A 181,630-nucleotide genomic window follows, 5' to 3' on the forward strand; every position below is an offset into this window, starting at 1 on the left:
TTTGCTGAATACCTGGAAGTACCGGAAGAAACTCTGTATCGAGCCCTGGCACTCAGTAATCTGATCTCTATTCATATCAAAACCGGCATTGGCAAATTATCTGCTTTTTGTGGTGCGGTCAGTGCTTCTTGTGGTGCCACAGCGGCTATTGCCTATTTACATCAGGCATCTTTTCCTGTCATTGCCAGATCCATTGCCAACACCTTGGCAAATACCTCCGGCATTGTCTGCGATGGTGCAAAAGCTTCCTGTGCCGCTAAAATCGCTTCTTCTGTGGATGCGGCTATCCTGTCCTTCCGCTTAGCAGAAAAAGATCAGTATTTTGAAGCCGGTGACGGTCTTTTAAAGGAAGATATTGAAGAGACCATCCGCAGTGTTTGCCGGATGGCCAAAATTGGAATGAAAGAAACAGATGTCGAGATCCTGAAGATCATGATTGAATCCTGATCTTCAGGATTTTTTTAGCTCTTTTACTTTATTGCTTTATTGAAGGTAAATAAATTCTGGTAAATTCCCTGATTCAAAGGTTCCCATAAATAGCTGGTTATCAAATTCGTCAAAGAAACCGACCACATACACCGGAAAATGGTCATCCCGCCGCCAGAAAGGATCATAGCGGGTTAAGCTTTCTTTAATCTCTTCCTTCTCTTTGGTGATAATGCCATTCCCTACTTCCATAAAACCATTTCTATCCATCAGTTCCCATTCTTCTTCATTTTGCACCATCTGAACCGATACTTGATAAATATCCTCCGGCACTACGGTAACATCTTCATAATAGCCCTGATCTTTTAACCATCTTTCTAAGGTTTCAAACTCCGGATGACGGGCTACATAGATTTCTCCGCCATAATAAGGAGCCATCGCCTTACTTTTTCCATCTGTCAGCCGGACACGAAGAGATCCCTGATGTCGATGACTGCTTTCACCATATAAAACATCGTAATCCGCTTCTTCAATTTCTTGTTGAATAATCTTCAGTACTTCTCTTGCTTCTTCCTGCTGCAGGATTTTTCGTTTATCCAATTCATAGGAACGAAACTCAATATGAGACACGTCTTCCGCTTCCAGTCTCAGCACCGGATATTCCATCTTTTTATCTTCCGCTAATTCACGGATAGGACGGAAATAGCTTTCAAAGTCTTCGTAAGGCACCGTATATTCTCGGATTTGACGATTTCCATTTTCTAAGTGATACACCAAGGATATGCCTCGGAAATCTCCGTTATAGGAAGGATGCCGCAAAAACCTTCCTTCTTTTTGTTGCACAATCGCTTCATGAAGGGCAATGATTTTTTCAATGCTTTCTGGATGTCGGTAAAGATAATCCATCCCTTCCTCGTCCAAATCATCCCATTTATGATGATATCTCCAGAAACCCCAGTCAAAATAGGCGGCTTCCACCTTCTCCGGATCCGGAACACGCTGTTCATAACCTGTAATATCCGTTACAATTCCCATTAGGATTGCTCCTACCACCAACAAGTAAATCCCAAAACTTTTAGCACTTTTTCGGTTAAAGACCCGAAAGCTTTTGTTGAGAACGGCTAAGGCAATAAAATGTCCCAACAGGGCAAAAAGAAGGTAGGCCACAAACACCCAGATTCCGTTATGACGACTGGCTAATTGAACATATAAGCCGCCTGTCAACATGACACAAAAAGTAATTCCCATCAGAAAAATCATATTAATTCCGTTAAAAACAACGGTTTGCCGGCATCTTTCCATTCTCCGGTATTGGTACAAGACTCTGGAAAGAGCAATGAGAATGACGCATGCCACCAGGTATCCCTGTACTTCTGACCGGCTAAGCAGATCCGCATACAGTCCAAAGGTACGGATCACCGGCGAAAACAGCAAATAATCTTCTCTCATTAAAAAGTCTCCACTAAAGCCATGCAACAGACTGTTCAGATTGTACGCAATCAATACCAACATACCTGCCGGTAGCAGCAAGAGAATGTAGGTAAAGATTCCCTGCGCTAAAATGACGCCGGAGAACATGCCCACCGTAATGGAGGCACAGTAGATGACCGCATTCATCAGCAAACTGGTGCCCATCCACTGCCAGATCATTGCTGACTCCAGATAAAGATGAAGTTCCGTAAAGCTTCGGATCAGAAAACTGATCCCACCGGTTGCCAGAATAGGAAGCGACCATAACAACACCCCACTGGTAAGATTACTCCAAAACAAGGTTTTTCTCGGCAGCGGAATGCTGTGAAAAAAATCGGTTGGCGATTTTTGTTGAAGGTACTGAAACATGACAATCGCCGTTACCAAGGGTACGGTAAGGATTAAAAACATTTGAAAGGGTTCGCCCTGAAAGGCATATATCCTTGTAAAGATCTGATCACTAAAATAGTAGTTTTCCATGGATGGCAGGGTCATCAGTACCCGCAGTGGCAAAAGCAACATCAACAGGATAAAATAAGTGCCACCTACCCACACAAAGCGTTTTAGATTAGTTTCTATAACACCCTTATGCAAAAATGACTTGATCCACTTCATAGGCGTGATCCCCCATTTCGTAAATAAATATTTCTTCCAGGGTTAATGGAAGGATATCCACAATGACCGGCTGAAAGGCTTTGAATTCTTCTATCAGCTTTTCCTTCACTCCTCGGATAATCATCAGGTGAACACTGCCCCGTTTCTCTGTATGAAGGATATTCATTTTCTGAAACATCTCTTCCGGCGGCGTTTCCTTAAAGGCTATCTGAATTTTATGAATGTCTTTTTTAAGTTCATCCAAGTCTTTTTCCAATAGCAGTTTTCCCTGATGCAAAATCCCGACATGATCACAAAAATCTTCCATTTCCCTCAGATTGTGAGAAGAAATAATAATGGTCATTTCCCGCTCCGCCACGTCCTGCACCAGCAAGTTTTTTACCTTTTGACGCATCACCGAATCCAAACCATCCAGAGGTTCATCTAAAATCATAATGTCTGGCATTACTGATAAGGACAGCCAAAAGGCTACTTGACGCTGCATCCCTTTGGAAAGTTTTTGAATCTTTTGCTGCCGACTGATACCAAAAACGCTTTCTAACTGTCGATATCGTTCTTCTGTCCAGCGATGATAAATTTTCCGGTAAAAATCCGCCATTTCTTCTACCGTAAAACCAGGGAAAAAATACAAGGTGTCCGGAACCATGATCAGTCTTTGTTTCAGACTTTCATTTTCAAAAACAGGTTCCTCGCTAATCTGCACTTCGCCTTCATCTTCCTGATAAATACCTGCTAAGGTTTTTAACAGAGTGGTTTTTCCTGCTCCATTGGAACCTAATAACCCATAAATAGAGCCTTTATTGACTTTCATGGTTAAGCTCGTTAATGCTTCCGTATCTTCAAAGCGTTTGATTAATCCGCTGATTTTAATCATTCTTTTCGCCTCCCCCTTGCTGTTCCATCACTTCATCGATCATTTGGTGCATATCCTTCTGATCCATTCCAAGATAAAAAGCTTCCGCCATTAATTTTTTTAGTTCTCGCCGTAATTCCTCCTTCTTTTCCTTTTGCATTTTCTCCATTACTGGTGAAACAAAATTTCCCCTACCTTGTACCGTATAAACATATCCTTGTTTTTCCAGTTCCCGGTAAGCTTTTTGAATGGTATTTGGATTGATGGTTAATTGTTGTGCCAGAGATCGAACAGAAGGCAGTTGTTCGTCAGATTTCAATAATTCTGTAATAATCATTTCTTTAATCCTTTCTACTAGTTGTTCATAGATGGGTATTCGACTCCTTAAATCCAGTTCGAACATTGATTCACCTCGTTTCACATTTTTTCCGACTCTCTGGACAAATTCACTGTATTATTATAAGTAGTACAGCTAGTACACTCTTAGTATAGTCAGCTCTTATGCTTTTGTCAAGCTGTTTTTTTCATCTTTTTAAGTAAATAACCAGCACTCACAAAGCCCCCCTCTTTTGGAAGAGGGGGGCTGCTAAAAACTTATTCTTCACGGCAATGCCATCTCCATGCGTCTTCAATGATTTTTTCCAAGGTGGGGTAGCGTGGGGACCAGCCTAGGATTTTTGTTGCTTTTTCGGAGGATGCAATTAAAGTGGCCGGATCTCCCGGTCGTCTTTCTTTGATTTCAGCCGGAATATTATGACCGGTAATGTTTCTCGCTGCTGCCACTACTTCTTTTACAGAATATCCATTGCCATTTCCCAGATTAAAAACATCACTCCTGTTTCCTGCCACCAGATACTGCTGTGCCAAATAATGAGCCGAAGCCAAGTCCATCACATGAATATAGTCTCTTACACAGGTTCCATCCATCGTAGGATAATCATCTCCAAAAATAAAAAGCTGTTGCCTTTTTTTCCTTGGAACCTGTAGCACCAGTGGAATTAAATGGGTTTCCGGATCATGCGCTTCCCCTATATGCCCTTTCTCATGGGCTCCTGCCGCATTAAAATACCGTAGCGAAACGTATGTTATTCCATAGGCCTGATCAAACCATTTCATCATTTTTTCCATGGCAAGCTTTGTTTCTCCATAGGTATTGGTTGGATCTGTTTTATCCGTCTCCTGAATCGGAATATTTTCCGGCTCGCCATAGACAGCGGCGGTAGAAGAAAAAACCAGGTTTTTCACCCCGTTGTTTTTCATTACTTCCAATAAACACAACATGCCATATACGTTGTTGTGATAGTATTCATAGGGTTTTTCCATACTTTCTCCCACCAGCGAACTGGCGGCAAAATGAATGACGCTTTGAATCTTATGGTTTTTGAATACCTGGTCTAAGGCTTCCTGATCCCGAATATCCAGTGGATAAAAATGATCCGCTTCCACGGATTTTCGATGACCGGTCTGCAGGTTGTCCACTACCACTACTTCTTTTTCTTGTTGCTGAAAATAGGTAACCGTATGACTTCCAATATAGCCCGCTCCACCAGTAATAAGAATTGCCATCTGGTCTTCACCTCCGAGTTATTCACTTGCTTATTTGATTAATACCCTCACACCATTCATAGCATACTATTTGTCGTCTAGCAATGTTTTCCTTTCCTATTTTCACCTTTCCTATTTTCAGCGGATCACTGTTTTTTCTGATCGCTTTTTCAACCCTCTATGTGATAAGATAGTTGTGTCAATATTGTTTTTATTCCGAAGTTTTTGCACATAAGACAAGGAGGGGTTCTATGAGTTACATCCGCAATGCTTCAGGCCGTTTTACAGATCATCTTATCGGTATCATTGGCGGTACGCCTGTTGATGCTCATATGGGGGTCACTTTTTTTCAACAGCGGGGCGTCAAAACCATCGGCGTCGGTCTTTCCGCTTCCCCGGAAGAAGCCACCCTTTTGCAAGTGCTTTATCCTCTAAAGCTGCAACGGTTAATCACCAGAGAAATCCTTTTGATGAAACAAACTCATCGTATTAGCAAGGTATGTATTTTTTGCAATTCGCTAAGTGCCGCCATCAATCTGGAAGAACTTCAAACAGAAACTGGTCTTCGCATCATCACTCCCTTAAACGTTTATCAGCAAACCGCCCATCTTTATGACAAGGTAGGGTTATTGGCGGCTAACTGTCAGTCGCTACGGGGTATCGAAAACGTCATCATGGAGGCTAGGGAAACGACTCAGGTAGTGGGAACCGCCCTGCTTCAACTGGTTATTGCCATCGAAAAGGCTACCCCACCGGAGACAATCATGCAGGAGCAGGGCCTTTTTCATTTGCTGAAATTTTTCGAAACCATTGGTGTACCTGCCCTTATTCTAGGATGTACTCATTTTCCTTATCTCAAAAAATCCCTTGAATCCCACACGTTTCTAGAGATTATCGATCCTGCAGAAGAGATGCTCTCCATGCTATTAACCTCCTGACCATCTAAGAAAGCCATGAGGCTTCTCACATAACCCCATGGCTTTTTTATGTTTTTTAATCGTTTGCTTTTTAATCGTTTTCTGTTCTACGGTTTTTGAATTAGGCCCAGCTATTCAGATAAGCTTCTTGGTCTGATGTCAACTGGTCAATGGTAATACCCAGGGTTTTCAGGCGAAGGTTTGCCACATACTGATCCAATTCTTCTGGAACGGACAATACTTTCGCCGGTAAGCTTCCTTTGTTTTCGACCACATGTTGCAGGGATAAGGCCTGTAAGGCAAAGGTTAAATCCATCACTTCCACTGGATGGCCATCGCCAGCCGCCAAATTCACCAATCGTCCGCCAGCAATCAGAAACAGGTTTCGACCGTCAGCCATCCGATATTCTTCAATATTGTTACGAACGGTTCGTTGGGTTGCCGCTTTTTCTCCCAACTCTATTTTGTTAATTTCGATATCAAAATGTCCTCCGTTACACATAACAGCGCCGTCTTTCATTTTATCAAAATGACGGCTACTGATCACATCACGGTTGCCGGTGACTGTAATAAAGACATCCCCCAGAGAAGCCGCTTTTTCCATTGGCATCACATCAAATCCATCCATATGAGCTTCTAAGGCTTTAATAGCGTCAATTTCCGTTACGACCACTTTCGCTCCTAGCCCTTTAGCTCTCATAGCAACCCCTTTACCGCACCAGCCATAACCAATAACCACTACGGTCTTACCACTGGCCACCAAGTTGGTTGTTCGGTTGATACCATCCCACACAGACTGACCTGTTCCATAGCGATTATCAAAAAGATATTTGCAATAGGCATCATTCACCGCCATCATTGGAAATTCCAAAAGCCCGTCTTTTTCCAAGGCCTTTAACCGATGAATGCCTGTCGTTGTTTCTTCGCAACCGCCAATAATGGTTTTTGCCTGTTCTGGCCGTTGGCTGTGAAGGATCTTTACCAGATCTCCCCCATCATCAATAATGGCGTCCGGTTCAAAGTCCAAGGTATCGTTGATTAATTCATGATATTCTTCATCCGTTGTATTATGCCACGCATAGGCTGTAATACCAGAGTCTACCAAGGCTGCCACCACATCGTCCTGAGTTGACAATGGGTTGCTGCCGCAGACCACCACGTCAGCACCACCAGCTTGAACCACCTGTGCCAGATAGCCGGTTTTTGCTTCCAAATGGAGACAAATAGCAATTTTCAACCCCTTAAAAGGCTGGCTTTTTTCAAATTGCTGCTTCACTTCGTTTAACAGAGGCATATGTGCCTGTACCCAGTCTAATTTTAGTTTCCCCTGGGGAGCAAGATCCTTATTGCGAATTTTTGACGCCACTTTGGTGTCTTTCATGATTTGTACTGTTGACATAATGTTCCCTCCTGCTTTTCTTTTTATCTGTTTCCTGCCTATTCTCTTCCTTTTCCTTCATTTTACACGTTTTTATGAATTTCCTAATTCCGAAAACTTTAAGTAATACTACTTCTTCCTCTGCTGTTATTGTACCATAAGAAATCTCCTCATAGCGAAAGAAATCTCCTCATAGCAAAGAAGCTTCAAAATAATCCGCGCTATCCTCCACACTTCTGTAAAAAAAGATTTTTACTTGTTATAATGTTGAGAAAAGTATGTTATAATAGCTCGGTATGGCTAAGAATAGGCTAATCAAAACGGGAAGCTTAATAGAAACAGGAGGCTTATTATGTCAAGACAGTCAAAAGATATCATGATCATTGGGTTTGCTTTATTTGCAATGTTTCTTGGGGCAGGAAATTTGATTTTTCCGCCTTTTCTTGGGTTTCAGTCAGGAGATGGGTGGATCCGGTCTGCTACTGGCTTCTTAGTATCCGGGGTAGGGTTATCCATATTAGGAATTTTGGCCGTTACCACCGCCGGCGGAAAGACAGAAGCTCTTGCGGAAAAGGTCAGTCCCCTTTTTGCCACCTTGCTAACAACCACCATTATTCTAACCATTGGTCCTCTGGTAGCCATCCCCCGAACGGCTGCTACAGCTTATGAATTAGGTATTTTGTCTCTTTTCCCACAAGTGCCGGCAATCCTTTCTTCTCTGCTCTTTTTTGCCGTAACCTTATGGTTAGTTATTAATCCTACCAATGTTATTGATAAGTTGGGAAAAATACTGACGCCAGTGATGCTCTTTTTGCTGCTGGGCATCATCATAAAAGGTATTTTCTTCCCCTCCGGCGTTCCAACAACTTCGACCATGCAAGCGCCTTTTGCCGATGGATTTTTATTAGGTTATCAAACCATGGATGCCTTAGCCTCCGTCATTTTTGCCGGAACCATCGTAACCGCCGTTAAAGCTCGGGGTTATCAGGAGCAGGAAGTGATTTCCATTACCTCTAAAGCTGGCTGTGTCGCCGGAATCGCTTTAGCGTCCATTTACGGTGGATTGATTCTTCTGGGTGCTAATGCCATGAGCATGCTACCTGCCGATGCCAGCCGAAGTGACGTGTTAACCAGTGTGACGCATATGTCCATGGGAGAAATCGGAGTGGCTTCTATGGCCATCGTGGTGATTTTAGCTTGTTTAACGACAGCCGTCGGACTCACCACTACCGTTGGTCATTATTTTCAGCATTTGTCCCGAGGCCGTTTGCCTTACCGCTGGTTGGTGTCGGCAACGGTGATCTTCAGTGCTCTGTTGGCCAATGCGGGAATCGATCGAATTGTTCAGTTTGCAGGACCTATTCTGGATATTTTATATCCGGTGGTCATTGTGCTGATTATCCTAAATTTACTGGAACGATGGGTTTCTTTAGAAGATGCTTATGTTGGCAGTGTGGTTGGGGTCCTGTCTTTACGTCTTCTGGACATTCTTTTATTGTTGGGTATTTCCCACCGAAAAGTGGAAGGATGGCTGGAGATGATTCCTTTCAGTGAATATGGCCTGGCCTGGCTTTTGCCAGCTTTCTTCGGCGGAGTTCTTTCATGGAGCTGTAAGCGGGTATGGCACCTAATCCCTAAAGAACGATAGGGATGATTCTGCCCATCTGGTAACGGTTTCTTTGTCAGGCATTGTTTCCGCACTTCCAAACTTGGTGGTAACGTAACCAGCGTAGGCATTGGCAAATTTGGCGTAGGTGAGCAGTTCTTCAAAAGAAGCGACCGCATAATGCTTTTTTGTCAGAAACTGTGCCAGCATCGCACCAAGGTGACTATCACCAGCGCCCGTGGTGTCTACTGCCTTCACAGCAACACCTTCTACCTGACCAAACTCTTTTCCTCTTCGTAATGCGCATCCTTTTTCACCCATGGTGACGATCATCAACGGAAGCTTATAGTCCTGATACAAACGGTCAGAAGCTTCCGATATGTCGCTTATACCTGTCAGAAACATCAATTCTTCTTCTGACAGTTTCAAAATGTCCACCTCTTTCATCACGGAAAGAATGTGGACTTTTGCTTTTTCCAGAGAATCCCATAAGGGAGGTCGAAGGTTCGGGTCATAACTTATGATGCACTGTTTCTTTTTTGCTATGGCAATGGCTTTTCTGGTTGCGCTTCTGGAAGGATCCGCCGTCAAAGACAGCGATCCAAAGTGAAACACCTTCGTCTCTTTGAAAAAGGATTCCTTAATATCTTCTTCCCGCAACATCAGATCGGCACCATGTTTTCGATAAAAACTGAAATCCCGTTCACCATTTTCCTTTAAGTGAACAAAGGCTAAGGTAGTGTGGTGGGTCTCCGACAGAACCACATGTGAATTTCCAATACCTTGCTTTTCCAAAAAATCAAGGAGGAAATGCCCGAACTGATCATTCCCTACACAACCGATGAACTCTGTATGGATTCCCAGTTTAGATGCCGCTGCCAATACATTCATCGGAGCACCACCTGGATTTTGATCAAATCTGGGGTTTTTCCCATTGGTTGCCACCGGTGTAAAGTCAATCAGGATTTCTCCCAAAGACAAAATTCTGGGTTTCATGGTCCATCGATTCCTTTCTGAAATTTAATAACGGCTTTTACAATATCCGCCTTTTGTTTTGAACTGGAATCCATGGCTTCCGGCACCTCTTCAAAATCAAAAATGTCCGTCACAATACCCTCCAGATTAATTTTTCCGCTACTGGCTGCATCAATGGCCATGGGATAGATGTGTCGATATCTGAATACGGTCTTGAAAGTCAGTTCTTTATCCAAAGCTACATTCATTTCCAGGCTCATTTTTTCAGAAGAGCTATACCCAACCAGCACCATCCGTGCCCCTTTTTTCACGCTATGAATCATCTGATTAACCGTTATTTCACTTCCTGCTGTATCAATAGCCAGATCACACCCTTTTCCATCCGTCAGCTCCATGATTTTTTGAAGCGCATCTTCCTCAGCGCCATTGATCACATGGGTAGCGCCTAGTTCCTTTGCCTTTTCTAACCGTTTTGACAAAACGTCCACTACAATCACTCTGTTAACACCTTTATAGATTAACGCAAGCATGGTCACTAATCCGATGGCTCCGGCACCTGTTACTACCACCGTTTGCCCAGCTTCTGCTTTCCCTAAGTTAACCGCATGCATGCCTACGGCCAAAGGTTCAATCAAAGCACCTGTCAGGGTAGATACCCGTTCCGGCAGCTTAAAGCATAAATCCGCTTTATGACTTACATATTCCTGAAACACCCCATCGTAAGGAGGCGTTGCAAAAAATTCTACTTCTGCACATAAATTGTAGGTTCCTTTTTTACAGAAATCACATGTGCCACAAGTAATTCCTGGTTCTAAGGCTACTTTATCTCCCTTGGACAAATGATGAACGTTTTTTCCTATTTCTACCACTCTACCGCTGGCTTCATGCCCTAGAACAAAAGGAGCCTCTACCTTGTATGGACCTATCTGTCCTGTTTCATAATAATGCATATCCGAACCGCAAATCCCTACATATTCCAGTTTTACCAGCACTTCGTCCTCTTTCACAGCAGGAACCGGTCGTTCTACATATTCGATAACGCCTAATGTTTTCATCACAGCTACTTTCATTTTTTCTTTCATTTTTTCTTTCATTGCCTACACCTCTATTGTAATATTTTGTGTTTTTTACCCATCAGAGCTCGTTTCTGCTCCGGTTTTCTTTTCTTTTATCTTCTTATTCCGTTGTTGTTTCTGAATAGAGTCAAAGGCAACAGCCAGTAACAAAACGCTGCCTTTGATAACCATTTGCGTAAATTGGCTGACATTCAGCAGCACCAGTCCATTACTAAGGACACCTATCATTAAAACCCCGGCAAATACATTAGAGATTTTACCCTGACCACCATTAACACTGACACCACCTAAGACGCAGGCTGTCAGAACTTCAAATTCAAAACCTTTTCCGACAAGCACTTGGCCGGAATTGGTTCTTGATAGCATCACAATGCCTGCAATGCCTGCAAACAAGCCAGACAAAGAATACACCAAATACTTTACCCTGACCACATTAATCCCAGATAAGGCCGCCGCCTCTTCATTGCCACCAACAGCATAAAAATACCTTCCGAAATAGGTTCGGTTAAGAATAAACGCTCCTAATCCCATAATAACCACCATAATAATCACCGGTATTGGAATAATCCCTACATATCCTTGCCCTATGACAGAAAAAGAACTGGGGAATCCAAAAATTGGCAGTCCTTTACAGACTAAGTAAGCGACTCCTTCCAGAATAATCATCATGCTTAAGGTAACGATGATGGGAGGCATCTTAATGGTTGAAATAATCCATCCATTAAAAAATCCGATGGAGGTACTCATCGCCAGCGCTAAAAGTACGGCTAATACTGGATGAATGCCAGCATTTACCATTAGCCAAGCCGCTACAATATTTACCAGCGTCACTTGTGAACCGATGGACAGATCTATTCCACCAATGAGAAGCACAAATGCCATGCCTACAGCGGCGATCCCTAGCATCGAAACTTGTCGTGCGATGGTAAATAAATTGTTGGTACTAAGGAAAGAACTGGAGGCAAAGGAAAAATAAGTCATCAGAGCCACCAAAACCATGAAAATACCATATTTTTTGAATGATTCAATATGCTTCATATCCTATTCCTTTCTACTTACAATGGAAGCGTAAGTCATTATTTTTTCCTGGCAAAATTCGTCTTTCGATAAAGTGCCGGCTATTTTACCTTCAGATAATACCAGAATACGATCTGACATTCCCAGCAATTCTTCCATTTCTGAAGAAATCATTAAAATCGTTTTCCCGGATTCTACTAATGCGTTGATCAGTTTATATATTTCCAACTTTGCACCTACATCGATTCCTCTTGTCGGTTCATCCAGAATAATCACTTCTGGGTTGGTGGCAAGCCACTTGGCAATGATCACCTTTTGCTGATTGCCGCCACTAAGATGCTTCATCTTTTCCTCTAAGTTCGGTGTTTTTATCCGTATACTTTCTTGATAGGACTCTGCTATCCGATTTTCTTCCTTTTCATTCACCACAAAAAATTTTGATAGCCTATTCACAATCGAAATGCTGATATTGCCTCTGATATTAATATCCAATAAGGCGCCTTTTCCCTTACGATCTTCCGGGACATAAGCAATGCCGTAATCGATGGCTTGTCTGGGAGTTTTAGGAAATATTTCCTTTTCCTTTAAGCATATTTTTCCGCTTTCGGGAGTTTTAGCACCAAATAAAAGTTCTGCTAACTCTGTTCTGCCAGCTCCGATCAAACCACCGATACCCAGAACTTCGCCTTCTTTTAGTTGGAAAGAAATATCTTTCACGCCATTGCCCGTTAACCCATCGACTTGAAAGATTACTCGATCTCTCGGTTTCACCGAACGTTTCGGATAATTTTCTTTTAGCTCCCTTCCTACCATTCGCTTGACAATCTGATCAAGGTTTGTTTCTTTCGCCATTAACGTCTCTATCTTTTTTCCGTCTCGTAATACGGTTATCCGATCAGAAAGCTTAAAGATTTCATCCATTCTATGGGAAATATAAATAATTGTCACACCTGCCGCCTTTAACTGACGAACGATCTGATACATGGCTTCTGCTTCTTTTCTGGTCAAGGGCGCTGAAGGTTCATCCATAATGAGCACTTTTGCCTTTTGTGACATGGCTTTTGCGATCTCAACAATCTGCTGATAACCTATCGTCAAATCGCTGACCAATTTGTTCGGATTAATATCCATATGAAACTGTTCAAAAATCTTTTTTGATTCCTTCACCATTGCTCCACGATCAATCAGTATTCCTTTTCTAATAGCTCTTCCCAGAAAAATATTTTCGGCCACCGACAACTGACCTACAAGATTAAATTCCTGATAAATAGCAGCAATCCCTTTTTCCACAGAAAGCTTTGGGTTCATCTCCGTAAAGCTTTCGCCATTGATAACGATCTTCCCTCCACTAGGGATCACCGCCCCCGTACAGGTTTTGATTAAAGTCGATTTGCCGGCCCCATTTTCTCCAACAATCGCATGGATTTCTCCTTCTTCAATCTCTATGCTGACATCGTCCAAGGCTGTGACGCCCGGATATATTTTTGTAATGTTCCTGAGTTCTAATATTGGCTTTGTATCACTCATGAGATTACCCCTTATTTTCATTGTAGGTTTATCTGATTATACACTAAATGGGATAGTTTCCTGAAACTATCCCATTTAGCAAACCTATCCAAACCGTGTTCTCGATGAGAATCACTTAGAATCCGTGTTCCTCCAAGTTATCCTGGGTAACTGGAATTAGTTCACGGTATACTTCGCCTTCAACTTCTTCACCGGCAACCAGCTTTTCTAACCAGTAATAGATTTCTTCTGCTATTTCTTCTGCTCCGCCAGTAATCAGTACAGACATTCTGTTACCTTCGCCTGCCTGCATGGCTGCAATTTCCGGATCTGTAGCATCCGCCGCAAAAATACCGAAATCATCCGCCAATTTTCCTGCACCTTTTGCGGCTTCATTAGCACCTACGGCACCACCACCGCCAATAGCTGCCACCACTTTGACATCAGGATATGCCTGAAAAACCGATTCCATCACAGACTGCCCTTCCGATACGTTAATGGCACTTTGCTCTGCCACAATAGTAGCTCCGGGAGCCAAGGCTTCTATCGCATCCACAATGCCATTTCCTCTTTCCAGAAGGATTGGTAATTGTGGGTAATTAAGCACCGCTACTTCTGCTTCTCCATCATGATGATCGTTTACCCATGCCGCCGCATGTTCTCCAATCATATATCCTAATTCATAATTATCAATCAACCATGCAATGTCCGCGTTTTCTAAATTATCATCCCATGCATAGATCTTGATCCCAGCTTCTCTTGCCTCAGCCAACACTGTTTCTATTCCTGCTGGATCTGCCGCATGAACTACCAATGCGTCTACTCCTCTGGCAATAAAGTTTTCTACCTGTTCTATCTGCGTGGCTACGTTACTGTCACAGGCCACATAACTCATTTCTCCACCATTTTCTTCTACAAGTGCCTGCAATGCCTGAGCCGCCCCAGACCAAATCGGATTGCTTAAGTCCTGGACTGCCATTCCCACTACCATTCCTGCCGAATCCTCTGTAACTTCTGCATCATTTTGATTGCCACATCCTGCAAGCACCGTGATCATCATGATAACTGCCAACATTAATATGCCTGTTTTTCTTTTCACCTTACATTTCCCCCTTTTTTTCTTTCTTGACTTTTCTCACCTTAAATACCTTTTCTTACCCCACTGTTTTTCCTAACTTCCTTGTTTGCTTTGAGACATCCGTTTGGCTAGCTACTAAACTTTCCAGCTCTGGCCTTTTTACTACTGCCCTTATATCCCTTCGCAACTTTATTAAACTATTTAATAAAGTATCTAAACAATACCATTTTCTCCCGAGAGCTGTCAAGGGTTTTGTCTGAAAATTCTCGAATTAGTAAAAACATCCTCTGTGTTCCTCATCCTTTTTTTACACGGAGCTGATGTATTTTTCAATATGCTGTAGTGCCGCTCCCAGTGCCGACGTTTCATATCGATATCGACAAGGCACAATATAAGAAGCATCCTTTTCAAAGGTATTTCTTTTGGCCGCTTTTTCCCGTAGTTTTTCAATGGAAGGGTCAATAAAGCTTCCTACATATCCGCCTATAATGATTTTACAGTCAAAAATCATCCGTAAATTATTGACTTGAATGGCTAAATATTCCAGATATTCCTCCCACATCTTTTGAAAGTTTTTGTTTCCTTTTTCTAACTCTTCAAAAAAAATGCCCAGCTTACCTTCCGTTAGATTCGCCAGTTTTTCAGCAGAACAATAGACATCAAAGCATCCATTTTTTCCGCAGTAGCATTTTTCACCGCCTGGCACCAAAGTGGTATGACCAACCTCCCCGCCCCGCCAGTTATCGCCCAGATATAATCGGTCATGAATCTGATTGTCTTCATTACTTCGAGCATCACTATTCTTAATGATAGCTCCACCAACGCTGTTACTAAGTGATAAGTACAGTGCGTCATAAGGCTGGTCATCATTATAAATTTCCGCAATAGCTGCCGCATTGGCATCATTTATAAAAATCGTATCACCGGAAATATACTGAGTGAACACATGAAACGCCACATTGGTAATCCCCAGCGCATGCGAATGCTTTATTCTCTCCATCTCCGGCTCAACAATTCCCGGCACAGAAATTCCATAACCTAAAAAAGCATCTTCCTCTTTGATGTTTTCTTTCTTAAAATCCATTGCCATAGCACCTAACGCTTTATAATAAGCCGAGTCATTCTTATAAGGTTTAGATAAGCGGGTATATTTTAAGACTTGACCTGACAAATCTGTGTGAACCAAGCCTATATGGTTTCGGGTAATATCAATTCCAATAGAAGATTTTTTGTCATGGACTGGTGAAATGGCCACCGCCTTTCGTCCGCCGGTTGATTGCAGCTCACCATCTTTTTTTACCAGCCCCATGGCCAAAAGTTCGTTGATCATATGTAGTACCGTTGGAATACTAAGGTGTAAGGCATGGCTAATTTCCGGTTTTGAAATTCGCTGATGCTTATTCACATAACGAAATATTTGATTCCTGTTTCTTCGTTTTACGTCAATATTATTTGAAAGCCTTCTCATCCATATCCTCCTTTCATACGATGACTACCACCGCTAAGCCTTCTGTTTATAACTTGCCATTATGCCCTGCTTTTTCTTCCTTCCGATCATACCATACCCTTTCTCTTTTGGAAATCTGACTTTATTTACTTGACAAGCAACCCTGAAAGAAATAAAATTTTTCTGACGATCACACTCGATTCGTCTGAAAGCTCAAAAGGCCCAAAATCTTTACTAAAAAAGCCTGAACAGCCTGGAAAAAGCATCAAAATAATTTATTGGGAAAGGGAATGGTTAGGATGAATAAGAGAAAGAGAATATTGTTGCTTTTGCTGGTAATGATCATGGTTGTTTTAAGTCCGGCTGACGTTTTTGCTGAAAGAAGTCCGGAGAGAACAATCAAAATTTGGATCAACGATTTTTATGTAATGAGTGATGTTTATCCATTTCTTGAGGAAAACCGAACTTACGTACCTCTTCGCTTTATTGCTGAAGAATTAGGATATCAAGTAGTTTGGGACGGCGCCAACCGTCAGGTTATTGTTTCTCAAGATAATACTACCATGAATTTAATTATTGATTCCAATATTGTTTTTGTCAATGGCGATACCTTAATGCTGGATGCTCCCGCCAGAATCAGGCACGGAAGAACTTTTGTCCCTCTACGGGCCATTGCAGAACTTTTTGGAGAGGCTATTTCCTTTGATCCGGATACAAAAATAGCGGCTATTGGAGAAGACTTTGATTCCAGCGAATATTATCCTATAAAATATTATCTGGAGAGCAAAGATCCCTTTATCACCAACTTCCGGGTCAACTTCGATACCTATCATGTCCGATATTCCGACGGAAGAATTGTTGAGTTGAATTCTGACCAAGATATCTTAAAGCTCATCGATGTAGAAGCAGAACAATATCAGGAGCCAGATTTTGTTTCCGTTGTTCCTGAAGATAAGCAGCTCTATGACCGACTCTATATCGCACCCTTAGAAGATGATCCTTTTGTTGGTTCCTGGCATGGTATTACCTCAACCGCAGGCACTTCTGATTATTATGATGTCTATGCGTACGTTGAAAGAGAATCTGACGGCCGGTATTTATTTACACGCCGCTCGATCAAAGACAATGGTTCCGAACTAATTACTCATGCTTATGGCCGTTATGACAGCGAAAGAGGTGTTATGCAAACGGAGCGGTCCCATTCCACCAGTTATGCTTCCGGAGACTTTAGCCGAAGCTGGTTTACCAATTCCTCTACTTATATTGTTAAAGATTTTGATTTTCTACAAGACGCTGAAGATGATAAGCGATATTTAAGAAAGTACTAAGTTCCATCAATCGGATAAAACAGGACGTAGACAAAGCCGCAGGACCTAAATGATCTCTGCGGCTTTGTTGCAATCACACTTCATGAGGATCCCTTACTTGTTTTCACAATAAATAATGAGGCTGGCAATGAATTTTTTAATATTCACAATGCCATCTTTATTGGACTTGTTGCGAATATAGTCCATTCTTTTCCGCATCTGCTCAAAATAAAAAAGCGTACTGGAATATTTTACAAACGTTTCATTCATAAAATCTTCGATTCCTAAATGAGCTATATTAGACATGGCCAAAGAGACGGTACGCCGCATTCTTTGTTCCATGGACTTTGGTTTGGAAGACACTTCCTCACATAGTTCCCGCAAGGTGAAATCCGATAAATCGATTTGATTCTCCACACAATACTGACAAATCCGCAGGATATCCTGACTCCCTTTTTCCCCCATAATGCCCAGTTGAATTAGCACTTGCTCCAGAGGCTTCATACACGCTTTATCTTCGATTACTTTGCCTGCTGCCGGTTTTTGTTCCATAATGGACTGAATTTGCTGAAACGTTTTGGCTATTTCCATGCGTTCCTTTACTTTCAGAAGAATCTTCTCTACTTCCAGCGCATTCACCGGCTTATGAATAAAGTATTCGACCCCATAAGCATAGGCTTTGCCTACCATTTCCTTTGCCGTTACCTGAGAGATCATAATAAATTCCATTTCAGGATAATCTTTCTTCAACTCCTTCACGATTGACAATCCATCTTTTTCAGGCATCAGTAAATCAATAAGCACTAAGTTTGGCTGCATTTGATGAATCCCTGCCATTCCTTCTTGTGCCGATGTGGACGTACCTATCACATTTCCCAACTGACAGTCCTGAATAATTTTTTTTATGATACGCAACACATGAATATCATCATCCAACAGAAATATTCTCATTTTCGTCTCCCTCCAATTGACCAACGGGAATAAACACCTCAAAGCATGTTTCTTTATTTTCTTTGGAATGTACCCTGATCCTGCCCTTTAAGCCGTCCACCACAATATTGTTTACCAAACTAAGCCCCAGCCCTCGATTAACCTCTCCTGTCTGATAGTCAATTTTAGAAGAAAATCCCGGATTAAAAATATGAGGCCTGTCTTCTTCTACAATGCCAACACCGTTGTCCTGAACCATAAAGCAGTGGTCGTTATCTGTTTTGTAATGAGTCACCAAAATGTTTCCCTGTTTAGGAATTGCTTCCATTGCATTGGTAATCAAATTTCTAAGCACAGACATCAGGTAATAATGCTGTTTCGTATAAAAATCCTCCTGGTATCTGAAATGCAACGTAATGTTTTTCTTTGTTTCCTGTATCTGAACCTCCATGCTCTCCTTTAAGATCTGAATCAGCTCATGAAAATGGATGCCCGGATCTACCATCTGGTTTTCCAAAACACTTTCCACTCCACGCACCACCACATCATATTCTTTTTTGATTTCATGAATGTTTTTACAAATATCCAATGCCTGATTTTTCCAATTTTCTCTTTCTTTCTCTTCGGAAATATTGGTAAAAAGCTGATAAGTGCGACTCATGACCTTTTCAATATGATCCATGTTTTTTTCCATCCAATACACTTCTGTTTTAAGACGCGCCGTAAACCATAGGAGTTTTTTATAGCGTTCTTCATGCTCTTCTCGAATGAGAAACATGCGATAATGCTTATGAGCAATGATAATGATCATTGCGATACTGGCTCGTATCAATGCTGCTAGCAATAACCCCCGCAGCACAAATAAGTTTTCTGTAAAAAATTTACTTCCAATCCGCAGGTATACCTCCCATACATTGCCAAAAAAATCAGAAAATAGCACTAGTAAAAAAAGTTCTTCCATGTTTTGAGGCTTTTGAACTTTTTTTGCCAGAAAAAAGATGCCCCCGTAAAGCAGGTAAAAGGTCATTTCCGGAAAAAGATCCATCATCTGCTGACCAGCCATCAACCGAAAGAGAAAAAACGAAAGGCTTGATGCCACGCCAACGTAAAAGGGATTTATTTCATCATATAAATAGATAATCACAGGAAATAAAATGGCCGCAAAGGAAAAATGAAAGTTTGTAATGTAAAAGTTAAGATAGAACTGAGAAGCGATGCCTATCAGTAGCGCCACCAATCCTAACTGTTTCATCTGTTTTACCATCTGTTTCACCATCTGTTTCACAGCCTCACCTCTCTGCTCATGGAGCCAGACTTATCCCACGACCATTTTGAGGTAATACCTATACCCTCTGGCTTTCCGCAGGATGACTATTATGATTCTACCAAATTCCAAAGTGATTTACAAAGTGCTTCACAAACAAGAAAGCTGTTTGTACAGGAGAAGGCTGTTTATACAGATAAAGAAGACCTAAACATTGGAGCTTTGCCACGTTTAGGTCTTCTGTTCAGTCTTAGCAATAGGCTTAGTTTTTTGCATTCTCTACTTCTCTGCTTCACTTCTTTTCACTTCTTCACTTCTTTTCACTTCTTCACTTCCCTACGCCTTCACTTCTTTACTGACGACGTACTCCTTCCAACACATTGGAAGGTATTGGTTTAACGGAAGGAGTCTTCGCCTTAAGAGCTTCCTGTTCATCATATTCTTTCAACATGGCAAATACCACAGGGCTCAGGCCGATCAATCCAATGAGGTTAGGCAAGGCCATCAGTCCGTTAAACATATCCGATAATCCCCAAACAATTTCCAAAGGAATCACCGCTCCGATAAATACCAGCCCGATCCATGCCCAAGTGTAAAATTTTGTGATTTTCAAACCGCCAATGTATTCGGCACATTTCACGCCATAATAATACCATCCTATAATCGTAGAAAAGGCAAAGAATACTAATCCTAAAGAAACGATATACCCACCGATTCCGGGTAGCAACGAGTCAAAGGCCACGGTTGTTAAGGCAGCACCACGAAGGCTTTCCTCGATTTCCATCACACCAGCTTCTGTCATCACCACCATCGGTGAAATAAGGATGACAAAGGCTGTCATGGAACATACTACCAAGGTAGCAATAAAGGTGCTTAAGGAAGCCGTAATTCCTTCCGTTACAGGATTGTCATTTTTTGAAGCAGCATGGGCAATAGGAGCACTTCCTAACCCTGCTTCATTGGAGAAAACACCACGGGCAATTCCCATTCGAAGCACTGTTCCCAAAACACCACCACCTACAGCCGCACCAGTGAAAGCGTTTGCAAAGATAACATTAAAGACATATGGAATCAAATGATAGTTTGAAATAATCGCAAAAAGAGATCCTGTAATATACATTAATGCCATGGTCGGCACCACTTTTTCCGTTACTTTTCCGATACTTTTAACGCCACCTAAAATAACACATCCTACCAACACTACCATTACCAAGCCAGAGACGATGGTATTAACGCCAAAGGTTACCTGTAAGGACTGCGCCACCGAATTGGCCTGAGCCATGTTTCCGGTACCAAAGGATGCGATAAAGCCAAAGAAAGCAAAGGTGCTTCCCAACCAGGCCATGTTTTTCCCATACTGTTCTTTCATTCCATGTTCAATGTAATACATGGGTCCGCCTGATTTTTCACCACTTTCATTGGTTACCCGATATTTAACAGCTAATAAGGCTTCTGCAAAACGGGTGGCGCCGCCGATAGCACCACTGACCCACATCCAAAAAACAGCTCCCGGCCCTCCAAAAACAATGGCCGAGGATACGCCTACAATATTACCTGTTCCAATGGTGGCGGCTAAAGATGTCATCAGTGCTTGAAAGGAGCTGATATCCCCTTCCTGTTCATCGTTTTTGTCAAAAAGCGATTTTATGGCTGTGCCAATTTTACGAAACTGCACAAAGCGGGTTCCGATGCTGAGATAAAGTCCTGTTCCTACCAATAAAAGAATCGTGAACGAACCCCAAGCTAATTCGGCTCCTTTAGCCACAAAATTTTCAAATAATAGCATGTTTTATCCTCCCTTTTTTTCTTGCTTGGGTATAGGATAAAGTAGGGACTTCACGAAACTTCATCAGGTATCAAATCATTCATAAAACAATTTCAATTTTTTACAATACTTAGTCAAGATAGGCCTTATTTCTTTTTTCTCTTTTTAAGCCTCCCTAGTGGTGGTCACTCTTTTTCCCTTCTTGTAAACCTGCTCGATCTTATCCAGTGCTTCGATGTTTTTCAGCGGATTCTCTTCCAATACAATAAAGTCTGCCACTTTGCCAGCTTCCAAGCTGCCATAGTTTTCTTCAATTCCCAAAAGCTCTGCGGCTGTTTTTGTGGAGGATTGGATAGCTTCCATCCCTGTCATTCCACCATCCATCATCAATTTTAGCTCTAAGACCGTATTGTCATGCAGGTTAAAGGGTGTCCCTGCATCGGTACCCATGGCAATCTTTACGCCTGCTTCCCTTGCTTTGCGGAAGCTTTCAAAGTGAGTCCCCATGATTTTTTTAGACTTTTCTACCGCCTGCAGCGGTACCCCCTTTTCTACCCCAGCTTCTATAATGCAGTGAGGCGCCGCCAGTGTAGGAACTAGGTAAACATCTCTTTTCACCATCAAGTCAATGGTTTCATCGTCCAGAAAAATACCATGTTCTACTGAGTTTACTCCTGCTAAAATAGCATTTTTTATTCCTGTGGTACCCTGAGCATGAGTGGCGGTTCTTCGGCCGGCTTTATTGGCCTCTTCCACAGCAACCGCCATCTCTTCCAGGGTTAGCTGTGGCGAACCCGGTTCTACCCCCGCCGTCATCACTCCTCCGGTTGCCATGATTTTAATCACATTAACGCCTGCTTTTAGCTGTTCTCTCGTAGCTTTTCTAACTTCTTCCAACCCATCGCATTCACGACCCATTTGCCAACCATGACCACCAGTCATCGCAATTACTTTACCTGCCGCTAAAAATTCCGGCCCTTTAATAAAGCCTTCATCAACCGCTTTTTTTAACTCTACGTCGATATGACCATATCCTCCTAAGTCTCTAAAATAAGTCACACCGGACTTCAGATGCTTTTCAAGATTCGCCACGCCTCTTAGAGTCGTCTTAGTGGCTGATTCTGTTGTCATTAAAGAAAAAGGGTCTCCCACCGGCTCCATCAAAATATGCACATGACTGTTAATCATCCCTGGCATAAGGGTTTTTCCAGTGAGATCCACTACTTCCATCTCATCTTCTATCTGAATTTCCCCTTCTCTGGCAATTTGCTTAATCCGTTCTCCCTCAATCAGCATAACCGCATTTTCTAAGGGTTCCCCTGCATTTCCATCTATTAAGGTAGCGCCTTTCAATAAGGTTTTTTTCATTTCATCTCTCCTCCTAATGATTTTCTGCTTAACAGCAGTCATTGCACTTTTATTCGCTTTTTCTCTATTCGTTATTTATTTGAAATTAAAGCATCTTCGCCATAAATCCTGCCAATACCACGGATGCAATGGTGACCGTAGCAAATCCTGCCACCAGCATTTTAGGTAAGATTTCATTCAGGATTGCTTGCTTTTCCTCTTCTGTTTCGCCCACGGCCGTAGCTACCTCCTTGGAAATAATAAAGGTTCCGGGAAACCCAAACAATGCGGATACCCCAATGGCTATTGACATTTCCCGACTATACCCTACTACTTTGCTTAAAATAACACTGGCCAGTACAATCCCGATAAGCCCCAAGGATAAGCTAATGACCAGAGGCATCGCCAAGGACAATACCATCTCCGGCGTAGCACTTGTTAAGTTCGCAAAGATAACGGACATTAAGGCTACCATCGCAAGTCCAAAGGCATTGGCCTTCACCATAATATTCTCTTCTAAAAAACCTGTCTCTCTACCAATAATACCCATGATAAGAGCAATTACCAACCGATGTACCACATCATTCAATAATGTAGCCACTTGAAAGCTTAAGAGAGCTACCAGCCCCAATTTTGCCAGATAAATAAAGGGAGTTTGATACTTTTCAGGAAGTTCCGGAACAAATTTATGCTTAGGCTTTTTCTCTGTTTCAGTGGTTTCAGTGGTTTCATCCGTAACCTTCTCTTCCGGCTTAGTTTCCACCTGTCCTGTTAATTTATTCTCTCTAAATAATCTCTGAATCTTTTTAGACTCTTTACCCAACATAATAGACGCCACCGGATATCCAAAAAAGCCCTGTACTACTACCAGTAAGGCCGTAAATACTACTAAGGTTTCTAGTCCTTTAGCTTCCGCTACTTCTCCCATAATAATTGCCGCAACCACGCCACCAGAAATAGGCGGAGCGGCGGCTATGGCATATTCTCTGCCTAAGATAGGTGCTCCTACCAGAGATATAAATGCCCCAATCGCCACTACGGCTCCTACGGATATTACCACGGTTCTCCATTGTTTTTTCAGTTGATGAAAATCCATCAAGGTGCCCATATGAGTAATTAAAAACGCTACTAAGATGTTCCCAATTCCCAAAAGTGCCGCATCGTTAAAAATGCTGGTAGGCAACCCTACCCAAAAGCCTACCAGTAAAATTGCTGAAGAAGCAAACATCATCGAACAAATCGCCCTGGTTTTAATAGATACAAAGTCTCCTATTGCAAAAATGCTGCATACTACGGCTAACGCTAATACTCCATCCATTTTGTCCTCTCCTTTAGTGTTTTCTGTTTAATTGAATCATGCACATCAATTTATAATTATTCAGAATATAATAGAACTCATTCTACAGAGGTTTCTCATGGATGTCAACCGTCTTTCTCACTGGCAGCCTTCAAGAAAAATTCAATCAATACCTGGAGTACGGTGGAGTTAGTTCTTTGATTTGAAAACCTTCAACCGAGTAAAACTTATAGCCCATGCGATCTAAATGATCTAAATCATATAGAACTGTTTCAAATTCCACACCATCCAAATCTAAAATCTGTTCATATCCCTCTGGTACTGCACCCATAGGTAAAGCGCTATACACTAGACCAGTTATAGATTTTCCTCTTCTTTTATAGCTAACACTATCGCCATACCATAGCATCTTCATTAATTTTACTTTGTGAAGAACAGGCACCATCTACTTGTCGTCTGGAATGAATGGACTAAAAAGCCACAGAGATTCGTTAGCTCCCTGTGGTTTTTGCCTGATCACATCAAGTATTTTTTTACATCATCCAAACTTTGATAATCCATCACTTGGTCAATCATTACTTCCAATGTTGCCGCATCCAATTCCTGTATTTTTTTTCGAACCGGTTCCGATAGAGGCCCAAATTTCTTCGTTAACAGGCGAAGTGCTGCTTTTACCAATGCCTGCGTTTCTCCTTCCATTCACCCTTTTTTTATGCCTTCTTCTATGCCTTCTTCTATGCCTTCTTTTCGAAGGATATCTGCTAGTGTCATGGTTACTTCTCTCCCTTCAGGGTATTCCTTAGCCATTTCATTCACTATTTTTTCCAAATCGGCTTTTGTCATCTTATGGGCGGCACTAAATACATACCGCATAAAGGTTTCCAGGTATTCAACACCTGTCTGCTTGTTTTCCAGCTCTCGAAGATAGGCTGCCGCTTTCAATACAGATTCCCGAAGTCTGTTGGGTCTACTTTCATTCTATCTGAATAGCCTTCATCCATGATGGTTAAAAGGTGAATCCCCTTTTTCTCCATGGTCTCCAATAAGCGTTCTGCCTTGGAAAGTTCCCGGGAGTCCAGCACTTTTCTCGCCAAGGTCCGTCCAATCCCCGAAACCTTTTCCAGGTCTACCTCGTCGGCTTCATATATCCTGACCGGCGATCCAAAATGCTGCAGCAACCGCCGTTGGGCCACCGGCCCGATTCCGGGAATCAGCCGAAGCCACAGCCAGTAAAGTGTTTCTTTCTGCCCCGCCATCTAAACCACCACCATGGAAGCATTATGGTGCGGTGACCGAAAGGGGCGATGCCATAGGCAGATCAAAATGCGAACCACTTTTTTTCACATTGCCCGGCGTCAAGTTGATGACCACCTTCATCTGAGGAAAGATGTAGTCACCGTCCGTCAGAGCCGATTCCACCCGCTCCCGGGCCTCTTTCACCGCTGTGTCTCCCAGCCCTACCACTGAGATGGTCGGCTGACCACTGATGCCCAAACATTCGCCAATCTCTTTCATTCGGTAATTCGCATGAAGGGCTTCGGTGATAAATTGCTGCTTTAATGCGGTTAAGTGCCTTTTTCGGGACCCTGATAAAATCGCCCGGCAGTTTTCTGATGTTCCGGCAACCGCCTTCAGGATTGCTTCCAGGCTCTTGCGCTGCTCGGATTTTGGTTTCCGGTGCTGGTCCAGCTTCGGTGGCGGCTGGCCTACCACATCTCCTTTTTCAAAGACGGCTTCACTTTCAGCTTCTGCCTCATCCATAAACCGAACATAGGCTGCAACCGCATGACCTCGGTTTACTGAGAAACGTTCCAGGATTAATTCTATGTCCACCAGATTATCGCCTTCGTTGCGGCGATAAAACCGGTCACTGCTCCAGGGATAATCCTGAATTCTTTGACAAATCTTTGCCTGTACCGGATTTTGATGAATGTATCGCAACAAAGATAAAAGGTAGGAATCGTCCATGACCAGCAGGCTTTTGTATCGACTCTCAAATACATGGCCGGAGCGTTTGTTTCGCCGATTGAACTGCTTGCTGAAGCGGGTATTGATCCGGTGCATAATGTCTTTGAGGGGTGCGTCCACGGTTTTCAGCATTAAATGGTAGTGGTTATCCATGATGACATACCCTAAGATGTCAAAGTCCATCACTTCCCTGTAATGCTTCAGATGCTCCAGCAAGAAAAATTTATCCTGTTTTTTTCGAAATATGTATTCTCGGTTATTGCCTCGCTGAATGACATGATAGACGGCACCGCGGTATTCCACGCGTGGTTTTCTACCCATTGGCAACACCTCCCACCTTATTGTACCACATAGGCGGATCAAGCTGAAACTTCTCTTTACTTCACTTAGAATTGCATAAGTGTCTGATGCCGTTGCTATAATAACTCGGGTGACTGGCACCGATGAGTTGTGCTTCCTATTCTATTTATTCTATTGACAAAAACGTCCTTCGCCTTATAATGTGGGTAAGGAAACTTGGTTTCCTTACTTTAGCTTTTTTAGAAAGGAGTGTATTCGAATGGCAATCGCGAAATCAAATGAGATGGATAAACATATCGAAAAACGTCGTATTACCATATCAAGCAAACGGCAAATCACCATACCAGCGAAGTATTTTGAAGCTTTAGGTCTAGACAAAGAACTTGAGTGTATATACTCGAATGGTATGTTGATACTTACACCAACAAGAAGAGAAGACTCTGCTTTTGCTGAAGAAATTTTAGCTGATTTAATTGAACAAGGATATTCCGATGAAAAATTACTCACTGAATTTAGAAAGATGAACCGAAGGATCAGACCCGCTGTTGAAAAACTCATTGATGAAGCTGATGAAATTGCAAAGTTAGCCTCTACGGATTATGCCGATCCTACGGATGATATTTTCGGTGATGAAGAAACGGAGACTTAATAATGCTTCCAGTAACTTATACACCTATTGCAGAAAAATACTTTAGAATAAGTCAGGTGACAGGCACCAGACACGTCCTATAAAGAGTTGGAACATCTTTCTTAATAGCACCTTGTGCTAGAAGTTCAGCAAAAACTTTTGCTCTTTCAAAAAACTTTTGCTCTTTCAGATTGCTCTCCCACTACAATTCTTGAAGGATAAAGATTATCATATAGTGCCTTACCTTCTCTCAAAAATTCTGGAGAAAAGATAATATTCTCTGTTTCGAATTTCTCTTTTACGCCTTGAATCGCGATGAATAAAAACAAAACTACATCCTTTATAAATGTCAAGAAAAAACTTTCATTTTCGCCCAAAAACCCGGATTTAGGCGCAAAAAAAGAGCCCATCACGCAGTAATGAGCTTAAAATCGTCTATATATGAGGCTTGATCCGTTTATTGCAGATACTCTTCCACCTTATGCTTATTTACAAATTTCCACTGTTAAGTACTCTGATTATCAATTCTGCCCTTTCTAAAGCATAGATTTTTAATAGTTCCTGAAAATATTGGGCCTTTATTTTCCCTTGTAACGGCTTTTATTTTATTTCTGGACCCCTAGGACCATTTGGTGCTTTTGCTCCTCAAATCGCTTTTAAATTAGATTTACTCTTTTTGGGCTTGACCAAATTGGAAAACCCGCCGATACGGAGTCTAAGTTCGGAATCTCCGGATGGAAGAAACCGTATTAATGGGTATGAAACATCTAATGAAGCGCTTCCTCTACATTGTTCAGCTTAGGTGATCAACTTAGGGTTAGCTTAGGTGGTAGACAAAAGCCCACCACATTGTGATGAGCTCTCCATTTATCTGTTAGAGTAATACTTTTGATTTCTGCTTGTTGGCTTGTCGGGAAGGGTCATTTTGAGAAGACCTCCTTTAATTAAAGGATTAAGTATTTTCTGTCTAAAATGTCCTCTATTATTAAGCCCCATAAACTGTTGCATTTCTTCCCTTGTTCGTGGGGTCCTGCAAAACTCTAATAACCCTTTAATATCCTCATTATCTTGGTTGGTATCTTGGACGGTATCTTGGTTGGTATCATGGTTGGTAGCTTGGACGGTCAACGGAATAATCGTCTTAAATACATCCCCCTCGATAAACTCTGGGTCTGCTCCTGAATAAATCCGGTTGTATTTGTATATGTTTCTAACCCCTGAGCCAAGCTCATCAACCCATCCGATCTCTTTAAATAACTTTGCAATCGTTGGATTCTTAGGATATGGCGAAAAGTTCTCCGGGTCAATGATGCCGTTCCCATGAGGCTTGTTGCTGTTCTCGATGTAGACCCTGTCCTTCTCTATCACCAGCTTGGCGGGAAATGGGTTTGAGAACTCTCTATGAATCAGTAAATTTGAAATCGCTTCTCTGAAAATCTTATCCCTTAAACTCACACGCTGATCACCCTCGAGATAAAATTTGTCATTGAGATGCTTCGCAATAAACTGCATCAACCTTTCATAGCTTCTTAGAAGATTCACTCTAACATCATCCCGGTCATCATACCGATCCAAATTCTCCCGGCGTAAAATGGCATCTGTTTTATGATGAGATAGAGCAGCATGAATCAATTCTTCCTTACCAAAAATCAAAATGCCTCCAAGCGTAATACCCTGCTTCCCAGTATTAGGATCCATTAAATAGAGGCCTGCACTCTTTAGGATTTCCATATCTTTCATTGAAGTCCACGGATGGTTATCCTTCTGGTTTCCAGCCAGTTTCCTAACCTTTGTAAATAACTCAGACTCCAGTCCTTCCATTTCAGCATAGGGAAAGATCCTGTTTTCTGTATGAGTACTTTGTTTTCTCATATACAGTGCAGATACCAGATTTGTGTTGTTGGTGATGTCAAAGTCACCATCTTCGTTCCGGTCAAAGATTTTCCCTTTGCAGCGATGTACCTGGGAACTCTCCGGTACATGAATATAAAGAATAATTTTCCCGTCTACTTCTACTTCTTCCACAGCCAGATAAAAGGTAGGACTTAGGGTCTGCGGGTTATTAATTGATGTCACAAAATCCTTCTTGATTTGTTCTACAGAATCTTCATCAACACCTACAATGTCACCATTGTCTTTGACACCAAGAAATAGCTGGCCGCCATAACGGTTTAGAAAACCACAGACAGACTCATATACATCTTTATTTATCTTCTTTTTGCTTTCTTTAAATTCTACAGTAATGCTTTCGCCTTGACTGATTATTTTCTTCAGATTCTCTGCTTTCATATTCAACACCTTTTATACGTCTGTATAGCGACGCGTAGATTTAGTTTCCCCATTCTTAAAAAATAATAATCATGAGTTTGAAAACTTAGATATCAACCCAAAGATATAAGCGGTATTCATTGATTGCTCTCTTACTTCCTGACGCAGATGTGTTTCTCCATTTTTCCACCGTTCATAGTATGCAGCGACCTTTAGAAAATCATCTTTCGTGATTCTCCTGGCGTTGCTTAACTGAACTGAAGGGCTTTTATCCGTTGAGTTGTCCACGTACAAATATTCATTTTTTGTATAAACTTTAAACCACAGAGGTGTTCTGCGATTCTGCGGAACAGTCGATACATTGAAAGTCTCATGGGTTGCTGCATGAAAGATCTGATCCCATCATTTGTCGAAATCCATTATTCTACACCCTCCTTCAGCTGAATGACATTTCCAGGTAAAGCTTCAAACATCTCCGGATAATGGCCACACCTTGCACGGACTTGGTTATACTTCGCTTGGGTTCCGTCCTTCTTTAAATACAGCTTTCTATTATATATTTCATCCGCAAGCTCTGCGGCATGCATTTTCCTTCCTTCGGTATCTTTTAGAACTAGCTTCATGGCTTCTTGTAATGTCAGCTTAGGAGTCGAAGGCGCTAATATTTTTTCTATAGGACCTGCCTTTGGGTCGTACTTCAAGAGAATGTACAGTGGCTCGTTATCTTTTAGAATGACCACCTTGCCATTTTTCTCGACAACTTCAAACACATCATCTAGATCAGTTTTTAGTTTTTCATAGGATATTAAACTCTCTAAACTCACTTCCATAATCTTCACCTCATCATTAGTATATCATATACTTTTATACAAATACAATAATTTTGTATGAGTTTTGTATCTTCGTTATCGATGTGTCTTGCCTCTTAAAAGAATCGAGTAGCTAGAGATTCAGTTAATTAACTGAATCTCTAGCTACTCGATTCTTCTCTAAATACATCCTTCAGGCAGAGTACTTCAGGCAGGGTAGATTTATAGCAGTTACAAATCATAGTGATGGCTAACGGAAGTATTGTTAGGAAGTATTGTCAGAATATTACAAAACTCAATAACTCAGGTGACTGGCACCGACGAGTTCGAGATTTTTACGGTTTTTAGGTTTTTATACTCTTTTTAGGAACAGTTTCTACAGGTACTTAGATCGTACTTAGATCGGATTTTGACATTCAAATCCCCAGGCATCTCTCACCATATCTTCTATGCTACGCTCCGCTTTCCACCCTAATTCTAATTTAGCTTTATCTACATTTGCATATGCTACAGCAATATCTCCAGCCCTTTTTTCCGTAAACTCCCAAGGGATAGAGACTCCGTTTGTTTTTTCAAAAGCCTGTATCAATTCTAAAACAGATGTGCCTCTTCCAGTACCTAAATTATAAACCCGGACTCCTTTTTTTATCTTTTCAATTACCTTAACATGGGCTTTGGCAACATCTACCACATGAATATAGTCACGAACTCCTGTACCATCGATAGTGTTATAATCCCCGCCAAAAACCTTAAGCTTCTCCTGTTTGCCCTTTGCTACTCTATTGATCAGCGGCATCACGTTATTAGGAGTTCCTACAGACCGTTCACCAATTAATCCACTTTCATGGGCTCCTATAGGGTTAAAGTACCTTAGCGAAGCAATGGCTAAAGTAGGATTCACTTTAGAAACATCCGTCAGGATTCTTTCACTCATTACTTTTGTTTCTCCGTAAGGATTCACCGTTTTCCCTAGTTCCATATCTTCTACCAAAGGCGAAGGCTGATCTCCATAAACCGTGGCTGAAGAACTAAACACAAACTTATCTATCCGATGCTTGAGACACACCTTTACCAATACAATGGTCGATAAAATATTGTTTTGATAGTAATCCAACGGACGGTCCACCGATTCTCCTACTGCCTTTAAGCCTGCAAAATGAAGAACACCTTCCAATTTATGTTCACTGAAAAGACGTTGGAGTTTTGATTCCTTCGTCACATCAATCTGATAAAAAACAGGCTTTTTCCCCGTAATGCATTGTATTTTATCCAGAACTTCCACCTTAGCGTTAACAAGATTATCGGCTATAATTGCTTCATGACCTTCTCGCATCAACTCTACTACTGTGTGACTGCCAACATAGCCTAGTCCTCCCGTTACCAGTATTTTCATTCTAACTCTCACACCCTTCGCCCTGTTGGATCATAGCTATCGATTAGCTGCATCACTGCTTTTTTCACTTCTTCCATCGACATTTCTTCCATTTTTTTAGAAAGATGACATAATTCCTGATTTAATGTATCCCAATTTTTCCCTAGCGGCTTTTCAATATATATTTTTTTATGTACCGTTGCTTCCATTTCTTCAGTATCCAACAATAATTCTTCAAATAATTTCTCGCCCGGTCTCAAACCAGTCACTTTAATATCAATATCTTCACCAGGTTCAAAACCACTCAACCGAATAAGATTCTCTGCAAGATCCATAATCCTAACCGGTTCTCCCATATCTAATACAAAAACTTCACCACCACATGCCATGCCTCCAGCCTGAATTACCAATTGCACAGCTTCCGGTATTGTCATGAAATAACGGATCATTTCTTGGTGAGTAACCGTCAATGGTCCTCCTTCAGCAATTTGTTTTTTGAAAAGAGGAATCACGCTTCCACTAGAACCTAAAACGTTTCCAAAGCGAACAGATACAAATTCCGTTTCACTGTCTTCATCCAATGCTTGAACCACCATCTCTGCTAGTCGTTTACTAGCACCCATAACACTGGTAGGGTTAACCGCTTTATCTGTAGAAATCATCACACATTTTTTAACACTTGCTTCATGAGCCGAAATAGCCACATTCTTCGTGCCAAACACATTGTTTTTAATAGCTTCAACCGGACTGTCCTCCATTAAAGGAACATGCTTATGTGCTGCCGCATGAAAAACCACCTCTGGTCTTTCCATAAAAAACAACTCCCTCACTCTGTCCATATCTCTCACAGAACCAATCCATACGTTTATCGTCAGATTCGGATACTTATTCCGCAGCTCTAATTGAAGTTCGTATAAATGATTTTCATATATATCCAGCATGACAAGTTTCGCAGGACGAAACTCAGCGATCTGCCGACATAGTTCCGATCCAATAGAACCACCAGCTCCCGTTATCATTACTGTTCTTTCACAGATATAGCTACTTATTAGCTCAATATCTAGATTAACCGGATCTCTTCCCAATAAATCTTCAATTTCCACTTCTCTTGTTATATCAGCCTTTGAGATCACATCGACAATCCATTCTGGTCGCTTTCTTTCACCGTTCCATTTCCCAACATATAAGAATCGTATTTTCACATTACGTGGTCTTGAATAGGTAGTATTGTTGGGTAGCTCTTAGGATATGGCATAAAACTACTCCCGTTATCCATTTTTCTTTTAGGATTACCACATCAGACTTAATTTTATTGATATTATTTAAGAGCAGTCTAATATGTGGAAAGCTATAGCGATGATACGCTTTTTTATTTCTATGTACTTTGAATATTAATTCGGAAACATACCTGTATGGTACTAATTTAGGACTTATAACCGAGTATTCCTACGTCACACCATCATTTTTTTCATGCACAATCACAAAAATCACATCCATGCTTTTTTACTGCTTTTACGATTCCAATACTGTTGGAATGAAATCTTTTTGCACCATCAATACTCTCATTGCTTCTCTCCTAACTTCCTGAATCAATATATGTTGCGATCCATTTACAAATTTTTGTTGCATTTCGATTCGCCATTTCATCCGTTTCATTGTCAAGCAATAAAGTTGCGGTTTTCCTTTTACAAGCAATCCGCTGAAGCAGTCTTTTTTCTTTTGCTATTTGTTCTAAAGGTTTTCTTTCCTTTGCTTTTATCACTATTTCCAGCAAATCTTCATCCGACATATGAATGTTTTCTACTTTTTTATGATAACTACTTAAAATTTCTTTTATTTCGTCATTGGCATACCCATTTGTTTTATATAGACCTGTCATTTCAGAATACTTAGTAACTAAAGCATCCGTTCCCCGATCATACTTAATTTTTTCCTCTTTTTTTCTCAAAGCTTTTCTTCTAAACTTTGTTTCCTCCGAAACGTCAAGTAAAACTATTAAATCAGGAAGTATCATTCTCTCCAACAACTCATTGAAATCTCTTTCTGTCATACTTTTTTCAAGCTTTTTAAGTTGATAAAAGCTTGCTTGATCCTGCAATTGTATCTGCATATTGTGATAACGATAGAAATTAATAGCATATGCCGAAAATGCCCTTTCAACGACGTTGGCTTTGTAAGCTTTTTTTAAGCAAAGTATGGCAATAGCAAAGAGTCCTTTAGATACTTTTATATCTTTAATCATGTTTAGCATAATTCTTCCAATTCTCTTTCCTCTACCCAAAATAGAATTGGTATTTTCTCTGTAATTTATTATAACGGAAGCATCTTTCTTTTCCAATTCCTCTTTGACCATCTGTACCATCGTTGTTTTTCCAGACCCTGCGCCACCAGCTATTTCTACCCTAATTACTTTTTGCATGCTATCTAACCTTTCTTCGCTTATATACTTTATATGTTTTTTTCACTCCAATTCCTATAGCTTCACTTTTCCATCCTGGCCATCTGCCGGAACCGTTCATTGGATTGCATCAGCTCTTCATAAGTTCCCTGGCCAATCAGTTCCCCACCCTCAAGGACAAAGATCTGATCGCAGTTTATTAAAGTCGTTAGCCGATGGGCAATCATGATCACCGTTCTACTACCGGCTTCTTTCCCAATATCCTTTAAAACCGCTTCTTCTGTGGCACCATCCAGCGCACTGGTGGCTTCATCCAGTACCAACACATCTGGGTTTCGATACAACGCCCGGGCTAAGCCAATGCGTTGCCGCTGGCCACCACTCAGTCGGACTCCCCGTTCACCAATTTCAGTGCTATACTGTTCCGGAAGCTCACTTTCGATAAAGGTATGGATGGCCGCCAGCTGTGCAGCTCGCCTGACGCGTTCCTCATCAATATCATCCTTCTTAACGCCGAAAGCAATATTATTGCAGATAGTATCATCGCTTAAATAAATATCCTGTGGAACGTATCCAATCCTCTTCTGCCAGCTTTTTACTGTGCTTTTACTAAGCGGCGTTCCATCAATGGTTATCTGACCCGAATCCGGTGTCATAAGCCCCATTAATAAGTCGATTAATGTTGTTTTCCCTGATCCGGTGGTTCCGACAAAGCCGATCATAGCGTTTTTTTCTATTTCCAGATTAATTCCCTTTAACACCTTTTCCGATGCCCCTTCATAGGTAAACAAGACATCTTGGAATCGAATCTTCCTCGTAAAGGAAATCGCTTCCTTATTCTCTCCTTCAAGTTCATCTGTCTGTTCCTCCGCCACTACCAAATCCAGATGAAGTTTATCCAAAATAGCCTGGTTAAAATGAACCTGCACCACCCCTCCATATAATTTTTGAAGGGCTGGTAATATCCGCTTACCTGCCAATGCAAACAAACTAATCAGTGGTATCAGAGTGATCACATCATTGCCTCTCCCAAGCTGAAAAACAATGAAAAATACAATTCCTCCAAAAGCAATGCTTTCTATCAGGTAGTGAGGTATTTTTCCAGCTACTTTGTAATATGTATTGTATTGTGCATATTTTTTCGAGTACTTGCTGTATTCACGTATAAAATAGTTTTCCACACCCATTACTTTTGTCGTCTTAATACTGTCCAGGGCTTCACTGGCAATCTTATAACGACCCTGATTTGACTCGACTCTTCCTGCACCCTTCTTCTTTAACCCATCTCTGATAAACATATTCAGCAGTACATAGGTGCCTCCCAGAAAAACCACAGCTCCAAGCGTTACCAACGTATCAACCCATAAGAGCATCACGATAATGGATATGAAAATCATCGTATTAATGACAATCTCAAAAAGCCCTATCAAGTATTGATCTGTCAGTTGTTTTACCTCCGCCAGAATGGTTTGGGCCAATTCACTGGTGTTCTTCTGCAGAAAAAAGGCATAGGATCTTGAAAGGTACGTTGTCAGAAGCCTGCGAGATATATCATGATTTCGTCTCATGACGTACCGCATTTTCGCCCATATGGTTAACGCAGAAATAATACTGGAAAAAAAAATGGCGATAAACACCACGATACCCAAAAACATCATGAAAGCATTTTCGTCTGCAAAGTTTCCTTTTTCATAAGCCCACAGCAACCATTCATTGCTGTGAATCACCGCAGGGTCCATGACCACATTGATAAAGGGAAACACGGAAAAAACGCCAAAAGCTTGAGCAAAGGCTGTTACAAGACTGAGAAAAAACAAAAAAACAGCATGCAGACGCTCTTTCGGTGTCAGGATATCATATAATTTTTGTATGAAATTTCTTTTTTCTGTACTTATCGGTTTCAGACTCCTGCACTCCCTCATCTACTTTTTCGAATTCGGATCATTGGTTCTTTTTCAGTAACAACAAACCCATACTCAGTCGCTACCTTCTGCAAATCCTGTTTACCAGAAACCCCCTTCGCCCGATCCATATTCATGATAACAGGCAGGGTTTGCAACATAATCATGCTATCTAGCCAAAAAGAATAATTTCGGATATACAATAAGTCTAACCTTAATTTATCTTCCACCGTTGTGCTGTAATTCCCCCGCACCTGTGCCAAACCGGTAATACCAGCTTTAACGGTTTTTCGATATCGGTAATGTGGCATTTTCTGCTCAAACTTATCTACAAATAAAGGCCGTTCTGGTCGGGGACCCACCAGACTCATATCTCCCTTTAGCACATTAAACAACTGCGGCAGCTCATCTAACCGCCAAGCTCGTATCCATTTTCCACAACTAGTAATCCGCTGATCATCCTCTGCGGCCAGAACTGGACCAGTATCTTTTTCCGCATCCAGCACCATGGATCGAAATTTATACAACGGAAACCGCCGCCCATCCCGCGTAACCCGAATCTGACTATATAAGACTGGTCCAGGAGAAGTAACCTTAATACAGATTCCAATAAACGCCAGCAACGGCAAAAGGACCACCAGCGCTATGCCAGAGGCCATTATGTCTAGGAATCTCTTGATCATCCGCTGTTCCACAGACAGCTGCATGGTATCGATATGAATGACTGGCACATCATCCATCTGACTAACCGAAGCACCCACATTCATGATTTCATAAAAGTCTGGCACCAGCTGCAGTTCTTTTCGATATTGAATACACAGTTGCATCAAACGATGTTTTTGAGCCGTCGGTACCCCTGGGCATACAAAAACCCAGTCCGACATTTTTACTACATCGCTCATAACAGAAATGCTTTCTTCCTGACAAATTACCATTTCCGAAAACCATTCCCTATACTTCTGCATGATCTTTCCAGCAATCTCTTCCGTATTCTGACCCTTCCCAATCACAGAAATATGCTTGGCTCCATGCCTTTTGCGCTGAATTTCCAATAGCATCATATAAAAAACACTAAGCACCATTAACTGTAATACAACGGCTATGGCAAAGATACTGCGTGGAAAACTAAAGGTCCTCATAAAAAAAGTACCCGCCATGGTAAGGATATTTAAAATCACTACCGAAACCCCTACCGATTGAATAAGTTCCAACCGCCCTTTTCTGGTTACATTCATCAGTCCATAAATGCTAAAGAGCAAAACCACACCCACAGAAATATAGGGCACCATGATTCTGTAAGATGAAAAATTGTATTCCGGAAAAGGATACCCATAGCGTAAGAAAAAGGCCATTAGATATCCAGTATGTACTAGCAATATATTAGCCAGCATTACCGCCAGCTTTTTATAGTTCCCAAAACTTTTTATTCCAAGCAAAAGGTCCATCCTCTCGAGTATCTATTGATTGAATCTACCCTATTTTACCATTAATGAACCTTTTTTGCTATTGGCTTTTCTAGTGTCACGGAATTGTCTAGGTTTCCTTACGTCTAATCTTCTCTAATGCTATCGATTTCTTGGACAAACCGATCAACATCATGAAGCCCACTATCTATTTTCAATATAGTATGCGTTGTTAATAACTTCAAAGCTTCTGTGATTTTTAGTAATATTTTTCGATCTTGTTTTTTCATTCTGTTAATCTCTTGTACTTTCTCATTGAGTTTCTCAGGTTTTAACTCTTCATTTTTGATCACTTCTTTCATGTCCTTGGACGTGCTAGAAGAATTTCTGATTAAAAACTGAGTTACGACTATCCCAATTAATGCAATGGTTACAATAATGATTGCTAGCATTCTATTGGGCATATGGATAGGCAAAAGAGAAATACCATCTTCTATAGTTTCCGTCCTAATGGCAGCATTATACCAAAAAGTCAACATTCCCCAAAAGAAAATAATCACTGATAAGATGGTAGCAATCCATTGTATCGCCATACTCGATTTAGAGTCATTATCACTTCTTAAACGTTCAATTTGAGCATCTGTTGGTTCAAAAAAATTCTTGATTCTATTTAACAATTTCTCCCTATGCTTTCGTGGTGCATATAGATATTCTAACATCTCTTCATAGTATTCACTTTTCATATTCTCGCCCTTCTCTGTAAAATTAAAAATAACCCTCTCATATTGTTTTTCATACTTATCTGTAATCTTTTGATGCTTAATCACTATTTGGTTATATATGGAGTTCATTTGAGCGTTGAGTTCTAATATGCTGAAAAACGTCATATTGTAAAGTCTTGCATTGATAAATCTGTTTAAAAGAAATAGTTTAATCCTTTCTTTGGGCCATTTATCATTAAGCTTATTAGAGGTGGCTGATAAGATTTTTGAAGGATTATCAATTATCTTCAACTCTTCATAACAAGCACGCGATCTATGAAACAATACAAAAACAGAATGAAAGTGCTCACTAATTCTGAGCGTGTTTTGAGCATTCTCATCTAAAAAAATATGTTCAAGTACCCTACGGTACTTTTTTCCCAGATTATCTGTGTATTCAATTTTATAGTATATTTTAAATTTGTTATCACTTTCATTTTCTCGCTTATGCTCTTTGAATTTTTCTAAAACTTTACCTTTTGCTTCTTCAACGATATAAATGGGATTCTTAAGTTCAACGTATTCCATGTATTTTCCATCCTCTAGGTAGCCGCCATAATAGTCTGGTTCCTTGAATGGTATTTCGAAACTATCCACAAAACCATGCAGTTCCAATTCAGAAAAATATTTAAAATAATCCGCATTTACTTTACCCTCAAAGACGAGCGTTAAATATACAAATTCTTGAAACCTATTGAAATCAGGAACTATTTGCAATAACAACTTTTCTCTCAGATACCTTTTCTCCTTTAACGCTGGTTCATTTTTAAAGCTTTCATTCCAATTTTTTTCTTTATTCTCATACTTATCTACTTTTTCTGCATTTAACCTCATTCCAAATATGGTCCGAAAGTCATCGTCCCAACATTCTGGATTTTCATTTATTTTAAAGCCGAATTTATAGATTGTTTTCATCCTTATCACCTCCCTGCATTGCAAATTATTAAAAACTCATTTAAACAACTGATAAATGTTTTTGTCAAGTCTTCCATAATACCCACAAATTCTAATAGTATTGTACACAGATATTTTTAAAGTCATTTATTTCATATCCTAAAAAGCAAAGAAAGGTATGGCGTCTATCCAATACTGATGTTACTATTGAAGTAACACCAGTAACTAGACTTTATCATACTTTGCGTTATCGTATTTCAACAAATCCCTCTTATTCCAATGCATTCTGAAATAATCCAAGATGCTTAAATACATCCTTTACCTAACTATCCTATAAGTCAATCAAAAATCCGCTTATTGCGTCACTCAAAATACTTCCGAAAGAGATGGTATAAATATGAAAAAAGTCGATATCCTTTTAGCCACCTACAACCCCAATGACCAGTACTTCATTCAATTATTAAAAAGTCTTGATGAACAATCATATCCAAACCTTTTTTTGATTATTCGAGATGATAGTTCTAATTCAGATACCTTTCATTCCATTTCAAAACTTGTGAAAACGCATATCACATCATTCGACTACAGAATTACTGCGAATCAAAACAATTTAGGAAGCAACAAAACTTTCGAGAAATTAACGCTTGATTCCCGTGGAGATTACGTCGCCTATTGCGATCAAGACGACATCTGGGAAAAAGATAAACTCACAAAACTCGTCGAACTTATCGAAAAAAACAAAGATACGGTTTTGTGTTATTCTGATTTGTCTGTCATTGACAAAGATGGCGTTCAACTAGCAGAGAGCTTCAAAGCTATTAACAGAAGGGTTAACCATTTATATGGCAATCAATTATTCAAATACTTCTTAAGACGCAATTGTATTACTGGCTGCACAATGCTTATAAAATCCGAAATAGCAAAAAATGCCATTCCATTCTGTAGCCAATACTATATCCATGATCACTGGCTTGCTTTATTCGCTTCATCTAGAGGAAGGATTTCATACCTTCCAGATCCCTTAGTTCAATACAGACTTCACGAAAAAAACCAAATAGGCCTTTCTCTATTAAATAACATAGATGACAAGGATGACTATTATAAAAAAAAATTGTTAACAGAAAGATCCAAATACCAGTGGCTTCTCGAATACTATAAAACCAACCCCATATGTGTTCATAGCGTTCAACAAGTGCTGAAATGGACAGAAGATCGCATTCGTTTCTTTGAAAACAAGAGTTTCCGAACAACCTTTCTCATGATCAGTAGAATTAAAGTTGATCCTCAGCTCATTTTATTGGAACTATTCATCAATCTGCTTCCACTTTCTTTTTCGCGAATAATTATTAAAACAATCAAGTATCGTTTTTCAGCACATTGTAAATAAGTAATGCAATACGCTACGATGTATCCTATTTATTATTTTTGTAATAAAAGGGAGAGCCCTTCTCACTGAGTATATTAAGCTCTTTATCTTTTTCTGAAAGTATCATTTCTTCGACGGAATCAACGGGCCATTGAATGCCAATAGTAGGATCATTCCAAATAATTCCGCTATCATACTCTGGCGCATAAAAATTGGTACACTTGTATGTAAATACAGCGTCTTGAAGCACCAAAAAACCATGAGCGAATCCTTCTGGTATGTATAGCATCTTTTGGTTCTCACTTGTGAGCACTACACCATGCCATTTGCCATAAGTAGGTGACCCTTTCCGGAGATCCACGCCTACATCGTAAACACTTCCCGATAGAACCCGAACTAACTTCCCTTGGGGCATTTTTGCTTGAAAATGAAGGCCACGTAATACGCCTTTTTTTGATTTGGATTCATTATCCTGAACAAAGGTTGCTTCCAAACCCATATCACGAAATTTCTTTTCATGATAGACTTCCATGAAATACCCTCGCTCATCACCAAAAATTGTAGGCTCAATAACCACCATATCTTTGATAGGTGTCTCTGTCATTTTGAAGTTCATCTTATTCCACTCCCGCTTATTTCATATCTTTTATAAATTCCCGCAATGCATCTTCCCAAGACTGAAAAGTATCCATTCCTTGTATCCTCAACATAAAGTTGTCAAGTACTGAGTAGGCAGGTCTTTTTGCAGGTCTTGGGAAAGTATCCGATGTTACTGGCTCTATTTCAATGTCCATTCCTTTTAATTCAAATATTTTTTTTGCGAACTCAAACCAACTACATGACCCCAGACATGTTCCATGATACAAACCATATTTTCCGCTGTTCGTTAACATAATCATAGTCTTAGCTACCTCTCTTACGGAGGTTGGAGTCCCTATTTGATCCTCTACAACTTTTATTTTTTTATTTTTACTGCCTAGACTTAGCATTGTATGTACAAAGTTCTCTCCATCACCATAAAGCCACGCAGTCCTTATAATGTAATTTTGGGGACAAAACTGATTTAGCATTTGTTCTCCCATTAATTTGCTTTTTCCGTACACAGTATTAGGAGCAACTGGTGCATCCTCTCTCATTGGTTCTTTTGCTTTCCCGTCAAACACATAATCCGTAGAAATGTGTACTACCTCAGTGTTTGCAATCTGGCAGGCTAACGCTAAATTTCTAGGTCCTATCGCATTTGTCAAATATGCATTGTCTCTATCACTTTCACATAAATCTACTTTCGTATGTGCTGCACAATTATATACCACATCTGGTTTTAATTTATTTACAATGCTACAAACAGCATCGTAATCTGTTATATCCATTTCATGAGAATTAAAAGCATATACATTTTTACATCCACGATCTGACAATTGTTTAACAACTTCTTTTCCCAACTGCCCACTAGCCCCAGTAACGATAGTGCTCATGGTCAAATCTCCTTCCAAGCGGTTCTAAATAAACCTATTTTCTTCTCGATTAATAATATAAAATCCCTTTGCATTCAATGAATCTTTTCTATTGTATAAAAGGTCCGATCCATCCATTTGCCGTAGGATTGCACCCGCCTCTTCTGCTATGCAATGCATTGCCGCCGTGTCCCACTCCATTGTAGGGCCAAACCGATAGTAAATTTCAGCTTCACCGCTGGCTACCAAACAACCCTTTAAAGAACTTCCAGCGCTTTTCATATCAGAAATTAAATGGCTTTTTTCCTCCAACATCTTTTTATTCCGCTCATCCGGATGTGATCGGCTACATACCATCCTTAGTTTTTCCGTTGCCAAAGACACCTTTATGGGCTTTTTATTACCATTCACCACCATATATGCCCCTTTTCCCTTACAGGCAAAAAACAATTTTTCCTGTACCGGCACATATATCACTCCTAAAACAGGTTTGTGTTGATAGGCCAACGCTATATTAACGGTAAATTCCCCATTTTTCCGAATAAATTCTTTGGTTCCATCCAAAGGATCTACCACCCAGCACCAGTCGTTTTCATGACGATTAGAATCATCTTTTGACTCTTCAGATAGTACAGCATGCTCAGGAAAATGAAGGTTAATTCCCTCAACAATCACATCATTAGATGCCTGATCCGCTTCTGTAAGGGGAGAATTATCATCCTTCACCTCTATTTCATAGCTTCTATCATAAATTTCCATGATACATTTTCCAGCTTTTACTGCTAATTCTTTCGCTATTTCCAACTCTCGGGTTATATTCATTTTTAGCCTCCATTTCAATCATTAAAAAGAAAAGAAAATTGGGATCAGAATAATTGAAGCAATTAAAAATAATATATTTAAAGGCAGGCCGATTTTTAAAAAATCCTTAAAGGAGTACCCTCCTGGTCCATAAACCATCAAATTTGTTTGATAGCCAAATGGCGTTGCAAAACAAGACGATGCTGCTATAGCAACAGCAATCGCAAAAGGCATTGGGTTCAAATCCATCTGTACCGAAGCCGCATAGGCTATTGGAAATGCAAGTACAGCTGCTGCATTATTGGTAATAATAGCAGTGAAAAAATTCGTCACCAAGTACACTGCAAACAACGCACCAATAGGCCCCAAAGGTGCTATCCCATAAATAAGACCACCTGCAATCAGATCCGCTGCTCCTGTTTTAATCAGTGCATTTCCAATTCCAAAGGAGAAAGCTATTACTAGCAACGTATCCCAACTGATCGCTTTAAATGCATTCTTAACAGAGATCGTTCTGGTAAACATAAGGACTGACAAAGCCAGTAAAGACGCATGAAAAGTTGAAAGTAATCCAGTACTGGCAAAAACAATTAACATTAAAAAAGAACCTACCGCAATTCTTGCTTTTGCTGGTGATAAAATCTCTTCATTTTCCCTTTGACTAATAAGATAGAAATCTTTTGCTCCATCCCACTGCTGAGCAAACCGATGGTTTGTAAGTATTAGCAATGTGTCACCAGGTTTTAGCGTGATCTTCCCGATTTTGTCATTAATTCGCTCCCCCTGACGAACCACTGCTACTATTGCTGCATTGTAGTGAGAACGAAAATTGCTTTCCTTTATCGTTTGGTTTAAAAAGGGGAAATCAGGAGACACCACGGCCTCCACAATATTCGCTTCCCCACTCTTAAACATGTCAGAAAACTCTTCATCACTACTTAGCAATTTCAATCCTTCAATAGCCTGTAATTGCACAATTGTTTCTATTTGACCTGTGAATACAAGCTTATCATTTTTTTGCAGAACCTCAGAAGGAGAAACTGGGTATATCTTTTGTTTATTTCTAATGATTTCGAAAAGATACAATCCTTTTAAATTTCTTAATCCTGCCTTTTCAATCGTTTTGCCAATAACACGACTCTGTGTTTCCACCTGAAAGGTAACCAGATATTCCCGAAAATTCCGTTTAGCAGAATCCAGCAAGTCCTGATTGTCCGGCAGATGCTTGTATCCATAGAATAGCAAATACAGCATTCCTAAAAGCGCCAAGGGTAATCCTACTTTTGTGATTTCAAACATTCCCATTGGTTCATGTCCAAATTCCTGAAGCATTCCACTCACAACCAAATTGGTAGAAGTTCCTATCAGCGTTAAAATGCCCCCAAACATGGAAACATAGGAAAGAGGAATTAAAAATTTTGAGGGAGAAATATTGTGCTGTGTTGACCAGTTTCGAATAATCGGTATAAATATAGCAACAATTGGCGTGTTGTTTAGAAAAGCAGACAACAATGTAATCGGAGCCATCATTTTAAGCAACGGTCGTCGTCCAGTGGCCCGTTTCCCAAATAAACGCGTAGCAATTCCTGGCAAAAATGGACTCTGTTGAATCGCACCCGCTACTACAAAGAGAATAGCCACCGTCAGCATTCCTTCATTAGAAAAACCCACCAAAGCTTCTTGGCTGCTAATAACACCCGCAGTCATCAAAGCAACAACCGAACCTAGGAAAATAATTACTGGTTCAAAGGTGTTTCGCACTAAAAGCCATACCATAACAGCAACAACTACTATGGTAAACAGTGGTTCGAACACGTTTTTTCACCCCCTTTAGTCCAGATGAGCCAATAAGTTATCCATCACATAGTCAGTAGCCTCCTCTATAGAAAGCTTACTAGTATCCACTTCTATGTCTGGTTTTTCTGGTTTTTCGTAAGGACTTGATACACCAGTAAATTCAGGAATGTCACCACTTCTTGCTTTTTTATAAAGACCTTTCACATCCCGTTTTTCGCATTCTTCCAAAGGCGTACTGACAAAAACCTCTATAAAACCTTCTCCAATAATCTCTCGTGCGCTTTCTCTATCCGTTGCATACGGCGAAATAAAAGACGTAATGGCAATCAACCCAGCATCATTCATCAACTTTGACACCTCTGAAACCCGTCGAATATTTTCAATCCTATCCACTTCTTTAAATCCAAGATTTTTATTCAGACCGTGACGCACATTATCTCCATCCAATAACATGGTATGTTTTCCCATTGTTACCAGCCGTTTTTCCACTTCATTGGCCAATGTTGATTTTCCAGATCCTGATAAACCCGTAAACCACAAAGTCAAAGGCTTTTGATTTTTCTGTTCAGCTCGTATTTCTCGTGTAACATCTGTATCCTGCCATACCACATTGGTAGACCTTCTAAGGGAATGCTCAATAACACCGCATGCAGATGTCATATTCGAAACACGATCCATCAAAATCATACTGCCTAACACTTTATTATTATCGAACTCATCAAAAACCATTTTTTCTGATAAAGCAATATCGCATCGAGCCATTTCATTTTTGAATAAATGATCCGCAGGTATGTGTTCTCCTGTATTGATGTCCACTTTGCTCTTGATATCCATGACCATCGCTGGCAAAATTTTGGTCCCTACTTTTATCAAGTAATTTCTTCCTGCTACCAATTCCATATCATCCATCCAAAGAATCGTTGCCGTAAACATATCTGCAAGTTCAGGAGAGGAATCCTTTGCCAACACACACCCCCTGGATACATCTACTTCCCGATCCAGTTGAATGGTAACAGGCTGCCCAATCACTGCCTCACCTACGTTATCATCTGCGACAAAGATTTCTTTCACACACGCTTTTTCGTTGCTAGGCAGTGTGATCACTTCATCCCCTGTTTTAATGGATCCAGATTCCACTTGCCCCTGAAATCCTCTAAATTCATGACTAGGCCTTGCTACCCTCTGTACCGGCATTACAAAACCTTCCATTTCAGATTGCGTGGTTACATCTTTTTCCTCCAGATAAGACAGCAACGGTGCTTCTTTATACCAAGGCATATTCTCTGAAGACCTAGTAACATTGTCTCCTTCCGATGCTGAAACTGGCACTACTTGAATAGATTCCATCTTCAACCCGTGAGCAAAGTTTAAAAATTCTTCCTTTATCTCTTCGAAACGGTGCCTATTGTAGCTAATTAGATCCATCTTATTAACCGCCAAGACAAGATGCTTAATCCCCATTAACGAACAAATCCTTGCGTGGCGCTTTGTCTGTGATAAAACCCCTTGGCGTGCATCCACCAAAATCACAGCAAGATCCGCAAATGAAGCCCCTACAGCCATGTTACGGGTATATTGTTCATGCCCAGGGGTGTCTGCTACTATAAAAGAGCGTTTTTCTGTCGTAAAATATCGGTACGCCACATCAATGGTTATCCCCTGCTCCCGCTCTGCCATTAAACCATCTAACAGCAAGGAATAGTCGATTTTCCCATCTCGACTTCCCATCTTGCTATCCATTTCCAAAGCTTTTTCCTGATCTGCAAAAATCAATTTTGCATCATACAACATATGACCAATTAAAGTGGATTTTCCATCATCAACGGACCCACAGGTAATAAATTTCAGTAGACTTTTCATTAGAAATACCCCTCCCGCTTACGTCGTTCCATGCTGCCAGATGCTTCGTGATCGATGACTCGACTAGTTCTTTCTGATGATACTGCACCTAGCGTTTCCCCAATAATAGCATCCAATGTATCCGCATCGGACTCATGCCCACCGGTCAAAGGATAGCAACCAAGTGTTCTGAATCGGACTTTTTTCATCACAGGCTCTTCTCCTGGTAAAAGTCGCATTCTTTCATCATCCACCAGAATAATATTGCCGTCTCTAAATACAATTGGTCTCTCTTTTGCATAATAAAGTGGCACAATATCGATATTTTCCTTCCTAATGTACTGCCAAATATCTTTTTCTGTCCAATTAGATAGGGGGAATACACGTATACTTTCCCCTTTATTTATACGAGTATTGTAAAGCTTCCACATTTCAGGCCGCTGATTCTTAGGGTCCCAAGCATGTGCAGGGTTTCTAAACGAAAAAATACGTTCCTTTGCTCTGGATTTTTCTTCGTCTCTTCGAGCACCGCCAAAAATAGCGTTAAACCCATGTTTATCTAAACCATCCTTAAGTGCCTGAGTTTTCATAATATCCGTATAGGCAGCCCCATGGTCAAAGGGATTAATTCCCTGTTGAACACCTTCTTGGTTCGTATACACGATAAGATCGATGCCCAATTCTTTTGCTTTTCGATCTCTAAATTTCGTCATTTCTTTAAATTTCCAGGTAGTGTCAATATGCATCAGCGGAAAAGGTGGCTTTTCAGGATAAAAAGCCTTCATAGCCAAATGAAGCATTACCGAACTGTCTTTTCCGATGGAATAAAGCATTACTGGTTTTTCGCATTCCGCCACTACTTCACGCATTATATAAATGGCTTCTGCTTCTAACTGTTCTAGATGTGTGAGTTCTCTCAATGATAAAGCCTCCTCTGTTTTTCTTGTTTTGCCTATCCTTTTTCTGAGTATAATAAAACAGTTTACTTTCTAATAATCATTTCTTTGAGTATATGTGCATGCTCCTTAAAACTGCGTTTAAGTTTATACGAAAATGATTTTGTATTTTCATTCTTCTCTTTGTTTGTTATTGAAATCGCTGATTCATTTGTTTTAGTGCCTTCCTTAAATTCCTCATCCAATAACACTTTTCCAAATAAGTACTTAAAGTCTTCCTGGCATGGCAATGCATCTTTATCTTTTGACATGAGAAACCAAGACTGTCTAGGGTGAAACCAAGGAATTTTTACTATTTCCAACCCTTCACTTTGTGCCATTTTTATTATGGTTTCTTTTTTATATACAACACAGCCAGGATAAACCCAGCCATCGCCTTCGTAATCAGATTCCCCTTCAATGAATGTTGCAGCTATTACTCCTCTGGACTTTAAAACCTTCTTGCAGTTTTGAAGAGCTTTAGTGATAAGATCTTTTCCAGCATGAGAAAAAATTGATTGTGCTAATATATAGTCGAATTCCGTTTCAAATCCACATGTTTCAAATTGATCATTATAAGCGAATTTTGGTTTCTTGATTCTAATCAAGTCTTCTCCTATTTGATTCTTAATAGCATCATTAATTAACCACTCATTTGGCTCCAGTCCAGAATAATTCCCTTCATCAAGATAGCTTATAAAGAATCTGCCTGCTCTAAGGGACCCACAGCCAACATCTAGCATTACATGGTTTGCTCTGAGTCCTATTGTGCACAATAAGCGAAATTGCGTGGCTCCCATAAAAATCATACTGCTCAGGTGGCCCAACGTAAGCTTTATAGTGTCGATCACCGGGTTTTAAATTGCAATTACTCATTCTCCTCTCCCTCTCTTTAGTTAACACAAGCAAACTATGTGTTTAGTCAATTCCTCTTCGTGCACTATCTACATTGTATTGAATGGGCTAAACTTCGTTTTAATCATCTGTTAAACCATAGGAATTTGTTGAATCACGCCATGATGCTAAGTCTAGGTTGTATTTCTCTTCTAGTCTTTTATTCCATGGTTTAAAATAGCTTTCCAATTGTTTAATCAGTCCATCGATATTCCCCAGTTCTATTTTACTTTCATTTGCCCGAGCTTGATAGCAATTTGGAACAAAACTAGCATCGACATTTAATCTTTCGTATAACATTTGAATAGATGCAATATTACTCGTAAAATCCTCTTTTATTAGCAATATGACATTTTTTCCAAACAAACGTGTCCACGGTTCTATGAATTTCGAGTATTTCCCCCGTTCTTTATACGCATAAGGCGAAACTGAAGCACTCCAATCATTGATCCTTACATCCTCTCTGTGAAAAGCTTCTTCTATCGAAAGTTTCTCCATCCCATTTTCTACAGAAAATCGGTAATTAGAAATTGCTCTTTGCACTGGATTCCTAAGTAGAATCAAAATAATCGCGTCTGGAAAACAATCATAAATACACTTGGCGGATGTTTCACATTCAATATAAGACGTGCTCTTTTCACCTAGTATTTTATGATGACCTGCATCCCGAAAAAACTTTTTATTATATTCTTTTAAGTCTATTTCTTCTGCATTTTTTCGCAGAAAAAATTTCGGTTCTGGTCGAATAGGTTTTGCCATATAAATTTCAGGATGTTCATCCAAGACACGATGTAAATATGTTGTCCCCGATCTCTGAGCTCCTACGATAAACAACCTTTTTTGCATCATACACCAACCTTTTCTTTTATAAAAAAAGTTCTATCATTCCTAGTCTGCTTTAATAACCTTACCATATATTCACCTATCATACCTAGTACCAAAAGTGAAATTCCATTAAAAAACGAAAGTAATACAACAATAGAAGCCCATCCCGGAACTTCACTCCCAATAAACAAAGTCTTCATGACATAGTACACACTTAAGGCTAAGCTAAACAAGGATACTGTCAATCCGATCGTTGCAACAATTCTCAAAGGATACGCAGAATAGTTAAATAGTATTTCAAATACAAGTTTAATGATATTTTTTATGCGGTAATTACTTTCCCCTATTTTTCTATCTAAATGTTGGATTTTTACATTTGCTTTATTGGATGAATACATTAACAAAAGTCCTGGTATATATGGATAACCAGAATCATGGCTACATACCCGATTGATCACTTCTTTGTGGGCTATTCTAAAATTTGACAGTTTAAGGTCTGCTGGAGCTTTAAATATTTTTTTCACAATATAAGCAACAATCTTACTCCCAATCTTACGAAACCCAGAATGTTTTTTTTCATAATACTCACCGATCACTAAATCGTATCCACCTTCAACTCGGCTTATTAGTTTCGGTATTTCTTCAGGAGGATTTTGCATATCATCATCCATTGTAATAATATATTCGCCTAAAGCATGGTTAAATCCACATAAATTGGCAACATGTTGGCCATAGTTCTTTAACAGGTTAATACTCTTAACTTGATCATGCTTCTGAGCAAGTTCTTTTATTACATTCCAACTATTATCATAACTACCATCATTAACTAGAATTATTTCTATATCTATTTTTTCGTTTTTTGAAACCTCTACTATTCGACTCACAGTTTCCTTCACAACTTTTTCGCTGTTATAAACCGGTATTACTACTGAGTACATCATATTAATCGCTCCAATTTTACATATCTTCGCTAATTTGCATCATTTTATCAATTACATAATTTATTTCTTCGTCTGTCATATCCACAAATAGTGGCATTCTCAATAGGCGATGGGCATACTCTTCAGTAATTGGCAAATCATTAGCACTGTAACCCATCTTTACTCCCATTTCCGAGGAATGCAGCGGCATGTAGTGGAATACAGAATTAATTCCTTTATCCTTGAGCTTTTTCATAAGAAAGTTCCGATGCTCTTTATTCTCCAACATTATATAGAACATATGGTAGTTCACATTGCTTTCTTCTGGTATATATGGCCGTTTAATTATCCCGTTCATTTCCAGTTCTTTAAAAGCATTATAATACTTATTAAAAATATATTCTCTGCGATTCTGTATTTGGTTTGCCTGTTCAAGTTGTGCCAACAAAAACGCTGCTAATAACTCAGATCCTAAAAAACTCGTCCCAATATCCACCCAACTGTATTTATCTATTTCTCCACGAAAAAACTTTTTTCTATCCGTTCCTTTTTCCAGCACGATCTCTGCACGTTCAGCTAATCTGGGATCATTGATTAAAATATGGCCTCCTTCCCCACAAGTATAATTCTTTGTGTCGTGATAACTGTAGCATCCTATGTGTCCAATTGTTCCTAAATATTTATCCTTATATTTAGCATTTACGCCTTGTGCCGCATCTTCTACTACCCAAACATCATTTTCATTTGCTATTTCCATAATTTTATCCATGTCACAGCCAACACCTGCATAATGAACGGGCCATATTGCTTTTGTTTTTGAAGTGATTTTTTTTTGTATATCCAAAGGTTCAACATTCATTGTATTAGGATTCACTTCAGCAAAAACCGGTTTAGCACCTCTTAAAATAATTGAATTTGCAGTAGAAACAAACGTATATGATGGCACTATCACTTCATCACCTTCTTGCAAGTCCAACAATATTGCAGCCATGTCTAATGCAGCACTTCCAGATGTTACAAACAATGCTTTATATGCACCATATTTTTGTTCAATGATAGTGTTCACTTTTTTCGTAAACTCTCCATCTCCGCTAATTTTTTTATTGTTCATCGCTTCAGCCATGTAGACAATTTCATTACCTGTATAGTACGGTCTTGTAAAAGGAACTCTCATTTTGCCCTCACTTCCTCTTCTCAATAGTAAATATCACTCCGCCAATTAGTGCTTTAGTCAGCACTAAGCTCATGTTCATTAAAGCAACACCACCAGCAATTTCTAAAGGCACTCCAAAACTATTCATAGAAAAAGACATTACACCTTCCCTAACACCAAACCCGCCCACACTAATCGGCAACATGCTTATTATCGCAACAATGGCCAAACAAATAAACGTTTCGCCGATATGCAAGCTTCCCCCCAGGCTATACGTCATTAACGTAATTGCGATTCCTCTTGCTGTTTGAAAAAACAACCCCCAAATCAAAACTCTACTCCATCCTGATTTAAAATAATTAACAATATAAGTCCCTTTAGCCTTTACTAAGTTTTTTAATTTATTTTGAAACTTCCACACTATAATCAGCAAAAGAGGAATTAAAATGAATACGAGTAAATACATTACTAAGCTAAACCTAATAGTAATTGTTGAAGCCAATTGGTTCATTAGTGTTGTTTTATCAATAAGAAAAAAAGAAACAGCTCCTAATATCATTAACGCCATAAGCCCAGTTGCTCTATCCATCACAACAAAGAAAAAAGATTGCTTTTTGTCGATCCTTTCATTATTGAGCAAAACAATTTTATAACTGTCTCCACCCACATTAGACGGCAGAAACGTATTGAAAAAAAGGCCCATAAACACGAATTTAATGCTTTTCGAAAAGCTTATCTTTTTTAAGCATGCTGATTCGAATTTTTTCGTTTCTAGAATAACTCCCAAATAAAAAACCACAACAGCACTAACTAGCATCCATTTATTTGCATTAATATATACTTGCCGAACTTCCAAGACATTGATTTGTTTCGCAAGAATCCATATCAATAGAAACCCAACAATCAACTTTATTATGTATTTAGTTGTACTCTTATGTCTATTCAAATTTTTCTCCCATCTCTTCAAAATCATCTTGTGATACTTCGATATAGCGATATTATCTTTGCACGAACACTTAATGGAAATAGAAACAATAGTTTTTCAATGGCTACACTAAACCGAGATACAAGCAAGCATCGTTTATTAAAGTTTCTAGCACACTTATTTTCTGAAATAGCATAATCAAACATTGCCATTTGTTGGAAACATATATTTTCAATAGATATAATATCTTCCTTTGTTAATGCTTTTTTCCAAGCATGAATCCTCTTGTCTTCAAACCCTTCTTCTACACGGGAATGCCATGGAAGTTTGCTTACATGTGTATGTGCTTTTGTTTTAACTTTTCTATCTAAGTTATGGCCAATGCCAATAAACTCTAGAATATCTCTTTGAACTATTTGTGGATTTTCTATCAAATCTTCAAATTTTACCATTATATACTTTGAACCTTTAACATCCTTATACTTTAATATACTTTTATTGTATTCATTCCATCTAGCTGCTAAAAGACCTGTATGATTATAATCAAAGCCAACATTTTTATACGATGCTACGGTTCCTCTGGGATCTCTTACAATATGTATCCAGTAAGCGTCTGGAAACAATTCGTTTAGTTCTCTAGGAAATAACGAATAGTGTGGATTTTTATCCCCTAAAATCAAAGTTTGATTTTTTCCATCATATTTTGCTTGCGTTCGGTACACTTCCATAATTACTTCTGATAGACACACCCCTCTATTATCTTTAATCAACTCCACCATATTTCGTCTCAGTTCTTTTTTTGTAAATGACCAACTCTCCATTCTGCTTTCAGCATAAATATCTTCAATCAATTGATCAATTTTATCAAAACCAATTCTTTTTTTCCTATATTTTCTGTAAATGTTCATTATAAATAGACTCTCCGGCGCAATGCATATCTCCTGATTTGCATTCAAAATGCTGCTTAATAATGTCGTTCCAGATCGACCTCTCCCAAGAATAAAAAGAAACTTTTTCTCTGTCATGTATACCTCCGTTTTTCAATAACCAATTAATTTTTTAGGCTTATGCCATCCCTATCTAACAGTTCATCAAAGATTCCTAGCAGGACTTTCCTCTGTCTTATTTCCAATTATACGTTCGCCCTAAGTATCTATATAGCCTTTGGTTGTGAGGTTCAAAATAAGCACGCAACCCAACTCTTGTCTCTGGTGCCATTTTAGTATACTTGCCTACATTGAGAGGTTTACATTCAAAACTATGCATTGATACCTCCAAAAACTCACAAACAATCCCCATTGAAGCAGGTAGATCTCCAAAGAAATTTTCATATTCTAATACTAAAATTTGCTTTCGAGGAAACAAGCTATACCATACTTCTAATTGATCAACGTATATACCCCTTTTTAAGTAGGAGAAATGCTGATAATTGTAGCTGTGATAGTAGGGATTCTCATAAAACTTTTCTAGTTCACCCCTAAGTCTTTCCGACTCTTTCTCTATAGCATTTTCAAATGTCATTGTTTCCCCAAGATTACGCACTGCATGGTGGTAGTGTGAAAAAGCTCTATCTATCGGATTCCGAAGCAATATAATTATTTTCGACTTGGGAATCATCTTTTTTATCCTTATTGGTGCAAGTGGGTGAAAAATGTAATAAGGTGTAGCTTCACCAGTAATGTGTTCTTCGTCTGTTTTGAGGGATGGAAAACATTCGCCGTACCATTCTTTTGGTTTATCAAATTTACTATCAAAATAATGGATTTCCTTTTGAATTGCTGCGTATATATTGGGGTGTTGAATTAAGTAATTGTAAAGAGATGTTGTACCAGATTTTTGTGCACCTATTATTAGAAAATCGGGCATTTTTTTCTTTTTTTTACTCCAAAACATTTGCATCACCTAGTTCAATTATTTATAGCAGATACCACAAACATTTTTTTGCAGTATTTAAACTACTTGCACGCCTAATTTTACACTGTTATCAATCTCTATCCATTTGTTTTTCTTTCTGATACATTTTTAGTTGTTTATATTCCCCCTATTATCTGCTCACACCATATTTGTCTACAAGTCTATCCCTTTCACTTATAAACCACTTTTGTCTTTTAGTAAGGTATTTGTCCTCATACGACAACCGATTTTCATTCGGAAGATCGATTGTAAATGATGATGCTTTCTCACCTCCCTGATAGGAAAATTTTTCCAAGGGTTTAAACCCATATTCAAAATCGTAATAAAGTATTGCTAATTCGTTTATATTGATGGATTTATTTCGAACATAGAGTGTTTCGTCACCTTTTATTTTAGCATCAAATCTATTTAGATAAAAAGGGCTGATTGTAGTTGCATTAATTTGACTATCTTCGTAAAGGTGTCGAATGGGAAACTGTGGTCTATTTAAAAGCATACTCAATTGTTTATTAACAATAAAACTATGATCTTTCAAATAGATTACAAGATGCGTATCTTTTGATATTTCAGGAGCTGCATCTGCCATGTCCCCTAAAAAAATTCTTTGGATTTCCGAAGCAGTAGAATATTCATTTGCTATTGCAGCCTTATTTTGTATTGCCAAACTGACAATTAGTGATATTGCAAGTATGGCAATACATGTGGTATCCTTTTTTTGTTTACTCAGAAGCTTTCGTATGTAATATATAAATATCCACGAGTACAAAATAACAGCCCCTGACCGTGCAAATAGAAGTTGTCTCTCATTTCCCATCCTTATATCGCTTATGGCAAAGGGTGCGTAGCCAGAAACTAGAAATACTAAACTAATTAGGAATAATACAAACGTTATATTTTTTGCTTTACTTCCATCAAAATAACAGTAGGTATTTTCATTTTTAATCAACAAGTCTTTTTCTTCATTCACATAAATAAAATAAAAATACATACCTATAATACATAGTATTATTAGAAAATATTCTGTTTTAAAATTGCTTATTCTTAAAAGTTCGAGTATCCAGTCAACATATACAATGTAAAGAGCATTTAAAAAACCTTCCCCAAGACTCTCTAGATTGGTATCCGCAACTGCACCTTCTCTTCCTGTTCCACTTAGTGCCCTACTGATATACATCCAGATATGCGCCAGTAGTGTAGTAAAGTAAATCACAGCTTTCATCCACCATTTCTTCCATTCGCTTCGTTGTATAATTATGTAGATAAATACCACTGCAGCAAATCCGGGGAGATATCCTGAGTACGTCCTACAAGATATATACAAAAGAATTATACTTATAATAAATTGTAGCTTTGACTCTTTTGCTGTAGATCTGATAAAGAAAAATATAGAAAACACACCTAAACAAAACCCAATATTAACTCCAAATGCACCTAACCAAAACATTGTACCATCGTAAGGGTAGTACATTGTTAGCAAGGAAGCAACGCTTGAAAATAATTTGTTGTCCGGGAAAAACTTATCAATAACCAAGTATACCCCCCAGACTTGCATAAGGACAACTGAAAATAGTATCGATTTTAACACTAGGATATTATTTCCATTTAATAAACCCGCAATAACATAGGGGGTTCTTCTGAATATTCTGGGATCTCCTCCATAACTAAAAATATTCTTCACAAACCAATCCAGCGAAAAACCTCCATTTTCAAGGTTTGTCAACATTACCCATCCATCATTAAGGGGGGTATAATTGGGTCCCAAGATATGCCAGAAATATATCATTATTATTGTGTTCAAAGAAAAAAAAGCTACATAGTATCTTCTTCCCATGCCTACCTCCTGTTCTGTGCCCATTTAAACAGAGAATTGCAATAAGCTAATAATCACTTGCCTACTATTGTCTCTATCAAAGTGTTCTTTAGTACTATCACTCAAGATATTTTTATCCACCTTCAACCCCAAGCCTTATAAGTGTCTTTTCACTGGTTATTTCCTAATTTGACCTATAACGAATTGAAATCATTTCGCCTCAATCAATTTTTTTATTCTTGTAAGGACCTAATCTATGTTTTCTCATTAATTGATCACCTTCTTCTACTGGCTTCAATGCTCCACTCCCTGGAATGAACCATTGGGCCAGTTCTTCGTACTTCGCCTCGTGCAAAAGATTTATTTGTCTATCTAGCTGATTTGCTAAAGCTCTGTCGTGAGATTTTGCAGTTCTTATGTTTACACTTTCAACAGCTAAAATGGATATTACGGAGAGTGCTATTAGTGACCACTTTATTCTTGGCTTCTTGATCTGATGAATTCTATGATTTATAATCCACGTGGCTCCAATTACACCGGTTATTAGCTCGCCTGAATATCTTGGTGCAGTTGCATTATCAAAGCCTAGTCCAAATCGAGCTATCACTAATAGACCGCTATAAAAAAAAGTATACAATATCAACGCCATAGGGACTATACTGGTGTTCCACATTTTTTGAGAATAGTATATATAGGCAGCACCCGTATACACTACTAATAAGAGTAAACCAATTAGCAATTGTGAATTCATAGAAAGACTGCTAATAACATTTTGGTGCAATATAGAAGCTGCAAAAGATCTCAAAAAAAATATTGCAGCACCAGAAAGATTTAGAAAAACAGCCATTATACCTTCTCCCACTCCTGGAGTTCCAGTGCTTACATTATTCCAGTATAGTAACTGAAAAGCAGATGCTGTCATTAAAAAAAATATCAACCAGTAAAGCGACTTTTTTCTCATTGATGGCATGATCACCACCATTGGTGCAATAGCAATTACCATCGATAGAATGTATGCGGTATTCCTTCCACCACCAAAACCAATAAAAAGGATTGCCAGCAAAAAAATAACTAAACGAGTTTTATTATTTTCGGCGAATCATTATCCATATACCTTTCAAAGTTTCGTAGGACGCATACAAACAAAAACAACCCCACTGCATTCCCCACCGCTAGTACGTTATACCTAAAATATGCATGTTTCGCTTCACTGAACATAATAATCGATATAAGAAAAAATGTAATGACAAAAACAAATGTCTTTTCTTCCAGTCCGCTATCTCGCATAGCATAGTATAGGCTATGCAGTGTCCCCCAATAAAAAGCAAACGCAAGTATCAATTCAACATATACATTTAAATTAAAAATATCGCATTAACCAAAAAGACGAGCATATAACCTATCTTTAAGTGCGAAGTGGGTTCCATTAGTCCTTGTAACGAAAACCCACTTTCATAATAGGACGCTAGTGAACGCAAAAAATACCATTGATCTTTCATGACTGAATCCACAATGATTTGACTGTATCCCCAAAATCTACCGATAATAAAAAGAGTCAATAAAAAGAATATGATCAATCTGAACCTAGTATAATTTATGAAAGATGCTTTGTTTATTTCTAGATCCATTTTATAATGAACGCTTTGGTCTTCCATGCCATCGCCACCTTGCTAGATAATCTGCCTTAATTACAACTTGGTATACCCTTCAATTCCCTGTTTCAATACAAATCTTCCTACTCACTTCAACGGCTTTTCTTCATATACACACTAAGTTTTTCTTTAAATTCAGCACATTTTTGCATCCGGTTTTGAAACTCGTTCCTAGCAAAATCAAAAAGCTCTATATCTGCTTGGTTTTTTTCAATCAGCATATGATACGTTTCTTCCCCTATTTCTTTTATTAAATAATTGATTTTTTCTTCAAAACCTATTCTTTTATGTTGGCCTACATTTTGAATTTTGTATGTTAGGTCTATGCTAGGAAAAAAAGGTCTTAACTGCTCTTCAAATAATACCATGCTTTCATCAAATCGATCGACTAGTCCTAATAACGCAATGTTCTGGACGTAGCTCTTTGCTTCCGCTAACTCATTTTTTGTCACCTCTTTTTTCCAATTAACAGGAGCACTTAAAGTGCGATAAATATGAAAGTTTCGTATCGTTGGCGGCACTTCATTTTTCATCCTCCATTCAACATATTCTTTTAACGTATGATTCCTCGCAAATTTTGCACCTAGTGTTTCTGCATCATATTGAACTTTTTCAAAATTATAGACAGATAAAACTCTTTCTATCGGATGTCTAAACATCATTATCGTCAAAAAAGAAGTACTCGCCAATCTGGGCAACGGTGGTCTCAAGTGATGTGTTGACAATGCCTTTATATGGGTGTTTTCTAATAAAAAAGGACCCAGATATTTTTCTCCCTTTATCATATGTGCATCATCACGATGATCTAAAAATTTTTCTCCAAAATTCTTTTTTAATGCCCAGTCAATTGTCGACCCTGCATTTTTAAAAACATGATTATGCACAATAATAACTCTATCATTCTCTATTCTTGGTTCATTCATTTTTTTACCCATCGTAGCATGGATTAGTTTTCTTATACTTTTCATTTTAGCATCCCTTCACGAATTTTAGTTGCGATGTTTATGCGGTAACCATTCGCCCCATTTTTTTTCAAACAAAACCTTGTTCCTCTGAAACAAAGCATTTTTTTCATCACTACCCATTTTGTCAAACGATGCCGAAAGATGATGATGAATAAAACAATCCTCAATAATCGCTATTTTATACTGAGACTCAAGGACTCTTTTGCAAAAGTCATCGTCTTCAAAAAATCCGAGTCCAAATTGCTCATCAAGCAAGCCGATTTTTTCTATTACTTCTCTTTTAATGGCAACACAAAAGAAAGCGACATTATCAACCTCTAGCCTTTGTCTGCTTTTTTTTCTAGTATACTGCTCTGCTTTAATAAGCATCTCTTCCATCGTTGTATAGCTTATATCAATCTTGGCTTCATTTCCGATATTGTTTGTCACTGGCCCAACCAGACCTATTTCTTGTTTTTCATATAATGCTTTAGTCAATCTTTTTAACCATCCTGGCGTCACATAAGTATCGTTATTCAACAAAATAACAACTTCTCCAATTGATTCTTCGATCCCAATATTATTGCCAGTTGCAAATCCATAGTTTTCATCATTCAGTATGCATTTCCAATGATCTCTAGTTGATACATATGATTCAATAAAGTCACGAGACCCATCTTTTGATGCATTATCCACTATAATTACTTCGTAATCATTATGCCTAGTATATTTGTCTACGCTATCGAAACAAGCTTTTGTCAATTCAAGATTATTATAAGTTACAATTATAATACTCACTTTAATTGAATTGCTAGTAAATAGTTTTTCGACCTCCAATGCTCGTTCTGACCAGTCTTGGCTCTGTGCCCATTCAGTCCATTGTTGGATCAACTCTTTATTATTCTTGTTTGCATCAGCTTCTTTAAGCTTTTGAACAAACTCCGTAGAATTATGAGCAACGTATACAAAACGATCTAGCAACTTAACCTCTGGTAACGCTGTTGAAACAACAGGTTTACCCGCACTCAAATATTCATATACTTTGACAGGGTTAGTGGCCTTAGTTAATTCAATTATTTTAAATGGTATTATACAAACATCAAAAGAATGAAGGTATTTGGGAACTTCAGAATATGGTATTTCACCAATTAATTTGATATTGCTTGGCTTCTTTAGTTTGTTAATATTAGATCCCACCGTTGATCCAATCAACCAAAACTCCCATTCGGGTAATAATTTAGCAGCTTCTATTACTAATTCTGCATCAAACCACTCAGCAATTGCACCAATATACCCAACCCTAGTAACTGTATTTTCTGGAACTTCAACATCTTGAGTATTATGCAAAAAAGAAAAGTCACATCCATTTCTAATAAGTGTAGTTTCTCTAATCTTCGATATATTGTCGTATAGATACTGTGAACTGGTTATCACAAAGTCAGCATCTTCAATAAGTTCCATCTCTGCTAGCGGTATAGCTTTGGTGTTTTCATGGAATCCGACATGATGGTCCATACAATCGTATCCCATGGTCGTTCCTGGAATAATATCTACTAAAGGTTTCCAGTAGTAATGATTAAGAATGGAAATTGTACTTTTAATATTTGCAAACTCCATCAACGACTTTAATGACTTAATATATTGATTGCGCAACACAATGCTCATTTTTTCTTTATACATATTGTTTTGGGGTGGAAATGAGGAAGCTAACTGACATACAAACACATTATCGCTAGGACATTTTAAAAGTTGGAATGACTCTCCCTTTTCTTGATAGGGAGTCGTTGTAAAATAAAATACACGATATCCCTGCTTTGCTAATTGAATTGCCAAGTGTTGTGGTCTCTGCGTCCGAAAGTCCCAGTCAATTACTGGAAAAAACAGTATATCTCCTTTCCAATTCAATTTAGAAGATTCAAGGAGTCTATCTCGACCCGAAGAGTCTGAATTTTCTCCGTAAATAGACTTATACCTGTCATGAAGTTGCTCAATATTTCCTTTTTCAAACAAAAGTGCCTTTATTCCATTCAAAATTCTTTTGGGTGTTATTAGTTTTAGGGTGGTTCTAGGTTTTTTTAAAGCATTCACTAATAAAAACTTTGACAACTCAATTTTACTCTTCTGCTTTTCCGAAAGATTATGTTCTCTTTCGAAAGAATCCACTATTCTTTTTCTAGAATTCATGAGCAACTGAGCCCTATTAAATTTTGCGCTTAAACCTCTATTGCCCATCCCCGTATATCGATAAACAGACCAAACCATCCTAGCAATTTTGGAATTTAAAATATCAGTCAAAGATATTTCCAAGTCTGCTGTATAGTCCTTTAAGTTTGTTAGGGTTTCTTCTAAATGAGTTTCCATTATTTCTGTTTCTTTATTGAGGTCTTTAACAATGCGCTGTTTTTTTTCTAACTTGTTCTCAATGCTTATGTTTTCTTGACTCAGTTTTTCAAGCTCTTTTTCGTTATCGTCTAATTTTTTTTCTAGTTCATATACTCGGAAACACAATTCCTTCGTTCTATTGTCTTTTTCTAGTATTCTATTCTCTAATTGAGTTATGTACTTTGAAATTTCCTTATCTTTTTCTTCATGTAATAATCGCTCTCCATTTTGAGCCATATACATTTTGGAATTCATAATTCTCATTTCTTCATACGCTCTAATTCGCTCTCTTTTTATATCATAGTCTCCAGCGCCTTCAATAAGGTAATTCAATAGCCTAATTTGATCGCTTGATAGATGCTGGTATGTGTTCTTTTTTGTATGATGTTTTAAATTTGGATCGATAAAGCTTACAATCTCCTTTTCAATTGGCAACCTCAGGCTGTATCCATTAGTCTCACTTAATTTATTATGTAGGTTTTTGATAGTGTCAAGTGGTTTGTTAATTATATCCTCATAGTCTACTATCAAATATTTCCTTCCCTTCATCCCATTCAACATCTCTAAGGAATATATTTCCCACAGTTTCAATCCATATTCCTTTGAAAACCCATTTCTTTTTTCAAGTGATTCAGCACTTTCTAACGGATGTCGATATGCAAAGATAAATACCGGTGTTTCCAGATGAGTCAACCACCACCTAAGTGTTAGGCACAATCTTGGATCTTTTATGAACCATGGTCGATGAGCATCTAACTTAATGATGGTGTTTTGTATTTTCTGATTTATGAGAACTTCATCATCTGCTGTAATTCTAGCATTATCAAATGCTGAGATATCACTCCAAGTAGCTCCTGCTTTTTCCAAAATGAAATCATTTGTTTCTACAACATCTTTTCTTTCCCAAAATCCTTTAGGGTTATCTTGTCCAACCCCTACGCTCATCTCCTCGCTTCCGAAGTAACATCCCATTAAATTTAATATTCTCGATACTGCAGACGTACCAGATCGGTGCATTCCCAGAACGATTATTTGCATTTTTTACCTCCTAGCATTTGGCTTTACATATCCAAAAACGCCACACAGTTCTCCGCATATGCTTTCTATTTCATCAATTTCTTTTTCTGTTAAACCATCAACACTCGTTGAATCTACTTTTTCTCCAAGTTCTTCATACATTTTACTGCTTATGGGTACATTAATATGTCGAGCAACTGATTCTAACAGAGCGGAATTATCCTCACTTGTTTTTATAAAGTCTTCATACTTAATAAGTATACAACTTCTGTTAATGTCTTTTTTTGTAGCTAAATATTCTCGCACATTTTTTTCCCAAACTTTGATAGGCTCAAAAGGCGATGAGAAGTTTTTGTGAAATTTTTTTCCTTTAAGAGAAGAATACACGTCATAAGGATCCCTTATCAAAAATATGAATTTGGATTCTGGAAATACTTTTTTTAGCAAAAGTATATTGTTTATTGCATCATTACGAACTTCTTTAAAACCCCAACGTTCAACGCCAAACTTTTCTTTTGTTTCATCGCTATATAATTCGAGAAGGAATGCTTTCACAGCATCTCTAGCTTTAGAAGGGGAAGGTGATACAACAGGGATCCAACCGCCCACTTTTTTTCGAATAGCAACGTCTTGATTAAAGTTTACTTTATCTAAGTATCCTTCTAATTTATTAGTCATTCTATAAAGATCTGATAAAAAACTTGGCTCTCCCCAAATAAAAACTTCCTCCGAAGCGTTAATTACTCTTTGCACTAATGTGCTTCCAGTACGCCAAGTAGCGGCAAAAACAAAAATAGGAGATTCGACAGGTTCCACGCTTTTACTTTTAAGTATCATTTTGTCACCCTCTAACATATTATTTGAATCAAATTTTTTTGTCCTTAATTCTATTTTTTTTAATCCAGGTTTGATAGTTTGTACAAATCACATCTGCCTTACCAATTTCAACTACCTTCCCTCCATCTATCCAAATCACTCGATCTGACAATTCTCTGATCTGTTGTAAGCTATGGGATACAATTAGAACCGTACCACCGCCATCCATCATCTCCCTCATTTTAGCAGAACTTTTAGCTTTAAAGGCTTCATCACCAACACCTAAGACTTCATCGACAATTAAAATATCTGCTCCTACTTGTGAGGCAATGGAAAAACCAAGTTTTGCTCGCATTCCTGAAGAATAGTTCTTGAGTGGGGTATGAATAAAATGACCCAGCTCAGAAAATTCAACAATTCTTTCGTAATTTGCATCCAGAAATGCCTTGTCTTTTCCTAGGATAGCACCATTTAAATAAATGTTTTTTGCTCCAGAAAACTCTTGATCAAAGCCTGCTCCCAGCTCCAACAATGGAGCGATGCTACCATTAATTTCTACACTACCGCTAGTAGGCTTCATAACACCGGATATTATTTTAAGAAGTGTGCTTTTTCCAGCTCCATTTCGTCCAATAATCCCTAAGCGCTCCCCTTTATATACATTAAAGCTCACGTTATCTAGTGCTCTAAAGTTTGAATAAGTGAGTTTCCTTTTCAGGATGCGTATCATATATTCTTTGATGGAATTCACTTTTTCATTTTGAAGACGGAAATCCATTGTGACGTTGTTTACTTTTATAATTGGTTTCTGGTTCATTCATATCGCTCCGATAGTCAAAAAATTTATATATAAAAGATGAATTTTTTCTGGTTTCTTTCAAATAGAAAAAGTCCAGCAATCATGAAGAAGAGGGCATATCCAGCACAAAATAGCAGATTCCCCACTTCTGGTGTTGCGTTGTAATAAATAATCTGCCGAAATCCTTGGATAAAATGAAAAACTGGATTTATTTGCAAAAATATTTGGTATTGGTCTGGAACAATTTCTGGCGGATAAAAAATAGCGGAGAGATACATCATCATCATGATAATAACACTATATATATGTTCCATATCTCTAAAAAACACAGCCACAGTTGCCAGTAACAAACTGACTCCCATCACTAAAATAAACAACAAGATTAGATATATGGGTACATATATCAGATGGATACTAAAACTAGCGCCTGTCCATAAAATCACAAATACTAGGTTAAACATAGAAACAATAAAAAAAATAAATTCTGATATGACTTTGGATAGGGTAATGATATATTTGGGAATATATACTTTTGTAATAAGTCTACCAGATGCAGTAATGGATTTCATTGCTGTTGATGTGCAGGTCGAAAAAAAAGCAAAAACAAGCCTTCCTGTTAATATGTATAATGGAAAATTTTCTATCTGGCGTTGGAGAAGAGTGGAGAATACGATGGACAAAACGATCATATGGAGGAGTGGGTTTAAGAGACTCCATACTATTCCCAAAGCAGATCCTTTGTATTTTTTTTCGATGGCAGTTTTTACTAGTACGGTTAATAAAAAGTAATACTTCTTAAAGGTTTTTAGATAACGAATTAGTTTATTGTCTGTACATATTGTCATAATAATCCCTGTACTCTCCTGTGACAATTTTTTTTAGCCAGTTATTGTTTTCTAAATACCATCGAATGGTTTCTGCCATACCTTGTTCAAATGTGTATGCTGGTTTCCATCCAAGTTCTGTGGAAATTTTAGTGTTGTCGATGGCATAGCGTCTGTCGTGACCTGGTCTATCTTTGACATATTTTATAAGGTTTTCGGTTTTATTCAGTTCTTTGATAAGAAGTTTCACTATTTCTATGTTGGCTTTTTCATTATTTCCGCCAATATTATACACTTCACCGACTTTTCCTTTACGCAGAACCGTATCGATCGCTACACAGTGATCTGAAACATGCAGCCAGTCTCTAACTTGCATACCGTCTCCATAGACAGGTAGGCTTTTATTCTGGATACAATTATTGATCATTAAAGGAATTAATTTTTCTGGAAACTGGTAAGGCCCATAGTTGTTGGAACAACGTGTAATATTGACTGGCATTCCAAAAGTTTCATGATATGCTCGCACCAAAAGATCTGCACTGGTTTTAGATGCAGCATAAGGACTATTGGGAGCCAGCGGAGTTTTTTCCGTAAATAAGCCTGTCTTTCCTAATGTTCCATAGACTTCATCCGTGGAGACTTGCACAAACTTTACATTTGGTTTAAACTTCCTGCAATGCTTATCTTCCGGATTCTCTTTCCAATGGTTTTTAGCTGTGTCCAGCAACACTTGGGTCCCTATAACGTTGGTGCTTAAAAAGATTTCTGGTTCTTCAATACTGCGGTCTACATGAGACTCGGCGGCAAAATTAATTACAGTATCGATATCGTATTCGTTAAAAATGCTTTTAATCTGTTTTCTGTCCCTAATATCTCCTTTAATAAATGTATATAAGGGGTGTTTTTCAACCTCTGACAAGTTATCTAGATTCCCAGCATATGTCAACATGTCCAGGTTAACAACTCTGTCCTCATGGTTATTCAGCATATATTTTATAAAGTTGGCACCAATAAATCCAGCGCCTCCAGTAACCAGTATTTTTTTCATAGGGTTCTCCTTTATTCTATTATTTACAATCCTTTTGCAATATCTAACAGGTATCTGCCGTACTCGGTTTTCAAGAGCGGTTGTGCCAGCTTTTCAAGTTCTTCGTTTGTGATGTAACCCATTCGATAGGCAATTTCTTCGATGCAGGATATATAGAGTCCCTGACGTTTCTGGACGGCTTCCACAAAATTGGACGCTTCCAGCATGCTTTGATGAGTTCCTGTGTCCAACCATGCTAATCCTCTACCGAAGAGTTCTACTTTTAGATTGCCTTGTTCCAAGTATGCCTGATTTACCGATGTTATTTCCAATTCGCCTCGCTGAGACGGCTTTACGTTTTTTGCAATTTCTGCTACATTATGATCATAAAAATATAGTCCTGGAATAGCATAACGTGATTTTGGTGTTAGTGGCTTTTCTTCCAAGGATATTACGTTTCCACCAGTATCGAATTCTACTACACCGAAATCTTCCGGATTCTTAACGTAGTAGCCAAAAATGACGGCACCTTCTTTTAAGGAAGCTGCTGATTGAAGTGTCCCTGTAAAGCCTTTTCCATAAAATATATTATCTCCTAATACCAATGCACAGGAATCATTACCAATAAATTTTTCTCCAATAATGAATGCTTGGGCAAGTCCTTTGGGCTCTGGTTGCACTGCGTAGCTAAGAGAGAGGCCGAGTTCTTTCCCATCTCCCAATAAATGTTCAAACATGGGTACATCTGTTGGTGTTGATATAATAAGTATTTCGCGTATTCCTGCCAACATTAATGCAGACAAAGGATAGTAGATCATTGGTTTATCATAGATGGGTAGTAGTTGTTTTGATATGCTTCGAGTAATCGGGTATAAGCGAGTGCCGGAACCTCCAGCTAGTATAATGCCTTTCACTTTATGACCTCCTTTTTTGAAATAATATTGCCGAACTTCATGGTATCACTACTAATTTGGTAGGTCAAGGCGTTTCTTAAAGCCTATTCTGCCCAGATATGTCACATGAACTTCCAGCCCCATTTATTGAAGTATGTTATCATAGAACGTAAAGTTATATATACATATTTAAGACTTTTATGTGCATTTCTTTCCCATATGTGAATTACTCTTGCTTCTGGAAAAAACATGGTTTTAGATACTTGATTTACTCTTCTCGTGATATCTGCATCTTCTAAGTACAAAAAGAAAGCATCATCAAATCCATTGATTTGTTTGAAAATATTGGTTCTAAATACCATGAAAGAGCCTGTAGCATATTCCAATTGCATAGACGAATTGTAGCCAGTGTTTTTCATAACGTATTTGTCTTGTCTTTTTCTAAGTAAATTGGGCGAAATTCTTCTGATCATCATGTCTAAAACAGTTGGGTTAATTTTACACAGATGTTGAATGGTGCCATCTGTATTTAAAACTAATGGAGACAACAAGCCTACTTCTGGGTTATCGTCTAAAAATCGAATCATTGATTGGACTTGGTTCGCATTTTCTATTGTTATATCTGGATTAATCACAAAGTGATACTTAGAATTAATGTCTCCAATAATTGCATTATGTCCATTGCCAAAACCCTTATTCTCGTTACGACAAACAATCTCTATATTTCCAGAAACCTTTCGAGCTATCTTTACTGTATTATCCTTGGAGTTATTGTCGATGATATATAGTTTATATGTATGATTCGGGGGAATGCTTTCAATAATATTTCTTGCCGTGTTTTCTATTAAGTCTTCATTGTTATATGTAACTATCGCTAAACTCAAGTCTATTTTGCTCATTTTCAACACGACCTGCCTTTTCTCACAATTTGTCATGCTTCTAAAGTCTATTGCATTTCAAAAGTTATCGACTACTTGATTGACCCCTATGTTTTGAGACTTTCTTATAACCATTCCCTTGTTTCTAAAAGCATTACTCTCTCTGGAAGGTTAACTATTGGATTTGAAATATCATTCTTAAACTCCATACCAACATGAAGTATGGGTATATCCAATTTTTCTATTTCTTCTACTGTTTGAATATATATTATAGATCCATTTTCTTTTGCATTCATTTCTCTTAATGCCAATTCTGTCAATCTGCTAAATTCATCCTCCGAATGAATAAAGTAAAGACTATCATGCTGATTCAAAAGAGTTTTTAAACAAAATTTAATATCCTCTTTCATTTTTTCTATGATCGTATAGTGTACTTTAACGTATTTCACGGTTTTTTGGGCTTTCTCCAGTATGCCGGCCGGGGTGAGCATATAGGCTACCCGATTGGCGGGAATTTCTTCCATTTTCACCACTCCTCGGCTGATCATTTTTTTGAGCAGAAGATTGACGCTGCCCAAAGAGAAGCCGGTTTGGCGGGAGATATCCCGTTGGGAGGCTTTGGGGTTGGCGTCTAGTTGAGTGAGGATGATGTATTCTTTGTCGTTGGATATAGTCATGTTGATCACCTCCAGATTAAAGCAAGCTCAAACTTAAAAGAGAATTACAAATACGATTAACCACGAAGGTGTTGACGCTTTTTGTAATAAAACAAGCCTGTGTTCAATGCATGAACGCAGGCTTATCGTATCATTTGTTTAGTTGTGTTGTCAAGGGTTTTAGAGGGGGACCCATGTGGTGCTTAAAAGATGGTGTGTTACCCTCTCCAACGGGCAGGATGGGGACGAATATCCACATGAAGGAAGTTTTGATAAAGGCCAATACCGGTGAAGCCGACGGCTTCAGCCTGGGGGAGCAGTTGGGTGGGACTGAGGCCGTTAACACGGATATCGGCGGCGGTGCCCAGCAGGTGTTGGCTGTTAGGAGCGCCACCTACCCGCCGGTTATGCTCTGGATTCCGATAGCCGCTGGTGATAATAATGGGACGATTGATCTGATCCCGTAGTTGTTGGAGTTTGTTGAGTAGGGTGGGATGAAGGCGGACCTGATGGCTGCCGTCTTTGCACTGAAATTCGTGGAGATGGAAATTCTTGGATATTTGAATGTGGTTGGTTCTGTTTGTCATGGAATTCTCCTTTCGGGTTAGGGGGTAGGGTTGATATGCTTTTTAAGTTTTCCTAATACCGCTGCTTTTTGGCGACTGAGGGTAACGGGGTGAAGGTTTAGGTCGGCGGCCACTTCTTTTAATGGTAGCTGGCGGATATAGTGTTGGTAGATCAGATTGATTTCCTTGTTGTTCAGGTGGTGCATGGAGGAAGACAGGGCTTTTAGCTCTTCTTCCCGAAGCAGCATTTCCTCAGCAGTTTCGGAGGTGTCTGGCAGTTGGTTACCTCTGGTTTCGCTGATATCTTCCATCAACTGAGCCGCCGGAGCGTCTAAGGTCAGCAGGAGGCGTTTTCTCCGATAGCCTTTATAAAAGTGATACCGTAATTGTTGCTGGGCATAGGCAATAAAGGGAACCCTTTGGGTGGAATCGTAGTTTTTCAGGCATTCCAGCAGGGTGAGGGCTCCTTCCTGAAGGGCGTCTTCTGAACTGTCGAAAACCGTCTTATGTTTTCGATGCAACGCCAGAATCAGTGGTTTTAGATGATGGATCAGTTTTTCAATCTGGTACCTGGTTTCTTCTGGGATTTCTTCTCCCTGTTGAATCCTTAGGGCTAATGTTTGAATTTCCTGTGCTGTTTTTTTCATAGTTCCTCTCTTGGAGGATGCATCCTCTTTGAATTACCGGTTAGCTTTATCTTAGAAGAAAAGGGGATGGGATTCAAAAGTGGAAAGGGCGTGATTCGGTGGTGAATTTTCTTCTTTGGAGGGAGAAGGGGCTTTTTCTCTCTGGTGAATGGTGGCTTTTGGCAAGGGGTTCGCCTGCTTAATCGAACATATTTTCGATTTTTCATTGACTTACTCGATGGGTTTTCGTATGATAAGGATAGCCACTGCGTAAAGTTCTTGAGTGAAGTTCTAAGGAAGGAGACGGTATATGGCCATTAGAAATCGGGAGAAGAAGGCGGAAAAAGAGGTAACGTCGGCATTGAAAATGGTAAGGGAGCGACCTTTGGAAGTGGAGGGTTTTTACCCGGTCCAGCTGGCGGGTTATGGAGAGGGGATGAAAATGCTTTGCCGGGAGGATGAGGAAAAGGAGTATGCGATTCGTGCGGATCGGTTTACGGCTTGTCTGACAGAAGGGTGTTTTTATAATATAAAAATGGCTCAGCGTTATTTGAGCCAACAATTACAGGTAACTTATCGGGTGCCAATTCCTTTGGGGAGGGAGATGATCCTGGTGCCTTTTAAGACGAGAAGTCGTCGGATTCAGGGGGATTCGATGATTGGTTATGTGAACTGGCATCGGGTGGAAAGGGTGACGAGTCGGGGAAAAATTGTTTTGAAAAGTGGGCGGGAGTTTCCTTGTTTGAATAAGGGGAGAACGGTGAGGCAACGGATGGTGCAGGCTCAGTTGGGAGCGGTGCTGATGAGGGAATATTTTGAAGGAAAACCTTAACTTAAAAAAGCCTGGGATGGCTGCTGATGGCAACCGTTTCCCTGGCTTTTACTGATGATATTGATGATATTGATGATATTAATGATATTAATGATACTGATGGCTTTTTACGTTTTCTCCATGCTGTTGATGGACTGGGCCAACTCCTGTAGGCTGATGGTCAGGCTTTCCATACGGCTTTCCAGACGTACCAAAAGGTAGATGGAAAGAACGATGGGAAAGCCCAGGTTGGCAATGGGGGTTAGCAGTTCCTGCATCATTCACCTCCTATGTTAGACTTCGAAGTCCAGCTCGGTGATTTCTGTGGTAACAATACGGGCGCTTTGAGCGGCTGCTAATGCCACACCACCGGGTGCAAAGACATCTGTAGCGATCATGGCTTCCATGGCGTTTTGAACGGCTTCTGCTTCCAAAGATGTATCTGGGTTTGGCAGGGAAATTCTGGCGCCTGCGCCGTCGGTTTTAACAAAGTTTAGTTCTAGTCGCTGATTCATGGGTTCCCTCCTTTCTGTTGATGAATTTTCAGGCTAGGCCTTACTAGCCTTCGATCAGTTCTTTTTCTTCTGTGCGGATAATGGTTTTAACGGGTTTTGTCTGCAGTCCGCTGAGAATTTGTGCGGCGTTCAATACCTGGCTGTCTTCGGCTTCGGTTTTGATTCCGCTGTAGGTTCTGGACATTAGCTGTTCCCGTCCGTCTACGATATCATTGATAAATCGAAGACGTAGTCTGGAGCTTTGGTTGGCAATTTCTACCGGCATATAAGTCACCTCCCTTCTACTCTATAAATAGCAAAAAGGGAGGTGGGATAGCAAAAAATTTTAAGGTTTTTTTTCAAGGCTTCCCCTTCTTTTTGTGCTTGTTGAATGGATCTTATAAATTCTTCTGCAGGTTCGATAGAAAAAGTGAGTGAAGCGGTTTTTTCATCAAATATTTCCATCAAACTGATGGTTTTTTGATACAATGCTTCGGCTTCTTTGACATTACCTGCTTGCTTTTCGATCATTGCTAATTTGTTTAATGCATTGGCTACATAGGCGTAGGCCTGTGGCTTTATTGGTCGATGGTTTATGTATTGCTCCACATATTTTTCTAGTTTTTCTTTGTTGTTTGCTGCAAGATAGTAACGGATGGCCTGCTGTGACAATCTTTCGTGGTTTGGAGCATAGATAAGTCCTTGTTCAATCATTGCAATGGATTCTTCCGAAGGTGCTACAACCGCCCTATGGCTACGATACATTGGATGAAACGGATTGTATGTCACCGATTTCTGAAGGTGGTGCTGAGCTTTTTCCATGTTTTGATGATGGTTCAATGCTTCTACGCCTTGCTGGTGGTGACGATATGCATGTAACCGTACCCCGGACAAAAGGAAAGCTGGTATCAGGATCAGCAATAAGACAGCCGCACTTAAGGATCTTGTGAAGAAGGCTGGCATTTTATATTCTAGCCGCCATGGAATAAGCGCAATCATTATCCACAAAATTACAGCTACAGAAAAAAAGTTCAAATGAAAATCCAAGATACTGTAAATCAGTAATGATAAAATGGCCATCACTAATGAAAGGGTGGTAACCTCTTTATTGCGAAGGGCCATCAATAATCGAAACAAAAGAGTTCCCCCAAGAATGAAAAGAGCGACAGTACCTAATATTCCGGCTTCTACCATGGTTTGAAATAAAAAGCTGTGTGCTGTTCGACTGGTATACGGCTGGGTTTGAAAAGCTTCATAGCGAGCTTCCCACCCCCCTCCGCCAGAACCTGTTAATGGCTGGTCCCAAAAGATTGTAAAGGCATTTCTGCTAAATTCAAAGCGTTCGTATGCACTTCGTTGATCAAGGTTGATGTGGCTGATTCTTTCGGCAATTGTTTCTGGGAGCAAAAAGTATGTAGCCGCTCCTATAAAGGCGATGAATGCTATTCCTATTATTTTTCTTTTAGGATGGTGCAGCACTTTACTTAATTCGCCTTTACCCATTAGGTATTGTAACCCACTGTTTGCTCCCATACCAAGCAAAAGTCCTATCAGTAGCACCAGAGAAGACTTTCCCTGATCAGGCAATATTTGGTAGTGGAAGGATAGGAATGTCAAGGCAATGCAAAAGTGGATCAGGTAGACGCCTGCCAAGGAAGTTTTTTTCTCTCTGGGGATCATGCTCCAGTAAATAAACGCTAACAAGGGAAAGAGTAACCATCCAATTCGTGAATAGGTAAGTATTAATGTGATAAAGAAAGTCCATGCTATGGCCATAAATGCCTTCTTTTCTTTTGGGTTTTCAGTTTTTTGGTATTCTCCTAAGGAAAGAAAATAGGCACTCATGGTTAAGGCGGCTAAGGTATTTGGATATTGAAAGGTGGAGGCTAACCGACCTGCTAACACAGCATCCGTATAGTGAAAGAATCCTGCCAGAGAGAACCAGGCAATGGCTGACAGCAACAATACCAAACCAATGACACATCGGGTCATTTTTTCTCTATTGGAGGATGTTTCCGCAACCTCATGGGTCATTAGAAAGATACCGGCAAGAGATAGATACCATAGGATCATCCCAATACTTTCTTCCAAGTAAAACCATTTACCGGTAATCACCGGTATTAAATAGGCTAAAGTGATTAACAAGAGAATCCAGTGGAATGGTCCTCTTATCTCCAGGGTTTCTTTTTTTACCACCTTCAAAGTTAACCAGCACAACATGAGTAAAAAGATGCTCACCTGTAACAGCAAAATTGCATCAGCAAAAAAAGCGCCTCTAAATAAAGGCGCCAGAATCATAATAAGGCAAAGACTCCATCTAAGCCACGGAGTACTGCTTGGTTTTCTTTTAGGTTTCTGTTTTTTCATTTTTCGCATCATCCTCTTGGTTGCATTCTGACTGTAAACGGATTCCCATGGCTAATAATATCCAAAAGACAGGAGCAATGGCTACAATACTATCATTGAAAATGGCGGCAATCAGGTATCCTGCAATGCCAAGGGTAATTGCCGTAAGAAGCAGTTGGTTTTCCTCTGTTAGGTCCAGCTTTTGTTTCTTTTTTCGACACCAGTTCCAAAAGAATTGACCAATCAATAAGATGAACATCACCAATGAAAGTAGGCCTGTATAGATGGCTATCTGTAGGTACTGATTATGTGGATTGCTGACGATTCGATTCGGATGATTATATCCCTGAAGTTGTCCTAAAAAATCCTCTTGAGGAAATTCAAATATAAAGTTACCAGGACCGGCTCCGATCAGCAAGTGATCTTTCAGCAGTGGCAGGGTTCTTGACCAGGTATATCCACGCCGACTCCCTAAACTTTCTCTTCCTTCAAAGCCCCATTTTTCAACTCGCTCATAAGGTCGAATTTTTCCTTTCAAATCCGTTATATGAAATTTATCATTAATATAAGGAAATTCTATTGCTTTTTTTTGATTGTCTACCAAAAGAACCGGATGCTCTGAGGAGTGATCCAGGGATATTTCGTAGACAGCAAAAGGGCTTTCTGCTAAATTTTCGATTGGGTTCCCAGTCTCATCCTTTAACACAATCGTCTGATCTTTTTCGTATTGAATATGTAGGATCCCTTGCATGGTTTCCATGGTAATGAGGTTTTCTTCTATCCAAAGATCTGTCAAGCCTGCTGGATTTTCTTTCTGTTGTAACTCTGCTATGGTTCTGTTCACTATTTGAGGATGCATCCATACAGTAGCCACTAAAACACCGAGCATTCCGATACTTCCTGCCAACACTACTTTCTTCGTTTTTCCACTGGCTTTTATAAGCACTAACGTAGTGGTTATAATCGCCATTGCCAAAAAGGCCGCAATTCCTGCTCTAGATTGCGAACCAGTAAGGGTTATGAGCATTAGCACAGAAGCAATGGCATAAAGAAATTTTAGAACTCGATGATTTTTATTAATGTAAGCAGCCGCTAAAAGAACAGGGATCGTTAATGCTGTAAAGCTCCCTATATAGTTGGAGTTCCCCAAGGTTGCGTATACACTGTGGCCGCCTCCCGTATGACCGCTATCCGCAATGGCATGATGTAGTTCCGGAGGTAGCATCATCCGTTGAAACCAGGGAGCAATCATTGGGTCATATCCAATCCACTGAAGCGTACCGATTATTCCGATGATGATGGAGGAAAACAAAAGACCGTGTAGAACAAAACGTCTTTGCTGACTGGTTTGTACCAGATAGAGGGTGCTAACAAAGAGAAGCATATAGGCTAAAATTGCCCACATGCCTTCGTAATGATCCATAACTCCACGCCGAGCCACCGTTGGATTTGAAGAAAAAAAGGTCGAAAGAAGGGTTAGCACAGAAAACATGGCCGCAGGTAGCCACCATTTTCGTAAGACAAAGGTTTTTTTTGTTAAGATCCATTCCATTACCATAGTAAATCCTGTTATAACGGCTAGTACCACTAGAAATATCATTTTCCAATATGCATTAAAATCAAGATTATGAGAACCCTCAATCCATATTTGGGCGGATTGAGGATCCAGCTCAACTATTTTCAATCTCATCACTAAGGGTACCAGTAGCATTACTAAGAAAATGGGTATCGTTGAGAGTATCGTTGGTGGTTGTGTTTTTGGTGCTTGATCTATCTTCGCACTACGTGCTACTTTCTTTTTTGCCAATAGAATCACCCAATCTTATTGTTATTCATTGAACCAACCTATATTCTACCATTTATTTTAAGGATGGAAAAGGGGTTGGAATGTGACAGAACGATCTTCTGGATTCCATTGATATTCTACGCCTAAGGCCTGGGCTAAATGAGCAACCGGAATCATAGTACGGCCCAGGCCATCTCCAGTGGGTTGAATGATGGCCGGTGTATCCATGGTAACCACTTCATGATTGAGTAACATTTCCGATTCTCCAATCTTTAGCTGAAGGGTATCTTCTCCTTTGTGAACGGTCACGCTTTGGTTGCTTTCGTCCCAGATCACTTCTTCGGCCCCCAGAGCTAAGGATACATGATGAACAGGCATCATGGTACGGCCCACGCCTCCAGGTAAAGGTTTGATAAAGGGCGCCACATCCGTTGGGTAAGAAATACCGTCTTTCACATAGCCGGTTTCATCAATGAAAAAGATCACTTCTGAAGAAACCGATGGAGTTTCCGGTTCTTCCGGTTCAGCAGGTTCAGCAGGTTCAGCAGGTTCAGCAGGTTCTTCCGGAGTTTCCGGTTCTTCAATTACTTCTTCTTCTTTTTTTTCTTTCGGCTTTTCTTCCTGTTTTTCTTCTTCTTCAAAATGACCAGGCATGTCTTCTCTTAGCCACTCATCGCCGGTTTTCTCCGGCCCAACGACTCCTGCAAAATTGAGGGTTTCGGCCGTAGCGCCTCCGGTCCAAGCTTCAATGCGAACCGTGGCATGACCACCAGCCGTAGCTTCGGCATAGATGGGGATTTGATACCCTGCTTTCTCGTTGATGCTCTCATCTTTTTCCAGGGTTACCTGAAGGGTTCTGCTGGTAACTCGACTCACCCGAACACCGGTAGCTGAACCTCTTACCTGGGTATCTGCCGGTATCTGATCAATGTTTTTCCACTCGGCGTTTTCAAGGTGTAACCGAATCCGTTCATCTTCTCTAAAGTCTCCCAGATTCGATTCTTCAATCCGAAGACGAGGGGCATCTTCCTGGGTAAAAAGATGATCCACTCGCACCCGTGGTGTATAGTTAACAGAGTTTTCGCTGGCGGCATAGGTGACAGCGCTTGTTGCCAATAATATAAGCATCAGTAGTATTGAGGCTCTTTGTTTCATGGTTTTTTCTCCTTTCTTTTCTCAAAAAACCCCGGCACTGGGCCGGGGTTTTGAGTCGCTTTTTATTGCATATATTCCGGAACCAGATAAGGTTTTGTTACCTGCGTTCTCAGTAAAGCATGTTGTTGTTTTAGATTTTCCAGCTCTTCCAGTTCTGATTTGATTTCCAGTTCTTTTTCTGTAATACTGTTTCGGATAATCATTCCCAGTTCATATTGAAGTTCCAGTACTTCTAATTGCTCTTCCAATTGTTTGACTTTCATTTCGCCTTGCTGAATAGTTTTTTCCAGCTGTTTTAATTTGCTGATCCGCTCTTCCAATACTTCCCGAAGGTTTCTTCGAATATTATTACGTTCTTTAATGGCGTTATCTACTTCGATTTCTTTTACTTTATAGGGTGGATCTGCCGGAGAACCGGTGTAGGTAAAGAATTTTGTATCCGTTTCGGCTTTGGTAATTTGCAATTCTGCAATTTCCACATAAGGATCTGCTGCTACGGCTCGGCTTACCAAGGTGCTGGTGGCGGTTCCGGCTACTGGCTGGTATTCCATTAATTCAATCACCGCTTCATAGTCATGAATATTTCGAATGCCGGTCATAATCCCTAACTGTTCATACAGAATACGTTCTGATTCGGCTAACAGGTCTCGATTCTTTTCTGTTCTTTCGACTTCCTGCGTCAGTTGACTAAAAGAGAAGCGGCTGGCCATTCCATTTTCGGCTTTTAAGCGTTCTTGGGATTGTAGGGTGTTCATATAGCTGAGTCTATCTTCCAGTAATTCTTTATTGACCTTTACTTCACGAATATCGTTGAACATAGCTTCCAGGATATAGCCTATTCTTTCTTCTTCGATTTCTTTTTGGTTTCGCAAGGATCGGATATTAATATCTGTTTGGATAATGTTCATGACGATGTTCTTACTGGTCGCAGAGGAAATCATCACACCCCTTGCTGCCTGAGGATCTGTCTGAGCACTTTCCAGATCGGATATGGTGGGACGGGTGTCTTGATCGTACTCCCGAAGCCTACTTCTGGATTCCTGCAATTGTTCGATGGTGTTGGCTCTTTTTCGAAGGCTGATGTCATTATCCACTGCTTTTTTGATAGCCTCTTCTAAGGTTAAGGGTGTTTTGGCTGTCGAGCTTTCTTCCTCTTCAAGCATTTCTCCCTCTTCTGCCCAAGTTGGCATTAACGAGGTGAGCAAAAGGGCGAAGATCAGCATCATCGCCGTTAAAAATCGTAGCTTTTTTCCTTTCATAAACATTTCTCCTTCTTCCTGCTTTTATTGGTTTATTCATTATTTTAGATCTAGGGCGATATCAAATTCGATTTCAATCAGTTCTGGCCTGACCCCATGTTTTTCCGCAAAAATAGTGAGTCTCATTTCCTTAGCATCTTCTGGTATATCCGGTAAAGAAATATATCCTTCTATCACATCATCACGTTGAAGGTGTTTGTACCACTTGGTGTCATAATGTTGAAATCCTACATCAGCGGTTTTGTATTCTTTCCCATCCACAATAGCAATGGTTTTTCCCTGACGAATTTCGTAAGGGGTACGGTCTTCATTCTCTACCCGCAGATATACTCTTGTGGTATCGACACGTCCGCGACTAGCTGATTCTCTCCCATCTTTGTCTCGAAGGGTAACAAGGTTAACGGTTACTTCCAGATCTTCATGGTACTGAGTGACTGGCAGTCGGCGATAATTTCCAGCTGGTTGTCCGGTATCTTCTTCCTCTTCTTCCGGTTCTTCTGCCGGTTCTTCTGCCGGTTCTTCTTCTATCTCTTCTTCCGCTTCAAGCTCTTCGGCGGGTTCTTCTTCCGGCTCTTCCGGTTCTGGCAGAACTTCTGGCTGTGGCGTGGTGATGATAACCCGCTGAGTAATCTCGTCCCACAGAACATCCGCATCTAAGGTTTGAGCCATATAACGCATGGGTACGTAAGTGCGGCCTTCATGAACCAATGTGGTGTATCCGGAAGGCATCGGCCTTATTTCTCCGTCTACCACATATTGAATGTCCGGCCGAAGGTATACATTGATCATTTCTGTAAAAGCAGAGATGGATGTGACAGACAGGGTGAGGGCAACGCCCAGTGCCAAGCCTGTTACTCCGTATTTCATTTTTTCTTTCATTTTTTTCCCTCCCTCTCGGAGAATTGTAAGTTGTTTTTCTTATAGTAACAGTATATCTTAATCCGTTTGTTTTTTGGTTACAATGGCTTTACATTCTGGTAAATATTACATGACGTTTATGAACTATTTGTGAATCATTTTTGAATTAGGATGATAAGGCTTTTTTTACCTAATCACAGCTTAATCAATCACAAAGATTCTATCCGCAATAAAATCATTGTTGGAGTAATGTCCATTAATTAACACTTCGTCATCCCTTCGCAACCTGGTAAAATCGATGTTTCGGTTGTCTCTGTCCACAATAATCGTATCCCTCGTAACATATACAGAGGTTTTAATGTATCGATCTGTCTGTTGACTAATGTGTTCCAGAGTCAGGATATCCCGTCGATCGTCCAGTCGGTCAATGGTTCCCTGAAGCACCCGATCGCTTCGTGGCAGACGGTCTGCTTCAATTTCCACGACTCGGCCGCCTTCCAAATGTAGTTCTACTTTTGCATTCACTCTTAAATCACTAAGAGAGCTTCGGTCGTTATCAATAAAGACGTCTACTCCTTCGGCCAGTTCAAAGGTTCTTTCTTCCCGATCATCGTCCATAATGGTGATGGTATCTGTTCGTCCCAGGGTGATTTGCTGAATGGTTCCTTCGTAGCTTGTTTCCCGATCAAAGGAGATAGCATCAATTCTAGTGACATATCCGTCCCGATTCAGTTCCATTTCCACAATGTCGCCACGGGAAAGGTCTTCCAGATACCCTCGTCGATTATCTACCCGAACCGTTGGATTGTCCTCCAGCTTGTATTCTTCAGAGCGGCGGTTATGTTTTCTTACCTGAATGGTATAGGGGTAGCTGGAAAAAGAAACGGGGCCTTCTAAAATTCCTTCTACTTCCTCATCACGTCCGTCATCATAGTCGTTTTCAATTCGGATAACGTCCAGATCATTGTACTCTACGGTTACTAGTTCGTCCTTCTCTAAGCGACTGGCTCTGGAAGAACTGCCATCTATAATGATTTCTGAATCGTCGGTTATCCGAAAACTTCGGCGGTTGTCTGAATCTCCTCTTGATTCCACCACAATAGCGTAGTGGGTAGATAAGTCGGTGATCACTCTTAAGTACCCGGTAAACCGGCTACGCCGTGGTTCAATATCGATACGGATCAGCTCATCCCGCTCGTTAATCGTGAACTCACCTTTCATATCTCTCTTCAGGTTAATCAGATCATGTTCGATGCTCCGAATCAGTATTTCTGTGTTCCGATCTACTTTGTAAAGTTCTACATCGTCTTCATCTTCAAAGGTAATGTAGATCAAGCCGGTGTCTGTGTTTACCCGTTGAATTTCTCCTTCTTTACGGGTCCAGTTACGGCGATCATCGTCTCTTTCGTCCTCATCTTCATCTTTGTCTTTGTCTTCATCGTCTCGATCTGGCAGTTGAATCACAATAGGTTCACTGTCTTCCAGCGCTTCTACGGCTTTGCTCAGTAAAGCGGCCATTTCGGCCCTTGTAATGGTTTGTCTCGGATTAAAGTTGTTCTCCGTATCGCCGGAGATAACGTCTTTTTCTACCAGTAGGTTCACATAAGGCAGGGCATTGCTACTAATTTGCTCCGTATCCTTAAAATCTAAGGAGGTGGCTGTGCGATCCGCTTCCTCTTCTGTGTCCATGGCTTTTCCAAAGTAAATGGCTACTTCTTCTCTGGCAGCGCTTTGCTGTTCCGGATAAGGTTCTGCATCTTTCATAAATCCGGCCAGATCCGTTGTGCTGATGATTTCGGCTTCAATGGCATAGGCCACCTGACGCATCGCCCATTCCGGAATATCGGCAGATGTCATAATACTTCGGTATCGACTGGTGTGATCGTTCTGTGAAATTAATTGCTCGGTTTCTCTTAACATAGAGTAAAGCATCACAATGGCTTCTACTTTCGTAACAGGATCGTCTGGCTTATAGACCCGGCGTCCGGTGTTCGGATCCTCTGAGCCACTAACAATTCCTTTGTCTGCCATTCGTTGAATGTGGTTTCGGCCCCAGTGACCGCTGATGTCTGTAAATTCTACGGCAAAGGCTGGTACCATACTGGTGAACAGCATGATAAAAGCTAATGCAATGGTTGCTTTTTTCTTCATTGTTGATTAACCTCCCTTATTTATTTTCGGTAAAAGAACTGCCTGTTTGTTTTTGTTTGTTTTTGATGGATGGATGGACGAACTATCCTACGGTTATTTTACCACGTTGGATCTAGTATGGCAAAGGCCTGCTCTCCATTTACCATAGACCGATTGTCATGATTTGTCAAAAAACTGGTCGGATCCGCTTTCCTTCTTCCGGTGTTATGGTGATGGTGGCTTGATCGCTATAAGGTTCCCCATCCATCTCCCAGTAGGAGAAGTTTTTGCCTTCTGCTGGATAGGCGGTCAGGGTGATGGGGATGGTTGGGAAATAGTGACCAGAAAAACAGGTTTCAGGGAAATGCATTTCCCCCTCTCCCTGACCCTCTCCCGCCAGGGGAGAGGGGACATTGCCCGAAGGAGAAAGAACATTTGCGTGCTTTCTCAGGGAGACATCTTCCAGGCTATTGAGGGTGATATCGCCATCGGATGAATCCGGTAGGGCGACGGTTATTTCCACTGGTTCTCCCAGGTCATACATTGCTGCCATATGGTTCCGTACATGGGTTGGTCGTTCTGAGGCAAACTGCCGTAGCACGTCTACTTCCTGCTGCCAGTTTTCCAGGGACTGAAAATTAGGCCAGCGTTCCACCATTCTGGAGATTTCCGGTTCATAGATGGATGCCAGTTGATCGATCATGTGGAGTACGTTCTGTTCTGAGTAAATCGTGTTCAGAAGATCGTTGTAGCGCTGAACAAACTGATGGCGAAAACTTTGGCTTCGAATCAAGGTGTGAAACAGTTCTGATTTGTCTTCCAGCCACTCGATTGTATTGTGGGTTTGATAACCAAAGCCTTGAAAGTCAAAGGCCAGGTCAACATCAAAGAGAATCCAGCGCCAGCGGCCATCTTGTCCAAAGGTAGCTTCCGGATCATAGCCGTCGGTTCTGGTACGCCAGATGCGAACGTTATTCTCGATCCAGTCGATGTTTCCACCATAGAGGCTGGTGGTCAGGTAATCGATCCAGGTGGGGATATCGATGATTTCCTTCGCCCGTTGGTAGCGTTCTTCTGCACTAAGGGATACGCCCATGATGGCCCGCATGTCTTTATCGAAATCTTCCAGATCAGAAGGCACTCCTCGTTCCACTTCTCGCAAGGGTTCATTAATCACGATCACTTTGTCTTCTTCGATTCCGTAATGGGACATGATGTAATACTGATCCAGTCGTTCTCTCAGATTATGAATGCCCCAGTATTCGCCGTTGAGGTAGAGGATCATGGGACGGTAGGCCTGCCGATCTACTTTAGTGTCGGCTACCAGTTCGTGGATCAGCGCATCTCGGAACATTGTCATGGACCAATCGTTGCCGGAGGTTCGAAGAATAAGACGTTTGTACCGGTCTATGGTTTCACCGGTTCCGGTTCCTTGATAGCCGGGAAAAAATTCATAGTTGAACCAGTGTTCTGTATCATAATGACGCCGAGCATAGAGGCGCAAGCTTTTTGCCGTCCAAGCCCGGGTCCAGCCGCCATGAATGCGAAGGCCTATGTTTTGGCTGAAGGTCTGACCCTCTCCCGCCAGGGGCGAGGGGGATTCAATAAAAGTCATATGGGCTGGTCTTTCCCATTCCCGGCCACGCTGGTTGTAATTGGCAGGAACAGCTCCTGTCACTGGTTCTTCCGGATTTTCTTCCCGCCACTGGTCAAAGATAGTGCCGGGGACGTAAATGCCCTGGTCCTCGTCCATCAGATCTTCTGGGTTGACGGCGATGGAGATTATTGGCAATTGATGTTCTGCGGCTTCGTTGCCAATAAAATAGGTATGAGTTTCCACCGGACTGGTCAAATGGGTTTCTTTCACGGCCATGGCTCTGACCACCGGATAACGGGTGATAGGTTCTGCCGGTGGGATGTATAGATAGCGGTCATAGCCCCAGTCGGGAAACAGATCATCGGAAGCGGTCGGAATAAAGCTAAGGGGTGTTGGCTGGTGGTCCGGACCAACGGTTTCCGGGTTTAGGGTGATCGGTTCGGTGTAGATGGGGTCGTTTTCCGTGGGCCAGCTTCCATCCAGGGTATAGTGGATGGTGGCTCCTTCTTCGGCTTCCAATTCCAGGGTAACGGTATCCGGATAAAAGCCGGTGGTGTGGGAAAACACCGGGGCCGCTACCTGTTCTTCCAGAGGTTGAGAGAGGGTATTGGAATGACCGGGTGTTGCTGGTTGAAAGTAGGCCCATGCGTCACTGCCATCGGTGATTCGTCCATAGGAAACGTCCCGGGGGAGAGGAACAATGTCCAGTTCGTCCAGAATGGTTTCTCCATCTGGCGCTGTCAGGTAAAGGGTGTCTCCACCAGCACTAAGGCTGAAATTGGCATGAAGTTCTTCCGCCACTGGGTTTTCTTTTTCGGAAGCATATACAAGAAGGTGGGACTCTGGGTAGAGGGTTACCTTTGGAAATTGCCATTTGGTTAAGTTGTTCTGGTTATCGGAAAGAAACACGCCGTTTAGCTGGATGGTTTCGGTGCCTTTGTTGTAAATTTCAATCCAGTTAGGGTAGTCGCCATGACCGTCCTGTAGGGTTTCGCCGTTGGAGGTCATGACTTCGTTAATCACTAGTCCTTCTACCGGTGGGGCTGGTTGGAGAAACAAAACAAAGCCCACGAGACCGAGGGCAATGAGTGAGAATATGAAGATTGGAAATTTGTTTTTCATAGGGATTGCTCCTTTGGATACAGGGTACAGATAACAGGTTGGAGGTTACAGGTAAGTTCGTAAATTCAAAAACGATTAACCCCCTCTCCCTGACCCTCTCCCGCCGGAGGAGAGGGTCAGGGAGAGGGGTGATCTGAATGCACTGCATATCAGCCAAGGAAGAGGATTTTACCTATAACTTATTCACCTTTAACTTATAACCTGCTTTTCTAATTCCTTGCTTAATCGTACGTAATGTTGTACAATAAAGTTAGGAGGTGTTCTTATGATTGCATTAAATGGTTCGAAAGTTCGCAGTCATTTTAAGGAAGTATGCGACCAGGTTGTTGAAGATGCTGAAGCGGTTATTATTACCAGGTCTCGTGGTGAAAACGTAGTGTTAATGTCTGAGTCTGAGTACAACAATATAATGGAAAACTTTCGGATTTTCAGTCATCCTGAACGATACAAAAAAATTCGTGATGGCATTGATCAGTACGAAAAGGGAAAAACTTCCCAGCGGGAACTAATCCATGAATAAACTGTTTACCGACAACGCATGGAATGATTATTTGTACTGGCTTCAGAAGGATGTTGCCAAAGTGAAGCGTATCAATAAACTGATTAAGAGCATTGAGCTGGAAGGTCTTGCTGATGGTATAGGCAAGCCGGAAGCTCTCAAGCATGACTTAAGCGGCTATTGGAGTCGTCGTATCAACGAAGAGCATCGGATGGTTTATACCATTGATCAGCATCAGCTGGTGATTGTTTCGCTGAAAGACCATTATTAGGGCAGATGGAAAAGCAGTTTTAAAAGCAGCTTTAAAAGCAGTTTTAAAAGCAGTTATGAGTTAAAAGTTAATAGGCCGCAGGGGAGATTCCATATTTTATAAAAGCTGATCCAACTGCCTTTTCATCTCTTAACTGCCTTTTCATCTATTCCATCATTTGCTGGTCTAAGATCAGTGAAACATTAAGGTTTCCGTTGCGGGCACGAACTTCGTCCAGCATTTCTTTCTCGCTGATGCCTCGTTTGATTTTTACGCTGTAGACCAGTTCAAACATGGTGCCAAGGCTAGTGGTACGAACGCTGAGAAAGGTTGATTCATCGGTGAATTTACGTAATACATCGTCGTAAAGTCCTTCGTAGTTCAGGTTTTCCGGGATGGTGATTTTTAATAGTTTGGCTTTATCTTCTCTTCGACCAAAATCCGTGCCTTCCAGGATGAAAATCATCAGGCTGAGGAGGATGGTCAGTAAGGCGGCGGCGGTAAAAAGACCGGAACCACAGGCCAACCCTACGCCCATGGAGAAGAAGATAAAGGCCACGTCTCTGGGATCGCGGATGGCACTACGGAATCGGATAATGGACAGAGCTCCTGCCAAAGAGAAGGCTCGCGCGATATTGGAACCGATGACGATAATAATGACGGAAATAACCACCCCAACAATGACCATGGTGTGGACAAAGCTTTGGGAATAGAATCTTCCTTTGTGGGTACGTATGTAGGTGTAACCAATAATCATTTGTAAGACGAAACAGATGAATATGGTAAATAAGACTTCCACAGCGGTGGCTCGAGCGCCGATTTCGTGGAGTCGGAGTAGTTCTGTTAGTTGTTCCATGTTGATCCCTCCGTTTAGAAAGTTGGTCGGTTGGTCACAGTCAAGAGTGGGGGAGGCATCACAGTGGGTCCCCAAAGTGCCTCCTGTTCTTTATCTTTTCTCTTTAACCTATTCCCTGTAACCTGTCACCTGCTTACTTGTTACCTATATCTTTTGAACTCTTAACTTTTAACTTTTATCTGCTTTTCCAACTGTTTTTCTAACTGCTTTTTCATCTGTTTTTCTCTTATTTCCGGTGCGTGGTAACTGTTGGAGTACTTGGAGAAGGTTTGCTTTCGACATTCCAGCTCTGAAATGGTACTGGCCAGCCAAAGGGGAATGGCTTTATTGGTCTTAACTTCCAAAACCACTTTCCCGGTTGATAAATAACGCTGATCTCCGCCTTGCTGATGGGGTTCCAACAGGGTGTGGCGTTTGGTGAGATGACGGTCAAAGGTAACTCTTAGATTTTCATCAAAAATCCCCATATAGGCTTGCCGGTCGTAGGAAATCACTACCCGGGGTTCCAACTGGTAAAGCTGCATCAGAAAGTGGATTTCACGTAGGATCTGGGCTTCTGTGGGAAAGATTTTTATCATTTCTTCCAAGGTTCTTTCCCCTCGGGTCCAAGCATAGGCTTCGCCAATGGTTATTTTCGCTCGCCTTTTGTTGACGTATTTGGAGAATTTTTTCTTTATTTCAAAAAAACAGGTGTCCCATAGGTTGGGGGTGTTGTATACTCGCAGCCTTAATTTTTGGCGAAAGCGTTCACCACGAAGGTATTCATCCAGAAACAAGTTTTCCCGGGTATCAAAATAGAGGCTGCTAATCCGATAGGTGGCGTTATCATCTGTATGTTGATCCCGCTTCATATGAGGGGTGATGAGCCGAAGAAAGTTTGCAGCGGTTTCTTCATTTATTAGGTATTTGAATTCGTATCGATTGAAAAAACGCTCGGACAAGCTGTATCCCCCTTTCCCTAACCCTCTCCCGTCAAGGGAGAGAGAACTTGTTTTATTGAGACTAGCCGTCACAAGAGTTAAGGCAAGGAGCACAGTGGGGACGGCTTTAACCTATTCCCTGTAACTTGTAACTTGCTTACTTGTTACCTGTGTCTTTTGAACTCTTAACTTATAACTAATAACTCTTATCTGCTTTTCTAACTGCTTTTCCAACTGTTTTATTCATTGTTTGGCACATACATTATACGGGAAATACGTTTGCTACGCAAGGTTTCAAGGCTTTTTATTAGAAGAACAAAAAAGCAGACTCCCTTTTTATAAGGAAGTCTGCTTTTTTATTTAATGTCTAAAATTCAAAGGTTACGGTTTCTGCATCTTCATCCCATTGGAATTCGATACCTAATCCTCTTGCAAAGCGGGAGATAGGAACAAAGGTTCTGTTCTCAAGGATGATGGCTTCGGCTCCCATATCCCTCTCTTCTCCATCTACGGTCAGCATGGCACTGCCAATGGTCATGACCATTTCGCTGTCTTCTGAAGTGACGGTAACGGTTTGAGCGTCTTCCTCCCATACCACTGCTTCACGGGGAATGCCAAGGGCTCGTGATACATGGGCGACAGGCACCATTAAACGTCCTTCTTCTATAAAGGGAGCAACGTCCAGTTCATAGCTTTCTCCATCTACATAGTAGGCATTTTTACCTAGGCTAAAGACTGCCTGGGTGACGCGGTTAAGGGCCACCTGCAGGATTTCAAGTTCCTGAAAATACTCCTGATCAAAGTATGACTCTACCGCATTATTTACCAAGGCATCTCCACCTACACTGAGGCTATAAGTGCCCAAGGCTGGGGTACCTTCTACGGTTACTGGTGTTTCTGCAACATGAATCTGAGAAGCAACGCTGCTGTCTGTATCGATGGTTATCTTGAGTAAAGAGCCTTCTATTTGGATATCTCCAATTTCTAGATCTCCAGTTTCTACCTGAACTTCTGGTGTTTCAGCCCATTCGCCGATGCCCAGATCAATTTCTATTACTCCTTCCATCAATCCTCTGTAGGAGCTTTCAGTGATTTTGATTGCTGGCGAAAGGTTTTCTTCATCATCTGCTACGAAAACTACCGGATCTGCATCGATCCTTACGGGTTGTACTGCTTCACCCAAAGTAACGGTAAGCGGTTCTGGTATGCCTCCTCCGGCAATGGAAGCTTCTATCTCCCCTTGAGCAGAAGGATGCAGGGTGGTTTCTATCATGATTTCAAAACGCATTTTATCTTGATTTTCCCGTTGAGGGATAAAGGAAAAGGCATGATCTCCTGCTGTGAAGTCTTCTGTCTCCACGCCCATTACCTTGGTAATGGCAACCCAATCTGGAAAAACAACATCCACCAATCGACCAGAGCTCATGGAAGCAAAAATTTCTTCTTCAATGACTAGTGGCGCCAGCTCATAGCCTTCGCCTTCTAAGCTATTAAAACGGCCTGCATATATAGTAGGTTTAGACCCTTCTGCCTTGGCGGATACGGTGTAGTCCATGTATTCTGCAACGGTTAGTCTTTGATTGCCTAAAATACCAGCGGTGATTACCTGTACATCCCCAAACCGTTGACCATCCGAGGTAATAGCCAGCCCTTTAAGGTGAATGGATCCTCTGGTGGTATCTTCTGATCTTTGAAGGCCAAGATCTGTTGGAGAAAAAGAAATTTCTCTATCCTCTGGCATCCAATCCTTCAGGGTAAAGCTGGCACTTCCATGAAAAGATCCTTCTCCTTCTATTTCCAAGTTTGAGTTTTCAACCCATTGGAAGCCCGGTGGCAATCGAAAACGCATTGTACCGTCTTCAGGAATAGACCCTGCTGCTGTCTCTACAATGCGGATGTCTTCTAAGGCTGCTGTTTCCCTAGGGCCAAAAGTTGTTTTTTCCCCGGTTCTTACAATGGCCTCTGTGGTGACGCCTTCTGCAAATACAAACTCACCGGCTGAAACCATACTGTTTAAGGGGTCGATGGTGACGGTAGCTTCTCCTTCTTTACTTACGGAAGCCTTCAAAGGGATTCTAATTTCATCAGCATCACGTCCCACATCTGCCGGATCCAAGGAAAACCTAAGATCTAAACGTGTGGAAGATACTCGGCTAATATTAACGGAAAAGTTGTTGCCATTGGCAACTCGGCTCCCCTCCCGATAATAACGAAACTCATATGGATTCCACTCTTCTGCCGGAGCCCATTCTGCATTCTCCAGAGTTAATCGGATATGTTGCTCCTCTGTGCCCATATCCCCTCGGTCATCCTGGATGCGTAAATAAGCATCCCCAGAGGGAATCGCTTCTTCCGTTGCAATGACCGTACTTTCTCCCACGGAATTTTCCGTAGCCGCAAAAGTGGCCACAGGCACTATTAAGGACATTGCCAACAATATGGATACCATTCTTCTTTTCATTTTATTCATTCCTTATCCTCCTCATCAATTTATCTTTTGCCGATCATCTGTATAGATACCCTAAACAAGAAAAGAGAAACAGGAGCTTTCATGTTGTTTCGACATAGGAAAAGAGCCCGCCGAGGCGGGCTCTTTTTGTAAAGAGAATTACTGCTTTAATTTACTTTTCTTCGTGGAAGGTTACCGTTTGAGCTGCTGCATCCCACGTGTAATCAATTCCTAAAGCTCGAGCAAATCTGGATACTGGTACAAAAGTTCTTTCGCTAACGATGGTTGCTGCTGCTCCCATATCGGAAGGCACACCGTTTACTAACATAGTTCTGCTACCAATTTCCATTTGCATTACTTTGTCTGCATAGATGGTTACTGTTCTAGCATCGCCATCCCATACTACAGCGTTTCTGGAAACTCCAAGAGCTCTAGATACATGAGCAACTGGAACCATTAGTCTGTTGTCTTGTACGAATGGAGCTACGTCCATTGTCATTTGCTCGCTACCTACCATGTAAGTTGTTTGACCAACTGTCATGGAAACTTCTTCACGAGTTACGTCTTCTTGTAAGTTGATTGGAGTTCCTACGGATACGTAGTCAGCTCTGAATACTCGACTAGAGAAGTCTGCTTCTTTAAGGATTTCTGCAACGTGATCATTAACAGTATTATAATTTGTACCTGCTAAGTTAGTGTTAGATCTCCACTCATCTTGAACTCCGCCACCAAAGAATTGGTAGTCATCTGCTCGACCGATTAAATCACCATCATCTGTGATGTTTTCGATTACAGCAGTTCCTCGAACATCAATTTGGTACTCGCCCATTGGAGCGCTTCTGTCAACGTCCATTTTGATGTTGTAGAATCTAAGAGTTGAAGCTTCAGTAGACTCAACATCAATTTCAACTTCCATACCTACGCCGCCACCATAAGTGTCGTCGTCTTTAAGTTCGATATCACCTTCTACAACTTCAACATCAAATCCATCAATTCGAATGCTTCCGCCATAGGTTTCACGTAAGTGTAATCTTAACATTCCATCTTCCATTAAAGCGCCTGCTTCTGTCTCAGAAATAAGGATTTCTGGAGCATCTTGCTTCATAGTACCGATAGAAAGCATTTCAACTTGCTCTCCAACTTCAACGGTTACTGGCTTTTTAGCTACTGCTAAAACTTGTTCCATCTCTTCAATACCGCCACCGCTGATTTTAATCATAATGTCTTCTGTTCCATCAAAAGGAGCATTTCCATTAGCCGTAAATCTAACGTTGAAAGTCAGTTCATCTTCATCGTCTTCGATGGTGTAAGAGAATTCATTTTCTCCATCTTTATCAAGAGAAATAGTTCCGTCTTCTGCATCATCAGAAGCTTCTACATCAATAACATGTATCCAATCTGGGAAGATAAAGTCGATGTCTCTTCCTGAAATAAAGGAATTATCAACAGTTTCTTCAATTGTAAATTCTACTTCGTATTCTTCGTCGTTGTTGTCAAATAATCGACCAACAAAGAATTCTTTTTCGCCATCTTCTTCTGCTTCGAAAGCAGCTCCAAAGTCCATGTATTCTGCAATCACTAACCCGCTTTGGTTGCTAATATCGCCACGTCCTGTTAAGTTAACAGAAACTTCGCCATAGTTAGCATCACGAGTTACGTTGATTCTTGAACCAATAATGATAGATCCTCTGGAAGCAGGTGCACTATTAACTGTAAAGTCAATAGACAGATCTCTTCCGTCAGTTTCAGTGTCAGCAGCGTTAATTTGAATTGCTTCAGCTGCTGTAGTTCCAACATTAGTCCAACCTTCAAAACGAACGATAGTACTTCTTCCTAGAGTTCTTTCATTTGCTTCTATAGTAGAAGCTGGTACTCCAGTAGTTGGTAATGACACTACAGTTCCACTTTCATTGATGTAGTCATCACCTGATTGATGGATTAAAATATTTTCCCACTCAAAGTTGTTTGGAAGTCTTAATCTTGCACGGTGAGAATCACCACTTGATAAAGAACCTGTGGTAACTTCATCGATGATGATGTCCCCAGCTCTTTGGTAACGACCTCTGGAGATATCTTCCACATCGTCTACAAAAGCTGTAGTTTCACCATCAGCCACGATAGCAAATGTGTAAGTTCCACCTGTCAAGTTACTGTTTTGCTGGTCGATGGTTACTCTTGCTTCGCCTTCACTATCCATCTCAGTGTAAAGAGGGATATCAATTCGAAGGTCATCGCCTGCATTCGCTCTTGTAAATCCACTAACGGTTACTGTTACAGAAGTATCTGTACGACGGCTTACTCTTACCGTTCCGTCAGTTCCAGGAACCCCTGGGTTTCCTACTGCACCTTGAACTCTGGTATCTGCTGCAATATCAGCAATATTAACAAAGTCTGCATTGGTCAGGTTTAAACGGAAAACCTGTGTTTCCATCATGACAGCACTTGAATCTCCATCAGAGAAATCACCCGTGCTATCTTCTTCGATTCTTAATTCTGGTGCATCACTTGAATCAAATACGTGCTCATCGTCAACTGTTGGTACATAGCTAACGCTGTTGCTGCTTGCTGCGGATACACTCATAGGCATAATAACACTAAAGAGCATAGCTACAGCTAAAATTAAAGCAATTCTTTTTCTCATTAATTATTTTCCTCCTTTTAATATGGTTTGGCCTTGCCTTAGGTGTTTTACGAGCCTATGTTAGGTCAGTCAAGCCGGCAAGATCTTAAGTATTGGTCTTTGACTTGGCTCGTATGATTGAGTGTCTTACAGACTCCCCCCTTTCAGTACAGGTTTCGAATCTTTCTTCTTCAGGTTCCGGCGAAGGTTTACCTTCTGAAGCTGCCATCGTCGCCGGCACCGAGAGAAGGGTGAACTGCGCAACCCTCCATCATGTGGACAATTATATCACCAGGGTAAAGCAAGGTCAATGAACTTTACAGCTTTGTAATGAAGCTGTAAAGTTCAGGTTACAGGTGAACAGGTTATAAGTGATAAAAACCAAGTAACAGGTGTACAGGTTATAAGTGATAGGTTAAGTTCAAAAGATTAGTGACCTGTAACTGTTCGACTGTACCTTTACTTTGTTGCTATATTCATCCCTCATGATATGATCTGTTTTCATTATACTCTTTTAGTTGGGGGAATACCATTACAAGGGTGTTACAAATATACAGGTTACAGGTGAACAAGTTACAAGTGATAGGTAAGTTCAAAAGATCTAAAACCTGTACCCTGTAACCTGATAACTTTTAACCTGATTTTTGTACCCTGTAACCTGATAACTTTTAACCTGTCTTTTTAACCTTTAACTTGTAACCTGTAAACCTATAACCTGCTTTTTATACCCTGCTTTTAAGTTTTATTACAGCCGACGTCAGCATTTTGTTCAATTCAAGGCATTCGGCTTTTAATGGTGCTGCTAAATCCTCTTCTATATAGCCTGTTTGAATTAGCAGATCCAGCCAGTAGTCTGTTTCAGCTGCTTCTTTATGACAAAGTGTCAGTTTGTAAAGAAAGTCTTTGGGTGTTTGTGCACAGGTTGCTTCCCTGTAGTTTGCTCCAATACTGGTGCCGGAGCGTAGGAGTTGTTTGGAAAGGACGTATTCCTTTTGTTCGTTGGTGAGGTATTTGTAAAGGTTGACGATTCGAATTGCAAATGCAAATGACTTTTCTCCTATAATGGACTTTTTCATCGGTCGGCTCCTTTTGCTGTTGATTAAGTGGTTTACACCCAGAAAAAAAGGCCAATTCGGCCATCATCATTACTACTTATATATATCTCCTCGTGTATCGACCCTTACAATCGTTATGTTTTCTTCGTCTGCCTGATAAACAACTCTGTACTTTCCAATTCTTAGTCGGTAAATATTGTCCAGTTTTTTTCCGTTCAGCTTCTTAATATCGCCACGAGGTATCTTTTCAATTGCTTCCAGTATTCTGCTGCGGGTTTTATTGTCATAGGAACCCATGGATTTCGCTGCATTTTTAAGTATAATTATTTCTCTCAATAGATTGTTCCTCCATGAGCTTTTTTGTTTCCTCTATTGTATACCGTTCTTCTTTCTCCAGCAATTCTAGAATCTCCTCTTCCTCTTCATCCTCCATTATAAGTTCACTTTCTTCACGGCTTTTTAGGAAGAGCAGAAAGTCGATCACTTCTCCAGCCTTTGTTTCCGGCATCTCATCAACCAGTTTTTTAATAATATCTTTCGCTGTATTCATCATTTCACCTCTTTCACAGGTTTAAATCTTCTGAACTTCACCTGTAACCTATAACCTTTTCTCTACAACCTGCCTTTAAAGGATTTTAGGTTGGTTTAGTAGTTTAATTATACCACAAAAAGCAGTTGATAAGCGAAAAGGTTATAGGTAATAGGCGAAGGAAAACCGAGAAGGGCAAGTGGAGCTGAACCAGTACCAGCTTGCAGGAACAGTGATGCCGACTGAAGCTCCTGAGTTCTACAAGAAAACCTATGACCGTGCTGTCAGAAAACCCAGTGTATGGACGGCAGAGTGCATCGTACAGTGCGACAGGAGGTCGCACTGCCGCCCGCTAAGCCAGGAGGGCGATTCGGGCGGGTAGATGCGGTCAACGTTCAGACACTCTGGTTTTCTCAGCTAAGGGAATGAGCTTCCAGTTAGAACCAGGAGCAAAGGAGGCAAAAATGATAAAAGCGACCAGAATTCTCTGGTCGCTTCTTTAAATCTAATCCTATTATTCTGTCACTGTAATTTCCATTTCTAATGTTGCATCATTAAGAGATGTGAAAACAACTACTGTATCTTCCACTGTTAGTGGGGTTCCTTCTTCAATACTGGATTCAACTCCGTAATCAAAGAAGTCTTCTGCGGTTATGGATGTTCCACCATGACCAGCATAAATTCCAAATTCTAAGTCTGTAAAATCAAGGGATTCTCCAACTTTATACTCTGTTTTTGGAGTTTGTAAAAAGTACATGCTGTTCGGTATTACATCTGGATCTTCTTCATGATATGGAGTTCTTTCATCAGCTACTTCTGCATCCGTTGCTGCTTCTTCCTCTTCAGCATCTTCGTCAGCATCTGTTTCTTCTGTTACCGTTTCTTCTTCAACGGCTTCTTCTGTTGCTTCATCTTCGTCCATTTCTTCTGCTGCGTCTGCATCTTCGTCTACGTCAGCTGCTTCTTCTTCACCTTCAACCGCTGGTGTAATCACTACGGTTTGGGTTTCTCCGTTCCAGTCTACATCAAAGCCAAGGGTTCGGCTGATAAAGCTTACGGGTACCACGGTTCTTCCTTCAAGGATGACGGCTACGGTATCCATTTCAACTTCTTCGCCATTGACAACAGCAATATTGGAATCGATGGTTAATAGGATAACGGTTTCGTCTTTGGTGTAGGTTACTTGACGAGCATCTGCATCCCAGTCAAAGGAGGCACCAAGCTGACGGCCTACAAAGCTTAGGGGTACCATGGTTCTCCCGTTTTCGTCTGCGTAAGGAGCTGGGTTTACTTCGACATGCTCACCGTCAATAATGGCAATGTTGTTGCCTAAGTTAAGCTGGATTCTTTCTGCTGCTACTACTTCCTCTTCCATTTCTTCTTCTGTTTCTTCAGCCGCTTCGTCTTCTTCTACGGCTTCTTCTTCCTCTGTTGCTTCTTCATCTATTTCATCGTTTTCTTCTACGGCTTCTTCTTCTGTTGCTTCTTCTACATCTTCAGCAACTTCTTCGTCAGCTTCTGTTGCTTCTTCTTCCTCATCTGTATCTACCTCACCGTTTGCTTCTGCTTCTACGGCTTCTTCCTGCTCTTCTACTTCTACTTCATCTTCCATGTGCTCGTCTGCATAAACGGCGAATGAGCTAAAGACTAGCATGAAAACTAATAATACGGCTAACAATCCTCTTTTGTTCATTTAAGTCACTCCTTTTTTTATTGTTTTCTAATCGTTATAGGCGAGTTCCATTATACCAGAAAAGGAGTTGTTTGAATTTTACAATCTTGTTACAAGAGGAAGGGTAAAAGCAGTTGTAAATGCAGGTTAAAAGTGAAAAGGTTATAGGTTATAGGTAAGTGCAGGGGAGAAAAGCAAGTTAAAAGCTAACAGGTTAAAGGTTAAAGAGAAGTTCAAAAGACGGGTAAATCAAAGGGATAAGAAGAATAGGTTGCAAAACACATGGGCAAACACATGGGGACGGTTCTGCTGTGTTTATCTTTTTCCTATAACCTGCTAACCTGCTAACCTGCTTACCTATAACCTGCTTACCTATAACCTGCTTACCTATAACCTGCTTACCTATAGCCTGCTCCTATAGCAGTGTAATCACTTTATCGGCTTCGAAATAGCCATGTTCATAGTCTTCTGGGGTGGTGACCAGTAGGTAGATCCAGGTAGCAGAACGGATATCGGCATGAACATCTTTTAGGGTCAGCTGGCCGGTCTGGGTTAAGGTCACGCCGACGTCTTCCGGGTTCCATTCTTCATGAAAACCAAGCACTGCCATAAAATTCCACTCTATAGGAACGTCTGTCAGGTCTACTTCTTCGCCTTCTTCGTTATAGCCGGTGACGCTATACTCTCTGGTAACAGCCCTGCTTCCGGAGAGTGAAATGCGTTCGGGTCCAGAAATTTCTAATCCTTCAAGGGTCGCAGGATCTGCCAGGTCGGATACTTCTGGAAGTGGTGCTGGCTCTGGCTCTTCAGATTCTGATGCCGGTTCCTCGTCTTCCGCTGCTGGCTCTGAATCTGGTTCTGGCTCTGGCTCTGAATCTTGATCTGAATCTGGTGCTGAATCTGGTTCTGATGCCGGTTCCTCTTCTGTTGATGGATCTGTTGTTTCTTCAGTCGATTCATCGGTGATGGTGATGGTTTGGGTATCTGCTTCCCATTGAACATGAAAGCCCATGGTTTCGCTGAAGAACCGAAGGGGGACCAGGCTTCGTCCGCTTTCCCGGTGAAGTACCGGAGGGGTTGATAGGTGAATTTCTTCTCCATTTTTAGTGGCCACAGTGCGGCCAATGGTCAGAAGGACGGTTTCTCCTTCCGGGGTGTTGTAAAATACAGAGGAACCAACCGGATCCCAGGTAACTTCGGCTCCCAGGGCTTCGGCTATAAAGCGAAGCGGTGTAAGGGTCCGATTGTCGTCACTAAGATAAGGGGCCACATCTAATGTTACTTCTTCGCCGTTGATGGTGGCGGTGGCGATGTCTGGTTGAAGCTGGATAATGGTGCTTTCACCATTGTCATCGGCATAGGCACTGATACTGGTACTGGTAACGAGCAGAGCCAGTACCAAAAAAATGGTGATGGTACTTCTTTTAATCATTTGGGGTTCTCCCTTCATTTATGTGCTTTTGTAGGTTTGGCATTTGTTTTCAAGTAGTTCAAAATCGCAGCATCTTTTATTTAGCTTGGGTTGCTTTTTGCTGGTAACAATATTGTACAGTTTTTGCGCTTTTTTAACAATAACAAAAAAGAGAGCAGCCGAGCTGCTCTCACTTTTTTAGGCCTCATTTATACGGCCGAGGCTCCACCGTCTTTTTGTAGTTAAAATATAGCATTTTTAGAGGGTTTTGTCAAGTCGCCGTCGCAATGGGGACGAGCTCACAATGGGGACGGAGCTAATTTGCCCCGAAAATCCTGGAGCCTATTACCTCACGACCCCGCTGTGCCTTCAAACCCTCTCCCGCCAAGGGAGAGGGGACTATAACCTTTCACCTGTTCCCTTGTAACCTGCTTACCCTTTTAACAAACTGCTTTCCAACTCTTAACTCTTACCTGCTTTTCTAACTGCTTTTCTAACTGCTTTTATACCTGCTTTTCCAGCGCTGCTTTGACAAACTCTCTGAACAGCGGATGGGGCCGGTTAGGACGGGACTTGAATTCTGGATGAAACTGGCAGGCTACGTACCAGGGGTGGTCTTTCAGTTCAATGATTTCCACCAGTCTCTCATCCGGCGAAATACCGCTGATGACTAATCCGTTTTCAATTAGTTGATCTCGGTAACTGTTATTAAATTCAAAACGGTGCCGATGCCTTTCATAAATAAGTTTTTCATCATAGGCTTTTTCGGCGTTGCTTTCTGCATGTATTTTGCAGGGGTATAAGCCTAGTCGCATGGTGCCGCCTTTGTCTTCAATGTCCTTTTGTTCTGGCATGATATCGATGACGGGATGAAGGGCTTCCTGGCTAAATTCACTGCTTTGTGCGTCTTCAAGGCCGGCAACATGGCGGGCAAATTCCACCACGGCTAACTGCATTCCAAGACAGATTCCAAAGAAAGGTATTTTGTTTTCCCGGGCATATCGGATGGCGGTGATTTTTCCTTCCACGCCTCGTTCTCCGAAACCACCGGGAACTAGAATGCCCTGAACGTTTTCTAAGGTTTCTTTGACGGTATCTTCGTTTAGGTGATGGGCATGAACCCATTTAATGGTTACTTTTGAATGATGATGGATGCCAGCGTGGTTCAGCGATTCGGAGATGGACAGGTAGGCGTCCTGTAGTTCTGCATATTTACCAACAATAGCAATGCTGATCTGTTTTTCCGGATTTTTGTCCCGATACACAATGTTTTTCCATTCTTCCAGATCAGCGGTGCCGGCTTCTAGTTTCAGGAATTTCAGTACTTTTTCATCTAAGCCTTCTCCCTGCAAAAGCAGCGGTACTTCGTAGATGCTGTCGGCATCCATGTTTTCAATAACATAGTCTGGGTCTAAATTGCAGAAAAGGGCGATTTTATCTTTCATGTCTCTGGAAATTGGTTGCTCGGTCCGACAAACCACCATGTCTGGCTGGATCCCAATGCTGCGAAGTTCTTTTACGCTGTGCTGGGTGGGTTTGGTTTTTAGTTCTCCGGCTTTTCCCAGGTAGGGAACCAAGGTGACATGCATATACATGACGTTTTCTCGCCCGACTTCGTGTTTTACCTGTCGGATGGCTTCCAGAAAAGGTAAGCTTTCGATATCGCCGACGGTACCGCCAACTTCCGTAATCACTACATCTGGATGACTATCACTGCCAAGGCGATAAATGCGGTCTTTTATTTCATTCGTAATATGGGGAATTACCTGTACGGTCCCTCCTAGGTAATCGCCTTTTCGTTCTTTGTTAATCACTGACCAGTATACTTTTCCAGAAGTAACGGAGCTGTATTTGCTGAGGTTGATGTCGATGAATCGTTCATAATGGCCGAGGTCCAGATCTGTTTCGGCTCCATCGTCGGTGACAAAAACTTCTCCATGCTGATAGGGACTCATGGTTCCCGGGTCGATATTGATATAGGGGTCGAACTTCTGGATGGTTACTTTCATGCCTCTGCTTTTCAGTAATTGGCCAAGAGATGCAGCGGTGATGCCTTTTCCGAGAGAGGATACAACTCCGCCGGTTATAAAGATATATTTTGTCATTAGGATCTTCCTTTCGGGTTAATTATAAATTAAGGTGAAAAGTGGAAAGTGGAAGGCGGAAGATGATTTATATTTTTTCTACTTTCTGCTTTCTGCTTTCTGCTTTTTCAATTGATTTTCACTGGTTTTGCGTTTTCGTGAGAGCTTCGTTGTCCTTTCAAATAGTTAACAGCTGTTTTTAACTGAAGGTCTTGTTCTGGAGCGATCAACCACTGTTGAAACGCTCGGTTGAGACGCCGCTGGGTTGAGAAGTCTAAAACGCCGTAGCTAAAGATGCCTTGGGATCGTTGAAAATTAGCAACGGCTGTCTGGGTGGAGGAGCCAAAGATACCCTCTGGGTCTTCAATCGCATATCCCAGTAACTGTAGGCGTTGCTGAGCTGCCAGCACATCTTCGCCCTCGTCCTGTAGGCTTAATCGACGTTCTCCTCCTAAGGGTTTGATGTCTTCCAATTGGATCGAGGGGTGAAAGCGTTGCAAATCAATGTCCGGATAGATTCCTTCTCCATCAATGGCTCTTTTGAACGGACTGAAGTAGGCGGCTTCCGTCAGTTTGAACCCGCCGCCGGAAGGCAGGGGATAAAGTCTTTGAACAGAGCCTTTTCCGTAGGTTGGCTGGCCAATAATAATCCCGTTGGCTCTTTCCTTAAAGGCGGCCGCAAAGATTTCGGCCGCACTGGCGGTTCCTTCGTTGACAAGCACTACAGCGGTTTCGTAGGGGAGATCATCGTTAAAGGATGAGTAGGTTATTTCTCCTTCCCGATAAAGCACATGGGTGATGGGCCCGGGGGGAATCAGTAAACGACTGAAGCTTATTCCTTCATTTAGCAGTCCTCCCGGATTGTTTCTAAGGTCTATCACTAGCTTGCTTATGCCGGCTTCCTGAAAATCTTCCAGGATTTTCTTGGTAGTCCTGGTCGTATCTTCATTAAACTGACGAACTTCCAGATAGCCAATTTCTTCTTCAATAATCTGTGCATCGACACTAGATACCTGAATACTTTGACGGGTGATTTCAAATTCTATGATTTCCTCCTGACCAGAACGTCGAATTCCCAGTACCACAGTAGATCCTTTCGGGCCTTTGATTCGCCGGACAACCTGGTCCAGCGAAAGGGGGGCTGTCGGCATTCCATCAACGGCAACAATACGATCTCTTGCCAAAATGCCTGCTTCGAAGGCAGGGCTGTCGGGGATGGTTTCTGATACAATCACATCTCCGTTTTCCCTAAAAATATAAATGCCTACTCCTTCAAATGCTCCCTGAAATCCTTCGACCAGTTCTTTCATTTGTTGAGCTGAAAGGTAGTAGCTGTTTTCATCCAACAGATTTTCCAGGTTTTCCGGGGTGATGGTTTCCAGTTTTTTCGGTTCTATCGGGGTGACATAGTTGTGAAGTATGGCCTCCCGGATAATGCTGTGATCCTGCGCCGGTATGCTTTCTGTGGCGGAAAATGCAAAAACGCTGAAGAATAGCAGCAGCGTTAAGGTTAGGGTCAGCTTTCTGATGAGTGGTTTCACCGGTTTCACATCCTGTTCTTGAAATCTTTGGGATAAAATATCTATCTAACCATTATACGATATGAAAGGCATCATGACAATTATATCCGAAGGAAATTATGAAAAGGGACGGAAAATTTTCCGTCCCTTTTCAATCTTAGGTGCTTTAGAAATTTCAATAGTGATTTTTTCTTCTGCCGTATGATAAACAAATTACCTAAAAATTAAGGATTCGTTCTCGATAATCATAACGTAGGTCTTGTCGGAGGTAGTCAATAAAGTCGTTTAGTAAAATGGCGGTGTCGGCTTTGGTTAACTGGCGTTGTGGTTGAAAGTAGCCGCTTTGATCTGTGATTAGGCCTAATTCGCCGGCTAGATAGGCGGCGTCCCTTGCCCAAAGTGGAATCTGGGCGTCGTCCAGGTAGCCGGTACCGTATTGTTGGATGGGGGCTAGATGTTGGAATCCTAAAGCTTTGATCAGAATAGTAACGGCTTCTGCCCGGGTGATGGTACCGTCTGGATCAAACCGGTTTTGATCTACGCCGGCCATTAGGTTGTTATGATAAGCGGATTCAATATAGGGTCTGTAGGGATGTTCTTCTCCCACATCGGCAAAAAGGGTTTCTTCTCTGGTAGCTCTCTGGAAGGAAGGCCTTCTCTCCGGTTCATGTTTTTGTTCTGCGTGGCCGGTAGCAACGGTTAACGCTCTGGCAAACTCGGCACGGCTGATGGGCAGGTCTGGGCCGAAGGTTTCTACCTGTGCCGGAAATGCGTTAAGGCTGGCCAGGAAACGGATAGGTTCTTCTGCTCCATGGCCGTTGGTATCTCTCATTTGTGGAATGCTTAGCATTTCGTTGGTTGGGTTGCTGTCCAGAGTAAAACTGTCGGTTCCCAGGTTTCGTTGTCGATTAGGGATTCCGTCGGCACTAAAACGTGGGAGATCATAGCTGACTTTCAGAACGTTTTCTTCCTGTTCTGTCAAGCGATAAGCGCCTCGAAAACTGATCTGGGTTGGTGCGTTGTCCTGGTAGTGAGGACTTACGGTACGGTTATGAGCGGCCTGTACCTGGGCTGTTCCCTGCCAGCGAAGGGGTTCTTCCTCTCCGTTGGTATGTTCATAATCGATGTAATGGATCAGGGTTTGTGTGTCGATACTGCTCCATTGTTGATCGTAACCTACCCGATTTCCTCTGGTTTCAACGATGACACGACCTTCATCGCCGTTGATATGGTAGTATTTTCTTCCGTCCCAATTGCCAGCAAAATAGGTGGCGGCGGGCTTGGCATGATAAACAGAGGATTTGGACCATTGGTTATCTCGTTCGTCCGACTGGTAGGTGTTATCGTTGGCATTGATGGTTTCCCGAAAACGGGTGAGTTCATAGGTTTCTGTTTTCTGATCGCCGCCATTTTCCCGAAGGGTTTTTTCCATGGTCACGTTGCGGGTCATGGTAATTTCTCCATCAGCGCTGGAAAGGTTCCGATAATTATAGGTCACCCTCCCACCTCTGTCTGAAATGGTTAGTTCGCCTTCCAGTAATACTGGTTGTCCGGTAATAAAAATCATTTCCCGATAGATGCGTGGATCCTGAACGCCGCCTTCAAAGCCGGGGGTCTGAAAGGACGGTTCCTCGGCAAAGGCGGTGAGGGGCGTTGCTAATAAAGCAACTATTAAAATAACCATTGTAAGGGCAAGTGATAAGTGCATAGGTGGCAGGTGATCAGTTAAAAACTTTTTAGAGCTTTTTATACTGGTTATACTGGTAAACGTTGGTTTCATCGGGAAACCTCCTTTGTTCTTAAGTGTACCTTTTGGTAAAGATTGCCGGTGTCATGATTTCAGGTTTTGAGTCACAGTGCTTCTTCATGGCGTTTTTTCTTCGCGTCCTTTGCGTTCTTCGCGGTTCATTGCTTTTGAATTTGCATTTATTTTTTGAACTTCCCTGTAACCTTTAACCTTTTCACTTATCCCCTGCTTTTCTATTGCTCAATGACAATAACATAGGCAGAATGGTCGTCTGAAGCGGTTCGATTTTGTATTACATAGGCTTGGGCACCGCTTCGGATACGGTACATTTCTTCCGCGGTTATGGGGTCATCGTTCAGAAGAATAACCGCTGTGTGGGTATCGAATTCCTGTCGGCTTCGGACTGGTTCCCACCGACGACTAAGGCCATTCCAGTTTCTCACATTGTTCAATGTCAGGCTATTATTATCCAGATCCACTGTATCGACCACTCCCATGGCGCTATGCTCTGTCGCCATGGTACCGCCTTCGTATTCCTGAGCCCGGGGAGCCAGGTTGATAGCCAGGGCTTCCCGATGGGTGCTGTTACCGGTATCGGTTTCTCTGATAAGGAAGTAAGCGGTTTTGTCGTAGTAGAAGCGGTCTTCAATCCGTTCCCGAAGTTGACGGTTTTCAATATCCTGTGGATCAATAAAGCGTGTGTCCAGGAAAACGCCAGGGTTGATGGCTTCTTCCAGCTCACTGTCATAAATCAAGGTGTCTTCACTGAAATTTGCTCTTCTGGCACTACGCAGGCTTTCCCACCGATTTTCTTCCAGTCGCAAATAGTCCAGTTGGTAGCCAATGCGTCCTAGCTCTACCTGGTAATCAAATAAATCTTGTAGCCGAGCCTGATAAATAACCAGTCTGGTGCCACCAGGCCGTGGATCCAGCATTCCCTGATCTGTGATGCTAATCATGGCTGCGTTCCGACCGACAGGACTCATATCCGCCAACATGTAAATGTTTTGATCTTTGTTCAGGTTCAGTCGATCCACCAGTCGATTATTTTGAATCACAATGGTTCCCGGGTGAAAGTTAAACCTATTGTAATCGACTTCCAATTCTTCTGTAGCAAATTCCAAGCCTTGAATTCGGCTGTCATAAGCTTGGGTGCTTCCGTTTTGGGTTTGCAGCTTAGCGATACGGGGTCTGCCATAACTTTCTTCCACGGCGGCGTAAACCTGCTGTCCTTTCATGCGGTCTAGTTGTGCCAATGTGACTTCACTGGCTCCTTCAAAGAGTTGTCCGTTATTGGTTTGATACCGCACTATCGAATCGGAGTGGGGTACCCACCGGTTTTCATCAAAACGCTGAATATCTCGAAGGAGGACTTCGCCGGCCCGATTGTCTACGGAATCTACGGTGGCACGAATCATATCTGTGATATGCCGTTCATCATCTTCTACCCGAATCGTAGCGATTTCAGGGCTGTAAATATCATCAAAAAGGAGCAGTACCCGATCACCGGTCTTAATCTGATGAACCGGGGCACGGCTTCCATCTCGCTGTATCTGCGTATTGCTGGTGATTTGGAAGGTTTCCCGTGTTCCCTGATTTTGAATTTCAATGCTGTTTTCGTCAAAAAACAGCACATCGCCTACTTTAAAACGACTCTCCGGTGGAATATAGCCATGTCGGTCCGGATCTTCTTCCACTGTTCCCTGAAGACTATTTACCGTATTCCCCAGGCGGGATATGGTTACTTCCAAACCATGAGGTAAGTCTTCAAAGGTGGCAAGACGTCCATTAATGGTCACTCCTGTTCCCAGTGGCACTTGGAGATGATGTTCACGGTCATTAAAATCTCTCACTTTTAAGGTGCGTGTATTCGGGTCAATGCTTTCAATAAAACCAGTAAGTACAGGGGAAGCTTCTCCCTCCGGACTAGTGGTGACGGTCATGTATTTCACATGATTTTCGTCGGTTGTATAGTAAGTAACAGGGTCGCCATCAAAAATCTGATCCGACAGATAGATCTGGCTTTTCCGACGTACTGGCAGGTCTTCCCGCTGGGTTAATTCCAAGAGGGATGATGTGTTATCCGGATGCTTTACGGTGACCTGACGAGTGCGGGCTTGTGGATTGTCGGGAGTTTCAATCATCCGAAGATCGCTTACTTTACCTTGTCGAGGGGTGATTCCTCTTTGAGGAAGCCAGTCGGCAGAGGATTTCATCATTAAGGCTGCCATTTGTGCCCGGCTCATTGATTCAGCGGGTGAAAAGGTGTTTTCACTGGTTCCACTGATATAGTTGGCCTGTAAAGCCGCTTCGATAAGGGGTCTTTTTTCTTCATCAATCTGACGTCGATCGTTAAATCGTGCCAGTTGTGGTGTCTGACTAGGTTCTGCCGGTTCCAGATTAAGAGTTCTTGCAAACCAGGCGGCTACTTGCTGACGCTGAGCTGGTCGGTTCCAGGCCTTGCGGGTTTCCATCTGATTACGCAAGGCGTTTTCGAGTTCTGTTAATTCTGGTGAGGTCAGTTCGCTGTACAGATATTCATCTACCGCTTTGTTGACCTCTTCGTCCAACTGATCTATCTCTTCATCAGAAAGTTCCAGAAGGTCAGCGGCTTCTTCTTCTGTCAAAATGTTTTCCTGCTGAGCCAGCTCTATCGCAGCTACCAGCTGACGGTCGGCTTCTGTTCCAACAGGAACGCCGGCTACTTCTACCGCATCCTGTTCTGCTACCGCTTCTTGAAACTCATCCTCCATTCCTCGAGCCTTCAGAAGCACCATCAATGCTTCACCCGCTGTAATGGAACGATTAGGGGCGAATTGTCGGTTTCCGGTGCCGCTCATGACGCCAAGACCAGTAATGTCCAGGATCGATGTTGCTGCCCAATGATCTCCAATATCTGTATAGTTCATATCCCTGACTTTCTGAACCGCACCGGGAAGTCCCCGGTAACTGTCTACGGAGGTAAAAGGCGTAGCGGCGGTGACTGGCAGGAGGCTGGTGAGAAGGATCGTGAAGATTAAGGCCAGGGGGAGGATTTTGGGGTGTTTTGCTATGATCCCCCTCTCCCTAACCTTCTCCCGCCAAGAGAGAGGGGTTTTTCCGTTATGTAGTATTTTAATTTGATTACTTTGTATGCTCATTTTCCGACTCCTTATTATAGTTTTTTTAGTTCTTGGAACCCTTTCCCGCCAGGGGAGAGCTATTTGTTGCGATTTGTTTTCCTTGAACCCTCTCCCTCGACGGGAGAGGGAATTAAAAATCTTCAACACCCATTACTAAAGAGATCGGATTAAAGATCTTCAACACTCATTACAAAGAGAGTTGATTAAAAACTACGGTTCTTCCCGCAGGAAGCGTTTTTTTCTACGTCCTTTCTCCCGTTAAGGGAGAAAGAACCTTGGTTTTTCTTTTCCCTGTAACCTATTCCCTATTCCCTATTCCCTATTCCCTGTTAACCTGCTTTTCCACCTGCTTTTTATCTGTCTCGTAGCAACATGTATTTACCTGCTTCTCTGATGGTCATTGTCCTTCCGTTATTTCTCTGGAAACTATGGGCGGAAGGATGATAGGTGCTAATACCTGTGTTTCCAGAGTTGCTTTCTGGATAACGGCCTGTATCAAGGTCAATGCTTATCTGACCACTACCAAGAATGCGAGGCAAGTTCTTTTCTGCACGGCCTGCTTTCAGGCTAAAATCAATGTGATAGGGGTTAGAAGCTCTGCTTTGTCTTCGATCGATGGCACTGTTCAGTGCATTGGCTTCATTACCTTCCAAGCGGGTAAAGTGGATGCGTGCCACTCCGTCCCGACTTTCTTCTGCACTCAGATTGCTAACGTCCCGGGTATAGAGGGTGTTTGGCGCAATGGTTAAACTAGCCTTGCCATCCGTAATGACTACTTCCCGGTTCATACTGGCCAAAGACTGTACTGGAAAGGCTACGATAAAGTCGTTATATCGGCTGTGTTCTGCACCGGAAAAATCAATGCGGTAGGGAGCTCTGCCGTCAGGAATTTCGCGACTTCCAATGGTTCGGACTACTGTACCATTAATGATTTCTTCTCTTCCCTGGGTTTCCAACTCTTCCCGCTGTCGATCCAGTTCTTCCAGCTTTTCTTCCAGTTTTGGATCTTCATCTGGATGTAAGGTTCGTGCGCTGGTTTCCCCGGATTCAATGGCACTGCCGTATTCATTCAAGGCTCTTACCCGAAAGTCGTAGCGGGTATCTGGCTCCAGATTTCGCACCAGGTAGTCGGCGTCATTGGCTTCTGCGATAAAGGTGTATTCTCTTTCTGCACTTCTTTTGCCGTATACTTCGTAACTGGCTGCGGCGTTCAAAACACCTGGATCGGATTTGGACCAGATCAGGTGGATACTTCCTTCTGATCCAGGTACGGCTTCTACTACCAGCGGTGCATCTGGTACTGGTATATCATAGTCGAAGTCTGGGGCATCATCTGGGTCGGAAAGTCCTTCATCTGGATTGAGGATGATCAAGTCATCATGTTCCAGATCTAAGGTTTCTGGGAACTGAACCCGCATGACGTTTTCACTTTCCACGTTAACCGTATTGGCAGCAACGCCACCAACAACGGCAAATTCCCTATTTCTTCCTTCTTCATCTACTCCACGAATTCCTTCCCCATGAACCTCCATGTCGTCGGTTACTTCATTGATGGGTACCAGTCTTCCTCCCAGAATTACCTGGGCTCCGTTCATAAACATTTCACCAGTTAATGTGATCTCTGTATCCATATCGTTGGCAAAAATCCGTGGTGGGTCTACGCTTTCGATGTTGGGCTGACTGATGTATTGGAATTCGCCGGGGGGCAGGCTCAGTTCTCCGTCCGGGTTTTCTACCCGAACCCGGACATTTCCGTAACGTGGACTTTCCGGTGCCACTACTTCTAGTTGTCGGTAATCCACATATTCTACATCGCCGGAATCTTCATCTACCCGAGCTTCTCCAAAAAGAACTCCGATAGGATCGCTATAACCATCCATTTCCTGGCGGAAATCATTTCCTCTGATCGTAAGTCGGGTTCCACCGGTGACCGGACCTTTGTTGGGGGTGACCGTATCCAGTCGAGGGTTGGATTCTCCCCGAGTAACTTCCAGGTAAATGGCAATGGCTTCTTCTCCCTGATAAAGGGCTTCTTCTGAGTTGGCGGACCCGCCATCAAAGTTGGTCACAACAATACGATATAAATTGTTAATGGTGTTTTCCGGCAATTCCGGAAGTTCAAAGACCAGTTGGTTTGGCAATTCATCTTCCAGCCGGTTTGGATGGTCTGGTCCAAGGGTTAGAATATCTCCTACTCGAATGGTGGCATCTTCCCGGAAATCAGTCCCGACAATACGGATAATATTACCGCCCCGCTGGGATACTTTTTGAAGCATGACTTCGCCATAGCCTTCCCGAGTTTCTCTAACCGGTTCTCGGCCTTCTCTTAAAATATTGGTAATCACTGGGTTACTGTCTGGTGTGATATATTCAAAATCCGAATTGGCGGTTCCCCCATCTGGATTGATGACGGATAGCCTTACGCGGCCAGTGGTAAAATAGGAAGGCATAGTGGCCACGATATGACCTTGATTCCGATGGGCTACTTCCGGGGCATAGCCGCCTTCTACAAATAATCGACGGTTCCTAATTTCCAGTCGCACCAATTCTTCATAGGGGTATTGGATGGTTTCTCCATCTTCTTCCCGGCTTAAATCTCTGGTATTGATAAAGACCTCCTCGCCGGCTCCAAAGCCAAGATACTCATGGCGATAGGTGTTTCCCTGATCGGTGATTTGAACGTTTAGGACGCCTCCATCCCCTGAATTATAATCAAATCGAAGGCCGTCTTCCAAGGTGACTCGAGTTCGGTTTACTTGAATCACTCCACTGTTTTCATGCTCCCGAGGTAGATCTGCATTGGTTCGATTCCCTACTCTGACACGGGTTAGCCGGGTATCTTCTTCCCGTACCGAAACAAGAGGGCTGTTTTCTTCGTATTCTTTGGTCATCAGCGTTACCAAGTCTTCTTCTAAAGCCTGCCCCCTTATTTCTACAGAGGTGCCTCCTCGCCGATCTCCTTGTGGTGGGTTCACACTGGTAATTTGTGGGTCTGAACTCTCAAAACTAAAGTTAACGGTATTGGAGATGCCGGCATCGTTGTTGACGATATACACTGGAACGGTTCCTTCATTGGGCCCTACGATTACTCTTAAAAACTCGCCGTCAAATTCTACCAGTTCGGCTTCTTCTGTTCCAAAAAACACCCTGGGATACAGGTCGTCCAAGAGGACATCAAATTCTGAATCATAACGGGAGGGACGGGTTATATCTGGATTGGCAGTAATCGTTTCAATCAGATTCCCGTCTTCATCCCGGATACGGCGGAAATCTCTGAAATCCACCCCGAAGATTTCTACGGTATAGCCTCCAGCCGCGGATCCAGCCGTTGGAACAATGCGCTCTATTTCTGGATTACTGGTGGGTACTACATAGGTATAGCCTAATAGTTCCTTCTGAATAGTTTGTTCATTTCCATCAGCATCCCGCTGAACCCTCTCTACGGTGATGGGATTATCGTAGTCTACGCTGAAGGTTCCTCCGTCGGAGTTTAACAAGGTTAAGGGCAAGGTGATTTCTCGCTGCCCTTCCTGCTGTAAGTTACCGGCATAAGGCGGTACCGTCAACACAATCTCCCGGCTGTCTACGGATAAATTGATATTAGCCCGGGGAACTTCCTGGGAGCCGATAAAGATACGAATACCTTCCGTAAAAGAAGCGTCGGTTACGGCTTCATCTAATTTTAAGGTGACTAAATTGCCACCACTATCCGGCCCTAATTCCGGCACAATATCTCGAAGGGCTGGGATGTTTTTAGGTTCTCCCAGATAGGTAAAAGCATTTTGCAGGGTTGCTTTTTGTGTGTCCGGATTCACCACAGAAACATCATAGGTGCCGGGGCCAGCCCAGTCAGCTCCCATCATATTTGGGACCCGGGCATGAATTTCGTTACTGCCCAGAACTTGTACCCGATTGCCGGTGATCCGGTCGTAACTTCCAACTCTCTCTACTGTGTAAGGAGTATAGGCTCTTAGGGTCATGCCGTCTATTTCCAGCACTCCGTTTTGGAGTTGCTGAATAACCACATTTCCACCTTCTTCCACTCCTTCAAACTGATCTTCTTCTTTGTTGTAACGAATACGCCAGGAATTGGCAGCACCATCTTCCAAGTAGTACTGATTTTGTCGGTTACGAACCAGACGAAAAAAATGTACTGGTGCGTCCGGATCCATTGGGTATTTAATAAAGATAACGCTGTCGAATCCGTCTCCTGTCCGCCAACGATCCGTTTCTTCCTGATATACAAACACTGATTCTTCAACGGTTCGATTTATTGCGTTGAACGGAGTCAAAGCAATTCTTGTACCATCCCGGTTATAGCGGTTGATATCCCTGCCTCCGATTTCCACTCGACTCCCCATCAGTCGGTTCATAATAAAGGCATCGATATCATCTATATTATTGACGACAATGGTGGGGTCCGGCCGGAAAAAGTCACTTCCTGTCAGGGTTAGCAGGGTATTTTCTGTGCCTCTGTCCGGTGTGACGCTGGTAAGCGCCGGATTGGTATCGGTTTCTGTATAGGTAAAGGGATGGGTGGCAATACCACCTTCCGGATTAATGACCTGCAACTGAGTCTCACCAGGCCTATTTCCCGGTGGGGCGATAAATTCGATATGCTCTAAGCTTCGATCCGTAATGGCGGTGACTTCCTCGCCACCAATATACAATCTGGCATCAGAACGTAACTGACTGCCATCAATTCGCACCGGTACGCCGCCTTCCATGGCTACCAAATTGGGTTCCACATTGGTAATACGTGGGTATTGGTTCGGATCTACATAGGTAAAATCAACCATATTTTCAAACCGTCTAAAAACCGCATAATCATCGCTTTCTCGACGAGGATTGCTGATACGGATATCCCTATTGGTGGTGTTGGTAACAGGAAAACCACTGGTACCGGTTTCCAGCGTCATGACAATGGTATCTCCAATCTGGTTGGCACCTTTTCCGTCCACCAAGGTCCCCCCTTGTAACACTTCAAATTTGGTGGGGCCATACCGATTCCCTTCAATTTCTCCCGGTTCAAGGCCCGGATCAATAATGGTGCTGCCTAGTTCTACTCGAGGTTGGGCTATTCGATCCTGCCCATCCGCATCTTCATAACGGGTAACCAGAAAGTTTTCTCCCCGAATCACTACCTGCAAAGGACCAATACGATCATTAATATGGCCCACACCGCCTGTTGGTTCTGTCTGCAACGGGAAGATAGTAGGCACAATATCCGTCACATCCGGCTGTTCCGTAGAAGGGATATAGGTAAAATCACCGGGTGCTAGTAAATTTTCCCTCAAACTCAGTACTCTTTCGCCACTTGGACTACCTAGGTCCTCTATACGAATCATCGTCTCTACTTCCAGTTCTACAGGCACCGGCCCTGCCTGGTCATCACTAAAGTCTCTGGTTCTGACTTTCAAGGAGTTGTCGGCTCCTTGGCCATCTTCAAATCCATCCTGGCTGCTGTTATGGGTAAATTCATGGATGGAAAGATCCTGACCCATATAGACTCGGAAGCGTCGTTCAACCGAAAGAATCGGATAATCGTCTCCGTCATCGCTAAAACGAAAATCACCGGATCCTTCATACTGGATGACCAGAGTTTCTACAGACTCTCCTTCCGGAATGTGGTCGTAAAGGTCTCCACCAATTTCAAAACGAATGGCTGTTGCCGGATCAAAGTCACTGTCGCCTGCCAGCACATAATCTTCTAACCCCGGTACCGCTAGGCGGGTCCAATAGGAACCCCAAAGCTCAACTTCTGTAGGTCGGCGGGTGGGAGCACTGGTAGGATCGAAACCTTCCAAGATTGGTGAATCTTCAATTTCTATGACTCGGAACTGACTATCCATGACATAACGGGTGTCTAGTCGCCCCGGTGGTGTCAGAACAACAAAATAGTCCCGCCCGGCACGAACATTAGGCACTTCCACGGTATAGACCCACTGATCATCCACTTCCACCGGCAGGCTTACTGGCTTGGCCTTAGCCTCTTCATTAAATAGATTGATATTGGTTAAGTTTTCCACAAAATAAACATCGTATCCATTGGGTGACATATTTCCTCGGGTAAATTCTACCTGACTGCCAACCCGGCCCATGGTAGGAAACATCTCTATGCCATCCAGTTCTAAATCTGTAATAATCGTAACGGCGTTACGATAAGTATCTACGTTTCGAAGAGAGTTGGTAGTGGTCTCTTTTTCTGTCTCTCGTTGTACGATAATATCATTTACGCCACCAGTAAAGCTCCCTTCCTTAGGCACCAAGCCTATTTGTTTATCCGATAGACCATCCCCTTCCGGGGAGTCATCGTTTGTAATAACCCTAGCTTCTGTAGATCCTACGTTTACAATAAAGTTATCCTCCGCTAAGTTGGTAATGTCTGTTTTATCACTGTTGATCACAATCATTTCATCGTCGGACACAATCGGCTTAATAATATTAGTAATACGGGGCATATTTTCCCGAATATTTTCATAAATTTTAATATCTCTTTCCAGAGTGCCGTCGGCCAATTCCTGGTAAAAGATAAGGGTAACGCTTTCAATGTTTTTGAAATCTTCCGGAAGATTTCCCTGAGTGGTGGCTCCAAGACCATAGCTTAAATCGCCCGCTGGGATGGTATAAACTCCTTCTGAGGTGTCTTCCACTTCAATGCTTCGATTAACAGAGCCAACAGATTCTGGTTCGTTGACGCTAATAGTCTTTCCTGTTTGATCAAAATCCGCGAGGTCGGTTCGAATGGTCACCGTCGGTCTTTCCAAATCACTTGCCCAGGCACTCAGTATCCCAAAGCCTTGGTTGGGGGCTACGGGAAGAATGGAAACAAAGAACGCAACCAAAAGTAGCCCGGCTATGGCCCGGCGGGGTTGAATCCTTTTTTTATGGAAAAATCTTTTTCGAAATTGGTTTTGGTGGCGGTTTATAGTCATAGGGTGCGTTCCTCCGGTATTTTAGATTTCTTATTTTCTGGTATGCTTCCTAAAAAATTATACCACTATGTAGTATTATCGGCAAAATTTATGTTCTTATAAAGGAGAAAGAGGAAATTAGTCCCCCCTCACCCGTCAAAGGAGAGGGGAGAAGGGGATTTTTACTGTAAATCCCGGATCATCTCTCGGATGAAATCCTCCAGGGTTCCATGAAAATCTTCCCAGTCTTCTTGGAATCGATGATAAAAATATTCCGTTAGTATAAAACCTGCTTCCACTTCCTGACGAATCAGTTCTTCTTGGTTGGTGTTGACAAACCAGCTATCTAGGGCGCGGATCATGGATTCATCAAAAATGGTAAACCAGGTATCGTAAACGGCGTTACGGGCCTGACTTCCTTGAGGCACTTTTCGCATCATATGGGAAAGGCTTTCGATTTCCTCTGCCAAATCGGCATGAATGGGCGTGAGAATGCTGTGCAAGTATTCATGGGCCAATAAGCGGTGATTCATCTGATCCGAAGGTCCTAATACCATGATCGAAGCATTGTCTAAAGGGCCGTAATTTTCTACCAGAAAATAGCCACGCCAGTAGGATTCCTGTAGATTGACGACAAAGTAAAATTCTGGCACTTCCTGGGGGGATACCCGGAGAAATTGGGTGTATTGAGCCAGAAACGCATACATTTCCGGATGATACATGGCAATGGCCTGCAGGTATTCTTCCCGGTATTTTTCGTAGAGGGTAAGAATATCTGCCTGCTCTGAAAATTCCTGTAACCGTTGATCCAGTTCCGCCAATTCTGGTAGCAAGGCTTGAATCCTTCGAGGTTCTTTGTATCGTAACCGGTTATCCATTTCTGATAAAGCGGAAATATATTTGCTATAAGGCAACCCTTTTTGCCGATAGTATCTGGGTTCTGTTAACTGTAAATCCATGGCTTTCAGGTCTTTCAATATGGCTTTGCGTACTGGATGAAATCCTGCCGGATTATTTTCTTCTTCATAGCCCGTATAATTCATAAAGGCATAGAGGGTGAACAAGGCCGGATCTCGAATAAGGGTGGTGTTTTCCTCTAAGGCAGCCGTCAACCGCTGTTTTTCCTGTTCTTCGGAGGCATTCCGTCTTTTTAGCCGTTCTTCTAGTCTTTGAGAAATCGAAGTATCTTCTTCCTCATCCGGTAGTGCTGGCTCGATGGGTTCTGGCGGAATTTCTTCCGGAAAGACTTCTGAACCCGGAGGCGGCGGACTGGCCACAAAAATGGTTTGACTGCTTTCCTGCCAGTGAACCAAGGCGTCAAAAGCTTCCAGCACTTTTCGAATGGGCAGATAGGTTCTGCCATCTTCTGCAATCACTGCCTGGGTATCGTTAGGAACCCGGTCTCCATCTACCATAATAAAGGGTTGTCCAATGGGCACCTGAACGGTAATCCCATTTTTATAAGCCGTAGCAATGCGGTTCTGACCATCCCAATGAACCTGCGCCCCAAAGCTTTCCAAGGTGATACGGAAAGGCACCAAGGTCCGGTTATTTTCATCAATAAAGGGACGACCGGTGGCTTCTGTAAATCTAAGGGGTTCTCCATCCATCACGATGGTAATATGTGTTTGTGCCATGATTTCCTGTGGTGGAACCACCATAAGGCCCATGATCAGAGTCAGTATCCATAGGTGGATCATCAATGATATTTTTTTTGTTTTTTTCATCCTACTTTTCCTCTCTGTTTTTTTCTTTCCTCATTCTTTGGATTTCATTATTCTTTTTATTATTTGATGGTGTCTTTTATGTATACCCTTTTCGCGGCAGAAAGTCAATTTACAGAGTGATGACAAAACAAATCAATGGGATTTCCTATATCCTAAAAGACTCCGGAGCTACTTAATGGCTCCGGAGTCTTTTTCTTTAATTCTTTTTCTTTGATTTTTTTCTTTGGTTCTTTCTCTCTTATTCTTTCACGGTTTTATCTTTTGGGGCAAACAAGCGTCCAATCAATGTCTTGGAACGGTCTCTGTTGTATCCGACTTTAAAGGCTGCCGGAATAATCAAGGTGGTCAGCATAGAAGAGATGACCAATCCAAAGATAATGGCATAGGCCAGTGGTGCCCATAAATCTCCTCCAAACAGGGCCATAGGCACCAGTCCGATGACCGTAGTAATCATTCCGATCATAATGGGTCTCAGTCTTGTTTCGCAGGCTTCTGGAATGGCTTCATCCACATTTTTGCCTTGCCCTACTAACAGGTTAATATAGTCTAGCAGAACAATACCGTTGTTCACCACAATTCCCATCAGGCTGACGGTTCCCATCAGCGCCATAAAGCCCAGGGGATAGCCGGTGACTTTAAGTCCCCAAATGACACCGATAAAGGATAGAGGAATGGTCCCCATGATAATCAGCGGTTGTCTTAGATCCATAAACTGGAACATAAGAATGATATAGATGAGGGCCATGGCCAGGAAGAAGGGGCCGACCAGAGACTCAAAAGCTTCTGCCCGATCTTCATTCTCTCCCCCATACTCCAGGGTATAACCGGCCGGCACTTCAAAACCGGCTTCTTCCATCCGCTCTTCTACAATATCCAATAGTTCGGCCGCCGACACCCCGGTTCTGGGATACAGACCAGCTGTAATGGTTCGGTCTCTGTCTCTTCGCAGGATTCGACTAAGGCTAAACTCGTTATCGATACTGGCTACCTGTTGCAAAGGAATGTTTTCTCCTGTGATTTGCGAAGTAACGAAAATGTTTTCCAACACTTCTACCCGATGTCGTTCTTCGGTAGGTATTTGAACTACCACAGGGATATCGTCCTCTGAATCTTTGGGTTTGATTTTGGTGATTTCCACTCCGTTTAAGGCCATTCGAACGGTACTGGCTACGTCGTAAGTGCTAAGACCCACCATACTGGCCTTGTCTTGTTCTACATCCACGACCATTTTCAGTACTTCGTTTCCATAATCGTCCTGAACATGGTGGCCTTCTTCAATGGTGCGAAGGATTTCTTTGGCTTCATTGGCTGTATTCCGAAGCACATCCACATCTTCTCCGCTAATACGCACCTGTACCGGCAGTCCTACCGGTACCGCATTTTCCAAGCGTTTCACTTCTATCCGGGCTCCTGGAATACTTTCTTCCAGTCGTCGATGAACCTGATCCATGGTGTCAATACGACCATTCACGATAAACTGAGATCGGTTGGTAGCAATCTGATGTGGCACAAAGGAAGGATAGAACTTAGGAATCCCATCGCCGGTTTTGCTCATAAAGGTGTCGATGGTTGGTTCCTCGTCCAAAATTCTTTCTATTTCGATGGCCGCCTGTCGGGTTTTATCCAAACTGCTACCCTCAGCCAAAATCACATCGATGACATACTGATCTCTTTCCACAAAGGGGAAGAGTTGCAATCCTAAGGTGGGTACTACCATAGCGCTGAGGATCAGAAATACCATGGCTAAAGAAATGGCGCTTTTCGGTCGTTTCAGAGCGTTGTCCAGCAGGCCTCGGTATATTTTAAGGAATCTTCCCTGTATCCGGTGTAAAACTCCTTTTCCATTGCCATTGCTTTTTTGTTGCTTCTGAACATCTTCTGTGGTTAAAAAGGTATATCCCATGGCTGGAATCACCGTAATTGACAAGAGGAAGGAGCATAATAAGGCAACGGTCACCAGAATGGGTAAGCTTCGAACAAATTTACCGGCAACCCCTTCCATTAATAGCAGTGGCATAAAAGAAGCTACGGTGGTTAGGGTAGAGGTCAGGATTGGGATCCTAACTTCCCGGATTCCATGAATGATGGCTTCTTTTCGTTCCATTCCCTTGCTCATGTACAGGTACATGCTGTCGTTGGCCACAATAGCGTTGGCCACCATCAGTCCTAGGCACAGGATCAGCGAAGAAATGGACACCTGGTGTAAAATAATGTCCGTAAATCGCATAAAGGCAAAGGTAGCCATGACGGTAATCGGAATAGCCGAGGATACCACTAAAGCACTTTTGGCTCCCATGGAGGCCATGACCGCTAATACGACCAGTACTACCGCTGACATCAGGTTGCGTTGAAACGTTTTAATGGCATCGTTCACATAGTCTGCCTGGTCTGTCACCACGGTCAGTCCCATGCCTTCCGGCAACTCTTGTTCTTTGGTTTCCAGGTATTCCCGGATATTTTCCCCTACCCGGACAATGTTTTGCCCTTCGGCATATTTCAAGCTGAGCAGTAAGGCATTGTCACCGTTACCGGCCACATAGGTCTCTCTTTCGCCCATGGTTTCCACGACGTCAGCAACATCCCGCAAGTAGATAATATTGCCTTCATCGGACATTCCTACTACTGTGTTTCGAACCTCTTCTGCATTTTGATATTCTCCGGTAATGGTAACAGGGATCCGCAGGCCGGAAAGGTCCAGATTCCCGCCGGGTATGTTGACATTTCTAGCTTTCATGGCGGTGCCAATATCCGTAACTGTAATGCCCATGTTACGCATACGAATCAGATCCAGTTTTACCTGAATTTCATCTTCTGTAAAACCATTGATGTCTACTACGGAAACGCCGTCGATTCGTTCCAGATCGTCTTTGATATCGTCAGCAAATTCTTTCATTTGCCGGTCTTCATGATGAGGACTGCTTAGGGTTAAGAGCATGCCGTAGGTGTCGATCAGATCTGTGTCTATTTCCGGATCCCAGGCTTGCTCTGGCAGATCAGCTTCTCCTACCCGTTGGTGAAGTTCTGTCCAGGCTTCGTTAATATCATCGTCGCTCATATCTTCCAGCCGAACAATGATCACCCCTACGTTGTCCAGAGAATAGGATAAAATCTGATCTACTTCTGTAATTTCATCAATTTTTTCTTCTAAGGGTTTGACAATATATTTTTCTATATCTTCCGGAGTGGCGCCGGGATAAATGGTTTTTACGGTGGCGCCGGGAGCTACTACATCCGGATTTTCCTGTCGTTCCATGGTGGCGTAGGTTGCCAGTCCAAAGAAAAACACAAAAAGGGAGAGGACAAAAACCAGGCTTCGGTTTTCAATGCACCATTTTGTCATTGGGCATCAGCCTTTCCAGCGTTGACGGTCTGACCATCTGTCAACTGATACTGACCTTCCACCACGACTTTTTCGCCGTCGGTAAGGCCACTTAGAACCTGAATGCGATCACCGTAAATCTCTCCCAGTTCTACGGTGCGCTGTTCTACCGTTCCATCTTCCTGATATACGAAAAGATAGGATCCTTCCGGTAAGTTGTTCACACAGTTTACCGGTACCATGATGGCGCTTTTTTCACTGGAAGCCAGTGCTACTTTCGCCAGCATTCCGGGGCGGATTTCTCCGTCGCTGTTGTCAATTTCTATTTGTACGCCAAAGGTTCTGGTTTTCTGATCAGCTACCGGATCAATATTGGTAATAACGCCCTCTACTTCCCGGTCAAGGCCATAAAGAAAAACAGATACGGATTCTCCGATATCAATCCGGCTCACAATGGTATCCGGTACCCCTATTTCCACTTCCATGGTGTCCAGCACGCCTAAGATCACGGTTGGGTGACCTGGTGCAATGGTTTCTCCGGCTTCGAAGGTAGTGCGCAGAACCGTAGCTGCAATGGGGCTGGTAAGCACGGTATCTTCCAGTTTGGACTGGGCAAGATCTAAGGCTCGTTGGGCTCTTCGCAGTTCTTTTTCCGTAATCTCGTAGGCATCTAATGCTTCCTGGTATTGGTTCTGAGCTACTGTGTATTTGGTTTCTATTTCTTCCAGATCTTTTGCGGAAACAACACCTTGCTGATGAAGGGTGGTCATTCGATCATACTGGGCTTCAATAAATTCTAACTGAGCCTGAGCCTGGTTCACTTTGGACGGAATCGCACTTTCTGCTTTTCGTCGCAATGCTTCATATTGAGCCAGGTTTGCATCGACATTCAGATCATAATCCTGGGTTTCCAACCGCATTAAAGGCTGCCCCGGCTGCACTCTGTCCCCAGCCTCCACATACACATGTTCAATGAGGCCTTCCACTTTAAACCCGGCCCGTACCATCTGGGAGGGTTTCACATTACCACTGATTTCCAGTTCTTTTCTAATTTCTTCCGTTTCTACGGCCTGTACCTGTACCGGTCTGGTAGGGCTTTCTGTTTCTGCCACATCAGATCTTCCGCAGGCATTTAAGGGTAATGCCAAGGCTACCAGTAACAAGAGCAGTACCTTTTGTACCCTTAATTGTTTTATCTTCATTCTCATTTCCTCCATCTCCTATCATGTATTAAACCTTTTCTTTCTGTTTTGAGGAACCATAAGGTGGCCCTCTTAGGCTTTGTACCAAATGAGGATCGATGGTTTTAATGATGTTTCTTTCTTCTTCGATGCTTTGCCTGGAGCGTTTTTCCAGCTCCTTGGAATGAACTTCTGTAAAGCAAAGATGGATCACCGGTTGAGACTGGCCTTCCTGCCGTTGTGATCCAGCCAGTTTCAGGTATAGCAATACTTTTTCTTCGTTCCGGGAATGACTGGCTGTTCTTTCCAGTTTTTCCATATTATCCGGCGCATTGGACATAATACGGGTCAACAGCCTTCGATTCATGTTTCTAACGGAATCGTAGCGTTCCAGATAATGGGACTGATTGTCCTCTCCCCAGCTTCTATATTTCTGCAGGATATCTTCCCGGTTTTCCAGACGAAGCTCTTGACTGGTCGATGCTTCTCCAAAAGCCGAAATACCTTCGGCAACGGACAGATCCGTAAGAAACAAAATGCCTGAAAAAAGAAAAAGGCCAGTTAAAAAAGCGAATATGAACTTTTTGTTTTTTTTCAGACCGGTTGCTATCATGGTTTCACCTCTTATCTCTTTCGCTTTCATTGCTACTCTTATTCTTACTTTCATTTTTCACTTTCTTCTTCACTCGTTTGTTTCATAGCGGCTAGGGCTTCTTTATCTTTATCCATTATGCCTATCTATTGGCTTATTGAACCTATGAAATCCTTTTATGAATCCACCTAAGGAATAGATCATGTGCATCATTTTATCATAAGCTTTCTTAAAAGGAAACCGTCTAAAGATTCTTTTTCGACACTAATGTAAATAAAGTTATGCCCTCCCTGTCCGGAAATAGAGAATTTGTAGGATGGAAAGATTTTTTTTTTGTGATAAAATGAATCTATCTATAAGAAATCGATATTATCTATCGTTATTCACCATGATACGTAAAAGCTATTAATAATCCTATAGGAGCTGGTTTTATGAAAAAAATCTCATCTTTCCTTGTTTTCTGTTTATCTTTTCTTTTATTGATCACGGCTCTTGTGCCAGCCCATGGTTTTAACAGTTATCCCCGCCAGGTACAACTGGAAACGATGACCATGGAGATCTATCTGGATGACTGGCAAATCCCAACCTCCATCGAGCCGGTTTTAATGGAAGGGCAATGGTACCTTCCGGTCAATGAGCTGGCGCCTTTCATGGGTTTTACCTCTTCTTACGACTCATCGGAAGGATGGTTGGAAATAACCACTGGCGGATCGGTTCAGGAAGCAGGCATTTCTTATTGGGCCGCCGAGCTGGCAAGGGCTTCTTATGAAGCCGAATCCCTTCAGGCGCAACAGGATTCACTGAAAAACCGGCTGGAAGAAGAACCGCAGCAAGTTTCCCGTCATGTGCGTGAATATCGGGATGACATTGAAACTCGCCATGATATGGAAGTGTTTTTACAAGATTATTTTGGGGTTTTCCAAGGAATGCCTGTTGATATCAGGCTACGAGAAAGGGATGACAGCGAATTTCGCTTAACCCTTGAAATCTCAGACTATGATCGATCTCGTTTTGAGAGAATGAATCGGCGTAGTTTGATTTCTTGGTTAGAGGAAATGTATGATGCGATTCTGGTTCTATATGATGAAGAAGCTCAGTTAGAAGGCACCCTTGCTTCGGTCAATGATGAACGAGAAAGCATCCTTCGTTTCCGCTCTCTTTACGGTGTTCCCGGTCGTCTCTCTGTTCATATGTTGAACCGGGATGAGGATGAGGATGAGGATACTTTGTTTTCACCTTCTTCCTTGCAAAGATTGCTGTTAAGAGAATTGGGAGATTATAACGGTGTCCGGTTTACCTATCGGGTTCAAGGGGATTACGATAATGCTGATCTCTTAATTTATCCGGACCGGCAGGACTTATCCCGCTACAACGACTGGAGTCTTGCACAACGTCGAGAGTATTTAATGGAACTGGCTGAACTGACAGAAAAAGAAGCGCCAGATATCTATATCTACGGTCGCCTGGTGGAAGAAGACAGCGGTCGTGTCCGAGAGATATTTGCACTGGAAAATGGTGGTCTCTATGGATGGGAACGAGATCCTTCAGATTGGTTTGATCGATATGAAATGGATCGCTGGCGGGACGATTTTGATAATGACCGCTATCAGCAATACTGGGAACGGGATCGATGGTGGCAGGATGGAGACTGGTATGAAACCGCCGCCAGAAGAGAAGTGGAAGACCCGGCGCCTGAAAGGATTTCTTTTCGAGAGCAGGTTCAGATGATGCCATTACTCCTAACCGTAGATGGCGTTCCTTTTAACAGTCAGGAAAAAATGTTCCGGCGGAACCCGGAAATTTATGTGCCTGCCGGTGAATTGGCTGACGCTCTATATTTAATGTTGCGTGTTCAGGAAGATGCAGGCCAGATGGTTTTTGGCATGAATCCGGCCGCTTATCCTTCAGAACAGCTGACCATGGTTCATCAGCTGCGTAGCAAGGAAAGCGAATTAGAAACGCTTCGCCGGGAAGTATCCAGTCTTTTGAAGGAAGTAGAAGAAATGGAACAACGCCCAATTATCCGGCCATATGAACGAATTACCTCTATTGGTGAAATGGAGCGTTATTTGGAAAACCGTTATGGAAACTTTATGGGAGTCTATACAGAAGTTTACCTTTCCCGCTTGCGTGATCAACGCTATCGTTTACGGGTATGGGTAGCGGATGAAGATTTTGACGAATTTGATGGTATTTCTCAACGATCTATTGAACGTTGGATTGCGGATATGCAGGCAGCAATCCGAGAAATGTATGATGAAAAAGCAGAAGTGGAAGGTTCTATCCGAAGTGATGGAGAAGAGGAAGATGACCGGGTTATGATCTCTTTCCGTCAGCGGGGAGGAAGATTAGATTTTGACTTTGATGAGCATAGCGGTGCTGGGCATCGACGGGATCTGGATCTGGAGAAATTGTTAAGAGAGTTACGACGTAATATCCGAAGGTTTGCCGGACGCAGCTTTACCTATGAAGGAGATTTAATGCGTCGGGACGTAGAACTAAGAATCGTCACCAGCGAAAGTCGGTTTATGGATCTGAGCCCTGAAGATCAATCTGATTACCTGCATGAACTGATGGACGAAATTTACGCTGTCTATCCAGGTATTACGGTAGACGGGTTAATCCAACATTCCAGTCAAGCCTCGCCCTTCTTCCGTTTTTCCATCGAGAATGGAAATATTTTCTCGGAAGATCTGATGCAGTCTCTGGAAGACGATCTGAACCGATATGAACGAGACTTTGACGGATTGCGCTTTGAGTTTGCGATTAATCGTCAACATGACGGAGATATCCGTCTACGGCTTGATGGTGGCTTTACACGCGATAGCGATGCCTGGCAAAATGTGGATGCCGCCGCTTTTAATCAATGGCTGGAAGATTTGAAAGACCGGGCCGAAGATGTACTGATGCTTAACGTAACTACCCAGTTAAGAGATTCTAATGGTCGTCGGTTAGAACTTTAATAAATGTGTGCGAAAAAAAGCCGGAGGATTACTTTTATCCCCCGGCTTTTCTTTTCTGTTTTTTCTTTACCCACTATATCGACTTTTCATGACTAATCCAGTTCCAGCCAGTAACAAACCGGCCAAATAGAAGAATAAGGGGTTCCCTTCACCGGTTTGAGGCAACACCGGTACTCCTAACGGTATTTCTTCATCCAGAATAATGATTTCGGAAGGTTCCACAGGTTCTGGGGCTCCTTCAGGTATCACCCTATCCGGAATAGTGATTTCTGTTTCTGTCGCTTCTATTGCTTCCGGCGTTCCTTCTGGTATGGCAATCGGCTCTAATTCAATGATATCATCTGTTGTCTCGTCTGTTTCAATTATTTCTACTGGTGGTGTGGTTGTTCCACCTCCGCCACCGCCGCCGGCTGGTGTTTCTTCTTCATCAATAATAATTTCTTCGTCTACATCTTCGTCTGTTTCACCATCTACATCTTCGTCTGTATTTTGGTCGGTGTCTTCGTCGGTATCTTCATCCGTCTCACCGTCTGTATCTTCTTCAGTTTCGTCATCTGTGTCTTCTTTTAACTGGTTCCTAATAGTAGCAACAGCCGTCTGGCAAACAGGAGGTGCTATCACCATTGTTTGAATCCCTTCATCCTGATCGTTATCGCAATCTGGTATGATAACCATAACTCCCTGCTCAGCTTCTAACCATTCAAAAGCATCATTTTCATCAATTACTTCCATTATCTTATAAGTTCCTGCCTCAATTCCTGTCAACGTGTTGAATCCCGGCATAATGGTTTCGAAAACGTAATTTGGTTCATTAGGGTTTTCAATAACCTGACTTTCGCCGTCCACCCGGTAAAGCTCAACCGTAAAGGCATCGCCTTCATAATCTGTTATCTCATCCCCATCAGCTTTCAACATTATTTTATTAATAATTAAATCAAACAATTCCGTTCCTGGCTCTTCATCTTTAATTCTAAGATGGCTTAAGACCAACATTGAACCTGGTCCCTGAGCTTGACCTTTTCCTTGATTGTTTGATGGGATTGAAAGTAAGATTTCTCCACCACTCTCTTCTGCTATTAATAAAACGTATGCGTTAAGCAGCGTATCATGATCAACGGTGCCGATAAAGAAATGTTGCAACTGACCATTTCCCACTGGGCTTCCACTATCTGTTTTTGTTCCGGAATCCTGGAAAGTAGCATGAATCTCTGAAGGGGTGTACCCTGTCGGAATCTGGTTTAGTACAAAATGCCATACCACTTTTTCCGTTAATCCTCCGTCAGCATCACCAATACTAATTGGATCTCCGCCACTATCCTTAGGATCTTCCGAATTAACCCCTCGATGTGGTGCATGAAGATCTACTTGAATCGGTTCCGAAGCAGCTTCCAACTCTAACAAACCGGTTGATTGAAATACACTGGCTGCGATCCCTGGCTCTTCATCACCATTTTTTGATTGATTTTTCTCCTCCTGTTCCTTGTTCTTCTGGCCATTTTCATCCTTGTGTTCTTTTTCCTGGTTTTTCACCTCTGTTTCTGTTGCTGATTTTTCATCATTTCCTATTTCATCCTTGTTTGGAAAATGGCTTTCCATCTGAGATTCCTTTGTTTCTTCTTCCGAACTCTCACCTTCACTTTCTGAGTTCTCATTATCATCGATAGCATCTGCGTTCTCATTGGCAGTATCACTACTCTCATTGTTAGTGTCTCCGCTCTCATTGGCAGTATCTGATGAAGGCTGATCGTTTTCTGTCCCTTCATCACTTGATTCCTGGTTGCTTTCTTGGCTATTTTCTTGGTTGCTTTCTTGCCCATTTTCATCATCTGTATCTCCAAAGGCGGCCAAGCTGCTTCCAAAGGCCAAGAGTAAGACGAGTATCAAACTTAATGTTATTTGCCACTTCTGATTTCTTCTCATTTTTCTCACTCCTCTTTTCTTTTGTTGGTATCTTTTGGAAAAGGAATTTCCTGATTTTTTACTGAATCGCTCTTGTTTTTCCTGAGACGACCTCCTTAAACGTTTTTTTCCATTGCCTTAATGTTTCATTTCTATCCTCTGTTTTCTCATGCTGTTCCAACACTGATTCCATTAGTAAAATCAGTTCCCGATGACTTCTAAAGTGGATTTTTTCTCCCGTGTCTAATCGTTGTAAGCTTCCCTGCCAGCTATAATTTTGAAGGTAACGAATATCAATGATGAACTGAACACCACCGACAATACCTTGTTTTTTCTCTTCTTTCATACGGGAGACCTCCCTTCCGTTCATTGATTAAATTAATTGATTATTCTCAATATACCCTACGGCTGTTACATCGGCAGAACATCTGTGTTACATCGGCGTTACAGCCAATAAGACGCTTCGCGTCTTATTGGTTGGTTAGTTGGAAAGGAAAAGCAAAACCACAAAATAATCCACAAACTAAATGCGCATTCCATTTCCTTATCCAAAAAAAAAGCCGGAAAACAGATCTTAATAGATCGTTTTCCGACTTTCGAAGGGTTTTTAGTTATTCACTTTTATGCTTTTTAGCTAAATTTTGAAATGACTAATGCTTAACTGCATTTCTTCTGCTAGTCTTGCCAGTTCTTCGCTGGCATTGGATATTTCTGTCACTGAAGCAATCTGTTCTTCCACGGAAGCAGAGGCTTCTTCTGTACCCGCTGCATTTTGTTGAGAAATGGCTGAAAGGCTTTCCATTACACGGATAATTTCATTTTTCTTTCCATCCATTTCTCTGGCAGAACTATTAATATTACCAATCACCTCTTGCATGCTTTCAATGGCTCCTGCAATGCCGTCAAACTGCTGGGTAGTGGCTTCCAGACTGTTGGTCTGTGATTCAACGGTTTTATCCATCATTTCCATGGTTTTAACCGCACTTCCCGTTTTTTCAATCAACTCGTTGATGACGGTAACAATTTCTTCTGTAAAGGTACTGGATTGCTCTGCCAGTTTTCGGATTTCTTCAGCTACTACTGCAAAGCCTCGTCCCTGCTCACCAGCCCGAGCTGCTTCAATCGCTGCATTCAAGGCTAAGAGATTGGTTTGTTCTGCAATGCTTCGAATCATTCCACTGGCTTCTTCTATTTTTTCCGCACTTTCATTGGTGTTTTTAATGATGTCACTGACTTCACCGGAGGCTTCCCGATTGGTATTAGCGTGTTTAACTAGTTCTCCCAGGGTTGTCATTCCCTGATCTTTTAAGCTTCGCACCTGTTCTGTCGCTTCGTTGAGCTGGCGGACGTTTTCCAGATCTTTTTCAATCAGTGTTCCCATTTCAGTAATATTGGCGACTCCTTCCTGGGTACTGCCAGCCTGATTGGTTGCTCCATTGGCAATTTCCTCAATGGTTCTGCCTACTTCCTCTGCTGCTGAACTGGATTGCTGACTGGTAGCACTGAGTTCTTCTGATGAAGATGCCACCTGTTCCGAATGACCGGCAATATTCGATACCATCTCTTTAATGGAAAGCCTCATGTTTTCAATAGCATGGGCCATTTCTCCAAATTCGTCTTTCATCTTCAGTAGTTTAGGATCGGTTTCTACGGTAAAGTCACCACGGCCAATGGTTGCCAGTTGTTCTTTGGTTTTGCTGATGGATGTCATAATATGTCGGGAAATGCTCAGCAGGATAACTCCCAGGATCACAAACGCAACTATCCCGGTTGTTGCAACGGTGATGGTGTTTTGTCGAATGGCTCCGGCTACCCTTTCCATAGAAAAGCCGATATTAATGGCGCCAATATGTTGGCCATCGACAAATACAGGATAGGCGACGTCATAGACATCAACGCCTTCTGTATCAAAGAAGTACTCCGAAGTAAAGGGGTTTCCTTCCACGGCTGCCACTTGACTACCTTCATCCGTCAGCTCAATCCCAATCCGTTCATGATGAGAGTGGGCTACGGCTCTCTGATTCAGATCTATAAACAGGGCAAAAACAATGTTGTCTTCCGCCGCCAAAATCTCTACTAAATTTTGATGTCCAAATTCTTCCGTCATTTCATTGATATTATTGGCCAATACTCCCGCCTGTACAAATCCGCCCCGGGGACTTCGAACGTAGCCGTATTTATAGTAGTCATCGGTGACGGCACTTTCCCGAATCTCTTCCATCAACTCTCTTTCACTACCAGAGGCAAAGGCTGCCGCTGGATGATCGGAAGGTGCTTGCCAGCCCAGATTGGCCGGATCGTTGGAATATAGGATCAATCCATTATTATCGTAATAGTTTAGCTCATCCACATTCATGGCGTTGGCTAAATCTGTCAGCATCTCATTGCTGATTTCGTCCTGATACAATACCACTGTATTAGAAACTTGTCGAATGGTATTTTCAACGGTATGGGTAATGGTTTCAATTGAGGTGGTGGCCAGCTCCAGTTGTCGGGCTGCCTGAGATGCCACTTCCAATCCATCATCCCTCATTTGGTCCAGCATGCTGTCCCGGGTACCGGCAGCGGAAACCATACCAATCACCAACACAGCTATCAGCACAATGACCAGAGGTAATACGGTTAAGCGCCTGCGGATGGAACGGGTTGCCCGATGTTCTTGAAGCTTTTGCGTTTTTTTCATCTTTTCTCCTCCTTTTTCTGCGAATATCTTATTTTTCTTTCTCATCAATCTTATAGATGGTTTTTATGTAGGCAAACACGATTACCCATTAACCTATTTTTGAAACATCACACTTTATTTTGACACATTGATGTGCCACGATTGTATCGATAAAAGGGCTCTATGTCAACCTTCCTGGCAAATGTCGAAATAATCAGAACGCAAAAAAGCCGGAGTTTTTTTCCTACTCCAGCTTTTGCTTTTCATTATTTCCTAGTAATTGTTTACCTATTTGGGGTTTTTCGGCAAATTCCTCTTTGAGGATCCTTATTCCCTGCTCCCACCGCCGGTATTGCGTCGAACCTGTTTGACCCGGTTCTTATTGCCTTGCATCTTTTCTTCGCTATCTTTCATGAATTTACTAATTTTATCTTCCAGAGATTCTGTCTGACTGGTTTTGGAAGGAGAGCTCCAGTCCAACTCTGTTGGTGCTGTGCTTTTTTTCTTTTCCTGAGCCTGGCGAATGGACAGACTGATTTTTCCATCATCATTAATGGAAAGCACCTTTACTTTGACCTTTTGTTTGTCCTTAATAAATTCGCGAATATCTTTTACATAGTCATCGGCTACCTCTGAAATGTGAACCAGCCCTGTTTTTCCTTCGCCCAAATCGATAAACGCACCAAAATTGGTGATTCCTGCTACTGTACCTTCAATTATTTTTCCCACCTGAACCGGCATAAATTCTTTTTTCCTCCTTGTAAATTATGTAGTGAACAGCCATTTTATTTTTAATAAACTACCGTCACCGGTAGGTATTTTATTGGTTTTCCCGCTGTTGAATATCCACCAGTACCCACTCATCTTCCCGAACCATTCTGAGGTTCTGGCGAGCCATGGCTTCTATGTATTCATCTTCTGTGATATGTTCCAACGTGTAGCGAAGGGCTTCAATTTCTTCTTCCAAGGATTCCACCTGCTTTTGCGCATGATGATGTAATTCTTCCAGTTCTCTCCGTTCCTGTTCTTGGGTATACCAGGTTCGAATCGGATTGAGCGCCAGTAGAATCACCACGATCCAAAAGATTTTTCGGCTTAAGGAAGATTTTTTTCTTCTCCGAGCCATAAGAACACCCCTTGACTAATGGTGCTTTGCACCTTTAAAAAGTAAGCATAAGGCCTTATGCTTAAAGCATGATGTCATAAAATAAAAAAATCCTAGTCATTCAGCTACAGTATACCCTTTTTTCTTGCTGTTGGCAAGACTGAAGACATTTTTTCACATAGGCGATGTTTAAGAATCAGCGGATGTAGGAGAAGGCGTCATCTGATAAAGGCTTTCGGCTTCTTCCTTTTTTACATGTTCTGCCACCTTCAGCACTTGTATATGTAAAGGAGGCTGACTGATGGCAATGGTTAGATGATCTCCCGGCTGAACTTCTGTGCCCGCTTTGGCATCCCGCCCATTGATGGTAACAAGGCCTTTGTCGCAGGCTTCTTTGGCAATGGTTCTTCTTTTAATAATCCGAGCATTTTTAAGGTATTTATCCAGTCGCATAATATCTCCTTATTTCATTCCTTCTAAGTATAATAAAATCAGGCCAAAGCCTGATTTTATTATTTGATCAATGTATTGTATTTCCCATGATTTTACAGGATGTCCAGGACTTATTCGTTGATTTTCTCTTTAAGTGTTTTACCTGCTTTGAAAACCGGTGCTTTTGAAGCTGGAATTTCAATCACTTGCTCTGGATCTCTTGGGTTTCTACCTTTTCTTGGTTTTCTTTCACGAACGTCGAAAGTTCCAAATCCTACTAATTGAACTTTTCCACCTTCTACCAATGTTTCCTCAACTGTTTCCATAAATGCATTCAGTGAAGCTTCTGCATCTTTTTTTGTCAGGCCGCTGAGTTCCGCCATTTTTGCAACTAATTCCGCTTTGTTCACAAAATCCCTCCTTAAAATAAGTGTTTCGAGATTAAAATAATAAATCATTTCCTCTATGTTGAAGAACAAAACCTTTATCGCTTTGCCCAGAGGTTCAACCTTTTTTCTCTTCGGCTTTCCGATGATCCCATATTTTTTTTACGTCTTCTATGCTGTTTGCTTTTTCGTCTCCAAAAACATGGGGATGTCGATAGACAATTTTCTGAGCGATTCCATTAATCACATCACTCATGACAAAAGCGTTTCTTTCTTTTGCCAATTGGCTGTGAAATACGACTTGTAGCAGTAGATCCCCCAATTCCTCGCAAAGGTCTTCGTCATTGCCACCGTCAATAGCGTCTAGTACTTCCTGACTTTCTTCTACCAGATAAGGCCTTAAACTTTCATGGGTTTGTTCTTTATCCCAAGGGCATCCATCGACACCACGTAGTTTTTCCAATATGTCTAGCAGGTGGTTCATATTATAATGTATTTTTGAAAACCTGTCAACCCTTGCAATATAAATACTTGTAAGCTCATCAAAGTCTTTCAGATGATCCAGCTCATACAGTGGTATTAAGTGAACCTTTTGATTTTCCAACATTCCTGCCCTTTGTATGACCGTTATCAATTGTTCATCATGATAGTGGTTCATTAGGCTTATTTTTACCTGCGAGGCAATCATCTGATCATATACCTGGGTAATCATCACATCCATATTCGTATCTGGTGGTGTCTGTTCCAGCCGCAACCCGTCCAATAGCTGAAATCCTTCTACCGGATCATTAGGAAGCAGGGGAAACATCACATCCAGAAAACTCATCGCCGGCAGGATTTCCAATTGAACAGCCCCGTTGGATTCTCCTTTTTCGACCAGTAGGCGAACAGATTCCTCTGCTACATTGGGATGGCCGGGGACTCCGTAAAAGACATCCTTTTTTTCAGCCATTTCCAGCAATGTCTCTGCAATGGTTTCGTAAACGGCTTCAAAAGAATCCAGACGATCATATAGGTCATCAAAACTGTCGAACTTGATTCCTTCCGCCACCAAGCTCTCTACCATTGGATGCTGATGGGTTCTTAGCCAAATACAGGGATGTTCTTTCATCTGGCGAAAGGTTCCCAAAGGAAGTTGGTCTATATGACCGGGACCAAGACCGGCAATGGTTAAGGTTGGCATGGTAACACCTCTTTTTTTGAATTAAGTATAATGCTTAAAGGCAATGGATAATGGGTCATCGATAATGGATACTGGATAATAAAAAGTCAAAAACGGTAAATCAAGGAAAGGTCACGGGCGTAAAAGCTTGAGTTTTTTCAGCAGTTGAGCAATTTTATCGCCTTTCGGTAGCAGGTCGAAGTCCCGCATTTCCAATGCGTCGGTCTTTAATAGCATCAGTCCGTAGGTGGCAGCACCTATGGAGATGGCGAGCACTACGGCTAAGCTGTTTCCCAGCATTGGTAATAAAATCCGATGGCTTCCCCAGGCTAACACAGCCATGACCATCACGGAAATAAAGGGTTTCAGAAAGACTTGTTTCATATCAAAGCGGACTCCCGTCAGTTTCTTAACGGCCCATAGGTTTAAGCTGAAGGCAATGATGTAGGCCACAACGGTTCCAATGGCAGCCCCCCGTACATGTAGAAAGGTGGCGGTCAGAAAATAGGTTAGGAATAGTTTGCAGCCAGCACCGATCATGAGATTCCGAACGGGGATATGTGGTTTTCCGAGGCCTTGAAGAATGCCGGTCAGGGTTTGAAGCTGTGTTAGAAAAAACACAGCAAAACCCATAATAAACATGATTTCTCCCAAAGAAGCCGGTTCTCCGGGATAAATAAACTGCATAATAGGATGTGCCAATACTACTAATCCAGCCGAAGCAGGTAGTCCCATCATTAAGGAAACACGGAACACAGAAGCGCTGTCGGTCTGAACCGCCTCCCAGTCTTTTCTGGCGGCCGCATCTGAAACCGCTGGCACAATGCTCATGGCGAGAGCAATGGTGATCACCTGGGGTAAATTAACCAAAGTAGCTGCCATTCCTTGCAACTGGCCATAAAGGCTGTTGGCCTGTGCGTAGGTGAATCCGCTTTCCTGAAGCCGTCGAAGCACTACCAAGGTATCCACCATATTAATCAGTGGCATGACAGCCGCACCTATGGCAATGGGAAAGGCAATGGCTACAATGTCTTTCATCATTTTACCCGTGGTTTCCGGTGGTAATCCCAAGGAATCGGAAGTAACCATTTTTCCTGCCATTTTTCGTTTTCGGTATAAGAAAATGATCATGATCATGGCGGCTAAGCCGCCGGCACCGGCACCAAAAACCCCGCCGGCGGCGGCTAAGGGTTCTCCAGACAGCCTCAGCATGGTGAAGGCCAGCGCAAGTCCTACCAGTACCCGTCCAAACTGCTCTACCACTTGGGATAGGGCTGTTGGCTTCATGTCTTTCATTCCCTGAAAGTACCCACGAAAGGCCGCTAAAATGGAAATAAACAGTACGGTTGGTGCCAAGGCCAAAATGGAGTGATAGGCTAGAGGGCTTTCAAACACATAATTTGCCAGAAAACCGGCTCCGAACCCTAAGGCTAGGGAACCTGCCAGCCCCAGGAAGGACAACATTTTTAGAGCGGTCAGAAAGGTGTCGTGGGCGGCGGTATGTTCTCCTCTGGCTTTTTTTGCTGAAACCAGTTTGGAAATAGCGGTGGGAAAGCCGGCGTAGGTAAAGGCCAGCATAAAATTATAAACGGTATAGCCTACCTGATAGTAGCCCATTCCTTCTGAGCCGATGGCCCGGCCCAGAGGAATGCGAAACAGGGCACCCATGATTTTTACCAGGATGCCGGCGGCACCCAGAAACATGGCACCTTTCAGGTAAGTCTCTTTTTTCTCTTTTGTCATGATGAACCTCCAAGCAGGCTGGCGTTTTACAACTCTCTTTTATTGATTTCCGCCGACTCCCGCAATTCTTCGATGTGATTTTGTAGTGATTCCTGACGGATTTGTTGTATAATCTGTTCTTTTAATCCTTCAAAATCTTCTTCGTCTTTAATCCGTTGAGTTACCAAGATGATATGCCATCCAAAATCCGTCTCCACCGGCTCACTGATTTCACCGGCTTCCATAGCAAAGGCTGCCTCTTCGAAGGGGGGAACCATGGCACCTCTCGGGAACATTCCCAGGTTTCCACCATCTGCCGAGGAAGGGCACATGGAGAAGGTTTGTGCTAAGGTAGCAAAATCCGCTCCTTCGTCCAACTGGCTTTTAATGTCGGTGGCTTCTTGTTCTGTTTCTACCAGAATATGGCTTGCTTCCACCTGGTCACTGGTATACATGTCTTTGTTTTCTTCAAAAAAGGCTTTTGCTTCTTCTTCACCGACTTCCATGGTTTCCAGATAATGCTGTTGATATTCAATCATTAGCAATTCTTTAGCCATTTCTTTTCGGAAAAAAGCTTCATCAATATGATTCTCTTCTAAAAAGACACTCATTTCTTCATCTTCGCCCATAAACTCCCAAAAGAGTTCCATGGTTTCGTCCAGTTCTTCCTCATCGATGGCCAGGTCTTTGGCTCGGGCTTCCTGCAAGATGATTTCTGTAAAAATCATTCGTTCCAAAACTTGTTCTTTAATGGTGTCGAGTAGGGTCATGCCTTCTTCATTGTCTTCTTCTTCAAATAGGTCGGCACCCATTTCTGTTTCATAATTCATTTTCATCAAGGCTAAGGTGCTTTCATAGTCCTGCATGGAAATTGGTTCGTTATTAACGGTAGCCACCGCATCTTCTGGTATGCTGTTGCTATTGCCGCAACCTGCCAGCAATGAAACCATTAGCATAAGGGCCAGAAGGGTAAGGCTGATGCTTTTTCTCTTCATTTCTATCTTCCTTTCGAATTCCAATGTTTCGCCGAAGAATCTGCTTGATTCAAAGGCTAGTTCTCATTATAACGGAGTTTTTGATTTTTTCAAGGTAGATGAAGGCTTATCCCTTTTCAGGGCTGCTTGTATACCGTTCCATAAAGACCTTTATTTCTTGTAATAGGCTATGTTGTTCCTGTTTTCCGGGTTTATACAAAAAATGTGGCTGGGTTCCGGCGTTAAAATCTACCTGTTGACTAAATTCGTGCATCACCCGGGCTACGCTTTCCGGATCGATGGGTTTTCCAATGGCTAGCTGCAGTTTGATTCGTTTTTCTTTTTGAAGGATGGAATCAAAGCCAGCTTTCATAGCCATGGCTTTAATATAGGAGATCAGCAGTAAATTCCGGACGATGATGGGGATATCTCCGAAGCGATCTTCAATTTCTGTTTCTACTTCTACCCAATCTTCTTTGCAACGGATGGCTGCAATTTTTTTATAAATTTCCACTTTATGTCCTGGGTTCTGAATGTATTTTTCTGGTAAATAGGCATCCACATTGAGTTCAATGGATACTTCCAAGTCTTTTTCTACGGTTTCTCCCCGGGTTTTCTGGATAGCTTCTTCCAGAAGTTTTACGTATAGATCGTAACCAATGGCGGCCATATGCCCATGTTGTTCGCCGCCCAAAAGGTTGCCGGCTCCTCGTATTTCCAAGTCTCGCATGGCAATTTTGAATCCGGCGCCAAATTCTGTGAATTCTTTGATGGCTTTAAGTCGTTTTTCGGCTACTCCGGAAAGCAGCTTTCCTTTTTCTACCATTAAATAAGCATAGCCTTGCCGGTTGGAACGACCTACCCGTCCACGAAGCTGGTATAACTGAGATAGGCCTAGTTGATCCGCATTCTGAATGATGATGGTGTTCACATTGGGAATATCCAGTCCATTTTCGATAATCGTGGTACATACCAGGATATCGTAGGAGCCTTCATAATAATCGAGCATTAGTTTTTCCAGCTCATTTTCATTCATCTGCCCATGACCTACTCCTATACGCAGATGAGGAAAGCGGCGAGCCAGGCCAGCGGCGACGGAATGGATGCCTTCCACCCGATTGTAGACATAATAAGCCTGACCGCCCCGACTCATCTCCCGTTCGATGGCATCGGCCACTAAGGAAGGGTTATGGGGCACCACATAGGTCTGTACAGGAAAGCGTTCTTCCGGCGGATCTTCAATCACGCTCATGTCCCGTATGCCTACCATGGCCATGTGAAGGGTTCTGGGAATAGGTGTGGCTGAAAGGGTCAGCACATCTACTTGTGCTTTTAATCTTTTTAACCTTTCTTTATGTTTCACTCCAAAGCGTTGCTCTTCATCCACTACCAGCAATCCTAAATCTTTGAACTGAACGTCTTGGGACAGTAAGCGGTGGGTTCCCACTACCACATCGACAATGCCTTTTTTCAGGTCTTTCAGCAGTTGACGTTGCTGGGCCGCTGTCCGAAAACGGCTGAGCATTTCCACCCGGATGGGAAAGGGACCAAAACGTTCCTGAAAGGTATTGAAATGTTGCTGAGCCAGAATGGTGGTTGGCACCAGCACGGCCGCCTGTTTGCTGTCTGCTACAGCCTTAAATACGGCTCTTAGGGCTACTTCTGTTTTTCCGTAGCCTACATCTCCGCAAAGAAGGCGATCCATCGGCCGTTCTGATTCCATGTCTGCTTTTACTTCGTTAATGGATTTTAATTGATCTGGTGTTTCTTCGTAGGGGAACAGATATTCAAACTGTTCCTGCATTTCTGTATCTTTTCCAAAGGCATAGCCTTTTTGTTTTTTTCGTTTGGCGTAAAGTTCCAAAAGCTCGTCAGCCATGTCTTCGATGGCTTTCTGAACCTTGGCTTTGGTGCGGGTCCATTCCGTACCACCCATCCGGTTCATTTTAGGAGCCCGGTCTTCGTTTCCAATGTATTTTTGAATCATGTCCATCTGATCTGTCGGCACATAAAGGTGATCGGCACCTGCATAGCCAATTTTCAGATAATCTTTGGTAATGCCATCTACCGTAAGGCTTTCGATTCCCAGGTATTGACCAATACCATGGTTTTCATGAACTACATAGCCTCCCGGCTTTAGTTCCACAAAGGATTGAAGGGACCTTCCTTCCGACCGGCTTCTTTTTGGTTTTTTCTTTTTAGGGGCACCAAATAGTTCTAAGTCGGACATAATATGCAGGCCAGCGTTCACGTATTCAAAGCCTTTATGAATGCTACCCTGAATAATAGAGACCACTCCCGGCGGCATGTCTTTCAGGGATTCTATGTCTTTTACCAGGTATTGCACCGGTAAAGCGGCTTCCCGAAAGCTTTCCAGCAATTTAAGGGCTTTTTCTTTGCTGGGTGTCAGTAAAATGATCCGACATTCTTTACGAAGCAGGCGATTCACTTCTTCCAGCAGATAACTGATCTTCCCCTGAAAAGAAGGGATTCCTCGGGTAGTAAAATTCACCACGCTTTCCGGCAGAAAAAGTGTTTCGTTTCGTGGCAATAGGTCCATGGTAATCAAGGAATATTTCTGAAACTTTTTGTTTAGTTCCGTTGCTTCCATCAGGCATTGGCTGCGTTGTGGCAGCATATTCCCTTCTTCCAGTAAAGCCGCATATCTTTCCTTCCATTTATCTAAGGTGGTTTCCGCAGCGGTTTTTAAGCGAAGGGGTTCATCTAATACAAGGATGGCGTCCTTCTGCAAATAGTCCAGTAAGGAATAGGTTTTTTGGTAAACCGTGGTCTGAAACCCTTCAATCTCTTTTCCGGACCAATGATGCTCCCATTTTTCAAGGGTTTGAGCCATCTTTTGCCGTAGCTCTGTTTTCCCTGTTTTTTTCCGAGCCAATTGTTCCAGCTCTTCCTGCAGGTAATGGGTGAGCCTTTCCCGGTGTTCTTGCTGAGCAAGCCATTCCGTTGAAGGACTCAGTTGAATCTGTTGAATTTTTTCTACCGATTGTTGTGTGACTGGATCAAAGCGACGCAGGGAGTCAATTTCTTCATCAAAAAGTTCCACCCGGATCGGTTGTTCTTCCATGGGTGGAAAAATATCAATGATGTCTCCCCGAAGGCTAAAATCGCCTTTTTCCTCGACCTGGTCTTTTCGTTGATAACCTTGATGGTATAGGGTCTCCACCAAGGTCTGAAGGCAGGTTTCTTCACCCAGGGTCAGTTGAATCTGCAACTGGGCAAAGAGTTCCGGCGGCGGCAATTTTATCATCAAGGCTTCCATGGATGTCGTCACGATAACCGGACTTTTCCGGCATAGGGTTGCCAAGGTTTTTAGCCGATCTTCTGCCTGAAAAGTGCCCATATTGACAGCATCGGTCAGTGCCCATTCCCTGCTGGGAAAAAAAAGGGGGTCTACCGGTGCAAAAAAGCGAAGATCTTCCATCATCTCTCTGGCCTGAGTTTCCGTCTCGGTGATGATCACTATTTGTTTTTTTTGCTCAGCAAAAATGCCCGCCGTTAGGTGGGCCTTCTGTCCGTCCAATAAACCATAAAGACCGATGGTCTGATCTTTTCGGTTCATTGTTTCCATGAGCTGTTGAAATTCTCTGGATTCTTTTAAAGGGAGTAACGTACTTTTTCCGTTCATGATTGAACTCCTTCACGATAAGAGGCATTGATGAATAAAGACGCTTCGCGCCTATTGGCATTGAACTTTAGATTTGATAATGGATCTAGAGACTTGATAATGGCCCTAGGATAACTCTTTGGATTTCTTTGATTCTTTTTTGGTATTGTGACGGTTCATTGCTATTTGAATGCCTTCCCTCACAAAGGTTTCTGCTGCTTCTGCCGCTTCTTTAACGGCTTGTTGCATCAGGGGCATTTCTTCTGATGTGAATCGACCCAGCACAAATTGGGAGGTGCTTTCCCACAAAGGTTTTCCAATCCCCATCCGAAGCCTTGGAAAATCACTGTTTCCCAAATGCTGGATAATGGATTTCATTCCATTATGGGTTCCTCCGCTGCCTTTAGCTCGAAGCTTGATTTCTCCCGGTGCAAAGTCCATATCATCATAAATCACCAGCAGGTTTTCTTCCGGCAGGTCAAAATACCGCATCCAGGCACCGATGCTATCGCCGCTGCGATTCATATAGGTTTGCGGTTTGACAAGAATGACTTTTTCACTCCCGATACGAATTTCTCCGTAATAGGAATTGAATTTTTTCTGATTTACTTCTGTATGATAATTTCTGGCCAAGGTATCGATAACGTGAAAACCAATGTTATGCCGGGTGGCATCGTATTTGCCACCCGGGTTTCCCAGACCAGTCAGAATGATCATAAGGTTTCATCGCTTCCTTTCTCTAGTCAAAAAGGGTGCTGACTGATTTGTTTTTATAAATTCGATTAATGGCTTCGGCAAAAACCGGGGCTACGGAAACGCTGCGGATTTTGTCGATCCGTTTTTCTTCCTGCAAAGGAATGGTGTTACAAGCTACCAGCTCCTGGATTTTTGAGTTTTTGATACGCTCAATGGCAGAACCAGAAAAAACCGGATGCGTACAACATGCGTATACTTCCGTGGCACCAAAATTAATCAATGCGTCCGCTGCCTTGGTAATGGTACCGGCTGTATCAATCATATCATCTACCAGAATGGCGGTTTTTCCATGGATGTCTCCGATAATATTCATTACTTCTGCCACATTATCCTTGGGTCGTCGTTTATCGATGATCGCAATAGGAGCCTCCAGGTAGTGAGCAAAGTTTCTGGCTCTGGTAACGCTTCCCATATCTGGTGATACAATGACTGGATTGTCAATTTCTTTTGCTTTGAAATATTCTACCAGAATCGGTACTCCTAGCAGATGATCTACCGGAATATTAAAATATCCCTGAATTTGAGGAGCATGTAAATCCATACTGAGTACCCGATCAGCGCCAGCCGTTGTTAGCAGGTCAGCTACCAGTTTGGCCGTAATGGGATCTCTTGCCTTGGCTTTCCGATCCTGACGGGCATAGCCGTAGTAGGGAAGAACAGCCGTAATTCTTCCTGCCGAAGCTCGTTTCATGGCGTCAATCATAATAAGCAGTTCCATGATAGCGTCATTTACCGGTGGGCAGGTGGATTGAACTACAAACACATCAGCGCCTCGAACGGTTTCATTAATATTGACGGCGATCTCTCCATCACTAAAGGTACTCACTAAAGCTCTCCCTAAAGGAACTTCAAGTTCCCGGGCGATTTCAGCCGCCAAGGTAGGGTTGGCGTTTCCCGTAAAGATTTTGATTTCATTGCCACTCATATTCATTTTTTTATTTGCTCCTCCTTATATTTTAGGGTTAGGGGTTTTTCCCCTACTCCCTGCTTTTTCTATCCTCTAGTCTCTGCTTTTTCTATTCCATTCTTCTTTGTTAGTCTGCCGGCTCCGGGCAATGGCTAAGGCTTCTCCCGGAACATCTTCCGTAATGGTGGATCCGGCGGCGACAAAAGCGTGATCTCCAATGGTGACCGGGGCGATCAGGTTTGCATTGCTTCCCAGGAAAGCATGATTTCCTACGAGGGTTTGGTACTTTTCTTTCCCGTCGTAGTTAACAAACACAACGCCACAACCAATATTAACATCTTTTCCTACTTTCGCATCTCCTATGTATGCTAAATGAGCGGCACGAGAATCGTCTCCTATGGTAGCATTTTTTATTTCCACATAGTTGCCAATGCGTACTCTTTTTCCAACACAGGCGCCCGGTCGTAAATAGGCGTATGGACCAATGCTGGTTTTTTCTCCTACCCGGCTGCTGATGATCGTCGAGTGAAGAATGTTCACGTGGGATTCAATAAAACTGTCACTGATCCGGCTATTCTGGCCGATATGACAACCCTCTCCTATAACGGTTCCACATTCAATCACAGCACCTGCTTCAATCACCGTATCTTTCCCAATGGTCACATCATGATCGATATAGGTGCTTTCAGGATGAACCATGGTGACACCGTTTACCATATGACGATGATTGATTCTTTTTCGAAAAACGGCTTCCACTTCTGCCAGTTGCACTCTGGTATTAACGGCCATTATTTCTTCCGGATTTTCGATGCAGCAGATTCCTACGGGCTGATCTTCGTTTTTAAGAAGGGCCAGGGTATCTGTTAGATAATATTCCTGTTGTGCATTATCCTGACTTAATTTTGGTAATATTTTCAGCAAGTCTTTTCCCCGAAAACAGTAGGTTCCGGAATTAATTTCTTTAATGCTCTTTTGCCAGGGAGTGGCATCTTTTTCTTCGATGATTCCCAGAAGGTCACAGGTTTCTTCGTTACGCAGTACCCGACCATAGCCGGTAGGGTTCTCTACCTGAGCTGATAATACGGTTGCTGCATACGCTCCTTCTTCATGGGTGTGAATCAGTTTTTCCAAAGTTTCGGCACTGATCAGGGGTGCATCACCGCTAAGAACCAGTACAAGCCCTTCCGGATCTAGCTGATCCATGGCACACATGACCGCATGGCCTGTCCCTTTTTGTTCTGCCTGTAAAACGGTTTTGGCATTTTCCGGTAAAGCAGCCGAAACCGCCTCCGCCCCATGGCCTACAATAACAAATAGGTCTTGAATTCCTACCTGAGTTGCATGGTTGGTTACATGGTTGATCATGGGAATACCGGTAACTCGATGTAACACTTTGGGCAAGGAGGATTTCATTCTTGTTCCTTCTCCTGCTGCCAGAATAACCGCTTGCCTTTTCATCTTTTTTTCACCTCTTTTAGGTTGTCGTCAACGAAAACACTTTTTGCCGAGGGGACTTTCCCTCGGCTTACTTTTCAATTATACTGGTCGGCTGTATTTTTGTCAAAGAAAGACCCGCCAAAACCGATCTTCTTTCTTTCGGTTTTGACGGGTAAGTCTTTTCACATCTTCCCTCTACTCTTCTGTTGCTTCCGTGGTTTCTCCGGAATCTAACCCTACCTCAGCACTCTGAGCTTCCTCTTCTTCGTTCATTTGCTCATAGCGCAAAAAGATAGCATCCTGAATTTTGTTTCTTGTGTCGGAGTTAATGGGATGAGCGATGTCTCTAAAGTCGCCTTCTCCCATTTTTCGGCTGGGCATGGCGATGAAAAGCCCGTTCTGTCCTTCGATGATTTTGATGTCATGCACTACAAACTCGTCATCGAAGGTTACAGAGACGATGGCTTTCATTTTACCTTCCGCAGCCACTTTACGAATCCTTACATCCGTTACTTGCATCTGTCCTTCACCACCTTCCCGATGTCTTTCATTCTGTTAACTAATTTGCCGATACTCCCTCTGGAAGGGTTGCTGCACCTCTTTCAGGAAAACGGCTATCTTAAGAGGGCTGGCCGGAATATGACTGCTTCCTCCTAAAATACTGGTGTCTGTGTTCTCATTCCTACTAACTATCTAGTTCCTTTCAATTATCTAGTTCCTTTATCTAATTCCTTATTCCTGGAATAGCTCCGGGTTGGGGTAAAGGTCTACCTTCCCCGTTTCTTCCTCGGCATTTTCTAAAATCAATAGGGTGGTATAACGGCCGCCTCTTTTGGTTTCCGGTGATTTCGAGGCCATCAACACGCCAATATCCGTCACTTCGGCTTCAAATTCCTTCATCAAATCCTGCATTCCTTTGGCTGTCCCGCCACCTCTCATAAAATCATCCACCATGACCACCCTGGATCCCGGCTCTATGGCCCGGCGGGGCAATACCATCCGTTGCATTCCGTTTCCGCTACCGGAAACATAATTGACACTCACCGTAGGTCCTTCTGTCATCAAACTTTCCCGTCTGGCTACCACAAAAGGTTTATCTAATATTCTGGCTACGGCAAAGGCTAAAGGAATCCCTTTCGTCTCTACGGTAACCACGTATTGTGGTTTGCTTTGTTTCATATAGCTGGCTAATATTTCAGCCATTGGCTGCACATAGGCAGGAAGGCTGATCAAGTCGGAATAATAAAGGTAACTGCCCGGCAAGATGCGATGGTGTTGCCTTAACTCTTCTGCCAGTTTTTCTAAAAACTCCTTTTGCCGGTGAAGGGACATTCCTGGAATAAACCGAATACCGCCTTTGGCACCTGCAACGGATTGTACTTCTCCAATAGCAAGGACTTTCATGGTTTCCTTGACGATGCTAATGTCCTCACTCAACACCGATTTAGGCGTATCTAATTGTTGGCTAAATTCTGTAAGGCTAAAAAGGCGTCCGGGATTATTTCCCAGCAGACTTGTCATGGCGGCAATGCGTTGACTTCGTCTGAATTTTCCTGTCTCCATTTCTCTCGTGTCCTTTCTGAAAGGGAATCATCATCTGGCTTTTACTATTCTATTCTTTTTTAGCGAAGGATTCAAGGAAAAAATGTATATTGTCATTCGATTCTGTTAATTCTATTTGCTTTTACTCCTTTACGGCCTGGTGTATAATGAAGGAGACGCATAGGAAATGTCAGCATTACCACATTAGAGTTACAAAGCTTATACCCGACATATGATCTTTTAATCACCAAATCAAATGAAAGGAGCTATAAAATGAAAGAAGTGCAAGAATTGGCAGATCTCCGAGAAATACAATCGGTACATATGATAGGCATTGGTGGCATTGGCATGAGCGCTTTGGCTCATATTCTGCTGGATCAGGGCATTTGTGTTTTTGGTTCTGACCGGGAGGAAAGTGATACCACACGCCGTTTACGAGATCGTGGTGCGGTGATTATGATTGGTCATCAGGCTTCTAACGTAAGATCTGTAGACTGGCTGGTGTACTCAGCGGCGATTCCAAAGGATAATCCGGAGCGAGAAGAAGCCTTGCTACAAAAAATTCCTGAAATGGACCGGGCTTCCCTGTTAGGTAAAATCATGAAGCTATACCCTCACTCCGTTGCGGTTGCCGGCAGCCATGGAAAAACAACTACCACTGCCCTTTTGTCTTGTTTGCTGGAATGGGCTGAGCTGGATCCAACGGTGCTGGTAGGCGGTTATCTCAATGAAATCAGCGGAAATGTTAAAGTAGGAAAAAGTCCGTATTTGGTTACGGAAGCCTGTGAATATCATGGCAGTTTTCTACGCTTTCCTCCTCGCATCGGTATTGTTCTGAACATCGATTTAGATCATCTGGATTATTTTGAAAACCTGGCGGCCATTCAGGCTGTTTTTGGGGATTTTGTTGCTCAGTTGCCACCAGAGGGCCTATTGGTAATCAACGGAGATGATGAAAACAGTGCTCATTTGCCCCGGGTGGCTACCTGTCCTGTGATCCGGGTTGGTCTTTGCGATGACTGCGATCTAAAAGCCTCTCAATTAGAGGTAGATACGGCCGGGCGCTATTCTTTTGACGTTGACTTTCGTCAAAAGCCCTTAGGCCGGTTTTCTCTCGGCATTCCGGGAAAACATCATATACACAATGGACTGACTTCTTTGGCGGTGGCTCTTGAGTTAGGGGTTTCTCCCCATCAACTGAGAGAAACCTTGCCGAAATTTCGTGGGCTTCATCGACGTTTTGAATCCTTAGGGAACTGGCAGAATGTTACGGTTGTAGATGACTACGCGCATCATCCGGCTGAAATTCTAGCTACTTTACAAACGGCCAGGAGTGCTGTGGCTCCTAAGGGAAAGGTTTACTGCATCTTTCAGCCTCATACCTACACCCGAACCCTGGCCCTTCTCAGCGAATTTGCCGATGCATTGGCACTGGCCGATGGTGTGGTGGTGACGGATATTTTTGCAGCCCGGGAACCGGACCGAGGGCTCATTCATAGCCAGGATTTGGTAAAAGAAATACGCATCCGAGGTGGAAAGGCGGTATATGCACCTTTGCCGGAAGATTCCGCCAGAGAGGCCGCCAGTCTGGCAACGGCAGGAGATATGATTCTTACCGTAGGGGCTGGGCCGGTTAATGAACTGGCGCCATTGTTGGAGAAACAGTTAAAAGCAATGGATCATTGAAATGGATCATTGATCCTTAAGCAAAAAAGGGTAAGGCGCACGCATTATAAATGATTCATTAAGGGTCAACCGCCTTAACACAAAAAGATAAAAACCGCTAAGGCATTGTCTCCCTAAGGAGATGCTTTAGCGGTTGTTTTTTTGCGCTCTGTTTTTTTGATGTGATCAAAAGATCGTTAAGAATTGGAACTGTCTGTTTCCGTCTCTGCCTCTTCTTCATCAGCCGTACCGTTGGCTTCTTCTTCTAGCCTTCGGGCTTCTTCCAGATCAGCAGGCACTTCGCCGTTTGAATAAATATGGATCAATAGCTGACGGGTTTCCAGTCCATGATGAAAGAAGTAGGATAATCGATTCTGTGTCCGAGCCTCTCCCGGCAAGGTAAAGGTTCTCATCGTATCTGGATTCATGTTTCGAGCCTGGTTTGCGTAACGAACTAAATCCTGTAGTTCCACATCGGTTCGTACAAACCGAAAGGCCGAACTGGCCAATGTTGGCAGGTTCCCCAGACTCATGGCTTGTTTCATGGCACTTTTCATAAACTCTTGTTGTACTTCTACCCGCCCTAAGTCTCCGTTACGGTCCATGGCGCCGGATCCGGGAGCAGGTTGACGATAACGCAGGAATTTCACCGCATCCTGCCCTTTCAAAACATGATTCCCAGGTGCAAAATCAATGACTAATGGCGGGCTGTCATAAGGATCTTTATAGTACATCCGCTGAGGAATATGCATGGGAACACCGCCTATGGCATCCACGACAGATGCGGCTCCCTGATAGGTTAGGGTGACATAGTAATGTACCGGAACATCGTACAGCAAATCACTGACAATGCTCTTAATCCCTTCCGCACCATGGGCACTATAGGCTGCATTAATTTTTTTCTGTCCCAGACCGTCATAGCCTTTCCGGGGGTAGTAGGTATCCCGGGGAATGGAAATAATGTCCATTTGTGTTTCATCCGGATCAAAAGAAATAAACATCATGGTGTCACTTCGACCACCGTCCAATCCCAACAGCACCGCATTAACCCGGTTGCTTTTGTTTACCAGCCGTCGAAGCTGATCTCTTTCAAAAGGTTCTCCCTCTTGATCATCAAATTCTTCATCTTCCCGATCTCTTACTACTGGCACCTCCGAATTAGGATGAGAGTCTTGCATAAAGGTATTGAAGGCAGCAAAGACACCGGTAAAAAGCAGTGTAAAGCATAAAAAGGCCATCAAAAATACCCTGATAAACAATTTTTTCAACATCATTCACGCCCTATCTATCATATTCCATCGTTTTCTATTTGTATTCCTAAGGTTTTTTGAAACCCTTTGGTGACTGACGGTTTCAGGGTGATTATATCAGAAAGTGCTGGAAAAATCTATAAAAAATCCTTTCTGTCCTTGCTGACAAACTCTTTTACCTCCGATTTTTTTGAAATGTTATTGATGCATTAGGAACTATTGGAAGAATTCGAATGATTCGACTCTTTTTCTAATGGGTATTCAGTTATTATGCCTTTGATCCATGAGACGTCGCACCGCTTATTTCTTTTTTGCATAGGAAAGGATCGTAGCCGTGATCGTCATCGAATAAAGGTATCGGAATTTTAGAAAGCAGAGGTGATGGCCCATGAATCAAAAGAAAAAAATCCTTATCTTGTTAATGATACTCCTGACCTTTGGTATTGCATTTTTTGTATTGATGCCTGCTTCAGAAGAAAATGAGTTGTTAGAAATACAGCCACAAACTTTCCGGCAGGTGCTAACCGCCACCGGTCGGGTAACCGGATCTCCTTTTTATCTCCAGGCTCAGGTGACCGGCCAGGTGCTGGACTTAACCGTAGCGGAGGGGGATCTGGTAGAAAGGGAGCAATTGCTAGTTCAACTGGACGACGAAGACTTGCAGTGGCAACTTCGCCAGCAGGCATCGGCCGTTGCGGTTGCCCAGGCACAACATCGAAATATTACTGAAAATCGTTTACCGGAAGCTCGAAATCACCTGGAATCTCTTTTGCTGGAACAGGCTGTCCGGCAAGAAGAACTGGCACTGGAAGAAGAAGACCTCCAGCGGCGTTTGCACCGGCACCGCCGCTTATATGAACAAGGGGCGCTTCCTCTGGAAACATTGGAAGCCACAGAAAAAGCCATGGATTTATGGGAGCAGTCTGTGAAAGAGCTGGAAAAACTGGAACTTCAAATCGCTACCGCTAGAAAAGACGTGGAAGTTTATTCTCCCGGTGGCAGTGAAACAACGGAATCACTGGCACTACTGGAACAAGCTGAGGTGAAGTTGGAAAGCCTTCAACAGGAAAGAAACCGGTATCAGTTATCTTCTCTGACGGAAGGAAGGGTACTGGAAGTTCATAAAGAAGTCGGAGAGTTAGCCCAAAAGGGAGATCCGTTGCTGACCATTGGTCGGGAAACTTCTTTACTTGCTGAAGTGGAAATTGACGAACGAAATATTGCCCTGTTGAAGCTTGGACAACCTGCCTTGCTTTGGCCGGAAGCCTATCCGTCACGGGAGGTTTCGGCTCGTGTCAGTCGTATTGCTCCCAGAGTAGATGCGGATACAGGAACCGTATTGGTTCAGTTAACCATCGAGGAACCCGTGGATTTTTTGATTGAAGATTTAACCTTGCAGGCTGAAATAGAAGTTCGGGTATTGGAAGATGCCTTACTGCTACCTGTTGCTTATCTAGTGGGGCGGGATCCGGTCCGGGTAATGGTGCTGGAAAATGGACAGCCGAAAGAACGAGTATTGCCCCGGACAGAAAGCATTGGTCTGGAAAAAATCCTGGTATTAGAAGGGCTAGAAGCCGGCGAAAGCCTTGTAAAGCCTTAGTATTACCAGAAGGGGAGGTGGTTTCATGGGATTTGAATGGAAGGTGGCCTTTCGGTTTTTGAAGGATGGACGGGGTCAGACCGCCTTTATTATGTTAGGTATTGCCGTAGGTGTAGCGGTACAGGTGTTTCTTGGCACCTTAATCAGCGGTTTGCAGGCAAACTTGATCGATAATACGGTGGGCAGCAGTGCCCATATTATTTTTAGCGGCGATCATCGTTTTACTGGGGAAGGAGCTTCCTCCTCGACCTATACCCATCGTATCGATGGCAACTTTCAGCAGGAAGATGAAAGGCTGAAGGAATGGCGCCCTTTGATGGAAGCACTGGATCAGCATCCGGAAATGACAGCGGTATCTCCACTGGTTCAGGGCAATGGTTTTTTGCTGCGAAGCGGCGTTTCGGCTCCCATCGTCTTTCGGGGAGTGTTGCCGGAACGGGCCAATGAACTGTACCAGCTGGAAGACGGTTTGAAAGAAGGTTCCATCCAACTGGAGGGAAATCAGATTCTTATAGGAAGCAGCTTAGCCGAGGAATATCAGTTGCAATTAGGCGATAACCTTACTTTTCAACTGCCCGGTGACAGCCGGCAGGTTTTTACTGTTAAAGGTATTTTTGATCTGGGAAGTCAGTCCATTAATGACCGTTGGATTTTTTTAGACTTGAGTCGGGCGCAACGTTTATTAGGTATAGGGGATGATATCGACCAGCTCGAAACCCAGATCCGGGATGTGTTTGCGGCAGACCTTCTGGCTGAAGGCTTGGAAAACCAGTTTCAAGGCATCACCATTGACCATTGGAAAGAACAGAATGCAGATTTGCTCTCGGCCCTTCAGAGTCAGAGCGGTTCTTCCATTACGATTCAAGTTTTTGTGCTCTTAGCGATTACCTTGGGAATCGCCAGCGTACTGGCTGTCTCCGTCGTTCAGAAATCGAAGCAGATTGGTATTTTGAAAGCCATGGGAACTCCCAGCCACAGCGCCAGCCGTATTTTTCTGATGCAAGGCGGATTGCTGGGCTTTCTCGGTTCTTTGCTGGGCATTCTGTTTGGTTTTTTGCTGACACAGTTGTTTCTCTGGGGTACTGCCCGGGCAACAGGACGAGCCTTGTTTCCTTTAGAATTTGATCCGGCCGCCGCCGCTGTTATTGTTGCCATTGCTACTACGGCCAGTGTGATTTCCGCACTGATTCCAGCAAGAAAATCAGCAAAGTTAAATCCGATTGATGTGATTCGGGGATAGGGGTGGCAGATGGAAGGGCAGTTGGAAAGGCAGTTGGAAAGGCAGTTGGAAAAGCAGTTGGAAGGGCAGGTAAGAGTTAAAGAGTTATGGGTAAAGGTCAAGAAGGGCCGTTATGGGGCGCTTTGGGGACGGCACTGTGACTCCAGTTTAGAGGGGGTGGATGTCATGTTGGAAACAAGAAACATAACCAAAGTGTATGGTACTCTGGTTAAAACAAAAGCACTTGGCGGTATTGATTTAAAGTTTGAAGCTGGTGAGTTTTCTTCGATTATTGGTTATTCCGGATCGGGCAAAACCACACTTTTAAATATTTTAGGTGCCTTGGACCGACCAACAGAAGGAAGCGTATGGTTCCAGGAAGGGGAAGTCACCGCCATGAGCGACCGGGAGCTGGCGGATTTTCGCAACCGTAATATCGGGTTTATTTTCCAGTTTCATCATCTGCTGCCAGAATTTACGGCTTTGGAGAATGTGCTGATTCCTACCTGGATTAAAAGCCATAGCAGCAGCCGGGCCAAAGAAGGCCGGGCCAAAGAATTGTTAGAGCTAGTGGGCTTAAAGGAACGGTTAAACAATAAGGCTACGGATTTATCCGGTGGACAACAACAACGGGTAGCCATTGCCCGGTCTCTTATTAATGAGCCGGCCATTATTTTAGCCGATGAACCTACGGGGAATTTAGACAGCGAAACAACGGAACAGGTTTATAGCTTAATGAGAGAAATAAACGCTACTCTGAATACGGCGTTTATTGTCGTCACTCATAATGATCATATTGCCGCTAAATCTGACCGTATTATTGAAATGAAAGATGGGTTGATCTTAAAAGATTATCTGACCAGTAAGAAAAATCCGGAGAAAGTATGGGAAGACGTGGCACCGAAATATTGCCGGCATTGCTATGAAGATGGAGAGGAAAATCAGCTTCTCTAGGGAATAGGGAAGAGGACGGCCTGCGCCGTCCTCTTAGGTTGTAGACAAAGTAATTTGAACTCGGTCATAACGCCAGGATCTTGTGTGTTTTAGTCGATATGAGTTGATCGCTTATGCGTATTTCTTGATAATCTCTAAAACCATTCTGGCGCCATTGGCTAAGTCTTCGATTTTAATGAATTCGTCAACGGTGTGTACTTTATTCATTCCAACGCTTAAGTTTACGGCTTTCAGACCGTTGGCATTGAAATGATTGGTATCGCTGCCTCCACCAGAAGGCATGATCACCGGTTCCAAACCCATTTCCGTAAAGACTTCTTTTAATACGGTAATCATTGGATCGGATTCTTCCAGCTTAAAGGCTGTGTATAATCGTTTAATATCCATCTCTACTTCGCCGCCAAAGTCTTTAGCGGCTTTTTCCATGGCTTCCACCATGCTCTTTGTCTGGGCTTCCAGTTTATCATCTTTGAGGCTTCGTGCTTCAGCATTAATCACCACTTTGTCAGGAACAATGTTGGTGGCTCCGCCTCCCTGAATGTTGCCAATGTTAGCCGTTGTTTCTTCATCGATTCTCAGAAGTTTCATATTGTCAATCGCTCTTGCGGCTATTTGAATAGCACTGATGCCAGCTTCCGGCTCGGCTCCGGCATGAGCGGCTTTTCCTTTAAAAGTGGCTGCAATTTTATCCTGGGCCGGTCCCTGATTAATAATGCTGCCAATAGGTCCGCCACTATCCATTACAAACACTTTATCGGCTTTGACAAGGCTGTAGTCCATATTTTTTGATCCGTTTAGTCCGCCTTCTTCCCAAATGGTGAAGATAGCTTGAATATCTCCATGGGCAATATGGTTTTCCTGTATGGTTTGAACCGCTTCCAGAAAAGCAGCGATTCCTGCTTTATCATCACTGCCAAGAATGGTGTCGCCAGCACTTTTCATAATACCATCTTCTACAATGGCTTTAATGCCTTCGCCTGGCTGAACTGTGTCCATATGAGCACTGAATCCGATGGTATCTCCTTTGGTGGTTCCTTTCAGGGTCGCTATTAAGTTACCTACTTCTCCGTCCAGTTTTTTACCCGCATCATCTTCTTTGACTTCAAACCCTAAGTTCTCCAATTTTTCCCGGATCACTTTTGCCACAGCACCTTCCCGCTGTGACGGGCTGTCAATTTCTACCAGTTCTTTTAAGAGATTGCTCAGACGTTCCTGATTGATCATTTCCGCTCCACCCTTTCCGACTTTTTTGTGTGCCTCCATTGTATCATGAAAAAACTGTTTCTGCCACAATTGGGAAAGATTGGCAAATTCCTGAATATTCAGCGTCTCTCCTCGGCGGACCGGATCAATTGATGCGGCTTCTAAGACTTGTACTATCTCTTGTTTTTCTTCTTTTGGTCGTAGATGGGATAAGGCGTTGGAAAGGGTTTTTCGACGCTGTCCAAAAGCCGCCTTCACTAAGGTGAAAAACAGCTCCGGATGATCCAGTTGAACCGGTGGTTTTTCATGAATGGTTAGTTTGACCACGGCGGATCCTACCTTAGGCTTTGGAATAAATACATTCGGCGAAACGTCAAAGGCTTTTTCAACCTGACAATATAGCTGAACGGCTACGGAAAGGGCTCCATAATCTTTGGTGCCTGGTTTTGCCGCCATTCGTAATGCTACTTCCTTTTGCACCATTAAAACCATGCTGTGAATCGGAAGATTTTCTTCCAAGAGTTTCATCACAATCGGCGTGGTGACGTAATAGGGCAGATTGGCAACTATTTTTACCGGCTGATCCGGTGAATTTTCTTGAATCCATTGACCTAAAGGGGCTTTCAACACGTCCTGATGCCATAGGGTGAAATTAGGATAAGGCTGTAAGGTTTCCTGTAAAAAAGGAATCAGGGCTTTATCAATTTCTACGGCCAGCACCGGCCCGGCTGCCTGTAATAGTTTTTCGGTGACAATTCCGGCCCCTGGTCCAATTTCAATCACCGCATCCTTTGGGGTAATGCCGGCTGCCTGAACCAATTTATCCAGGATGTTTTCATCCGTCAGAAAATTTTGGCCCAGGCTTTTAGTAAAGTGAAAGCTACCGCTTTCTCTTAGTTTTCGAATTTTTTCCATGGGTGTCATATCATTTCCTACTCCCTTGATGGTGGTGGAATGTAACCTGATTTCCTATAGCCTGCCTTACTCCAGTACATATACTTTAACCGGTTGCCTTCCAAAACGCAAGGCTTCGGAGCGACTTTCGTAATACAAGTCAATTCTTTTTCCTTTGATAGCGCCTCCCGTATCTTCGGCGCTGGAAATGCCATAATTACTGCCTCCGTTAACGGATTCTACATATAGCTTTGTTCCCAGCGGTATCACATTCGGATCCACCGCCACTACTCCCGGACGCACCCGGGTGCCGCTTCTGGTAATCCCGTATTGAGGATGGCCAGGATGCTTACCGGTACTATGATAACCGGCATCGTAGGCGGTAGCTTCCATCGTATACACTTTTTTGTAATGCAGCAGTTCACCGGAATCGGTGATGAGCACATTTTCTTTGCCTTTTTCAATGATTTTGTCCTGTGCTTCTTCTAAAACATGCCTTTCATCTACGGTAAAACCACTGAGGGTGCCATCATGATAAACCAAGGTTTTCTGAAGGATCTGACGTCCGGGACTTCCTTCCTGCACTACTCTGGTTTCGCCCGGTTCCAGATCCGCTGTGTATTTGGTAATTGTCTGGTAAGGGACTTCTTCTACATCGTTGTCTGGCTCGGTGTTTACTCGGGTGATGCGAATTTCCATTTCTGGTTTTAGCCTGTTCATCGGTGCCGGGTGTATCCGGTCATCTTTTTCTAAAACGACTTCTACCTGATCTAACAGGGCTTTCACATGAGGTTCGGCGGTATAAATACGATGTTTCTCGCCATCTACTTCCAAAGTAACAGGAAAAACATCTTTTACTTTTATGGTCATTCCATTGGTTGTTTTTTCTTCTAAAGCTGGGCTTACTTGTTTTTGGGAGCTGATTTGAATATTGGCTTCTGCCAGTACCTCTTCCACCGTATGTTTCCGACTCTCAACCACTAACGTCTGTTCGCCCGCCTTAATAGTAACTTCTCTCTTATCCGGATGCACAAAAGCCGTTGTTACCATCATTGTAATCAGTAATGGTATCAGCATCCATTTTAATTCTTTCATGACTTCCTCCTCTTTCTCTCTAAAACTCTTGTATTATCTGCCATTCTCTGTTATTTGGCATAAAAAAAGACGCCTTATAAAAGCGTCCTTCATTCTAGTACAGTTAGAATATTATGTCAAGCAAATCCAGTTCTCTTTCAAAAATGAGAGGGGTGAAGCTTAGTTTTTTCAAAGATTGTCGCTTCTATGACAATTATGTTTCAAAGAAGCAGATGCGTTAGGTTTCGGCGAAAGCTTTGATGGATAGTTTTCGATGATCCGGATGACTCAGATCAACCAGTTGGTTTGTCGGTTTTAGCTTAATAATCGGGCGATAGACATACACCCGGGGAACAAAGATGACTTCGCCTGTCCGACCATCACTTAAACGGACCATTTGCCCCAGAAAACAGTTTCCGATGCGATTAAGGAAGATATACAGAATCCTCGTGTCTAATTGATCCATATACTCACTTTCCATAATTTTAACGGCTTCAAAGGGTGTTTTCTTTTCTCCTTTACTGTTCGGAGAAGTCAGGGTGTTATAAACATCAGCGATGGCAATGATTCTTGCCAGTATCGGAATTTTTTCCTGTTTCAGGCCTAATGGATATCCGCTTCCATCGCTTCGTTCATGGTGTAATAGAATGGCCTGCAGCATATCGTAATTAATAAAATCATAATGTTTTGCCAGCTCATACCCAATGACCACATGTTTTTGATATTCCAGTTCTTCATCGGCTGAAAGTTTGTTTTGCGCCAGAATAAGTTCTGAGGAGAGCTGTTCTTTTCCTAAATCGTGGAGCAATGCGCTTAAGGTAAGGTTTTTCATCTGTGGCGAAGTTAATTCCAGCCAGGTTCCAATAGAATGACTAATAATGGTTACCTGATAATAATGGGCATAAAGATCTCGATAGTCTTTTTTAATGGTTTCGATTAATTGAAAAACGTTGACGGTTCCGTCGTAGCTTTTCAGGATTTTGATCACCTGTGCTTCCAGCCGATCCTTCGAAACTTCTTCTCCCTTTACCATACGCTGAAAATCTGTTTTAATGGTTTCTTTTTGCTCCTGATACCGGTCCTGAAAGGCTTTTGTTTCCATTTGCCTTTTTTTCTGAAGCCGGGCTTCTTCCCGTGCTGTAAGGTCCAGTGGCTGGGTTTCAGCGGGAATAACCGGTTCCTGCTCTGGTTTTTTAGCTTTTACGGGGTATTTTGTAGAATGTAGCCTAATTCTGACCTGTTCCACTTTATGTAAGGTCAGAAATTGTTTTAACTTTGCCACATCATCTACTACAAAGCCAGCGGCAATTAGCACATGGCCATTTTTATTAAAAACGTCTTCCGCTATTACCATGCCCGGTTTTAACTCGTCAAGATGTTGTAACGTTCGATAACTTTCCTTCGGTTCTTTGATGGGGTTACTCATAGGGAGCCACCTGCCTTAGATTTGATTATATTATCTTTCATTATACTTTATATTTCGAAGCTTTGGCAGGAATACTTTAGTCTATCCCGAAAATAGGGAGCAATTAGGCCTCCAGACCCCGTAGCAAAGATGCTTCGCAGTTTACGTTCATATCCTCACAGGGTACCTGTGCCCTGCATTTGATCTGTTTGATTTGTTCGATTTGAAAAAACTGTTTGGCGATTGTCTTCTTGGTGCTGAACCACATCTCCACTGAACCGATTGATTAGAAGTGTCAGGGGCTTTTCATTTTTTTCTAGCTTCAGATCACATTGCCAATAACCGATGGCTACATGTTCTTTTTCTTCTACCTGTATTTCCGGTGTCCAAAAGCTTTTGTAGAATCTGGTAACATGCTTAAACCCTTGCTCTTCAGCTATTTGAAAGCATTGTTTTCGACTTAGTCGTGGGTTCATTTGTTTTCCTTCCTGAATCTGTTCCGTTTCCGGATCCTCTTTTGTACGAATAACCTCCCCGTCTATACTATTGACCCAATAAAGGTGCTCAATGATTTTAGGCTTCAACCCAAAGGCTCTTTTAATTCTCATTTCTACTCGAAGAATATGAAAGGGAATATGAACCGCTTCCACGTTCTGAATTTCAAAAGCTTCTTTTCGCTTTTTGTCCATGAAGGTATTTACTATGTTCATGGCTTCTTTCTTATCAATCATTGTTTTGATCCGATTCATTGGCATCGCCTCTCCTTATTAATACCGGTGGATGGCTTCCATGCTAAACGTATCTTCCCGAAAGTCTTTTAGATAGGGAATGTCGGCTCTTGCTTGATAAATATCCTTCCGATTGATGTCGGTTATCAGGATGGTTTCTTTATCTTTTGGTGCTTCATTAACCACAATGCCTTTTGGATTAACCACTTTGCTTTTCCCACAAGCACCATTATCAATGGTGTTAACGCCCATCGTAAAAAGGCCATTGTAAAGAGCGGCTGCCGGTAGATCGATGTCCCATCGTGGTTCACCGGTCAAACTCCATACAGAAGGGGCCAGAATAAGTTCTGCTCCTTTCAAGGCTTGAATACGTGGCGGCTCTGGAAATTCAATATCATAACAAATCATAATGCCAATCTTTCCTAAAGGTGTTTCATACACTGGGTAATGATCACCAGCTCGGAACTTCGTTGATTCTTCCCCCCATAAGTATACTTTTCTCATATTTCCCTGCAACTGTCCTTGATCGTTAACCAGGATAGCGGAATTATAAATGACGCCGGGCATATGGGTTTTTTCTGCGTAGGGAGCTACAATGTGAAGTTGTTTTTCTTTTGCTACCTTTGCCAGTTCCTGGTACATGACTCCGTCAGGATATTCGGCCGTCTGAAAAAATTCCTGTTGGGTGAGATGATATCCCTGATAAAACAGTTCTGGCAAACAGATCAGTTCCGCACCATCTCTCGCTGCTTTTTCTATCAGATCAATCGCCTTATCCAGATTATGCTTTGTCTCTTTCATGACAGATTTCATCTGAATTGCCGCTATTTGATACTGGCTTTTCATGGGGACCTTCCTCCTTTGTTCGTATTTCTTTTCTTAGCCACTTTTTCTTTTAACATCTATCTGTCTGTAGTCAAAGCAAACGATCGCCTGAGGGGACTGAGTTCAAGCAATCGATTTGCTTTGGCTACGGGACAGGCTCATGAGGTGGATGATTTTGATGATGGTAATGATGCTTATGATGCCTTCTTTCTTCTGAGAGCTCGAACGCCTTCTTGTATTTCTTCCGGCGGTGCCGGTGTCATTAAACTGACAATGTAGGTAACCACATAGGTGGCTAGAGCTGCCGGGAAGGCCTGGAATATATTGGTGGTACCTTCAAGGCCAAGGAAAGACCATAGTACCAGCAGGATAAATCCGGTGGACAAGCCGGCAATAGCTCCTTCTCTGGTGGCCCTTGGCCAGTAAAGACCCAACAACACCGGGCCTCCAAAGAGACCGAGGGTATTCCATCCAAACCAGGAAATAATTAATACAGAACCCCCGCGAAGACTTAACAGTACCCCTAGCACTCCAAGCACCAAGGTTGCTACCCTTCCATAGTAAAGGGCTTTTCGTTTATCCAGATCCGGTTTGAAAATTTTTATATAGAAATCATTTACTAAGGTAGAACTTCCCATAATAAGCATTGAATCGGCGGTGGACATAATCGCCGCTAAAATACTCCCGATAAAAATACCGGCAAAAATAGGGTGCGTCATGGTCGTAAAGAACTGGATCAATACGGTTTCTGTATTTCCGGCCATTGGCAGACCAGATGCCTCAGGAAACTGAGTTCTCATATAAAGAGCGGCCAGAAACGTACCACCAAAAAGGATGGATTGGATAAACACAGCCATTAATCCGGACAAGTTAAGGGTTTTCGCATCTTTGGCAGCCATGTATCGAACCATCAGTGTTGGCTGACCGATCCAACTAAAAATTCCATCCCCCATAAATAGAGAAATTCCATAAATGATGGCCGGCATGGTTGCAAAAGGTGATATAATGAAATCAGGGTCTGTTTTGGCGATTTCAGCCGCACCCATCGATAATTCTCCTATCCCCCCAGATAGAGCGATGGCAAAGGCTCCTGCCATTGCAGTCCCTAACACCATTAAGATTCCTTGGATAAAATCGGTCCAGCAGATGGCTAACAATCCACCCAACATGGTCCAGGCGACAAACATAATAGCAGCCAGTACGATGGTAGTGGAATAATTCCAACCTAAAACAGCTTCAAAGGTAACGCCAAAAGCTACCAATTGACCATTCACGTAAGCAATGGCGGCCGCCAGTATAATCAACGCTGAAATAATGCGTAATATCCGGCTTTTATCGTAATAACGGGCTTCTAAAACATCCGGTATGGTAATCGCTCCTACGTTTTCCGAGTATTTCCGGACCATTTTACTGACTAAGGCAAAACTTAGAAAAATCCCTACCGTTGCGCTGGGCACCATCGTCCAGACACCTTCAAACCCGGAACGATATACATATCCTGCCAAGCCTAAACCTAGCCAACCGCTCATTCCTGTAGCGCTAAATGTAAAGGCCATGACATAGGATCCAATGCCTCTTCCTGCCAGTACGTAATCTTCTAACCCTTTCATTCTTTTCGATGCCACGTATCCAATACCTACCAGCATCAGTAAATAGAGTATTAAAAAAAACTGAATCATCGGCAATGCTTGTTCCATTTTCATTCCTCCTTATCCGTAGGTTGTTAATCTTTACCCTGCTGATTCCTGTAATAGATAATTGATGCAATGTAGGAGCCGATGGCCGGTATCAGAATGAACAGCCATGTACTCATTGGAACTCTATCCATCTTGGCGCCTCCTTTCCTTAAGGTATTTCCCTTATGAATGAACCTCCACTTCTTTGCTGAATTTTTTATGTTCCTTCAGTTCCTGAACATCTTTCATTACATGAGGTGGAGGATTGGAAGTGATTAAGCTAACCAGCCAGGTTGCCAGCAGCGCAATGCCACAGGCTGGCAGCGCCTGAAAAACGTTCCATCTTTCTGTTAAGCTCCATAGGTTCCAAATCACCAATACAGCAAAACCGCTGGTAATTCCGGCAATAGCCCCTTCCTTTGATGCTTTATCCCAGTAAAGGCCTATGATGAGAGGCATCCCTACAATACCGAGAGCCGTCCATCCAAACCAGGAACTCCATAGGACAGAACCGCTGTTTAAGGAGATCAGAATAGCGATTAGTCCCAACCATAGAATCAATATTCTACTCACCAGCACTAAATGCTGTTGAGTAGCCCGAGGACGATAATAGCTATAGATATCATTCACCACCACTGAGGTGGCCATAATGAGTAAAGAGTCTGCCGTAGACATAATGGAAGCCATAATCGCTCCAATGAAAATGCCGACAAAAACGGGATGCGAAGTGGTAAAAAAGAATTGAATCAGCACGGTTTCTGTATCGCCACTATATGGAAGCAAGGCCGGGTCGGGAAACTGGGTACGCATATACACAGCGGCCAAAAACACGCCGATAAATAACACTAGTTGGATCGTAATGGTTAATATGGCTGCTTTGCCAAAAACCCTGGTGTTCTGTGCTGCCATGTATCGGCTCATTAAGGTTGGTTGTCCTATCCAGTTAAAAATACCGTCTCCAATAAACATGCTGACGCCCATCACCACTACGGAAAAGCTGGCAAAGGGGGTGATAACAAAGTCTGGATAGCTGTGACTGACAACGGCCGCTTTTTCGGACAATTGCCCCAGTCCGCCAGCATAAACAATGGCCAACCCACCGGTAACCAAGCTGCCGACAATCATCAGAATTCCCTGGATAAAATCAGTCCAGCAAACGGCATAAAATCCTCCCATGACGGAATACGTAATCATAATAACGGCTGCGGCTACAATGGCTAACTGAAAATTCCAGCCAAAAACCAGGTTCAGTATTTTGCCAGTTGCTAACAATTGTCCGCTGATATATGCAACAGAAGCAATGCATATGGTCAGGGAAACGGCAAGGTTTAAGGTGTTTCCTGTATCGTAAAAACGTTTTCGCAAGAGCTCTGTTGCTGTTAACGCTCCTATTCTTTCAGAATATCGTCGTACTTTTTTAGCAATAAGGGCGTAGCAAATGATAATGCCGATCGTAGCACTCGGTACGAGAATCCAGAGGCTCTGAAACCCTGCTTCATACGTATAACCGGCAAACCCAAGTGCCAGCCAGCCACTCATTCCTGTTGAACTTACCGTAAGGGCTAAAGGCATGGACTTTAGTCTTCTGCCGGCCAGTACAAATTCTTCCAGATTCGTCATGCTCCGGTAGGCAAAAATACCGGTGATCAATAAGGAAATAAAGTATACAAAGAGGAAACCGGTGACCATATAATTAAAATCCATGATTTCTCCTCCCGAAATTTTCCTTCTGGTAATAGTGAGATGCAAAGACTATGCCAGAAGTTTTTTGATTGGCTTTTCTGATTTTTCAAGCATTTGCCTCTTCAGTGACCTTTCTTCAATGCAAATCTTTTCATAGCTTCCAGTGATTGATCTGATTTATATTCGTCGCATTTGTCGATATTAGATCCGTTTTCTTACTTGTATGCCTAAGATTTCAATTGCTTTTAATCCTAATCATGGCTATGAAATATATTTCATAGCCATTGCATCAGATTTCATAGTCGCTGATTTTGTACATCAGGGAACGATGACTGATCCCTAATAAACGTGCCGCTTCTGTACGGTTTTGATCCGTTTCTTCCAGTGCTCGTCTGATCATTTCTTTTTCAATTTTTATTTTTGCTTTTTCCAAGGTCCTTTTTAAGTTTCTTTCTTCCTGGGGAATCATGATATCTATTTCATTGCTTTGTATCTGAATTTTATCTTGTATATGACGCAGATCAATCCATTCTCCTTCACATAGGGTCAGGGCACTTTCGATGATATGCTCCAGTTCTCGTACGTTTCCAGGCCATGAGTATTGAAGCAACGCTGTCATTACTTCCCTATTAACGCCTTTCACCCTTCTTTGATACCGTTGATTATATTTATCAATAAAATGATCTATCAACAAGGGAATGTCTTCTTTTCTCTGTTGCAGGGATGGTAAGTCAATATTGACCACGTTCAGGCGATAATAAAGGTCTTCCCGGAAGTTTCCTTTCTCTACTTCTTCTTTTAACTGCTTATTCGTTGCAGCCAAAATCCGTACGTCCACCACCGATGTCTCCAAAGCCCCTACTTTCCGTACTTCTTTATCCTGCAGCACTCTCAAAAGTTTTACCTGTAAAGAATGACTCATTTCACTTATTTCATCCAGAAGGATCGTGCCACCTTCTGCCTGTTGAAACAAACCCGTTTTTTCCCCAACAGCACCGGTAAAGGCTCCTTTCGCATAGCCAAAAAACTCTGATTCCAGAAGATTTTCCGGAATCGCAGCACAGTTAATGGGAACAAAGTGATGCTTATGCCGCGGACTATTAAAGTGTAATGCTCTGGCGATCATTTCCTTTCCTGTGCCACTATCACCACTAATTAGCACAGAAGCATCATAAGAAGCTACTTTCTCAATAATATCAAAGACATTTCTCATCGCTTTGCTTTTCCCGATAACATTCTCAGAAAACTTATATTTTTCTTCTAAAGCTTGGCGATACACCTTGTTTTCTCGTTCCATTTGCCGATATTTCATGATTCGATTCACTATGCGAATCAAATCATCGTTTCGAAAAGGTTTTGTCACATATTCTTCGGCGCCCATCTTAATGGCTTCCACGGCTGATTCCACGCTGCCATAAGAGGTAATTAAGACAAAGGCTGTATTAAGATGGTGTTTTTCCTTAAGTTCCAATAAGGATAAACCATCCTTTCCAGGAAGTTTGATGTCTGTAATGACAAGGTCATAAGCCATCGACAAAATTCGGTTTTCTCCTTCTATTCCATCCTTCACGCCATCTACCAGGTATCCTTCCTCTTCCAAGAGATAGATTAATACTTCCCTTAGATGCCCTTCATCTTCGATAACCAGTAATCGTTGCATCCCTGTCCCTCCTTGATAAGTCCTATGCCTCTCCTATGGGTAAACGAATGATAAACTCGGTTCCAGCCTGTTCTTCGGTTTTCACTTTAATGCTTCCTTGATGAGCCTCGATAATCTGTTGGCAGATATAAAGTCCCAGCCCAGATCCTTTTCCTACAGGTTTGGTCGTGTAAAACGGGTCAAAAATATGGTCGATATCCTTGTCTTCAATCCCTTTTCCTGTATCTCGAATACCGATCTGCACGGTGCTTTGCTTTTTCATTGTTCGTACAAAGATACTGCCTTCTGCTTCGATGACCTGAAACGCATTTAAGAAGATATTGGCAAATACCATTTCCAGCTTGGTTGCATCCCCAGAAATCCTTGGTAGGTTGGTGCCATAGTCTTCATAAATAGTGACCTGGGCATTTTTTCTTTTCTCCGGAATGGTTTTGATCGATTGTTTTACCACTTCGTTTATATCCAGTGGATGATTTTCAAGAGGCTTGTTTCCTGAAAAATAGAGAAATTCTTTAATAATCCCATCAATCCGATCCGCATCCTGTTTGATCTTTTCCACATATTCCTGTCTTTTTTCTGTCGGAAGCTTCGGTCGTTTCAAAACTTGGCACATACTGGAAATGGATGCCAGCGGATTTCCTATTTCATGAGCAATGCCCGAAGTGACCCTTCCCATGGCGGCTAATTTTTCGGAAATAATCAGTTTTTTGCGGATATGCTCTGCTTCTGCTGAAGCAGACTGTAGGTTCTGATTCACCCGAATAAATTGATTAAGAATCACTTCTGAAAACTTCATCAGCACTTTTACAAGAATGCCTCCTCCTATAAAAATGGTGATGAAAAACATCGCCCGGTAAACGTTTTCATCCGGCAGGAGTCGAGCCGTTTGCGTAAAAAGAAGTACCACTCCTTCCGGGTCTGTTTCCCGGTTACTGTTAACCACAGCATACCCCATCATCATCTGACGGCCATACTGCCCGTAAGCATCATATTCTTTATGGCCGGATACCTGTTTTGGAGAAGTGTCCTCTATTTCTCTTATCCACTGAATAATTGCTTCTTTTTCCTGCAAAAGTGGTTCTGTCTGCTGATCGTTTGTATAAAGGATTTTGCCGTTTTTATGAAGAAGATACAGTGTTTCACGGTAATGACGACCAATGATTCTGTCATAATCTTCCTGAGAGGCATTATCCAGCTCTAGGAAACCATCTTTCATATCTTGGATGACATTTGAAGAAATTCTGTAAGCCTTTTCTTCTATATCTTGTCCAAGCCCTTCCTTAATCATGGCATTATAATTGATGTTTTGGTAAATCAGAAGAATAATCATCATGATAGGAAGTATCAGCATTCCCATAATCAGAGCAAATATTTTATTGCGAAGCCTTTTAAGAATCTTTTGTTCGTTCATTCTACCGGCTCCTTTCAAAAGCAGAGATGCTTTGCGACTGTTATATGTACGTCTGTTGTATTTGAAAATTGAAAAACGTTGCAGAGACGAAGTTTCTTCTTTTCGGCTCCACAACGCTCTGCATTTGAATGCTATTGGTTTTATCTGAAATGATTTATTTGATTTGAAAAAACTGTTTGGCGTTTTCCATGGTTTGATGAGCTACGGCTTCCGGGGTTATTCCCTTGGCTTGGGCAATAGCTTCGGCTACATAAGTTACCATGGCCGGCTGATTCCGTTTCCCACGATAGGGCACCGGTGTCAGATAAGGACAATCTGTCTCAATAAACAGTTTTTCGAGAGGAACCTGTTCGGCTACTTCTCTGGTTTTCCGAGCATTTTTAAAGGTAATGGGACCGGCTAAGGAAATATAGATCCCTCTTTTAACATATTCCATCGCCATCTCGGCGCTACCGGAATAGCAGTGCATGACGCAGCCGGTTTTGGCAACACCAGCTTCTTTGATCAGGTCAAAAACGTCTCCATGGGCATCCCGGTCATGAATGATGACCGGCAATTCCAGTTGTTTTGCCAGTTCAAGCTGTTCTTGAAAGCACTTTCGCTGAATGTCTCTTGGAGAAAAGTCATAATGAAAATCAAGGCCGATTTCGCCAATCGCCACTACTTTTTCATGGCGAGACCATGCTTCTAATTGTTGTAAATCATCTGCCTTTTGATTTTGAGCGTCATGGGGATGAATGCCTACGGCGGCATATATTTCCGGATAGGTTTCGGCCAGATCCAAAGCCTTTTTTGAACTCTCCATATCCGCTCCCGGATTAAGCATCAGGGAAATTCCGGCTTCCTTGGCTGCTTGAATTACCTGCTCCCGATCCGGGTTGAATTTTTTGTCGTCTAAATGTACGTGACTGTCAAAATACATAAAATATGCTCCTTTGCTTTTCCTAGCTTACAGAACTGCCATCCGGCAGGGCTTTATCCACGGTGAGAAGGCCCAGTTTTCCGTCTCCTTCTGCTGCCATAATCATTCCCTGGGATTTAATGCCCCGCAGTTTAATTGGTTTTAAGTTTTGTAGGTAAATAACGGTTTTTCCCACCAAATCTTCCGGCTGGTAATCCTGAGCAATTCCTGAAACTACCTGTCGGGTTTCTTCGCCTACCTGAAGCTGAAGCACCAGCAAACGATCTGCTTTTGGATGCTTTTCTGCCTCTTTGACAAGGGCTACTCTCAGATCAATTTTAGCAAAATCGTCAATGGTAATTTCTTCTTTTTTTTCTATCTTTTCTTCCGCCGTTTTGGTTTCTTTTGATCCACCGGAGGCTTGTTGAATTTTGTTGGCATAAGCGTCGTTATCCGCCGCCAGTTCTTTTGCTTCCTGTTCAATCTTTAGTCGCTTGAAGAGCGCTTCTCCCTTTTTCACTTTTGTACCGGCAGGAATTTTATCAAAGACTTTTGCATCTTCCCAGGTCATCAACTCACTGATCTCCTGTAGTCCTAATTGTTGTTGAATTTCTGCCGCTGTATGTCCCATAAAGGATTTAATAAGGATACTGACAATGCGGATGCTTTCGGCCAGATGTTTCAACACTGTATCTAACCGATCTTTCTGGCTTTGCTCTTTGGCTAAAATCCAAGGGGTGGTTTCGTCGATATATTTATTGGATCGGCGAACAATTTTCCAGATGCTTTCCAGAGCTTCATGGAACTGAAGGTCATCAATCAATGTTTCTACCTGATCAGCCGTGGAAACCGCCAATGTTTTCAATTCATCATCCAGGGCTTCTTTTTGTTTTTCTGTCGGTACGATGCCTTCATTATACTGTTCGATCATGGCTACCGTCCGGCTGACTAAATTACCCAGATCGTTGGCTAAATCCGAATTATACCGTTGTAGGAATAAGGTGTTGGTAAAATTCCCATCCTGACCAAAGGTGAATTCCCGCAGCAGGAAGTATTTTAAGGCATCAATTCCGTATCGTTTAATAAAGGGTTCTGGATAGACAATATTACCTTTGGATTTAGACATTTTATCTTCTCCGAAAAGAATCCATCCATGACCAAAAACTTTTTTCGGCAAGGGCAGCTCCAGTGCCATTAACATGGCTGGCCAGATAATGGTATGAAAACGCACAATTTCTTTTGCCATTAAGTGAACGTCTGCCGGCCAATATTGGTGATAGGCTTTCGGATTTTCTTCTGATCCGTAGCCCAGGGCGGTAATATAGTTGGAAAGTGCGTCCAGCCATACATAGATCACATGTTTTTCATCAAAGGGAACCGGGATTCCCCAGTCAAAGCTGGTACGGGAAACACATAGGTCTTCCAGTCCGGGTTTGAGAAAGTTGTTCAGCATCTCATTTTTTCTGGATTCCGGCAGGCATATTTCCGGATGCTTTTCATAATAGTCCATTAAAGGTTCCTGGTACTTAGAAAGTTTGAAGAAATAGGCTTCTTCTCTGGTAATATGAGCTTCCCGTCGGCAGTCCGGACATTTATGCCCTTCTTCTAACTGGGTTTCTGTCCAGAAAGATTCGCAAGGTGTACAATACCAACCTTCATACTCATCTTTATAGATATCGCCTTTATCATACAGTTGCTGAAAAATTTTCTGAACCCCTTTTTTATGAATATCGTCGGTGGTTCGGATAAAAATATCGTAGGATATTTCCATGCTTTCCCATATTTTTTTGATGTCTTCTACCATTTGATCCACGTATGCTTTTGGTTCCATTCCTTGAGCTTTTGCGGTGGACTGTATTTTTTCTCCGTGTTCGTCCGTACCAGTCAAAAATGTAACGTCATAACCCATTTCTCTTTTAAAGCGGGACATCACATCCGAAGCCACTGTGGTATACGTGTGGCCTATATGAAGTTTTCCACTGGGGTAGTAGATCGGGGTGGTGATATAAAATGTTCCTTTGTTTCCTTTGTTTCCTTGTTGCCTTTCTTTTTCCTGAATCAATGAAATTCCTCCTCTTCCATCATCGACGGTTAGTGCTTCTACTATAACGGAAATCGGCTTTGTATGTCAAGATAACCCAGTCTTCTCAGGTTTTTCAGCTTGCTTTTTTTCTTTTTCCTTTTTTCTTTTTTCCTCCTTTCTCTTTCATTGACTTTTCTCAAAGGATAAAGGATAATCAATAGTTAAGATAGCTTCCGGCAAGCCGTCGAAAAAATAAACCAAGCCATCCGGTAGAAAGTGAGGATTATTATGAGCAATCTGTCGCTATTGACAGACTTTTACCAGCTAAGCATGATGCAGGGATATTGGGATAATGGATTAGGAGAAGATGAGGTAGTTTTCGATGTGTTTTTCCGCAAAAACCCTTGTAACAACGGCTTTACCCTGATTGCCGGCGTGGAGTCGGTCATTGATTACATAGAAAATCTGGCTTTTGATGAAGCCGATTTGGATTATCTGAAAAGCGTCGGCTTTCAGGATGGATTTTTAGACAAGTTACGGCATTTTCGTTTTACCGGTACGATCGATGGTGTTCCGGAAGGTACGGTGATGTTTCCTCAGGAACCGGTGATGCGGGTGAGAGCTAATTGTTTTGAAGCCCAGCTGATTGAATCAACCATTCTAAACCTAATTAATTATCAGTCTTTGATTGCCACCAAAGCCGCCCGTATTTGTGAGGCGGCTCAGGGGGATGCGGTGTTTGAGTTTGGCCTTCGCCGAGCTCAAGGGCCGGATGCGGCGATTTTAGGTTCCAGAGCCGCCTATATCGGCGGATGTGTGGCCACTTCCAATGTGTTAGCCGGCCAGCAGTTTGGTATTCCGGTGGTGGGAACCCATGCTCATAGCTGGATTCAGAAGTTTGATTCGGAGTTGGAAGCTTTCCGGGCCTATGCCAAAACCTATCCGGACAAATGCCTGTTGCTAGTAGATACGTATAACACCTTAAAAAGCGGTGTTCCCAACGCCATTACGGTTTTTCAGGAACTCCGGCAACAAGGTTATGAACCGAAAGGAATCCGGATCGATTCGGGAGACCTGTCCTATCTGACCAAAGTTGCCCGGGAGCAACTGGATGCGGCTGGATTTCCCAATGCGGCGATTATTGCTTCCTCTGATTTGGATGAGGATAAAATTCATTCCCTTAAAATGCAAGGTGCCCGAATTGATAGTTGGGGAGTTGGCACCAATTTAATTACCTCCAGTAACTGTCCGGCCTTGGGTGGTGTTTATAAACTGGTGGCAGCGGAACAAAAGGGGGTCCTGGAACCTAAAATTAAAATCTCGGACAATCCCCAGAAAATCACGAATCCCGGCTATAAAAAAGTAACCCGTATTTATGACGAAAGCGGGCTTTTTGCTTTAGCCGACCTGATTATGTTGGAAGATGAGCAGATTGATGAAACCGAACCCCTTACCATCTTTCACCCTATTTATACCTGGAAAACCAAAACCTTCCGTCGTTATTCCTTAAAAGAACTGATGATTCCTTACTTTCATCAGGGAAAAGCGGTTTACCAGAAGCAATCTGTCCGGAATGTGCGAAGTCATGCTCAATTGGAGCTGGACAGCCTGTGGCCGGAATACAAACGGCTGCAGTTTCCTCAGATCTATAAAGTGGATCTCTCCAAAAAACTTTGGAAGCTGAAACAGGAAATGATGCATCAGCATCAACATCAGGAACCTTAAGCCTAGGATCCAACCCTGCTTCATTTCCAGCCGAGAGGATGAATGATCTTGACAACCACTGAATCCTACCGGTTCCAGGTACAGCCAGGAACCCTATACCTTTGCCCCACCCCTTTGGGAAATTTGGGGGATATGACCCTTCGTTCTCTGGAAGTGTTGAAGCAGGCTGATCTGATTTATGCCGAAGACACTCGCCGAAGCTTAAAGCTGCTGACCCATTTTGACATCCGAAAACCTCTTTTCAGCTATCACGACCATAATCGGAGGGAAAAAGAAGGAGTCATCCTGGAAGAACTGAGAAAAGGAAACACCATCGCTCTGGTTACCGATGCGGGAATGCCCGGCATCTCTGATCCGGGGACCGATATGGTGCAAGCTTGTCTACGGGAATCTTTGCCCTTTGAAGTGCTTCCCGGACCTTCTGCTATGCTGATAGCCTTAGTAGCTTCCGGCCTTTCAACAGAACGTTTTGCCTTTGAAGGGTTTCTTCCCCGGGATAAAAAGCAGCGGCGACAAGCCTTGAACAAGGCAGCGGACGACTCTCATACCCTTATTTACTACGAAGCACCTCACCGGATCAAAGCAACGCTTAAAGCCATGCTGGAGGCTTGGGGTAACCGGAAAGCCTCCCTTGGCCGGGAACTAACCAAAAAACATGAAGAATGGCGCCGAAAAACCCTAGAAGAGTTGCTAAGGGACTTTGAGGCCTCCGAAACTCCTCCCAAAGGAGAAATGGTGTTGGTGGTAGAAGGAGCTGATGAGGCGGTGCTGGCTGAAGCGGCTCGCGACGCCTGGAAGGATATCAGTCCCCAAGCCCATGTTGCCCTTCTGATGGAAGCTGGAAAAGATAAAAAAACCGCCATCAAAGAGGTGGCGGTGGTAAGAGGCATTCCCAAACGGGATGTTTACCAGCTCCTTCATCAGGACTGATAACATTCCAATAGTTCTGGCGTATAATTCCCTTCTTTGTCGTACACAAAGAGGGGTTTTTTAAGCTTTAGTTCCGGTCGGGCATTTTTCACAAACTGTACCAATACCAGGTTTGGCTTTTTATCCTGACGAGGATGAACCATCTGCATCCATTTGGCTTCCAGTCGGTTTTGCCGGGACAGGGTCATCATGTCCACCAACCGATCCGGACGATGAACCAGATAGAAGCGGCCGCCCGGTTTCAGTAAATAGGCGGTTTGTACCATCAGGTCCCATAGGGTCATCATCACCTCATGGCGGGCAATGGCTTTATCCTGCCGGGGATTCTTCAACCCATCGGCGGCCAGATAAGGTGGATTGCTCACCACCACATCAAAACTGGAAGGTGGAAAAAGAGGAGCGATGCTTTTAATATCTTCCTTTAAGACCTTAATCCGATCCTCCAACCCATTCATCTGAACATTGCGCCGGGCTCGTTCACTGGCTTCTTCCTGTATTTCAATGGCTGTAAACTGACCTTTTCTTTTTTTTCCGGCCAGCAGGATGGGGATCACCCCATTACCGGTACCTAAGTCCATTACTTGATCCCCGATCCGGATTTCTGCAAAATGACTAATCAAAACCGCATCCATTCCAAAGCAGAAGGATTTTGGATCTTGAATCAGGTGAAACCCCTGGCACTGTAAATCATCCAGCCGCTCTCCCGGTTTCAGCCATTGTTCTTTCATTTCTTATCCTCCAGCTCTTTCACTTCTTTTTCCAAAGGTTTTTCATCCAGCTGATCTTTCAGTTTCTTTTTGCTTACCAGCGTTACTTCATCGACGGAAAAACATTTTATCTCTTCCACATCATCTACTGGGTTTTTAATTTTTACCTTTAGTTTCCCGCACAGGATAACGCTTTCCGTTACTTCCCCTACGCCCAGCTCTGTTTTGACTTTACTTCCCACGGCTGGCATTCGGCGAATCATGTCGTTATAATGTTCATGTTCATAGCGTAGGCAGCAAAACAGCCTGCCGCAGATGCCGGAGATTTTGGTAGGGTTTAGGGACAGATTTTGTTCTTTCGCCATTTTTATGGTAACTGGATCAAAATCGCCCAGCCAGGTAGCGCAGCATAAGGATTTACCGCAAGGCCCGATGCCACCTAATAGTTTGGCTTCATCCCGAACACCAATTTGACGCAGTTCAATCCGAGTCTTAAACACCGATGCCAAGTCTTTCACTAACTCCCGGAAATCGATCCGTCCGTCTGCCGTAAAGTAAAATATAATTTTATTTTTATCAAACGTGAATTCTACATCCACTAGTTTCATCTCTAATTGATGGTTTGCGATTTTCTCCGTTGCCACCTGAAAGGCTTCTTTCTCTTTTTCTTTGTTTTCCTTATGCATCTGAAGATCTTCTTCCGTCACCAACCGGATCACTTTTTTCAGTGGTGCTACAATCTCTTTGTCCGTTACTTCTTTAATACCCACCACCACGTCTCCCAGCTCGGTACCACGGGCGGTTTCCACAATCACCTGATTTCCTTTTGCTACCTCCAGATCCTGGGGATCAAAATAGTAAATTTTACCGGCTTTCTTAAACCGGACACCAATCACACGATGTTTATTGTCACTCATTCTTATTTCCTCCCTGTTGCTTCTACTTTTTGCTTCTACTTTTTGCTTCTCTATCTTTTGCTTCTCTTTTTTGTTACTGCGTTTGTAGGCTTTATTCTATCAGATTTTTCTTCTGAAATCATTTTTTTCAGTGGTTTTCCCTTCTTTTTCTGTTTCTTCTTGACAAGATTCTTTCCTTTCTATTAAGATGACCCTATAGTCATGGAGGTGTTATCGATGCCAAAACCCGCTTTTTCTCGATTATCCGGAAAAAAACAGGATGCTTTTTTTGATCTGGCTTTAGAAGCCTTTGCCTACCAACCCTATACCCAAGCTTCTCTTTCAGCCCTGCTAAAAAAAGCTGGCATGGCTAAAGGCACCTTTTATCAATACTTTACGGGAAAGCTTGATCTTTACGACTATTTAGTCAATAATGTCTTTACCTTAAAGCAATTTTACCTTAAAAGTCACATGCCTGCAAACCCGGATGATTTTTTTCATGTTTTCGAAGCTTTATTACGATTGGAAACCGGTTTTCGACTTCAACACCCTTCTTTTCATTCTTTGCTGCTTTTTGCTACGGATCAGCGATTAAGCCCGCTTCCGCCCCAACAGATAGAGGAAATAAAAAACCATCATCAAAAGACATTGCATCCATTAATGGTTCGTCATCAATTAAAGGGTAGCATTGCAACGGATGCGGATGCATCTTTGGTTATTTTCTTTTGCCAGGTAATGATGGATGAATTTTATCGTTATGTCCTTCTTCAAACACAAAAGAAAAAAGAAGCTTCCTCCGAAGCTTCCGAATCCATGACATCCCAGGAAATTGCCAATGCTTCCCGACGTTTTATGAAGTTATTTCGCCGTGGTATCAGTGGCCAGCATCTTCGATAGTTCATGGCTATAGCTTGGTTCTTTCACCAACCTTACCATATTAATCAGCAAGGTTTCCACGATGAAGGCCAGATTTCCATGGAGCCTGATATCTTCCCGGCTAGTTTCCATCAATAGCTGAGCGGTCTGAAGGGATGCCCTGGTATAGCCGGCGACCTGTTTTTGGAGCCGATGTTTCTGATGCTGATGCACCAATAAATCCTCGGATCCTCCTATCAGTAAGATTTGTAAGTCTCTTAACCATTCCTGCCAAAAGTCTAAGGCCCATAAGGCTTGGCTTTTTTCTTGTTGCATAAAACTGCCTTTCTCAATTGCCAGGCCATAGCTTTTCTCAAGGATACTATCCGTTAGCTGAACAAAGGCTTTGTACTCTTCCTGATACGTTTCGTTCTCCAGCATTTCTACGGCTCTTTCCGGAATTCCATTGGCAAAAGCCGCCAGAGGAGCCGCTTTCTCCGGAGCCATTTGTTTTTCTTTCACCAAATAATGCTCTAATACCTGCCGTTCCACAGGTCGAAATACCAGGCGCTGGCATCTGGAGCGAATGGTGGGCAGTAATCGTTCCGGTGCCGGTGTTACTAAAATAAGCAATGAATGCTCCGGTGGTTCTTCCAGGGTTTTTAACAATGCATTTTGCGCCTGTAAGGTCATCGTATCCGCTTCCGGCAACACATATACCTTATGATCGCTTTCATAGGGTTTTAGGTAAATATCCTTTACCAGGTTTCGGATCATTTCCACAGTGACTACCGGCTCTTTTCCTTCTTCCTCTGAGCGAATCCATCGGAACTCGGCATGGGTTTCGGCGGCTACTTGACGACAGTCGTTACATTCTCCGCAGGGCTTTTTTTCCTGACGACACAATAGGACTGCCGCCAGCTCTTTTGCCATTTTCCGTTTTCCCAGACCGGCTGGTCCTTCAAACAAATATCCATGGGATAATTTTCCGTTTTCCAATGCCCGGCTCAGCACTTGTTTGATCGGCTCCTGACCAATGGTTTGTGTTAAAGATATGCTCACGTTTTCACTTCCTATCAATATTTATGGTATTCATCCACATCAACAACAAAAACCGTAGCGCCGCCGACCGTAACTTCTACAGGATGAGGAATAAACACACCAGTGGTTCCAGAAACTGGAGCCGGGGCTGTCAATAATTCTTTGCGAGATTTGCAGTTTTCATTGATCAGCTCTTTTACTTTCTCCACTTCCTCGTTTTCAACTCCCACTAACATAGTGGTGTTTCCTGCTTTTAAGAACCCTCCTGTGGTGGAAAGTTTGGTGACACGAAATTGATGTTCTGTTAATTCTTCTAATAATCGTTTGGCATCTTCGTCATGAACAATAGCAATAACTAGTTTCATCCTATAACCTCCTCACTTTCAATAAGGCAATTGATAATGCGTCACAGTGGGGACTCTCCACTTTTACCCTTTACCTTTTTCACTTATAAACCACCTTTATATAGTGATCAATGGTGCAGCGCATCATTTTTTGAATCCATGGAATGCTTTTATTTCCATCAATGGTAATGATTCGTTGGGGATTTTCTTCCGCCAGTTGCCGATAGCTCTGATAAATCTTTTCGTAAAAATCATGGGCCTGTTGTTCCAGGCGATCTTTCGGATCTCTTCCCTTTTTGCGGCGAAAGCTTTCTTCTGGCGTTAAATTAAACCAAAAGGTCATATCCGGCCATCGCCCCATTAGAGCCGGTTCGTTTATTTTCAGAACTTCCTCCATTCCCAGCCCCCTGCCAACGCCTTGATAGGCCAAGCTTGAATCTAGGAAGCGGTCACATAATACGATTTCTTCTCGCTGAAGGGCCGGTTGGATTACCTGACTGACATGCTGAGCCCGAGCGGCGGCATAGAGCAGGGCTTCTGTCCACGGGTGCATTTCTCCATGTTGCGGATCAAGAATAAGGTTGCGTATTTTTTCTGAAATAGGGGTGCCTCCTGGTTCCCGGGTAAGGCATACCCTATATCCCTGTTTTTCCAGATACTGTTTTAGTTGCTGCATCTGGGTAGTTTTTCCGGCACCATCCATCCCTTCCAAGGTGATAAACAACCCTTTTTTTTCTCCCATTGTTTCTTTCTGGTTTTCTGCCACTGAAAAACCCCCTCTGTTTTCCTTACTTTCTTACTTGCTTGCTTACTTATCGAAGGACGCTTATTTCTGTTTCTAGAAAATCCTGTCGCCTTTCCAACCATTGAATCAATGGTTCGGATATTTTTTCTCCTGGAAGGAGAACAGGAATTCCCGGTGGATAGGGAGCAATCATTTCCCCACTGATCCGGTTAATCGCCTGCTGCAGAGCAACCATTTCTTTCTCTGCATCCATAGCTTGTCGCAGACTAAGCACCCTCTCTGGCACTTCATGAAAAAACCCTTCTTCCCATGAGGATTTCAGATTCCGAGTCTCGACTGGGTAGTCACCTTGCTTTTTCCAGGCATCTTCCCTTACCCCTCTGATCGCTTCGACCAGTCGGTCAAAATCTTCTTTCCTATTACCAATGGTGGTAAGGGCTAAAACGCCCAGAGGATCGGCCATTTCCATCATCACCGCATATTGACTTGCCAACCGCTTATTCCATTCATACCCGCTAAGGCCGGTTCCATGCATATTGAACCAAAGACGGGTCGGATCATCTCCTGTTACCATGTCTATTTCCTGAACAGAGGCCAGTTGGCATCTGGTATTTTCAATGTTATCCAGTAGTTCTTCCATCCATGTTTTTCCTTTTTCTTCCAACATTCTCACCGCATTCTCCAGAGAAGCCATCAAAAGATAACTAGGGCTACTGCTTTGATGAATCTGTAACATCGTTTTTAACCGATGGCTATCGATCTGCTGTCCTTGCCGATGAAGGATGGAGGCCTGCGTTAGTGCTGGCAGTGTTTTATGGGTGCTTTGAACCACCAGGTCCGCACCAGCTTTTAAGGCCGTTGGCGGCATCCGGTCTTCTGCCAGAATAAAATGACTTCCATGTGCTTCATCTACCAATAACACCTTATGGTGCCGATGTAGCATTTCAGCGATCACCGTCAGATTAGCGGAATAGCCATAGTAATTGGGAGAAGTTAACAATAGTCCTTTGGCCTTTGGCCACTTTTTCAATGCTTCTTCAACGGTTTTTTCCGTTACGGCTTTTGCCAGTCCTGTTTGCCGGTCTATTTCCGGTTGAAGATACCGGGGAGTCACTTCTCCTAAAAGACAGCCATGATAAACGGACTGATGGCTGTTTCGTTGAATAATCAGCTCATCGCCAGGTTTGGCGACGGTCATGACCATGCTGTAAATCCCTCCGGTACTGCCATTTACCAGAAAAAAGCTTTCCTCAGCTCCAAAAAAAGCCGCTGCTTTTTCCTGACTTTCTTTAATCACTCCTTGTGGGTGATGCAGGTGGTCCGTACCAGGAATTTCTGTTGTATCCCAGGTAAAGGAAGGAGCCGAAAAGGGAAAAGACAGGTCTCTTTCAAAGATCTGCCCGTTTTTATGCCCCGGTGTATGAAAGGACACCGTTTTTTTCTTTTCCAGTTTTTGCAAGGCTTCCATCAATGGATGCTTTCTCATAAAGTTCCCTTATCCTTTTCTTTGGCTGCTTTTTTCAGTTTTCTTTGGCTGCTTTTTTCAGTTTTCTTTGGCTGCTTTTTTCAGTTCTTTTTGCAGTTTTCCACCAGGTTCAAAAATAACTCGGTAGGTTCTTTTTCCATCCACATACTGCAATAAGTAAATGGCATCTCCCTGAAGCCGGCAGGATAGAGCCATGGTTTTTCTGGGACGTTTCATCTGAGGGAGCTGTGACCGTATTTCTTCCAGCGGGCGTATCCACTGAATGTTTTCTTTTGGTAATTCCAGCACCATTTTATCTCTACGGCCAATCTTTTTAGAGATTCTTAGCTTTTCTCCATCCCATTCGTAGATATAGGAAGCAAGTTTTCGATTCATTAGTCGGGAGGTATAAATGGCCAGTGCCAAAATAAGTATCAATCCTCCCAATCCACCGTAGGAACCGGGTAATCGGTTGATTATGTGGACTGAAAAATTAACGGCCACCACCAGGCCGATAACGATTAGCAAAGTGGAAGAAAAGGATTTTTTTGGTTCTGAAACCGTATGTTTGATCACAATGATTCCTCCTAAAGCAAGGTATGAAACATTTTCCATCTGGTGCCATTCATAATGGAAGTTGCTGGGCACAAGTACCCTAAAGGGCACAGGTACCCTAAAGGGCACAGGTTGCCTTAAAAAAGCCCTTTACGGTATTAGCGGTAAAGGGCTTTTTTCTTCTCTTCGTAACGTTTTTTACGGCGTTCCCGCAAAGATACCACAGATGAGGAACGTGCTGTTGCCGCTGGTTTTGATGATGTTTTTGATGATGGTGCTGATCTAACAGCTACTGGTTTTTTTCTGGTCTTTCTTTTTAGCTGCTGAAAAAGAATTCGGTTTTGTAAGATCAGAAGTGCCGCCACCGGGATTAATAATAAGATCATAAAGGCAATATTAATCGTTCTTTCCACAGCTTTCACCCTTCAGCCATCCTTGGCCATTTTTTTCTATTGTACCGGATAATGACAAAATGGGCAAGAGTAACTCTTGGAGCTGTTGAAGATTTTCGGCTTTAGGAGCAGGTGGTTCCGGTGGTCGCTGGATCAGGATCATTTTTTTCTTTTCTTCCCGAACAGCCTGTATTTTTTCTTTTACACCGCCGATGGCACCACTGTCTTTGGTAACCATGCCTTCTACGCCTAGTTCTTTTAACTGAAGCCGGTTCATTTCACAACTGAAAGGGCCTTGCTGTGCAATGATCTGCCCAGGTGAAAAGCCTAATGCCAGGCATTTTTCCAGAACTTTTGGAAAGGGCATAATGCGAATAATCAGCTCTTTGCTGTTCACATACTGACAAAACACTTCTAAATGGTTGCTTCCTGTTGTCAACAACCATTTTCCGCCCATTTCTGCCATGGTTTTCGCCGCTGTTTCGTAATCCTCTACGGACAGGCAATGGTTTTTTTCTTCTTCCGAAAGACCTGGACGATGCCATCGTATAAAAGGAATCTGGCAGGCGTTGGCTTTTTCGTAAGCCATCCAGGTAATCTGATTGGCGTAGGGATGGGTAGCATCCACCAACGCCCGGATTTTTCCTTCTTCCAATAATGTTTCCAGGGAGGAAGGATGAAGGGGACCTACCTGAACTTGCGTCCGGCTTTTATCTGTTTCCTGCAACAGCAACGCCCCGCCATATTCGGTGACGGTGGTAACAATACTGGGCAGGTTCCACTGGTTGAAGGCGGCTGCAATGCTTTTCCCCTCCGAAGTGCCGGATAGCAGGAGGATCATAAGGAATACCCCCGAGCTGTCACCATCAGATGATCCTGGGTGATTTTTGTATATTCATTGCCTATAATCACCGTTGTGTTCATATCTACCTGAGCTTCTGCCAGTTTTTCCAGGGGAATTAACTGAATGGATTCTCCTTCGTTTAAGGCTTTGGTCACAATGCCTACCGGCGTTTTAGGATCTCTTAAAGCCGAAATAATTTCTACGGCTCGGTTCCATTGCTGAATTCGTTCTTTGCTTTTAGGATTGTAAAGGGCCAGCATAAAGCCAGATTCCGTTGCTTTTTGAATCCGGTTTTCGATGGCTTCCCAAGGAATCAGATGATCACTTAAACTGATGGTGGCATAGTCCTGCATCAAAGGGGCTCCTAACCGAGAAGCGGCGGCATTGGCGGCAGTGATGCCCGGTAGTATTTCAAAGGGGATCATGGGAAATTCGGCTTCCCGAAGTTCCAGCATCAAGCCTGCCATTCCATAAACGCCAGCATCGCCACTGCTGACCAACACTACCTTTTCGCCTCTGGCCGCACAGGCCAGAGCATGACGGCAACGGTCTTTTTCTTTTCGCATAAAGCTTCTGTCTTGTATCTGACCTTTTTTTAACCAAGGGCTTAACCGGTCTACATAGGGCTTATAGCCGATAATTCGTTGGGATTCTCCCAAAGCTTTTTTAACAGCACCACTGATATGTTCTCCTTTTCCCGGACCGATGCCGGCAACGGTTATTTTTCCTGCTTCCGGTGCCAGGCTAAGGGTTACGCCATTGTGGGCAAAGCGAAGCTCCGGCAAGACTTGTCCTCCTCCAGAAGCCAGGTAGGCGCAAGGAGCACTGACACTGGTGACTTTCATGTTTTCTTCCACCCAAGCGGATGCCGGGAATAGGTGCTGAACTTGCCCAATCTTATCTACAGAAAAGGTTTGAAGCGGCAATTCCCATTCTTTTGCCAAGGAAAGCAGTGCTGGTTCTTCGCCTTTGGCTTTAATGGTATTGATATTTTTAATGGCTTTTATCGATAGTCCTTGTTCTTTCAAAAATGCTTGAACAATGGTTTTCAGTTCTTCCGGGTTTTGATCTTTACGGCAACCGATCCCTAAGGACCATCGCCTAGGGATCAGTTGTAAAAGATTGACTGTGGAGGGGAGCGAAGAAGGGACTTCTCCTATCCAGATTCCCCGGCCTTCTTCTAAAAAGCCTTCCTGGGTTTCTATCTGTCGGTAACCTGCCGGCAAGGGTAGGGGAAGGGGTTCTGAGGAATACACCGGTAGGCTTTCTTCGCCTATAAGCATGGCTGCTGTCCACTTTTTAGCTGTCTCCCAATCCTCCAGAGGTGCTTGATAGGTCGCCGCCAACTGATCGATGGCTGTGATTCCCCGATTGTCCGTAGCCGTGGTAATAACCGGTTGTGCACCGGTGATTTCGGCAATTTCCAGGGTCAGTTCATTAGCCTTCCCCAGGTGGCCGGAAAGGAGGCTGATGACATGATGCCCTTGCTCGTCCATCACTAACACCGCTGGATCACTGGCTTTATGATGGATATGATCTTTGATGAACCGCAGGGCAATACCGGTTGCCCCGATAAAGATCAGTCCCTCTTCCTTTTTCATCAGTTCTGGCATCCATTGATGCAAGGTTTTTCTTTCTACTATTTTTCTTTTTATTTTTCCTTCCGATGTTTGCTCTTCCTTCGAAGCAAAAAAAACAAGGTTTTCTTCCTGCTGCCATTGCTTCTTTTCTGCTTCTGAACCTGTCTCTAGCAAAGTTTCCGGCGCATAAACAGGACTATCCGGTCGATGCTTCCGAATAGTCTGTGCTTGCGTCAATCCATGATGGGTGAAGGTAATCATAGCTGTTTTCATGATGATTTTCCCTCCCGATATTCGTGGGTAAACGCCGCATCATACAATAGGGATTCGTCTCCTTCTGCCTGAAGAAAATCACCAATGTAAATCAGTGCGGTTTTCCGGATACCGGCTTCTTCCATCATTTCAGAAAGGTTTTGCAGGCTTCCTCTAAGAATCCTTTGATCCGGCCACCCTACCCGATAGGCAATGGCTACCGGCGTTTCCGGTGCGTAGGCGGTTAAGCAGTCTTCCACCACTTGTTTCACTTGGCCGACGGAAAGAAAAAGCACTAGGCTGGCTTGATGGGCTGCCAGGGATTTAAGGTTTTCTTTTTCCGGTACCGGGGTTCTTCCAGCAACCCGAGAGATAATCACTGTCTGGCTTTTTCCCGGTAAGGTTAGTTCTTTTTTCATAGCAGCGGCTCCTGCTAAAAAGGAGCTGATGCCCGGAATCACCTGGTAAGCTACTTTTTCGATCTCCAGCCGACGAATCTGTTCCGCAATGGCTCCGTATAGGGATGGATCTCCGGTATGTAGCCGAAGTACTTCTTTTCCTTCTTTGACCCGCTGTACCATGAAATCAGTCATTTCTTCTAGATCCATGGAGGCACTGCTGGCTACTTCTGCTTCCTCCGGGCAATGCTGAAATACCGCCGGATTTACTAAGGATCCGGCATATAAAATGACCTCTGCCTGTCTGATCTTCTCGTATGCTTTAACCGTTAGCAGCTCCGGATCTCCCGGGCCTGCTCCAATAAATATAACCTGACTCATCTATGATAGGCTCCTTTCCATTTTAGGAAGATATCGCATTCTTTTTGGTGATGTGTTTGTAGCGATCTTTTTTTCAAAGGTGCTTGTTGTTAGTCCTTGCCTTTTTTGACTTTAAGCAAGGCTACGGACATATAGGGTAGTGAAGGGTCTTTAAGAATTTCAATGTCCTGACTGAGGCTTTCTTCTTTGCTTCCCAGCCGAGAAGCCAGGGAAAAACAGATGCGGTCTTGGCGAGGTTTGAGCCATTTGTAAAGGGCTTCCCGACAGGCGGATACTTTTAACAGGGCTATATTATCTGTCATCCGTTCCAATTGGTGAATCAAAGCTTCTTCACTTTCTGTTCCAGGCCAGATCAATAGTCCTTCATCTTCTTCTGTTAAAGGCAGGTTGAGGCTGGCGGCGGCGGCACTGGGGGCACTGATGCCTGGAATGGTGCTTACCTGATACCCCATCTCCTGCAAGGTTTTCATCACATAGCTGTAAGTGCTGTATAGCAATGCATCTCCTAAGGTAATCATCACCGCATTCTTGCCAGTCTCCAAAACCTCTGCTATTTGGTGGCTTTGTAATAAACGCTGGGCTTTTCGTTCTTCCGGATTGGAAGTCATTTGGGAAAGCAGGGGAATCACCCGAGTTTCGGCGGAAATCCAGGGTTCTATAATTTGAAGTGCCGCACTTTGAGAGCCGATTTTAGTGACTGGATAGAAAAGTACTTCTGTCTTTTTTATGACATTAATGGCTTTTAGCGTCACCAGCTCCGGATCTCCCGGACCAACGCCAATGCCGGTTAAGATTCCTTTCATTGGCCTTCTTCCTTTCTATGGATTACGTGTCTGTGGGTTGCGTGGCAGGGAGAAGATCGGCACAAAAGATGGTCACCGGATTCTCTGCCTGAGCCATCATGTATCCAGCTCTGGGAACATACCTGGTAATACCGGTTTGCAGGATCTTCAGGTTGGTAAAGGGCGATGACTGAAGCCTTATTTTTGCCTGAGTCATGGTTTCCAGGGTGACGGCTGTTATAAGGATTTTTCCGCCTGGCTTCATTTTTTCAGGAAGCTGGTTCAGAATTTCTTCCAAGGCACCGCCGGCACCGCCTATAAACACCCGGTCCATTAGGGGTAAGTCTTTTATTTCTTTTTCGCCTCGTCCTTCTATTAAGGTGACGTTTTTGATGGCAAACCGTTGAAGGTTTTCTCTGGTCAGTTCAAGGGCTTCCCTTTTTTGCTCTAAGGCCAATACCTGACCAGACCTGTTCATTCTTGCCATTTCCACTGTTACGGATCCACTGCCACAGCCTAGATCTAACAGGGTCATGCCGGGATGAATCTGTAGCATCGCCAGAAGGGTCCACCGAATTTCCTGCTTAGTCATCGGTGCTTTGCCCCGAAGAAAGGCTTCATCCGGAAGGCCTGGTGAGGGAATCCATTGCCAATTTTCGATGTTGCAAGTGTTTGATAATTGTTGCGTCAAGACTGATCACCGCCACATTCATTTGATAAGGCGCCTGCTGAATTATCTCTGCCGGTGTGCCCAGCAACAGGCGCTGATGTTTATATGAAAGATTCTCACCAACCGCCATATAAGCTTCTGCATGGCCGGCATCCAGCAATTCTTTTGCTAGAAGGTCCGGAGAACTGCCGGCGTCGGTGAGTAGATTGATAAAAAAGTGGTGCCGCAGAACATCCATCCACTGGTGGCGGCGCCCATGCAAACTAATGACAGGGCCGTTGGTCCAGGGGAGCTGAAGATGACTTAGAAACAGCTGGATGGAGCTGATCCCGGGCACCAGAATGAGGGCATTAGGATCGAAATACCGGTGCAGCACCGGTACCAGGCTATGACATCCCGTATCACCCGAGAGCAATAGGCCTGTTTGTCCTTCAGGGTTTTGTTGCATTTTTTCCTGAAGCTGATGGCACCACGCTTTTAATTCGCCCCGAAGCGGAAAGGTTTCCACTTTTTCAGCGGAAAAGGCTTCAGCGCTTTCAATAAGCCGGGCTCCTCCGGCCAGCAGGTCACATTGTTTTAGTGCCTCTTTTGCTGCCGGTAACAGGTAATCCGGATGGCCCGGACCCATACCGATAACAAAAATCTTTTTCATGGGGTCATCACCTCCAGGATATTTTTTGCCTGAGAACACATTCCCAGAATTCCTTCTTCATAAGAAAATAAGATGGTGCCTACCTGCACCTGTTCTCCAGTGCGAGCAGCGGCTTTTTCTGTAACGCTCTGGCTCAGATGATCAAAAAAACCAGCTGGCCCTTGTTCTTTGATCAGTCCGGCGGCTTCCTCTACCGTATTGGCCCATACCACGGCCTCCAGCAGAGAATAGGGGGCTTGCTGTTTTACCAGGTGTGCGGTTAATATTTCCAGTCTTCCATCCGCCACTTTGCTGTGAAGATGAAAAATCCCGCCGGCTATTTTGACCAGTTTTGCAATATGCCCCACCAGCAACAGGCTTTCTATTTGTTGTTCTTCTGCCTGCTCCAGTAAGGTATCGGGAAAATTCCCGAATTTAAGCATTTTTTCTTTCGGCAGTCCTAAGGTGTGCTCTGCCATATCCCGGCCATGATTTCCCGGAACTCCAATCCATTGAAGGTTGCCATCGGCCGCCATGACACGACATTCTATCTCCAGGGTTTTGATCCAGGCGTCGGTAGACATGGGCTCCACAATACCGGTGGTTCCAATAATGGAAAGACCGCCTTCGATACCAAGCCGTGGATTAAAGGTTTTTTCAGCCAGTTTTTTTCCTCCCGGTATGGACAGGGTGATATCCGCCCCTCGCTGGTAGCCGATGATTTCCCGTACGGCTTCGCTGATCATTTTTCGAGGAACCGGATTAATGGCTGGCTCTCCCGGTGGGATGGGAAGTCCTTTTTTTCTTGCAATCCCAATTCCTTCGCCAGCAAGAAGGCGGAGGGTGGCATCCTGACGCCAGGCTACGGTGGCCATGATTTTAGCTCCATTGGTAATGTCCGGATCGTCACCGGCATCTTTTATAACATAGCAGGAACTGGTGGTTGCTGTATATTCGGAACCCAGGATCTCAAAAGATTTTTCTTCTCCCTGTAATATCAGAGAAGCGTGGGTAACCGCCTGTTGCTCCAACAACATGGTTGCCGCTGCTTTGGAAGCGGCGGCGGCACAGGCTCCTGTGGTAAATCCTTTTTTCAGATGCTTTTTTGCCATTTCATCACAACCCTTGGAGTAATAGGGAACTCATCCTGTTTAACACTTCATTGTCTTTTTCATTGTGCTTTTTCATTGCCTTTTCAATAGTGCGTTCACCATTGCAGCGGCTACGGTACTGCCACCTTTTCGGCCCTGGACGGAAATACTGGGTACATCGTAATTCAGTAACATTTCCTTGGATTCGGCGGCTCCTACAAATCCTACGGGGGCACCGATCACCAGCTGAGGAGTTATTTGTTGCCGATCCATCAGTTGACATAAGCGAAACAGGGCTGTTGGTGCGTTTCCAAATACATAGATACTGGTGTCCGGATCTTCCACTGCTTTTTCCAGAGCCAGGGCAGAACGGGTGCGTCCCTGTTCTTTAGCCAAGGCGGCCACTTCCGGATCATCTACCAGGCAATAGCCTTCCATGCCCAAAGCTTTTAGTTTTCGCTTATTAATCCCGGAAAGAGCCATTCGGGTATCTGTATATATTTTTTTCCCCGGCTGAAAAACCGATTCCGGCCGAAAGCCTTCCGGCCAATGAAAATGCAATAAATTTGCGTAGGTAAAATCCGCCGTTGTATGAATCACCCGCAGGATCATATCTTCCATTTCCGGATGCGATAAAGGTTCTGTTAACTCTGATCGGATAATCTGAAAGCTTTTTTCTTCAATTTTTTCTGGATTCCATTCGATTTCCATCTGCTTATTTCTCCCTCCGTATGCCGCCAGCAATCATTTGATGCCGTCGTGGTGGCTCGTAATGATGCCGGCAGGATAATACTTGCCATCCTTTAGAAAACCTTTCTTCATCTAAAGCTTCCGGTTCAAATAAGAGGCCAAGGGTACTGCCGCTATGAGAAACATTCAGGCCTAGGCCTCCGCTCTCCAAGGCTAAGTCCCGAATTTCCCGAAGGCCTGGCTGTGGATAAAAAGCTTCATTTCCCATGGCACTGATCCAAGCTGCTTTTGCCAAAAGGGAAGGATTTTTTTCCCGGATGCCTTTTTGAAACAAGGTCAGGGCTTTTTCCATTTCTTTTTCGTAGGCTTTACGTTTTTCAAAATGGTCTGGTTTTCTGGAACTAGCCGTCGCAATGCCTTTTTTACCTTCCAGGATCAACAGTTCCAAAGGTGGTGGCTCCTGTTCGAAATAGACACTTACTTCTCCTGTTAAGGGATCCATCAGGCAGGTTTTAGGGTGAATAATGCTATCCGTAGGTTCCAACTGAACGCAGAGTTCCGTCAGTTTTTCAGGTGTTAAGTTCATGCCAAACCAGCGTGCTACTCCATCCGCAACAGCGGCCAGATCGGCGGTGGAACTGGCCATGCCCTTTGCCAGAGGCAGGGGTGATTCCAGCTTTAACCGAAAGGAGCGCCGGTCTTTTTCCGAAGCTTTCACTTCTTCAAAAATAAGCCCCATCATCTGAAAGGCCCTGGGGCGATGGCGTTTTAACCACTGATGATCCTCCAGCCCATTACCGGTTTCTTCCAGCCTTACCCGACTAAAACGGTCGATGGCATAGGAGATCAGTTTTTCTCCTCCCTGCATCCAGCCTTGCATCCATTCGCCACAGGAGCCGGGGCAGGCGGAAATAATCTGTTTCATGAGGATGCTCCTTCCAGCTTCCCTAATCGTTGAAAGGCATTGGCTGAAACAAGTCCTTCTAATCTTGTTGCTGCTTTGGCTTCCAGGGAAAGAATCACGCAGGTGGAGGGCCCTCCACTCTTTTCCAGCGGGATATCCAGTCCTTTTTCCCAGCGAATTTTCACGTTGGCGTTGCCAGCCAACAGGCCGGCTTCATGTTTAATGCCTTTGGAACCGACAGGAATCATATCCTTTACTTCTGGCTGCTCCAGCAGTTGTTGAACGCTTTTGACAGAGGCAATCTCCGGATCAAAGGGCTGAAGAATTTCATTGCCTACTTTGGGCACTCCCAGTAGCCAGAGTTCGTGGCCCGGCCGTGAGCGATCCAGTCGCAACCTATCCGTGGCGGCTCTTCCGATCACAGTGATTCCCATGGCCGTTTGCACCATGGGGAAGTTTTCTTCTGTACTGCCGTTTAAAGTGGTCATTTCCAGCTTCGCCTCTTCCAGAAAGCGACGAATGCCGTCGTAGATCCTTTTCCCCGTTGGTTCCCATTCAACGGAAAGGGTGTCGATAATCACCGTGGGAGTGCCTCCCAGGGTCAACATTTCCATAATCGCTACCCGACTGGTATAATAGCCAGTGATTTCCGGTGGTACCCGTACCAAATCCTTTTCTTTATCGCCCACCCCGCCGCAGGAATCGCAACTAACCAGCAGGTATTCCTCTTCTGAGAGAGGTATCATCGTTACATCCCGCCGCTTTTTTTCATAGGGATTCTTCTTGATGTTCATGCTGATATTCATGCTTCCGATCCTTTCTGTACCATCAGTGGTTGCCATTTCTTGATTTTTTTCAGCCATTCCATCACGTACTCCGGATTCGAGGGAAAGAACACATGAGGAAAAGCGCCAAAGGTTTGGTGCCTAGTCAGTCCACAGCTCCATTGCCGTGGTTGGGAAGGATCTTCCGGACCCTGCATTTTGGTGACATGAATGACTTGATTGGCTTCTGAGTCTACTACGCCACGATGAAATTCGTGACCGGAAGCCTGAATTTCTTTGGTGAAAAAGCCGTTTTTTGTATCGGTACGAATATTCCCATAACCGAACCGTTGAAGTCGTTCCGTCATACGGGCTTTTCCCGGCAATACCCCGGCCATTTGCCAGGTTTTTCCCTGAAAATCTGTCAGGCTTTCACAAAGGTATTGAAACCCTCCGCATTCTCCATAAATTGGCAGGCCGGCTTTGGCTTTTTCCAACAGGGAGTTTCGAAAGGAGTGGTTTGCTTCCAGTGCTTCTCCAAACATCTCCGGAAATCCGCCGCCTATATAGAGGGCGTCCAATGCTTCCGGAAGTATTTCGTCTTTCAGAGGGCTTACGGGAATTAGTTGAAACCCCTGTTCCCGCAACCAGTCCAGGTTTGCCGGATAATAGAAATGAAAGGCCTGATCCTTTGCAATGCCCAGGCGAAGATGAGGCTGGTTTTCTGTTGAAAAAGCCTGAGGCTTTCCTTCTTGTTCTTCCAGCTTCCCTGCCACTTCCAGTAATCTTTGCAACGATAGGTTTTTCCGGGCAGATTCAGAGGCACGCTGGATGGTTTCCATGGCCGCATCCACCTCAGCGGCAGGAACCAGCCCCAGATGCCGACTACTTAGATGAAGCTTTTCATCTTTCGCCATCCATCCCAGACAGGGAACTCCCAGATCTCTTTCAATCGGTTTTTTGATCAGTTGATAGTGTTTTTCACCGGATATCCGATTCACAATGACTCCAGCTAAGGAAACAGAGGGATCATAGTCCCGATAGCCCTGAACCATGGCCGCCGCACTGGTGGACATACCCGCTCCGTCGATAATCAGGATTACCGGCAAATTCAATAGCCGGGCAATCCAGGCCGTGCTTCCGTTTTCTTTCCGACTGCCTAACCCGTCATACATTCCCATAACGCCTTCTACCACCAGTACTTTTTCTTTTTCTGGTTTTTTCGATTTCGAGAGATCCGAAGCTCCAGGATGCTGAAGAAGCTGTTGAAATTGTGCTTTCACCCCTTCATCTCCCATTAAGCAGCTATCTAACTGGTAAGAAGGGTTCCGGGTAACGATTTCGTGAAACTGAGGATCAATAAAGTCCGGCCCCACTTTACACGCCTGTACGTCAAAGCCTTCATCTTTCAAAGCTTTCAAAAGAGCCAGGGTAATGGTCGTCTTCCCGGCGCCACTATGGGTGGCCGCCAGCACAAATCCTTTTGCCATAAAGTTGCCTCCCTACTTTACCTTTTGAATTTGATCTAAAAGAATATCCGCCATTCTAGGGTCATCACCAATCACATCTGTGGTCTTAAAGGTAAGCTTAGGATACTTTTGCTGCAGGGCTTCAATGGCTTCCGGCAAGTCGTGTTGCATATGATGACCGGCAAACAGGAAGAAGGGTGATACAACCATTTCTTCGGCCCCTTCCTGAATCAGCTTTTCTGCCGCTTCTTCAAAGGTGGGTTTTGCAAATTGAAGAAAGCCGTAGCCAGTTAAAGGAAAATGGCCTTCTGATTTTTCTTTGACTGCCTCTGCCAACTTTTTCACCGTATCACAGGTTTCGGGTACTCGGCTTCCATGAGCCAAAATTAACAATGCTTTTTTCATTGAATAACATCTCCTTTATAGTGACCATTGATAATGGATCGTTGATGATGGATACACGTTTTCCATATTTTTTTGTCTGTGTTGGTTAGATGCCTGTGCTGCTTCTTATAGCAAAACAAAACACATACCGTCGAAAAAGACGCCATGTGTTCGAAATAGTTCTCACCCCATGGGCCCTTCCCTCCGAAGGGTTTGGTGCATTATTTTCAGGCTGGTCTCCTGGCTTGTGCTTCCTGTTACTCACGACGCCTTCCCAAAAAAATTCGGTGGCCAGTGTCGTTTTCATCCACACTTACAGTAGCGGGGGCTGCAGGGGATTTTCACCCCTTTCCCAATTCAGTCTATCATACCTGAAAAATATTTAATTTCCCATCAACAAAGATCATTCTCCATCAATAAGCTTCATTATATCAGAAGCCCTTGTTCGTCACAAGAAAAAGTCCGTTTCATTTCCCTTCATTAATTCTCATCATCAAAGGAAAGTTTGGAGCATATATTCTCCATTCTGTCGTCCTACCTCCTTTTCCACCCCTCATAGTCTCCATTTCTGGTCAAGCAGTAAGACCCTGGACCTAGGGATGTTTAAAACGGCAAAAACTCGACAAATTTTGTCTATATAAATGACAAATTTTGTCCAGACACCTAGACATTTTTATGGTACTGTGTTTCTTTGAAAGGAAAAATTGCTAGTTGAAAAGGAGAGATCATCATCGCTAGCTTAGCCGTTATATTTCTTTTCCTGTCACCAACAAATACAAATATTTAGGAGGAACCTTTATGATAAAACGAATGATTGCTTTTACTTTACTGCTCAGCCTATTGCTGAGCAGCCCCATCTATGCCAGTGAAGAAAGGCCGTTATTAATTGCGCTGGAAAACAGTGTATTGGAAGGGCCAGATGGTGAGACCCCCATCGAAGATGTGACCATTATCGTTGATACAGATTGGTCTTCTTACAACAATTTCCAAGTTACCTGGACCATGCCAACAGGAACACCGGTGGAAATCAACAGTGAACTTTATCCTTCCAGTCGTAGCATTGAGGAGGAGCATTTTCTGGTAGGGGAAGCGTCTTCCCATGGTCACCACTATCATACGAATCTAATGCGGGT

Annotated in this window: 151 protein-coding genes and 1 riboswitch (1 of these 152 only partly in view); of the genes, 18 read left to right on the forward strand and 133 right to left on the reverse strand. The window is 42.8% G+C overall.

Annotated elements, in window-relative coordinates:
• Window positions 1-447, forward strand: partial view of an L-cysteine desulfidase family protein gene (locus tag BLV55_RS09570; RefSeq protein ID WP_207646066.1) — the 3' portion only. The gene continues 819 nt to the left of window position 1, outside the view; 447 of the gene's 1,266 nt are visible here — the last part of the coding sequence; its start codon lies off the left edge, out of view; the stop codon is at window positions 445-447.
• A 36-nt stretch (window positions 448-483) separates the two neighbouring features.
• Here BLV55_RS09570 and BLV55_RS09575 read toward each other — a convergent pair whose 3' ends face one another.
• The 4 genes from BLV55_RS09575 to galE (BLV55_RS09590) all read right to left on the reverse strand — a co-directional run bounded on the left by BLV55_RS09575 (window position 484) and on the right by galE (BLV55_RS09590) (window position 4,930).
• Entirely contained in the window at window positions 484-2,511 is a 2,028-nt protein-coding gene (locus tag BLV55_RS09575; RefSeq protein WP_093313795.1) for a DUF6449 domain-containing protein, read from the reverse strand.
• A complete protein-coding gene (locus tag BLV55_RS09580; RefSeq protein WP_093313797.1) occupies window positions 2,483-3,385 on the reverse strand; it encodes an ABC transporter ATP-binding protein in 903 nt (300 codons plus the stop codon). Before BLV55_RS09580 ends, BLV55_RS09575 begins: the two co-directional genes overlap by 29 nt.
• A complete protein-coding gene (locus tag BLV55_RS09585) occupies window positions 3,378-3,767 on the reverse strand; it encodes a GntR family transcriptional regulator (RefSeq protein WP_093313799.1) in 390 nt (129 codons plus the stop codon). The genes BLV55_RS09580 and BLV55_RS09585 overlap by 8 nt, the downstream gene beginning before the upstream one ends.
• A 191-nt stretch (window positions 3,768-3,958) precedes the next feature.
• Window positions 3,959-4,930, reverse strand: a complete 972-nt coding sequence (gene galE / locus BLV55_RS09590; RefSeq protein WP_093313801.1) for a UDP-glucose 4-epimerase GalE — start codon at window positions 4,928-4,930, stop codon at window positions 3,959-3,961.
• Between the two features lie 230 nt (window positions 4,931-5,160).
• On the opposite strand from galE (BLV55_RS09590), the gene BLV55_RS09595 reads away from it, so the two are divergent.
• On the forward strand, window positions 5,161-5,847 hold the full coding sequence (locus BLV55_RS09595) for an aspartate/glutamate racemase family protein (protein ID WP_093313803.1): 687 nt from the start codon (window positions 5,161-5,163) through the stop codon (window positions 5,845-5,847).
• A 100-nt stretch (window positions 5,848-5,947) separates the two neighbouring features.
• On the opposite strand, the gene BLV55_RS09600 is transcribed toward BLV55_RS09595, so the two are convergent.
• Window positions 5,948-7,225 (reverse strand): adenosylhomocysteinase, encoded by a 1,278-nt coding sequence (locus BLV55_RS09600; protein WP_242870095.1) that lies wholly within the window; start codon window positions 7,223-7,225, stop codon window positions 5,948-5,950.
• Between the two features lie 331 nt (window positions 7,226-7,556).
• Here BLV55_RS09600 and brnQ point away from each other — a divergent pair, with 331 nt between their 5' ends.
• Window positions 7,557-8,852: a branched-chain amino acid transport system II carrier protein gene (brnQ, locus tag BLV55_RS09605; RefSeq protein WP_093313805.1), complete on the forward strand. Its 1,296-nt coding sequence runs from the start codon at window positions 7,557-7,559 to the stop codon at window positions 8,850-8,852.
• On the opposite strand, the gene BLV55_RS09610 is transcribed toward brnQ, so the two are convergent.
• From BLV55_RS09610 to BLV55_RS09635, 6 genes are all read right to left on the reverse strand, one after another.
• On the reverse strand, window positions 8,832-9,806 hold the full coding sequence (locus BLV55_RS09610) for a carbohydrate kinase family protein (protein ID WP_093313807.1): 975 nt from the start codon (window positions 9,804-9,806) through the stop codon (window positions 8,832-8,834). The genes brnQ and BLV55_RS09610 overlap by 21 nt on opposite strands.
• Complete coding sequence (locus BLV55_RS09615; RefSeq protein ID WP_330386605.1) at window positions 9,803-10,879, reverse strand: NAD(P)-dependent alcohol dehydrogenase; 1,077 nt, start codon at window positions 10,877-10,879, stop codon at window positions 9,803-9,805. The genes BLV55_RS09610 and BLV55_RS09615 overlap by 4 nt, the downstream gene beginning before the upstream one ends.
• A gap of 33 nt (window positions 10,880-10,912) precedes the next feature.
• Window positions 10,913-11,899: an ABC transporter permease gene (locus BLV55_RS09620; RefSeq protein WP_093313809.1), complete on the reverse strand. Its 987-nt coding sequence runs from the start codon at window positions 11,897-11,899 to the stop codon at window positions 10,913-10,915.
• A gap of 3 nt (window positions 11,900-11,902) precedes the next feature.
• Window positions 11,903-13,405, reverse strand: a complete 1,503-nt coding sequence (locus BLV55_RS09625; protein WP_093313811.1) for a sugar ABC transporter ATP-binding protein — start codon at window positions 13,403-13,405, stop codon at window positions 11,903-11,905.
• A gap of 115 nt (window positions 13,406-13,520) precedes the next feature.
• Window positions 13,521-14,483: a sugar ABC transporter substrate-binding protein gene (locus BLV55_RS09630; protein WP_093313813.1), complete on the reverse strand. Its 963-nt coding sequence runs from the start codon at window positions 14,481-14,483 to the stop codon at window positions 13,521-13,523.
• A gap of 286 nt (window positions 14,484-14,769) precedes the next feature.
• Window positions 14,770-15,930 carry an ROK family transcriptional regulator gene (locus tag BLV55_RS09635; RefSeq protein ID WP_093313815.1) on the reverse strand — a complete coding sequence of 387 codons (1,161 nt, stop codon included), beginning with the start codon at window positions 15,928-15,930 and terminating at the stop codon, window positions 14,770-14,772.
• 278 nt (window positions 15,931-16,208) lie between these two features.
• Between BLV55_RS09635 and BLV55_RS09640 the strand changes: the two genes are divergently transcribed.
• A complete protein-coding gene (locus BLV55_RS09640; protein WP_176968355.1) occupies window positions 16,209-17,237 on the forward strand; it encodes a copper amine oxidase N-terminal domain-containing protein in 1,029 nt (342 codons plus the stop codon).
• Between the two features lie 93 nt (window positions 17,238-17,330).
• On the opposite strand, the gene BLV55_RS09645 is transcribed toward BLV55_RS09640, so the two are convergent.
• The 10 genes from BLV55_RS09645 to BLV55_RS09690 form a co-directional block, all read right to left on the reverse strand.
• Entirely contained in the window at window positions 17,331-18,167 is an 837-nt protein-coding gene (locus BLV55_RS09645) for a response regulator (RefSeq protein ID WP_093313819.1), read from the reverse strand.
• Window positions 18,145-19,422, reverse strand: coding sequence for a sensor histidine kinase (locus tag BLV55_RS09650; protein WP_242870102.1), 1,278 nt, complete (start codon window positions 19,420-19,422; stop codon window positions 18,145-18,147). Before BLV55_RS09650 ends, BLV55_RS09645 begins: the two co-directional genes overlap by 23 nt.
• A 340-nt stretch (window positions 19,423-19,762) precedes the next feature.
• Window positions 19,763-21,196, reverse strand: a complete 1,434-nt coding sequence (locus tag BLV55_RS09655) for an alanine/glycine:cation symporter family protein (RefSeq protein WP_093313823.1) — start codon at window positions 21,194-21,196, stop codon at window positions 19,763-19,765.
• A 144-nt stretch (window positions 21,197-21,340) separates the two neighbouring features.
• The gene (locus BLV55_RS09660) at window positions 21,341-22,543 is read right to left on the reverse strand and encodes a metal-dependent hydrolase family protein (protein WP_093313825.1); all 1,203 of its coding nucleotides are present in this window, start codon (window positions 22,541-22,543) and stop codon (window positions 21,341-21,343) included.
• 85 nt (window positions 22,544-22,628) lie between these two features.
• Window positions 22,629-23,840, reverse strand: a complete 1,212-nt coding sequence (locus tag BLV55_RS09665) for a hypothetical protein (RefSeq protein WP_093313827.1) — start codon at window positions 23,838-23,840, stop codon at window positions 22,629-22,631.
• A 145-nt stretch (window positions 23,841-23,985) separates the two neighbouring features.
• Window positions 23,986-24,264 (reverse strand): Panacea domain-containing protein, encoded by a 279-nt coding sequence (locus tag BLV55_RS14965; protein WP_093313829.1) that lies wholly within the window; start codon window positions 24,262-24,264, stop codon window positions 23,986-23,988.
• A 71-nt stretch (window positions 24,265-24,335) separates the two neighbouring features.
• Window positions 24,336-24,518 carry a DUF4351 domain-containing protein gene (locus tag BLV55_RS09675; protein ID WP_093313831.1) on the reverse strand — a complete coding sequence of 61 codons (183 nt, stop codon included), beginning with the start codon at window positions 24,516-24,518 and terminating at the stop codon, window positions 24,336-24,338.
• Window positions 24,519-24,761 carry a hypothetical protein gene (locus BLV55_RS09680; RefSeq protein ID WP_093313833.1) on the reverse strand — a complete coding sequence of 81 codons (243 nt, stop codon included), beginning with the start codon at window positions 24,759-24,761 and terminating at the stop codon, window positions 24,519-24,521.
• Window positions 24,758-25,075 (reverse strand): helix-hairpin-helix domain-containing protein, encoded by a 318-nt coding sequence (locus BLV55_RS09685; protein WP_093313835.1) that lies wholly within the window; start codon window positions 25,073-25,075, stop codon window positions 24,758-24,760. Before BLV55_RS09685 ends, BLV55_RS09680 begins: the two co-directional genes overlap by 4 nt.
• 22 nt (window positions 25,076-25,097) lie before the next feature.
• Entirely contained in the window at window positions 25,098-26,108 is a 1,011-nt protein-coding gene (locus tag BLV55_RS09690; RefSeq protein ID WP_093313837.1) for an REP-associated tyrosine transposase, read from the reverse strand.
• 238 nt (window positions 26,109-26,346) lie between these two features.
• Here BLV55_RS09690 and BLV55_RS09695 point away from each other — a divergent pair, with 238 nt between their 5' ends.
• A complete protein-coding gene (locus tag BLV55_RS09695; RefSeq protein ID WP_093313839.1) occupies window positions 26,347-26,736 on the forward strand; it encodes an AbrB/MazE/SpoVT family DNA-binding domain-containing protein in 390 nt (129 codons plus the stop codon).
• A 146-nt stretch (window positions 26,737-26,882) separates the two neighbouring features.
• On the opposite strand, the gene BLV55_RS15020 is transcribed toward BLV55_RS09695, so the two are convergent.
• The 9 genes from BLV55_RS15020 to BLV55_RS09740 form a co-directional block, all read right to left on the reverse strand.
• Complete coding sequence (locus BLV55_RS15020; protein ID WP_408645585.1) at window positions 26,883-27,125, reverse strand: hypothetical protein; 243 nt, start codon at window positions 27,123-27,125, stop codon at window positions 26,883-26,885.
• A 457-nt stretch (window positions 27,126-27,582) separates the two neighbouring features.
• On the reverse strand, window positions 27,583-29,004 hold the full coding sequence (locus BLV55_RS09705; protein ID WP_093313841.1) for an RNA-binding domain-containing protein: 1,422 nt from the start codon (window positions 29,002-29,004) through the stop codon (window positions 27,583-27,585).
• Between the two features lie 398 nt (window positions 29,005-29,402).
• Window positions 29,403-29,813, reverse strand: coding sequence for a hypothetical protein (locus BLV55_RS09710; RefSeq protein WP_093313843.1), 411 nt, complete (start codon window positions 29,811-29,813; stop codon window positions 29,403-29,405).
• A 376-nt stretch (window positions 29,814-30,189) separates the two neighbouring features.
• Window positions 30,190-31,197, reverse strand: a complete 1,008-nt coding sequence (gene galE / locus BLV55_RS09715; RefSeq protein ID WP_330386606.1) for a UDP-glucose 4-epimerase GalE — start codon at window positions 31,195-31,197, stop codon at window positions 30,190-30,192.
• Complete coding sequence (locus BLV55_RS09720) at window positions 31,194-32,366, reverse strand: UDP-N-acetylglucosamine 4,6-dehydratase family protein (protein ID WP_093313847.1); 1,173 nt, start codon at window positions 32,364-32,366, stop codon at window positions 31,194-31,196. Before BLV55_RS09720 ends, galE (BLV55_RS09715) begins: the two co-directional genes overlap by 4 nt.
• Before the next feature lie 374 nt (window positions 32,367-32,740).
• Complete coding sequence (locus tag BLV55_RS09725) at window positions 32,741-33,583, reverse strand: nucleoside/nucleotide kinase family protein (RefSeq protein WP_093313849.1); 843 nt, start codon at window positions 33,581-33,583, stop codon at window positions 32,741-32,743.
• 62 nt (window positions 33,584-33,645) lie between these two features.
• Window positions 33,646-35,484 (reverse strand): ABC transporter ATP-binding protein, encoded by a 1,839-nt coding sequence (locus BLV55_RS09730; RefSeq protein WP_093313851.1) that lies wholly within the window; start codon window positions 35,482-35,484, stop codon window positions 33,646-33,648.
• The gene (locus tag BLV55_RS09735) at window positions 35,481-36,899 is read right to left on the reverse strand and encodes a sugar transferase (protein ID WP_176968357.1); all 1,419 of its coding nucleotides are present in this window, start codon (window positions 36,897-36,899) and stop codon (window positions 35,481-35,483) included. The genes BLV55_RS09730 and BLV55_RS09735 overlap by 4 nt, the downstream gene beginning before the upstream one ends.
• 113 nt (window positions 36,900-37,012) lie before the next feature.
• Window positions 37,013-38,542: a hypothetical protein gene (locus tag BLV55_RS09740; RefSeq protein WP_093313855.1), complete on the reverse strand. Its 1,530-nt coding sequence runs from the start codon at window positions 38,540-38,542 to the stop codon at window positions 37,013-37,015.
• Between the two features lie 376 nt (window positions 38,543-38,918).
• Here BLV55_RS09740 and BLV55_RS09745 point away from each other — a divergent pair, with 376 nt between their 5' ends.
• Window positions 38,919-39,908 carry a glycosyltransferase gene (locus tag BLV55_RS09745; RefSeq protein ID WP_093313857.1) on the forward strand — a complete coding sequence of 330 codons (990 nt, stop codon included), beginning with the start codon at window positions 38,919-38,921 and terminating at the stop codon, window positions 39,906-39,908.
• 25 nt (window positions 39,909-39,933) lie between these two features.
• On the opposite strand, the gene rfbC is transcribed toward BLV55_RS09745, so the two are convergent.
• The 26 genes from rfbC to BLV55_RS09885 form a co-directional block, all read right to left on the reverse strand.
• On the reverse strand, window positions 39,934-40,503 hold the full coding sequence (gene rfbC, locus BLV55_RS09750) for a dTDP-4-dehydrorhamnose 3,5-epimerase (protein WP_093313859.1): 570 nt from the start codon (window positions 40,501-40,503) through the stop codon (window positions 39,934-39,936).
• Between the two features lie 16 nt (window positions 40,504-40,519).
• Window positions 40,520-41,362: a dTDP-4-dehydrorhamnose reductase gene (rfbD, locus tag BLV55_RS09755; RefSeq protein ID WP_093313861.1), complete on the reverse strand. Its 843-nt coding sequence runs from the start codon at window positions 41,360-41,362 to the stop codon at window positions 40,520-40,522.
• Between the two features lie 24 nt (window positions 41,363-41,386).
• Complete coding sequence (gene cysQ / locus BLV55_RS09760; protein ID WP_093313863.1) at window positions 41,387-42,163, reverse strand: 3'(2'),5'-bisphosphate nucleotidase CysQ; 777 nt, start codon at window positions 42,161-42,163, stop codon at window positions 41,387-41,389.
• Between the two features lie 21 nt (window positions 42,164-42,184).
• The gene (locus BLV55_RS09765) at window positions 42,185-43,957 is read right to left on the reverse strand and encodes an SLC13 family permease (protein WP_093313865.1); all 1,773 of its coding nucleotides are present in this window, start codon (window positions 43,955-43,957) and stop codon (window positions 42,185-42,187) included.
• A gap of 15 nt (window positions 43,958-43,972) precedes the next feature.
• Window positions 43,973-45,799 (reverse strand): adenylyl-sulfate kinase, encoded by a 1,827-nt coding sequence (gene cysC, locus BLV55_RS09770; RefSeq protein WP_093313867.1) that lies wholly within the window; start codon window positions 45,797-45,799, stop codon window positions 43,973-43,975.
• Window positions 45,799-46,752 carry a sulfate adenylyltransferase subunit CysD gene (gene cysD / locus BLV55_RS09775; RefSeq protein ID WP_330386608.1) on the reverse strand — a complete coding sequence of 318 codons (954 nt, stop codon included), beginning with the start codon at window positions 46,750-46,752 and terminating at the stop codon, window positions 45,799-45,801. Before cysD ends, cysC begins: the two co-directional genes overlap by 1 nt.
• Before the next feature lie 8 nt (window positions 46,753-46,760).
• A complete protein-coding gene (locus BLV55_RS09780; protein WP_176968358.1) occupies window positions 46,761-47,456 on the reverse strand; it encodes a class I SAM-dependent methyltransferase in 696 nt (231 codons plus the stop codon).
• Window positions 47,457-47,688: 232 nt separating this feature from the next.
• Window positions 47,689-48,453 (reverse strand): sulfotransferase family protein, encoded by a 765-nt coding sequence (locus BLV55_RS09785; protein WP_176968359.1) that lies wholly within the window; start codon window positions 48,451-48,453, stop codon window positions 47,689-47,691.
• Window positions 48,453-49,373: a glycosyltransferase family 2 protein gene (locus BLV55_RS09790; RefSeq protein WP_093313875.1), complete on the reverse strand. Its 921-nt coding sequence runs from the start codon at window positions 49,371-49,373 to the stop codon at window positions 48,453-48,455. Before BLV55_RS09790 ends, BLV55_RS09785 begins: the two co-directional genes overlap by 1 nt.
• Window positions 49,374-49,389: 16 nt before the next feature.
• On the reverse strand, window positions 49,390-50,526 hold the full coding sequence (gene rffA, locus BLV55_RS09795) for a dTDP-4-amino-4,6-dideoxygalactose transaminase (RefSeq protein WP_093313877.1): 1,137 nt from the start codon (window positions 50,524-50,526) through the stop codon (window positions 49,390-49,392).
• A 7-nt stretch (window positions 50,527-50,533) separates the two neighbouring features.
• Window positions 50,534-51,451, reverse strand: a complete 918-nt coding sequence (locus BLV55_RS09800) for a lysylphosphatidylglycerol synthase transmembrane domain-containing protein (RefSeq protein ID WP_176968360.1) — start codon at window positions 51,449-51,451, stop codon at window positions 50,534-50,536.
• 23 nt (window positions 51,452-51,474) lie between these two features.
• Window positions 51,475-52,455 carry a sulfotransferase family protein gene (locus BLV55_RS09805; protein ID WP_093313881.1) on the reverse strand — a complete coding sequence of 327 codons (981 nt, stop codon included), beginning with the start codon at window positions 52,453-52,455 and terminating at the stop codon, window positions 51,475-51,477.
• Window positions 52,456-52,552: 97 nt separating this feature from the next.
• On the reverse strand, window positions 52,553-53,323 hold the full coding sequence (locus BLV55_RS09810) for a sulfotransferase domain-containing protein (protein WP_207646067.1): 771 nt from the start codon (window positions 53,321-53,323) through the stop codon (window positions 52,553-52,555).
• A gap of 151 nt (window positions 53,324-53,474) precedes the next feature.
• Complete coding sequence (locus BLV55_RS09815) at window positions 53,475-55,175, reverse strand: hypothetical protein (RefSeq protein ID WP_093313883.1); 1,701 nt, start codon at window positions 55,173-55,175, stop codon at window positions 53,475-53,477.
• A gap of 199 nt (window positions 55,176-55,374) precedes the next feature.
• Complete coding sequence (locus BLV55_RS09820; protein ID WP_143033188.1) at window positions 55,375-56,124, reverse strand: hypothetical protein; 750 nt, start codon at window positions 56,122-56,124, stop codon at window positions 55,375-55,377.
• 774 nt (window positions 56,125-56,898) lie between these two features.
• Complete coding sequence (locus BLV55_RS09835) at window positions 56,899-57,774, reverse strand: sulfotransferase family 2 domain-containing protein (protein ID WP_093313891.1); 876 nt, start codon at window positions 57,772-57,774, stop codon at window positions 56,899-56,901.
• 21 nt (window positions 57,775-57,795) lie between these two features.
• Window positions 57,796-61,170, reverse strand: coding sequence for a glycosyltransferase (locus BLV55_RS09840; RefSeq protein WP_093313893.1), 3,375 nt, complete (start codon window positions 61,168-61,170; stop codon window positions 57,796-57,798).
• Window positions 61,171-61,173: 3 nt separating this feature from the next.
• Entirely contained in the window at window positions 61,174-61,986 is an 813-nt protein-coding gene (locus BLV55_RS09845; RefSeq protein WP_176968361.1) for a sulfotransferase family protein, read from the reverse strand.
• 28 nt (window positions 61,987-62,014) lie between these two features.
• The gene (locus BLV55_RS09850; RefSeq protein WP_093313897.1) at window positions 62,015-62,782 is read right to left on the reverse strand and encodes an ABC transporter ATP-binding protein; all 768 of its coding nucleotides are present in this window, start codon (window positions 62,780-62,782) and stop codon (window positions 62,015-62,017) included.
• 26 nt (window positions 62,783-62,808) lie between these two features.
• Complete coding sequence (locus BLV55_RS09855) at window positions 62,809-63,609, reverse strand: ABC transporter permease (protein ID WP_093313899.1); 801 nt, start codon at window positions 63,607-63,609, stop codon at window positions 62,809-62,811.
• A complete protein-coding gene (gene rfbB / locus BLV55_RS09860; protein ID WP_093313901.1) occupies window positions 63,587-64,636 on the reverse strand; it encodes a dTDP-glucose 4,6-dehydratase in 1,050 nt (349 codons plus the stop codon). The genes BLV55_RS09855 and rfbB overlap by 23 nt, the downstream gene beginning before the upstream one ends.
• A 23-nt stretch (window positions 64,637-64,659) precedes the next feature.
• A complete protein-coding gene (gene rfbA / locus BLV55_RS09865) occupies window positions 64,660-65,529 on the reverse strand; it encodes a glucose-1-phosphate thymidylyltransferase RfbA (RefSeq protein ID WP_093313903.1) in 870 nt (289 codons plus the stop codon).
• A gap of 101 nt (window positions 65,530-65,630) precedes the next feature.
• Complete coding sequence (locus BLV55_RS09870; RefSeq protein ID WP_176968362.1) at window positions 65,631-66,407, reverse strand: glycosyltransferase family 2 protein; 777 nt, start codon at window positions 66,405-66,407, stop codon at window positions 65,631-65,633.
• A gap of 104 nt (window positions 66,408-66,511) precedes the next feature.
• Window positions 66,512-67,063 carry a winged helix-turn-helix transcriptional regulator gene (locus BLV55_RS09875; RefSeq protein ID WP_093313907.1) on the reverse strand — a complete coding sequence of 184 codons (552 nt, stop codon included), beginning with the start codon at window positions 67,061-67,063 and terminating at the stop codon, window positions 66,512-66,514.
• Between the two features lie 197 nt (window positions 67,064-67,260).
• The gene (locus BLV55_RS09880; protein ID WP_093313909.1) at window positions 67,261-67,629 is read right to left on the reverse strand and encodes a YcbK family protein; all 369 of its coding nucleotides are present in this window, start codon (window positions 67,627-67,629) and stop codon (window positions 67,261-67,263) included.
• A 17-nt stretch (window positions 67,630-67,646) separates the two neighbouring features.
• Window positions 67,647-68,255 carry a sigma-70 family RNA polymerase sigma factor gene (locus BLV55_RS09885; protein ID WP_093313911.1) on the reverse strand — a complete coding sequence of 203 codons (609 nt, stop codon included), beginning with the start codon at window positions 68,253-68,255 and terminating at the stop codon, window positions 67,647-67,649.
• Between the two features lie 289 nt (window positions 68,256-68,544).
• Between BLV55_RS09885 and BLV55_RS09890 the strand changes: the two genes are divergently transcribed.
• Window positions 68,545-69,066: a hypothetical protein gene (locus tag BLV55_RS09890; RefSeq protein WP_093313913.1), complete on the forward strand. Its 522-nt coding sequence runs from the start codon at window positions 68,545-68,547 to the stop codon at window positions 69,064-69,066.
• 107 nt (window positions 69,067-69,173) lie between these two features.
• On the opposite strand, the gene BLV55_RS09895 is transcribed toward BLV55_RS09890, so the two are convergent.
• From BLV55_RS09895 to BLV55_RS09940, 10 genes are all read right to left on the reverse strand, one after another.
• Window positions 69,174-69,323 carry a YvrJ family protein gene (locus BLV55_RS09895; protein WP_093313915.1) on the reverse strand — a complete coding sequence of 50 codons (150 nt, stop codon included), beginning with the start codon at window positions 69,321-69,323 and terminating at the stop codon, window positions 69,174-69,176.
• 15 nt (window positions 69,324-69,338) lie between these two features.
• Window positions 69,339-69,560: a DUF2922 domain-containing protein gene (locus tag BLV55_RS09900; protein ID WP_093313917.1), complete on the reverse strand. Its 222-nt coding sequence runs from the start codon at window positions 69,558-69,560 to the stop codon at window positions 69,339-69,341.
• A gap of 43 nt (window positions 69,561-69,603) precedes the next feature.
• Window positions 69,604-69,825, reverse strand: a complete 222-nt coding sequence (locus BLV55_RS09905) for a DUF1659 domain-containing protein (RefSeq protein ID WP_093313919.1) — start codon at window positions 69,823-69,825, stop codon at window positions 69,604-69,606.
• A gap of 5 nt (window positions 69,826-69,830) precedes the next feature.
• The gene (locus BLV55_RS09910) at window positions 69,831-71,906 is read right to left on the reverse strand and encodes an O-antigen ligase family protein (protein ID WP_176968363.1); all 2,076 of its coding nucleotides are present in this window, start codon (window positions 71,904-71,906) and stop codon (window positions 69,831-69,833) included.
• Window positions 71,887-73,692: an O-antigen ligase family protein gene (locus tag BLV55_RS09915; RefSeq protein WP_093313923.1), complete on the reverse strand. Its 1,806-nt coding sequence runs from the start codon at window positions 73,690-73,692 to the stop codon at window positions 71,887-71,889. Before BLV55_RS09915 ends, BLV55_RS09910 begins: the two co-directional genes overlap by 20 nt.
• 57 nt (window positions 73,693-73,749) lie before the next feature.
• Window positions 73,750-74,826 carry a stalk domain-containing protein gene (locus BLV55_RS09920; protein ID WP_093313925.1) on the reverse strand — a complete coding sequence of 359 codons (1,077 nt, stop codon included), beginning with the start codon at window positions 74,824-74,826 and terminating at the stop codon, window positions 73,750-73,752.
• Window positions 74,827-74,888: 62 nt separating this feature from the next.
• The gene (locus BLV55_RS09925) at window positions 74,889-76,085 is read right to left on the reverse strand and encodes a hypothetical protein (protein ID WP_093313927.1); all 1,197 of its coding nucleotides are present in this window, start codon (window positions 76,083-76,085) and stop codon (window positions 74,889-74,891) included.
• Between the two features lie 39 nt (window positions 76,086-76,124).
• Window positions 76,125-76,964 (reverse strand): stalk domain-containing protein, encoded by an 840-nt coding sequence (locus tag BLV55_RS09930; protein WP_093313929.1) that lies wholly within the window; start codon window positions 76,962-76,964, stop codon window positions 76,125-76,127.
• Window positions 76,965-77,144: 180 nt separating this feature from the next.
• Entirely contained in the window at window positions 77,145-79,094 is a 1,950-nt protein-coding gene (locus BLV55_RS09935; RefSeq protein ID WP_093313931.1) for an S-layer homology domain-containing protein, read from the reverse strand.
• A gap of 166 nt (window positions 79,095-79,260) precedes the next feature.
• A complete protein-coding gene (locus BLV55_RS09940) occupies window positions 79,261-81,792 on the reverse strand; it encodes a CotH kinase family protein (protein WP_093313933.1) in 2,532 nt (843 codons plus the stop codon).
• 265 nt (window positions 81,793-82,057) lie between these two features.
• On the opposite strand from BLV55_RS09940, the gene BLV55_RS09945 reads away from it, so the two are divergent.
• Window positions 82,058-82,312 carry a type II toxin-antitoxin system Phd/YefM family antitoxin gene (locus tag BLV55_RS09945; protein ID WP_093313935.1) on the forward strand — a complete coding sequence of 85 codons (255 nt, stop codon included), beginning with the start codon at window positions 82,058-82,060 and terminating at the stop codon, window positions 82,310-82,312.
• The gene (locus BLV55_RS09950; RefSeq protein WP_093313937.1) at window positions 82,305-82,562 is read left to right on the forward strand and encodes a Txe/YoeB family addiction module toxin; all 258 of its coding nucleotides are present in this window, start codon (window positions 82,305-82,307) and stop codon (window positions 82,560-82,562) included. The genes BLV55_RS09945 and BLV55_RS09950 overlap by 8 nt, the downstream gene beginning before the upstream one ends.
• Window positions 82,563-82,707: 145 nt before the next feature.
• Here BLV55_RS09950 and BLV55_RS09955 read toward each other — a convergent pair whose 3' ends face one another.
• From BLV55_RS09955 to BLV55_RS10045, 19 genes are all read right to left on the reverse strand, one after another.
• Window positions 82,708-83,397: a DUF4956 domain-containing protein gene (locus tag BLV55_RS09955; protein WP_093313939.1), complete on the reverse strand. Its 690-nt coding sequence runs from the start codon at window positions 83,395-83,397 to the stop codon at window positions 82,708-82,710.
• Window positions 83,398-83,558: 161 nt separating this feature from the next.
• Complete coding sequence (locus tag BLV55_RS09960; RefSeq protein ID WP_176968364.1) at window positions 83,559-84,338, reverse strand: polyphosphate polymerase domain-containing protein; 780 nt, start codon at window positions 84,336-84,338, stop codon at window positions 83,559-83,561.
• 346 nt (window positions 84,339-84,684) lie between these two features.
• Entirely contained in the window at window positions 84,685-86,787 is a 2,103-nt protein-coding gene (locus tag BLV55_RS09965) for a copper amine oxidase N-terminal domain-containing protein (protein WP_093313943.1), read from the reverse strand.
• Between the two features lie 151 nt (window positions 86,788-86,938).
• Window positions 86,939-89,200, reverse strand: coding sequence for a copper amine oxidase N-terminal domain-containing protein (locus tag BLV55_RS09970; protein ID WP_176968365.1), 2,262 nt, complete (start codon window positions 89,198-89,200; stop codon window positions 86,939-86,941).
• Between the two features lie 908 nt (window positions 89,201-90,108).
• Window positions 90,109-90,462 carry a four helix bundle protein gene (locus tag BLV55_RS09975; protein ID WP_093313947.1) on the reverse strand — a complete coding sequence of 118 codons (354 nt, stop codon included), beginning with the start codon at window positions 90,460-90,462 and terminating at the stop codon, window positions 90,109-90,111.
• Window positions 90,463-90,534: 72 nt separating this feature from the next.
• A complete protein-coding gene (locus BLV55_RS09980) occupies window positions 90,535-90,777 on the reverse strand; it encodes a type II toxin-antitoxin system RelE family toxin (RefSeq protein ID WP_093313949.1) in 243 nt (80 codons plus the stop codon).
• The gene (locus BLV55_RS09985; RefSeq protein WP_093313951.1) at window positions 90,755-90,991 is read right to left on the reverse strand and encodes a hypothetical protein; all 237 of its coding nucleotides are present in this window, start codon (window positions 90,989-90,991) and stop codon (window positions 90,755-90,757) included. Before BLV55_RS09985 ends, BLV55_RS09980 begins: the two co-directional genes overlap by 23 nt.
• Window positions 90,992-91,484: 493 nt before the next feature.
• On the reverse strand, window positions 91,485-92,663 hold the full coding sequence (locus BLV55_RS09990; RefSeq protein ID WP_093313953.1) for a copper amine oxidase N-terminal domain-containing protein: 1,179 nt from the start codon (window positions 92,661-92,663) through the stop codon (window positions 91,485-91,487).
• 394 nt (window positions 92,664-93,057) lie between these two features.
• A complete protein-coding gene (locus BLV55_RS09995; protein WP_176968366.1) occupies window positions 93,058-94,074 on the reverse strand; it encodes a copper amine oxidase N-terminal domain-containing protein in 1,017 nt (338 codons plus the stop codon).
• Window positions 94,075-94,092: 18 nt separating this feature from the next.
• On the reverse strand, window positions 94,093-94,215 hold the full coding sequence (locus BLV55_RS15025; protein ID WP_093314110.1) for a type III toxin-antitoxin system ToxN/AbiQ family toxin: 123 nt from the start codon (window positions 94,213-94,215) through the stop codon (window positions 94,093-94,095).
• A 341-nt stretch (window positions 94,216-94,556) separates the two neighbouring features.
• Window positions 94,557-96,158, reverse strand: coding sequence for a CTP synthase (locus tag BLV55_RS10005; protein WP_093313957.1), 1,602 nt, complete (start codon window positions 96,156-96,158; stop codon window positions 94,557-94,559).
• 107 nt (window positions 96,159-96,265) lie between these two features.
• Window positions 96,266-97,678, reverse strand: coding sequence for a S41 family peptidase (locus BLV55_RS10010; RefSeq protein WP_143033189.1), 1,413 nt, complete (start codon window positions 97,676-97,678; stop codon window positions 96,266-96,268).
• A gap of 196 nt (window positions 97,679-97,874) precedes the next feature.
• On the reverse strand, window positions 97,875-99,437 hold the full coding sequence (locus BLV55_RS10015; protein WP_093313961.1) for an S-layer homology domain-containing protein: 1,563 nt from the start codon (window positions 99,435-99,437) through the stop codon (window positions 97,875-97,877).
• 200 nt (window positions 99,438-99,637) lie between these two features.
• Window positions 99,638-102,544, reverse strand: coding sequence for an S-layer homology domain-containing protein (locus tag BLV55_RS10020; RefSeq protein WP_093313963.1), 2,907 nt, complete (start codon window positions 102,542-102,544; stop codon window positions 99,638-99,640).
• A 335-nt stretch (window positions 102,545-102,879) separates the two neighbouring features.
• Window positions 102,880-109,461: an IPT/TIG domain-containing protein gene (locus tag BLV55_RS10025; RefSeq protein WP_093313965.1), complete on the reverse strand. Its 6,582-nt coding sequence runs from the start codon at window positions 109,459-109,461 to the stop codon at window positions 102,880-102,882.
• A gap of 161 nt (window positions 109,462-109,622) precedes the next feature.
• Window positions 109,623-111,167, reverse strand: a complete 1,545-nt coding sequence (locus BLV55_RS10030) for a copper amine oxidase N-terminal domain-containing protein (RefSeq protein WP_093313967.1) — start codon at window positions 111,165-111,167, stop codon at window positions 109,623-109,625.
• A gap of 238 nt (window positions 111,168-111,405) precedes the next feature.
• Window positions 111,406-114,507: an efflux RND transporter permease subunit gene (locus BLV55_RS10035; protein WP_093313969.1), complete on the reverse strand. Its 3,102-nt coding sequence runs from the start codon at window positions 114,505-114,507 to the stop codon at window positions 111,406-111,408.
• Window positions 114,504-115,688 (reverse strand): efflux RND transporter periplasmic adaptor subunit, encoded by a 1,185-nt coding sequence (locus BLV55_RS10040; RefSeq protein WP_176968367.1) that lies wholly within the window; start codon window positions 115,686-115,688, stop codon window positions 114,504-114,506. Before BLV55_RS10040 ends, BLV55_RS10035 begins: the two co-directional genes overlap by 4 nt.
• 28 nt (window positions 115,689-115,716) lie before the next feature.
• Window positions 115,717-116,334 (reverse strand): hypothetical protein, encoded by a 618-nt coding sequence (locus tag BLV55_RS10045; protein ID WP_093313973.1) that lies wholly within the window; start codon window positions 116,332-116,334, stop codon window positions 115,717-115,719.
• Between the two features lie 356 nt (window positions 116,335-116,690).
• Here BLV55_RS10045 and BLV55_RS10050 point away from each other — a divergent pair, with 356 nt between their 5' ends.
• The gene (locus tag BLV55_RS10050; RefSeq protein WP_093313974.1) at window positions 116,691-119,222 is read left to right on the forward strand and encodes a hypothetical protein; all 2,532 of its coding nucleotides are present in this window, start codon (window positions 116,691-116,693) and stop codon (window positions 119,220-119,222) included.
• A 66-nt stretch (window positions 119,223-119,288) separates the two neighbouring features.
• On the opposite strand, the gene BLV55_RS10055 is transcribed toward BLV55_RS10050, so the two are convergent.
• The 16 genes from BLV55_RS10055 to purR form a co-directional block, all read right to left on the reverse strand.
• Window positions 119,289-121,142, reverse strand: a complete 1,854-nt coding sequence (locus tag BLV55_RS10055; RefSeq protein ID WP_093313975.1) for an LPXTG cell wall anchor domain-containing protein — start codon at window positions 121,140-121,142, stop codon at window positions 119,289-119,291.
• 58 nt (window positions 121,143-121,200) lie between these two features.
• A complete protein-coding gene (locus BLV55_RS10060; protein WP_093313976.1) occupies window positions 121,201-121,467 on the reverse strand; it encodes a hypothetical protein in 267 nt (88 codons plus the stop codon).
• A gap of 288 nt (window positions 121,468-121,755) precedes the next feature.
• The gene (locus BLV55_RS10065) at window positions 121,756-123,804 is read right to left on the reverse strand and encodes a methyl-accepting chemotaxis protein (RefSeq protein ID WP_176968368.1); all 2,049 of its coding nucleotides are present in this window, start codon (window positions 123,802-123,804) and stop codon (window positions 121,756-121,758) included.
• Window positions 123,805-124,110: 306 nt separating this feature from the next.
• On the reverse strand, window positions 124,111-124,524 hold the full coding sequence (locus BLV55_RS10070; RefSeq protein ID WP_093313978.1) for a S1 domain-containing RNA-binding protein: 414 nt from the start codon (window positions 124,522-124,524) through the stop codon (window positions 124,111-124,113).
• A 79-nt stretch (window positions 124,525-124,603) separates the two neighbouring features.
• Window positions 124,604-124,909, reverse strand: coding sequence for a septum formation initiator family protein (locus BLV55_RS10075; protein WP_093313979.1), 306 nt, complete (start codon window positions 124,907-124,909; stop codon window positions 124,604-124,606).
• A gap of 168 nt (window positions 124,910-125,077) precedes the next feature.
• A complete protein-coding gene (locus BLV55_RS10080; RefSeq protein ID WP_093313980.1) occupies window positions 125,078-125,341 on the reverse strand; it encodes an RNA-binding S4 domain-containing protein in 264 nt (87 codons plus the stop codon).
• Window positions 125,342-125,451: 110 nt separating this feature from the next.
• A complete protein-coding gene (locus BLV55_RS10085; protein WP_093313981.1) occupies window positions 125,452-125,730 on the reverse strand; it encodes an HU family DNA-binding protein in 279 nt (92 codons plus the stop codon).
• A gap of 94 nt (window positions 125,731-125,824) precedes the next feature.
• Complete coding sequence (locus tag BLV55_RS10090; RefSeq protein ID WP_093313982.1) at window positions 125,825-126,889, reverse strand: MazG nucleotide pyrophosphohydrolase domain-containing protein; 1,065 nt, start codon at window positions 126,887-126,889, stop codon at window positions 125,825-125,827.
• 111 nt (window positions 126,890-127,000) lie between these two features.
• Window positions 127,001-128,611, reverse strand: coding sequence for a putative polysaccharide biosynthesis protein (locus tag BLV55_RS10095; RefSeq protein WP_093313983.1), 1,611 nt, complete (start codon window positions 128,609-128,611; stop codon window positions 127,001-127,003).
• A 26-nt stretch (window positions 128,612-128,637) separates the two neighbouring features.
• Window positions 128,638-129,585 (reverse strand): peptidylprolyl isomerase, encoded by a 948-nt coding sequence (locus BLV55_RS10100; protein ID WP_093313984.1) that lies wholly within the window; start codon window positions 129,583-129,585, stop codon window positions 128,638-128,640.
• 106 nt (window positions 129,586-129,691) lie between these two features.
• A complete protein-coding gene (gene mfd, locus BLV55_RS10105) occupies window positions 129,692-133,210 on the reverse strand; it encodes a transcription-repair coupling factor (protein ID WP_093313985.1) in 3,519 nt (1,172 codons plus the stop codon).
• Between the two features lie 105 nt (window positions 133,211-133,315).
• Window positions 133,316-133,906, reverse strand: a complete 591-nt coding sequence (gene pth / locus BLV55_RS10110; RefSeq protein ID WP_093313987.1) for an aminoacyl-tRNA hydrolase — start codon at window positions 133,904-133,906, stop codon at window positions 133,316-133,318.
• 22 nt (window positions 133,907-133,928) lie between these two features.
• Window positions 133,929-134,876, reverse strand: coding sequence for a ribose-phosphate diphosphokinase (locus BLV55_RS10115; protein WP_093313988.1), 948 nt, complete (start codon window positions 134,874-134,876; stop codon window positions 133,929-133,931).
• A 69-nt stretch (window positions 134,877-134,945) separates the two neighbouring features.
• The gene (glmU, locus tag BLV55_RS10120; RefSeq protein WP_093313990.1) at window positions 134,946-136,310 is read right to left on the reverse strand and encodes a bifunctional UDP-N-acetylglucosamine diphosphorylase/glucosamine-1-phosphate N-acetyltransferase GlmU; all 1,365 of its coding nucleotides are present in this window, start codon (window positions 136,308-136,310) and stop codon (window positions 134,946-134,948) included.
• Between the two features lie 174 nt (window positions 136,311-136,484).
• On the reverse strand, window positions 136,485-136,808 hold the full coding sequence (gene spoVG, locus BLV55_RS10125) for a septation regulator SpoVG (RefSeq protein WP_093313992.1): 324 nt from the start codon (window positions 136,806-136,808) through the stop codon (window positions 136,485-136,487).
• 213 nt (window positions 136,809-137,021) lie between these two features.
• Window positions 137,022-137,852: a pur operon repressor gene (gene purR, locus BLV55_RS10130; protein WP_093313994.1), complete on the reverse strand. Its 831-nt coding sequence runs from the start codon at window positions 137,850-137,852 to the stop codon at window positions 137,022-137,024.
• Between the two features lie 252 nt (window positions 137,853-138,104).
• Here purR and murC point away from each other — a divergent pair, with 252 nt between their 5' ends.
• Window positions 138,105-139,517, forward strand: coding sequence for a UDP-N-acetylmuramate--L-alanine ligase (gene murC, locus BLV55_RS10135; RefSeq protein ID WP_093313996.1), 1,413 nt, complete (start codon window positions 138,105-138,107; stop codon window positions 139,515-139,517).
• A gap of 176 nt (window positions 139,518-139,693) precedes the next feature.
• Here the strand turns inward: murC and BLV55_RS10140 are convergent, their stop codons facing one another.
• Window positions 139,694-140,767, reverse strand: a complete 1,074-nt coding sequence (locus tag BLV55_RS10140; RefSeq protein ID WP_093313998.1) for an LCP family protein — start codon at window positions 140,765-140,767, stop codon at window positions 139,694-139,696.
• Window positions 140,768-141,134: 367 nt separating this feature from the next.
• On the opposite strand from BLV55_RS10140, the gene BLV55_RS10145 reads away from it, so the two are divergent.
• Genes BLV55_RS10145 through BLV55_RS10155 form a run of 3 tightly spaced genes read left to right on the forward strand, consistent with a single transcriptional unit; the run spans window position 141,135 to window position 144,519 of the window.
• On the forward strand, window positions 141,135-142,346 hold the full coding sequence (locus BLV55_RS10145) for an efflux RND transporter periplasmic adaptor subunit (RefSeq protein WP_093314000.1): 1,212 nt from the start codon (window positions 141,135-141,137) through the stop codon (window positions 142,344-142,346).
• Window positions 142,347-142,371: 25 nt separating this feature from the next.
• Complete coding sequence (locus tag BLV55_RS10150; RefSeq protein WP_093314003.1) at window positions 142,372-143,586, forward strand: ABC transporter permease; 1,215 nt, start codon at window positions 142,372-142,374, stop codon at window positions 143,584-143,586.
• A gap of 9 nt (window positions 143,587-143,595) precedes the next feature.
• Window positions 143,596-144,519, forward strand: a complete 924-nt coding sequence (locus BLV55_RS10155; RefSeq protein ID WP_330386607.1) for an ABC transporter ATP-binding protein — start codon at window positions 143,596-143,598, stop codon at window positions 144,517-144,519.
• A gap of 111 nt (window positions 144,520-144,630) precedes the next feature.
• Here the strand turns inward: BLV55_RS10155 and rsmA are convergent, their stop codons facing one another.
• From rsmA to metG, 11 genes are all read right to left on the reverse strand, one after another.
• Window positions 144,631-146,646 carry a 16S rRNA (adenine(1518)-N(6)/adenine(1519)-N(6))-dimethyltransferase RsmA gene (rsmA, locus tag BLV55_RS14935; RefSeq protein WP_093314005.1) on the reverse strand — a complete coding sequence of 672 codons (2,016 nt, stop codon included), beginning with the start codon at window positions 146,644-146,646 and terminating at the stop codon, window positions 144,631-144,633.
• 57 nt (window positions 146,647-146,703) lie between these two features.
• Window positions 146,704-147,711 (reverse strand): 3D domain-containing protein, encoded by a 1,008-nt coding sequence (locus BLV55_RS10165; protein ID WP_093314008.1) that lies wholly within the window; start codon window positions 147,709-147,711, stop codon window positions 146,704-146,706.
• A gap of 217 nt (window positions 147,712-147,928) precedes the next feature.
• Complete coding sequence (locus BLV55_RS10170; protein WP_093314010.1) at window positions 147,929-149,116, reverse strand: HD-GYP domain-containing protein; 1,188 nt, start codon at window positions 149,114-149,116, stop codon at window positions 147,929-147,931.
• Between the two features lie 155 nt (window positions 149,117-149,271).
• Window positions 149,272-149,844: a hypothetical protein gene (locus BLV55_RS10175; protein WP_093314012.1), complete on the reverse strand. Its 573-nt coding sequence runs from the start codon at window positions 149,842-149,844 to the stop codon at window positions 149,272-149,274.
• Between the two features lie 18 nt (window positions 149,845-149,862).
• Window positions 149,863-150,669, reverse strand: a complete 807-nt coding sequence (locus BLV55_RS10180) for a nitrilase-related carbon-nitrogen hydrolase (protein WP_093314014.1) — start codon at window positions 150,667-150,669, stop codon at window positions 149,863-149,865.
• A gap of 173 nt (window positions 150,670-150,842) precedes the next feature.
• Complete coding sequence (locus BLV55_RS10185) at window positions 150,843-152,345, reverse strand: sodium/proline symporter (RefSeq protein WP_176968369.1); 1,503 nt, start codon at window positions 152,343-152,345, stop codon at window positions 150,843-150,845.
• A gap of 162 nt (window positions 152,346-152,507) precedes the next feature.
• Window positions 152,508-154,028 carry a sodium/proline symporter gene (locus BLV55_RS10190; RefSeq protein ID WP_093314018.1) on the reverse strand — a complete coding sequence of 507 codons (1,521 nt, stop codon included), beginning with the start codon at window positions 154,026-154,028 and terminating at the stop codon, window positions 152,508-152,510.
• A 268-nt stretch (window positions 154,029-154,296) separates the two neighbouring features.
• Window positions 154,297-155,667: a sigma-54-dependent transcriptional regulator gene (locus BLV55_RS10195; protein WP_093314021.1), complete on the reverse strand. Its 1,371-nt coding sequence runs from the start codon at window positions 155,665-155,667 to the stop codon at window positions 154,297-154,299.
• A 22-nt stretch (window positions 155,668-155,689) separates the two neighbouring features.
• Window positions 155,690-157,078, reverse strand: a complete 1,389-nt coding sequence (locus tag BLV55_RS10200; RefSeq protein WP_093314023.1) for a sensor histidine kinase — start codon at window positions 157,076-157,078, stop codon at window positions 155,690-155,692.
• A gap of 154 nt (window positions 157,079-157,232) precedes the next feature.
• On the reverse strand, window positions 157,233-158,000 hold the full coding sequence (locus BLV55_RS10205; protein WP_093314026.1) for a TatD family hydrolase: 768 nt from the start codon (window positions 157,998-158,000) through the stop codon (window positions 157,233-157,235).
• A gap of 22 nt (window positions 158,001-158,022) precedes the next feature.
• Entirely contained in the window at window positions 158,023-160,041 is a 2,019-nt protein-coding gene (gene metG / locus BLV55_RS10210) for a methionine--tRNA ligase (protein WP_242870098.1), read from the reverse strand.
• A gap of 249 nt (window positions 160,042-160,290) precedes the next feature.
• On the opposite strand from metG, the gene BLV55_RS10215 reads away from it, so the two are divergent.
• Window positions 160,291-161,727, forward strand: coding sequence for a nicotinate phosphoribosyltransferase (locus tag BLV55_RS10215; RefSeq protein WP_093314028.1), 1,437 nt, complete (start codon window positions 160,291-160,293; stop codon window positions 161,725-161,727).
• A gap of 48 nt (window positions 161,728-161,775) precedes the next feature.
• Entirely contained in the window at window positions 161,776-162,657 is an 882-nt protein-coding gene (rsmI, locus tag BLV55_RS10220; RefSeq protein ID WP_278280016.1) for a 16S rRNA (cytidine(1402)-2'-O)-methyltransferase, read from the forward strand.
• Here the strand turns inward: rsmI and BLV55_RS10225 are convergent.
• Both BLV55_RS10225 and BLV55_RS10230 read right to left on the reverse strand, forming a co-directional pair.
• A complete protein-coding gene (locus BLV55_RS10225) occupies window positions 162,648-163,385 on the reverse strand; it encodes a tRNA1(Val) (adenine(37)-N6)-methyltransferase (RefSeq protein WP_093314033.1) in 738 nt (245 codons plus the stop codon). The genes rsmI and BLV55_RS10225 overlap by 10 nt on opposite strands.
• The gene (locus tag BLV55_RS10230) at window positions 163,382-164,281 is read right to left on the reverse strand and encodes a PSP1 domain-containing protein (protein ID WP_093314035.1); all 900 of its coding nucleotides are present in this window, start codon (window positions 164,279-164,281) and stop codon (window positions 163,382-163,384) included. The genes BLV55_RS10225 and BLV55_RS10230 overlap by 4 nt, the downstream gene beginning before the upstream one ends.
• A gap of 216 nt (window positions 164,282-164,497) precedes the next feature.
• Here BLV55_RS10230 and BLV55_RS10235 point away from each other — a divergent pair, with 216 nt between their 5' ends.
• Window positions 164,498-165,157 carry a TetR/AcrR family transcriptional regulator gene (locus tag BLV55_RS10235; protein WP_176968370.1) on the forward strand — a complete coding sequence of 220 codons (660 nt, stop codon included), beginning with the start codon at window positions 164,498-164,500 and terminating at the stop codon, window positions 165,155-165,157.
• Here the strand turns inward: BLV55_RS10235 and holB are convergent.
• The 18 genes from holB to BLV55_RS10325 all read right to left on the reverse strand — a co-directional run bounded on the left by holB (window position 165,119) and on the right by BLV55_RS10325 (window position 180,518).
• Complete coding sequence (gene holB, locus BLV55_RS10240; protein ID WP_176968371.1) at window positions 165,119-166,177, reverse strand: DNA polymerase III subunit delta'; 1,059 nt, start codon at window positions 166,175-166,177, stop codon at window positions 165,119-165,121. The two genes, BLV55_RS10235 and holB, sit on opposite strands and share 39 nt — an antisense overlap.
• 14 nt (window positions 166,178-166,191) lie before the next feature.
• Entirely contained in the window at window positions 166,192-166,521 is a 330-nt protein-coding gene (locus tag BLV55_RS10245; protein WP_093314041.1) for a cyclic-di-AMP receptor, read from the reverse strand.
• A 79-nt stretch (window positions 166,522-166,600) separates the two neighbouring features.
• Window positions 166,601-167,266 carry a dTMP kinase gene (tmk, locus tag BLV55_RS10250; protein WP_242870099.1) on the reverse strand — a complete coding sequence of 222 codons (666 nt, stop codon included), beginning with the start codon at window positions 167,264-167,266 and terminating at the stop codon, window positions 166,601-166,603.
• Window positions 167,267-167,312: 46 nt separating this feature from the next.
• Window positions 167,313-168,731, reverse strand: coding sequence for an aminotransferase class I/II-fold pyridoxal phosphate-dependent enzyme (locus BLV55_RS10255; protein ID WP_093314042.1), 1,419 nt, complete (start codon window positions 168,729-168,731; stop codon window positions 167,313-167,315).
• A 57-nt stretch (window positions 168,732-168,788) separates the two neighbouring features.
• Window positions 168,789-169,286, reverse strand: coding sequence for a hypothetical protein (locus tag BLV55_RS10260; RefSeq protein ID WP_093314044.1), 498 nt, complete (start codon window positions 169,284-169,286; stop codon window positions 168,789-168,791).
• 137 nt (window positions 169,287-169,423) lie between these two features.
• The gene (locus BLV55_RS10265) at window positions 169,424-169,687 is read right to left on the reverse strand and encodes a hypothetical protein (protein ID WP_093314046.1); all 264 of its coding nucleotides are present in this window, start codon (window positions 169,685-169,687) and stop codon (window positions 169,424-169,426) included.
• Window positions 169,662-170,498 (reverse strand): precorrin-6A reductase, encoded by an 837-nt coding sequence (gene cobK / locus BLV55_RS10270; protein WP_093314048.1) that lies wholly within the window; start codon window positions 170,496-170,498, stop codon window positions 169,662-169,664. The genes BLV55_RS10265 and cobK overlap by 26 nt, the downstream gene beginning before the upstream one ends.
• Window positions 170,495-172,354: a precorrin-3B C(17)-methyltransferase gene (gene cobJ, locus BLV55_RS10275; RefSeq protein ID WP_093314050.1), complete on the reverse strand. Its 1,860-nt coding sequence runs from the start codon at window positions 172,352-172,354 to the stop codon at window positions 170,495-170,497. Before cobJ ends, cobK begins: the two co-directional genes overlap by 4 nt.
• Window positions 172,351-173,112 carry a precorrin-4 C(11)-methyltransferase gene (gene cobM / locus BLV55_RS10280; RefSeq protein WP_093314052.1) on the reverse strand — a complete coding sequence of 254 codons (762 nt, stop codon included), beginning with the start codon at window positions 173,110-173,112 and terminating at the stop codon, window positions 172,351-172,353. The genes cobJ and cobM overlap by 4 nt, the downstream gene beginning before the upstream one ends.
• 89 nt (window positions 173,113-173,201) lie before the next feature.
• The gene (gene cobI / locus BLV55_RS10285) at window positions 173,202-173,915 is read right to left on the reverse strand and encodes a precorrin-2 C(20)-methyltransferase (protein WP_093314054.1); all 714 of its coding nucleotides are present in this window, start codon (window positions 173,913-173,915) and stop codon (window positions 173,202-173,204) included.
• Window positions 173,916-173,937: 22 nt separating this feature from the next.
• On the reverse strand, window positions 173,938-174,585 hold the full coding sequence (gene cbiT / locus BLV55_RS10290) for a precorrin-6Y C5,15-methyltransferase (decarboxylating) subunit CbiT (RefSeq protein WP_143033190.1): 648 nt from the start codon (window positions 174,583-174,585) through the stop codon (window positions 173,938-173,940).
• A complete protein-coding gene (cbiE, locus tag BLV55_RS10295) occupies window positions 174,512-175,216 on the reverse strand; it encodes a precorrin-6y C5,15-methyltransferase (decarboxylating) subunit CbiE (RefSeq protein WP_093314058.1) in 705 nt (234 codons plus the stop codon). The genes cbiT and cbiE overlap by 74 nt, the downstream gene beginning before the upstream one ends.
• A complete protein-coding gene (gene cbiD, locus BLV55_RS10300; RefSeq protein WP_093314061.1) occupies window positions 175,213-176,307 on the reverse strand; it encodes a cobalt-precorrin-5B (C(1))-methyltransferase CbiD in 1,095 nt (364 codons plus the stop codon). The genes cbiE and cbiD overlap by 4 nt, the downstream gene beginning before the upstream one ends.
• 72 nt (window positions 176,308-176,379) lie before the next feature.
• Entirely contained in the window at window positions 176,380-176,997 is a 618-nt protein-coding gene (locus BLV55_RS10305; protein ID WP_093314063.1) for a precorrin-8X methylmutase, read from the reverse strand.
• A gap of 4 nt (window positions 176,998-177,001) precedes the next feature.
• Entirely contained in the window at window positions 177,002-177,901 is a 900-nt protein-coding gene (locus tag BLV55_RS10310; RefSeq protein ID WP_093314066.1) for a GHMP family kinase ATP-binding protein, read from the reverse strand.
• A complete protein-coding gene (locus tag BLV55_RS10315) occupies window positions 177,898-178,743 on the reverse strand; it encodes an AIR synthase related protein (RefSeq protein WP_093314069.1) in 846 nt (281 codons plus the stop codon). Before BLV55_RS10315 ends, BLV55_RS10310 begins: the two co-directional genes overlap by 4 nt.
• A complete protein-coding gene (locus tag BLV55_RS10320) occupies window positions 178,683-180,134 on the reverse strand; it encodes a cobyrinic acid a,c-diamide synthase CobB (RefSeq protein ID WP_093314071.1) in 1,452 nt (483 codons plus the stop codon). Before BLV55_RS10320 ends, BLV55_RS10315 begins: the two co-directional genes overlap by 61 nt.
• A 12-nt stretch (window positions 180,135-180,146) precedes the next feature.
• Window positions 180,147-180,518: a sirohydrochlorin chelatase gene (locus BLV55_RS10325; RefSeq protein ID WP_093314073.1), complete on the reverse strand. Its 372-nt coding sequence runs from the start codon at window positions 180,516-180,518 to the stop codon at window positions 180,147-180,149.
• 192 nt (window positions 180,519-180,710) lie between these two features.
• Window positions 180,711-180,887, reverse strand: a riboswitch (cobalamin riboswitch).
• A gap of 408 nt (window positions 180,888-181,295) precedes the next feature.
• On the opposite strand from BLV55_RS10325, the gene BLV55_RS10330 reads away from it, so the two are divergent.
• Window positions 181,296-181,630: hypothetical protein (locus BLV55_RS10330; protein WP_143033191.1), on the forward strand; the 335-nt coding region annotated here is incomplete at its 3' end.

It is taken from the genome of Tindallia californiensis, from assembly GCF_900107405.1.
Lineage (GTDB): Bacteria > Bacillota > Clostridia > Peptostreptococcales > Tindalliaceae > Tindallia > Tindallia californiensis.

Excerpts from the sequence above, each read along its gene's own strand:
- BLV55_RS09820 (WP_143033188.1), bottom strand. The coding sequence starts at position 56,124 with ATGCCATCAATGAGAAAAAAGTCGCTTTACTGGTTGATATTTTTTTTA.
- BLV55_RS09970 (WP_176968365.1), bottom strand. The coding sequence starts at position 89,200 with ATGATGGAAACACAGGTTTTCCGTTTAAACCTGACCAATGCAGACTTT.
- BLV55_RS09935 (WP_093313931.1), bottom strand. The coding sequence starts at position 79,094 with ATGAAGAAAAAAGCAACCATTGCATTAGCTTTTATCATGCTGTTCACC.
- BLV55_RS09995 (WP_176968366.1), bottom strand. The coding sequence starts at position 94,074 with ATGATTAAAAGAAGTACCATCACCATTTTTTTGGTACTGGCTCTGCTC.
- BLV55_RS09655 (WP_093313823.1), bottom strand. The coding sequence starts at position 21,196 with ATGCTATTATTTGAAAATTTTGTGGCTAAAGGAGCCGAATTAGCTTGG.
- BLV55_RS10040 (WP_176968367.1), bottom strand. The coding sequence starts at position 115,688 with ATGAAGATAAAACAATTAAGGGTACAAAAGGTACTGCTCTTGTTACTG.
- rffA (WP_093313877.1), bottom strand. The coding sequence starts at position 50,526 with ATGAGAGTTCCTTTTACAAGACCGTACTATACAGGTAATGAAATTGTC.
- BLV55_RS09600 (WP_242870095.1), bottom strand. The coding sequence starts at position 7,225 with ATGTCAACAGTACAAATCATGAAAGACACCAAAGTGGCGTCAAAAATT.
- galE (WP_093313801.1), bottom strand. The coding sequence starts at position 4,930 with ATGGCAATTCTTATTACTGGTGGAGCGGGCTATATTGGAAGTCATACG.
- BLV55_RS09635 (WP_093313815.1), bottom strand. The coding sequence starts at position 15,930 with ATGAGAAGGCTTTCAAATAATATTGACGTAAAACGAAGAAACAGGAAT.
- BLV55_RS10080 (WP_093313980.1), bottom strand. The coding sequence starts at position 125,341 with ATGCGACTGGATAAATACCTTAAAAATGCTCGGATTATTAAAAGAAGA.
- BLV55_RS10060 (WP_093313976.1), bottom strand. The coding sequence starts at position 121,467 with ATGAAAGAAGAGAAAAAACAAGGTATTGTCGGTGGTGTTCAGTTCATC.
- BLV55_RS09835 (WP_093313891.1), bottom strand. The coding sequence starts at position 57,774 with ATGAAAAGTATAAGAAAACTAATCCATGCTACGATGGGTAAAAAAATG.
- cysC (WP_093313867.1), bottom strand. The coding sequence starts at position 45,799 with ATGAAAAGTCTACTGAAATTTATTACCTGTGGGTCCGTTGATGATGGA.
- BLV55_RS10100 (WP_093313984.1), bottom strand. The coding sequence starts at position 129,585 with ATGAAGAGAAAAAGCATCAGCCTTACCCTTCTGGCCCTTATGCTAATG.
- BLV55_RS09615 (WP_330386605.1), bottom strand. The coding sequence starts at position 10,879 with ATGAAAGAAAAAATGAAAGAAAAAATGAAAGTAGCTGTGATGAAAACA.
- BLV55_RS10315 (WP_093314069.1), bottom strand. The coding sequence starts at position 178,743 with ATGGCTGAAAAAAATCAAGAAATGGCAACCACTGATGGTACAGAAAGG.
- BLV55_RS09890 (WP_093313913.1), top strand. The coding sequence starts at position 68,545 with ATGGCCATTAGAAATCGGGAGAAGAAGGCGGAAAAAGAGGTAACGTCG.
- BLV55_RS10090 (WP_093313982.1), bottom strand. The coding sequence starts at position 126,889 with ATGCCAACCTTAACCATTGCCGGTCTTGGTCCCGGTCATATAGACCAA.
- BLV55_RS09660 (WP_093313825.1), bottom strand. The coding sequence starts at position 22,543 with ATGAAAAAAACCTTATTGAAAGGCGCTACCTTAATAGATGGAAATGCA.
- murC (WP_093313996.1), top strand. The coding sequence starts at position 138,105 with ATGAAAGAAGTGCAAGAATTGGCAGATCTCCGAGAAATACAATCGGTA.
- BLV55_RS09695 (WP_093313839.1), top strand. The coding sequence starts at position 26,347 with ATGGCAATCGCGAAATCAAATGAGATGGATAAACATATCGAAAAACGT.
- BLV55_RS09910 (WP_176968363.1), bottom strand. The coding sequence starts at position 71,906 with ATGAAAAAACAGAAACCTAAAAGAAAACCAAGCAGTACTCCGTGGCTT.
- BLV55_RS10095 (WP_093313983.1), bottom strand. The coding sequence starts at position 128,611 with ATGACAAAAGAGAAAAAAGAGACTTACCTGAAAGGTGCCATGTTTCTG.
- BLV55_RS09780 (WP_176968358.1), bottom strand. The coding sequence starts at position 47,456 with ATGCTAGATGTTGGCTGTGGGTCCCTTAGAGCAGGCAGATTCTTTATA.
- cbiE (WP_093314058.1), bottom strand. The coding sequence starts at position 175,216 with ATGAAAAAGATTTTTGTTATCGGTATGGGTCCGGGCCATCCGGATTAC.
- BLV55_RS09965 (WP_093313943.1), bottom strand. The coding sequence starts at position 86,787 with ATGAATAAAATGAAAAGAAGAATGGTATCCATATTGTTGGCAATGTCC.
- BLV55_RS09810 (WP_207646067.1), bottom strand. The coding sequence starts at position 53,323 with ATGTTTTGGAGTAAAAAAAAGAAAAAAATGCCCGATTTTCTAATAATA.
- BLV55_RS09620 (WP_093313809.1), bottom strand. The coding sequence starts at position 11,899 with ATGAAGCATATTGAATCATTCAAAAAATATGGTATTTTCATGGTTTTG.
- BLV55_RS09740 (WP_093313855.1), bottom strand. The coding sequence starts at position 38,542 with ATGAAAACAATCTATAAATTCGGCTTTAAAATAAATGAAAATCCAGAA.
- purR (WP_093313994.1), bottom strand. The coding sequence starts at position 137,852 with ATGGAGACAGGAAAATTCAGACGAAGTCAACGCATTGCCGCCATGACA.
- BLV55_RS09745 (WP_093313857.1), top strand. The coding sequence starts at position 38,919 with ATGAAAAAAGTCGATATCCTTTTAGCCACCTACAACCCCAATGACCAG.
- spoVG (WP_093313992.1), bottom strand. The coding sequence starts at position 136,808 with ATGCAAGTAACGGATGTAAGGATTCGTAAAGTGGCTGCGGAAGGTAAA.
- BLV55_RS09805 (WP_093313881.1), bottom strand. The coding sequence starts at position 52,455 with ATGACAGAGAAAAAGTTTCTTTTTATTCTTGGGAGAGGTCGATCTGGA.
- rfbB (WP_093313901.1), bottom strand. The coding sequence starts at position 64,636 with ATGAAAAAAATACTGGTTACTGGAGGCGCTGGATTTATTGGTGCCAAC.
- BLV55_RS09610 (WP_093313807.1), bottom strand. The coding sequence starts at position 9,806 with ATGAAACCCAGAATTTTGTCTTTGGGAGAAATCCTGATTGACTTTACA.
- BLV55_RS09790 (WP_093313875.1), bottom strand. The coding sequence starts at position 49,373 with ATGATGTACTCAGTAGTAATACCGGTTTATAACAGCGAAAAAGTTGTG.
- BLV55_RS10030 (WP_093313967.1), bottom strand. The coding sequence starts at position 111,167 with ATGAAAAAAACAAAAAAAATATCATTGATGATCCACCTATGGATACTG.
- cobM (WP_093314052.1), bottom strand. The coding sequence starts at position 173,112 with ATGAGTCAGGTTATATTTATTGGAGCAGGCCCGGGAGATCCGGAGCTG.
- BLV55_RS09645 (WP_093313819.1), bottom strand. The coding sequence starts at position 18,167 with ATGAGAATATTTCTGTTGGATGATGATATTCATGTGTTGCGTATCATA.
- pth (WP_093313987.1), bottom strand. The coding sequence starts at position 133,906 with ATGATCATTCTGACTGGTCTGGGAAACCCGGGTGGCAAATACGATGCC.
- BLV55_RS09885 (WP_093313911.1), bottom strand. The coding sequence starts at position 68,255 with ATGAAAAAAACAGCACAGGAAATTCAAACATTAGCCCTAAGGATTCAA.
- BLV55_RS09575 (WP_093313795.1), bottom strand. The coding sequence starts at position 2,511 with ATGAAGTGGATCAAGTCATTTTTGCATAAGGGTGTTATAGAAACTAAT.
- BLV55_RS10175 (WP_093314012.1), bottom strand. The coding sequence starts at position 149,844 with ATGAATCGGATCAAAACAATGATTGATAAGAAAGAAGCCATGAACATA.
- BLV55_RS10200 (WP_093314023.1), bottom strand. The coding sequence starts at position 157,078 with ATGAACGAACAAAAGATTCTTAAAAGGCTTCGCAATAAAATATTTGCT.
- BLV55_RS10230 (WP_093314035.1), bottom strand. The coding sequence starts at position 164,281 with ATGAGTGACAATAAACATCGTGTGATTGGTGTCCGGTTTAAGAAAGCC.
- BLV55_RS15020 (WP_408645585.1), bottom strand. The coding sequence starts at position 27,125 with ATGGGCTCTTTTTTTGCGCCTAAATCCGGGTTTTTGGGCGAAAATGAA.
- BLV55_RS09900 (WP_093313917.1), bottom strand. The coding sequence starts at position 69,560 with ATGAATCAGCGACTAGAACTAAACTTTGTTAAAACCGACGGCGCAGGC.
- BLV55_RS10055 (WP_093313975.1), bottom strand. The coding sequence starts at position 121,142 with ATGAGAAGAAATCAGAAGTGGCAAATAACATTAAGTTTGATACTCGTC.
- BLV55_RS09905 (WP_093313919.1), bottom strand. The coding sequence starts at position 69,825 with ATGCCGGTAGAAATTGCCAACCAAAGCTCCAGACTACGTCTTCGATTT.
- BLV55_RS10045 (WP_093313973.1), bottom strand. The coding sequence starts at position 116,334 with ATGAAAGTAAGAATAAGAGTAGCAATGAAAGCGAAAGAGATAAGAGGT.
- BLV55_RS09725 (WP_093313849.1), bottom strand. The coding sequence starts at position 33,583 with ATGCAAAAAGTAATTAGGGTAGAAATAGCTGGTGGCGCAGGGTCTGGA.
- BLV55_RS09895 (WP_093313915.1), bottom strand. The coding sequence starts at position 69,323 with ATGCAGGAACTGCTAACCCCCATTGCCAACCTGGGCTTTCCCATCGTT.
- cbiD (WP_093314061.1), bottom strand. The coding sequence starts at position 176,307 with ATGGCAAAAAAGCATCTGAAAAAAGGATTTACCACAGGAGCCTGTGCC.
- BLV55_RS09940 (WP_093313933.1), bottom strand. The coding sequence starts at position 81,792 with ATGAAAAACAAATTTCCAATCTTCATATTCTCACTCATTGCCCTCGGT.
- BLV55_RS10150 (WP_093314003.1), top strand. The coding sequence starts at position 142,372 with ATGGGATTTGAATGGAAGGTGGCCTTTCGGTTTTTGAAGGATGGACGG.
- BLV55_RS10225 (WP_093314033.1), bottom strand. The coding sequence starts at position 163,385 with ATGAAAGAACAATGGCTGAAACCGGGAGAGCGGCTGGATGATTTACAG.
- BLV55_RS10005 (WP_093313957.1), bottom strand. The coding sequence starts at position 96,158 with ATGACAAAATATATCTTTATAACCGGCGGAGTTGTATCCTCTCTCGGA.
- BLV55_RS09785 (WP_176968359.1), bottom strand. The coding sequence starts at position 48,453 with ATGCAAAAAAGGTTGTTTATCGTAGGAGCTCAGAGATCGGGGACAACA.
- BLV55_RS10075 (WP_093313979.1), bottom strand. The coding sequence starts at position 124,909 with ATGGCTCGGAGAAGAAAAAAATCTTCCTTAAGCCGAAAAATCTTTTGG.
- BLV55_RS09975 (WP_093313947.1), bottom strand. The coding sequence starts at position 90,462 with ATGAAAAAGTCCATTATAGGAGAAAAGTCATTTGCATTTGCAATTCGA.
- BLV55_RS09875 (WP_093313907.1), bottom strand. The coding sequence starts at position 67,063 with ATGACTATATCCAACGACAAAGAATACATCATCCTCACTCAACTAGAC.
- BLV55_RS10145 (WP_093314000.1), top strand. The coding sequence starts at position 141,135 with ATGAATCAAAAGAAAAAAATCCTTATCTTGTTAATGATACTCCTGACC.
- glmU (WP_093313990.1), bottom strand. The coding sequence starts at position 136,310 with ATGAAAAGGCAAGCGGTTATTCTGGCAGCAGGAGAAGGAACAAGAATG.
- BLV55_RS09595 (WP_093313803.1), top strand. The coding sequence starts at position 5,161 with ATGAGTTACATCCGCAATGCTTCAGGCCGTTTTACAGATCATCTTATC.
- BLV55_RS10195 (WP_093314021.1), bottom strand. The coding sequence starts at position 155,667 with ATGCAACGATTACTGGTTATCGAAGATGAAGGGCATCTAAGGGAAGTA.
- BLV55_RS09985 (WP_093313951.1), bottom strand. The coding sequence starts at position 90,991 with ATGAATACAGCGAAAGATATTATTAAAAAACTGGTTGATGAGATGCCG.
- BLV55_RS09925 (WP_093313927.1), bottom strand. The coding sequence starts at position 76,085 with ATGAAAGGAAAAAAGCTACGATTTTTAACGGCGATGATGCTGATCTTC.
- BLV55_RS09685 (WP_093313835.1), bottom strand. The coding sequence starts at position 25,075 with ATGGCGGGGCAGAAAGAAACACTTTACTGGCTGTGGCTTCGGCTGATT.
- BLV55_RS09950 (WP_093313937.1), top strand. The coding sequence starts at position 82,305 with ATGAATAAACTGTTTACCGACAACGCATGGAATGATTATTTGTACTGG.
- BLV55_RS10190 (WP_093314018.1), bottom strand. The coding sequence starts at position 154,028 with ATGGATTTTAATTATATGGTCACCGGTTTCCTCTTTGTATACTTTATT.
- BLV55_RS09665 (WP_093313827.1), bottom strand. The coding sequence starts at position 23,840 with ATGGATGGAGTATTAGCGTTAGCCGTAGTATGCAGCATTTTTGCAATA.
- BLV55_RS10170 (WP_093314010.1), bottom strand. The coding sequence starts at position 149,116 with ATGAGTAACCCCATCAAAGAACCGAAGGAAAGTTATCGAACGTTACAA.
- BLV55_RS10115 (WP_093313988.1), bottom strand. The coding sequence starts at position 134,876 with ATGAATATGAGTGGCAATGAAATCAAAATCTTTACGGGAAACGCCAAC.
- BLV55_RS10180 (WP_093314014.1), bottom strand. The coding sequence starts at position 150,669 with ATGAAAAGCCAGTATCAAATAGCGGCAATTCAGATGAAATCTGTCATG.
- BLV55_RS10255 (WP_093314042.1), bottom strand. The coding sequence starts at position 168,731 with ATGAGAAAGCATCCATTGATGGAAGCCTTGCAAAAACTGGAAAAGAAA.
- BLV55_RS10310 (WP_093314066.1), bottom strand. The coding sequence starts at position 177,901 with ATGAAACAGATTATTTCCGCCTGCCCCGGCTCCTGTGGCGAATGGATG.
- rfbC (WP_093313859.1), bottom strand. The coding sequence starts at position 40,503 with ATGAACTTCAAAATGACAGAGACACCTATCAAAGATATGGTGGTTATT.
- brnQ (WP_093313805.1), top strand. The coding sequence starts at position 7,557 with ATGTCAAGACAGTCAAAAGATATCATGATCATTGGGTTTGCTTTATTT.
- BLV55_RS09640 (WP_176968355.1), top strand. The coding sequence starts at position 16,209 with ATGAATAAGAGAAAGAGAATATTGTTGCTTTTGCTGGTAATGATCATG.
- BLV55_RS09730 (WP_093313851.1), bottom strand. The coding sequence starts at position 35,484 with ATGAGGGAGTGCAGGAGTCTGAAACCGATAAGTACAGAAAAAAGAAAT.
- mfd (WP_093313985.1), bottom strand. The coding sequence starts at position 133,210 with ATGAACGGAAAAAGTACGTTACTCCCTTTAAAAGAATCCAGAGAATTT.
- cobJ (WP_093314050.1), bottom strand. The coding sequence starts at position 172,354 with ATGAAAACAGCTATGATTACCTTCACCCATCATGGATTGACGCAAGCA.
- BLV55_RS10185 (WP_176968369.1), bottom strand. The coding sequence starts at position 152,345 with ATGGAACAAGCATTGCCGATGATTCAGTTTTTTTTAATACTCTATTTA.
- BLV55_RS09815 (WP_093313883.1), bottom strand. The coding sequence starts at position 55,175 with ATGGGAAGAAGATACTATGTAGCTTTTTTTTCTTTGAACACAATAATA.
- BLV55_RS14965 (WP_093313829.1), bottom strand. The coding sequence starts at position 24,264 with ATGGTGCCTGTTCTTCACAAAGTAAAATTAATGAAGATGCTATGGTAT.
- rfbD (WP_093313861.1), bottom strand. The coding sequence starts at position 41,362 with ATGAGCACTATCGTTACTGGGGCTAGTGGGCAGTTGGGAAAAGAAGTT.
- BLV55_RS09625 (WP_093313811.1), bottom strand. The coding sequence starts at position 13,405 with ATGAGTGATACAAAGCCAATATTAGAACTCAGGAACATTACAAAAATA.
- BLV55_RS09845 (WP_176968361.1), bottom strand. The coding sequence starts at position 61,986 with ATGATACTTAAAAGTAAAAGCGTGGAACCTGTCGAATCTCCTATTTTT.
- BLV55_RS10020 (WP_093313963.1), bottom strand. The coding sequence starts at position 102,544 with ATGAGCATACAAAGTAATCAAATTAAAATACTACATAACGGAAAAACC.
- BLV55_RS09650 (WP_242870102.1), bottom strand. The coding sequence starts at position 19,422 with ATGGTGAAACAGATGGTAAAACAGATGAAACAGTTAGGATTGGTGGCG.
- BLV55_RS09850 (WP_093313897.1), bottom strand. The coding sequence starts at position 62,782 with ATGAACCAGAAACCAATTATAAAAGTAAACAACGTCACAATGGATTTC.
- BLV55_RS10065 (WP_176968368.1), bottom strand. The coding sequence starts at position 123,804 with ATGAAAAAAACGCAAAAGCTTCAAGAACATCGGGCAACCCGTTCCATC.
- BLV55_RS10050 (WP_093313974.1), top strand. The coding sequence starts at position 116,691 with ATGAAAAAAATCTCATCTTTCCTTGTTTTCTGTTTATCTTTTCTTTTA.
- BLV55_RS10155 (WP_330386607.1), top strand. The coding sequence starts at position 143,596 with ATGGAAGGGCAGTTGGAAAGGCAGTTGGAAAGGCAGTTGGAAAAGCAG.
- BLV55_RS09840 (WP_093313893.1), bottom strand. The coding sequence starts at position 61,170 with ATGCAAATAATCGTTCTGGGAATGCACCGATCTGGTACGTCTGCAGTA.
- cobK (WP_093314048.1), bottom strand. The coding sequence starts at position 170,498 with ATGATCCTCCTGCTATCCGGCACTTCGGAGGGGAAAAGCATTGCAGCC.
- BLV55_RS10325 (WP_093314073.1), bottom strand. The coding sequence starts at position 180,518 with ATGAAAAAAGCATTGTTAATTTTGGCTCATGGAAGCCGAGTACCCGAA.
- BLV55_RS09930 (WP_093313929.1), bottom strand. The coding sequence starts at position 76,964 with ATGAAAGAAAAAATGAAATACGGAGTAACAGGCTTGGCACTGGGCGTT.
- BLV55_RS09920 (WP_093313925.1), bottom strand. The coding sequence starts at position 74,826 with ATGAAACAAAGAGCCTCAATACTACTGATGCTTATATTATTGGCAACA.
- BLV55_RS10245 (WP_093314041.1), bottom strand. The coding sequence starts at position 166,521 with ATGAAACTAGTTATTGCTATTGTTCATGACGAAGATGCCAAACGATTA.
- BLV55_RS09855 (WP_093313899.1), bottom strand. The coding sequence starts at position 63,609 with ATGACAATATGTACAGACAATAAACTAATTCGTTATCTAAAAACCTTT.
- BLV55_RS10320 (WP_093314071.1), bottom strand. The coding sequence starts at position 180,134 with ATGGCAAAAGGATTTGTGCTGGCGGCCACCCATAGTGGCGCCGGGAAG.
- BLV55_RS09955 (WP_093313939.1), bottom strand. The coding sequence starts at position 83,397 with ATGGAACAACTAACAGAACTACTCCGACTCCACGAAATCGGCGCTCGA.
- rsmA (WP_093314005.1), bottom strand. The coding sequence starts at position 146,646 with ATGACACCCATGGAAAAAATTCGAAAACTAAGAGAAAGCGGTAGCTTT.
- BLV55_RS10015 (WP_093313961.1), bottom strand. The coding sequence starts at position 99,437 with ATGAAACCAACGTTTACCAGTATAACCAGTATAAAAAGCTCTAAAAAG.
- BLV55_RS10235 (WP_176968370.1), top strand. The coding sequence starts at position 164,498 with ATGCCAAAACCCGCTTTTTCTCGATTATCCGGAAAAAAACAGGATGCT.
- BLV55_RS09675 (WP_093313831.1), bottom strand. The coding sequence starts at position 24,518 with ATGGAAGGAGAAACGCAGGCATTGGTAAAAGCAGCACTTCGCCTGTTA.
- cysQ (WP_093313863.1), bottom strand. The coding sequence starts at position 42,163 with ATGAATATAACCCGAGAGTTGGAAATAGCGAAAGAATTAGCAGTAAAA.
- BLV55_RS10070 (WP_093313978.1), bottom strand. The coding sequence starts at position 124,524 with ATGCCGGTTCAGGTGGGAAAAATAATTGAAGGTACAGTAGCAGGAATC.
- cobI (WP_093314054.1), bottom strand. The coding sequence starts at position 173,915 with ATGAAAGGAATCTTAACCGGCATTGGCGTTGGTCCGGGAGATCCGGAG.
- BLV55_RS09580 (WP_093313797.1), bottom strand. The coding sequence starts at position 3,385 with ATGATTAAAATCAGCGGATTAATCAAACGCTTTGAAGATACGGAAGCA.
- BLV55_RS10165 (WP_093314008.1), bottom strand. The coding sequence starts at position 147,711 with ATGAAAGAATTAAAATGGATGCTGATACCATTACTGATTACAATGATG.
- BLV55_RS09585 (WP_093313799.1), bottom strand. The coding sequence starts at position 3,767 with ATGTTCGAACTGGATTTAAGGAGTCGAATACCCATCTATGAACAACTA.
- BLV55_RS10140 (WP_093313998.1), bottom strand. The coding sequence starts at position 140,767 with ATGTTGAAAAAATTGTTTATCAGGGTATTTTTGATGGCCTTTTTATGC.
- BLV55_RS09880 (WP_093313909.1), bottom strand. The coding sequence starts at position 67,629 with ATGACAAACAGAACCAACCACATTCAAATATCCAAGAATTTCCATCTC.
- BLV55_RS10215 (WP_093314028.1), top strand. The coding sequence starts at position 160,291 with ATGAGCAATCTGTCGCTATTGACAGACTTTTACCAGCTAAGCATGATG.
- BLV55_RS09870 (WP_176968362.1), bottom strand. The coding sequence starts at position 66,407 with ATGAGCAAAATAGACTTGAGTTTAGCGATAGTTACATATAACAATGAA.
- BLV55_RS10025 (WP_093313965.1), bottom strand. The coding sequence starts at position 109,461 with ATGACTATAAACCGCCACCAAAACCAATTTCGAAAAAGATTTTTCCAT.
- BLV55_RS10305 (WP_093314063.1), bottom strand. The coding sequence starts at position 176,997 with ATGGAAATCGAATGGAATCCAGAAAAAATTGAAGAAAAAAGCTTTCAG.
- BLV55_RS09710 (WP_093313843.1), bottom strand. The coding sequence starts at position 29,813 with ATGGAAGTGAGTTTAGAGAGTTTAATATCCTATGAAAAACTAAAAACT.
- BLV55_RS10205 (WP_093314026.1), bottom strand. The coding sequence starts at position 158,000 with ATGTATTTTGACAGTCACGTACATTTAGACGACAAAAAATTCAACCCG.
- BLV55_RS09990 (WP_093313953.1), bottom strand. The coding sequence starts at position 92,663 with ATGAACAAAAGAGGATTGTTAGCCGTATTATTAGTTTTCATGCTAGTC.
- BLV55_RS10035 (WP_093313969.1), bottom strand. The coding sequence starts at position 114,507 with ATGACAAAATGGTGCATTGAAAACCGAAGCCTGGTTTTTGTCCTCTCC.
- BLV55_RS09945 (WP_093313935.1), top strand. The coding sequence starts at position 82,058 with ATGATTGCATTAAATGGTTCGAAAGTTCGCAGTCATTTTAAGGAAGTA.
- BLV55_RS09690 (WP_093313837.1), bottom strand. The coding sequence starts at position 26,108 with ATGGGTAGAAAACCACGCGTGGAATACCGCGGTGCCGTCTATCATGTC.
- BLV55_RS09705 (WP_093313841.1), bottom strand. The coding sequence starts at position 29,004 with ATGAAAGCAGAGAATCTGAAGAAAATAATCAGTCAAGGCGAAAGCATT.